The sequence below is a fragment of the Pseudomonas sp. EU05-FHT14B02 genome, assembly GCF_058791055.1.
This window is the reverse complement of sequence record NZ_JBYTDD010000001.1, coordinates 1-228,687: the sequence shown is the minus strand read 5'-3', so window position 1 is coordinate 228,687 and position 228,687 is coordinate 1. Positions and strand designations below refer to the sequence as shown.

At 60.1% G+C, this 228,687-nt stretch carries 198 protein-coding genes, 1 tRNA gene and 5 pseudogenes (1 of these 204 only partly in view); 123 read left to right on the top strand and 81 right to left on the bottom strand.

The genetic code is table 11. The features are described 5' to 3' along the window. A protein-coding gene (locus AC3WTM_RS01020) for an IclR family transcriptional regulator (RefSeq protein ID WP_102669115.1) crosses the window boundary here: on the bottom strand, window positions 1–231 show its start. It extends 567 nt beyond the left edge of the window; the window shows 231 of its 798 coding nt (coding positions 1–231); its start codon is at window positions 229–231; the stop codon falls past the left edge of the window. A gap of 165 nt (window positions 232–396) precedes the next feature. On the opposite strand from AC3WTM_RS01020, the gene hmgA reads away from it, so the two are divergent. Genes hmgA through maiA form a run of 3 tightly spaced genes read left to right on the top strand, consistent with a single transcriptional unit; the run spans window position 397 to window position 3,657 of the window. Then, window positions 397–1,701, top strand: coding sequence for a homogentisate 1,2-dioxygenase (gene hmgA, locus AC3WTM_RS01015; protein WP_102669116.1), 1,305 nt, complete (start codon window positions 397–399; stop codon window positions 1,699–1,701). A 3-nt stretch (window positions 1,702–1,704) separates the two neighbouring features. After that, window positions 1,705–3,009, top strand: a complete 1,305-nt coding sequence (gene fahA, locus AC3WTM_RS01010; protein WP_102669117.1) for a fumarylacetoacetase — start codon at window positions 1,705–1,707, stop codon at window positions 3,007–3,009. Window positions 3,010–3,021: 12 nt separating this feature from the next. After that, window positions 3,022–3,657 carry a maleylacetoacetate isomerase gene (gene maiA, locus AC3WTM_RS01005; RefSeq protein WP_102669118.1) on the top strand — a complete coding sequence of 212 codons (636 nt, stop codon included), beginning with the start codon at window positions 3,022–3,024 and terminating at the stop codon, window positions 3,655–3,657. A gap of 36 nt (window positions 3,658–3,693) precedes the next feature. On the opposite strand, the gene AC3WTM_RS01000 is transcribed toward maiA, so the two are convergent. Then, window positions 3,694–4,497: a SirB1 family protein gene (locus AC3WTM_RS01000; RefSeq protein WP_102669119.1), complete on the bottom strand. Its 804-nt coding sequence runs from the start codon at window positions 4,495–4,497 to the stop codon at window positions 3,694–3,696. A gap of 183 nt (window positions 4,498–4,680) precedes the next feature. Between AC3WTM_RS01000 and AC3WTM_RS00995 the strand changes: the two genes are divergently transcribed. Next, window positions 4,681–5,700 (top strand): Glu/Leu/Phe/Val dehydrogenase family protein, encoded by a 1,020-nt coding sequence (locus tag AC3WTM_RS00995; protein WP_057716381.1) that lies wholly within the window; start codon window positions 4,681–4,683, stop codon window positions 5,698–5,700. A gap of 188 nt (window positions 5,701–5,888) precedes the next feature. Here the strand turns inward: AC3WTM_RS00995 and AC3WTM_RS00990 are convergent. Next, a pseudogene (locus AC3WTM_RS00990) lies at window positions 5,889–6,128 on the bottom strand (YebG family protein); the annotation flags it as partial. A gap of 276 nt (window positions 6,129–6,404) precedes the next feature. On the opposite strand from AC3WTM_RS00990, the gene AC3WTM_RS00985 reads away from it, so the two are divergent. Further along, window positions 6,405–6,905: a phosphate-starvation-inducible protein PsiE gene (locus tag AC3WTM_RS00985; protein ID WP_057716379.1), complete on the top strand. Its 501-nt coding sequence runs from the start codon at window positions 6,405–6,407 to the stop codon at window positions 6,903–6,905. On the opposite strand, the gene AC3WTM_RS00980 is transcribed toward AC3WTM_RS00985, so the two are convergent. Together AC3WTM_RS00980 and AC3WTM_RS00975 are read right to left on the bottom strand one after the other, a co-directional pair. Continuing rightward, window positions 6,902–7,216 (bottom strand): DUF3509 domain-containing protein, encoded by a 315-nt coding sequence (locus AC3WTM_RS00980; RefSeq protein ID WP_102669120.1) that lies wholly within the window; start codon window positions 7,214–7,216, stop codon window positions 6,902–6,904. The two genes, AC3WTM_RS00985 and AC3WTM_RS00980, sit on opposite strands and share 4 nt — an antisense overlap. Before the next feature lie 305 nt (window positions 7,217–7,521). Beyond that, window positions 7,522–8,898, bottom strand: a complete 1,377-nt coding sequence (locus tag AC3WTM_RS00975; protein WP_102669121.1) for an L-serine ammonia-lyase — start codon at window positions 8,896–8,898, stop codon at window positions 7,522–7,524. Between the two features lie 135 nt (window positions 8,899–9,033). Between AC3WTM_RS00975 and AC3WTM_RS00970 the strand changes: the two genes are divergently transcribed. The 5 genes from AC3WTM_RS00970 to AC3WTM_RS00950 all read left to right on the top strand — a co-directional run bounded on the left by AC3WTM_RS00970 (window position 9,034) and on the right by AC3WTM_RS00950 (window position 15,067). Then, window positions 9,034–9,981 carry a LysR substrate-binding domain-containing protein gene (locus tag AC3WTM_RS00970; RefSeq protein WP_102669122.1) on the top strand — a complete coding sequence of 316 codons (948 nt, stop codon included), beginning with the start codon at window positions 9,034–9,036 and terminating at the stop codon, window positions 9,979–9,981. Between the two features lie 214 nt (window positions 9,982–10,195). Continuing rightward, window positions 10,196–10,603 carry an HPF/RaiA family ribosome-associated protein gene (locus AC3WTM_RS00965; RefSeq protein ID WP_057716375.1) on the top strand — a complete coding sequence of 136 codons (408 nt, stop codon included), beginning with the start codon at window positions 10,196–10,198 and terminating at the stop codon, window positions 10,601–10,603. Between the two features lie 231 nt (window positions 10,604–10,834). Beyond that, entirely contained in the window at window positions 10,835–11,413 is a 579-nt protein-coding gene (locus tag AC3WTM_RS00960) for an RNA polymerase sigma factor (RefSeq protein WP_090453142.1), read from the top strand. Next, the gene (locus AC3WTM_RS00955; RefSeq protein ID WP_102669123.1) at window positions 11,410–12,399 is read left to right on the top strand and encodes a FecR family protein; all 990 of its coding nucleotides are present in this window, start codon (window positions 11,410–11,412) and stop codon (window positions 12,397–12,399) included. The genes AC3WTM_RS00960 and AC3WTM_RS00955 overlap by 4 nt, the downstream gene beginning before the upstream one ends. Window positions 12,400–12,637: 238 nt before the next feature. Continuing rightward, complete coding sequence (locus AC3WTM_RS00950; RefSeq protein ID WP_102669124.1) at window positions 12,638–15,067, top strand: TonB-dependent siderophore receptor; 2,430 nt, start codon at window positions 12,638–12,640, stop codon at window positions 15,065–15,067. Between the two features lie 117 nt (window positions 15,068–15,184). Here AC3WTM_RS00950 and AC3WTM_RS00945 read toward each other — a convergent pair whose 3' ends face one another. Continuing rightward, the gene (locus tag AC3WTM_RS00945) at window positions 15,185–16,060 is read right to left on the bottom strand and encodes a helix-turn-helix domain-containing protein (RefSeq protein ID WP_102669125.1); all 876 of its coding nucleotides are present in this window, start codon (window positions 16,058–16,060) and stop codon (window positions 15,185–15,187) included. Window positions 16,061–16,211: 151 nt separating this feature from the next. Between AC3WTM_RS00945 and AC3WTM_RS00940 the strand changes: the two genes are divergently transcribed. Continuing rightward, the gene (locus AC3WTM_RS00940; RefSeq protein ID WP_102669126.1) at window positions 16,212–17,114 is read left to right on the top strand and encodes a DMT family transporter; all 903 of its coding nucleotides are present in this window, start codon (window positions 16,212–16,214) and stop codon (window positions 17,112–17,114) included. 27 nt (window positions 17,115–17,141) lie between these two features. On the opposite strand, the gene AC3WTM_RS00935 is transcribed toward AC3WTM_RS00940, so the two are convergent. After that, entirely contained in the window at window positions 17,142–17,651 is a 510-nt protein-coding gene (locus AC3WTM_RS00935; protein WP_102669127.1) for a DUF2165 domain-containing protein, read from the bottom strand. 187 nt (window positions 17,652–17,838) lie between these two features. Next, entirely contained in the window at window positions 17,839–18,813 is a 975-nt protein-coding gene (locus tag AC3WTM_RS00930) for a 2-hydroxyacid dehydrogenase (protein ID WP_102669128.1), read from the bottom strand. 194 nt (window positions 18,814–19,007) lie between these two features. Here AC3WTM_RS00930 and AC3WTM_RS00925 point away from each other — a divergent pair, with 194 nt between their 5' ends. Beyond that, window positions 19,008–19,265: a hypothetical protein gene (locus AC3WTM_RS00925; protein WP_102669129.1), complete on the top strand. Its 258-nt coding sequence runs from the start codon at window positions 19,008–19,010 to the stop codon at window positions 19,263–19,265. 128 nt (window positions 19,266–19,393) lie between these two features. On the opposite strand, the gene AC3WTM_RS00920 is transcribed toward AC3WTM_RS00925, so the two are convergent. The 5 genes from AC3WTM_RS00920 to norR form a co-directional block, all read right to left on the bottom strand. Beyond that, window positions 19,394–20,143 (bottom strand): YkgJ family cysteine cluster protein, encoded by a 750-nt coding sequence (locus AC3WTM_RS00920; protein WP_102669130.1) that lies wholly within the window; start codon window positions 20,141–20,143, stop codon window positions 19,394–19,396. 83 nt (window positions 20,144–20,226) lie between these two features. Continuing rightward, complete coding sequence (locus AC3WTM_RS00915; RefSeq protein WP_102669131.1) at window positions 20,227–20,553, bottom strand: hypothetical protein; 327 nt, start codon at window positions 20,551–20,553, stop codon at window positions 20,227–20,229. Window positions 20,554–20,677: 124 nt separating this feature from the next. Next, window positions 20,678–21,136, bottom strand: a complete 459-nt coding sequence (locus tag AC3WTM_RS00910; protein WP_173677885.1) for a GNAT family N-acetyltransferase — start codon at window positions 21,134–21,136, stop codon at window positions 20,678–20,680. A gap of 27 nt (window positions 21,137–21,163) precedes the next feature. Then, window positions 21,164–22,066, bottom strand: a complete 903-nt coding sequence (locus AC3WTM_RS00905; protein WP_046040162.1) for a chemotaxis protein CheV — start codon at window positions 22,064–22,066, stop codon at window positions 21,164–21,166. Between the two features lie 196 nt (window positions 22,067–22,262). Next, on the bottom strand, window positions 22,263–23,813 hold the full coding sequence (norR, locus tag AC3WTM_RS00900) for a nitric oxide reductase transcriptional regulator NorR (protein ID WP_102669132.1): 1,551 nt from the start codon (window positions 23,811–23,813) through the stop codon (window positions 22,263–22,265). 156 nt (window positions 23,814–23,969) lie between these two features. Between norR and hmpA the strand changes: the two genes are divergently transcribed. Continuing rightward, window positions 23,970–25,151: an NO-inducible flavohemoprotein gene (gene hmpA, locus AC3WTM_RS00895; protein ID WP_102669133.1), complete on the top strand. Its 1,182-nt coding sequence runs from the start codon at window positions 23,970–23,972 to the stop codon at window positions 25,149–25,151. 207 nt (window positions 25,152–25,358) lie between these two features. Further along, window positions 25,359–25,868 (top strand): disulfide bond formation protein B, encoded by a 510-nt coding sequence (locus tag AC3WTM_RS00890; protein ID WP_102669134.1) that lies wholly within the window; start codon window positions 25,359–25,361, stop codon window positions 25,866–25,868. A 551-nt stretch (window positions 25,869–26,419) separates the two neighbouring features. On the opposite strand, the gene AC3WTM_RS00885 is transcribed toward AC3WTM_RS00890, so the two are convergent. Further along, the gene (locus tag AC3WTM_RS00885) at window positions 26,420–26,680 is read right to left on the bottom strand and encodes a hypothetical protein (protein ID WP_102669135.1); all 261 of its coding nucleotides are present in this window, start codon (window positions 26,678–26,680) and stop codon (window positions 26,420–26,422) included. Between the two features lie 27 nt (window positions 26,681–26,707). Between AC3WTM_RS00885 and cyoA the strand changes: the two genes are divergently transcribed. The 7 genes from cyoA (at window position 26,708) to AC3WTM_RS00850 (ending at window position 32,888) form a co-directional block, all read left to right on the top strand. Continuing rightward, window positions 26,708–27,652, top strand: coding sequence for a ubiquinol oxidase subunit II (gene cyoA / locus AC3WTM_RS00880; protein WP_057716359.1), 945 nt, complete (start codon window positions 26,708–26,710; stop codon window positions 27,650–27,652). Between the two features lie 3 nt (window positions 27,653–27,655). Continuing rightward, entirely contained in the window at window positions 27,656–29,686 is a 2,031-nt protein-coding gene (gene cyoB, locus AC3WTM_RS00875; protein ID WP_015093557.1) for a cytochrome o ubiquinol oxidase subunit I, read from the top strand. Between the two features lie 3 nt (window positions 29,687–29,689). After that, window positions 29,690–30,310 (top strand): cytochrome o ubiquinol oxidase subunit III, encoded by a 621-nt coding sequence (locus tag AC3WTM_RS00870; RefSeq protein ID WP_030128695.1) that lies wholly within the window; start codon window positions 29,690–29,692, stop codon window positions 30,308–30,310. Then, on the top strand, window positions 30,311–30,646 hold the full coding sequence (gene cyoD / locus AC3WTM_RS00865) for a cytochrome o ubiquinol oxidase subunit IV (RefSeq protein WP_102669136.1): 336 nt from the start codon (window positions 30,311–30,313) through the stop codon (window positions 30,644–30,646). Window positions 30,647–30,657: 11 nt separating this feature from the next. Continuing rightward, window positions 30,658–31,545, top strand: a complete 888-nt coding sequence (cyoE, locus tag AC3WTM_RS00860; RefSeq protein WP_057716357.1) for a heme o synthase — start codon at window positions 30,658–30,660, stop codon at window positions 31,543–31,545. A gap of 268 nt (window positions 31,546–31,813) precedes the next feature. Continuing rightward, a complete protein-coding gene (locus AC3WTM_RS00855; RefSeq protein WP_173677884.1) occupies window positions 31,814–32,452 on the top strand; it encodes a DUF6036 family nucleotidyltransferase in 639 nt (212 codons plus the stop codon). Next, window positions 32,436–32,888: a hypothetical protein gene (locus tag AC3WTM_RS00850; protein ID WP_102669137.1), complete on the top strand. Its 453-nt coding sequence runs from the start codon at window positions 32,436–32,438 to the stop codon at window positions 32,886–32,888. The genes AC3WTM_RS00855 and AC3WTM_RS00850 overlap by 17 nt, the downstream gene beginning before the upstream one ends. Window positions 32,889–33,171: 283 nt before the next feature. On the opposite strand, the gene AC3WTM_RS00845 is transcribed toward AC3WTM_RS00850, so the two are convergent. Then, the gene (locus AC3WTM_RS00845; protein WP_102669138.1) at window positions 33,172–34,590 is read right to left on the bottom strand and encodes an aminotransferase-like domain-containing protein; all 1,419 of its coding nucleotides are present in this window, start codon (window positions 34,588–34,590) and stop codon (window positions 33,172–33,174) included. 148 nt (window positions 34,591–34,738) lie between these two features. On the opposite strand from AC3WTM_RS00845, the gene AC3WTM_RS00840 reads away from it, so the two are divergent. The 10 genes from AC3WTM_RS00840 (at window position 34,739) to AC3WTM_RS00795 (ending at window position 44,062) form a co-directional block, all read left to right on the top strand. Next, window positions 34,739–35,839, top strand: a complete 1,101-nt coding sequence (locus tag AC3WTM_RS00840; protein ID WP_102669139.1) for an MFS transporter — start codon at window positions 34,739–34,741, stop codon at window positions 35,837–35,839. Window positions 35,840–35,881: 42 nt separating this feature from the next. After that, the gene (locus AC3WTM_RS00835; protein ID WP_102669140.1) at window positions 35,882–37,162 is read left to right on the top strand and encodes an ATP-grasp domain-containing protein; all 1,281 of its coding nucleotides are present in this window, start codon (window positions 35,882–35,884) and stop codon (window positions 37,160–37,162) included. 48 nt (window positions 37,163–37,210) lie between these two features. Next, window positions 37,211–37,705 carry a RidA family protein gene (locus AC3WTM_RS00830; RefSeq protein WP_102669141.1) on the top strand — a complete coding sequence of 165 codons (495 nt, stop codon included), beginning with the start codon at window positions 37,211–37,213 and terminating at the stop codon, window positions 37,703–37,705. An 83-nt stretch (window positions 37,706–37,788) separates the two neighbouring features. Further along, the gene (locus tag AC3WTM_RS00825; RefSeq protein WP_102669142.1) at window positions 37,789–38,274 is read left to right on the top strand and encodes a cupin domain-containing protein; all 486 of its coding nucleotides are present in this window, start codon (window positions 37,789–37,791) and stop codon (window positions 38,272–38,274) included. 244 nt (window positions 38,275–38,518) lie between these two features. Next, entirely contained in the window at window positions 38,519–39,163 is a 645-nt protein-coding gene (yfcF, locus tag AC3WTM_RS00820) for a glutathione transferase (RefSeq protein ID WP_102669143.1), read from the top strand. A gap of 32 nt (window positions 39,164–39,195) precedes the next feature. Further along, window positions 39,196–40,536 (top strand): KamA family radical SAM protein, encoded by a 1,341-nt coding sequence (locus AC3WTM_RS00815; protein WP_102669144.1) that lies wholly within the window; start codon window positions 39,196–39,198, stop codon window positions 40,534–40,536. Between the two features lie 31 nt (window positions 40,537–40,567). Then, window positions 40,568–41,440 (top strand): branched-chain amino acid aminotransferase, encoded by an 873-nt coding sequence (locus AC3WTM_RS00810; protein ID WP_102669184.1) that lies wholly within the window; start codon window positions 40,568–40,570, stop codon window positions 41,438–41,440. A gap of 21 nt (window positions 41,441–41,461) precedes the next feature. Then, entirely contained in the window at window positions 41,462–42,220 is a 759-nt protein-coding gene (locus tag AC3WTM_RS00805; RefSeq protein ID WP_102669145.1) for a TauD/TfdA family dioxygenase, read from the top strand. A 67-nt stretch (window positions 42,221–42,287) separates the two neighbouring features. Then, the gene (locus AC3WTM_RS00800; protein ID WP_102669146.1) at window positions 42,288–43,247 is read left to right on the top strand and encodes a diiron oxygenase; all 960 of its coding nucleotides are present in this window, start codon (window positions 42,288–42,290) and stop codon (window positions 43,245–43,247) included. Window positions 43,248–43,261: 14 nt separating this feature from the next. After that, entirely contained in the window at window positions 43,262–44,062 is an 801-nt protein-coding gene (locus tag AC3WTM_RS00795) for an N-acyl homoserine lactonase family protein (protein WP_102669147.1), read from the top strand. Between the two features lie 53 nt (window positions 44,063–44,115). Here AC3WTM_RS00795 and AC3WTM_RS00790 read toward each other — a convergent pair whose 3' ends face one another. The 4 genes from AC3WTM_RS00790 to AC3WTM_RS00775 form a co-directional block, all read right to left on the bottom strand. Next, window positions 44,116–45,546: an aminotransferase-like domain-containing protein gene (locus AC3WTM_RS00790; RefSeq protein WP_102669148.1), complete on the bottom strand. Its 1,431-nt coding sequence runs from the start codon at window positions 45,544–45,546 to the stop codon at window positions 44,116–44,118. A gap of 217 nt (window positions 45,547–45,763) precedes the next feature. Beyond that, on the bottom strand, window positions 45,764–46,468 hold the full coding sequence (locus tag AC3WTM_RS00785; protein WP_102669149.1) for a hypothetical protein: 705 nt from the start codon (window positions 46,466–46,468) through the stop codon (window positions 45,764–45,766). 324 nt (window positions 46,469–46,792) lie between these two features. Beyond that, on the bottom strand, window positions 46,793–48,313 hold the full coding sequence (locus tag AC3WTM_RS00780) for a sensor histidine kinase (RefSeq protein WP_102669151.1): 1,521 nt from the start codon (window positions 48,311–48,313) through the stop codon (window positions 46,793–46,795). Further along, on the bottom strand, window positions 48,310–49,029 hold the full coding sequence (locus AC3WTM_RS00775; protein ID WP_057716342.1) for a response regulator transcription factor: 720 nt from the start codon (window positions 49,027–49,029) through the stop codon (window positions 48,310–48,312). The genes AC3WTM_RS00780 and AC3WTM_RS00775 overlap by 4 nt, the downstream gene beginning before the upstream one ends. Window positions 49,030–49,092: 63 nt before the next feature. Between AC3WTM_RS00775 and AC3WTM_RS00770 the strand changes: the two are divergent. The 4 genes and pseudogenes from AC3WTM_RS00770 to msrA form a co-directional block, all read left to right on the top strand. Further along, window positions 49,093–49,189 (top strand): annotated as a pseudogene (locus AC3WTM_RS00770) (outer membrane lipoprotein carrier protein LolA); the annotation flags it as partial. Window positions 49,190–49,307: 118 nt separating this feature from the next. Further along, window positions 49,308–49,826, top strand: coding sequence for a peptide-methionine (R)-S-oxide reductase MsrB (gene msrB, locus AC3WTM_RS00765; protein WP_102669152.1), 519 nt, complete (start codon window positions 49,308–49,310; stop codon window positions 49,824–49,826). 33 nt (window positions 49,827–49,859) lie between these two features. Then, window positions 49,860–51,635 (top strand): cytochrome c biogenesis protein DipZ, encoded by a 1,776-nt coding sequence (locus AC3WTM_RS00760; RefSeq protein ID WP_102669153.1) that lies wholly within the window; start codon window positions 49,860–49,862, stop codon window positions 51,633–51,635. Between the two features lie 30 nt (window positions 51,636–51,665). Continuing rightward, the gene (msrA, locus tag AC3WTM_RS00755) at window positions 51,666–52,373 is read left to right on the top strand and encodes a peptide-methionine (S)-S-oxide reductase MsrA (protein ID WP_102669154.1); all 708 of its coding nucleotides are present in this window, start codon (window positions 51,666–51,668) and stop codon (window positions 52,371–52,373) included. Between the two features lie 9 nt (window positions 52,374–52,382). On the opposite strand, the gene AC3WTM_RS00750 is transcribed toward msrA, so the two are convergent. After that, window positions 52,383–53,300 carry a LysR family transcriptional regulator gene (locus tag AC3WTM_RS00750; protein ID WP_102669155.1) on the bottom strand — a complete coding sequence of 306 codons (918 nt, stop codon included), beginning with the start codon at window positions 53,298–53,300 and terminating at the stop codon, window positions 52,383–52,385. A 102-nt stretch (window positions 53,301–53,402) separates the two neighbouring features. Between AC3WTM_RS00750 and AC3WTM_RS00745 the strand changes: the two genes are divergently transcribed. Further along, window positions 53,403–54,578, top strand: a complete 1,176-nt coding sequence (locus AC3WTM_RS00745) for an aspartate aminotransferase family protein (protein ID WP_102669156.1) — start codon at window positions 53,403–53,405, stop codon at window positions 54,576–54,578. Between the two features lie 123 nt (window positions 54,579–54,701). Here the strand turns inward: AC3WTM_RS00745 and AC3WTM_RS00740 are convergent, their stop codons facing one another. Together AC3WTM_RS00740 and AC3WTM_RS00735 are read right to left on the bottom strand one after the other, a co-directional pair. Then, on the bottom strand, window positions 54,702–55,202 hold the full coding sequence (locus AC3WTM_RS00740; RefSeq protein ID WP_102669157.1) for a P-loop NTPase family protein: 501 nt from the start codon (window positions 55,200–55,202) through the stop codon (window positions 54,702–54,704). A 24-nt stretch (window positions 55,203–55,226) separates the two neighbouring features. Next, window positions 55,227–57,149: an alkaline phosphatase D family protein gene (locus AC3WTM_RS00735; protein ID WP_102669158.1), complete on the bottom strand. Its 1,923-nt coding sequence runs from the start codon at window positions 57,147–57,149 to the stop codon at window positions 55,227–55,229. Window positions 57,150–57,352: 203 nt separating this feature from the next. Between AC3WTM_RS00735 and AC3WTM_RS00730 the strand changes: the two genes are divergently transcribed. The 7 genes from AC3WTM_RS00730 to AC3WTM_RS00700 all read left to right on the top strand — a co-directional run bounded on the left by AC3WTM_RS00730 (window position 57,353) and on the right by AC3WTM_RS00700 (window position 63,775). Further along, complete coding sequence (locus tag AC3WTM_RS00730; protein ID WP_008050013.1) at window positions 57,353–58,333, top strand: quinone oxidoreductase family protein; 981 nt, start codon at window positions 57,353–57,355, stop codon at window positions 58,331–58,333. Window positions 58,334–58,346: 13 nt separating this feature from the next. Next, a complete protein-coding gene (locus tag AC3WTM_RS00725) occupies window positions 58,347–59,195 on the top strand; it encodes a TauD/TfdA dioxygenase family protein (protein WP_057716330.1) in 849 nt (282 codons plus the stop codon). A gap of 114 nt (window positions 59,196–59,309) precedes the next feature. Beyond that, the gene (locus AC3WTM_RS00720) at window positions 59,310–60,362 is read left to right on the top strand and encodes a beta-keto acid cleavage family enzyme (RefSeq protein WP_090453201.1); all 1,053 of its coding nucleotides are present in this window, start codon (window positions 59,310–59,312) and stop codon (window positions 60,360–60,362) included. Window positions 60,363–60,454: 92 nt separating this feature from the next. Further along, window positions 60,455–61,786 carry an MFS transporter gene (locus tag AC3WTM_RS00715; protein ID WP_102669159.1) on the top strand — a complete coding sequence of 444 codons (1,332 nt, stop codon included), beginning with the start codon at window positions 60,455–60,457 and terminating at the stop codon, window positions 61,784–61,786. Continuing rightward, complete coding sequence (locus AC3WTM_RS00710) at window positions 61,783–62,445, top strand: DsbA family oxidoreductase (protein ID WP_102669160.1); 663 nt, start codon at window positions 61,783–61,785, stop codon at window positions 62,443–62,445. Before AC3WTM_RS00715 ends, AC3WTM_RS00710 begins: the two co-directional genes overlap by 4 nt. Beyond that, on the top strand, window positions 62,442–62,768 hold the full coding sequence (locus tag AC3WTM_RS00705; RefSeq protein ID WP_102669161.1) for a Rieske (2Fe-2S) protein: 327 nt from the start codon (window positions 62,442–62,444) through the stop codon (window positions 62,766–62,768). Before AC3WTM_RS00710 ends, AC3WTM_RS00705 begins: the two co-directional genes overlap by 4 nt. Then, window positions 62,765–63,775 (top strand): YeiH family protein, encoded by a 1,011-nt coding sequence (locus AC3WTM_RS00700; protein ID WP_102669162.1) that lies wholly within the window; start codon window positions 62,765–62,767, stop codon window positions 63,773–63,775. Before AC3WTM_RS00705 ends, AC3WTM_RS00700 begins: the two co-directional genes overlap by 4 nt. Window positions 63,776–63,912: 137 nt before the next feature. Here the strand turns inward: AC3WTM_RS00700 and AC3WTM_RS00695 are convergent, their stop codons facing one another. Then, window positions 63,913–64,947, bottom strand: a complete 1,035-nt coding sequence (locus AC3WTM_RS00695) for an AraC family transcriptional regulator (protein ID WP_102669164.1) — start codon at window positions 64,945–64,947, stop codon at window positions 63,913–63,915. A gap of 356 nt (window positions 64,948–65,303) precedes the next feature. Between AC3WTM_RS00695 and AC3WTM_RS00690 the strand changes: the two genes are divergently transcribed. The 8 genes from AC3WTM_RS00690 (at window position 65,304) to AC3WTM_RS00655 (ending at window position 77,308) form a co-directional block, all read left to right on the top strand. Then, on the top strand, window positions 65,304–65,870 hold the full coding sequence (locus tag AC3WTM_RS00690; RefSeq protein ID WP_102669185.1) for an RBBP9/YdeN family alpha/beta hydrolase: 567 nt from the start codon (window positions 65,304–65,306) through the stop codon (window positions 65,868–65,870). A gap of 124 nt (window positions 65,871–65,994) precedes the next feature. Continuing rightward, window positions 65,995–67,998 (top strand): DUF1302 domain-containing protein, encoded by a 2,004-nt coding sequence (locus AC3WTM_RS00685; RefSeq protein ID WP_102669165.1) that lies wholly within the window; start codon window positions 65,995–65,997, stop codon window positions 67,996–67,998. 41 nt (window positions 67,999–68,039) lie between these two features. Further along, window positions 68,040–69,398: a DUF1329 domain-containing protein gene (locus tag AC3WTM_RS00680; RefSeq protein ID WP_057716322.1), complete on the top strand. Its 1,359-nt coding sequence runs from the start codon at window positions 68,040–68,042 to the stop codon at window positions 69,396–69,398. 194 nt (window positions 69,399–69,592) lie between these two features. Continuing rightward, a complete protein-coding gene (locus tag AC3WTM_RS00675; protein WP_102669166.1) occupies window positions 69,593–70,684 on the top strand; it encodes a WD40/YVTN/BNR-like repeat-containing protein in 1,092 nt (363 codons plus the stop codon). Window positions 70,685–70,700: 16 nt separating this feature from the next. Next, window positions 70,701–73,220, top strand: coding sequence for an efflux RND transporter permease subunit (locus tag AC3WTM_RS00670; protein ID WP_102669167.1), 2,520 nt, complete (start codon window positions 70,701–70,703; stop codon window positions 73,218–73,220). Window positions 73,221–73,226: 6 nt separating this feature from the next. Beyond that, a complete protein-coding gene (locus AC3WTM_RS00665) occupies window positions 73,227–75,005 on the top strand; it encodes an acyl-CoA dehydrogenase C-terminal domain-containing protein (protein ID WP_102669168.1) in 1,779 nt (592 codons plus the stop codon). Window positions 75,006–75,029: 24 nt separating this feature from the next. Beyond that, a complete protein-coding gene (locus AC3WTM_RS00660; RefSeq protein WP_102669169.1) occupies window positions 75,030–76,673 on the top strand; it encodes a fatty acid--CoA ligase in 1,644 nt (547 codons plus the stop codon). 293 nt (window positions 76,674–76,966) lie between these two features. After that, on the top strand, window positions 76,967–77,308 hold the full coding sequence (locus tag AC3WTM_RS00655) for a potassium channel family protein (protein WP_102669170.1): 342 nt from the start codon (window positions 76,967–76,969) through the stop codon (window positions 77,306–77,308). Between the two features lie 98 nt (window positions 77,309–77,406). Here the strand turns inward: AC3WTM_RS00655 and AC3WTM_RS00650 are convergent, their stop codons facing one another. The 5 genes and pseudogenes from AC3WTM_RS00650 to AC3WTM_RS00630 all read right to left on the bottom strand — a co-directional run bounded on the left by AC3WTM_RS00650 (window position 77,407) and on the right by AC3WTM_RS00630 (window position 83,684). Beyond that, window positions 77,407–77,628, bottom strand: coding sequence for a formate dehydrogenase subunit delta (locus tag AC3WTM_RS00650; protein WP_102669171.1), 222 nt, complete (start codon window positions 77,626–77,628; stop codon window positions 77,407–77,409). Then, window positions 77,625–80,501: a formate dehydrogenase subunit alpha gene (fdhF, locus tag AC3WTM_RS00645; RefSeq protein ID WP_102669172.1), complete on the bottom strand. Its 2,877-nt coding sequence runs from the start codon at window positions 80,499–80,501 to the stop codon at window positions 77,625–77,627. Before fdhF ends, AC3WTM_RS00650 begins: the two co-directional genes overlap by 4 nt. Then, on the bottom strand, window positions 80,498–82,057 hold the full coding sequence (locus tag AC3WTM_RS00640) for a formate dehydrogenase beta subunit (protein ID WP_102669173.1): 1,560 nt from the start codon (window positions 82,055–82,057) through the stop codon (window positions 80,498–80,500). Before AC3WTM_RS00640 ends, fdhF begins: the two co-directional genes overlap by 4 nt. Then, window positions 82,057–82,533: a formate dehydrogenase subunit gamma gene (locus tag AC3WTM_RS00635; RefSeq protein ID WP_102669174.1), complete on the bottom strand. Its 477-nt coding sequence runs from the start codon at window positions 82,531–82,533 to the stop codon at window positions 82,057–82,059. Before AC3WTM_RS00635 ends, AC3WTM_RS00640 begins: the two co-directional genes overlap by 1 nt. Window positions 82,534–83,376: 843 nt before the next feature. Further along, window positions 83,377–83,684, bottom strand: a pseudogene (locus tag AC3WTM_RS00630) (DUF3077 domain-containing protein). 693 nt (window positions 83,685–84,377) lie between these two features. On the opposite strand from AC3WTM_RS00630, the gene AC3WTM_RS00625 reads away from it, so the two are divergent. The 3 genes from AC3WTM_RS00625 (at window position 84,378) to AC3WTM_RS00615 (ending at window position 86,874) form a co-directional block, all read left to right on the top strand. Beyond that, a complete protein-coding gene (locus tag AC3WTM_RS00625; RefSeq protein ID WP_102669175.1) occupies window positions 84,378–85,514 on the top strand; it encodes an XRE family transcriptional regulator in 1,137 nt (378 codons plus the stop codon). Then, entirely contained in the window at window positions 85,511–86,008 is a 498-nt protein-coding gene (locus AC3WTM_RS00620; protein WP_102669176.1) for a DUF4411 family protein, read from the top strand. The genes AC3WTM_RS00625 and AC3WTM_RS00620 overlap by 4 nt, the downstream gene beginning before the upstream one ends. Before the next feature lie 329 nt (window positions 86,009–86,337). Further along, complete coding sequence (locus tag AC3WTM_RS00615; RefSeq protein WP_102670202.1) at window positions 86,338–86,874, top strand: DUF6680 family protein; 537 nt, start codon at window positions 86,338–86,340, stop codon at window positions 86,872–86,874. 888 nt (window positions 86,875–87,762) lie between these two features. On the opposite strand, the gene AC3WTM_RS00610 is transcribed toward AC3WTM_RS00615, so the two are convergent. The 3 genes from AC3WTM_RS00610 to AC3WTM_RS00600 form a co-directional block, all read right to left on the bottom strand. After that, window positions 87,763–89,916 carry an AAA family ATPase gene (locus AC3WTM_RS00610; RefSeq protein WP_102670201.1) on the bottom strand — a complete coding sequence of 718 codons (2,154 nt, stop codon included), beginning with the start codon at window positions 89,914–89,916 and terminating at the stop codon, window positions 87,763–87,765. Between the two features lie 365 nt (window positions 89,917–90,281). Beyond that, entirely contained in the window at window positions 90,282–90,611 is a 330-nt protein-coding gene (locus tag AC3WTM_RS00605) for a hypothetical protein (protein WP_102670200.1), read from the bottom strand. 152 nt (window positions 90,612–90,763) lie between these two features. Further along, window positions 90,764–90,848 (bottom strand) — tRNA-Leu (locus AC3WTM_RS00600). Window positions 90,849–90,955: 107 nt separating this feature from the next. Between AC3WTM_RS00600 and queA the strand changes: the two genes are divergently transcribed. From queA to AC3WTM_RS00570, 6 genes are all read left to right on the top strand, one after another. Then, a complete protein-coding gene (queA, locus tag AC3WTM_RS00595; protein ID WP_102670199.1) occupies window positions 90,956–92,020 on the top strand; it encodes a tRNA preQ1(34) S-adenosylmethionine ribosyltransferase-isomerase QueA in 1,065 nt (354 codons plus the stop codon). 14 nt (window positions 92,021–92,034) lie between these two features. Further along, window positions 92,035–93,150: a tRNA guanosine(34) transglycosylase Tgt gene (tgt, locus tag AC3WTM_RS00590; RefSeq protein WP_162130301.1), complete on the top strand. Its 1,116-nt coding sequence runs from the start codon at window positions 92,035–92,037 to the stop codon at window positions 93,148–93,150. 43 nt (window positions 93,151–93,193) lie between these two features. Next, window positions 93,194–93,529 carry a preprotein translocase subunit YajC gene (gene yajC, locus AC3WTM_RS00585; protein ID WP_007956696.1) on the top strand — a complete coding sequence of 112 codons (336 nt, stop codon included), beginning with the start codon at window positions 93,194–93,196 and terminating at the stop codon, window positions 93,527–93,529. Between the two features lie 64 nt (window positions 93,530–93,593). Then, window positions 93,594–95,462 carry a protein translocase subunit SecD gene (gene secD, locus AC3WTM_RS00580; protein ID WP_057716306.1) on the top strand — a complete coding sequence of 623 codons (1,869 nt, stop codon included), beginning with the start codon at window positions 93,594–93,596 and terminating at the stop codon, window positions 95,460–95,462. Between the two features lie 9 nt (window positions 95,463–95,471). Beyond that, the gene (secF, locus tag AC3WTM_RS00575; RefSeq protein ID WP_056855158.1) at window positions 95,472–96,386 is read left to right on the top strand and encodes a protein translocase subunit SecF; all 915 of its coding nucleotides are present in this window, start codon (window positions 95,472–95,474) and stop codon (window positions 96,384–96,386) included. A 121-nt stretch (window positions 96,387–96,507) separates the two neighbouring features. After that, on the top strand, window positions 96,508–97,056 hold the full coding sequence (locus AC3WTM_RS00570; RefSeq protein ID WP_102670198.1) for a glycine zipper 2TM domain-containing protein: 549 nt from the start codon (window positions 96,508–96,510) through the stop codon (window positions 97,054–97,056). A gap of 261 nt (window positions 97,057–97,317) precedes the next feature. Here the strand turns inward: AC3WTM_RS00570 and suhB are convergent, their stop codons facing one another. Next, window positions 97,318–98,136 carry a type III secretion system regulator SuhB gene (suhB, locus tag AC3WTM_RS00565; RefSeq protein WP_008053258.1) on the bottom strand — a complete coding sequence of 273 codons (819 nt, stop codon included), beginning with the start codon at window positions 98,134–98,136 and terminating at the stop codon, window positions 97,318–97,320. A 146-nt stretch (window positions 98,137–98,282) separates the two neighbouring features. Here suhB and trmJ point away from each other — a divergent pair, with 146 nt between their 5' ends. The 22 genes from trmJ to AC3WTM_RS00455 all read left to right on the top strand — a co-directional run bounded on the left by trmJ (window position 98,283) and on the right by AC3WTM_RS00455 (window position 117,232). Beyond that, window positions 98,283–99,053, top strand: a complete 771-nt coding sequence (trmJ, locus tag AC3WTM_RS00560; RefSeq protein WP_008053257.1) for a tRNA (cytosine(32)/uridine(32)-2'-O)-methyltransferase TrmJ — start codon at window positions 98,283–98,285, stop codon at window positions 99,051–99,053. Window positions 99,054–99,055: 2 nt separating this feature from the next. Continuing rightward, on the top strand, window positions 99,056–99,832 hold the full coding sequence (cysE, locus tag AC3WTM_RS00555) for a serine O-acetyltransferase (protein WP_102670196.1): 777 nt from the start codon (window positions 99,056–99,058) through the stop codon (window positions 99,830–99,832). A 272-nt stretch (window positions 99,833–100,104) separates the two neighbouring features. After that, complete coding sequence (iscR, locus tag AC3WTM_RS00550) at window positions 100,105–100,596, top strand: Fe-S cluster assembly transcriptional regulator IscR (protein WP_007903581.1); 492 nt, start codon at window positions 100,105–100,107, stop codon at window positions 100,594–100,596. A 50-nt stretch (window positions 100,597–100,646) separates the two neighbouring features. Further along, window positions 100,647–101,861 (top strand): IscS subfamily cysteine desulfurase, encoded by a 1,215-nt coding sequence (locus AC3WTM_RS00545; RefSeq protein ID WP_057716303.1) that lies wholly within the window; start codon window positions 100,647–100,649, stop codon window positions 101,859–101,861. A gap of 101 nt (window positions 101,862–101,962) precedes the next feature. Next, window positions 101,963–102,349: a Fe-S cluster assembly scaffold IscU gene (gene iscU / locus AC3WTM_RS00540; RefSeq protein ID WP_102670195.1), complete on the top strand. Its 387-nt coding sequence runs from the start codon at window positions 101,963–101,965 to the stop codon at window positions 102,347–102,349. 34 nt (window positions 102,350–102,383) lie between these two features. Then, window positions 102,384–102,707, top strand: coding sequence for an iron-sulfur cluster assembly protein IscA (gene iscA, locus AC3WTM_RS00535; protein ID WP_003227904.1), 324 nt, complete (start codon window positions 102,384–102,386; stop codon window positions 102,705–102,707). An 8-nt stretch (window positions 102,708–102,715) separates the two neighbouring features. Then, on the top strand, window positions 102,716–103,237 hold the full coding sequence (gene hscB, locus AC3WTM_RS00530; protein WP_102670194.1) for a co-chaperone HscB: 522 nt from the start codon (window positions 102,716–102,718) through the stop codon (window positions 103,235–103,237). 51 nt (window positions 103,238–103,288) lie between these two features. Then, entirely contained in the window at window positions 103,289–105,151 is a 1,863-nt protein-coding gene (hscA, locus tag AC3WTM_RS00525; RefSeq protein WP_102670193.1) for a Fe-S protein assembly chaperone HscA, read from the top strand. A gap of 2 nt (window positions 105,152–105,153) precedes the next feature. Next, window positions 105,154–105,495 (top strand): ISC system 2Fe-2S type ferredoxin, encoded by a 342-nt coding sequence (fdx, locus tag AC3WTM_RS00520; RefSeq protein ID WP_102670192.1) that lies wholly within the window; start codon window positions 105,154–105,156, stop codon window positions 105,493–105,495. A 14-nt stretch (window positions 105,496–105,509) separates the two neighbouring features. Further along, complete coding sequence (iscX, locus tag AC3WTM_RS00515; RefSeq protein ID WP_008070969.1) at window positions 105,510–105,710, top strand: Fe-S cluster assembly protein IscX; 201 nt, start codon at window positions 105,510–105,512, stop codon at window positions 105,708–105,710. A gap of 89 nt (window positions 105,711–105,799) precedes the next feature. Beyond that, complete coding sequence (gene ndk, locus AC3WTM_RS00510) at window positions 105,800–106,225, top strand: nucleoside-diphosphate kinase (protein WP_007903599.1); 426 nt, start codon at window positions 105,800–105,802, stop codon at window positions 106,223–106,225. 28 nt (window positions 106,226–106,253) lie between these two features. Continuing rightward, entirely contained in the window at window positions 106,254–107,396 is a 1,143-nt protein-coding gene (rlmN, locus tag AC3WTM_RS00505; RefSeq protein WP_057716300.1) for a dual-specificity RNA methyltransferase RlmN, read from the top strand. Window positions 107,397–107,412: 16 nt separating this feature from the next. Continuing rightward, window positions 107,413–108,171, top strand: coding sequence for a type IV pilus biogenesis/stability protein PilW (gene pilW / locus AC3WTM_RS00500; protein ID WP_102670191.1), 759 nt, complete (start codon window positions 107,413–107,415; stop codon window positions 108,169–108,171). Continuing rightward, complete coding sequence (locus tag AC3WTM_RS00495; protein WP_102670190.1) at window positions 108,171–109,205, top strand: RodZ domain-containing protein; 1,035 nt, start codon at window positions 108,171–108,173, stop codon at window positions 109,203–109,205. Before pilW ends, AC3WTM_RS00495 begins: the two co-directional genes overlap by 1 nt. Before the next feature lie 3 nt (window positions 109,206–109,208). After that, the gene (gene ispG, locus AC3WTM_RS00490; RefSeq protein ID WP_003185136.1) at window positions 109,209–110,318 is read left to right on the top strand and encodes a flavodoxin-dependent (E)-4-hydroxy-3-methylbut-2-enyl-diphosphate synthase; all 1,110 of its coding nucleotides are present in this window, start codon (window positions 109,209–109,211) and stop codon (window positions 110,316–110,318) included. 37 nt (window positions 110,319–110,355) lie between these two features. Next, window positions 110,356–111,645: a histidine--tRNA ligase gene (hisS, locus tag AC3WTM_RS00485; protein WP_008053247.1), complete on the top strand. Its 1,290-nt coding sequence runs from the start codon at window positions 110,356–110,358 to the stop codon at window positions 111,643–111,645. Between the two features lie 41 nt (window positions 111,646–111,686). Next, window positions 111,687–112,328, top strand: a complete 642-nt coding sequence (locus AC3WTM_RS00480; protein WP_102670189.1) for a tetratricopeptide repeat protein — start codon at window positions 111,687–111,689, stop codon at window positions 112,326–112,328. After that, window positions 112,321–113,472 carry an outer membrane protein assembly factor BamB gene (gene bamB, locus AC3WTM_RS00475; RefSeq protein ID WP_057716296.1) on the top strand — a complete coding sequence of 384 codons (1,152 nt, stop codon included), beginning with the start codon at window positions 112,321–112,323 and terminating at the stop codon, window positions 113,470–113,472. The genes AC3WTM_RS00480 and bamB overlap by 8 nt, the downstream gene beginning before the upstream one ends. 67 nt (window positions 113,473–113,539) lie before the next feature. After that, window positions 113,540–113,725 (top strand): hypothetical protein, encoded by a 186-nt coding sequence (locus AC3WTM_RS00470; protein ID WP_139212618.1) that lies wholly within the window; start codon window positions 113,540–113,542, stop codon window positions 113,723–113,725. Beyond that, window positions 113,713–115,182 (top strand): ribosome biogenesis GTPase Der, encoded by a 1,470-nt coding sequence (gene der / locus AC3WTM_RS00465; protein ID WP_057716294.1) that lies wholly within the window; start codon window positions 113,713–113,715, stop codon window positions 115,180–115,182. The genes AC3WTM_RS00470 and der overlap by 13 nt, the downstream gene beginning before the upstream one ends. 122 nt (window positions 115,183–115,304) lie before the next feature. Then, entirely contained in the window at window positions 115,305–116,453 is a 1,149-nt protein-coding gene (locus tag AC3WTM_RS00460; protein ID WP_102670188.1) for a pyridoxal phosphate-dependent aminotransferase, read from the top strand. Continuing rightward, window positions 116,441–117,232: an amidohydrolase gene (locus AC3WTM_RS00455; RefSeq protein WP_102670187.1), complete on the top strand. Its 792-nt coding sequence runs from the start codon at window positions 116,441–116,443 to the stop codon at window positions 117,230–117,232. Before AC3WTM_RS00460 ends, AC3WTM_RS00455 begins: the two co-directional genes overlap by 13 nt. A gap of 131 nt (window positions 117,233–117,363) precedes the next feature. On the opposite strand, the gene leuA is transcribed toward AC3WTM_RS00455, so the two are convergent. Beyond that, the gene (leuA, locus tag AC3WTM_RS00450) at window positions 117,364–119,043 is read right to left on the bottom strand and encodes a 2-isopropylmalate synthase (protein WP_057716291.1); all 1,680 of its coding nucleotides are present in this window, start codon (window positions 119,041–119,043) and stop codon (window positions 117,364–117,366) included. A 166-nt stretch (window positions 119,044–119,209) separates the two neighbouring features. On the opposite strand from leuA, the gene AC3WTM_RS00445 reads away from it, so the two are divergent. Further along, window positions 119,210–119,371, top strand: a complete 162-nt coding sequence (locus AC3WTM_RS00445; protein WP_173677917.1) for a hypothetical protein — start codon at window positions 119,210–119,212, stop codon at window positions 119,369–119,371. A gap of 124 nt (window positions 119,372–119,495) precedes the next feature. Here AC3WTM_RS00445 and AC3WTM_RS00440 read toward each other — a convergent pair whose 3' ends face one another. From AC3WTM_RS00440 to AC3WTM_RS00430, 3 genes are read right to left on the bottom strand one after another with little or no spacing between them, the layout of a single operon-like run. Next, window positions 119,496–120,317, bottom strand: a complete 822-nt coding sequence (locus AC3WTM_RS00440) for a peptidoglycan DD-metalloendopeptidase family protein (RefSeq protein ID WP_102670186.1) — start codon at window positions 120,315–120,317, stop codon at window positions 119,496–119,498. A gap of 3 nt (window positions 120,318–120,320) precedes the next feature. Continuing rightward, entirely contained in the window at window positions 120,321–121,700 is a 1,380-nt protein-coding gene (gene xseA, locus AC3WTM_RS00435) for an exodeoxyribonuclease VII large subunit (RefSeq protein WP_102670185.1), read from the bottom strand. Between the two features lie 42 nt (window positions 121,701–121,742). After that, window positions 121,743–122,633, bottom strand: a complete 891-nt coding sequence (locus tag AC3WTM_RS00430) for a LysR family transcriptional regulator (RefSeq protein ID WP_102670184.1) — start codon at window positions 122,631–122,633, stop codon at window positions 121,743–121,745. 99 nt (window positions 122,634–122,732) lie between these two features. Between AC3WTM_RS00430 and AC3WTM_RS00425 the strand changes: the two genes are divergently transcribed. Continuing rightward, on the top strand, window positions 122,733–123,500 hold the full coding sequence (locus AC3WTM_RS00425) for a sulfite exporter TauE/SafE family protein (RefSeq protein WP_102670183.1): 768 nt from the start codon (window positions 122,733–122,735) through the stop codon (window positions 123,498–123,500). Between the two features lie 135 nt (window positions 123,501–123,635). On the opposite strand, the gene AC3WTM_RS00420 is transcribed toward AC3WTM_RS00425, so the two are convergent. Genes AC3WTM_RS00420 through AC3WTM_RS00410 form a run of 3 tightly spaced genes read right to left on the bottom strand, consistent with a single transcriptional unit; the run spans window position 123,636 to window position 126,031 of the window. Then, window positions 123,636–124,043: a DNA polymerase III subunit chi gene (locus tag AC3WTM_RS00420; RefSeq protein ID WP_102670182.1), complete on the bottom strand. Its 408-nt coding sequence runs from the start codon at window positions 124,041–124,043 to the stop codon at window positions 123,636–123,638. Between the two features lie 8 nt (window positions 124,044–124,051). Then, the gene (locus AC3WTM_RS00415; protein WP_102670181.1) at window positions 124,052–124,480 is read right to left on the bottom strand and encodes a DNA polymerase III subunit chi; all 429 of its coding nucleotides are present in this window, start codon (window positions 124,478–124,480) and stop codon (window positions 124,052–124,054) included. A gap of 60 nt (window positions 124,481–124,540) precedes the next feature. Continuing rightward, on the bottom strand, window positions 124,541–126,031 hold the full coding sequence (locus AC3WTM_RS00410; RefSeq protein WP_102670206.1) for a leucyl aminopeptidase: 1,491 nt from the start codon (window positions 126,029–126,031) through the stop codon (window positions 124,541–124,543). 393 nt (window positions 126,032–126,424) lie between these two features. On the opposite strand from AC3WTM_RS00410, the gene lptF reads away from it, so the two are divergent. The 8 genes from lptF to pdxJ all read left to right on the top strand — a co-directional run bounded on the left by lptF (window position 126,425) and on the right by pdxJ (window position 134,812). After that, window positions 126,425–127,543 carry an LPS export ABC transporter permease LptF gene (gene lptF / locus AC3WTM_RS00405; RefSeq protein ID WP_102670179.1) on the top strand — a complete coding sequence of 373 codons (1,119 nt, stop codon included), beginning with the start codon at window positions 126,425–126,427 and terminating at the stop codon, window positions 127,541–127,543. Continuing rightward, the gene (gene lptG / locus AC3WTM_RS00400) at window positions 127,536–128,597 is read left to right on the top strand and encodes an LPS export ABC transporter permease LptG (protein WP_102670178.1); all 1,062 of its coding nucleotides are present in this window, start codon (window positions 127,536–127,538) and stop codon (window positions 128,595–128,597) included. The genes lptF and lptG overlap by 8 nt, the downstream gene beginning before the upstream one ends. 171 nt (window positions 128,598–128,768) lie before the next feature. Next, entirely contained in the window at window positions 128,769–130,568 is a 1,800-nt protein-coding gene (gene lepA, locus AC3WTM_RS00395) for a translation elongation factor 4 (RefSeq protein ID WP_008053223.1), read from the top strand. A 5-nt stretch (window positions 130,569–130,573) separates the two neighbouring features. Further along, window positions 130,574–131,428, top strand: a complete 855-nt coding sequence (lepB, locus tag AC3WTM_RS00390) for a signal peptidase I (RefSeq protein ID WP_008053222.1) — start codon at window positions 130,574–130,576, stop codon at window positions 131,426–131,428. 184 nt (window positions 131,429–131,612) lie between these two features. Beyond that, on the top strand, window positions 131,613–132,302 hold the full coding sequence (rnc, locus tag AC3WTM_RS00385) for a ribonuclease III (RefSeq protein ID WP_008053221.1): 690 nt from the start codon (window positions 131,613–131,615) through the stop codon (window positions 132,300–132,302). Continuing rightward, on the top strand, window positions 132,295–133,197 hold the full coding sequence (gene era / locus AC3WTM_RS00380) for a GTPase Era (RefSeq protein ID WP_007973959.1): 903 nt from the start codon (window positions 132,295–132,297) through the stop codon (window positions 133,195–133,197). Before rnc ends, era begins: the two co-directional genes overlap by 8 nt. A gap of 132 nt (window positions 133,198–133,329) precedes the next feature. After that, window positions 133,330–134,019 (top strand): DNA repair protein RecO, encoded by a 690-nt coding sequence (recO, locus tag AC3WTM_RS00375; protein WP_102670177.1) that lies wholly within the window; start codon window positions 133,330–133,332, stop codon window positions 134,017–134,019. Window positions 134,020–134,068: 49 nt separating this feature from the next. Continuing rightward, window positions 134,069–134,812: a pyridoxine 5'-phosphate synthase gene (pdxJ, locus tag AC3WTM_RS00370; protein ID WP_102670176.1), complete on the top strand. Its 744-nt coding sequence runs from the start codon at window positions 134,069–134,071 to the stop codon at window positions 134,810–134,812. A 125-nt stretch (window positions 134,813–134,937) separates the two neighbouring features. On the opposite strand, the gene mltF is transcribed toward pdxJ, so the two are convergent. Continuing rightward, window positions 134,938–136,398: a membrane-bound lytic murein transglycosylase MltF gene (mltF, locus tag AC3WTM_RS00365; protein WP_102670175.1), complete on the bottom strand. Its 1,461-nt coding sequence runs from the start codon at window positions 136,396–136,398 to the stop codon at window positions 134,938–134,940. 285 nt (window positions 136,399–136,683) lie between these two features. Between mltF and purL the strand changes: the two genes are divergently transcribed. Continuing rightward, window positions 136,684–140,580 carry a phosphoribosylformylglycinamidine synthase gene (gene purL / locus AC3WTM_RS00360; protein ID WP_102670174.1) on the top strand — a complete coding sequence of 1,299 codons (3,897 nt, stop codon included), beginning with the start codon at window positions 136,684–136,686 and terminating at the stop codon, window positions 140,578–140,580. Between the two features lie 5 nt (window positions 140,581–140,585). Beyond that, window positions 140,586–140,897: a YqfO family protein gene (locus tag AC3WTM_RS00355; RefSeq protein ID WP_102670205.1), complete on the top strand. Its 312-nt coding sequence runs from the start codon at window positions 140,586–140,588 to the stop codon at window positions 140,895–140,897. Between the two features lie 184 nt (window positions 140,898–141,081). On the opposite strand, the gene nagE is transcribed toward AC3WTM_RS00355, so the two are convergent. The 7 genes from nagE to AC3WTM_RS00320 form a co-directional block, all read right to left on the bottom strand. Then, a complete protein-coding gene (nagE, locus tag AC3WTM_RS00350; protein WP_102670173.1) occupies window positions 141,082–142,797 on the bottom strand; it encodes an N-acetylglucosamine-specific PTS transporter subunit IIBC in 1,716 nt (571 codons plus the stop codon). Window positions 142,798–142,826: 29 nt separating this feature from the next. Then, complete coding sequence (gene ptsP, locus AC3WTM_RS00345; RefSeq protein WP_102670172.1) at window positions 142,827–145,343, bottom strand: phosphoenolpyruvate--protein phosphotransferase; 2,517 nt, start codon at window positions 145,341–145,343, stop codon at window positions 142,827–142,829. Window positions 145,344–145,501: 158 nt separating this feature from the next. Further along, on the bottom strand, window positions 145,502–146,524 hold the full coding sequence (locus tag AC3WTM_RS00340) for an SIS domain-containing protein (protein ID WP_102670171.1): 1,023 nt from the start codon (window positions 146,522–146,524) through the stop codon (window positions 145,502–145,504). After that, complete coding sequence (gene nagA / locus AC3WTM_RS00335; protein WP_102670170.1) at window positions 146,505–147,611, bottom strand: N-acetylglucosamine-6-phosphate deacetylase; 1,107 nt, start codon at window positions 147,609–147,611, stop codon at window positions 146,505–146,507. Before nagA ends, AC3WTM_RS00340 begins: the two co-directional genes overlap by 20 nt. Window positions 147,612–147,650: 39 nt before the next feature. After that, window positions 147,651–148,382 (bottom strand): GntR family transcriptional regulator, encoded by a 732-nt coding sequence (locus tag AC3WTM_RS00330; RefSeq protein WP_057716273.1) that lies wholly within the window; start codon window positions 148,380–148,382, stop codon window positions 147,651–147,653. Window positions 148,383–148,677: 295 nt separating this feature from the next. After that, entirely contained in the window at window positions 148,678–149,181 is a 504-nt protein-coding gene (locus tag AC3WTM_RS00325; RefSeq protein ID WP_102670169.1) for a L,D-transpeptidase family protein, read from the bottom strand. 121 nt (window positions 149,182–149,302) lie between these two features. Then, a complete protein-coding gene (locus AC3WTM_RS00320; protein ID WP_102670168.1) occupies window positions 149,303–149,854 on the bottom strand; it encodes an NUDIX hydrolase in 552 nt (183 codons plus the stop codon). Between the two features lie 147 nt (window positions 149,855–150,001). Here AC3WTM_RS00320 and AC3WTM_RS00315 point away from each other — a divergent pair, with 147 nt between their 5' ends. From AC3WTM_RS00315 to tadA, 10 genes are all read left to right on the top strand, one after another. Continuing rightward, window positions 150,002–150,601 (top strand): CoA pyrophosphatase, encoded by a 600-nt coding sequence (locus AC3WTM_RS00315; protein ID WP_102670167.1) that lies wholly within the window; start codon window positions 150,002–150,004, stop codon window positions 150,599–150,601. Window positions 150,602–150,672: 71 nt separating this feature from the next. After that, window positions 150,673–151,197 (top strand): gamma carbonic anhydrase family protein, encoded by a 525-nt coding sequence (locus tag AC3WTM_RS00310; protein WP_057716270.1) that lies wholly within the window; start codon window positions 150,673–150,675, stop codon window positions 151,195–151,197. After that, complete coding sequence (locus tag AC3WTM_RS00305; RefSeq protein ID WP_102670166.1) at window positions 151,194–151,409, top strand: DUF1289 domain-containing protein; 216 nt, start codon at window positions 151,194–151,196, stop codon at window positions 151,407–151,409. The genes AC3WTM_RS00310 and AC3WTM_RS00305 overlap by 4 nt, the downstream gene beginning before the upstream one ends. Window positions 151,410–151,542: 133 nt before the next feature. Then, complete coding sequence (locus tag AC3WTM_RS00300) at window positions 151,543–152,010, top strand: VUT family protein (RefSeq protein WP_102670165.1); 468 nt, start codon at window positions 151,543–151,545, stop codon at window positions 152,008–152,010. 77 nt (window positions 152,011–152,087) lie between these two features. Further along, window positions 152,088–153,269, top strand: a complete 1,182-nt coding sequence (gene purT / locus AC3WTM_RS00295) for a formate-dependent phosphoribosylglycinamide formyltransferase (protein WP_102670164.1) — start codon at window positions 152,088–152,090, stop codon at window positions 153,267–153,269. 195 nt (window positions 153,270–153,464) lie between these two features. After that, on the top strand, window positions 153,465–154,013 hold the full coding sequence (locus AC3WTM_RS00290; protein WP_102670163.1) for a sugar ABC transporter ATPase: 549 nt from the start codon (window positions 153,465–153,467) through the stop codon (window positions 154,011–154,013). Window positions 154,014–154,242: 229 nt separating this feature from the next. Continuing rightward, on the top strand, window positions 154,243–155,712 hold the full coding sequence (gene guaB, locus AC3WTM_RS00285; RefSeq protein ID WP_102670162.1) for an IMP dehydrogenase: 1,470 nt from the start codon (window positions 154,243–154,245) through the stop codon (window positions 155,710–155,712). Between the two features lie 99 nt (window positions 155,713–155,811). Beyond that, complete coding sequence (guaA, locus tag AC3WTM_RS00280) at window positions 155,812–157,389, top strand: glutamine-hydrolyzing GMP synthase (RefSeq protein WP_102670161.1); 1,578 nt, start codon at window positions 155,812–155,814, stop codon at window positions 157,387–157,389. 201 nt (window positions 157,390–157,590) lie between these two features. Beyond that, window positions 157,591–158,967, top strand: a complete 1,377-nt coding sequence (locus AC3WTM_RS00275; protein ID WP_102670160.1) for a multicopper oxidase family protein — start codon at window positions 157,591–157,593, stop codon at window positions 158,965–158,967. Then, a complete protein-coding gene (gene tadA / locus AC3WTM_RS00270) occupies window positions 158,967–159,464 on the top strand; it encodes a tRNA adenosine(34) deaminase TadA (RefSeq protein WP_057716262.1) in 498 nt (165 codons plus the stop codon). The genes AC3WTM_RS00275 and tadA overlap by 1 nt, the downstream gene beginning before the upstream one ends. Window positions 159,465–159,569: 105 nt before the next feature. On the opposite strand, the gene cmoB is transcribed toward tadA, so the two are convergent. The 8 genes and pseudogenes from cmoB to AC3WTM_RS00230 all read right to left on the bottom strand — a co-directional run bounded on the left by cmoB (window position 159,570) and on the right by AC3WTM_RS00230 (window position 169,365). Beyond that, window positions 159,570–160,526, bottom strand: coding sequence for a tRNA 5-methoxyuridine(34)/uridine 5-oxyacetic acid(34) synthase CmoB (cmoB, locus tag AC3WTM_RS00265; protein ID WP_057716261.1), 957 nt, complete (start codon window positions 160,524–160,526; stop codon window positions 159,570–159,572). Next, window positions 160,523–161,266: a carboxy-S-adenosyl-L-methionine synthase CmoA gene (gene cmoA / locus AC3WTM_RS00260; protein ID WP_102670159.1), complete on the bottom strand. Its 744-nt coding sequence runs from the start codon at window positions 161,264–161,266 to the stop codon at window positions 160,523–160,525. The genes cmoB and cmoA overlap by 4 nt, the downstream gene beginning before the upstream one ends. A gap of 189 nt (window positions 161,267–161,455) precedes the next feature. Continuing rightward, window positions 161,456–162,091, bottom strand: a complete 636-nt coding sequence (locus AC3WTM_RS00255) for a lysoplasmalogenase (RefSeq protein WP_102670158.1) — start codon at window positions 162,089–162,091, stop codon at window positions 161,456–161,458. 2 nt (window positions 162,092–162,093) lie between these two features. Continuing rightward, on the bottom strand, window positions 162,094–162,486 hold the full coding sequence (locus AC3WTM_RS00250) for a protease inhibitor I42 family protein (RefSeq protein ID WP_102670157.1): 393 nt from the start codon (window positions 162,484–162,486) through the stop codon (window positions 162,094–162,096). A 207-nt stretch (window positions 162,487–162,693) separates the two neighbouring features. After that, window positions 162,694–165,111, bottom strand: a complete 2,418-nt coding sequence (lon, locus tag AC3WTM_RS00245) for an endopeptidase La (protein WP_102670156.1) — start codon at window positions 165,109–165,111, stop codon at window positions 162,694–162,696. Between the two features lie 244 nt (window positions 165,112–165,355). Continuing rightward, on the bottom strand, window positions 165,356–167,767 hold the full coding sequence (locus AC3WTM_RS00240) for a glucose/quinate/shikimate family membrane-bound PQQ-dependent dehydrogenase (protein ID WP_102670155.1): 2,412 nt from the start codon (window positions 167,765–167,767) through the stop codon (window positions 165,356–165,358). 97 nt (window positions 167,768–167,864) lie between these two features. Next, window positions 167,865–167,942 (bottom strand): annotated as a pseudogene (locus AC3WTM_RS00235) (outer membrane lipoprotein carrier protein LolA); the annotation flags it as partial. A 40-nt stretch (window positions 167,943–167,982) separates the two neighbouring features. Next, window positions 167,983–169,365: a carbohydrate porin gene (locus tag AC3WTM_RS00230; RefSeq protein ID WP_102670154.1), complete on the bottom strand. Its 1,383-nt coding sequence runs from the start codon at window positions 169,363–169,365 to the stop codon at window positions 167,983–167,985. 377 nt (window positions 169,366–169,742) lie between these two features. On the opposite strand from AC3WTM_RS00230, the gene AC3WTM_RS00225 reads away from it, so the two are divergent. Both AC3WTM_RS00225 and AC3WTM_RS00220 read left to right on the top strand, forming a co-directional pair. Next, a complete protein-coding gene (locus AC3WTM_RS00225; protein WP_007985772.1) occupies window positions 169,743–169,973 on the top strand; it encodes a VF530 family protein in 231 nt (76 codons plus the stop codon). Between the two features lie 2 nt (window positions 169,974–169,975). Then, window positions 169,976–170,635, top strand: coding sequence for a Pr6Pr family membrane protein (locus tag AC3WTM_RS00220; RefSeq protein ID WP_102670153.1), 660 nt, complete (start codon window positions 169,976–169,978; stop codon window positions 170,633–170,635). Between the two features lie 104 nt (window positions 170,636–170,739). On the opposite strand, the gene AC3WTM_RS00215 is transcribed toward AC3WTM_RS00220, so the two are convergent. Together AC3WTM_RS00215 and AC3WTM_RS00210 are read right to left on the bottom strand one after the other, a co-directional pair. After that, complete coding sequence (locus AC3WTM_RS00215) at window positions 170,740–171,525, bottom strand: siderophore-interacting protein (protein ID WP_102670152.1); 786 nt, start codon at window positions 171,523–171,525, stop codon at window positions 170,740–170,742. Beyond that, window positions 171,522–172,097 carry a PadR family transcriptional regulator gene (locus AC3WTM_RS00210; RefSeq protein WP_102670151.1) on the bottom strand — a complete coding sequence of 192 codons (576 nt, stop codon included), beginning with the start codon at window positions 172,095–172,097 and terminating at the stop codon, window positions 171,522–171,524. Before AC3WTM_RS00210 ends, AC3WTM_RS00215 begins: the two co-directional genes overlap by 4 nt. A 502-nt stretch (window positions 172,098–172,599) precedes the next feature. Here AC3WTM_RS00210 and AC3WTM_RS00205 point away from each other — a divergent pair. The 6 genes from AC3WTM_RS00205 (at window position 172,600) to AC3WTM_RS00180 (ending at window position 179,779) form a co-directional block, all read left to right on the top strand. Next, window positions 172,600–173,088, top strand: coding sequence for a CS1 type fimbrial major subunit (locus AC3WTM_RS00205; RefSeq protein ID WP_057398612.1), 489 nt, complete (start codon window positions 172,600–172,602; stop codon window positions 173,086–173,088). A 108-nt stretch (window positions 173,089–173,196) separates the two neighbouring features. Next, window positions 173,197–175,719, top strand: a complete 2,523-nt coding sequence (locus tag AC3WTM_RS00200; protein WP_102670150.1) for a TcfC E-set like domain-containing protein — start codon at window positions 173,197–173,199, stop codon at window positions 175,717–175,719. After that, window positions 175,716–177,002, top strand: a complete 1,287-nt coding sequence (locus tag AC3WTM_RS00195; RefSeq protein WP_256586018.1) for a hypothetical protein — start codon at window positions 175,716–175,718, stop codon at window positions 177,000–177,002. The genes AC3WTM_RS00200 and AC3WTM_RS00195 overlap by 4 nt, the downstream gene beginning before the upstream one ends. Before the next feature lie 59 nt (window positions 177,003–177,061). Continuing rightward, entirely contained in the window at window positions 177,062–177,805 is a 744-nt protein-coding gene (locus tag AC3WTM_RS00190) for a pilus assembly protein (RefSeq protein ID WP_102670203.1), read from the top strand. Window positions 177,806–177,858: 53 nt separating this feature from the next. Then, a complete protein-coding gene (locus tag AC3WTM_RS00185; protein ID WP_102670149.1) occupies window positions 177,859–178,347 on the top strand; it encodes a CS1 type fimbrial major subunit in 489 nt (162 codons plus the stop codon). 226 nt (window positions 178,348–178,573) lie between these two features. Continuing rightward, entirely contained in the window at window positions 178,574–179,779 is a 1,206-nt protein-coding gene (locus AC3WTM_RS00180; RefSeq protein ID WP_256586017.1) for a DUF2771 domain-containing protein, read from the top strand. Window positions 179,780–179,839: 60 nt separating this feature from the next. Here the strand turns inward: AC3WTM_RS00180 and AC3WTM_RS00175 are convergent, their stop codons facing one another. Both AC3WTM_RS00175 and AC3WTM_RS00170 read right to left on the bottom strand, forming a co-directional pair. Continuing rightward, complete coding sequence (locus AC3WTM_RS00175) at window positions 179,840–184,516, bottom strand: NEL-type E3 ubiquitin ligase domain-containing protein (protein WP_102670147.1); 4,677 nt, start codon at window positions 184,514–184,516, stop codon at window positions 179,840–179,842. 171 nt (window positions 184,517–184,687) lie between these two features. After that, a complete protein-coding gene (locus AC3WTM_RS00170; RefSeq protein WP_102670146.1) occupies window positions 184,688–187,801 on the bottom strand; it encodes a transglycosylase domain-containing protein in 3,114 nt (1,037 codons plus the stop codon). 654 nt (window positions 187,802–188,455) lie between these two features. Between AC3WTM_RS00170 and AC3WTM_RS00165 the strand changes: the two genes are divergently transcribed. Then, window positions 188,456–189,889, top strand: a complete 1,434-nt coding sequence (locus tag AC3WTM_RS00165; protein WP_102670145.1) for an amino acid permease — start codon at window positions 188,456–188,458, stop codon at window positions 189,887–189,889. 216 nt (window positions 189,890–190,105) lie between these two features. Here AC3WTM_RS00165 and AC3WTM_RS00160 read toward each other — a convergent pair whose 3' ends face one another. Next, entirely contained in the window at window positions 190,106–191,230 is a 1,125-nt protein-coding gene (locus tag AC3WTM_RS00160) for an OpgC family protein (RefSeq protein ID WP_102670144.1), read from the bottom strand. 244 nt (window positions 191,231–191,474) lie between these two features. Here AC3WTM_RS00160 and AC3WTM_RS00155 point away from each other — a divergent pair, with 244 nt between their 5' ends. From AC3WTM_RS00155 to AC3WTM_RS00145, 3 genes are read left to right on the top strand one after another with little or no spacing between them, the layout of a single operon-like run. Further along, the gene (locus AC3WTM_RS00155; RefSeq protein ID WP_102670143.1) at window positions 191,475–191,849 is read left to right on the top strand and encodes a GtrA family protein; all 375 of its coding nucleotides are present in this window, start codon (window positions 191,475–191,477) and stop codon (window positions 191,847–191,849) included. After that, entirely contained in the window at window positions 191,846–192,787 is a 942-nt protein-coding gene (locus AC3WTM_RS00150; protein ID WP_102670142.1) for a glycosyltransferase family 2 protein, read from the top strand. Before AC3WTM_RS00155 ends, AC3WTM_RS00150 begins: the two co-directional genes overlap by 4 nt. Window position 192,788: 1 nt before the next feature. Then, window positions 192,789–194,297: a glucosyltransferase domain-containing protein gene (locus AC3WTM_RS00145; protein ID WP_102670141.1), complete on the top strand. Its 1,509-nt coding sequence runs from the start codon at window positions 192,789–192,791 to the stop codon at window positions 194,295–194,297. Between the two features lie 27 nt (window positions 194,298–194,324). Here AC3WTM_RS00145 and AC3WTM_RS00140 read toward each other — a convergent pair whose 3' ends face one another. Both AC3WTM_RS00140 and AC3WTM_RS00135 read right to left on the bottom strand, forming a co-directional pair. After that, window positions 194,325–195,944 carry an FMN-binding glutamate synthase family protein gene (locus tag AC3WTM_RS00140; protein ID WP_102670140.1) on the bottom strand — a complete coding sequence of 540 codons (1,620 nt, stop codon included), beginning with the start codon at window positions 195,942–195,944 and terminating at the stop codon, window positions 194,325–194,327. Between the two features lie 102 nt (window positions 195,945–196,046). Next, complete coding sequence (locus AC3WTM_RS00135) at window positions 196,047–196,847, bottom strand: helix-turn-helix transcriptional regulator (protein ID WP_102670139.1); 801 nt, start codon at window positions 196,845–196,847, stop codon at window positions 196,047–196,049. Between the two features lie 124 nt (window positions 196,848–196,971). Here AC3WTM_RS00135 and AC3WTM_RS00130 point away from each other — a divergent pair, with 124 nt between their 5' ends. The 4 genes from AC3WTM_RS00130 (at window position 196,972) to AC3WTM_RS00115 (ending at window position 199,524) form a co-directional block, all read left to right on the top strand. Then, window positions 196,972–197,805, top strand: coding sequence for a carbon-nitrogen hydrolase family protein (locus AC3WTM_RS00130; RefSeq protein WP_102670138.1), 834 nt, complete (start codon window positions 196,972–196,974; stop codon window positions 197,803–197,805). A 122-nt stretch (window positions 197,806–197,927) separates the two neighbouring features. Then, entirely contained in the window at window positions 197,928–198,362 is a 435-nt protein-coding gene (locus AC3WTM_RS00125; protein WP_102670137.1) for an NUDIX hydrolase, read from the top strand. 23 nt (window positions 198,363–198,385) lie between these two features. Beyond that, the gene (locus AC3WTM_RS00120; RefSeq protein WP_102670136.1) at window positions 198,386–199,024 is read left to right on the top strand and encodes a LysE family translocator; all 639 of its coding nucleotides are present in this window, start codon (window positions 198,386–198,388) and stop codon (window positions 199,022–199,024) included. 2 nt (window positions 199,025–199,026) lie between these two features. Next, complete coding sequence (locus AC3WTM_RS00115) at window positions 199,027–199,524, top strand: GNAT family N-acetyltransferase (RefSeq protein ID WP_102670135.1); 498 nt, start codon at window positions 199,027–199,029, stop codon at window positions 199,522–199,524. A gap of 124 nt (window positions 199,525–199,648) precedes the next feature. On the opposite strand, the gene metR is transcribed toward AC3WTM_RS00115, so the two are convergent. Then, complete coding sequence (gene metR / locus AC3WTM_RS00110) at window positions 199,649–200,566, bottom strand: transcriptional regulator MetR (protein ID WP_008021042.1); 918 nt, start codon at window positions 200,564–200,566, stop codon at window positions 199,649–199,651. A gap of 117 nt (window positions 200,567–200,683) precedes the next feature. Beyond that, a complete protein-coding gene (locus AC3WTM_RS00105; protein ID WP_102670134.1) occupies window positions 200,684–205,900 on the bottom strand; it encodes a dermonecrotic toxin domain-containing protein in 5,217 nt (1,738 codons plus the stop codon). 206 nt (window positions 205,901–206,106) lie between these two features. Between AC3WTM_RS00105 and AC3WTM_RS00100 the strand changes: the two genes are divergently transcribed. Next, window positions 206,107–207,138 carry an alpha/beta fold hydrolase gene (locus AC3WTM_RS00100; RefSeq protein ID WP_102670133.1) on the top strand — a complete coding sequence of 344 codons (1,032 nt, stop codon included), beginning with the start codon at window positions 206,107–206,109 and terminating at the stop codon, window positions 207,136–207,138. A 129-nt stretch (window positions 207,139–207,267) separates the two neighbouring features. On the opposite strand, the gene aauR is transcribed toward AC3WTM_RS00100, so the two are convergent. The 7 genes from aauR to AC3WTM_RS00065 form a co-directional block, all read right to left on the bottom strand. Next, on the bottom strand, window positions 207,268–208,596 hold the full coding sequence (aauR, locus tag AC3WTM_RS00095; protein WP_102670132.1) for a two-component response regulator AauR: 1,329 nt from the start codon (window positions 208,594–208,596) through the stop codon (window positions 207,268–207,270). After that, a complete protein-coding gene (aauS, locus tag AC3WTM_RS00090) occupies window positions 208,593–210,494 on the bottom strand; it encodes a two-component sensor histidine kinase AauS (RefSeq protein WP_102670131.1) in 1,902 nt (633 codons plus the stop codon). The genes aauR and aauS overlap by 4 nt, the downstream gene beginning before the upstream one ends. 159 nt (window positions 210,495–210,653) lie before the next feature. Next, window positions 210,654–211,388: an amino acid ABC transporter ATP-binding protein gene (locus tag AC3WTM_RS00085; RefSeq protein ID WP_102670130.1), complete on the bottom strand. Its 735-nt coding sequence runs from the start codon at window positions 211,386–211,388 to the stop codon at window positions 210,654–210,656. Continuing rightward, a complete protein-coding gene (locus AC3WTM_RS00080) occupies window positions 211,385–212,056 on the bottom strand; it encodes an amino acid ABC transporter permease (protein WP_057716226.1) in 672 nt (223 codons plus the stop codon). Before AC3WTM_RS00080 ends, AC3WTM_RS00085 begins: the two co-directional genes overlap by 4 nt. Beyond that, window positions 212,056–212,802, bottom strand: coding sequence for an amino acid ABC transporter permease (locus AC3WTM_RS00075; RefSeq protein WP_102670129.1), 747 nt, complete (start codon window positions 212,800–212,802; stop codon window positions 212,056–212,058). The genes AC3WTM_RS00080 and AC3WTM_RS00075 overlap by 1 nt, the downstream gene beginning before the upstream one ends. Before the next feature lie 193 nt (window positions 212,803–212,995). After that, window positions 212,996–213,910 carry a glutamate/aspartate ABC transporter substrate-binding protein gene (locus tag AC3WTM_RS00070; RefSeq protein ID WP_046041277.1) on the bottom strand — a complete coding sequence of 305 codons (915 nt, stop codon included), beginning with the start codon at window positions 213,908–213,910 and terminating at the stop codon, window positions 212,996–212,998. 277 nt (window positions 213,911–214,187) lie between these two features. After that, on the bottom strand, window positions 214,188–215,816 hold the full coding sequence (locus AC3WTM_RS00065) for a glucan biosynthesis protein D (RefSeq protein WP_102670128.1): 1,629 nt from the start codon (window positions 215,814–215,816) through the stop codon (window positions 214,188–214,190). Window positions 215,817–216,232: 416 nt separating this feature from the next. On the opposite strand from AC3WTM_RS00065, the gene AC3WTM_RS00060 reads away from it, so the two are divergent. Further along, the gene (locus AC3WTM_RS00060) at window positions 216,233–216,418 is read left to right on the top strand and encodes a hypothetical protein (RefSeq protein ID WP_046041279.1); all 186 of its coding nucleotides are present in this window, start codon (window positions 216,233–216,235) and stop codon (window positions 216,416–216,418) included. Window positions 216,419–216,568: 150 nt separating this feature from the next. On the opposite strand, the gene AC3WTM_RS00055 is transcribed toward AC3WTM_RS00060, so the two are convergent. The 9 genes from AC3WTM_RS00055 to AC3WTM_RS00015 form a co-directional block, all read right to left on the bottom strand. Continuing rightward, window positions 216,569–217,075: a BRO-N domain-containing protein gene (locus AC3WTM_RS00055; protein WP_102670126.1), complete on the bottom strand. Its 507-nt coding sequence runs from the start codon at window positions 217,073–217,075 to the stop codon at window positions 216,569–216,571. A 406-nt stretch (window positions 217,076–217,481) separates the two neighbouring features. Then, a complete protein-coding gene (locus AC3WTM_RS00050) occupies window positions 217,482–218,966 on the bottom strand; it encodes an APC family permease (RefSeq protein WP_102670125.1) in 1,485 nt (494 codons plus the stop codon). Between the two features lie 302 nt (window positions 218,967–219,268). Next, window positions 219,269–220,693, bottom strand: a complete 1,425-nt coding sequence (locus tag AC3WTM_RS00045) for a gamma-aminobutyraldehyde dehydrogenase (protein ID WP_102670123.1) — start codon at window positions 220,691–220,693, stop codon at window positions 219,269–219,271. A 165-nt stretch (window positions 220,694–220,858) separates the two neighbouring features. Further along, on the bottom strand, window positions 220,859–221,668 hold the full coding sequence (locus AC3WTM_RS00040) for an ABC transporter permease (RefSeq protein ID WP_057716221.1): 810 nt from the start codon (window positions 221,666–221,668) through the stop codon (window positions 220,859–220,861). Next, a complete protein-coding gene (locus tag AC3WTM_RS00035) occupies window positions 221,658–222,605 on the bottom strand; it encodes an ABC transporter permease (RefSeq protein ID WP_102670122.1) in 948 nt (315 codons plus the stop codon). Before AC3WTM_RS00035 ends, AC3WTM_RS00040 begins: the two co-directional genes overlap by 11 nt. 1 nt (window position 222,606) lies before the next feature. Further along, window positions 222,607–223,644 carry an ABC transporter ATP-binding protein gene (locus AC3WTM_RS00030; protein ID WP_102670121.1) on the bottom strand — a complete coding sequence of 346 codons (1,038 nt, stop codon included), beginning with the start codon at window positions 223,642–223,644 and terminating at the stop codon, window positions 222,607–222,609. A 185-nt stretch (window positions 223,645–223,829) separates the two neighbouring features. After that, window positions 223,830–224,981: a putative ABC transporter substrate-binding protein YdcS gene (ydcS, locus tag AC3WTM_RS00025; protein WP_102670120.1), complete on the bottom strand. Its 1,152-nt coding sequence runs from the start codon at window positions 224,979–224,981 to the stop codon at window positions 223,830–223,832. A gap of 83 nt (window positions 224,982–225,064) precedes the next feature. Continuing rightward, complete coding sequence (locus tag AC3WTM_RS00020; protein ID WP_102670119.1) at window positions 225,065–226,564, bottom strand: gamma-aminobutyraldehyde dehydrogenase; 1,500 nt, start codon at window positions 226,562–226,564, stop codon at window positions 225,065–225,067. A gap of 105 nt (window positions 226,565–226,669) precedes the next feature. Further along, window positions 226,670–227,584 carry a LysR family transcriptional regulator gene (locus AC3WTM_RS00015; RefSeq protein WP_057716216.1) on the bottom strand — a complete coding sequence of 305 codons (915 nt, stop codon included), beginning with the start codon at window positions 227,582–227,584 and terminating at the stop codon, window positions 226,670–226,672. A gap of 194 nt (window positions 227,585–227,778) precedes the next feature. Here AC3WTM_RS00015 and AC3WTM_RS00010 point away from each other — a divergent pair, with 194 nt between their 5' ends. Continuing rightward, entirely contained in the window at window positions 227,779–228,471 is a 693-nt protein-coding gene (locus AC3WTM_RS00010; protein ID WP_102670118.1) for a tellurite resistance TerB family protein, read from the top strand. Window positions 228,472–228,585: 114 nt separating this feature from the next. Here the strand turns inward: AC3WTM_RS00010 and AC3WTM_RS00005 are convergent. After that, window positions 228,586–228,687, bottom strand: a pseudogene (locus AC3WTM_RS00005) (IS110 family transposase); the annotation flags it as partial.

The window sequence follows — 228,687 nt, the reverse complement described above, 5'->3', positions numbered from 1 at the left end:
GGCTTCGCGGCCCAGGCCGTAATGGTTGGTGGCGGCGTTCTGTTCGGCGAATCCGCTGGCGATCAGGGCCTGCAAATAGCGGTGAACCTTGCTCGCCGGCATCTGCACGTGTTCGGCCAGGCGCGACAGCGAAGTCGAAGGCGACAACTCGGCCAGGGCCTTGAGGATGTCGGTGCCAACCTCGGCCGAGCGGACTTTCTGTTTGCCGTTGCTGTCGCTGGTCTTTTCCATGGTGGTGCTGTGATCCCGGGACGAATGGGCGTCTTTATAGCTTGACGGTCAATACCAATCAAATTACGTTATGCGTAATCAAATTACGATAAAAACAACCCAGGCGTGCCTCGACCTCTGCAACAGAGCGAGCGGCCACTGCCGACTCCCTGTTCAGGAGGCTCCATGAACCCCGATTCAACAACGCCAGCGCTGGCCTACCAGTCAGGCTTCGGCAACGAATTCAGCAGCGAAGCGTTGCCCGGCGCACTGCCTGTCGGCCAGAACTCCCCGCAAAAAGCCCCGTACGGCCTTTACACCGAACTGTTCTCCGGCACGGCGTTCACCATGGCGCGCAGCGAAGCGCGACGGACCTGGATGTACCGCATTCAGCCGTCGGCCAATCATCCGGCATTCGTCAAACTGGACCGGCAACTGGCCGGCGGCCCGCTGGGTGAGGTGACCCCCAACCGCCTGCGCTGGAACCCGCTGGACATTCCCGCCGAGCCGACCGATTTCATCGACGGCCTGGTGAGTATGGCCGCCAACTCGGGCGCAGAAAAACCGGCCGGGATCAGTATCTACAACTACCGCGCCAACCGTTCCATGGAACGCGTGTTCTTCAATGCGGACGGTGAGATGTTGCTGGTGCCTGAACTGGGGCGCCTGCGCATCGCCACCGAACTGGGCGTGCTTGAACTCGAACCGCTGGAAATTGCCGTACTGCCTCGCGGCCTTAAATTCCGCATCGAACTACTCGACCCGCAAGCTCGCGGTTACGTCGCCGAAAACCATGGTGCGCCGCTGCGATTGCCGGACCTGGGGCCGATTGGCAGTAATGGCCTGGCCAATCCGAGGGACTTTTTGACCCCGGTGGCGGCCTACGAAAACCTGCAACAACCCACCACGCTGGTGCAGAAATTCCTCGGCCAGTTGTGGGCCTGCGAGCTCAATCATTCGCCGCTGAACGTGGTCGCCTGGCACGGTAACAACGTGCCGTACAAATATGACCTGCGCCGATTCAACACTATCGGCACCGTCAGTTTCGATCACCCCGATCCGTCGATCTTCACCGTGCTGACGTCGCCGACCAGCGTTCACGGCCTGGCCAACCTCGACTTCGTGATCTTCCCGCCGCGCTGGATGGTGGCCGAAAAAACCTTCCGTCCGCCGTGGTTCCATCGCAACCTGATGAACGAATTCATGGGGTTGATCCAGGGCGAATACGACGCCAAGGCCGAAGGCTTTGTGCCCGGCGGTGCTTCGTTGCACAGCTGCATGAGCGCCCACGGTCCGGACGGCGAGACCTGCACCAAAGCGATCAACGCTGACCTCAAACCGGCGAAAATCGACAACACCATGGCGTTCATGTTCGAGACCAGCCAGGTGTTGCGCCCAAGCCGTTTCGCCCTTGATTGCCCGCAACTGCAAAACACCTACGACGCCTGCTGGGCTACGCTGCCCGCCACTTTCGACCCGACCCGGAGATAACCCATGACGCAGACTTCCATCACTCGCAGCTGGGTTGCATCCGCCAACGGCCACGCGGACTTCCCCCTGCAAAACCTGCCGCTGGGCGTGTTCAGCCTCAACGGCTCGGCACCGCGCAGTGGCGTGGCGATTGGCGAGCATATCTTTGATCTGCAAGCGGCCCTGGAGGCCGGATTGTTCGATGGCGCCGCGAAGGTTGCCGTCGAGGCCACCCGTGGCGGCCAGCTGAATGCGTTCTTCGAACTGGGCCGCGAGGCTCGCGTCGCATTGCGTGAGCGTTTGCTGGAACTGTTCGCAGAGGGCAGCACCGAGCAGGGCAAGATCGAAGCCCAGGGTGCAAAACTGCTGCCGCTGGCGGCGGATTGCGAGATGCATCTGCCGGCGAAAATCAACGATTACACCGACTTCTACGTCGGCATCGAGCACGCACAGAACGTCGGCAAACTGTTCCGTCCCGACAACCCGTTGCTGCCGAACTACAAGTACGTGCCAATCGGCTACCACGGTCGTGCGTCGACCATTCGCCCGTCCGGCACCGACGTGCGCCGCCCGAAAGGCCAGACCTTGCCGGCCGGCCAAACCGAGCCAACCTTCGGTCCTTGCGCGCGCCTGGACTACGAACTGGAGCTGGGCATCTGGATCGGCCAGGGCAACGACATGGGAGACTCGATTGCCATTGGCGACGCCGCCGATCACATCGCCGGTTTCTGCCTGCTCAACGACTGGTCTGCACGGGATATCCAGGCCTGGGAATACCAGCCACTGGGGCCATTCCTGTCGAAAAGCTTCATCACCAGCATCTCGCCGTGGGTGGTCACCGCCGAAGCGCTGGAGCCGTTCCGTCGTGCCCAGCCTGCACGTCCCCAAGGTGATCCGCAGCCTCTGCCGTACTTGCTCGACAAGCGTGACCAGGACGCTGGCGCGTTCGACATCGAACTGGAAGTGTTGCTGCTCACCGAGGTCATGCGTGAACAGAACCTGCCAGCCCATCGCCTGACCCTGAGCAACACCGGGCACATGTACTGGACCGTGGCGCAAATGGTCGCGCACCACAGCGTCAATGGTTGCCAGTTGCAGGCGGGTGATCTGTTCGGCTCGGGCACGTTGTCGGGGCCGCAGAGCGGTCAGTTCGGCAGCCTGCTGGAAATCACCGAAGGCGGTAAAAAGCCGATCGAACTGGCCTCGGGCGAGGTGCGTAAATTCCTTGAGGACGGTGACGAAATCATCCTGCGCGGCCGTTGCCGCCGTGACGGTTTTGCTTCCATCGGTTTCGGCGAATGCCGCGGCAAAGTGCTGCCGGCGCGCTAACAGGAGCGGGGCATGGAACTCTACACCTACTACCGTTCGACATCTTCGTACCGGGTGCGAATCGCGTTGGCGCTCAAGGGCCTGGATTATCAATCCTTGCCAGTCAACCTGATTGCACCGCAGGGGGGCGAGCATTGTCAGCCGCCTTATCTGGGCATCAACCCGCAGGGCCGCGTGCCGGCCTTGCGCACGGATGAAGGCGAGTTGCTGATCCAGTCTCCTGCGATCATCGAGTACCTGGAGGAACGTTATCCACAGGTCCCGCTGCTGTCCAAAGACCTGGCTGCCCGTGCTCACGAGCGCGGCGTCGCGGCAGTGATCGGCTGCGATGTGCACCCGCTGCACAACGTCAGCGTGCTCAATCGGCTACGCCAGTCAGGCCACGACGAACCGCAGGTGGTGGAGTGGATTGGTCACTGGATCGGCCAAGGGCTGGCCACGGTGGAGCAGTTGATCGGTGATGACGGTTACTGCTTCGGCCCCGAGCCCGGGTTGGCGGACGTCTACCTGATCCCGCAGCTGTACGCGGCCGAGCGTTTCAATGTTTCTCTTGAGGCTTATCCGCGAATTCGGCGAGTGGCGGCATTGGCGGCCACTCACCCGGCGTTCATCAAGGCGCATCCGGCGAACCAGCCAGACACTCCTTAAGGCCCTGCACCAGCCCGCTCCCACAAGGTTTTGTGATCAGTGAACAATGGCGTTTGGCGGCAGATGCCCCAGCCGCTCCGTCAGGCGAATCCGCTGGATCGGATCGTCGCTGAGCAGCAGCGCATGCTCCAGGTCAAAACGCTCGGCGTTCGGGCAGTCCAGCCGTTGGTACAGGCTGGCCCGGGCCAGATAGTCGGCGGCGCTGGCGTTGCCCAGTTCCAGGACGCGTTCGGCGTCGATCAAGGCATTGATGACGTCGTCGTGGGACAGGTACAACTGGCGCAGGTTGCGCGACAGCCGCTGCAACATCTGCACTGGCTCGGCGGTTTCCAGGTGCTCGGCGCTGAGCTTGATGTTCGGGCCGTACTGGCGGTTCAACAACTCCCGACAATCGTTGGGATAAAGGCGACGGCCACCGCAAGGGTCGAGCAAATGATCGGCGCCCGGCACCCGCAGCAGGAAATGCCCGGGGAAGTTGACCCCGACCATGGGAATTTCCAGGCCCTTGGCCAACTCCAGCGCAATCAGCCCCAGCGTCAAGGGTTGCCCTCGTCGGCGCTCCAGTACCTTGTCGAGCAGTGCCACTTGCGGGCGCAATGGCGTGAAGTCGTCCTGGGCGAAGCCAAGGTCATTCATGCGCCGCAGCAGCGGCTGGGCCAGTTCACTGACCGGCAGCATCGGCAAGCCACCACTGACCCGCTGTTGCAACGCCTGGAAATCGGCCAACAGCGCTTGCGGTTCCACCTCGCTGTCGTGCTCGGCCGCAATCCACAGTGCCGCCTCGAACAGTGCGGGCGGTGAACGTTGCAGACAGGCGAAGAACGATTGGCGCGGGGTCATCAAAATCTCCGGGCAATGCCTCGTTTTAGCCCCCTCTCCGGCATTCGTCCAGTACCGTACAAGAGCGACCACGGGTTATTTCCGAAAGCCTGCATCGGGGCCGTGCTTATTCCGGTGCGCTTCTGCAATTTTTGGGCGCAAGCCTATACTGGCGACTACAAGAAGTGATTCGGGAGCCCTACGATGTTCGCTCTCATGCAAAGCACTCGCCTTGAATCGCTGCATCTGAGCGTTGACTCGGTCACCGGGTTGAAGGCGGTCATTGCCATTCATAACAGCCGGCTGGGGCCTGCCCTGGGTGGTTGTCGTTACCTTGCCTATCCCAGCGACGAGTCTGCGGTCGAGGATGCGGTGCGCCTTGCCCAAGGCATGAGTTACAAGGCGGCACTGGCCGGCCTGGCCCAGGGCGGCGGCGTGGCGGTGATCATTCGCCCCGTTCATGTGGCCAACCGCGCGGCGCTGTTCGAAGCCTTCGGGCGCTGTATCAATCAGCTCGACGGGCGCTACATCACGGCCATCGACAGTGGCACCTCAGTGGCGGACATGGATTGCATCGCCCAGCAGACCCAGCATGTCACCAGCACCACCGCGGCGGGCGACCCTGCGCCACACGCGGCGATGGGCGTATTCACCGGCATTCGCGCCACAGCGATGGCGCGACTGGGCAGCGATAACCTCGAAGGCCTGCGCGTTGCCATTCAAGGCTTGGGCAACGTTGGTTATGCCCTGGCAGAACAGTTGCACGCCGCCGGGGCCGAACTGCTGGTCAGCGATATCGATCACGGCAAGGTGCAACTGGCGATGGAGCAACTCGGGGCTCACCCCATCGCCAACGACGCACTGCTCAGCACGCCTTGCGATATTCTTGCGCCATGCGGTTTGGGCGGGGTGCTCAACAGCCACAGCGTGACGCAACTGCGCTGCTCGGCAGTGGCCGGTTCGGCGAACAATCAGCTGACCCATCTGGATGTTGCCGACCAACTGGAACGTCGCGGCATCCTGTACGCACCGGATTACGTGATAAACGCCGGCGGACTGATTTACGTGTCGCTCAAGCACCGCGGTGAGGAACTGTCGACCATCACCGCGCACCTGTCGAAAATCAGCTCGCGCCTGACTGAAGTGTTCGCCCACGCCCAGGCGGAAAAACGCTCCCCCGCGCGGGTGGCCGATGAGTTGGCGGAGAAAGTGTTGTACCGCTGAGTTGGACATGAGTTTTCCACAAGCATGAAAAAGGCCCTGAGCCATTCGACTCAGGGCCCATTCAATTTGGGCCTTGCTTACTTGGCGGCTTTTGGAGCCTTGGCAGGCTTGGCCGGAGTGACCGGTTCAGCGGCCTCAACGACCTCGGTTGCCGCAACAGGTTGTGCGACTTCAACCGGTGCGCTGAGCAGTTCGGACAGGGCGTCCGGCTGGCTCTTGAACGCCTTGGCGAACACGTCGCGATTTTTCGCCATGTAGATCCCGGCTTCTTCCACTTGCTGCTCGGTCAGGGACGGAACGGCTTTTTGCAACACTTCAGCCAGCAATTCGGCCAGTTCGAGCATTTTGTCATGACGGTCAGCTTCGGCTTTATCCATGAACAAGCGCTCCAGATCTCGGCTGCTGCGGTATACCACTTCGACGGCCATTCACCACCTCACATGCCTTCACATTGGTTGTCGATTTCGACTACTGTATCTATATACAGCTAAAGGATAAGCGAATCCCTGCCTTTTGGGTAGTGGCTTTTTAATGTAGACCGAATTCGGGATTTGTCAGGCGGGGCGCTGCACAGGTGCGACCAAACGCCACGGCGCACAATCCCGAGCGGCTCGCCATCATGGGCTGGCCTTTTTTCTGCATGCAGAAAAACCGTCACGTCCAACCCGCATCATCCGGTCGAGCCGACCTAAGGAAGCATCATCGTGAAAATCAACTGGGCCGAAAAACTGCGGCAGAACGTGCATGAACTGGCCGAGTCCCTGGGCAATCTGTTTGTCGAAACCTTTCACTACCTGGCGCTGTTCGCCATTGGTGCGGTGACCGCATGGGCGGCGGTGATGGAATTTCTCGGGATGATCGAAGAAGGGCACATCAAGATCGATGACATCTTGCTGCTGTTCATCTACCTGGAACTGGGGGCGATGGTCGGGATTTACTTCAAGACCAACCACATGCCCGTGCGCTTCCTGATCTACGTGGCGATCACCGCGCTGACGCGGCTGCTGATTTCCAACGTATCGCACCACAACCCGCCGGACCTGGGGATCATCTACCTGTGCGGCGGGATTCTGCTGTTGGCGTTTGCGATTCTGGTGGTGCGTTACGCTTCGTCGCAATTTCCTTCGGTGAAGATTGAGAACCCACACCGCAAAACAGGTAAGGGCTCCAGTGAACATCCGGAAGTAGAAAAGGGCGAGCTTTAAAGCCCCATGGCGGGTCGATGGCGGTCACTGGCTGGTGGGGGCAGGCTGCGCGTGCCGCCGTCGGTCATTGATTCGAGGATGGCCACGGCGCAGTGGCCCTGCTCGATGGCAATGCCGAACTGAATGCTTTGCACCAGTCGTTTCAGGCGCTCGGGGTCATTGCGTTGTTCGGCGCTGATCATGCGTTTGGCCACCACGCGGCCACTGTTGGACAGGGTCAGCATGATGCGGCCGTCCAGGCCCTGAATGCTCAGGTTGATCTGGTAATCCGCTGCAAAGGCATCGGTAATGAGCTGGAAAGGGTTGTCCATGATGCGTCACCGCCTGATTGAACGTGCAGTTGTTGACCGGTCGATATCGGGATTAGTTCGCAACACCAGACCATCGGCCATTCCATGGCTTGCATCAGGGATATAGCAAGGGGCATGCCGGATGGGTTATCGGACAACCCATTCCTTTGTAGGAGTGAGCTTGCTCGCGAAGGTCGCGAACGATGACGCGTCAAACCAGATGGTTCGCGGCGCCTGAGGGTTTTTCGCGAGCAGGCTCGCTCCTACAGGGGGCCGCGTTTTCTGCACGTTTCAGGGCAATTGACCTCGACGTGCCTCCGAAACGGTCAACATTCCACCCAGTTCACCGCCAGTCCGCCCCGCGACGTCTCTTTGTACTTGTCGTGCATGTCGGCCCCGGTGTCGCGCATGGTGCGGATCACCCGGTCCAGGGAAATGAAGTGTTTGCCGTCGCCGCGCAGGGCCATTTGCGTGGCATTGATGGCCTTGACCGCGGCGATCGCGTTGCGCTCGATACACGGCACTTGCACCAGTCCGCCCACCGGGTCGCAGGTGAGGCCGAGGTTGTGTTCCAGGCCGATTTCGGCGGCGTTTTCCAGCTGCTCCGGGGTGGCGCCAAGCACCTCTGCCAGGCCTGCGGCGGCCATGGCGCAAGCGGAGCCGACTTCGCCCTGGCAGCCGACTTCGGCCCCGGAGATCGAAGCGTTTTTCTTGCACAGGATGCCGACGGCAGCTGCACCCAGGAAAAATGCGACCACGTCATCGTCAGACGCATCGGCATTGAATTTCATGTAGTAGTGCAGCACCGCCGGAATGATCCCCGCCGCGCCGTTGGTCGGCGCCGTGACCATGCGCCCGCCGGCCGCGTTTTCTTCGTTCACGGCAAGGGCGTACAGGTTGACCCATTCCATCGCTGACAAGGTGGACGTAATGACATTCGGCTTGCCGATTTCCTGCAGGCTGCGATGCAGTTTCGCTGCTCGACGCGGAACACTCAGGCCGCCGGGCAAGATGCCTTCGTGGCGCAAACCCTGCTCGACGCATTCGCGCATCACCGACCAGATATACAACAGGCCCTGGCGGATTTCTGCGTCACTGCGCCATGCCCGTTCGTTGGCCATCATCAGTTCGCCCACCCGCAGCCCGTGCTCGTTGCAGAGTTTGAGCAGTTCGGCGGCGCTGGAGAAATCGTATGGCAGCACCACGTCGCCGGCCGGCGCGATCCCGGATTCGGCTTCGGCTGCTTCGATGATAAAACCACCGCCCACCGAGTAGTAGGTCTGCTCGAACAGCTCGCCGGTTTCACCGAAGGCTGTCAGGGACATGGCGTTGGGGTGGTAGGGCAGGCTTTCGTCCAGCAGCAGGAGATCGCGTTGCCAGTCGAAGGCAATTTGCGCAACGCCTGCCAGGCACAGTTTGCCGGTTTCGCGCAGGGTGTAAATGCGGCTGTCGATGGTGGTTGGATCGATGCGGTCGGGCCATTCGCCCATCAGGCCCATGACGCAGGCGCGGTCCGTCGCGTGGCCGACGCCGGTCGCTGAAAGAGAACCATAGAGACGGATTTCCACGCGTCGCACGTCGGCCAGAAAACCGTGATCGACCAGCGCTTGGGCAAAGGTTGCGGCAGCGCGCATCGGACCGACGGTATGGGAACTGGACGGGCCGATACCCACTTTGAAGAGATCGAAAACACTGATAGCCATGCTAAAGCCTGTACACGTAATGGAAGGGAAATCGCTGCCATTTCTGTAGGACAAGCGCAATTTGGGCGATACTGCCTGTCACGAGCCTGTGTGACCAACGAAATTTCCTAAGACATCCTTTAGCAGGACTAAACGATGAGCCGTCAATTACACGCCCAGACGTACGTCTGGCTGAACGTGTTTGCCTGTGCCGCGCGGCACCTGTCGTTCACCCGCTGCGCCGAAGAACTGCACATCACACCGGGGGCGGTCAGCCAGCAGATCCGCCAGCTGGAAGAACGCCTGGGCTTTCGCCTGTTTCACCGCCGCGCCCGCGGAGTGGAGCTGAGCGCAGAGGGTCAGCGCCTGGCCATTACCGTCAACGAGGCCTTTGGCAACATCGACTCGGAATTGCGGCGACTGGACGCGGGCATGATCAGCGGGATTTTGCGGGTGCGTTCGATTCCGTCATTCCTGAGCAAATGGCTGACGCCCCGACTGCCGCGTTTGCAGCAGCGTTTTCCGGACATTCAGTTGCGCCTGGTGGCCGAAGACAGCAGCGTGCCGTTGCATGAAGGTGACTTCGACCTGGCGATCGACCTGAACGACGGCAGTTATCCGGGCCTGTTATCCACAGCCTTGCTTGATGAACAGATTTTTCCGGTGTGTGCGCCGAGCCTGTTGCGTGGTCGCCCACCATTGCATGGTCCGGCGGACCTGATGCACTTCCCCTTGCTGCACGACATCACCGCCTGGCGCGGCAGCTACGAGTACGCGGAATGGGAGTTTTACCTCAATGCCATCGGCTTCGAGGGGGCGGATGTGCGACGCGGGCATACCTTCAATCGCAATCACCTGACGATCGAAGCGGCCATCGCCGGGATGGGGGTGGCGATTGCCCGACGGACACTGCTCAACGATGAACTGGAGCGCGGGGCGTTGATCGTGCCGTTCGGCCTGGCGGTGCCCAATCACAAGCGCTACATGCTGCTTTACGCACCGGGGGCGTTGAGCCATCCGGGTGTGCGCGCGGTGCACGATTGGTTGGTGGAGGAGGCGGGTGCTTTTCGCAGCCTGCATCCGTTGGGGGAGCGGCAAATGTGAGCAATTATTACGTAAGAGCAGGGCGACCCAACTCCCGACCTTAACAGCGCTTTTACCGGTTGTCCGGCTTTTTTTGCGATTGAAAATTTATCTTTTTTAGGGGGTTGAATTGTTCAGCGTACAGACCGATTGTGTAAGTAAGAGGTCACGGTGATGACGCCCAAGGGCTTAGCTGACCGGCCTCTCGCGAGCTAGCTGAAATAAGGGATGAACTATGCAAATCCAAGTCAATAGCGATAACCATATTCAAGGCAGTAAACGACTGGAGGAGTGGGTACGTACGACCATTGAGAGCACGCTCGAACGCTACGAAGAGGACCTGACACGAGTCGAGGTTCACCTGCGGGACGAGAACGGCGACAAGCCGGGTCCCCACGACATGCGCTGCCAGCTGGAGGCGCGGCCAAAAGGCCATCAACCGATTTCCGTCACCCATAAAGCCTCCACCATGGAGCAGGCGATCGACGGAGCGGCTACCAAACTTGAACATGCGCTGGAGCATATGTTCGGCAAATTACGCGGCAAACGAGCCAATGTGGTGCCCATCGAGAGTGCCGCCCATGCCGACCATCTGCTGGAAGAAGAGTTTCTTGAGAACGAACAGGCGGCGCTTAACGGCTGACACCTGATTCACTTTTTACCTTCCCATGAAAACGGGCCTGCATCGCAGGCCCGTTTTGTTTTCGATGGCTTTTGGATTCCATGGCCATGGTAGCCAGGTTTGCGGTGCAACCAACGGGCGTAATAAAGGGCTGCATCCGATCCTTTTGCATATGAGAATATTTATCATTAATATTGCGGCCTTTCCGGTCCCCTGACGCTGTCGTGGCCTCCCCGGTTTTCAGGTCGAAACATGAACGATGATCACTCAGCCCCCGAACCCCGCGATATCGAGCGCGATCCACAACGCGGGGACCGTGCGCATTTTCTTCAGGTGTTTCTCTCCCAGCGTTCGCAAATGGAAGCACTGGTGAGCCGGCGTGTCGGTTGTCGGGCGACGGCGGCTGACCTGGTACAGGATCTGTTCCTGCGATTCTGGCGGCGGCCGTTGGTGCAAGTCGAGGAACTCAGCACCTACCTGCTGCGCTGCGCCGGCAACATCGCCATCGATCACTTGCGCAGTGAAGGCACGCGGGTCCGGGTCAGCGAAGGTTTGATGGTGGAATCACCAGACAGCCATGGCAGCGGACCGCAAGCGGCGCTGGAGGCGGGCAACGATCTGCGCCATGTCGAAGCCGCGTTGCGCGCCTTGCCGGAGCGTACGCGGCAGATCTTCTTGCTCAATCGCATTCACGGCCGCAAATACGCCGAGATCGCCAAGGCCATGGGCTTGTCCCAAAGTGCCGTGGAAAAACATATGATGCGCGCCCTCGAAGCCTGCAAGGCCAGCCTTCGGGAACCCGAACCGCGTACGCCAGGGACAGCACCGTGAACGACTTCAAACGCGTCACCCCGACGCTGGCGCAGGAGCAGGCCGCGCTGGCCTGGCTGAGCCTGTTGCATGACCAGCCCAACAGCGGTGACCAGGCGACGTTCAGCCAATGGTTGCGGGCCGACCCCGCCCATGCCGAGGCCTATGCCCGGGCGCAGGTCCTGTGGGAATTGAGCGAAGGACCGGCGCGCACACTCGCCGATGAAGACGCTTTTGCCTTGCAGGGCTATCTCAACGCCATGGACAAGCCGCGGCGCAGCACGCTCGGGCGCTGGTCCGGTGCGCTGGCGATGGCCGCGTGTCTGCTGTTGATGATCAGTGTCGGTACAGGCTGGCAGCCTATGCGTTGGATTGATGACCTGGGGGCGGATTACGTCTCGGCACCGGGGGAAATTCGCACCGTTACCCTGGCCGATCAGTCGCAGGTGACACTGGATGCCGACAGTGCCATCGCCGTGGATTTCAGTCGCGGTGAGCGGCATGTGCAATTGCGTCGCGGCGCCGGCTTTTTCAGCGTTTCCCACACCGGCGAGCCGTTTGTGGTGGACGCCGAGAAAGGCCAGACGCGGGTCCTGGGCACGCAGTTCGAAGTCCGGTTGCAGCCACACGGTGCACAGGTCACGGTGCTGTCGGGGCGGGTTGGCGTGACGGCGCACCAGAAAGCCGATCAGCAAGTGCTCACCCCCGGCCAGCAAGTGGCCTATGGCGAAGGCTCGTCGCAAATGCTCCACTCGGTGGACAGCGAAGCGCAGTTGGCATGGCGCCAGGGCTGGCTCAATTACTACAAGGCGACGTTAGCCGATGTGGTACAGGATTTGGCGCGCTATTACCCCGGACGGATCGTGTTGCTCAATGATGAACTGGCGAGGCGTCGGGTCAGTGGCAGCTTTCCGAGCAGGAACCCGCAGGCGGTGTTGAGTTCGTTGCAGGGGGTGTTGGGGTTTGAGCAGCATCAGGTTTTGGGGCATCTGATTATTTTGCGTTGAGGCGACCGGCCTCATCGCGAGCAAGCTCGCTCCCACGGGGTTATGTGTTGCCCCAATATTGTGGCCGACTCAATACCTGTGGGAGCGAGCTTGCTCGCGATGACGGCAGATCAGACACCCAACCACTCAAATTAAAATATTTCCAAGTTTTTGCTGAGGTAAACCCGACTGCCATTCGTGTAGTGACTGAAACTGCGAGTCATTCGCATCCGTTGCGGTTCTACACAGGTCATGAGTCATGAAGTCCAGGGCAAAATCGGGTTCGGTCAAACAGTGGTTGGGTGTCTCTGCGTTGAGCTTTTCGGCATTGGCCTTGTTGCCTCTGAGCGTAGCGCTGGCCGCAGAGGCAGGCAGCAGTCAGTCGCGTGGGCAATTCAAATTCGCGCTGGCCGCCAAACCGTTGCCCCAAGCCCTGAGTGATTTCAGCCGAGTGACCGGCATCAGCGTCGTCTACACCGATGAGGCGCCGTACGGTCTCAATGCGCCGGCCATCAATGGCCAGATGAGCGCCGAACAGGCTCTGCAACGTCTTCTCACTGGTTCGGGCTTGACGTTCCGTCGCACTGACGGCCACACCATTGCACTGGAGCCACAGCCGACTGAAGGGGCCTTGAACCTGGGCGCGACCACCATCACCTCGGTGATGGATGACTCCATGAGCTATCAACCGCCACCCATCACGTCAGTGATGCGCTCCTCGGCCCCCGTACAGGAGATCCCACAGACGATCAACGTCGTTCCGGCCCAGGTCATCCGCGACCAGGCGCCGCGCAATCTCGATGACGCGCTGGCCAATGTCAGCGGTATCACCCAGGCCAACACCCTGGGCAGCACCCAGGACTCGGTGATGGTCCGTGGCTTTGGCGACAACCGTAACGGCTCGATCATGCGCGACGGCATGCCGATCGTGCAGGGTCGTGGCCTCAACGCCAGCGTGGACCGGGTCGAAGTGCTCAAGGGCCCAGCCTCGTTGCTCTATGGCATCCAGGATCCGGGTGGCGTGATCAATATGGTCAGCAAGAAGCCCGAGCTTGAGCGCTACAACGCGCTGACCGCGCGCGGTTCGAGCTATGACGACGGCAAGAACGGCAGCGGTGCCAGCCTCGACAGCACCGGGTCCCTCGGCGATTCCGGACTGGCCTACCGCATGGTGCTGGACTACGAAGACGAAGATTACTGGCGTAACTTCGGTGTGCATCGCGAGAGCCTGATCGCGCCGTCGCTGGCCTGGTACGGCGAAAGCACCAAGCTGCTGTTCTCCTATGAGCACCGCGAATTCCTCACACCGTTCGACCGCGGCACGCTGATCGATCCACGGACCAACCATCCGCTGGACATCTCGCGCAACGAGCGTCTCGACGAACCGTTCAACAACATGGAAGGGCGCTCGGACCTCTATCACTTCGAGGCCGATCACGAACTCAACGACAACTGGAAAGCCCATTTCGGCTACAGCTGGAACCGCGAAACCTACGATGCGAGCCAGGTGCGCGTGACCGCCATCGACACCAAAAAGGGCACCCTGACCCGCAACATGGACGGCACCCAGAATGCGATCAGCACCGACCGTTTCACCACCGCCAGCCTCGAAGGCAACGTGAATGTGCTCGGCATGCAGCATGACCTGCTGTTCGGTATCGACGATGAGTACCGCAAGATCTACCGTGAAGACCTGATCCGCCAGAAAAGCCTGACCACATTCAGTTACGTCAATCCGGTTTATGGTCGTGAAGTGCCGGGCACCACCGTCAGTGCGCCCGACAGCGCGCAAACCGATGAACTGCGCAGCGATTCGGTCTTCCTGCAAGACTCCATCCACCTCACCGACCAGTGGATTCTGGTGGCGGGCGCGCGTTTCCAGGCGTACGACCAGTACGCCGGCAAAGGCGTACCGTTCCACGCCAACACTGACAGCAACGGGCAGAAATGGGTGCCGCGCGCGGGCCTTGTTTACAAATACACCGATGCCTTGTCGTTCTACGGCAGCTACACCGAGTCGTTCAAACCCAACTCGACCATCGCGCCATTGAGCGGCAGCAGTACCGTGCTTGACGGCGGTATCGCGCCGGAAGAAGCCAGGTCCTGGGAGCTGGGTGCCAAGCTTGATCTGCCGGGCCGCGTTACCGGCAACATCGCACTGTTCGACATCAAGAAACGCAATGTGCTGGTGGCCAACGCCGAAGGTCCGACCACGATTTACAGTGCCGCCGGTGGAGTGCGCTCCCGTGGCCTGGAAGTGGACCTGAGCGGTCAGCTCAGCGATCGCTGGAGCATGATCGGCAGCTACGCCTATACCGATGCCGAAGTCACCGAAGACCCGGATTACAAAGGCAATCAGTTGCAGAACGTGGCGAAGAACAGTGGCTCGTTGTCGGCCGTCTATGACTTCGGCAGCGTCATTGGCGGTGATCAACTGCGGGTCGGCGCTGGGGTGCGTTATGTGGGGGAGCGCGCGGGCAACGCGGTGAACGATTTCGACCTGCCGAGCTACACCGTGGCCGATGCGTTCGCCACCTACGACACCAGGGTCGAAGGGCAGAAGGTCAAGTTCCAGCTCAACGTGAAGAACCTGTTCGATCGCACCTACTACACCTCGGCGGCGAGTCGGTTCTTTGTGTCGATGGGGGATTCGCGGCAGGTGACGTTGTCGAGCACCTTGGAGTTCTGACGATAGACCGTGTCATCGTTCATCGCGAGCAAGCTCGCTCCCACAGGGAAAAGCAGTCCAAAGGTGGGAGCGGGCTTGCTCGCGAAGGCGGCAATTGAGGCGCTGAAAATCCCGGGACTAGCGCAAAAACGCCTGTCGATATTCGCCGGGCGTTCCGCCCAGGGTCTGGCGAAACCGGTTGGTGAAATGGCTGGCGCTGGCAAAACCACAAGCCAGTGCAATCTCCCCCAGTGGCTGCGAGGTCGTGCGCAGCAACTCCCGCGCCCGGTCAAGGCGCCGCGCCAGCACATACTGATGGGGTGGCAAGCCGAAGCTTTCGCGGAACATCCGCGCGAAGTGGTATTCGGACAACGCGCACAACGCCGCCAATTGACCGAGACTGATGGCCTCGTCCAGATGGCTGTCGATGAACTCGACCAGATGCCGGCGCTGGTGCGCGGCCAGCCCGCCTTTAAGGCGCAAGCCCTGACGCACGTTGACCTGGCTGAGCAGGGCATGGCTGAGCAATTCGTGAGCCAGGCTGCTGGTGAGCAGGCGCTCGCCCGGCTCGTCCCAGTTCAAGGCGACCAACTGCCGAAAGCGCAGCGCCTGCTGCGGATCATCGAGAAAGGTCTGCTCGCGCAGCTGCATTTCCCGCGGCTCGCGATCGAGCAGGGTGACGCAGCCAAGGGCAAATTGTTCAGGGCTGAAATACAGGTGTGCCAGACGAATATCGCCATTGATCACCCAGCCTGACTGGTGGTCGGCGGGGAGGATGCACAGTTTGTCCGGACCACCCTTGTTGGCGGGCTGGTCGCGGCGAAAGGTGCCGGTGCCGCCGGCAAGGTAACAGGACAACGTGTGGTGGCTGGGCGCTTCGTATTCCTGAGCGTCGTGGTGATTGCTCCACAAGGCTGCAGACAAGCCGTCACCGAGCTCGGCGCTGTGCTCAAGGCGAGCATTCGGCGAGCGGTTGAGGGCTTGAAAGACTTGTAGGGTATCCAGTGCAGCCATGATCGTTGCTCTCTAACACCTGCATCCAACGCCTCGCATCCTACTCCGTAGACGTGCGCCTGCCAGCCTGTCGCCAGATAAAACCGCAAGTTTATGCAAGTGCGCCCAGGCGTGGCGCCGGACACTGGGCACCTAGCGAGGAGCCTTAGTCATGAACCTTTCTTTGTACCTGCTGACCGTGCTGATCTGGGGGACCACCTGGATTGCCTTGAAATGGCAACTGGGCGTGGTGGCCATTCCCGTGTCGATCGTCTATCGCTTCGGCCTCGCCGCACTGGTGCTGTTCGTGATCCTGCTGTTCAGCCGACGCCTGCAAGTGATGAGCCGTCGCGGGCATCTGATCTGCCTGGCTCAAGGCTTGTGCCTGTTCTGCGTCAACTTCATGTGCTTCCTCACCGCGAGCCAGTGGATTCCCAGCGGTCTGGTGGCCGTGGTGTTTTCCACCGCCACCCTGTGGAATGCCCTTAACGCGCGGGTGTTCTTCGGTCAGAGAATTGCCCGCAATGTGCTGATGGGTGGTGCGTTGGGTCTGCTTGGGCTGGGACTGCTGTTCTGGCCGGAGCTGGCCGGGCATACCGCCAGCCCGGAAACCTTGCTCGGCCTCGGTTTGGCCCTGTGCGGCACCTTGTGTTTCTCGGCGGGCAACATGCTTTCGAGCCTGCAACAGAAGGCCGGTCTCAAACCGCTGACCACCAATGCATGGGGCATGGCTTACGGGGCGGCGATGCTAACCGTGTGGTGCCTGGTCAAAGACATTCCCTTCGACATGGAGATGAGCACGCGTTACATCGGGTCACTGTTGTACCTGGTGATTCCGGGATCGGTGATCGGTTTCACCGCCTACCTGACCCTGGTCGGCCGCATGGGGCCAGAGCGGGCAGCGTACTGCACAGTGCTGTTTCCAGTGGTGGCACTCAACGTGTCAGCGTTCGCCGAGGGTTATCAGTGGACGATGCCGGCGCTGTTGGGGCTGGTATTGGTGATGTCGGGTAACGTACTGGTGTTTCGCAAGCCCAAACCACGCTTGGTACAGGGGAGTAGCAAGCTCGCTTGAGATGACGTTCATCGAGCGCTGAAGTCCTCAGTGCTCGACTTCGATCGCAATATAAATCAGCAGCGGTAGTATGAAGTCGACAATATGCCGGGTCCAGTCTTTGTAATTCCAGGCTTGTGACTGGTCCATGTTGAACCATTCCACGCCGATAACTTGAAAGCCGACATAGTAAAGCAAGAGCGCAATGAGCAGTCCAATAATCGCGGGCTTCTTGGCTTCATGGAATTCTTCTGCGCTGCTATTCAGGTTTTTATAAAGATAACAGGTTCCGATCATGAAAAAGAGCGTGTAGATAACCTCGAGTGTAATGATGAGCCAGTAGATGCGGTGATGGAGTATGTGCGAGGTAATGGCCCTGTAACTGTACTTCTCTTCGTCACCTGTGCTCTCCATGCTCAGGATGTTACTGATGTTTTCGTAGTTGGTTGCGTAGTCTGTAAAGTTACTGTACATCACCAGTAATCCAAAAATGCTAATGAATAACATTAGTGTGGCTTTACTGAAGCGTACGACTTTATTTGTCGTAAGTTGATTCAAGGTGGTGATCTCCTTTATTGTTTCCGTTGTGCCTGGAAAAGTAAGGAGAGTCTAGCGGGTGGTTTTGTTATTTGTTTATTGACTGAATTGCAGGGTGTGTATCCAGACAGTTTTCTACAGGTTTAAAGTGATGTTGTTTTTATTCTTTGCATTTAAGGGCAGGCGCTTTTAACGCCTGCCCTTTTTTTCAACCCTTCCAGACTTGCGGGTTGACCAGATCCTGTGGGCGTTCCCCCAACAGCGCACTGCGCAGGTTGGCCAGGGCACGGTTGGCCATGGCATCGCGGGTCTCATGGGTGGCCGAGCCAATGTGCGGCAAGGTCACGGCATTTTTCAACTGGAACAGTGGGGACTCGGCCAGCGGTTCTTTTTCGTAAACGTCGAGCCCGGCACCACGAATGCGGTTGTTTTGCAGCGCTTCTATCAGTGCCGGCTCATCCACCACCGGGCCGCGGGCAATGTTCACCAGGATGGCGCCTGGTTTCATCAGCGCCAGTTCGCGATGGCTGATCAAGTGTTTGGTTTTCTCGCTGAGCGGTACCACCAGGCACACGAAATCGGCCTCGGCCAGCAGTTGATCAAGGCTGCGGAACTGTGCGCCGAGTTCCTGTTCCAGTTCGGTCTTGCGGCTGTTGCCGCTGTAGATGACCGGCATGTTGAACCCCAGGCGACCGCGTCGGGCGATGGCCGCACCGATATTGCCCATGCCGACAATGCCCAGGGTCTTGCCATGCACATCGCAACCGAACAGCTGCGCACCGACAGTGGCCTGCCATTGCCCGGCCTTGGTCCAGGCATCCAGTTCGGCGACGCGGCGCGCGCTGCTCATCAACAGGGCAAACGCCAGGTCGGCGGTGCTTTCGGTGAGCACATCCGGCGTGTTGGTCAGCATGATCCCGCGTTCGTTGAAGTAGGCCAGGTCATAGTTGTCGTAGCCCACCGAGACACTGGACACCACTTCCAGTGTGGTGGCGTTTTCCAGTTGAGCGCGACCGAGTTTACGACCGACGCCGATCAAGCCGTGGGCGTGGGGCAGGGCTTCGTTGAACTGGGCGTTGATGTCGCCGTTTTTCGGATTCGGCACGATGACGTCGAAATCCTGTTGCAGGCGTTCGATCATTGGTGGAGTGACGCGGCTGAATGCAAGGACGGTCTTTTTCATGGGTGGGCGGGCTCGTCGGGCGGTGAAGAATGATGAGCACGCTAACATTCTTCGCGGGATTTGTGCGAGTCGTCAGACGGTCTATGCAAGCTTGCAGCTTGTCGTGCTCCATCCAGTTATACTGCCGCACTTCTTATACTGTGGCATGCGGTCCGCTCACCGGGCCTGACATTTCATGCACCCCCGGAGCTTTCATGACTTCCCCGAAACAACCGCCGGTCGCCGACGCCCTGAACGACGTGCAGGCAGAGCTGCCAGACAGCGTCGATTCCGGCGCCGACAGCGAATCCAAAGCCGAGATCCCGACCTTCAAATTCCCGTTCAAGCCGGGTGAGCTGGCGGCCGCCAAGGGTTCCAACCAGCCGTGGTACAAGAACGGCGCCAAGAACGGCCACACCAAGACGCCGGGCATGGCACCGCCGGGGACTCGTCGGTCGATGGGTAAGCGTTGAGTTCTTAAGTCTGCGGTGACTGATCTGCCGTCTTCGCGAGCAAGCCCGCTCCCACGTTTGTAATGCATTCCTCCAGTGGGAGCGGGCTTGCTCGCGAAGGGGCCGGCACAAACACTGCAAATCCCGGATCAAACCGCCCGCAACGAAATAAACGAATAATTCGTCGGCACATCCGCCGCCACTTGCGCACCTGCGGCTAGCACCTGCCCGGCAATATCATCTCCCGACACATGAAACCGCCATTCACTGCCCCACTGCGGCAACGTTTGCCCGGCCAGGTCGTCGATGATCGCGGCTAACTGCGCCATATCCGGAAGATAAGCGGTAAACCCGTCGCCCTTCAGGGCCGTCGTGCGAATCCCCAGCAACGCACAAATCGCATCCTTCATCAGAATGTCGTCACGATCCGCCTGACGGGAGCGCTGGATCAGTTCTGACAATTCCCGGTCGACCAGCTCACCACCGACAATCAGTTCCCGTCCTTTTTCCCACGACTCAGGCGGACATTCCTTCATGGCGGTGTTCAGAGGTATGTGCGGATTGATTTCCATCGGATAGATACGGCACACCAGCGGCCGGCGTTCATAGATGCGGCAGAGGTTGTCTTCGTCAAGATTTCGGCAGGCGCCGACATTGTAGGCTGCGAAGGTGATGGCCACGTACGCCTCGGATTCACCGCTGCGCACTGCCGCCGAACGGCGTTCGGCGTGTTCCCGTTGGTGCACCGGCAGACCCAGGCCATTGCCCAGAAACGCCTCGACCAGCACGATCACCTGACCGCCATCGGCTGCCCACATCCGGGTTTCGCCCAGGGTCAGGGGCACATGGTGGTCGTTACAGCATTTGCCGCAGCCTACACAGGAAAACGTTGTATTCATTGAGCGTTCGTTCGCGTCACAGGGCATGAAACGGCGACAGAATGCCGCCGTAAAAGCCGCTATCGAAGCAAATTATGCGCCACTCAGTTTGCCTTGCCGGCCGGGCGGATGGAGTCCCATTCGGTGACGTACGCGGTTTTGCTCTTTTTGTTGTACAGGCACAACTCGGTACCTTGTGCGCCTTTCATGTGCTTTTGCGGGTACTGGCCCTGGAGCAGAAGCGCGGTGTAGCCGACCCGGTCATCGAACTGCGCGGCGTTGCCGACCGGTTTGCTGTCCTTCAGGCCGCTGGCCTTGGTGCAACTGGTGAGTACGGCTTTGTCGTAGGTGGCCCAGGCGTCGGGGCTGGAGGCGTGGGCCTGGGAGGTGAGGGCGGTGAGGCAGAATAGAATCAGGGGCGCAGCTTTCATGGTTCAGGCTTCCTTGGGCTGAGTGGCCAAGGCAGGAGTATGCCTGAAAGGTGGATTGAGTCTTTGCTGGCCTCCTCCCTTCAAGTCCTACCATACAAGCGAGCCTGCTCGCGATGGCGGTGTGTCAGAGCGGAACCGGCTCCCGGCGGACCGCGCGCATCCCGACGCTTTCATACAAGCGCCGCGCCCGAAGGTTGTCTTCACGTACCTTCAGATCCACGAAACCTTCACGCCGCTGCTGGAACACCTTGAACGCCTGCAACAACAGCGCACGCCCCAACCCCTGCCCCTGAAACCGCGGGTGCACCACCAGGTTCTTGATATAGGCACTGGTCCAGCACTGACAAACGCCGACCACTTCCTCGGCATCCAGGGCAATGAAGCACAGGGCCGGGTCATATTCCGGATCGGTTTCGAACTGCCGTTGCCACATGTCCAGCGCGGCTACGCGACCACCGCCGTCGAGATAACCGAACTCCATCAACCGGTGCACGGCGGCGCCCAGTTCGGGGCGGTATTCGCTCAGTTGCAGGCCGGTTGGCCAATCAGGGGGCGGCACGACGACAGAGAGGTCGCGCCGCATCAGCCAGCAGAATTCTTCGGTCAACACTCAATAACCCTGTTCGGCGACAGCCTTGGCCGCGGTGATCAGGCACTGGGTCAATTCCGGCGAAGAAAACTTGGTCAGCACCGCGTTCGCCCCCGCCAGTCGTGCTTTCTCGGCGTTCATCGCACTGTCCAGCGAGGTGTGCAGCAGTACATAAAGATGCGCGAAATCCGGGGTTTCCCGCAGGGTGCGGGTGAAGGCGTAACCGTCCATCTCCGACATCTCGATGTCCGAGACGATCAGGTTGATTTGCTGCGCGGTGCCTTGCAGGTCCAGCAGGCAGTCGATGGCTTCCTTGGCGCTGCGTGCCGTATGGCACTGCAGGCCGAGGTTACGCAGGGTGTGCACCGATTGCTGCAAGGCGACCTGGCTATCATCGACCACCAGAATGCGCGCGTTGCCCAGCAGTTCGGCGTCTTCCATGCTCAGTTCGGTCGGCGCCATTTCGATTTGTGCCGGGGCGATGCCATGGATGACTTTTTCGATGTCCAGCACTTGTACCAGGGTGCCATCGACCGACGTCACGCCAGTGATATAGGCACGCAAACCACCGGAGCCGAAGGGCGGCGGGTGGATGTCGGTGGTCAGGCAATGGACGATCTTGCTCACGGCCTGTACGTGCAGGCCCTGCTTGGAGCGGCTGACGTCGGTGACGATCAGGCAGCCGCCGTTCGGGTCTTCCAGCGGACGCTCGCCAATGGCACGGCTGAGGTCGATCACCGACAGCGAGGCACCGCGCAGAGTGGCGATGCCTTTGACGTGGGGATGTGACTCCGGCAGCCTGGTCAGCGGCGGGCAGGGAATGATTTCACTGACCTTGAGCAGGTTGATCGCCATCAGCTTGCCGCTGCGCAAGGTAAACAGCAGAAGCGAAAGTGAGTCTGCGCGGGCTTTGGTGGAGGACATATAAACCTTCTCTGGAAAAAGGTGACGGGCAATCCAGCGATCGCCAATGACTTCGATGCCGGGTTATCGACTTGTTTGGGGCAGGCTTTAACAATTGTGGTGAACAGTAAGGCGCCATCACGAGCAAGCTCGCTCCCACATTAGATCGTCGTCGTTCACACATCCTGTGGGAGCGAGCTTGCTCGCGATGGGGTCATCACTTCATGCCGAGCCTTTTGGCCATCCGCCCAAGATTCGCCCGATCCAAGCCAAGCTCACGGGCTGCGCTTGCCCAGTTGTTGTTGTGCCGCTCCAGACAGGTACCGATCAACTGGCGCTGATAGTTTTCAGTCGCCTCGCGTAAATCACCTGCTACCAACGCCACAGCGGCGATGGCGGGTTGCTCGGCAACGGTTTCAACGCCAGCGCTGGGCAAGTCGAGGTCGGCTGCGCTCAAGCTGAGAATCTTTGGCCGCTCCTTGCAATTGCCCAAGGCTTTCAAGGCGCTGCGGCCGATCAAATGTTCAAGCTCGCGCACATTGCCGGGCCAGTCGTAGGCCAATAACGCGGCCTGGGCGTCGCTGTTCAGGCGCAGGCTGCTGAGGCCCATGTGCGAGCGGTTCTGCTCCAGGAAGTAACCGCTGAGCAGCAGCACATCACGCCCGCGATCGCGCAGGGCCGGCACCAGCAGCGGATACACGCTGAGGCGATGGTAGAAGTCGGCGCGGTAACGGCCGCTGCGTACTTCTTCGGCGAGGTCGCGGTTGGTCGCCGCGATCAGGCGCACGTCGACCTGGTGCTCCTGGTCCGAACCCAGTCGCTGCAGTTGACCGCTTTGCAGCACCCGAAGCAACTTGGCCTGCACGGTCAGCGACAACTCGCCGACTTCATCTAGGAACAGCGTGCCGCCATTGGCCAGTTCGAACTTGCCACGGCGGTCGTTCATCGCCCCGGTGAAGGCGCCGCGAACATGGCCGAACAACTCGCTTTCCACCAAGGTGTCGGGCAGTGCGGCGCAGTTGAGGCTGATGATCGGTTTGTCGGCGCGGGGCGAGGCGGCATGGATGGCTTGGGCCACCAACTCCTTGCCGACCCCGGTTTCACCGGTGATCAACACGGTCAGGTCACTACCGCCTACCAGGCTGATTTCTTCGACCAGGCGCTTGTGGGCCTTGCTCTGACCAATCATCTCGCGATTCTGCTGGCCGCTGGCCTGGCGGTAGACCTCGGCGCGCTGATGCTCATCTTCGACCCGGTTGTTCAACCGCTCGATGCGCTCGGCGGCGTTGACCGTAGCGGCCGCGAGGCTGGCGAAGGCTTGCAGGGCATCCAGTTCGATCGGTTCGAAGCGCTCCGGGTCGAGGGCATCGAGGGTCAGCAGGCCCCATGGGCGTTCGTCGATGAACAACGGGCAACCCATGCAGTCGTGGACTTCCAGATGATCATCCAGGCCATCGACCAGGCCGTCATAGGGGTCAGGCAAGTCGCTGTCGGCAGCGAAACGGGTCGGGCCGGGGCCGCTGAGCAGCGCTTCGAAACGCGGGTGTTCGCTGACCTTGAAGCGCCGGCCGAGGGTGTCGGTACTCAAGCCGTCAACGGCCAGTGGTACCAGCCATTCACCATCAAGACGCAGCAGGGCGGCGGCGTCGCACGGTAGCAGGGCGCGCATGGCTTCCAGCAGGCGTCGATAGCGTTCGCTCTCGGGCAGTTCGCGGGACAGGTCGGCGACCAGGGGCAGCAGAGCAGTGAGCAGGGATTTTGCAGTCATAGTGACTCCGTGTAGTCGGTATGACTATAAATCAGTCAGTGTCTAAATGACTATTAAGTTATTAAGTTATTGATTTATAACGATTAAATAGTTGGCACGAAAGCTGATGCGCATAGGGTAGTCCGTTAGCAACCCAAGAAGACCAGGAGTCACCTAATGCTGAGCGCTCAAGACCGTGCCATCGTCAAATCCACCGTGCCGCTGCTCGAAAGTGGTGGTGAGGCGCTGATCACGCACTTCTACCGCATGATGCTCTCCGAATATCCGCAAGTCCGCCCGCTGTTCAACCAGGCCCACCAGGCTAGCGGTGATCAGCCGCGTGCCCTTGCCAACGGCGTATTGATGTATGCGCGCCATATCGATCAGCTCGACCAGTTGGGCGACCTGGTGGCCAAGATCATCAACAAGCACGTGGCCCTGCAAATCCTCCCGGAGCACTATCCGATTGTCGGCAGCTGCCTGCTGCGGGCCATTGCCGAAGTATTGGGCGAAGAGATCGCCACTCCTGAAGTGATCGCGGCCTGGAGCGCGGCCTACGGTCAACTGGCGGACATCCTGATCGGTGCCGAAACCAGCATCTACGACCAGAAGGAACAGGCACCGGGCGGTTGGCGCGGGGCGCGGGAATTCATCGTGGCAGACAAGGTCGAGGAGAGCGCCGAGATCACTTCGTTCTACTTCGAACCCGCGGACAAAGGCCCGATCCTGCTGGCAGAACCTGGCCAGTACATCGGCATGAAACTGATCCTCGACGGTGAAGAGATCCGTCGTAACTACTCGCTGTCGGCGCTGGCAAACAAAGGCCAGTACCGCATCAGCGTCAAACGCGAGGCCGGTGGCCGCGCTTCCAACTTCCTGCACGACCAATTGCATGTCGGCGCCAGCATTCAGTTGTTCCCGCCATCGGGCGAGTTCGTCCTGACCGCCAGTGACAAGCCACTGGTACTTATAAGCGGTGGCGTCGGCATCACCCCGACCCTGGCGATGCTCGAAGCGGCGCTGGAAACCCAGCGGCCGGTGCATTTCATCCACTGCGCGCGCAACGGCAGCGTCCATGCCTTCCGCGACTGGATCGATGGCCTGGCTGAGCGTCACCCGCAACTCAAACGCTTTTACTGCTATTCCGAGGACGACGGCGTGAGCCCGGCGGCGCACAAGATGGGGTTGTTGAGCCAGCAGCAGTTGCATCAATGGCTGCCGCAAGAGCGCGATCTGGATGCCTACTTCCTGGGGCCAAAAGGCTTCATGGTCGCGATCAAACGCCACCTCAAGGCATTGGGTGTGCCGGAGAAGCAAAGCCGTTATGAGTTCTTCGGGCCGGCGGCGGCGCTGGAGTAAGGGGTTGTGGCGGCTCGGGGGACCGAGTCGCCTGCTTCGCGAGCAAGCCACACCTCGGTCCTGAACTGAAAAAAAGTCAGAAAGTTAATCCCTTCTTAACCGCCTTATCGTCTATTCCCCCCGAATCCCCCTCACATGCTCCAGACTCTCAAAGGTCCGGGCCAGCGTGTAGACTGACGGGCAATCGAAATATTGAAGGGAAACGCGATGAGCGATGAATCCATGCGGTTGGGGCGTGAACGGCGCTATCTGGTGTTTTTGGGAATCATTTGCCTGGCGCTGATCGGCGGCGCGCTGTACATGCAAATTGTTCTGGGCGAGGCCCCTTGCCCGCTGTGCATCCTGCAGCGTTACGCGTTGCTGCTGATTGCGATCTTTGCCTTCATCGGTGCGGCCATGCGTGGCCGTCGCAGCATCACGGTGTTTGAAACCCTGGTGGTGATCTGTGCAGTGGCAGGTGCAGGCGTTGCCGGGCATCACGTCTATACGCAGTTCTATCCGGCGGTCAGCTGCGGCATCGATGTGCTGCAACCGATTGTCGATGACTTGCCGCTGGCGAAGATCTTCCCGCTGGGTTTCCAGGTCGATGGTTTCTGCTCCACGCCATACCCGCCAATCCTTGGTCTGTCGCTGGCACAGTGGGCGCTGGTTGCCTTCGTGCTGATCGTGGTGCTGGTGCCGTTGCTGACCTCGCGTAACCGCAAAGCGCTGCGCTGAGGTCAACTGCCGCCTCCCATTGTCGGACAAAAAAGCCCCGGTCCTCGAAGAGAGGGTCGGGGCTTTTTTTGTCTTGCAGAGCACATTTCAGAGGCCGGGTAAAAAGACTGTGACGGGTGGCAATCAAGGGTGCGACAAGTGTGCGACATGTTGTCACAGAGCGAGTGCCGCAGGGCGTTCGAGATGGCCGGATTGGTACATGGAAACGTAACGAAATTGGCTTGTTTTGCAGGCTTCCGGTTTTTTCCATTGCGGGCACGAACAGGCAGTTTTAACAGGCTCTGGCGAATGGCCAGAGCCCCCGTCATATCGGGCCTTGGGCAAGGTAAAGGGCCGAGATGAGGGGCACGATACTGTCTGAACCGTGGGTGGAAGACCTACTTATTTTGGTGTTTTTGTTGAGAATTAATTTCGATAAGATGCGCCACTTTTGCGAAAACGGTTAATGATTGTTGCCGGTTCGGATAAAAATTATTTCGGGATGAGACATGGTTTATAGAACGTTACATATCTACAATCGCCCGCACTGAATTCCCGGCACTGCTCAAATCTTAACCAGGGGTGAGCAGGAACAGGGTGTCGAGAGGTCTGGTGGCTTCATGCGATTCCCAGGTGTCGGAGCCTCCAACTACCCGCACCAAATGGAATTGGTCTGTAACAAGGCCTTTGACCACGTATTCGAATAAGAACTCACCGCAGGCCCGGGATTTGTCGTACAGCGTCTGACGCACGACGGGCATGCCCTTATTCAATCCAAGAAAAATGCCAACCCTTGGCAGGGTGAAGTGTTGGCGATCAAAACCCAACTGCATTGCGCAAGCTGCTTTAGAGGTCGTGAGATGAGTAAAAACAGGTACCCCAGACTACTAGGCTTATTGCCGCTGATCGGCACGTTGTTGCTGTCAGGCTGCAACATGACCTTGCTCAATCCCAAGGGCCAGGTTGGTCTGGACGAGCGAAACCTGATCATCACCGCAACGCTGCTGATGCTGTTGGTCGTCGTTCCGGTCATCATCATGACGTTCCTGTTCGCCTGGAAATACCGCGCGTCCAACACCAACGCTACCTACACCCCGAAATGGAACCACTCCACCAAGATCGAGATCGCGGTGTGGGCTGTTCCAGTGCTGATCATCATTGCCCTGGGTTACGTCACCTACAAGTCGACCCACGCCCTTGACCCGTACAAGCCTCTGGAATCCGACGTCAAGCCTGTGACCATCGAAGTGGTCGCGCTGGACTGGAAGTGGCTGTTCATCTACCCGGAACAAGGCATCGCCACGGTCAACAAGATCGTGTTCCCGGCGCACACCCCGATCAACTTCAAGATCACTTCCGACGCCGTGATGAACTCGTTCTTCATCCCTGCGCTGGGCGGCCAGATCTACGCGATGGCGGGCATGCAGACCAAGCTGCACCTGATCGCCAACGAGAACGCCGAGATGGACGGTATCTCCGCCAACTACAGCGGCGCGGGTTTCACCGGTATGAAATTCAAAGCGATCGCAACTTCCCAGGAAGATTTCGACGCCTGGGTAAGTGAAGTCAAAAAGGCACCTAAGCAGCTTGAACAAGCTGAATACGCAGCCCTTGCCAAGCAAAGCCAGAACAACCCAGTCGAGCTCTACTCCTCGGTGACGCCGAACCTGTTCCAGACCATCGTCGACAAGTACGAAGGCATGAAACCGGGTCCGAAAGTGAAGCACGAGAAAGAAGAGAAAGAAGTGGCCGCTACGCAAGGAATGGACATGAACTCGCATTCAGCTGCCGGGGCAGAGGAGTAAACGATGTTTGGTAAATTAAGTTGGGAAGCAGTCCCGTTCCACGAGCCGATCGTAATGGTGACCATCGCCATGATCGCGCTCGGTGGTCTGGCGCTGTTCGCTGCAATCACCTACTTCAAGAAGTGGACCTACCTGTGGACCGAGTGGCTGACGTCGGTCGACCACAAGAAAATCGGCGTGATGTACATCATCGTCGCCATGGTCATGCTGCTGCGCGGCTTTGCCGACGCCATCATGATGCGTACCCAGCTGGCCATGGCCACCGAGGGTTCGCCTGGCTACCTGCCACCTGAACACTATGACCAGATCTTCACCGCCCACGGTGTGATCATGATCATCTTCATGGCGATGCCATTCTTCACCGGCCTGATGAACCTTGCAGTGCCGCTGCAGATCGGCGCGCGTGACGTTGCCTACCCGTTCCTGAACTCCCTGAGCTTCTGGCTGCTGGTTTCCGGCGTGGTGCTGATCAACCTGTCCCTGGGCGTTGGCGAATTCGCCAAGACCGGCTGGGTTGCCTATCCGCCGCTGTCGGGCCTGCAATACAGCCCTGGCGTGGGGATGGATTACTACATCTGGGCGCTACAGCTATCCGGCCTGGGTACGACGCTGACGGGGGTCAACTTCCTGGCCACCGTGCTGAAAATGCGTACCCCTGGCATGAAGCTGATGGACATGCCGATCTTCACCTGGACCTGCACCTGGGCCAACGTCCTGATCGTGGCTTCGTTCCCGATCCTGACCGCTACCCTGGCACTGCTGACGCTTGACCGTTACATGGATTTCCACATTTTCACCAATGAACTTGGTGGCAATCCGATGATGTACGTGAACCTGTTCTGGGCATGGGGTCACCCTGAGGTGTACATCCTGATCCTGCCAGCGTTCGGTATCTTCTCCGAAGTCATCTCGACCTTCACCGGCAAGAAACTGTTCGGTCACCACTCGATGGTCTACGCATCGGGCGCGATCTCGATCCTGGGCTTCATGGTTTGGTTGCACCACTTCTTCACCATGGGTTCGGGTGCCAGCGTCAACGCCTTCTTCGGTCTGGCGACGATGCTGATTTCCATCCCGACGGGTGTGAAGCTGTTCAACTGGCTGTTCACCATCTACCAGGGCCGTCTGCGTTTCACCAGCCAGGTTCTGTGGACCCTGGGCTTCATGGTGACCTTCGCCATCGGCGGCATGACCGGCGTACTGCTGGCCATCCCGGGTGCTGACTTCGTTCTGCACAACAGCCTGTTCGTGATCGCGCACTTCCATAACGTGATCATCGGCGGTGCGGTATTCGGTTACATCGCAGGTTTCGCGTTCTACTTCCCTAAAGCGTTCGGCTTCAAGCTGCACGAAGGCTGGGGCAAGGCAGCGTTCTGGTTCTGGATCTCGGGCTTCTTCGTCGCGTTCATGCCGCTCTACGCGCTGGGCTTCATGGGTATGACCCGTCGTCTGAACGCCACCACCAACCCTGAGTGGGTGCCGTACCTGTACGTCGCCATGTTCGGTGCGGTGATGATCGCCGTGGGTATCGCTTGCCAGCTGATCCAGCTGTACGTCAGCGTGCGTGACCGCAACAAGCCGGAAAACATGTGCGAACACGGCGACCCGTGGAATGCCCACACCCTGGAATGGTCGACCTCGTCGCCACCACCGTTCTACAACTTTGCCGTACTGCCGAAAGCCGACTGCATCGACCCGTTCACCGAAGCCAAGGAAAACGGCACCGCGTACAAGGCTCCGGCCAAGTACCAGCCGATCCACATGCCTAACAACACCGCCACCGGTGTGGTCATGGGCGCGCTGTTGACCGTGTTCGGTTTCGCGATGATCTGGCACATCTGGTGGCTGGCAATCGCCAGCCTGGCCGGCACCGTGATCTACTTCGTGATCCACGCGGCCCGTGATGATCAAGGCTATATGGTGCCGGTCGACGTGATCGAACGCATCGAAGCCGAGCAGCACAAGCGTCTGGTAGCGGCAGGGAAAATCCCGGCCACCGCCACCCGTGTTGAAACCTCGTTGGAACAGGCTTAAACCATGTCGAATTTAGTGACCAATGTTGGACACGCCCATGGTGACCATGGGCACGATGACCACCACGACTCGGGCGAGATGACCGTATACGGTTTCTGGCTCTACCTGATGACCGACTGCATTCTGTTTGCGTCGATCTTCGCGGTGTACGCGGTACTGGTTAACAACGTAGCGGGTGGTCCGTCGGGCCACGACATCTTCGAACTGCCATATGTGCTGGGCGAAACCGCTCTGCTGTTGTTCAGTTCGATCACCTACGGCTTCGCCATGCTGGCGTTCTACCGGGGCAACAAGAAGCAGGTCCTGGGCTGGTTGGCCATGACCTTCCTGTTCGGCCTGGGCTTCATCGGCATGGAGATCAACGAGTTCCACATCTTGATCTCCGAAGGCTACGGCCCTAGCCGTTCCGGCTTCCTGTCCGGGTTCTTCACCCTGGTCGGTACCCACGGTCTGCACGTGACCAGCGGTCTGATCTGGATGGCGATCATGATGTACCAGGTCAACAAGCATGGCCTGACGTCGACCAACAAGACTCGCCTGAGCTGCCTGAGCCTGTTCTGGCACTTCCTGGACGTCGTGTGGATCTGCGTATTCACCGTTGTTTACCTGATGGGGACTATGTAAATGGCTAACGCACATTCCCATGGCCACGACGACGCCGGTCACGGCAGCTACAAGTCGTACGCCATCGGCTTCATCCTGTCGGTGATCCTGACCGTCATTCCATTCGGTCTGGTGATGTACCCGACACTGCCGAAGTCGATCACCCTGTTGATCGTCCTGGCGTTCGCGATCGTCCAGGTGCTGGTGCACCTGGTGTACTTCCTGCACCTGGACCGTTCGGCCGCGCAGCGAAACAACGTGATTGCGTTTGTCTTCGCCGCGATCGTGATTGTCCTGCTGGTTGGCCTGTCGCTGTGGATCATGTTCAGCATCCACACGTTCATGATGGCGAAGTGAGGTAAGTCCGCATGTCCCTCAAGCACTTTATCCAAATCACCAAACCGGGGATCATTTTCGGTAACGTGCTTTCTGTGGCAGGCGGATTTTTCCTGGCCTCCAAAGGGCATGTCGATCTGGCCATCTTCCTGGCCGCCATGATCGGCACGTCCCTGGTGGTTGCCTCCGGTTGCGTGTTCAACAACTGCATCGACCGCGACATCGACCTGAAGATGGAACGCACCAAGAACCGGGTGCTGGTCCAGGGCTTGATCTCCCTGAAACTGGCCCTGATCTATGCGACCGTCCTGGGTGTCGCCGGCGTTGCGCTGTTGTACAAGGTGGCCAACCCGTTGGCCGCACTGTTCGCAGTCATCGGCTTCGTGATCTACGTCGGCTTCTACAGCCTATACCTCAAGCGCAAGTCGGTTCACGGCACGCTGGTGGGCAGTCTGTCGGGCGCCATGCCGCCGGTGATTGGCTACGTCGCAGTCAGCAACACCTTCGACATGGCCGCGCTGACCCTGCTGGTGATGTTCAGCCTGTGGCAGATGCCGCATTCCTACGCCATCGCGATCTTCCGCTTCAACGATTACCTGGCCGCATCGATTCCGGTGCTGCCGGTGAAGCGCGGCATCCAGGTGGCCAAGAAGCACATCCTGCTCTACATCCTGGCGTTCCTCGTGGCGACCTTGATGCTGACCTTCAGCGGCTACGCCGGCATGAGCTACCTCGCCGTCGCCGCGGCCATGGGCATGTACTGGCTGTACATGGCCTGGACCGGCTACAAGGCAGTGGATGACACGGTCTGGGCACGCAAGCTGTTCGTGTTCTCGATCTTCACCATTACCGCGTTGAGCGTGATGATGTCCCTGGACTTCAAAGTGCCGGCGGAGTTGTTGCTGACGTACGCGCCGTAAGGTTTAGATGCTGCATCAAAAAGCCCCGCCTTCGAGAGAAGAGCGGGGCTTTTTGTTGGGTGCTTTCTGCGGGACCGCGTTGCCGCCATCGCGAGCCTGCTTGCTATGGCCGCGACGCGGACTGACAGGCCTCTTACGATAGGCGGCCTGACCGGCAAAAATGCTTACGGATTTGCCTGAACTTTCCCACGGGTTTTTCAGGTTGAGGGTCGGAAGTCGCCTATCTAGCCTCGGGAGCGGTTATTACGAGCATCCCAGAGGATCTACGATGGAGCTGCCAGAGGTAATCACCCCGCGTGTTAATACGGAAACAGCGTTGGGGCAGGCTTTGATTTCAATATTCAAATCTGTCGAAGCGGAACTGGAGCTAGAGAACGCAGGACCAGGGGCCGTCAAAATTATCGTTTTCGGTGGCTGCGCTATTCACCTTTATACCCATCATCGCGTTTCCACCGACGTCGATGCCGAGATTTATGAAGCTCATGTTCCCGAAGGTTTACACCTGCAAACCATGCTCGCAGAGATACCCGAACAGTTTGTTGATGAGCGATCCGGTCGATTGATGGAGCTGAACTACGACCTGCAATACAACACCAGTTTTGGTCCGATACATGAGGACTATTGGGAGCGGAGCCTTCCTATTGAAGCGTTTCCGATAGAGTCCCCGCTGCACGTTCATATCGCAGCACCTGTCGACATTGCCATCTCCAAACTGGGCAGAGCGACCGATCAGGACATTGGTGATATCAAGGCACTTCTCAGGGCTGGTTTCATCCTGACTACCGAGTTCCGTCGACTGGCATTGCAGGCGATTGATGTATATGTTGGCAACAAGGAGCCACCAATCTCCGTTCTCACTAATATTTTGCATGATTATCTGGAGAGCACAGATGACGAAGCCCCATAGCGGCCACGTCCTCTCAGCCGCCTTGGACACGCTGGTAAAAAGACCTTTAAATCAAGCGGATGACGCTGCTCTCGTGAGCGCCGCCAAAGCTGTCTGGTACTCGGACTCAAATCTTGAAAGCGAGGTAACCGCTTTTTTGAATCGTCACACTGACGAAGTGGAGGTCCGGCGCGCTGGCTATCTGCTCGAGCGATTCACTCGATTTACTTGCTTGTCCGATCTGCGGGTGTCGGAAACGCTCAATGTCCTCGAGCTTTTTGCACATTCGACTTCCGTGCAAGCCGTGATGCTACAAACCGTCACGCCATTGCGTCGACGCCGTGATGAACTCGCTGTCTCTTGGGGGTTGAGTGAGGGCCTCGGCCTAAAAGCCCAAGCCCTCATGCCTTTTCAGACCCGGCATTACGAAGCTGAGCAGCGCGCCATGTTTTCCTGAGCTCTGGTTGCAGCGAAGAGGCTGCATCGTTTGGCCCAAAAATTGAAACGGCCTGCAGCGCAAAGCCCCTCCTTTCGAGAGAACGGTGGGGCTTTTTCATTCATGCGCGGTTGTTACAGGGGGTATCGAGCACCTTCACCACGTTATCGCTGATATCGGGTACGACGCTGAACCCTTGTGGGAGCGAGCTTGCTCGCGATGGCGGCGTGTCAGGCAACATCAATTTTGAATGTGACGGCCTCATCGCGAGCAAGCTCGCTCCCACAAGATCGGTGGTCGTCGGTTACTTGCTTTGCTTATCAAGCAACCGGAAAAACCGCTCGCGCACTTGCAAGCTATCGCTGTGCGCCACATTGAAGCGCAGGAACTGGCTGGCATCCGGCCCTTTGCTCAGCAAGGTGCCCGGCGCCAATACCATATTGTTCTCCAGCCCCTGGCGAGCCAGGTTTTCGGCATGCAGGCCGTCCGGCAACCGCGCCCATATAAACACCCCTTCTCCGGGAAGCGAGGAAAGCGAACACCCAGCCTCCGCCAACCAACTGGCCACACGACTGTTCGATTCATACAGCCGATCCACCGTGCGCCGCGCATGCTTGGCATAGCTGCCGTCGCTGAGCATGGTGCAGGTGATCTGCTCCGCCAGTTCCGAGGTCACGCCCCCGCAGGCCATTTTCAACGCGACCATCCGCGCCGCCAATTGTGGCGAGAGCACGGTGTAGCTGACCCGGCTGTTGGCGGTCAGGGTCTTGGAGAAGCCGGAGACATAACTCACGTTGTCCAGCCCGCTGGCGGCCAGGCGCGGGGTGCGGCGTTGCTGGATGTCGCAGTACAGGTCGTCTTCGACGATGTGGAAGCCATGGCGGTGGCTCAGTTCCAGCAAGCGGTAAACCTGGGCCGGGGTGAACGAGTGGCCGGTGGGGTTATGCAGTGTGCTGTTGGTCATGTACAGCACGGGTTTGTGGGCGATCAGCAGTTGCTCGAAGGCGTCGAGGTCCATGCCGTCGCAATCCCGTGCGATGGTGATGACCTTGGCCCCGTGCAGCGCCAGGTTGGCGTGCATGTTGAAGTAGCAGGGGTCGTCGAGCAGTACGGTGTCGCCGGGTTTGACCAGCAGGCGCATCAGCAGGTCGATGGCCTGCATGGTGTTGGCGGTGGTGATGATCTGGTCCACCGGCGCTTCGATGCCGAAGGTCGCCAGTTTCACCCGCAAGGCCTGGCGCAACGGCAAGTAACCGCCGGCCACGCCGTACTCGCCCATGCGCAACGACGTTGCTCGCAGGGTACTGCGCACGGCTTTCTGCAATTCTTCGGCGGGTAGCCACGAGGTCGGCAGAAAACCGCAGCCGGGACGCAGCGCGCCGTTGTCCAGCAGCAAGGCGCGACGAATCACGCTGAGGGTGTCCTGGGGTTGCAGGTCCGGGCCGGCACCGCTTTTCAGCGCCGCTTCGGAGCGATGCACGTAATGCCCGGAGCCCTGGCGCGACACCACCAGCCCCTTGGCCCGCATGCGGTCCAGTGCATCGACCACCGTGGACTTGCCCACGTTCATCAAGTCGGAGAGTTCGCGAATCGGCGGCAGCTTGGCGCCGTGGGGCAGGCCCCCGGTGCTGATGGCATGCGTCAGCTGATCGACGATCTGCTGCACCAGCGGCGCGCCGGGCTGGAACTCAATGGCGGCAATGACTGCACGTTGAACCTGCATTTTACTGGTCTCTTGGGCAGTAAAGTTCGTTGGATTCTATACGAACTTGCCCTGATCAGGACAAGCCTCTCTCTCTACCATGCCCTTACAGACTTTTCTGAATGTCAGCCTGTGTCGGCGGGCGTTCACCCGGTTCCTGAGGTGCTGCATGAGTGTCGAAACAACGGTCGCGGTGGCTAAACCGGTCATTAACCTGCGGCTATTCACGATCCGGATCATCACCGCCGTCTCGCTGTTCGCGGTGCTGGGCAAGGCCAACGTCTGGCTCGACACGGCCACCAACAGCATCCTGGCCCTTGGATATCGCGCCTTGTTGCTGCTGTTGCCCCTGACTTTACTGGTGCTTGGCCGCCGCTCCCTGAGCGTCACGCTGCTGTGTGCCGGCCTTGGCCTGGTGTTGCTGGCGCTCACCAGCAATCAAGGCATGGTGATGTTTGCTGCCGCCCTGTTTGCCTACGGCATTGCCATTGCCGGTTACCTGATCAAGAGCGAAGCGGCCCAGACCAAGGAAGGCGCGGCCTACAACCGCGTAGCCATGAACATGGGCAGCCTGGTGGCCGGTTTGATTCTGCTGTCGCCGCTTCTCACGCCGACGATGTTTTTCCTCGGCGCGGCGGCCTTCGTTTTGCTGTGCCTGCCAATCGCCCTCGGCGCGACCTTCACCACCGAGCCGGTGGTAGCCCGCCCGGCCACTCAGGTCGGCAGCAACTGGGGCAATAAACTGCCCTGGGTGATCGCCGGGATCATCATGGGCATCAAGCTGTTCGGGGTGTTCTCGATCCTGCCACAGGCAATCCTGCTCAAGACCGGCGAGTTGCCGGCCTGGTACGGTTTGATGCTGATCCTCAACAGTGCCGTGGTGGTCTTCGCCCAAGTGCCGGTGATGAAGTTGATCGAGCGCACCGGGCGCTACAAGGTCGTGGCAGTGATCGGGATCATCGTCGGCGGTTTTGCGGTGCTGTCTTCGCCTGCCGCGTTCCACGTCGAAACCCTCGCCGGGGCGCTGGTCTGGGTGGCGCTGCTGTCCATTGCCGAATGCGCCTTCAGCTACCTCGATTACTTCTCCGTCAAACAGAACAACATGTTCGTCAAGGAAGTGTCCCTGGGCATCGGGGCCGGGCTGACCGTGTTGATCATGCGGGTGGTGCCGGCGCCGTATAACGCGCTGGTGCTGGCCGCCATCGGTGCCGCAGGGATCCTGGCCTGGTACTGGCTCAACCGTAAATCCAATGCGTCGTTGCATGACTGAGTCATCGCCGCTGCGGTTTTCACTTTGCAGGTCAGGGGCATTATGAATACGACTTCATGTGTAGTAGTGGTCGGTTACAACGGCAATCGGGTGCACGACATCCAGAAACTGCGCGAACTGTGCAAGTCGCTCTACAACGCCAGGCTCATCCTGCTGGTCGAGCAAATTCAACCCCATGACGACCAAGTGGCCGATCACGTCTGCAGCACTTCGCTGGCTGAAGAAGATATGGCGGCGTCCCTTGAACTGGTGGTGGGGTGTCTGAATGTCGACAGTTGGAAAGTGATCGGGATACTGCCGTTCTCCGATCGCGGCGTGCTGCTTGGTGCAGCGCTGGCCACTCACTTTGGCCTGCCGGGCATTACCCCGGAAGAAGCGCGGGCGGGCCTGGACAAGCAGGTTTTCCGTCGGCTCGAAGCGGCGGCCAGCACCGCCCCCGGAGAATACCGGCCGGTGTTTTCCGCGCGGGTCGAAAACCTGTCGGAACTGCGCCAGCGCGTCGTCGAGCTGGGCGGCAAGGCCTTCATCAAACCGGCCTGCGAAGGTGCGAGCCGGGGCTGTCGCGTCATCCATCACCCTTCGGAATGCGATGACGCCTGGCTGGCCCTGAAGCCTTACCGCGAAGGCGGCATCGTCCTTGAAGCGCTGGTGCAGAACGCCCGTGAATACAGCTGGGACTGTGTGGCCGGCAGCACCTGGGTGACGGAAAAAACCACCACCGAAGGCGCCTACCGCGCCGAGATCCAGCAAGTGGTGCCTGCGCCCTTGTCGGTGGACGTGCAGGCGCGGCTGATGGCGGCTGGCCGGCACATGTCGGCGCTGGTCTCCGAGGACAACGGTGCCTGGCACAACGAAGTGTTCCTGCGCAGCGACAACCTGACCTCGGCCGTGGAAACCAACATGCGCCCCGGCGGCATGCACATCTGGGACCTGGCCAAACGCGCCTTCGTCAATTTCGATCCGTGGGAACGCTGGGTGCGCTGGGCGGTGGAAGGCAAGACCGAACAGCATGAGCCAGTGGCCCGCGGCTACTGCGGCATTCGCCTGCTCAGGGCGCCGGCCGGCGGCATCCTGCGGGCGACGCCCGACATCGCCACCGTGGCCCGTTCGCTGCGCATTGAACTGGTGGACGGCCAGTACGCCAAGCGTATCGGTGACTCGGTCAGCGCGCAGGTCAAGGACAACTTCTCATTCATCGGCCACATCGTGTTGTTCAACGAACACTACGGGCAACTGAGCAACGACCTGTTGCGTCTGGCCGAGGTGATTGAGTCACGCATCGAGGTGACTTGCCTGGCACCGGCCACTCGAGCCGTGTGTTGAGCCAGCAAGCCCCCGTTTTTTGCATTACTGATCAAGAGGATTCGATCAATGATCCAGCACATGACCTGCGATGAACGCTTCATCGCCCTGGCCAAAGAGTTTGGTTATGACATTTACGGCGAAAACACCGCAGGCGGGCATTACGCGCCGTTGATCCGTCATCACGATGAGCTGTACATCAGCGGCCTGGTGCCACGCATGAACGGCAAGATCCATTACCCCGGCCGCGTCGGACTGGACCTCACCATGGCTGATGCGCAGGCGGCCGCCAGCATCAGTGCGATGCGTGGGCTGGCGTTGATCGTCGATGCCATTGGTTCGCTGGACAAGATCAAGTCACTGATCCGGGTAACGGTCTATGTGAGGTCCACGGCGGACTTTGTCGATTTGAGCGAAGTGGCCAACGGCGCCTCGGATGTGTTCAGCCATGTACTGGGCGATGCCGGCAAACATACGCGCACCACAGTCGGTGTTTATCAGTTACCCAAGAATGCCGCGATAGAAGTGGACATGATTGCCGCCTTGCGCCCATCGGTTGTGTAAGTTGTTTTCCGACTTTACAGCGCTGAATCCTTAACTTAAGGTTCGGCGCTAAAGTATGGGGAATAATAAGAAAGGATGTGCGAATGGATAATTTTCAAGGTGCATTTTTTTCATATAAGGACTTTCGTCAAAGCCTGCACCATCGAGCGACAAGTCCCAAGGTATGGAAAGGCACTGAACTAGCGAGTATGCGTGAGGCCTTGGAAGCCAGCGACGTTGATATTGTCGCGTTGGCTCATGAAAAGAGCATTGGGGGCTGTGAAGTGACGCCTGGCATGGCGATCGCCATGCAATGGCTCAACCCCGGTGTGACGCTCAATGGTCATGCCCATTCCTGGTGGCATCTGTTCATTATCCAGTGCGGCAGTGGTGTGTTGACCCTCGACGATGCCGATGGGGTCGACGTCAGCAGGGGCGACGTGCTACTGGTGCCGGCCTGGACCAAACATGGGTTCGTCAACACCAGCAAATACGAGCCTCTGGCGATGCTGAACATGAGCAACATGCCACAAATGGCACTGCTCTCGAACTTTGCCGACAGCCATGGCCTGATCACCACCCAGCCGTAATTTCCCAGCGCATCAGCCAAGGGAGCCAACCATCGTTGGCTCCCTTTTTTGTTTTTCAGACCTGCCGCCAGTATCGCCTTTTGCAGCGCTATTGCCGGGATTTTGGCTGCGTATCTGTCGGTGAAAAAACAACTTTCTGTATCGATTGAATCAGGCAAATTCTGTATCTATTCAGCCTTCATCCAACTAACTACGATCTCTTCCAATGCAAGTTAATCCCTGCAGTCAGTGAATGGAGTGCTCTATGGATAACAGGAAGCTAAAACTGTATATCGGCGCCGACTATGTCAGCGCTTTTGCGATGTCGGCTTTTGTGGCGCTCAAGGAAAAGCAACTTTCATTTGAACTTGTTACTGTCGATCTAAAAGCACGCGAAAACTATCTGGCGACTTATCGCAATCTTTCGCTGACCTGCAAAGTTCCAACGCTGGTTCACGACGATTTTGCCTTGTCGGAATCATCGGCGATTGCCGAATACCTCGATGAACTCTCCCCGGGGCATAAAAAACTCTATCCGCAGGACATCCGCCAGCGCGCCCGTGCCCGTCAATTGCAGGCCTGGTTGCGCAGTGACTTGTTGGTGGTGCGCAAGGAGCGCCCGTTTGACCTGGTGTACTTCGGCAAGAAAAACACCGTGCTGTCCGACGAGGCCCAAGCCGCCGTCGAGCGCTTGTTCTTCGTCGCCGGACATTTGCTGGAAGAGGGCGCCGAGCATCTGTTCGGTGACTGGAGCATTGCCGACACCGACCTGGCAATCATGCTCAACCGCCTGGTTGCCAACGGCGATCCGGTGCCGGCACGGCTCGCGGCATATGTGCGTCGCCAGTGGGATCGCGACAGCGTTCGGGCGTGGATGGACATAGAGCGCAAAGCGCCGGCCATCGCGTAACAACACTCAGGGCAATCACCAGGAGCGCGGCCATGCAAGGACTGTCGGAGCACGAACGCTACAAACCCTATAACTCACGCACCATCCGCGACACACCCTACTGGCACAAGCTGACGCCGGCGTTGCAGGAGGCCATGACCGTGGTGGCCCGGGTCATGCCGTTTCGCACCAACGAATACGTGCTGGGCACGCTGATCGACTGGAGCAACATCCCCGACGATCCGGTTTTCCGCATGACTTTTCCCCACAAGGACATGTTGCTGGCGGAGGAATATGCCTCGCTTAAACAACTGATCGAGCAGGACGACAGCGCGGCGATCAAGCGTCGGATCGAGGCGATCTGGCGGCGCATGAACCCGCATCCGGCCGGGCAGTTGACCCACAACGGAGTCACCCTCAACGGCAAGGTCCTGCCGGGCATCCAGCACAAATACCGCGAGACCGTGCTGTTTTTCCCCGGTGCCGGTCAGACCTGTCACGCGTACTGCACCTTCTGTTTCCGCTGGGCGCAGTTCATCGGCGAGGAACAACTCAAGTTCAACGCCCGTGAGTCCCAGGAGCTGGTCAGTTACCTGAGGGTGCACACCGAAGTGACCGACGTGCTGATTACCGGCGGCGACCCGATGATCATGAACACCCGCTCCCTGGCCGGTTACATCGAGCCGCTGCTGGATTTGCCACACCTGAAGAACATCCGCATCGGCACCAAGTCCGTGGCGTACTGGCCGCAGCGTTTTGTCAGCGATAAAGATGCACCTGAACTGCTGGAGCTGTTCCAGCGCATCGTCGCGGCGGGGAAAAACCTGTCGATCATGGGCCACTACAACCACCCGGTGGAGATCCGCCAGACCATCGCCCGCCAGGCCATCGAGCGTATTCGCTCGACGGGCGCGACGGTACGCATGCAGGCGCCGGTGATCCGCCACGTCAACGAAAACCCCGCTGACTGGGCGGCGCTGTGGACCGAAGGGGTGCGGCTCGGGGCGGTGCCTTATTACATGTTCGTCGAGCGTGACACCGGGCCCAGCCACTATTTCGCGATGCCGCTGGCCCGGGCCTTCGAGATCTTCCAGGCGGCGTACCGCACGGTATCGGGGCTGGCGCGAACGGTGCGCGGGCCGTCCATGAGCACCTTCTACGGCAAGGTGTTGATCAACGGCATCGAGACCGTCGCCGGGGAAAAGGTCTTCGTCTTGCAGTTCCTCCAGGCACGCAATCCGCAATGGGTGTTGCGCACGTTCTACGCGCACTTCGATCCGCAAGTGACCTGGTTTGACGACTTGCAACCGGCCTTCGGCGAGCGTGCGTTCTTCTTTCAGACCGAGTTCACCGCCGTGCCGGAATTGATACCTGTGTTGCTGGAAACAGCGTAGGAAAAATCATGAAAAATGGGGAGATATGGATATGAGCAGTATCCCGTTTGATCAGCGCGAGGGCGTTATCTGGCTCGACGGCGAGTTCGTCGAGTGGTCCCGGGCGCAGTTGCATGTGCTGACCCATGGCCTGCATTACGCGAGTACCGTGTATGAAGGCGAGCGGGTCTACAACGGCAGGATTTTCAAGCTGCGCGAACACAGCGAACGCTTGTATCGCTCGGCGCAATGGATGGACTTTGCCATCCCCTATGAGATGGCTGAACTGGAAGCGGCGAGCCATGAACTGCTGCAACGCAACAAGGTTGTCGACGGCTACCTGCGCCCGGTGGCCTGGCGTGGCAGTGAAATGATTTCCACCTCGGCGCGATTCAACCGTGTGCACGTGGCTATCGCGTGCTGGCAGTGGCCGAGCTATTTCGACCCGGCGGCGCGCATGGCCGGTATCCGCTTGAAGACCGCGAGCTGGCGCCGCCCGCCGCCGAGCAGCAGCCCGTTCGAGGCCAAGGCCTCCGGGCATTACCAGATCGCCACGCTGAGCAAGCACGACGCCGAGAACACGGGGTACCACGATGCGCTGATGCTCGACTGGCGCGGCCACGTTGCCGAGGCCACCAGCGCCAATGTGTTTTTCGTCAAAGACCGGACGCTGCACACCCCGCTGCCGGATTGCTTCCTCAACGGCATCACCCGCCAGACCGTGATCGAGTTGGCTAAAACGCTGGACTACCAGGTCGTCGAACGCACGATTTTGCCTACGGAGCTTGGCGACTTCGATGAGTGTTTTCTCACCGGCACCGCCGCCGAAATCACCCCGGTGCAGAGCATCGATGAGCAGCATTATCGACCGGGCGGCGCCTGCCGCGACTTCATCGCCGCTTACACCTCAACCGTAAACGCCTGATCACCTGCCAGGAATCTCACCATGTCAGACCAAGGGATTGTTGCGTCTCAACCTTGCATTTCGCTCGGCCATCGTCACGAAGAACTGTCGACGTTGGGCTGGACGGTGCTGATCCCGGACGAATTTGCCGATGATGTCGTAGGCACCTTGTGCGAGTTCGGTCGGATCATTCCGCAGTTCAACGGCCAGACGGCCTTTGCCATTACCCGCAAGCCGGGTTACGAAGACTTGCCGTATTCCCAGAGCATGAACGGCATCGGCCCGCACACTGAAGCGCCGGTGTACGGGCCGCCGCCACGCTATCTGGCGTTGCATTGCCATAAACAGGCCAGGTGCGGTGGCGGGCACACCGGGTTGGTGGACGGTTATGAATTTCTCAAGTCCCTGGAGCGCAGCGAACCGCAACTGCGCGAGTGGCTGGATGACACGCCGGTAGAGTTTGTCGCCACCGCCAAACCGGGTGAACCGGGACAGCGGCGGGTCAAGGAGTACATCCTCACGCCTACGGAAGACGGGGATATTTTCCGCTTCAGCTACAACCAGTTTCACTACGGCGACGTGAACCCGTCCAAGGAAGCGTTGCAGCAATCACTGGTGACCAACAACACCTCGCCGCTGGCCAGGTTTGCCGTGCTCGGCGAAGCGTACTTCGTCGAGCACAACGTTCCGGTGTTGATTCCCGACGGATGCCTGCTGATTTGGGACAACTGGCGGATGATTCACGCCCGCAGTCGTTACACTGACCCGGCGCGCAACCTGACCCGCTATTGGCTGGCCTGATTTTTCCGTCGCCCTACATTCTTTTGGCGTACCCCCTGGCGGGTACGCGCCTTACAGGTATCGCGTCATGCAAACAGCAATCGAGATCGCCCAGGTCGATCATCAACTGATCGTGCGGCTCAACCGGGCCTGGACCAAGCGCGCCACAGTGTGTTCGCCGGACAGGGGCCAGGTGGAAGAAGTTTTTGATCCCGCGCGGCCGGACTACCCGGAGTGCATGGTGCCGTTCTTCCATCATCCGAAATTCCAGGCCTTGAGCGACGAGCTCAAAAGCAGCGTGGTGACCTGGGGCTGGATCGGCTACAACCTGCGCACCGTCACCGCCGAAGAACACGTGGTCAACCCGGCACTCAGTGTCATCGCCAATCAGTACCTGGGCAAGGATGACTGGCATTTTCGCGAGGCCATGCAACAGACGCTGATCGACGAGCACTACCACACGCTGATGCATCTGCGGGCCATCGAACGGACCAAACTCGACCGGGCGCTGGATCAGGATCTGGACTTGCCACCCTCCGTCACTTACCTGCGCCTCAAAGCCCAGCGTGAAGCACTGCCCGAGCAATGGCAGCGGGATCTGGCGGCGATCACGTTTGCGGTGGTGGCCGAGATCAGCGTCAACGCCTATCTGGACTTGCTGGCGGACGACCAGACCATCCAGCCGCAGAACCGCCGGGTGGCCGAACTGCACAACCGCGACGAGTACGCCCACAGCAAGGTGCTGGCCGAAGTGGCGAAGGTCATGTACGCCAACATGCAGCCCACTCAACGGGAATTTTTCGCACGCAACCTGTCGGTGGCGCTGAGTGCTTTTATCGCTCAGGACTACTCCATGTGGGAGGCGATTCTGACGCAGCTCGGGGTCGAGGAGGCGGCGCTGATCATTGCCGACACCCGCGAGAGCAACAAGAACGCGACCATCATGCGTGACTACAGTGGCCTGCATAAATTGGCCCATGACCTGGGCATCAGCGATCAGATCGATTTCGATTTCCGTCCGACCCTCAAAACCACGGCGGTCGCCTGAACCCGGAGGTGCTTATGTCCACACCTGTGTACGAAGTGTTCGCCATCCGTGTCGGTGCAAACGCCCAGCGCACCGCCAGGGAGAATTTTCTCTACGACGCCTGCTGCGGTGATCCGAATGCACCGATGCCGCTGGACTACTACTTCTGGGTCATCCGCAACGAGCAGCAGGTGATCGTGGTCGACACCTGTTTCCAACCGGCCACGGCGCACCGGCGCGATCGCCAGATGTATCGCCGGCCGGAAGAATCCCTGCGGCAACTGGACATCGATCCGGCCCGGGTCGAGCACCTGATCCTGACCCATTTGCATTGGGATCATGCCGGCAACCTCGGGTTGTTCCCCAAGGCGACCGTGCATTTGCAGGAAGCGGAGCTGCGTTTCTGCACCGGGCCGAAAATGGTCCATCGCACGGTGAATAAAACCTACGAAGTTGAGGACGTGATGTCGGCGTTGCCGCCGCTGTTCGAAGGGCGGATGCGTTTGCACAACGGTGTTGTCGAGGTCGTTCCGGGCGTGACCCTGCATCCGGTAGGCGGGCATACACCGGGCAGTCAGGTGGTGCGGGTAGCGACCGAGCGTGGCTGGATTGTGCTGGCCTCGGATGCCGCGCATTTGTGGGTCAACATTCGTGAGCGCAGTCCGTTTCCGATTCTCGATGACCTGGCGCAAACCCTTGAAGCCTTCACTGAGATCGACCGTCTGGCCGACAGCGAAGACCATGTCATCCCCGGCCACGACCCGCTGATTGCCGAGCGTTTTCCGCACTGGAATGATGACCCGCATATCATTTGCCTGCACCAGAACCCGCACTGAAGATCACCCCAAAACCTGTGGGAGCGAGCAAGCTCGCTCCCACAGGGTCGCGGTTAACCCTGATTTTTCAGGATACGTCCCAACGTCTGCAGTGCCTCATCAATCCGCGGCGAATACGGCGCGCCACAGCCGATGCGCACAAAGTGATCGAAACGCCCGGCATTGGAAAAGATATCCCCAGGTGAAATCTGGATGCCGGCCTTCAATGCGTCGTGAAAAAACGTCATCGATGAATACCGGCGAGGCAGTTCCACCCATAACAGCGTGCCGCCTTGCGGGTGGGTCACGCTGGTGCCGATGGGAAAATAGCCGGTGATCGCTGCGCTCATCTGCTCGCGTTGTACGGTCAGGGTTTTCCTCAACCGCCGCAGGTAACGCTCGTAGGACGGTGTACGCATGAACTCGCTGGCCGCCAGTTGCGATAACGCCTCGCACCCTCGTGACTGCGCATGTTTGAGCATTTCCACGCGGTCGTGCCATTTGCCGGCGCTGATCCAGCCAAGGCGCATGCCCGGTGCCAGAGTTTTGTTCAGCGAGGCGCAATAGATCACGTTGTCGGTGCTGTCCCAATGTTTGAGCGTGGACAGCGGCTGCTCGGTGTCCACCAGGTCGCCGTAGGAGTCGTCCTCGATCAGCACGGTGCCGTGCTCGGCGCACAGTTTCACCAGCCGTGCCTTGTTGGCATCGGGCATGATGCTGCCTGACGGGTTTTGCAGGTTGGGAATGACGATCAGCGCCTTGACCCGTTCGGGGCCTTGTAGCAGCCGTTGCAGGGCCTGCAGATTGAGCCCGGTATGGGCCGAGGCCGGGACTTCCAGCACGCGCAGGTTCAGGCTTTCGAGAATTTGCAGCAGACCGTAGAAGGTTGGCGACTCCACGGCCACGGTGTCGCCGGGGCGGGTGACCGCACGCAAGGCCAGATTGATCGCCTCGGTGGCGCCGTTGGTGATCACGATCCGCTCGGGGGCCAGGTGGGTCTTGCTGGCCAGTGCCCGCCGGGCCAGGATGTTGCGCAATGCGCTGTTGCCGCAGGCACCGCCCGCGGTGCCGAGCAGGCAGGCGTCGTAGCGTAGCGCCTTGATCATGTTGTCTTGCAAGGTCTTCAGTGGGTAAAGCTGCGGCGCACAGTAGGCGCTGGCGAAATTGACCTTGATCGTTGCGCGCTGACTGGCCTTGAGCACCGAGCAGACCTGTTCATGAATGCCGACATACGCGCGGGTGTCCAGCGCTGGCGCCGAGGTCGTCGGGATGGGCCGGGGCACAGTGTCAGGCTGGCGAATGTAGTTGCCGGAGCGTGGCCGGGCTTCCAGCACGCCATAGTCCTCCAGCTCCCGGCATACCTGCACGGCGGTCGAAAGGCTGACGGCGTGTTTTTCCATCATCAACCGAATCGAGGGCATGCGTTCACCGGCTTTCAGGGTGCCGCTGCGGATAGCGTCCAGGTAGTGGTTGGCCAGTTGGCGATACAAGGGGGGCGTGTTCATGATGACCTCGACAGTGCACCACTGAGGTCTGGGCTGGAAAGTGAGTTGACGCTCCCCGCAGGCGGACCTGTGGTGCTCATGGGTGAAGGGAAGTGGTGTTCTGCGTCGATACTGGAAGAGTAATCGCGGTTTTGCCCGAATCACGGGCAATAAAAAGCCCCGCACTGATGGCGGGGCTCATGGGGCAGTCCCTCAGGAACGGGTGGCGAGGGGCGCCTTACTGCGCGGCGATGCTGTACCCGTGGAACGCTGTCTGCTGCTGCAGGGCGGTGATGATGTTCTTGCGGTTGACCGCTTGCTCGGCGCCGCTGTTGTCCAGGAACGTCTCGCTTTCCAGTTCCGCCTCTTCGCCTTCGCCAACGAAGGTGAAGCCGAGGAATTCGAGGGCTTCACGGTCGACGCTCAGGCGCGAGCGCGGGGTGCGCAGCGGCAGGGTGACGCTGATGCCGTCTTTGCTGATGGTGAACACTTCGACTTCTTTCTTCGCCTTGGCGGCTTTGCTCTTGCCGCCGCTCGGGTTGCTGATAGCCTGGTGGGTCTGGTTCAGCACCTTCAGGGCTAGGCCGTAGACGATTTCCTGGAACGCCGGGTCGTCCTTGAAGCTGGACAGGATGCGGCTGATCGGGAATTTGCTGCTCAGGTCTTCGAGGGCGGCGATATCGGCGGCCTCGGCGTCCTTGAGCTGCTTGAGCTGGCCCATCAGTTCGTAGGCTTTATCGTCATCGAAGCTGTCGTGGGCTTGGCGGATCGCGGCGCGCAGTTCGCGGATCTGGTCGCTTTCGCGGGTGGACTGGAACGCGTCCAGCACCATCTCGCTGATGGTCTTGGCCTGAGGCACGTGTTGTGAAAGATTGATGGAGTTTTCGTATTCCGCTTTGGACGACAAGGTGACAACGGTTTCAGCGGTATTGGAATCGGACATTGAAATTTCACTACTTCTTTGAACTTGAATAGGGGCGAAAAAGCCCGGGGGCTTTTTCAGGCCGACTAATCTATTGGACCGGGACGGTGTTGTCACGGATCAACAGGCGGCCGGTCATGTTTTTGCTCCCCTGTAGGAGCGAGCCTGCTCGCGATGGACGTTAACGATAACGCGTTCATTCCGGGTGTACGCGGTGCCCTTGAGACCATCGCGAGCAAGCTCGCTCCCACAGTGGTTTGGGTTGTTCGCAGATCTTGCGTACACCCACTCACCCTGTGGGAGCGGGCTTGCCCGCGATGGGGCCCTGTCAGGCTCCACAACTTTTCAGGCCTGCCGCGGGGTATTCAGGTTCATCGACCGTTCCGCCAAAGCCGAAGCGGTCTCCTCATCGATCGGTAACGAAAAACGGAACGTCGCACCCCGCCCCGGCACATCGATCAACTGAATCTCGCGCCCGTGCAATTGCAGAATGCGATGCACGATCCGCAACCCCAGCCCGCCATCACGACGTGCGCCGCCGATATTGAACGGCCGCAGGAACAACCCTTCGCGCAGTTCCGGGGCGATGCCGGGGCCGGTATCGCTGACCGTGACTTCGATGAATGAGCCTTGCGGGCGTAGGCTCAGTTCGACCTCGCCACCGGCCGGGGTATGGCGCAGGGCGTTGTCGAACAGGTTGGTCAGCACCCGCTCGATTAGCCCGAGGTCCGCGCAGGCCGCCGAGGCATTTGGTGCGAACGTGGCCTTGAGTTCGACTTTGCGCGCTTCGGCGGTGAGTTCGAATTTCTGGAAGATGTCCTGGGCCAGGTCAGTCAGGGAAAAGCGTTCCAGCACTGGCTGTACGAAGCCATGCTCCAGCCGCACCAGGTCCAGCAGCGACTGCGCCAGACCACCTACCTTGCGGCTCTGGTCCAGGGCGATGCCCAGATAGCGACGGCGGTCGGCAGGGGACAGGGTGGCGTCCTTGAGCGACAGGGTTTCCAGATAACCGTGCAACGAGGCCAGCGGCGTGCGCAGGTCGTGGGAGATGTTCGCCACCAGTTCGCGGCGCTCCTGATCCTGGCGGGTCAACGAGCGCCATTGCTCGCCCAGGCGTGTCTGCATCTGTCGGAACGCCGCATCGAGTACGGCGATTTCATCGTGGCTCGCGGCTTTTTCCACCGCGACGGGCAGGGCCGGTGTGACCGGCACCCCATCGATGTCGAACTGGCTGACGGTTTCGGTCAAGCGGCGCAATGGCCGGGTGATCAGGGCAAATGCGGTGAGACCGGCAATCAGGCACAGCAACGCCACCAGCCCGATGGACAACAGCGCGGTGTTGAGCGCTGCACTGGTCGCACCGCGTTCGGCCAGGCGGTCGTGGTCTTCACCGAGCAACACCACGTAGAGATAACCGGCCGGCTTGCCGTCGACCTTCAGCGGCGCAGCACTGAACACCTTGCGCGCATCGACGCTGCGCGGGTCGTCGCCGAGAATCGGCAGGGCATCGCCCCGCAACAGGCGCTGGATCGGCGCCAGGTCGATCCGCTCACGACGGATCCGGCCTTCGGGCGCGGCGCTGCCGACAATCTTGCCCTCGGTGTCCAGCAGGTACACCTCTACGCTCGGGTTGACCTGCATCAGCTTGCTGAACAGGTCACGCACGGCATTGGGCATCAGGCCCTGGGTGTCCATCAGCACCGTGTCGCGGGCGATGTGTTGCGCCAGGTCCCGGGACAAGCCTTGCACCACTTCCTGCTCATGCATCTGGTTGGAGCGCACCTGCATCCACGCCGACGTGCCGCAGCACACCAGCAACAGCACGGCGAACACCAGGGACAGGCGTTGCGTCAGGGTCAGCCTCATGGCTGCGGCTCCTCACCAGTGGCGAATTTGTAGCCACGGCCCCAGACCGTGAGGATGCGCACCGGTTGCGCCGGGTCGGCCTCGATCTTGGCACGCAGGCGGTTGATGTGGGTGTTGACCGTGTGCTCGTAGCCTTCGTGGCTGTAGCCCCACACGGCATTGAGCAGGTCCATGCGCGAAAACACCTTGCCGGGCTGGCGGGCGAAGAAATACAGCAAGTCGAACTCCCGGGGCGTGAGGTCCAGGCGTCGTCCATCGAGGGACACTTCGCGGGTGATCGGGTCGATGGCCAGGCCGTCGGTGAGCAGGCTGCCGGCGTCCATCTTCAGGTTGCGCGCCATGGCATCGACCCGGCGCAGCAACGCCTTGACCCGGGCCACCAGTTCAAGCATGGAAAAGGGCTTGGCCAGGTAGTCGTCGGCACCCAGTTCGAGGCCGAGAATCCGGTGCACCTCGCTGGAGCGCGCACTGGTGATGATGATCGGCGTGTAGCGGGCCATGGCGCGGGCGCGGCGGCAGATCTCCAGGCCGTCGACACCGGGCAGCATCAGGTCGAGGACCAGTGCATCCCAGTTGCCTTGCTGCAGCAGGCGCATGCCTTCATTGCCATCGGCGCTGTGCACCACCTCGAACTGCTCGTCGCGAAGATGCAGGCAGATCAGGTCGGCGATATGCATATCGTCCTCGACCACCAGGACGCGTTTGGTCTGTTCCATACAGCTCAATCCTTCGGCGCATTGTGCGTAATGCCACTACTGTAGGAGCGAGCCCTGCTCGCGATGGAGGCCAACGATGACGCGGGACACCTGACACCCCGTGGCGCCCTCAGGTTCTTCGCGAGCAGGGCTCGCTCCTACAGTTGTGGCATATGCATTGTGCGGGTTTTTCCGCGCCCGAGTTATCACGAATTGTTTAACTTCCCGTGAGGATTTGGCGATCACCCAAAGCCTAGGCTGTGCTCCATGAAACACCCCTGGATTTTTTGGAGGCGAGCATGTTTTCACGACGGCAATTTCTTGTAGCGAGCGGCGGGCTGGGGGTGGCAGCCCTGGCGATCGGCCTGTTGCCGAAGTTTTCCACCGGCTCGGCCTTGATCAGTGAAGCCAGCGCAGCGGAGGTATTCGAAGTGACCCGCAGCGACAGCGAATGGCACGCTCTTCTGAGCGATGAACAGTACGAAATCCTTCGCGAAGAGGGCACCGAGCGGGCCTACAGCAGCCCGCTGAACAACGAGCACCGCGATGGCACGTTCGTCTGTGCCGGTTGCGAGCTGCCGCTGTTTTCCTCGGCGACCAAATTCGACAGCCGCACCGGTTGGCCAAGTTTCTGGGCACCACTGGACAAGGCCGTGGCGACCCGCCAGGACCGTGCGTTCGGCATGGTCCGTGAGGAGGTTCATTGCCGGCGCTGTGGCGGGCATCTGGGGCATGTCTTCGATGACGGCCCGAAACCCACCGGCCTGCGTTACTGCATGAACGGCCTGGCGATGAAATTCGTGCCCAAGACGGTGTGATCCCCTTCCACTCACTTTTTGCAGGTAATCGCCATGTGGCTGCTGGTCCTCGCTTATCTCGGTGGTGTGCTGACGATTGTCAGCCCGTGCATTCTGCCGGTATTGCCGTTTGTCTTCGCCCGCACCGGGCAACCCTTCGTCAAAAGCGGGTTGCCGCTGCTGGTGGGGATGGCGCTGACCTTCGCGCTGGTCGCCACGTTGGCGGCGGTGGGCGGTGGCTGGGTGGTGCAACTCAATCAGTACGGGCGTTGGCTGGCGCTGGTGTTCGTGGCGTTGTTCGGTCTGACGCTGTTGCTGCCGCAACTGGCCGAGCGCCTGACCCGGCCACTGGTGGCGGCGGGCAGTCGTTTGTCAGAGGCGGCGGGTGCCGATGCACGGCCACGTCCCGGTACTTCGCTCCTGATCGGCGTGGCCACCGGCCTGCTGTGGGCACCGTGCGCGGGGCCGATCCTGGGCCTGCTGCTGACCGGTGCCGCGTTGCAAGGCGCCAGCATTCAAACCACCTTTTTGCTGCTGGCGTACGCCGCCGGTGCCGCCACTTCCCTCGCGCTGGCTTTGTTGCTGGGCGGCAAAGTCTTCACCGCGATGAAGCGTTCGATTGGCGCGGGCGAATGGCTGCGTCGCGGTCTTGGCGCGGCGATGCTGGCCGGTGTGGCAGCGATTGCCCTGGGTCTGGATACGGGGATTCTGGCGCGGTTTTCCACGGCGTCGACCAGTGGTATCGAGCAAGCGTTGGTGGAGAAACTGTCCGGCAAGTTGCCGCGTAACAGCGGGGCGATGATGGCGCAAAACTCGACCTCCGCCGGCGCGGTGCAAGTGGCTGACAAAACCCCGGGCACCTTGCCGGTCGAAGGCAACCTACCGTCACTGGAGGGCGCCGTGCAATGGCTCAACTCGCCACCCCTCGATACCCAGGCCTTGAAAGGCAAGGTCGTGCTGGTGGATTTCTGGACCTACTCCTGCATCAACTGCCTGCGCTCGCTGCCCTATGTGAAAGCCTGGGCCGAGAAGTATCGCGATCAAGGCCTGGTGGTGATCGGCGTGCATGCGCCGGAGTTTGCCTTCGAACGCGACGTCAGCAACGTCACCAAGGCCATGAAAGACCTGGGCATCAACTACCCGGTGGCCATCGATAACGAGTTCAAGATCTGGCGCGCCTTCAACAACGAGTACTGGCCGGCGCATTACTTTGCCGACGCCCAGGGACGCATTCGTTATCACCATTTCGGCGAAGGCGCGTACGCCGAATCGGAGCGGGTCATCCAGCAATTGCTGCGCGAGGCGGGGGCGGCCAAGGTCGCCGACGGGCTGATCAGTGCCAAGGCCGATGGCGTGCAAATGGCCCCGGACAAGGACGCCGTGCAGTCGCCGGAAACCTATGTCGGCTACCAGCGCGCTGAGCATTTCGTGCCCGAAACCGCGCTGGTACCGGACAAGGTTGCGGCCTACAACCCGCCGGCGCAACTGGCCATCAACGACTGGAGCCTGGGCGGCCAGTGGCATGTCGGCCCGGAGCGGGCCACCGCCAGCGCACCGGCCAGCCGCATCGTCTATCGCTTCCACGCCCGTGATTTGCATTTGGTGCTCGGCCCTGGCGCCGATGGCAAACCGGTGCGTTTCAAGGTGCTGATCGACGGCAAGGCCCCCGGCGATGCCCATGGCATGGACGTGGCACCCGATGGCAGCGGCACCGTGACCGACCAGCGTTTGTATCAACTGGTACGCCAGAGCGGCGGCGTGACCGACCGGACCTTCAGTATCGAGTTTCTTGATCCGGGTGCGTCGGCTTACGCCTTCACTTTCGGCTGATAACTGTTCAACGCTTCAGGAGTTCGCCCCATGAAAACACTCTTTACCTGGCGCCGTACCCTGCTGGGGCTGGCGGCTGCCGGCATCATCAGCCAATGCTCGGCCTTCTCTTTCGGCGGTGCCGAAAAGGCGGTCATCCTTCCACCGCCGGCCCTTGATGAAAGCACCCAGGCCCGCAGCGAAACCGCGGTGTTCGCCGGCGGCTGCTTCTGGGGCGTCCAAGGGGTGTTCCAGCATGTCAAAGGCGTGAAAAACGCTGTCTCCGGCTACGCGGGCGGGGCGGCCAATACCGCGCAATACGAGCGCGTCAGCAACGGCAATACCGGCCATGCGGAGTCGGTCGAAGTCACGTTCGATCCAGCCCAGGTCAGTTACGGCACCTTGCTGCAGATCTACTTTTCAGTGGCGCACAACCCGACCGAACTCAACCGCCAGGGCCCGGACAGCGGCACCCAGTACCGCTCGGCGATCTTTACCAAAAACGCTGAGCAGCAGCGGGTCGCACAGGCCTACATCACCCAGCTCGACGCCGCGCATGTCTTCGACAAACCGATCGTGACCAAACTCGAAACCTTCAACGGTTTCTACCCGGCGGAGGAAGAACACCAGGATTTCCTTACCGAACATCCGACCTATCCGTACATCGTGATCAACGATTTGCCAAAAGTGGCGCAGTTGAAGCAGCTGTACCCGGATCGTTATCAGGAACAGCCGGTGCTGGTGAAGACGGGGATGTAAATGCATGACCTATTCGGCCGAGGGGTGTTTGCCCCACCTCTGTACGGCGAATTCAACGAAACGCCGCAGTTTCGGCAAACGGTGGCGATCCTGGGCATAGACCAGGTGCATCGGCCGGCTGGGCGGACAGTAATCGGGCATCAGGGCCAACAGCTTTCCATCCTTGAGGTCCTGCTCGACCAAGGCGTCGGGCATCATCACGATGCCCATGCCGGTGCGCGCCGCTTGATGCAGTCCGGCGGAACTGTTGATCAGCATCGGCCCACCGACCCCCACGCTGACTTCGCCATCGGGACCGGCCAGGCGCCATTCCTTTTGCACCGATTGCCAGTCATCTCCGGCCGGATAGGCAAAGGACAGGCAGTCGTGATGGCGCAGGTCTTCAGGTGTTTGCGGAGTGCCGCGACGGGCCAGGTAGTCCGGTGACGCGCACATGGTCAGGGTGTAATCGATCAGCGGGCGGGCGATCAGGTTGGAGGGCTCCAGCGCCCCGAGGCGAAACGCTACATCAAGGCCGTTTTCCAGTAGATCCGGGCGTCGGTTGGTCAGCACCACGTCAAGTTTCACCCGCGGGTTTTGCCGGCTGAACTCACTCAGTGCCGGGGCCAGGCGCTCGGTCCCGAAGGTCAGGGGCGCGGTGATGCGCAAGGTGCCGCTCGGTTCGTCCAGAGCCTGCTCGGCCAGTCGCTCGGAATCGGCCACCAACCCCAGCACTTCCAGGCAGCGCTGGTAATACGCGGCGCCGAACTCGGTCAGCCGCTGGCGCCGCGTCGTGCGGTTGAGCAGGCGCACACCCAGCCGTTGCTCCAGGGCCTTGAGGTGATTGCCGACCATGGTCGTGGACATCTCACACTGCAAGGCGGCGGCGGTCATGCTGCCGGTCTCCACCACTTTCACGTAGACGGTCATTGCCTGGAATAAATCCATTATCAAGCTCTGCTTTTAAATGATTGAAGTTTTGCGGTGTTTATCCAGCTCTGGTGGCTAACCATACTGCAAAAACACCGACCCTTGCTGGAGCTTGATGTCATGACCGCCGCCTGCCTGATGAGCACTTACCAACCCCTGGCCTTGAGTTTCAACAAGGGCCTGGGCACTCGCCTGTGGGATCAGGCCGGTCGCGAATACCTGGATGCGGTCGCCGGTGTGGCGGTGACCAATGTCGGCCACTCCCATCCGAAAATCGTTGCCGCCATTACCGAGCAGGCCGGGTTGCTGCTGCACACCTCGAACCTCTACAGCATCGACTGGCAGCAACGGCTGGCGCAGAAACTGACCCGGCTGGCGGGCATGGACCGGGTGTTTTTCAACAACTCCGGGGCCGAAGCCAACGAAACCGCACTGAAAATCGCCCGGCTGCATGGCTGGCACAAGGGCATCGAGCAGCCGCTGGTGGTGGTCATGGAAAACGCGTTCCATGGCCGCACCCTCGGCACCTTGTCTGCCAGCGATGGCCCGGCGGTGCGCCTGGGTTTCAACAAGCTGCCGGGGGATTTCGTCAAAGTGCCGTTCGGCGACCTCGGCGCGCTGGACAAGGTGCAACAGGCCTTTGGCTCGCGGATCGTGGCGATCCTGATGGAGCCGATCCAGGGCGAAAGCGGCGTGCAACTGGCGCCGCCGGGCTATCTCAAGGCCGTGCGGGAACTGTGCAACCGGCGCTCATGGCTGATGATGCTCGATGAAATCCAGACCGGCATCGGCCGCACCGGCCAGTGGTTCGCGTTCCAGCACGAAGGCATCGTCCCGGACGTCATGACCCTGGCCAAAGGCCTGGGCAACGGCGTGCCCATCGGCGCTTGCCTGGCCCGTGGCAAGGCGGCCGAACTCTTCACGCCGGGCAGCCACGGCAGCACGTTCGGCGGTAATCCGCTGGCCTGCCGGGTCGGATGCACCGTGCTGGAGATTGTTGAAGAACAAGGACTGCTGGAAAACGCCCAGCGTCAGGGGGCGCGCCTGCTCGAAAGATTGCGCACAGAACTGGCGGGCAACTCGAACGTCTCGCAAATACGCGGCCAGGGCCTGATGATCGGCATCGAACTCAAGCAACCGATCCGCGACCTGAGCCTGATCGCCGCCCGGGATCATGGCTTGTTGATCAACGTCACGCGGGGCAAAACCATTCGCCTGCTACCGCCGCTGACCCTTGATGAGCGGGAGGTGGAGATGATTGTCAGGGGGGTGAGTGGTGTGGTGAAGGTGACTTGAAATACGCTCCCTGGGCACCGCAATCCTGTGGGAGCGAGCTTGCTCGCGATAGCGATGGGTCAGTCACCATTGATGTCGAATGTGCTGCCGTCATCGCGAGCAAGCTCCCACAGGTTTTGTGCTTTAACCGATGGGTAATATTGCTGCTTCTGAAGCGAAGTCGGTGATTTCAACCCGATTGGTCAGGCGGATCTTCGAGGCACCAAAGTCATCGAACATCCGCTGATGCGCCGCAAATCCACTTGAGTCGTCACGGGTGCGATAGTTGCTAGCCCACTCCAGCATTGCAACCAGTCGTTCGTCATCGTTAGCTTCCCGCCGACGAATGTTGGCAACGCAATCGACGTCATCGATACACGGCCAGATCAACGCCGTGGCCCGGTGGAGGATTTCACTGACGATCCAGCCGTAACCCCCTTCGATCACCCAGCGCTCTTCATCGGCAGCGATCCGCGCCATTCCCAGCGCTTCATTTCGGGGGCGGGGGATGCTGTGTTCGTCGGACAGCCAGTGAATCCGGTCGAGATCGGTCCAGGGCACACGCAGTTGCTCGGCCAGCCGCTGCGCCAGCCAGCTCTTGCCGGAACCGGAATTACCAATGATCAAGGTTCGGGTGAGGTTCATGAGCGACTCCGATCAATTGTGGGATCACTCGCCGCTTTCGGGGGGCACCATCCGCGTCCTCGGCGAGCCATTGGCGTTGTGCTGAAAAATGTCCTGCGGCTGACCTTTTTCATTAAAGAATACCTGGCCGATCCCCGCCGAGTTCCATAGCCGCTCACCCGCTTCGGCGTGTTCGGGCACGTGGGGCACGATGCGCATGCGTCGACGCTTGGTCAGCCAGTTCAACGGTGAGCGTGGCGAGTACAGCCAGCGGTTGAGGCGGTCGAACCACTCGAGCAGGCTGGGCGGGAATTCATTTTTGATGCCGCTGCTGGTGATCTGCCAGATGCGCGGTCCGGCCTTGCGGTGGCGGATCAGCACTTCGTAGACGAAGGAATAGTGCACATCGCCCGACAGCACCACGTAGTTACCCGGGGTGCGCGAGTGGCGGAAAATGTTCAGGATCACCTGGGCCGCGCCGCGATGGGCCATCCAGTTTTCCGCGTCCACCAGCAGTGGATAACCGCACCAGCTGAATACCCGCTGCACGGTTTCAATCAGTTTGACGCCGAAGATCGGTGCCGGTGAAACGATGATCGCACTCGGGTGGTCCAGCAGTTCCTGTTGCAGTTCGCTCAGTGCTTCCCAGTCGAGCAAACCGGAAGGCTGCTTGAGGTTCATCTCGCTGCGCCAGCGTCGGGTGCGGGTGTCGATCACCACCATGGCCGGGGTGGTCGGCAGCACGTAATGCCAGTGCTGAAACTTCAGCAGGTCACTGATCAAGTCATCCTGAACCGTGCTGTCGAGGTGAAGGTCGTGTGCGCTGGCGCTCAAGGCTCCGGACTTTTCCAGCAGGGTAGCGAACGCATCCGGGTTGTTGCCCCAGCCCTGGCACAACATGTACGCCAGCAGCGCGTTGCCAATGATGCGCCGGGAGAACGGATGGCCGTAGGCCGTTTCTTCCCATTGCGCGGAAAGGTTCCAGTCATCGGTGATGTCGTGGTCGTCGAAAATCATCAGCGTTGGCAGATGCGCCAGTGCCCGCGCGACGTTGCCCAGGCCTGCCCTGAAGGCATCGATGCGCGTCTGTTCAAGGGCGTAGCGTTTGAGTCGTTCCGGCGTCAGCGTCGGCGGCTGGGGCGTGATCAGGGTCCAGGGCGTTGGCGACCAGACCAGCAAATACATGGCCATGACTTCGGCGAAGGTCACCAGGTGATTGTCGGCACTGCTGCTGGTGAAAATCGGTTTGCGCGCCCCGCCGAAGAAGCGATCACGCAGGGTTTCGTTGCTTTGCAGTGCCGGCAACAGATCCGCACGGTGGTAGTAACTGGCCGGATGCTCGTAGAGCCTGGCGCTGTCGCTGACCACCGCGCCTTCGAGGTGTTCCCCGAACAGGCCCAGACGCTCGATCAAGGCGTGAATCGCCCGCAACATCGGCCCTGCGACATCGTCGGCGTAGACCTGATCGCCAGTCATCATCAGCAGTGCCGGGCGGTCCTTTGCCGCCTGTTCCTGGGCCAGCAACCGGTCGACGCACAGCAAGCCGTCTGTCGCCGGGTGATGAGGTTTGCGGCAAGAGCCGTGCAGCAACTGGTCGACCCGTGCGCGCAGGACGAAGTTCGGGCAATGGGCATCGCCATACAGCAGGTGCGGTGCCCAGTCGGCGATGCCTTTTTCTGTGCCATCGATCAGCAGGTCATAGTCGATCGATTCATCCAGGGGCAGGGCGCAATCGAGTTGTACATCGATCAAGTGGACAAAGGCATGAGCCCCCACCGCAATCACCGTGCATTGCCCTGCATCGAGTCGGATATCGCCGACGCCCTGCAAGCGCAAGGTCAGCGCCAGCGCCCGGGAACCCACCAGCCACAGCACCAGCCGCATGGGCTCAAGACGCCGCAACAGCGGGCCGGCCAGGACCGGCGGCAGGGTTAAGTGATCGTTGGGCAGTGGCAGTGCTTCGGACATCCGGGTCAAGGCTCTTGGGGCATCGAGGCGGGCGATGATAACGCAGGTGACGACCGGACCGGCTAGAACGATCCCGTTTCTGCCTGTCACCAAATGAAAAGCCATTGTCGTCTGATGAGAAGCGTCTCAACAGGCCTCGTCCTACAGTCCAATCAGCGCAATTCGATGCAACACGCCCATATTGCAGATTGGAGAATAAGAAAATGGCCAAAGCCGTACGCTTCTACGAAACCGGTGGTCCCGAAGTTCTACGTTATGAGGACGTCGAAGTCGGCGAACCCGGTCCCGGCCAGGTTCGCCTTCGTCATGTGGCGGTTGGCCTGAACTATGCCGACACCTATTTCCGTAACGGTACCTACCCGATTCCGATGCCCAACGGCATGGGCGTCGAGGCCTCTGGCGTAGTCCAGGCCGTTGGTGAAGGGGTCACCAACGTCGAGGTCGGTGATCGCGTCACCTACACCGGTTTCCTCAACACCCTCGGCGCCTACAGCACCGAGCGCCTGATCCCGGCCGCGCCGCTGATCAAGCTGCCGGAAACCATCAGCTTCGAGACCGCTGCCGCGATGACCATGCGTGGTCTGACGTCCTCGTATCTGATGCGCCGCATCTACGACTTCAAACCGGGCGACAGCATTCTGTTGCATGCCGCCGCTGGCGGTGTCGGTCTCATCGTTTCGCAGTGGGCCAAGTTGCTGGGCCTGAACGTGATCGGCACGGTTTCGACCGAGCAAAAAGCGGAGATCGCCCGGGCTCACGGTTGCGACCATACGATCAATTACAGCCATGAAGACGTCGCCGCTCGCGTTCGCGAACTGACCGACGGCGTGGGCGTCAACGTGGTGTTCGACAGCGTTGGCAAGAATACCTTCATGGGTTCGCTGGATTCGTTGAAACCCCGTGGCCTGATGGTCTGCGTGGGTACCGCGTCCGGCCCGATCCCGGCGTTTGACCCGGTGATGCTGGCGATGAAAGGTTCGCTGTACCTGACCCGTCCTGCCCTGGCCAACTACATCAGCGACCCTGCGGAAAAAGCCGCCCTGGCCGGCGAGTTGTTCGACCATGTCGGCAGCGGCCGGATCAAGATCGAGATCAACCAGCACTACGCCTTGCAGGACGCCGTGCAGGCCCATCGCGACCTTGAATCGCGCAAGACTACCGGCTCATCGATTTTCGTCGTTTAAGGAGCGGCCAGCCATGAAAGTCGAACAATTGACCTGCAGCATTGGCGCCGAACTCATCGGCGTCAACCTGGCCGACGCGGTGCATGACGATGGTCTGTTTGCCGAGATTCGTGCCCAGTTGCTCAAGCACCGCGTGGTGTTCCTGCGTGATCAGGACATCACCCGCGCCGAGCACGTGGCCTTCGCCCGGCGCTTCGGCGAGCTGGAGGATCATCCGGTGGCCGGCAGTGATCCAGAGCATCCGGGGCTGGTGCAGATCTACAAGAATCCTGACCAGCCGATGGACCGCTATGAAAACGCCTGGCACACCGACGCCACCTGGCGCGAAGCACCTCCGATGGGCTGCGTGCTGCGTTGCGTGGAATGCCCGCCAGTGGGCGGCGACACCATGTGGGCCAACATGGTCCAGGCCTATGCGAACCTGCCGGAAGACGTAAAGGTCAAGATCGCCGACCTGCGTGCCCGCCACAGCATCGAAGCGAGCTTCGGTGCCGCCATGCCGATTGAAAAACGCCTGGCGCTCAAGGCGATGTACCCGGACGCCGAACACCCGGTGGTGCGCACCCATCCGGAAACCGGCGAGAAGGTGTTGTTCGTCAACGCTTTCACCACCCACTTCAGCAACTACCACACCCCTGAGCGGGTGCGCTTCGGCCAGGACGCCAACCCCGGCGCCGGCGAGTTGCTGCGTTACCTGATCAGCCAGGCGTACATCCCTGAGTATCAGGTGCGCTGGCGCTGGAAGCCCAACAGCATCGCCATCTGGGACAACCGCAGTACCCAGCATTACGCCGTCATGGATTACCCGCCGTGCCATCGCAAGATGGAGCGTGCCGGGATTATCGGCGACAAGACGTTCTGATCGAACGCCACCTGCATCCGCACTCGCAGCATTCGCACTCGTAAACACGTCTGCCCGGCACGACCCCGGGTGGGCGGGACAATCATAAGAACTGGCATAAGAACTGGAGTAACCATGCAATTCTTCGACGATTCCCTGCACCCCGAAAACATGGAAAAGGTAGTCATTACCGTGGCCCCGTACGGCCCGGAGTGGATGCCGGAAGACTTCCCGGAAGACATCCCGTTGACCATGGATGAGCAAGTCCAGAAAGCGGTCGAATGCTATGAAGCTGGCGCCACCGTACTGCACCTGCATGTGCGCGAACTGGACGGCAAGGGCTCCAAGCGCCTGTCGAAGTTCAACGAGCTGATCGCCGGTGTGCGTGAAGCCGTGCCAGACATGATCATCCAGGTTGGCGGCTCGATTTCCTTCGCTCCGGAAAGCGATGGCGAAGCGGCCAAGTGGCTGTCCGACGACACTCGCCACATGTTGGCTGAGCTGACGCCGAAACCGGATCAGGTCACGGTCGCGATCAACACCACGCAAATGAACATCATGGAACTGTTGTATCCGGAGTACCTGAAAGGCACCTCCCTGGACAACCCGTTGATCCACGCCGCCTACAGCGAAATGACCGTGCCGGCAGGGCCGGCCTGGGTTGCCGAGCACCTCAAGCGCCTGATGGACAACGGCATTCAGCCACACTTTCAGTTGACCGGCATGCACGCCATGGAAACCCTCGAGCGCCTGGTGCGCAGGGGCATCTACAAGGGCCCGCTGAACCTGACCTGGATCGGCATCGGCGGTGGTTTCGACGGCCCGAACCCGTTCAACTTCTTCAACTTCATCCACCGCGCGCCAGACGGTTGCACACTGACCTCCGAATCGCTGCTCAAGAACGTCATGCCGTTCAACACCATGTCGATGGCCATGGGCATGCATCCGCGCGTGGGCAATGAAGACACTATCATTGATCACAAGGGCGATCGTTTCGGCTCGGTTGCACAGATCCAGCAAACCGTGCGCATTGCCCATGAACTGGGCCGTGAAATCGCCACCGGCAAAGAAGCCCGCGAGATCTACCGCATCGGCGTGCAGTACGAAACCATCGAAGAAACCCTGTTGGCCAACGGCATGGCCCCCAACCGCAAGGTTGGGCAGAAAGGTGTACCGCAACGCGGTTGACCTAGGGTCGGGGCGAGAGGCCGTGACCTCTCGTCCGCCTGACCGTTACACGCTTGATAAGAAAAATAAAACAAAGCTCTTGAGGAGGCTGCATGGCCTTTCACCCAATAGCCGCTGACGATGACGACTCCTGCGGAGTCGGCGTTGCGCGCCAATATGCCTGGATCGTCTTTGCCTTGACGTTCGGTCTGTTGATTTCCGATTACATGTCGCGTCAGGTACTGAACGCGGTATTCCCCCTGCTCAAGACTGAGTGGGCGTTGAGTGACGGACAACTGGGGCTGCTTAGCGGCATCGTTGCCCTGATGGTCGGCCTGCTGACATTTCCCCTGTCGTTGATGGCCGACCGCTTCGGTCGGGTCAAGAGCCTGGCGCTGATGGCTTTCCTGTGGAGCGTGGCGACCCTGGGTTGCGCACTGGCTCAGGACTACCAGCAGATGTTCATTGCGCGGTTCATGGTTGGCGTTGGCGAAGCCGCCTACGGCAGCGTGGGCATCGCGGTGGTGATTTCGGTATTCCCCAAACACATGCGGGCCACCCTGGCCAGTGCCTTCATGGCTGGCGGCATGTTCGGTTCGGTGTTGGGCATGGCTTTGGGCGGTGCGATTGCCGCCAAGCTGGGTTGGCGCTGGTCGTTCGCCGGCATGTCGCTGTTTGGCCTGGTGCTGGCGATGCTCTATCCGCTCATCGTCAAGGAAGCGCGCATCGCGCCACGACGTGCCGCGCAGATTGCGAACAAGACGGCTGCCGCGGTCAAGCGTCCGCTGCGCACGCTGTGGTCCAGCCGTTCGGTGGTGTCGACCTACATCGCCAGCGGCTTGCAGTTGTTCGTCGGCGGTACGGTGATGGTATGGATTCCCAGCTACCTCAACCGCTACTACGACATGCCTACCGACAAGGCCGGTGGCATGGCGGCAATCATCGTGTTGTGCAGCGGTGCGGGGATGATCCTGTGCGGCATGCTCAGCGACCGTCTGTGTCTGAACTCGCCGGAGCGCAAGGTCAGCCTGGCCATTGGTTTTTGTCTGGGCAGTTGCCTGTTGCTGTCGACAGCGTTCGCATTGTCGGCAGGGCCTGTGCAACTGGCGCTGATCTGTCTGGGCATGGCGATTGCCACCGGCACCACCGGCCCCGCTGGTGCGATGGTTGCCAACCTGACCCATTACTCCGTCCACGGTACGGCGTTCGCCACGCTGACCCTGGCCAATAACCTGCTGGGGCTGGCACCCGGGCCGTTCCTGACTGGCCGTGTGTCCGACCTCATCGGCCTGCATGCCGCTTTCCAATTAGTGCCACTGGTCAGCCTCGCGGCGGCAGCGGTGTTCTTCTATGCCAAGTGTCATTACCAAAAAGATATCGCCCGGCTTGAGGGTCAGAGCGTGCCTGAGCCTGTCAGTGCAGCCGGGGTAGAGGTGAAGTTGTGAGTCGTCGTTTACGTATTGATGTGTTTTTCGATTTTATCTGCCCCTGGTGCCTGATCGGCAAACGCCAACTGGAGCATGCGCAGGTGCAGTTTCGCAGTCGCCACCCGGATGTGCAGATCACCACGGTGTGGCATGGCGTGCAGTTGCTGCCCCAGATACCGGTAGAAGGTGAACCTTTCGCCGATTTCTACCGCAAGCGCCTGGGCAATGCCGATGCAATGACCATGCGTCAGAATCAGGTACAGCAGGCTGCCGGGGCGGTGGGATTGGCCATCGATCTCAGTCGTATCGAGACGATGCCCAACACCGCGGACGCCCATCGCTTGTTCGAGCGTGCCTGCGTACTGGGCAATGCCAGTCAGCGTGAAATGTTGCTCGAACGACTGTTCGCCGCTTATTTCCTGAGACGTGAAAACCTGGGTTGCCGTGAGACCTTGCTTGCCATTGCCCGCTCCTGCGGCGTCGTTCCGGATGGGCTGCTCGATTGCCTGAAGGGCGATGCCACGCCGTTTGAAGGATCCCCCGAGGCGACCAGTGGCGTGCCGAGCTTCAAGTTCGACAACCGCATGACGGTAATCGGCGCACAACCTGCTCAGGCGCTCCTCGCGGCCATGACCGAAGCCCTCAAGGAAAGTGATCGCGAGCGGCAGCCAGCATGACCCGGCGCATTCCCGTGCCTGCCGGTAAGCACCCGCAGGCCGGTGGCCGGGCGCTATTCGAGTTCGAAGACAAAAGCCTGGCGCTGTTCAACGTCGATGGGCAGTTGTTTGCCATCGACGACAGCTGCCCGCACCAGGGCTCTTCCCTATGCGGCGGGCGTCTTGAAGGTCGGGTGATTCAATGCCTCGCCCATGGTTTGCGCTTCGATTTGAACAACGGCTACCTGCTCAACTCCAGGCAGGTCAAAGTCACCAACTACCCGGTCGAGATCATCGACGGCCAGGCGTTTATCGTCATCGCATCCGAGGAGTCCGCGCCATGAGCGCCATTGCTCTTACCCGTATCCACACTCGCACGCGCGAACTGGCACCGGGGTTTATCGTCAGCCTGATCGTGGCCGCTGCCGCGTCGTTCTTGTCCGAGCACTACGGTGCGCCGGTCATGCTGTTTGCCTTGCTGTTGGGCATGGCCCTGAATTTTCTCGCCGATGACGGTCCCTGCAAGGCCGGTATCGAGTTCACCGCCCGCACGGTGCTGCGCATCGGCGTGGCACTGCTGGGCATGCGCATCACCCTGGAGCAAATGGCCGCGCTGGGCTGGAAGCCGATTGCATTGGTGGTGATCCTGGTGGTGGTGACCATCAGCGTGTCTGTGATCGCCGCCAAGGCCCTGGGCTTCCAGCGCCTGTTCGGCATGCTCACCGGCGGCGCGACGGCCATCTGTGGCGCTTCGGCGGCCTTGGCGTTGGCAGCGGCGCTGCCGAACCACCCGCAGAAAGAGCGAGCGACTCTGTTTACCGTCATCGGCGTTTCCGCGCTGTCGACTCTGGCGATGATTATCTATCCGATGATCGCCAACTGGCTGCAGTTGTCACCGCAGGTGGCGGGTGTGTTCCTCGGCGCCACGATCCACGACGTGGCCCAAGTGGTCGGTGCCGGCTACAGCATGTCGACCGAGACCGGCGACACGGCCACGGTGGTCAAGCTGATGCGCGTTGCGATGCTGCTGCCGGTGATCGTCACTGCGGCGATGATCACCCGCATGCAAGGCGCCGATCCGACCGGCAAGCGCCCGCCGCTGTTGCCGTGGTTCGCCGTCGGTTTTCTGATTCTGGCCTGCATCAACAGCACCGGATGGATAGCGCCTGCGGTGCAAGGATCGGTGAACGAACTGTCGCGCTGGTGCCTGGTGATTTCCATCAGTGCCCTGGGCATGAAGACCCGCTTGCGCGAGCTGGCAGCGGTCGGGATCAAGCCGATTCTGCTGATGGTGGGGGAGACGGTGTTCCTGGTCGTGCTGGTGCTGTTGTTGCTGCGCTGGGGGCTCTGAACGCGTCATTACTCATGGTTTATGGCAGGGCTGCACGGCGTTGACTCCTCATGCCGTGGGGCTCCAGACCGGTGCTACAAGCACCGGTCTTTCGCGGCGACTGTACCAGCAGTCGCCGTTTTTTTTGCACGCTCGATTCAGTGTTCTTTCGGGCCGGAGAGGGGTTTGGCGGTGGTTTGCTTTTGCGCACGCCACGTCGCCGGCGGCATGCCGAACTGGCTGATGAACCAGCGGGTAAACGAGCTCGCCATCGAGTAGCCGAGCATGTCGGCGATGCGGCTGAGGGAGTAGTTGGGGTTGTCCAGGTAACGCAGCACCAGGTCGCGGCGCACGTCGTTGATCACGTCGTTGAAGGCGCAGCCGTCGTCCTTGAGGCGGCGTTGCAGGGTGCGCACGTTCATGCCCTGACTCTGGGCCACCTGCTCAATGGTGGCACGCCCCATGGGCAACAGCAGGTAGATGGCCTTGCGCACCTCGAACAGCATCGAGGCGCCTTCGTGGTTTTGCAGCGAGTCGAGGTAGCCTTGGGCATAGCGGGCCATGGCCGGGTCAGCGTTGGGGTTGGTCATGTCGAGGCTGATGTCAGGGCAGACGATGCCGTTGAACTCGCTGCCGAACTCCAGGTTGCAGCCGAAGAGCCGGCGATGCAGGTGCAGGTTGTCCGGTGGCTGGTGCATGAAGTTGACGCTGTAGGGGTGCCAGTGTGAGCCCAGCAGGGCCGAGCACAGCCGGAACATTACACCGATGGCCAGTTCCGTGGCCTGGCGGCTGGGCATCGGCGTTTCAGTGACCACCTCTTCGCGAATGATCACCATCTTGCCGGCCTCCTCAATGAAGATGGCCAGCGAGTCATTCATCAGGTGCCGGTAATCCACTACGACCTGCAAGGCATCGCGCAGCGTGCGCTGGTGGCTGAGCAGCAGGCTGACCACGCCGAAGTCCGAGAGCTGGCGCGATTCGGCCATGCTCAGGCCGAAGGTCTGGCAGCCGCTGGCGGCGGCCGAGTCTTCCAGCAAACGGACGGCGGCATCGATATGGATGCGGTGTTCAGGGGCTTGCAATTGGGCCTTGCTCAAGCCGACAGCGGCCAGCACGTCGCGCGGGTTGAAACCCAGGTACTGGGTGACCTCCAGGTAGTTGGTCAAGACAGCGGCGCGAACAAGCTTGGTCATGCGAAAGTCTTCCCTGTGCCGATGGCGGTTGGCGTGAGCGTGGCGACTATATCCAGCGTATCAACAGTTGAACAGTTGTCATGTCGTTGATGGATTTCATGCCATACGGTCACCAATCTTCTACGCTGCATGGAGCCATCAGCGCTCATCCGTTGATTACAGTGACCTTGCGCCAACCTGCGGGGGTTTTCGACCAGTGGTCGCACTGTCCTGCTGTCCGACAATTTGTCATCAAAAGAAAAGTGCATGACGTCCAATGTAAAGCGCTTCGGGTGGGCGCTCTTTAATGTCGACACTACAAAAAGCCCCTGGCGAAAACAGCCAGTCGAGTTATCGAGAAAGCGAAGGTGTTGACCGTGGACAAACTGCAAACTGCCGCCACCATTCTGATCGTTCCGGGTCTGCGCGAGCACGTGGCCGAACATTGGCAAACATTGCTTGCCGCCAGGCTGAGCAACGTGCGCAGTGTTGCGCCGCTGGAGACCGACAAACTCGATTGCATGGCCCGTGTGCGGGCGATTCAACACGAACTCGAACAAATCGACGGCCCCGTGATTCTGGTGGCCCACAGCGCCGGTGTGCTGATGGTCGCGCACTGGGCTGCGCACTATAGCCGTCCGATCAAGGGCGCTTTGCTGGCCGCGCCACCGGACCTCGATGCGGTCTGGCCGTCAAACTATCCGTCTTCCGAAACCCTGCGTAGCCAGGGCTGGAATCCTCTGCCACAAGGCCCGCTGCCATTTCGCAGCATCGTGGCCGGCAGCACCAATGATCACCTGGCCAGTCTTCCTGCGGTCACCCGCTTGGCAGAAGGCTGGGGCGCCGAATTGCTCAATCTGGGCGATGTCGGCCACCTCAATCCGGCCGCAGGATTTGGCCACTGGCAGCAAGCTGAAGCACTCATCCTGGAGCTGGATCGCTAGTACAAGGAGCTGGACTGGCAGTACGCCAACCGGCATTTGCCCTAATTCCTTAAACGCAAACCCATCAATGTTTGCGCGAGGGCGGCTGCGCTTAAAACAAAGACAAAAAAGCGGAGACAACGCAATGCACAACAATAAGAGTCACGGCTTCACCGCTCCACGTTACACCTTGCTGGCCTCAGCCATTCTCGCGGCAACGGTACCTGCGGCCCATGCGGTCGAGATCGAGACGGGGAATCCGGACTGGAACGTCCGCGTGGATAACACCATCAAGTACAACTATGGCGTACGCACCGAAAGCGCCGACAAACGCATGTTGGGGACGCCGAACAATAACGACGGCGACTACAACTTCCGCAAGGCCGGGACCAACATCACCAACCGTATCGATCTGTTGACCGAAATGGACGTGGTCTACAAGAACGCCATGGGCTTTCGCGTCAGCGCCGCCAGCTGGTACGACAAGGCCTATGACAACACCGGCTCCAACTCCAACCCGTTCGTCAACGGCAATGGATCGACCTCGGGCCTGATCGCCAATGACCCGCGCCTGGCCGGGGTCACCCGTGACAACGTCGGCAACGGCAGCTCGCACCTGAGCAATTATGCCCAGCGCTACTACAGCGGTCCTTCGGGCGAAATCCTCGATGCCTTTGTGTTCTACAGCACCGAAGTGGGCGAAGAGTCGATGTTCAGCGCCAAGGCCGGTCAGCACAACGTGTTCTGGGGCGAGACCATTCTCAACCCGGTGCACTCGGTCAGCTATGGCCAGTCCGGCCTCGACCTGGCCAAGCTAGCCGCGTCGCCGGGTACCGAGGCCAAGGAACTGTTCGTTCCGCGTAACCAGTTGTCGATGTCGTTCACTGTCAATCCCGAGCTGACCGTGGGTGCCCAGTATTTCCTGAATTGGGATGCCGCGCGTCTGCCGGAAGCGGGCACCTATTACGGTGGTTCCGACCTGGTCGGCTTCGGCGCGCAATCGTTCCTGTTGGGCAACACCAACGCCGTGGTACCGGGCAGCCCGCTAGGTTGTGGCCTGGCGCCGTGCAACGCCTTGACCAATGTGCGTCGTGGCAAGGACCTGACTCCGCATGACAGCGGTGACTGGGGCGTCATGGCCAAATGGTCGCCGGCCTGGCTGGATGGCACCCTTGGCGTTTACTACCGCGAAACCTCGGAAATCCTGCCTCAAGCCTATCTGGACGCCAGGGGCATTACCTCGGCCAACCCGAACGGCACCCGTCCGGCGGGGCAAGTGCCTGCGGTGATCAACACCCTCAATTCGCTGGACACCGCCACCTATCAACTGGCCTATGCCGACAACATCAAGATCCTTGGCCTGAGCTTGTCCAAGGACGTGGGTGGCGTGAGCGTGGGTTCGGACCTGAACGTTCGTCACAACATGCCACTGGCCAGTATCCCGGCGATCGTCAGTACCCGCAGCCCGCTGGGCCTGGGGCAAGGGCTTGGTCTGCTGCCTGCACGTACGGACGCCACCGGTGTGGTCTATGACACCCCGAGCCGTGGCGACAGCATGAGCGCCACAGGCGACACCCTGCACTGGACGCTCAACGGTCTGATGACCCTGCCGAAAACCCCGGTGTTCGATCAGGCAACTGTGCTTGCCGAGTTGTACTACAGCAACCTGCTCAAGCTCGATAGCAAGAACGAAGCGCTCTACAAGGGTAAGGACAGCTATCGCGGCATCGACGCACCGACTCGTGACAACTGGGGTCTGGCGGTCAACTTCACACCGACCTGGTACCAGGTCTTCCCGGGTGTCGATCTCAACGCACCGATGTCCGTCAACGTCGGTCTCGACGGTGTGTCGCCGGTCTCCGGTGGCGGTGCCAAGGACACCGGCAACTATGCCGTGGGCGTGGGCGCCATTGTCTACAACAAATATTTTGTCGACCTGAAGTACGTGGACTCCTTTGGCGAAACCGACAAGTGCAACGTCAGCGGTGTGAGCACCGGCTCCAAGGGCGGTGACGGCTCCACCCCGAACGCCTTCAGCGGCAACGAAAACTACGCCTGTTACGCCGGTGGCTACTCGTCCTTCTCCGGAGGTGGTGCCACGACTGAGGACCGTGGCGCCGTGTACCTGACGATGAAAACAACATTCTGATTCACCACTGATTTGCTCAATGCAAGCAGGAGAATAACAAGATGAAATTTGTAAAAACCGTGTTGGCCGCTTCGCTGGCCATGGTCTTCGCCGCTCAGGCACAGGCTGCTGTTTCAACCCAGGAAGCTGCCAAGCTGGGCACCAGCCTGACACAGGTAGGGGCTGAAAAAGCCGGGAACGCTGATGGTTCCATTCCTGCCTACAACGGTGGCCTGACCACCCCGCCGGCCAGCTTCAAGGCCGGCGACAGCATGCGCCCGGACCCGTTTGCCAGTGAAAAGCCGGTACTGGTGATCGACGGCAAGAACGTCGATCAGTACAAGGGCATGCTCACGGCGACCACGGTAGAACTGGCCAAGCGTTTCCCGACGTTCCGTGTCGACGTGTTCCCGACGCACCGCACCGTTTCGCTGCCTCAAGCGATTCTGGATAACGGCGTGAAGAACGCCAGCGGCGCCAAGTCCCTGGAAGGTGGCCTGGCCATCGACAACGTGCTGCCGGGCATTCCGTTTCCGATTCCGCAGTCGGGCAACGAAGCGATGTGGAACTTCCTGTTGCGCTACCAAGGCGTCAGCATTAGCTCCAAGTACGACTCCTGGAACGTTGACTCCGCGGGCGTTCCAAGCCTGGCGACCACCGGGCAAGCGAACATCTCCTACCCGATTTATGAAAACCTCTCGCAGCCGATCAGCAGCGCCGACGTGTACTACCAGATGAAGCTGGCATACACCGGCCCTGCGCGCCGCGCCGGTGAGGCGATCATGCTCAAGGATGCTGCCAACCCGTTGCAGCAACCGCGTCGCGCCTGGCAGTACTTGCCGGGGCAGCGTCGAGTGAAACTGGCTCCGAGCCTGGCTTACGACACGCCAAACCCGGGTACCGCCGGTGCGGGCACCTACGATGACGTGTTCGTCTTCAACGGTGCGCTGGATCGCTACGACTGGAAGCTGGTGGGCAAGCAGGAAATGATCGTGCCCTACAACACCTACAAGCTGACCTACGTGCAGGATCCGAAGTCGCTGACCACCGCCAATCACCTGTCACCTGACTTCGTACGCTGGGAAAAACACCGTGTATGGGTCGTTGAAGGCAACCTCAAGGCCGGTGCTCGTCACATCTACCAGAAGCGCCGCTTCTACCTCGACGAAGACAGCTGGACCGCTTTGGCCTCGGATCAATATGACGCCCGTGGTCAGCTCTATCGCGGTTCCTTCGCTTTCCTGAGCCAGAGCTATGACAAGCAGGTTCCGGACTCCACGCCGTTCATGATCTACGACCTGGTCGGTGGCTCCTACAACATCAACGGCGTAGTCGGCCCTTACGGCGGCATCAAGTACATCGAGCCGCTCTCCAAGGCCCAGTGGTCTTCGGAGTCCCTGGCCGGCGCCGGTATTCGCTAAGCCAACCGCATTGTAGGAGCGAGCCTGCTCGCGATGGACCAGAGGGCGACGTGGGCATCCAGACAGCACGCGTAATCGTTCACGACCATCGCGAGCAAGCTCGCTCCTACAACGGCATGACCTGCAGGGCGCCAGGTTTAAACGTCAGGCACACCGATGTGTGGCCCGGCGCGGTTTTCCGAAGAGGACGCAGTATGTGTTCGTATAAAAATAATATTTTGCAGCTGGCGTTTGGCGTTGTGCTCGGCCTGTTGCAGGGCATCGCCCATGCGGCCGATTACGTCGATGTACTGGACCTGCCCGCCAGAGTCAGTGCCTTGGCGATAAACAGCCCGTTGTCCGGCATGACCCGCGCCGGCGGGCGTGTGATTGCCGTCGGCCAGCGTGGCCATATTCTGTTTTCCGATGATTCGGGAAACCACTGGCAACAGGCCGCCGTACCGGCCAGTGCCGACCTCACTGCGGTGAATTTTCCGACCACCACCCAAGGCTGGGCGGTGGGTAATGACGGCGTGGTGCTGCACAGCAGCGACGCCGGCGCGACTTGGCAGAAGCAACTCGACGGTCGTCAGATCGGCGCTTTGCTGGTCAAGCATTACACGGCGCTGGCCAGCGCCGAACCGGGCAATGAGCAATGGCCCCAGTTGGCCATGGAAGGCCAACGACTAGCCGATCAGGGCGCGGACAAACCGCTGCTCGGCGTCTGGTTCGCCAACGACAAAACCGGCTATGTGGTCGGGGTATTCAACCTGATCCTGCGCACCGACGACGGTGGCCTGACCTGGACGCCATTCCAGGACCGCACCGACAACCCCCAGGGTTTCCATCTCAACGCCATCGCCTCTACCGGCGACAGTGTGTACATCGCGGGCGAGCAAGGCCTGCTGCTCAAATGGGACGACAGCGCCCAACGCTTCAATGCGGTACCGACGCCTTATCAAGGCAGCTTCTTCGGCGTGCTCGGCAAGCCTGGCGAAGTGCTGATCTATGGCCTGCGCGGCAACGTGCTGCGCAGCACCGACGGCGGCCAGAGCTGGACCGCACTGGACACCGGCCTGCACGTCAGCATCACCGCGGGCCTGATCGATGCCCGTGGCGATTATCGCTTGTTCACCCAGGGCGGGCAGATGCTGGTCAGCCAAGGGACGGGCGCGCAGTTGCGTCTGAAGCAGCAACCGGCACCGACCCCGGTCGCCGGCGCCACCCAGTCCGCCGATGGCGCCTTGGTGCTGGCAGGCAGCCGTGGTGCCCGGACGCTGTCCGCCGATCCAGCCCTCGAACCCTAAGAGCGAGAACCCAGACATGGGCAACATCAAACAAGACGCCATGCCGGTGATCCGCGAACTGCGGGATTTCGACCACCGCTCCGGCAACCTCCTCGAGCGGCTGGTGTTCAACTACCGTCCGCTGTTCATGCTGCTGATGGCGCTCGCCACCGTGGTGCTGGGCTTCATGGCCGTGACTCGCCTGGAGTTGCGCCCAAGCTTCGAAAAAATGATTCCCCAGAGCCAGCCTTACATCCAGAACTTCCTGGAAAACCGCGCTTCGCTGCGCGGTCTGGGCAACTCGGTGCGCGTGGTGGTCGAGAACACCCAGGGCGATATTTTCGACCCCGAATACCTGGACGTGCTCAAGCAGGTCAACGACCAGCTGTTCCTCACCGAAGGCGTCGACCGTGCGTGGATGAAGTCGCTATGGAGTCCGGCCGTGCGCTGGACCGAAGTCACCGAGGACGGCTTCCAGGGTGGTCCGGTGATGCCCGACACTTATTCGGGGCAGCCTGAACAGATCGAACAGTTGCGCCAGAACATCTCCCGCGCCGGTGTGGTGGGCAGCCTGGTAGCCAGCGACTTCAAGTCGACCATGCTGATCGTGCCGCTGATGGACAAAGCCGCCGCCGGCGGTCAACGCATCAACTACCACGCCTTCTCGCAGATGCTCGAAGAGCAGTTGCGCGACAAGATCGAATACGCCGGTGACAGCGCTGCGCGTAAATCCGGGGTCGAAGGCACCGGTCATTACAAGGTGCGGGTGATCGGCTTCGCCAAACTCATGGGCGACCTGATCGACGGCCTCATTCAAGTGATGATGTTCTTCGGCCTGGCCGTCGTCACGTCGCTGATCATCATCTACGCCTACACCCGTTGCGTGCGCAGCACCCTGCTGGTGGTCGGCTGCTCGCTGGTCGCGGTGGTCTGGCAACTGGGTATCGTCGCCTGGCTCGGCTACGCCATCGATCCGTACTCGGTGCTGGTGCCGTTCCTGATCTTCGCCATCGGTGTGTCCCACGCGGCGCAGAAGATGAACGGCATCATGCAGGACATCGCCCGCGGCACCCACAAACTGATCGCTGCGCGCTACACCTTCCGCCGTCTGTTCATCGCCGGTGTCACCGCGTTGCTGGCCGATGCCGTGGGCTTCGCCGTGTTGATGCTGATCGATATTCCGGTGATCCAGGACCTGGCGATCACGGCCAGCATCGGCGTCGCGGTGCTGATCTTCACCTCGCTGTTGCTGATGCCGGTGGCGCTGTCCTATGTCGGTGTGGGCGCGAAAGCCGCCGAGCGTGCGCTGAAAATCGACAACCGCGCCGAACACCACAAAGGCTTCGGCAAACTGTGGGACCTGCTCGACCGCTTCACCACGCGCAAGTGGGCCACCGGTGCCGTATTGGTCGCAGTGTTGATGGGCATTGGCGGTTTCATGGTCAGCCTGAACCTGAAGATCGGCGACCTGGAAAGCGGGGCGCCGGAGCTGCGCGCCGACTCGCGCTACAACCGCGACAACGCCTACATCACCAGCCACTACGCGCTGTCCAGCGACCTGTTCGCGGTGATGATCAAGACCGCGCCGGAAGGCTGCCTGAACTACAAGACCCTGGTGCTGGCCGACCGCCTGGCCTGGGAGCTGCAACAGTATCCGGGCGTGCAGGCGACCGCGTCCTTGGTCAACGCGGTACGGCAGATCACTGCCGGTACTTATGAAGGCAACCCCAAGCTCAACAGCATCCAGCGCAATCAGGACGTGCTCAACTACGCCGCGCAGCAAGCCTCGGTCAACTCGCCGGAGCTGTTCAACACCGACTGCTCGCTGATGCCGGTGATCGCTTTCCTCAAGGATCACAAGGCGGAAACCCTCGATGCCGTGGTGGCGATTGCCGACAAGTTCGCCAAGGAAAACAGCAGCGAGGATCGCCAGTTCCTGCTCGCCGCCGGTACCGCCGGGATCGAGGCCGCGACCAACATCGTGGTGCGCGAAGCCAACCGCACCATGCTGCTGTACGTGTACGCGGCGGTGACGCTGTTCTGCCTGATCACCTTCCGCAGCTGGCGCGCCACACTGGTGGCCCTGTTGCCGCTGGTGTTGACTTCGATCCTCTGCGAAGCGTTGATGGTGGCCATGGGTATCGGCGTAAAAGTCGCAACCTTGCCGGTGATCGCCCTCGGGGTGGGCATCGGCGTCGACTACGCCTTGTACCTGCTCAGCGTGCAATTGCACTTCCAGCGCCAGGGCTTGCCGCTGTCCCAGGCCTATCGCAATGCGGTGTCCTTCACCGGCCGCGTGGTCGGGCTGGTGGGCATCACCCTCGCCGCTGGTGTGGTGTGCTGGGTCTGGTCGCCGATCAAGTTCCAGGCCGACATGGGCATCCTGCTGACCTTCATGTTCCTGTGGAACATGCTCGGCGCGCTGATCCTGATTCCCGCTCTGTCGTACTTCCTGCTGCGCGAACGGGCAACTCAGCCCGCTTCTGTCGCGGCAACCGAAAACACCGAATCCACTGAACGTCCCGGCATGCCCCATGCCGTGACCACTTCCGAGTAAGCCAAGATGTCTGATTACAAAGCTCCCCTGCGCGACATGCGCTTCGTACTCAACGAGGTTTTCCAGGTGTCCCGGCTCTGGGCACAATTGCCCGGCCTGGCCGACGTGATCGATGAAGAGACCGCCGCCGCCATCCTCGAAGAGGCCGGCAAGATCAGCGGCGAAGTGATCGCGCCACTGAACCGTGCCAGCGACGAACAGGGCTGCACCTGGAACGACGGCGTGGTCACCGCCCCGGACGGTTTTGCCCAGGCCTATCAGGCCTTCGCCGAAGGCGGATGGGTGGGTGTCGGCGGTGATCCGCAGTACGGCGGCATGGGCATGCCCAAGGCGATTTCGGCCCAGGTCGAAGAGATGGTCAACTCGGCCAGCCTGTCGTTCGGCCTGTACCCGATGCTGACCGCCGGCGCCTGCCTGTCGATCAAGGCCCACGCCAGTGAAGAACTGAAAGCCACCTATTTGCCGAACATGTACGCCGGCACCTGGACCGGTTCGATGTGCCTGACCGAAGCCCATTCCGGCACCGACCTGGGCCTGATCCGCACCAAGGCCGAACCCCAGGCCGATGGCAGCTACAAAGTCAGCGGCAGCAAGATTTTCATCACCGGTGGCGAGCACGACCTGACGGAAAACATTATCCATCTGGTACTGGCGCGGCTGCCCGATGCACCGGCTGGTCCGAAAGGCATCTCGCTGTTCCTGGTGCCGAAAGTGCTGGTCAACGCCGACGGTTCGCTGGGTGAAAACAACGCGCTGTCCTGCGGCTCCATCGAACACAAGATGGGCATCAAGGCCTCCGCCACCTGCGTGATGAACTTCGACGGCGCCACCGGCTGGATCGTCGACGCACCGAACAAAGGTTTGGCGGCTATGTTCACCATGATGAACTACGAGCGTCTGGGCGTGGGCATCCAGGGCTTGGCCCAAGGCGAGCGCTCGTACCAGAACGCCGTCGAATACGCCCGTGACCGTCTGCAAAGCCGTGCGCCAACCGGTGCGCAATTCAAGGACAAGGCCGCCGACCCGATCATCGTGCACCCGGACGTGCGCCGCATGCTGTTGACCATGAAAGCCTTGAACGAAGGCGGCCGTGCGTTCTCCAGCTACGTGGCCCTGCAACTGGACATCGCCAAGTACAGCGAAGACGCTCCGACACGCCAGCGCGCGCAGGATCTGGTATCGCTGCTGACGCCGGTGGCCAAGGCCTTCCTCACCGACATGGGCCTGGAAACCACCCTCCATGGCCAACAGATCTTCGGCGGCCACGGCTACATCCGTGAGTGGGGTCAGGAGCAACTGGTGCGTGATGTGCGCATCACCCAGATCTACGAAGGCACCAACGGCATCCAGTCCCTGGACCTGGCCGGGCGCAAGATCGTCGGCAGCGGCGGGGCGCTCTACCGCTTGTTCGCTTCGGAAATCCGCAACTTCACCGCCAACGTTGGCGCTGACCTTGCCGAGTTCATCCAACCGCTGAACGCCGCCGTCGACACTCTCGACGACCTGACCGCGTGGCTGCTGGACCGGGCACAAAACAACCCGAACGAAATCGGCGCGGCCTCGGTCGAGTACCTGCACGTGTTCGGCTACACCGCATACGCCTACATGTGGGCGCGTATGGCCAAAGCGGTCATAAGCGGCGATGCCGAGGACGATTTCTACACCAGCAAACTGGCCACCGCGCGTTTCTACTTCGCCCGGTTGCTGCCGCGTATCCACTCGTTGAGCGCATCGGCCAAGGCCGGCAGCGACTGCCTCTACGAGCTGCAAGCCGATCAGTTCTGATCGTAAGGACAAGGAACCTTAAACATGATGGCGACAAAAATAATTCCGCCCGCCGACGGCGCCTATGCCTACCCCCTGCTGATCAAGCAATTGCTGCTGTCCGGCGTGCGCTACGAGCCGGGCCGGGAAATCGTCTACGCCGACAAGCTGCGCTATAGCTACGAGACCCTCAACAAGCGTATTCGCCGCCTGGCCAATGCGCTGACCGCAGCCGGGGTCAAGGCCGGTGACACCGTTGCTTTGCTCGACTGGGACAGCCACCGCTACCTGGAATGCTTCTTCGCCGTGCCGATGATCGGCGCGGTGCTGCACACGGTGAACATTCGCCTGTCGCCGGAGCAGGTGCTGTTCACCATGAACCACGCCGAGGATGACCTGGTGTTGGTGCATGATGATTTCCTGCCGCTGGTCGAGCAGATTCAGGACCGGCTCACCACCGTCAAGGGCTTCCTCCAGCTCACGGACGACACGGCGCCGAGCACCACGTTGCCGGTGCTGGGCGAATACGAGCACCTGCTGTCCCTGGCTACCGACCAGTATGACTTCCCCGACTTCGACGAGAACTCGGTCGCCACGCTGTTCTACACCACCGGCACCACTGGTGATCCGAAAGGCGTGTACTTCAGCCATCGCCAACTGGTCCTGCACACCCTGAACGCCGTCGGCACCCTGGGCGCCTATCAGGGCCAGCCGCTGCTGCGTTCCGACGATGTGTACATGCCCATCACGCCGATGTTCCACGTGCATGCGTGGGGCGTGCCGTATGTCGCGACCCTGATGGGCATCAAGCAGGTGTATCCGGGCCGCTACGAACCGAACAGCCTGGTCCGGCTCTACCGTGAAGAGAAGGTGACCTTCTCCCACTGCGTGCCGACCATCCTGCAGATGATCCTCAACTGCGAGGAAGGCAAGGCGACCCGTTTCGACGGCTGGAAAATGCTCCTTGGCGGCAGCGCGCTGACCCTCGGCATCGCCAGCGAAGCCAGTGCCAAAGGCATGGTGGTGCATGCCGGCTACGGCATGTCGGAAACCTGCCCGTTGCTGTGCCTGACTTACCTGCGCGACGAAGACTTGCAGCTATCCGCCGAAGCCCAACTGCCGATCCGCATCAAGACCGGCACGCCGGTGCCGATGGTCGATCTGAAAATCATCGACGCCGACGGCAATGACGTGGCCCACGACGGCGAATCCCTGGGGGAGATCGTGGTGCGCGCGCCGTGGCTGACCCAGGGCTACCTGAAAGCCCCGGACAAAGGCGCGGAGCTGTGGCACAACGGCTGGCTGCACACCGGCGACATGGCCTCGATCGACAAGCTGGGCGGCGTGGAAATCAAGGACCGCATCAAGGACGTGATCAAGACCGGCGGTGAGTGGATCAGCTCCCTGGAACTGGAAAGCCTGATCAGCGAACACCCGGGCGTGATGTCTGTCGCCGTGGTGGGCATTGCCGACGAACAATGGGGCGAACGCCCGATGGCCATGGTCGTTTGCGAGCCCGGGCAATACCTCGATCGCAAGATTCTGGAGACGCATTTGCAAGCTTTCGTCGACGGCGGGCGCATCAACAAATGGGCGATTCCAAAGCAGTTCAAGTTCGTTGCCGAAATCCCCAAGACCAGCGTCGGCAAGATCAACAAGAAGCTGATTCGGGAAACTGAAGCGAGCTGACACGAACTGACCCGAACACTGTAGGAGCGAGCTTGCTCGCGATGGACTCAAGGGCACCGCGTTTATCCTGTAAACACGCGTTATCGTTGACGACCATCGCGAGCGAGCTCGCTCCTACAACGAATTCAACAGTGGGCGGTTTCTGGATAGTTTGCGGGGCGTCATCTTTGTCATAGTTCTCGTCAGAGATAACGCCCCGTTAGTCGCAGTTTTCAGCGCTTGTGCCAAGCTGAACGGGGTATTAGCGCCGTGCATTCAACTGCAGGTCAGTCAAACCCCAGGAAGCCCATGCCATGAACCTCGCCCGTGCATCAAACGTCCGCCACGAGTTCTACAAAGCCGTCTGGTTCTATTTAAAAGTGGTCTGGCCGATCTTCTCGATACTGCTTTTGGTGATCATTGCGTTCGGCCTCATCATCGCCCACCTGGAAGGCTGGGGCCCGTTAGACGGTATCTACTTCGCCTTCGTGACCGGCCTGACCATCGGCTATGGAGAGCTGGTGCCCAAACTGGGTGTGTCGCGAGTACTGGCGATCCTGCTGGGTTTCAACGGCGTACTGATGACCGCGACATTCGCGGCGATCAGTGTCCGGGCCATTGAAGTGACGGTGACGGCGTCACGCAAAGATGTGTAGGAGCGAGCTTGCTCGCGATGGTCGTCAACGATAACGCGCAAATCCAGGATTAGCGCGGTGTTTTTGAGTCCATCGCGAGCAAGCTCGCTCCTACAGTTTTAGGCGTCCCAACCCGCCCCGCTCACCGCAGCCTGTACCAGCGGGTGCAAGTCTGCCCCTTGATGTTCCGTCTGCCAGGCCAGCAACTCCTTGCGCATGCTGGGCGCCCAGTACATCTGCATATGATTGCGCACGCTGAGCACCGCCTGTTGCTGGTCCGGCTGGCTGGCAAAGTACTGGGCGATCTGGTTGGCCATCTTGATCAGGTTTTCCGTGCTCATCGGCGTACCTCCGCTTTGGCGCCACGGCCCCGGTCCTTGAGCAGACGATGCTGTTCATCGCTGAATTCCTGGAAGCGTTTTTGCCACTCCGAAGGGTGATAAACGCGGCTGACCTCCACAGCGGTGACCTTGTACTCCGGACAGTTGGTGGCCCAGTCCGAGTTGTCGGTGGTGATCACGTTGGCGCCCGACTCCGGGAAGTGGAACGTGGTATACACCACGCCCGGGGCGACCCGTTCGGTGATCCGCGCACGCAGCACGGTTTGCCCGGCGCGGCTGCCGATACCGACCCAGTCACCTTCATTGATGCCACGGCTCTCGGCGTCGGTCGGGTGGATTTCCAGGCGGTCTTCGTCATGCCAGGCGACGTTGTCGGTACGCCGGGTTTGGGCACCGACGTTGTACTGGCTGAGGATGCGCCCGGTGGTCAGCAGCAGCGGATAGCGACTGTTGACCTTTTCCTCGGTGGGCACGTAGCCGGTGAGCATGAAGCGCCCCTTGCCGCGCACGAACTCCTCGATGTGCATGGTCGGCGTGCCGTCCGGTGCCTCGGCGTTGCACGGCCATTGCAGGCTGCCGTGGCTATCCAGTGCGGCGTAGCTGACGTTGGTGAAAGTCGGCGTCAGGCTGGCGATTTCATCCATGATTTGCGACGGGTGCGTGTAGTTCATCGGGTAGCCCAACGCATTGGCCAGGGCCACCGTGCCTTCCCAGTCGGCCTTGCCGCCCAGCGGGTCCATGACTTTGCGTACCCGCGAGATACGTCGCTCGGCGTTGGTGAAGGTGCCGTCTTTTTCCAGGAACGAACTGCCCGGCAGGAACACATGGGCGAACTTGGCGGTTTCGTTGAGGAAAATGTCCTGCACCACCACGCACTCCATGGCCGACAAAGCGGCGGTGACGTGCTGGGTATTCGGATCGCTCTGGGCGATGTCTTCGCCCTGGCAATACAGGCCCTTGAAACTGCCGGCCAGGGCCGACTCGAACATGTTGGGGATGCGCAGGCCCGGGTCGGGTTGCAGGGTCACGTTCCAGGCCTGTTCGAACTGCGCCCGCACCACCTCGTTGGAGATGTGCCGGTAGCCAGGTAGTTCGTGGGGGAAGGAGCCCATGTCGCAGGAGCCCTGAACGTTGTTCTGCCCCCGCAGCGGGTTCACGCCAACGCCTTCGCGACCGATGTTGCCGGTGGCCATGGCCAGGTTGGCGATGCCCATCACGGATGTACTGCCCTGGCTGTGCTCGGTAACGCCCAGGCCGTAGTAGATCGCCGCATTGCCACCGGTGGCATACAGGCGCGCAGCGGCACGAATGTCGGCAGCGGGTACACCGCAGATCGGGCCAAGGGCTTCCGGCGAGTTTTCCGCGCGGCTGACAAACTCACTCCAGATCGCGAAATCGCTACCCTCGCAACGGGCGTCGATAAAGGCCTGGTTTTGCAGGCCTTCAGTGATGATCACGTGGGCCAAGGCATTGAGCATGGCGACGTTGGTACCAGGGCGCAGCGCCAAGTGATATTCGGCGCGGGCATGCACCGTATCCACCAGATCAATGCGCCGTGGATCGATGACGATCAGCCGCGCGCCTTCACGCAGGCGGCGCTTGAGTTGCGAGGCGAACACCGGGTGGGCGTCGCTGGGATTGGCGCCCATCACCAGGATCACGTCGGCCTGCATCACCGAGTCGAAACTCTGGGTACCGGCGGACTCGCCCAGGGTTTGCTTCAGGCCATAACCGGTCGGCGAGTGGCAGACCCGCGCACAGGTGTCGACGTTGTTGTTACCGAAGGCGGCGCGCACCAGTTTCTGCACCAGATAGGTTTCTTCGTTGGTGCAACGGCTGGAGGTGATGCCACCAATGGAATCGCGGCCATATTTTTGCTGCAGACGGCGGAATTCGCTGGCGGCGTAAGTCACCGCTTCATCCCAGCTGACTTCCTGCCAAGGGTCGCTGATGTGCTTGCGGATCATCGGCTTGGTGATGCGATCCGGGTGGGTGGCGTAGCCCCAGGCAAAGCGCCCTTTGACGCAAGAGTGGCCGTGGTTGGCCTGGCCGTTCTTGTCCGGAACCATGCGCACCAGTTGGTCGCCTTTCATCTCGGCGCGGAACGAGCAGCCCACCCCGCAATAGGCACAGGTGGTGATCACGCTGCGTTCCGGCTGGCCCAGCTCGACCACGCTTTTTTCCATCAGCGTCGCGGTAGGGCAGGCCTGCACACAGGCACCGCAGGACACGCATTCCGAATCGAGGAAGTTATCACCGCCAGCAGCGGCCACGCGTGATTCAAAACCACGCCCGGTAATGGTCAGGGCAAAGGTGCCCTGGGTTTCTTCACAGGCGCGCACGCAGCGGTTACAGACGATGCACTTGCTCGGGTCGTAATCGAAGTAGGGGTTGGAGGTGTCTTTCACGTCCTCCAGATGGTTCTCGCCTTCATAGCCGTAGCGCACTTCCCGCAGGCCGACCTGGCCGGCGACGGTTTGCAGTTCGCAGTTGCCATTGGCCGAGCAGGTCAGGCAGTCCAGCGGGTGATCGGAGATGTACAACTCCATGACATTGCGGCGCAGGGTCGCGAGCTTTGGCGTCTGGGTATGCACGGTCATGCCTTCAGTGACCGGCGTGGTGCAGGACGCAGGGTAGCCGCGCATGCCGTCGATCTCCACCAGGCACATGCGGCAGGAGCCGAAGGCTTCCAGGCTGTCGGTGGCACAGAGTTTGGGAATGGTGGTGCCCAGCAGCGCGGCGGCGCGCATCACCGAGGTGCCTTCGGGCACGCTGATGCTGCGGCCATCGATGTTCAGGGTGACTTGCACCTGGCTGTCGCGGGCGGGTGTACCCAGATCGATATCGGTTTTCGGGTCGAAGAGAGTGATCATTGCTCGGCCTCCGAAGGCTGCAAGCCGAAGTCGGCGGGGAAGTGCTTGAGGGCGCTGGCGACCGGGAAGGAAACCATGCCACCCAATGCACACAGCGAACCGTATTGCAGGGTGTCGCAAAGGTCCTTGAGGATGATCACCTGCTCATCGCGACCGCTCGCGTCTGGCGCGGCGAGCAGGCGATCGATCACCTCCACGCCACGGGTCGAACCGATGCGGCACGGCGTGCATTTGCCACAGGATTCCTCGGCGCAAAACTGCATCGCGAAACGCGCCATGTGGGCCATGTCCAGGCTGTCGTCAGCCACCACCACACCACCGTGACCAAGCATGGCGCCGATGGCCGTAAAGGCTTCGTAATCCAGCGGTGTATCGAATTGCGAAGGTGGCACCCAGGCGCCGAGGGGGCCGCCAACCTGTGCGGCCTTCAGCGGCCGGCCACTGGCGGTCCCGCCGCCGTAGTCTTCCACCAGCTCCCGCAGGGTCAGGCCAAAGGCCCGTTCCACCAGACCGCCATGACGAATATTGCCCGCCAACTGGAAGGGCATGGTGCCCAGAGAACGGCCCATGCCGTAATCGCGATAGAACTGCGCACCCTTGGCCAGAATCAGCGGCACCGAGGCCAAAGTCAGCACGTTGTGCACCAGCGTCGGCAGGCCGAACAGACCCTTCAAGGCAGGAATTGGCGGCTTGGCGCGAACGATCCCGCGCTTGCCTTCGAGGGAGTCCAGCAACGCGGTTTCTTCACCACAGATGTAAGCACCGGCACCGACTCGCACTTCCATATCGAAGGCCTGGCCGCTGCCGCCGACATTGGCGCCGAGGTAACCGGCATCTCGGGCGATGTTCAACGCCGCACGCAGCGTGGCCACAGCATCGGGATATTCCGAGCGAACATAGATGTAGCCGTAAGTGGCCCCGACGCAGAGACCGGCAATGGCCATGCCTTCGATCAGTAGGAAGGGGTCGCCTTCCATCAACATGCGGTCGGCGAAAGTGCCGGAATCGCCTTCGTCGGCGTTGCACACGATGTACTTCTGCACAGCTTCGGTAGCGCGCACGGTGCGCCACTTGATCCCGGCGGGGAAGGCCGCGCCGCCACGGCCACGCAGGCCCGAATCGAACACCGCCGTCGCGGTCTGCTCGCCGCCAAGGGCGATGGCCTGGGTCAAGCCCTCGAAACCGCCATGAGCGCGGTAATCCTCCAGTGACAGCGGCCGGGTAATACCAGCACGGGCGAACAACAGGCGTTGTTGAGTCTTCAGATAAGACAATTCTTCCACCAGGCCCAAGGCCAGTGGGTGGCTGGACGGCTCGCCTTGCAACGCATCGAGCACGGACGGCACATCGGCAGCGGTCAGCGGGCCGAAGCCGATACGGCCTTGCGGGCTGTCCACTTCCAGCAGCGGTTCCAGCCAATACAGGCCGCGCGAACTGGTGCGCTGTAGCTCCAGCGTCAGATTGCGTTCCTTGGCCTGAGAGATCAGGGCCACGGATACCTCATCGGCACCGACGGCACGGGCTAGCGAATCACAGGGCAGATAGAGAGTCGGCATCACGCGTCCTCCCGGCAAGCATCGAGCAAGGCATCCAGACGCTCAGCGCTCAAGCGCGCATGTACCCGTCCATCCAGCTCCAAGGCAGGCGAACAGGCGCAGGCACCAAGGCAATACACCGGCCGCAAACTGATGCTGCCGTCGGCGCTACTGCCGTGGTCGTCCAGTTGCAGACGATCGCGCAACTGCGCGGCCAACTGCTCGGCACCGCGACTCTTGCACGACTCAGCCCGACACAGCCGCAGGATATGTTTGGCCGGCGGCGCGGTACGGAAGTCATGGTAAAAACTGATCACCCCACGAACCTCCGCCTGACTCAGATTGAGGGCATGAGCAATCTCGGGGACGGCGACATCGGGGACGTAACCGATGCGTTCCTGAATATCATGAAGAATGGGCAACAGCGCACCCGCAGAGCCCTTGTGGCGCTCCAGCAGACTGTTGACCACAGGCAGGTGCAAACTCTCATCAGGCATACAGCATTCCTCACGGTCACGGACAAACCAGAGGGTCGTCGGTTGTCCGAAAGTGTCGGCGGCGGCACTCATACCACGTCACGGAATCGTGGCATTTTCAGGCCGTTGGCCAGGGCACCCTGGGCGGGCATCTTGTTGTGCCCGGCGCGGTCTTCGCCGCACATCGGTAAGGGCATAAAAGCCAGATTGCCACGCCGCCTTTGATTTATCCGCACCAGAGCGACGTGTTTGGTTCTGTCTACGACTATCCATTAAGTCTAGATGAGCGAGGCAGGGACCGTTCACGCACTGGCCTACCGATGGGGGATGTATAGCAAGCGTTGCCAGTGAGAAACAGCATCAGATCGGTGGGTAATTCCAGGGGGCAGATGCGCTGATCCACTCCGCAGCCCCCCTGTAGGAGCGAGCTCGCTCGCGAAAAACCCAAGGTATCCACGTGTTCCGCTGAATACATGCCCAGACAACATTCACACTACTCTGCCCAGACCACTGTAAAAGGCAGCTATTCCCAGTAACAAAGTGCCAAATCCCGCATAAACCCTGGCCTTTATCGCGTTTTCTGTGACACCGACGTTTACATGGTCATCAGGCTACACCAGCATCCATCCCAATCGCGCCCGGTCCCCGGTGCTGGCATAGTCCAGCATAACGTTCGGGCCTTCCTGTTTATGGAACATGGAAGTTGCCCAAGCCAACTCCTCCAAAACCATTCCAACCACCCCCTGTAGGAGCGAGCTTGCTCGCGAAAAACCAAAGGCAACCACCACTCCCGCTGAATGCCCGCGCCCAGCGCGACCAACCCCGTCCCTACAAGCGTTATGCCTGACGCCTAAAACCCAAAAGCTACCCTTCAGATTCCGTCGCTCGCTTGGACATCGACGCAACAGCCCGATCCCGCATCAGCACCTTCACCACATCATCCACCAACGCCTTACTCATCGACGTCAAATAATGCGCAGCCAAGGCGTGACGGTCGGTGTCTGTGGCGCAGGCAGCATCTTCGGTGAGCGACTGGCCAGGAACAGAAAATCAGAAGCCATCGATAACGCATCACCGAGCGGAATGCCGCGAGTGACGTGGAACAGTGGTTGATCGGAGCAGTAGATGGCGGGGGTTAAGCCGATGGTTTTGAGTTCGGGTTGTTCGGTCATTGGCCACCTCCGAGGAGGGAGAGGCAATGGGGGAGGGCGTTACGCGATTGGGAATTGCGTAGGGGGGAAAGCCAAATTTTGTACGGATCCATACTGCGCATTGTAAAGCTCCTTAATTTGAAGAGCTGCCACAATTCGTTACCAAGCGAATGGGTGACAGCTGTGCGCAGGTTGGTAAACCGGGAAATCAAGGAAACCGGCACGTCCGAAGACGTCCCACGCACAGCCGCCATAACGCAGATCGCAGGCGAAAAAAAAAGCGCCTGCGGACGCATAGCACTGTTGCGCAGTGATTTACCTCGGGTTACCAAGCCCGGTCGCTGAATTTGCAGCGACGGTGGGGAGGGTATCGTGCAGATCGTTTTGCTGCAACCTTCGAGACCGCTGGGTGATTATGTGGTCAATCTTTGGGATATCGACCTGATGACGGTGCGGCGGCGTTCTGGAAAAAGGGCAATGCCATCTGTCCGCGGGTTACATATTTGCGCTTCGGGTCGTTGTGGATTTACCTCATAATCGCGCGCTCCTACCATTGGCAGCCTGCTTATCGACTAATCTATAGTCGCTGCCACCAGACCTCAAACAGCCAAGGAGAAAGGCAATGCCAGATAGCTGGAACCAGCGTCAATCGAATGCATCCGCCAAGCATGCCTTCGAACGTTTGCCGGCCCCATCTGATTTGCCTGCGTCCCTATGAGCCAAGCCGCCTTCGTCAATCCAAGCCTGCTCACATGGTCTCGTGAGCGCGCGGGTCTCTCCACTGAGCAGGTTGCAAAAAAGTTGCCGGTGAAACCTGATCGGGTACAGGAGTGGGAGGCCGGCGAGACCAAACCAACATTCCTTCAGGCTCAAAAGTGGGCGAGTGTCGCTCACATCCCGTTTGGGTTCCTGTTTCTTCAGCAGCCGCCCGTCGAGCAACTGCCTTTACCTGATCTCAGGACTTTCGGTGGAATCGCTCCGCAACGTCCCACCCTGGAACTGCTGGACGCCGTGAGGGATGCCATACGTAAGCAGGACTGGTATCTGGAGTATCTGCAACAGCAGGAAAATCAGCCGCTGGCATTTGTAGGTCGCTTCAATAGCCGATCTCACGTCAGCGAGGTGGTGCAAGATATCCGCCGAACCCTCGGCGTGAATCCCGAAGCTTCTCGACTGGATTACGATAAATACAGCCGTGCATTGATTGATGCTGCGGAGAAGGCCGGCATTTTGGTGATGCGCAGTGGTATTGCCCTAGGGAACACCCATCGCAAACTTGAAGTGAGCGAGTTTCGGGGATTCGCGATCAGTAACGCCTTCGCCCCCGTCGTATTCATCAATAGCTCGGACGCACCTACTGCCAGGCTTTTTACCTTGCTTCACGAGCTGGCCCACATCTGGATCGGCAGCAGTGGCGTATCCGACGGAAACACCACAAACGGTCGAGACGAAGAACGATTCTGCAATGCTGTTGCAGGTGAGTTTCTTGCTCCCGAAGTCCAGTTCCGCACCCTATGGAACGCCGATGTTAACTGGGAAAGCAACTTAGCTCCGCTGGCCACTCGCTTTCACATTAGCAAATTAGCCATCGGCCGCCGAGCCTTGGATCTTGGTTTTATAAGCCAAGCCCAATACAGCGCTTATTACCGAGCGATCCTCAAGGCTTTCCAGGATGAAAAAGGCGGAGCCGGTGACTACTACCGTAACGCCACCGCGAAAAACAGCCCCCGCCTAAGTAAGGCAGTGCTGACTGAAGCAATGAGTGGCCGGATGCTGCTGCGCGACGCAGGAAACTTGCTCGGCGTGCAACCTGCCAAATTAAGGACCCTCGCCAGCAAGATCACGGAATGAATCATCTACTCGACGCTAACGCACTGATCGAAGCCAAGAACCGCTACTACGGGATGGCTATATGTCCTGGCTTTTGGCAGTGGTTGCTGCTGAAAAATGAAGCATTGGATCTAGCCAGCATTGCACCTGTCATGGATGAACTGACAAAAGGCAATGACCAGTTGGCGGTTTGGGTGAAGGACAACTCTGGTTTTTTCCACGCCATCACTGATCAGGAGACTCAACTGGCATTTGCGCAGGTTGCGGAGCTTGTGGCTGACCAAGCGCCCAAGATGAGAGTCGGCGCTATGGATGAGTTTTTAGCGGGTGCTGATCCCTGGTTAATTGCGAAAGCGATGACTACGGGGGCTACGGTTGTTACTCATGAAGTGCTGAATCGTGAAGCTAAACGGAAATTCATCATTCCCAATATTTGTCAGGAGCTTAGTGTTCCTTTTTTGAATACGTTTGAATTGTTGCATCGGCTTGAAGCGAGGTTTGTGTTGCCGGCTTGAAGTATAGGGGGACGGGGAAGCGGGGGAAGGGGACAGATTTAATATTGGGTCGTCCCCGAAAATATATCCGTCCCCATTTTTTGATGTTCTTAAAAATTTATAAGCGATAAATGTTCATCTCTCGCAAGTGTAAAAAATTAGATTGGTGAACATGGTTGCTACATTTTTTTGCCAATTTTTCTTGGTCGAGCTAATCTTAATATTCATCAATGGAGCCAAAAAAATGCCAGACATGCACGTCCAATCAATAGTGTCGTGAGTTTTTATGAGCTTTGCTTGGTAGTCCTTGCAAATTTCGTAACCATTGTGAATTTGATCAGGAGGCTTTCATGACACCAGAAGCATTAGCTCAAGCCCAACTCAACTTGGCGCAGTGGCAATTATGGGTGACAGCAGCAGCTATTTTTGCCGGTCCCCTTTTTGGGGTGGTCTTTACATTATGGTTTCAATCTAGAAAAGACAAAATCGAAGCAAGGCGTAAATTATTCCTCACTCTAGTTGCAGAAAGAAAGGGGCTTCTAATATCCCAACAAGTCGCCCAAGCATTAAATACTATAGATGTTGTATATGCGGATAGTCCAAACGTTAAAAGCCTCTGGCATAAATATTATGCTTTGCTTTCTCAGCCACCTAGCCAAGAGCGAGATCACACTTGGATTGAACTTATTGGAGCGATGTCTCAAGAGTTGAGTTATACCAAGTTTAGTCAGACTGATATAGATAAATTTTACATACCTCAAGGTCACGCGGATGATATTGAATTCCAGCGAAAAATCTCACAGCAGTGGTCAAGGGTTCTTGAAAATACAGAGCATCTTAATGTTGTGTCTAGAAAATATGAGAAAGATAGTCCTCCTGGTATCTAATCTCTCATGAGTGGATATGCCGCAGTGAAATGGACGTAGCGGCCCATTTTGGGCGTGACAAGTCCTTTGCTAAGTAAGCAAGAAAATGGAAGTAGAAGGGGGCGGACTCATTTGTCTGTTCGTCCCCATCCTGAATAAGGTTTACGCCTTCTGATATGTAAAATTGTCGGTCGTCGATCAAGTTAGAAAAAGCGAGCTGAGTTATAAAAAAAGACCAAAAACGGGACCGACCAAAAACGGGGCAGATTTATTTTCCGACTAAGAGAAATAAATCTGTCCCCTTTGTTTGCTAATAGATGTGGTCTGTTCCCATTTTGTTTGCACGCAGTTAGCGAGATGTCGAACGCCGAAAACTATCAAGGCGACAGAGAATCAAGCCTTTGTTTCTAGGCGTATTTGCGACGGAACGAGATAGTGTCGATAAGCTTTTGAATCAATTCAGATGGGTGCTTCGCCCAAACTAGGTGGCGGCATTTGAAACGAAGATAGGTGAAAGTGCAGCTACCACATCGGCACATCATTTACCGGCGCGGAAGGGAGCGCGTGTGCTGGCACACGGTCTCCCACTGCCCAAGCCGGAAACGGTCATACTGGCGAACCAGAACAACTTTTCCATCTTTCATGGCATTTTCTCCATCTGATCTCAGCGGGCCGCTGACAGCCTTTGCACTTCATGAGCAAAGCGAGCCAATGAGCGCGGGCGAGAGGGAGAGTGCTTCGGTGGTAGCTGCGGCGGCAATGCTACCAAGGGCTTTCGAGCTTGACTAGGGTAATCCTTCACATCAGGTTGCGACCCGAGAAAGGGTTGAAAAACTGCCTTAAACCACGAAATCCGTACACGAAAAAACGCCCGGAGAGCAAGCGCCTCCGGGCGTCGTTGGTTACCAGTCAACTCATCATTTTGTCGAAATGCGATTCGAAATTGGTTTTCACAAACACGTCCCTGAATCGCGCGATGTATTGCGCGGGGTCGATCTCGCCAAAATCGGTCAAATTGATGGCATCAGAGTGTGATTCACGATTGATGTACCTGAACAGAGCTCGGAACTCTGGACTTTCGTCGGCCAGGTCCGTCAGTGCCCTTCTGAGCGAGTCCTGTCGGTGCACGAACGTGAAGTAATACTCCAGAATGTTTCTCATCATGTTTGGAATCACGTTGGTGGACGTGCGCCCGGCTAGTGCATCCTTGATGGTCTGCCAAAACGACTGGTAATCGTTCTGGACTTCCTTTTCCTGCATCGTGGCTACCGAGCTGAACTGCGCCTTGGTGATCCTGAACAACGCAAGGGTCTTCTCCTCTTTGTCTTCCTGCATCAGCTTGATCATTTCGTGGAAGAAAAACAGGTTGTGCGTAAGGATGAAGACTTGTTTGAACTTCGTTTTGGGGCTCAAAACCTGTCGTCTGATCAGCGAGGCAATGTCGTAGATGTAGTTGTGGGACAAGCTGGAGATCGGGTCATCGATCACGATAATCCGATTGCTTTTCAGCTTGCTGGTTTTGTCATCCAGGTCGCCATTGCAAACCTCCAGGAAATACAAAAACGAAATCAGCGTTTTCTCGCCTTCACTCAGCGTCTTGAACACGTCGTCCTTTTTATCAGGTCGATGCAGCCGATACTGAGGAACCTCACCCTCCTCTCTCACCAGCTCAAATCCTTGAAGACCCAGAACCCCGAGCCACCCGTTGATGCTCAAAACCGCTTGGTCGATGTTTGTGATCTTGGCGCGGCTCTCTACGATCGTTTCCTCCTGCGCTTTGATCTGGTCTCGTATCAGCCTTACTGCATCCCTTTTTACGGTCAGTTTGTCATCGTACTCACGATGCTCTTTGGTAGTTTTAATGACCATGGCGTCGCAGCTGCCACGGAAGCAGTTCCAGAAACGCTCCTTGATTTGCTCAAGGTGAGTTTTCTTGTCCTTGATCTTCAGGTTTATGGCATCGATCTTATCCTGCTCAACCTGGACGGCAGCGTTCAGATTAGCGATCAATGTGGAGGTCGCGGTCAGGCTAACTGGAGCCGAGGGGCTAGCCATCTTGGCTTCGATACGCTGAATATTCTGTTGCAGTGCAGACTTCAAAGTGACCACATGCGCGAGAAACGACTTGGCCTGGTATTGAGGTTTATCAAGCTGAAGAAGCAGCTGATCAACACCGCTTTTATAGCGGGTTTCCAGCGCGGCCAGTTCCGCAATGCGAAGCTCGTACGTCTTATCGAATACCTTTTCAAGCTGCACATAGAAATCATTCGGCAGTGCTTGCTGGCAGAAAGGACAGTGCTCGTCGTTTTTGTCGACAAACTTGAAGGATTGCTTGATCCAGTCCGAGTTACCCAATTCCTGAATCAGAGCCGACAGATAAGAGTCGCCGGAGCCGGCAATGGCTTCTTGGAAAATAGGCTTCGTTTCTATGTCGTCAGCATTGAACGAGAAAGAAGCGATGCCATCAAGCTCCGTATCACTGGCGGACTGCAGCTCAGAGGCTTCTGCTGCCAATGACTCAAAGGTGTCGAGCGTAGCCTTGAACTTCAGCGGCACGACCTTATCCAGCAACCGCTCCTTGGTATTGATTCCGCCAAAGCAATAGTTAAGTGAACCGCTGTCAAACGGCTTTTTCAGCAGCCAAACTTTGTCTTTGAGTGTCACCGAGAGCGCTTCCTGAGCTGCTTTCAGTTCCTTCCCGTCAGCCGTTTCCGTTTGCTCCTTGTCGCTAAGGACCTTGATGGCGTCTTCCGCTGCCTTCAATGCGGCTTCTGCCTCAATATTGCCTTCATTCAATGTAAAAACACCCGGCTGCACGCTGGCGTGGAAGTTTTGCTCCATGAATGCGTGGTTGTAGACCAGCACCTCCCGTTCGGCCTCAGCAGGATCTGCACGGCACGATTTGTGGGCCAGCCCATTCGGGTCCTGCAAAAAGTTGCTAATGGTGGTTTTGCCAGTCCCATTCTGCCCGTAGAAGATGTTAACTCGGGTCAACGGGCCGATGGTCGAATCGACATTGGGCGCGTAGCTTGAAACGTTGCGCAGAACAATATTCTTGATCATTGTGCTGTCCCTGCGGGGCGGATTTAGTTACAAAGCATCATGCTAGTTCGGGCTTTCCGCTTTGAACAGCGCTGATGATGATAATGTGCCATCACGGCTTGCCCGAATACTTGCACTGGAGCTTGGTATCGAAGGCCGTTGTGCTCAAACACAGACGAACGGCTTAGCGGCTTGACTAATTCAGGGGGCAAAAATGAAAAAAGTACGGATGGTTTCACCAAACCACCAATGATCTGTCGACCTAGACGAGAGGCCAGCTTGATCATCGAAGGAGGGCGGGGGAAAGATTTATTATCGGATTAGACGCGACGACCAGCGTAAGTCCGGCTATCGAGCGCTACCGTTTTTTTGTCGCCTGCCTTCTTTTATTGAATATCTTTCAGATAATCCTTGAGCGCGATGAGCGGAGCACCAAGCTGCTCCATCATCTGAATCCTGGCAAATTCACCCGCCAGCCTCCGCAACTCCCGCCCCAACGGCTTATCCACACCGCCAATGGCTTCCAGTGCCAACCCCACGCACTCACCAACCTTCACCTGAATCCCCTCAACATCCCCCCGACGCACCAGCAACTCAAACACATCCCGCTGGTAATCCCCCATGACCAAATCATCCCGCAAAATCGGGCTCTGATCTTCCGTCTCATAAGCCAGCTTGAGGGAGAAGAGGGCGACGGTTTCCAGGTGCAATTCCATGGGGGGAATCCTTGATGAGTGTCTTACTGACCGAGGGGTGTGAAGTTCAAAGAAATCGCTGGCAAGCCAGCTCCTACACAGGGCGGTGGGGTGTCAGGTGCTTTTCTGCGGGCGAAAAAAAAGGCCTTGCAAAGCAAGACCTTTCTTAATTTTGGTGCCCCGAGGGAGACTCGAACTCCCACTCCTTTCGAAAACGGATTTTGAATCCGCCGCGTCTACCAATTCCGCCATCAGGGCTCAATGGCGGCGAAGTATAGAGAGGTGAATACCGCTGGTCAATCAGGTACATGGAGAATTTTTGATATTTCCGCTAGACTTCCCGGCCCTGCTAGACGAACCCCATCATGCGCGTTGCTGACTTTACTTTCGAGCTCCCTGATTCGCTGATTGCCCGCCATCCTTTGGCCGAGCGTCGCGGTAGTCGCCTGTTGACCCTGGATGGGGTCAGCGGCGCCCTGGCACACCGTCAATTCACTGATTTGCTGGAGCATTTGCGCCCCGGCGATTTGATGGTGTTCAACAATACCCGGGTGATTCCGGCGCGGCTGTTTGGCCAGAAGGCTTCCGGCGGCAAGCTGGAAATCCTGGTGGAGCGGGTGCTCGACAGTCATCGCGTGCTGGCCCATGTGCGCTCCAGCAAGTCGCCCAAGCCGGGGTCGAAGATCCTGATCGATGGCGGTGGCGAGGCCGAGATGCTGGCGCGGCACGATGCGTTGTTCGAGCTGGGGTTCGCCGAGGAGGTGTTGCCGTTGCTCGACCGCGTCGGGCACATGCCGTTGCCTCCTTATATAGACCGCCCGGACGAGGGCGCGGACCGCGAGCGTTACCAGACCGTCTACGCCGAGCGTTTGGGCGCGGTGGCGGCGCCGACGGCGGGGCTGCATTTCGATCAGGTGCTGATGGAGGCGATTGCCGCCAAGGGCGTCGAGACTGCGTTCGTGACCCTGCACGTCGGCGCCGGTACGTTCCAGCCGGTGCGGGTCGAGAAGCTCGAAGACCACCACATGCACAGTGAATGGCTGGAAGTCGGCCAGGACGTGGTGGATGCCGTTGCCGCCTGTCGTGCTCGCGGCGGTCGCGTGGTGGCCGTGGGGACCACCAGCGTGCGTTCCCTGGAAAGCGCCGCCCGCGATGGCGTGCTCAAGCCGTTCAGTGGCGACACCGACATTTTCATCTACCCGGGCCGGCCGTTTCATGTGGTCGATGCCCTGGTCACCAACTTCCATTTGCCCGAATCCACGCTGTTGATGCTGGTTTCGGCGTTCGCCGGTTATCCCGAGACCATGGCCGCCTATAAGGCCGCGGTCGACAACGGTTACCGCTTTTTCAGCTACGGTGATGCGATGTTCATCACGCGTAATCCTGCGCCGACTGCCCCTAAAGAATCGGGCCCAGAGGAAACTGTATGAGTCGCACCTGTCGTATGTCTTTCGAGCTGCTGGCCACTGATGGCAAGGCTCGTCGCGGTCGTTTGACCTTCCCGCGCGGTACCGTCGAGACCCCGGCTTTCATGCCGGTGGGCACCTACGGCACGGTCAAGGGCATGCTGCCACGGGATATCGAGGCGACTGGCGCTGAAATCATTCTGGGCAACACTTTCCACCTGTGGCTGCGCCCGGGCACGGAAGTGATCAAGAAGCACGGCGACCTGCACGATTTCATGCAGTGGAAAGGCCCGATTCTGACCGACTCCGGCGGTTTCCAGGTGTTCAGCCTGGGCGCCATGCGCAAGATCAAGGAGGAGGGCGTGACCTTCGCTTCCCCGGTCGACGGCGCCAAGGTGTTCATGGGCCCGGAAGAGTCGATGCAGGTCCAGCGTGACCTGGGCTCCGACATCGTGATGATTTTCGACGAATGCACGCCGTACCCGGCCGACGAAGACGTCGCCCGTATTTCCATGGAATTGTCCCTGCGTTGGGCCAAGCGTTCGAAAGAAGCCCATGGCGACAACACGGCGGCGCTGTTCGGTATCGTTCAGGGCGGCATGCACCAGGACTTGCGCATGCGCTCCCTGGAAGGCCTCGACAAGATCGGCTTCGACGGCCTGGCCATCGGCGGTCTGTCGGTGGGCGAGCCCAAGCATGAAATGATCAAGGTGCTGGATTACCTGCCTGGCATGATGCCGGCTGACAAACCTCGTTACCTTATGGGCGTTGGCAAACCGGAAGACTTGGTTGAGGGTGTGCGCCGCGGTGTGGACATGTTCGATTGCGTGATGCCAACCCGTAATGCCCGCAATGGGCATCTGTTCATTGATACCGGCGTGCTGAAGATCCGTAACGCGTTCCATCGCCATGATGATTCGCCGCTCGATCCGACCTGCGATTGCTATACCTGCCAGAACTTCTCCCGCGCTTATCTGCATCACCTGGACAAGTGCGGCGAAATGCTGGGAAGCATGCTCAATACCATCCATAACTTGCGCCATTATCAAGTGCTTATGGCTGGTTTGCGCGAGGCTATTCAACAGGGTACATTGGCCGCCTTTGTCGATGCCTTCTACGCCAAACGCGGGTTGCCTGTTCCGCCTTTGGACTGAGTTTACTGACCCCAAGATTCAACATTTGCAACTGGAGTGCTAAATGAGCTTTTTTATCTCTAATGCCATGGCAGACGCTGCTGCACCTGCGGCAGCCCCTATGGGCGGCGGTTTCGAGTGGATTTTCCTGGTCGGCTTCCTGGTCATCTTTTACCTGATGATCTGGCGTCCACAGGCCAAACGCGCCAAAGAGCAGAAAAACCTGCTGAGCAGCCTGCAGAAAGGCGACGAAGTTGTGACCACCGGCGGCATCGCCGGCAAGATCACTAAAGTGGCCGACGATTTCGTCGTTCTGGAAGTTTCCGACACCGTCGAAATGAAGTTCCAGAAAGGCGCCATCGCCGCCACGCTGCCAAAAGGCACGCTCAAAGCGATCTAAGTTTCAACTTCATTTTCAATCGACGGGGCGCGCAAGGCGCCCCGCGTCATAAACGGGCGGCGTGATGCTGAACAAATATCCTCTGTGGAAATACATTCTGATCCTGGCGGTGCTGGCGGTCGGTCTGATTTATTCCGCTCCCAATCTTTATCCTGATGACCCGGCCATTCAGGTCAGCGGTGCAAGCACTGCGCTGCAAGTCAATCAGGCTGATCTGGATCGCGTGAGCGCTGCGCTCAAGGAATCCGGGATCAACGTCAAGGCTGCCACGCTGGCAGAGGGCGGCAAGGGCGGTCTGATTCGCCTGACCAAGGCTGAAGACCAGCTGCCGGCCAAAGACGTCGTGCGCAAGGCATTGGGTGATGACTACGTCGTCGCGCTGAACCTGGCACAAACCACCCCGCAATGGCTGCGCAACCTCGCTGCGCACCCGATGAAGCTGGGTCTGGACTTGTCCGGTGGTGTGCACTTCCTGCTGGAAGTGGACATGGACAAAGCCCTCGACGCGCGCCTGAAAGTCTACGAAGGCGACGTCAAGAGCCTTCTGCGTAAAGAGAAGCTGCGCTATCGCAGTCTGCCGCAACTGGGCGGTGCCATTCAGCTGGGCTTCACTGATGAAGCAGCCCGCGAACAGGCCCGTACGCTGATCCGCAAGAACTTCAACGATTTCGACATTGTTCCGGCCGACCTCAACGGTCAACCGGTGCTGCGTCTGGCGATGACCCCGGCCAAGCTGGCGGAAATCCGTGAATACTCCATCAAGCAGAACTTGACCACGGTACGTAACCGCGTCAACGAGCTGGGTGTTGCCGAACCGATCGTCCAGCGTCAGGGCGCCAACCGCATCGTGGTTGAGCTGCCGGGCGTGCAGGACACCGCCGAAGCCAAGCGTATCCTCGGCAAGACGGCCAACCTCGAGTTCCGTCTGGCCGCTGAGCCGGGTGCTTCGAAAGCCACTTCCGAATCCTTCGAGTTCCGTGAGGGCAACCGTCCTCCTGCGCTGATCGAGCGTGGCCTGATCATCACCGGTGACCAGGTAACCGACGCCAAGGCTGGCTTCGACGAGCACGGCAGGCCAGAAGTGAATATCCGTCTGGATGGCCACGGCGGCGAGCTGATGAGCCGTGCGACCCGTTCGAACGTCGGTCGCAGCATGGCGGTGATCTTCATCGAGCAGCGCCCGGTTACCACTTACACCAAGCAAGTGGTCAACGGCGTCGAGAAAGACGTGCCGGTTCAGACCTTCAAGGAAGAGAAGAAAATCATCAGCCTGGCGACCATTCAGTCGCCGCTGGGTGCTCAGTTCCGCATCACTGGCCTGAACGGCCAGGGCGAGTCGTCCGAACTGGCGCTGCTGCTGCGTGCCGGTGGTCTGGCCGCTCCGATGTACTTCGCTGAAGAACGCACCATCGGTCCAAGCCTGGGTGCGGACAACATCACCAAGGGTATCGATGCATCGCTGTGGGGCATGCTGTTCGTCTCGCTGTTCATCATCGCCATCTACCGCTTCTTCGGCATCATCGCCACTGTCGCGCTGACGGTGAACATGGTGATGCTGCTGGCCTTGATGTCTCTGCTGGGTGCAACGCTGACCCTGCCGGGTATCGCCGGTATCGTGTTGACCATGGGTATGGCGGTCGACGCCAACGTGCTGATCTTCTCGCGGATCCGTGAAGAGATCGCCGCCGGCATGACCGTGCAGCGTGCAATCAACGAAGGCTTCGGCCGGGCATTCACCGCGATTCTCGACGCCAACCTGACAACACTGTTGGTCGGCGGCATCCTCTTTGCCATGGGCACCGGCCCGGTCAAGGGCTTCGCAGTGACCATGTCCCTCGGGATCTTTACCTCGATGTTCACGGCCATCATGGTGACCCGCGCGATGGTCAACCTGATCTTCGGCGGTCGTGACTTCAAGAAGTTGTGGATTTAAGGGGCTGCCATGTTACGTACAATCAACTTCATGGGCGTTCGCAACTTTGCGTTCGGCGTCACATTGTTCCTTACGGTGCTGGCCTTGTTCAGCGTCGCCACCAAGGGCATGAACTGGGGCCTGGACTTCACCGGCGGTACGCTCATCGAGCTGACCTACGAGCGTCCGGCCGACGTCACCAAGGTGCGTGAACAGCTGGTGACCGCGGGTTATCACGAAGCCATCGTGCAGAACTTCGGTGCAACCACCGACCTGCTGGTGCGCATGCCTGGCGAAGACCCGCAACTGGGTCACCAGGTGGCCGAAGCCTTGCAGAAGGTGGGTGGCGAGAACCCGGCGACGGTCAAGCGCGTCGAGTTCGTCGGCCCGCAGGTGGGTGAAGAGCTGCGCGACCAGGGCGGCCTCGGCATGCTGATGGCGCTGGGCGGCATCCTGATCTACCTGGCTTTCCGCTTTCAGTGGAAGTTTGCGGTCGGTGCGATCGTGTCCCTGATCCACGACGTGATCGTGACCATCGGTATCCTGTCGTTCTTCCAGATCACCTTCGACCTGACGGTGCTGGCGGCGGTACTGGCGATCATCGGTTACTCGCTCAACGACACCATCGTGGTATTCGACCGGGTTCGTGAGAACTTCCGGGTACTGCGCAAGGCCAACCTGATCGAGAACATCAACATCTCGACCACGCAAACCCTGCTGCGGACCATGGCGACTTCGATCTCTACTTTGCTGGCGATCGCGGCCCTGCTGTTCTTCGGCGGCGACAACCTGTTCGGCTTCTCCATCGCCCTGTTTATCGGTGTTCTGGCGGGTACTTATTCGTCGATCTACATCGCCAACGTGGTGCTGATCTGGCTGAACCTGAGCACGGAAGACCTGATTCCTCCTGCCAATACCGAGAAGGAAGTCGACGACCGTCCTTGAAGGAAGCTTCTTTCAGCGATGTAGTCCGAAAAAGGCGCGAGTTGAACTCGCGCCTTTTTTTATGCTCCAAGGCTAGGAGAAGCGCGGGTTTGTCCCGAATGTGATGGTCCAGGAGGTTCATGTGAACAAGTCGATGCTGGTTGGTGCTGTACTGGGTGCTGTCGGTGTGACTGCCGGGGGTGCTGTGGCCACCTACAGCCTGGTTAAAAGCGGCCCGGAGTTCGCACAAGTACTCGCCGTTGAGCCGGTCAAGACACAAATCAAGACTCCACGTGAAGTGTGCAAGGATGTAGCGGTCACCCGGCAGGCGCCGGTGAAAGATCAACATCAGATCGCCGGTACGGTGGTCGGTGCATTGGCAGGTGGTTTGTTGGGTAACCAGATCGGTGGCGGCAGTGGTAAGAAGATCGCCACGGTCGCAGGTGCTGTCGGTGGCGGTTATGCCGGTAACAAGGTGCAGGAAGGCATGCAGGAGCGTGACACCTACACCACCACCCAGACCCGCTGTAACACGGTTAACGACATCAGCGACAAGGTTGTAGGTTACGACGTGCGTTATTCGCTGGACGGCAAGGAAGGCAAGGTGCGCATGGATCGTGATCCGGGGAACCAGATCCCTGTGGATAAAGAGGGCAAGTTGATCTTGTCGGATAATCAGCAGGCTCATTGATCCGCTGAAGTCAGATTCAAGAAGAAGCACCCTGCGGGGTGCTTTTTTGTGCCCCCGATTTATGCACCACCGCAAACCCACTGTAGGAGCGAGCTTGCTCGCGATGGTCGTCAACGATGACGTGGGAGGCCTGGCACCCCGCGGTGCTCTGAGGTTCATCGCGAGCAAGCTCGCTCCTACAGTGGGATTGTGGTGTTTTGAAGGGCAAATTCCAGGCATAAAAAAAGCACCCCGAAGGGTGCTTTTTCTGTCGCTGGAAGCTTAGCGCTTCAGCGAGGCTGGCAGGTGCGGCTGGATGGCCGTCAGGACTGCCTTGAAACACTTGGTGTTACCAGCAACGACGTGGCCTTTTTCAAGGAAGTCGTGACCGCCGGTGAAGTCGCTCACCAGGCCGCCAGCTTCCTGGATCAGCAGGGCGCCTGCCGCCATGTCCCATTCGGACAGGCCCGACTCCCAGAAGGCGTCGAAACGGCCGGCGGCCACGTAGGCCAGGTCCAGGCTTGCAGAGCCGGCGCGGCGGATGCCGGCAGTCTGGCCAACCAGAGCGCGGAACATGCCCAGGTAGTTGTCGAGGTTGTCCATCTGGTCGTCACGGAACGGGAAGCCGGTACCCAGCAGGGCGCCGTCGAGGCTGGTGCGACCGCTGACGCGCAGGCGACGACCGTTCAGTTGAGCGCCGCGACCACGGCTGGCGGTGAATTCTTCCTGGCGAACCGGGTCCAGAACAACAGCGTGCTCAAGACGACCGCGGTATTTGCAGGCGATGCTGACAGCGAAGTGAGGAATGCCGCGCAGGAAGTTGGTGGTGCCGTCCAGCGGATCGATGATCCACAGGTACTCTTCGCCTTCGATGCCGGTGCCGGCGTGCATGCCGGTCTCTTCACCCAGGATCGAGTGATTCGGGTACGCCTTGCGCAGGGCATCGATGATTTTCTGTTCGGCGGCGCGATCCACCTCGGATACGTAATCCTTGGCGTCTTTTTCGTCGACCTTGATGGTATCCAGGCGCTCGATGGAGCGGAAGATCAATTCACTGGCGCTGCGGGCGGCGCGCAGCGCGATATTCAGCATGGGCTGCATGGATGTGTCACCTAAGGTTGTTAAAGAAAGCCGGGCATTCTATCAGAAAGTTTCTACAGGAGAAGGACGACGTTCGCTTTCATGGCTTAACGGTAGGATGAGCTGTAAGATTCTGCTCCCGATTATTGTGTTCGAGAGCGCCTCCCTTGCTGCAAAACATTCGTGTCGTCCTGGTCAATACCAGCCATCCGGGCAATATCGGCGGGGCTGCGCGTGCCATGAAGAACATGGGGCTGTCGCGGCTGGTGCTGGTCGAGCCTCGTGTGTTCCCGCATCACGAGGCTGATGCCCGTGCCTCCGGTGCCGGGGACATCCTTGAAAACGCGCAAGTCGTCGCCACCTTGGAAGATGCCTTGGTCGGCTGCAACCTGGTGCTTGGTACCAGTGCTCGCGACCGGCGCATTCCCTGGCCGCTGCTCGACCCCCGCGAATGCGGAACGAAGGTGGTCGAGGAAGCGGGGCAGGGTGCGGAAATCGCTCTGGTGTTCGGTCGTGAAGATTCCGGCCTGACCAACGAAGAGCTGCAGCGATGTCATTATCACGTGCACATTCCATCAGACCCCGAGTTCAGTTCGCTGAACCTTGGGGCGGCGGTGCAGGTGTTGGGTTATGAAGTGCGCATGTCCTGGCTGGCGGCCCAAGGTCAGCCGAGCAAGGTCGAGAAGGAAGAAGTGGCCTCGGTCAAAAGCGCTGAGCTGGCGACCATGGACGAACTGGAGCGATTCTATGAGCACCTGGAGCAGACCCTGGTGGCCATCGAATTCCTCGATCCGGAAAAGCCACGGCACTTGATGGCGCGCCTGCGCCGGTTGTACGGACGCAGCTCGGTCAGCCGGGCGGAAATGAATATTTTGCGTGGCATCCTCACGGAAACCCAAAAAGCGGCCCGTGGTGAGCTCCTTAAGCGGAAGGATTAATGATGTTCGAGCGTTTGCGTGAAGATATCCAGAGCGTATTCCACCGAGACCCGGCGGCGCGTAACGCTTTTGAAGTCCTGACTTGCTATCCGGGCATGCACGCCATCTGGATCCACCGTTTGTCGGCGATGCTGTGGCGCGCGGACCTGAAATGGCTGGCGCGGCTGGTGTCGAACTTCGGCCGCTGGTTGACCGGGATCGAGATCCATCCGGGGGCCAAGGTCGGTCGTCGTTTCTTCATTGACCATGGCATGGGCATCGTCATCGGTGAAACCGCCGAGATCGGCGATGACGTCACTATTTATCAGGGCGTGACCCTGGGCGGCACCAGCTGGAACAAGGGCAAGCGTCACCCGACGCTGGGTGATGGCGTCGTGGTCGGGGCGGGCGCGAAGGTGCTCGGCCCGTTCACGGTCGGTGCCGGTGCCAAGGTGGGTTCCAACGCTGTCGTGACCAAGGAAGTGCCGCCGGGTGCCACTGTGGTGGGTATTCCGGGGCGGATCATCGTCAAGTCCGATGTCGAGCAGGACGCCAAGCGCAAGGCCATGGCCGAGAAGATCGGATTCGATGCCTACGGCCTCAGCGAGGACATGCCTGACCCGGTGGCGCGTGCCATTGGTCAGCTGCTCGATCACCTGCAGGCGGTCGATGGACGTCTGGAAGGGATGTGCGGGGCGTTGAAGGACCTGGGCAGCAATTACTGTGCGAAAGATCTGCCTGAGCTGCGCGAAGAAGATTTCGCCTGTGTGAAGGATAAAGACCAAAGCCAAGCCAGCTGACGCTTTACGAACATGCTCCCCACTCTGTAGGAGCGAGCATGCTCGCGATGAGCCCGAGAACGCCGCGGGGTGTCAGGCCCCCCAGCGTTATCGTTGACGACCATCGCGAGCATGCTCGCTCCTACAGTACTGCTGGCTGTAACCGCTCAGCCTTTGCTATGATGCTGCCGCTCTTTTGCGGGTAAACCTGACTAAAGTACTAGGTCTTATAGTTGACTTAAATACTCGGGAATTGCATACTCGCCTCATTCCGAACTCCGTGGTAATTGTCCATGCGACTGACTACAAAAGGCCGATACGCCGTGACCGCCATGCTTGATCTGGCGTTGCACGCGCAGCACGGGCCCGTGTCCCTGGCCGATATCTCCGAGCGCCAAGGCATCTCCCTGTCCTATCTCGAACAGCTTTTCGCCAAGCTGCGCCGCAGCAATCTGGTGTCCAGCGTGCGTGGTCCGGGTGGTGGCTACCAATTGTCCCGCGACATGCAGGGCATCCAGGTCGCCCAGGTGATCGATGCGGTGAACGAATCGGTCGATGCAACCAAATGCCAGGGCCAGGGTGATTGCCATCAAGGCGACACCTGTCTGACCCACCACTTGTGGTGTGATCTGAGCCTGCAAATTCACGAATTTCTGAGCGGTATCAGCTTGGCTGACCTTGTGACTCGCCGTGAGGTGCAAGAAGTAGCCCAGCGTCAGGACCAGCGCCGTTGCAACAGCAAGGCGCCACGCCTGGACAAGATTGAAGCGTCCGCCGTCGAATGACAGCCAAAGAGCTAGCGGCACGCCAGCCAGCCTGATTTAGGAGATAGTCCATGAAATTGCCGATTTACCTTGATTACTCTGCGACCACCCCGGTTGATCCGCGTGTTGCGCAAAAAATGAGTGAATGCCTGCTGGTCGACGGAAACTTCGGTAACCCGGCGTCCCGTTCCCACGTGTTCGGCTGGAAAGCTGAAGAGTCCGTTGAAAACGCTCGTCGTCAGGTCGCTGACCTGGTCAACGCCGACCCGCGTGAAATCGTCTGGACCTCCGGTGCCACCGAATCCGACAACCTGGCAATCAAGGGTGCGGCACATTTCTATGCCACCAAGGGCAAGCACCTGATCACCACCAAGATTGAGCACAAGGCTGTCCTGGACACCATGCGCCAACTGGAGCGTGAAGGCTTCGAAGTGACCTACATCGAGCCTCGCACCGATGGCCTGGTGACCCCGGAGATGATCGAAGCCGAACTGCGCGACGACACCATCCTGGTTTCGGTCATGCACGTGAACAACGAAATCGGCACCGTCAACGACATCGCGGCGATCGGCGAACTGCTCCGTTCCAAGGGCATCCTGTTCCACGTCGACGCCGCTCAGTCCACCGGCAAGGTCGAGATCGACCTGCAGAAGCTGAAAGTCGACATGATGTCGTTCTCCGCCCACAAGACCTACGGTCCTAAAGGCATCGGCGCCCTGTACGTAAGCCGCAAACCGCGCGTACGTATCGAAGCGACCATGCACGGTGGCGGTCACGAGCGCGGCATGCGTTCCGGCACCCTGGCGACCCACCAGATCGTCGGCATGGGTGAAGCTTTCCGCGTAGCCAAGGAAGACATGGCTGCAGAGAACGCTCGCATCAAGGCGTTGAGCGACCGTTTCTACAAGCAGGTCGAGCACCTGGAAGAGCTGTACGTCAACGGCAGCATGACCGCCCGCGTTCCGCACAACCTGAACCTGAGCTTCAACTACGTTGAAGGCGAGTCGCTGATCATGGCGCTCAAGGATCTGGCGGTTTCGTCCGGTTCGGCCTGCACCTCGGCGTCCCTTGAGCCTTCGTACGTACTGCGCGCCCTGGGCCGCAACGACGAACTGGCACACAGCTCGATCCGCTTCACCTTCGGCCGTTTCACCACCGAAGAAGAAATCGATTACGCCGCGCAGAAAGTCTGCGAGGCCGTTACCAAGCTGCGCGCTCTGTCGCCGCTGTGGGACATGTACAAAGACGGCGTCGATATCTCGAAGATCGAGTGGGCGGCACACTAAACAAAGAAGCCGCCGGGTACGGGTCCTGTAGCAGCGCGGCGGTCCATGCAGCGTAACTACAGGGTCTCAAGAGCGGCCCTGATGAGTGAGGATTGAGAATCATGGCTTACAGCGAAAAGGTCATCGACCACTACGAAAACCCGCGCAACGTCGGCAAGATGGACGTGGAAGATCCTGATGTCGGCACCGGCATGGTCGGCGCTCCGGCGTGCGGCGACGTGATGCGCCTGCAGATCAAGGTCAACGAAGCCGGCATCATCGAAGATGCCAAGTTCAAGACTTACGGCTGCGGTTCGGCTATCGCTTCCAGCTCCCTCGCTACCGAGTGGATGAAGGGCAAGACCCTGGACGAAGCGGAAACCATCAAGAACACCCAGCTGGCTGAAGAACTGGCCCTGCCGCCAGTGAAAATCCACTGCTCGGTACTCGCTGAAGACGCCATCAAGGCGGCTGTTCGCGATTACAAGCAGAAGAAAGGCTTGATCTGATTTTCGAGTTTTGGCGACGAGTAAGGAGTCACCGATGGCTATCAGCATGACAGAAGCGGCTGCTCGACACGTGCGGCGCTCCCTCGACGGGCGCGGCAAAGGTGAAGGGATTCGTCTGGGTGTTCGCACCACAGGCTGTTCCGGCCTTGCCTACGTGCTGGAGTTTGTCGACGAGGTGGTTGCAGAGGACCAGGTGTTCGAGAGTCACGGCGAGAAAGTGATCATCGACCCGAAGAGCCTGGCCTACCTGGACGGCACCGAGCTCGATTTCGTCAAGGAAGGGTTGAACGAAGGCTTCAAGTTCAACAACCCCAACGTACGCGGTGAATGTGGCTGCGGCGAAAGCTTCAACATCTGAGGCTTGTCGTGGGTACTCCTTGTCATTTCGCTTTATTTGAGCTGCAACCGAGTTTCGATCTGGACCTCGATCAGCTGGCTACGCGCTACCGTGAGTTGGCGCGCAGTGTTCATCCGGACCGTTTTGCGGACGCTTCCGAGCGCGAGCAGCGGTTGGCGCTGGAACAATCCGCGAGCCTCAACGAGGCCTACCAGACGCTCAAGAGTCCACCCAAGCGCGCGCGTTACCTGCTCGCCTTGAATGGTGGCGAGCTGCCGCTGGAGGTCACGGTGCATGATCCGGAGTTTCTGCTGCAGCAGATGGAGCTGCGCGAGGAACTCGAAGACCTGCAGGACAGCGCCGACCTGAATGGCGTTGCCGTCTTCAAGCGCCGCCTCAAGGCTGCCCAGGATGAACTGAACCAAAGCTTCGCAGCTTGCTGGAACGATGCCGTGCACCGTGAACGGGCCGAACGCCTGATGCGGCGCATGCAGTTCCTCGACAAGCTCACCTACGAAGTGCGCCAGTTAGAAGAGCGCCTCGACGATTAACCCAGTGCCGCTCCGGTCGCACGCCTGATATACAGATAAGTCCTGATAACGATGGCCCTACTGCAGATCGCCGAACCCGGCCAAAGTCCTCAACCGCACCAGCGTCGTCTGGCTGTGGGGATCGACTTGGGCACTACCAATTCGCTGGTCGCTGCATTGCGCAGTGGACTTTCCGAGCCTCTGGCTGACGCAGAAGGGCGGGTCATCCTGCCTTCTGCCGTGCGCTACCATGCCGATTGCGTCGAAGTTGGCGAATCCGCCAAGCTGGCCGCCGCCACCGATCCGTTGAACACTGTGCTGTCGGTCAAGCGCTTGATGGGTCGTGGTCTGTCCGACGTCAAGCAATTGGGCGATCAGCTGCCGTACCGCTTTGTCGGTGGCGAGTCGCACATGCCGTTCATCGAGACGATCCAGGGCCCGAAAAGCCCGGTGGAAGTCTCCGCCGACATCCTCAGGGTCCTGCGTCAGCGTGCCGAAGCGACCCTGGGCGGTGAGTTGGTGGGTGCGGTGATCACCGTTCCGGCCTATTTCGACGACGCTCAGCGTCAAGCCACCAAGGATGCGGCCAAGCTGGCCGGTCTGAACGTGTTGCGCTTGCTCAATGAGCCGACCGCGGCAGCCGTGGCTTACGGTCTGGACCAGCATGCCGAAGGCCTGGTCGCGATTTACGATCTGGGCGGCGGCACCTTCGATATTTCGATTCTGCGCCTGACCGGCGGTGTCTTCGAGGTGTTGGCCACTGGCGGCGACAGCGCCCTGGGTGGCGATGACTTCGATCATGCGATTGCTGGCTGGATCATTGAAGGCGCCGGTTTGTCGGCAGACCTTGATCCAGGCGCGCAGCGCCAACTGCTGCAGACTGCCTGTGCCGCCAAAGAAGCGCTGACCAATGCCTCGTCGGTCGAAGTGGCGCATGGCGCCTGGAAGGCCGAGCTGACACGTGAAGCCTTTGATGCGTTGATCGAGCCGATGGTCGCGCGAAGCCTGAAGGCCTGCCGCCGCGCTGTCCGTGATTCCGGTGTCGAGCTGGAAGACGTGCATGCCGTGGTCATGGTCGGTGGTTCGACTCGCGTGCCTCGCGTTCGTGAAGCCGTTGCCGAAGCCTTCGGTCGTCAACCGCTGACTGAAATCGATCCGGATCAAGTGGTGGCCATCGGTGCCGCGATCCAGGCCGATACCCTGGCCGGCAACAAGCGCGATGGCGATGAACTGCTGCTGCTCGACGTGATTCCGTTGTCCCTGGGGCTGGAAACCATGGGTGGCCTGATGGAGAAGGTGATTCCACGCAACACCACCATCCCCGTCGCCCGCGCCCAGGACTTCACCACTTATAAAGACGGCCAGTCGGCCATGGCCATCCACGTATTGCAGGGCGAGCGCGAGCTGATCAGCGACTGCCGCTCCCTGGCGCGCTTCGAATTGCGCGGCATTCCGGCGATGGTGGCCGGTGCGGCGAAGATTCGCGTGACCTTCCAGGTCGATGCCGACGGTCTGCTGAGCGTTTCGGCCCGGGAACTGGGTTCGGGCGTCGAAGCCAGCATTCAGGTCAAGCCGTCCTACGGTCTGACCGACGGCGAAATCGCCAAGATGCTCAAGGATTCGTTCCAGCACGCCAACGACGACAAGGTTGCCCGCGTACTGCGTGAGCAGCAGGTCGATGCCCAGCGCCTGATCGAAGCGGTGCAGGCTGCTCTGGAGGCCGACGGCGACCGACTGCTCGACGCCGACGAGCGCATGGTCATCGACCTGCAGGTGCAGGAACTGACCGAACTGATGAAAGGTACCGATGGTTACGCCATCGAGCAGCAGACCAAGCGTCTGTCGCAAGTGACCGACGCCTTTGCTGCCCGCCGCCTGGACTCGACGGTGAAAGCCGCGCTGGCGGGGCGCAACCTGAATGAGATTGAGGAATAACGATGCCGCAGGTCATTTTTCTGCCACACGAAAAGTTTTGTCCGGATGGCATGGTCGTGGAGGCTGAGCCGGGTATTTCCATCCTCGAACTGGCTCACGAACACCATATCGAGATGGAAAGTGCCTGTGGCGGCGTTTGTGCCTGCACCACTTGTCACTGCATCATCCGCGAGGGTTTCGACTCGCTGGAAGAGGCTGACGAGTTGGAAGAGGACTACCTTGATAAGGCTTGGGGTCTTGAGCGTGAGTCCCGTCTGGGGTGCCAGGCCAAGGTCGGTACCGAAGACCTGACCGTCGAGATTCCGAAGTATTCGCTCAACCATGCGGCCGAAGCACCGCACTGATTCAAGGATCTGAAATGAGTCTGAAATGGGTTGATGTGCTGGAAATTGCGATCCAGTTGGCTGAAAGCAAGCCTGAGGTGGATCCGCGTTACGTGAACTTCGTCGATCTGCACCAATGGGTGCTGGCATTGCCGGAGTTCAGCGATGATCCGACTCGCGGCGGCGAGAAAGTGCTTGAAGCCATTCAGGCCGCCTGGATCGAAGAGGCAGACTGAGTCTGTCGAGCAGGTTAGGCAATACCCGAGAACCCGCGTATAATTCGCGGGTTTAATTTTTCGTAAATTACCGTTTCTGGAGTTACACCATGGCTGTTCAACGTACTTTCTCCATCATCAAGCCTGACGCCGTTGCTAAAAACGTTATCGGCGAGATCACCACTCGTTTCGAAAAAGCTGGCCTGCGCGTTGTAGCTTCGAAACTGAAGCAACTGTCCAAAGCCGAAGCTGAAGGCTTCTACGCTGAGCACAGCGCTCGTGGTTTCTTCAACGACCTGGTTGCTTTCATGATCTCCGGTCCGGTTGTCGTTCAGGTTCTGGAAGGCGAAAACGCTATCGCTCTGAACCGTGAGCTGATGGGCGCTACCAACCCTAAAGAAGCTGCTGCCGGCACCATCCGTGCTGACTTCGCTGATTCCATCGACGCCAACGCCGTACACGGTTCGGACTCCGAAGCCGCTGCCGCTCGCGAAATCTCGTACTTCTTCGCAGCTACTGAAGTAACCACTCGCTAAGCATTGGCTTAAGAGTGAAGGTGAATCCATGACTACATCGACTGTAAAAACTAACCTGCTGGGTCTGACCCAGCTGGAAATGGAAAAATTCTTCGACTCAATCGGGGAGAAGCGTTTCCGTGCCGGTCAGGTAATGAAATGGATTCACCACTTTGGTGTCGATGATTTCGATGCCATGACGAACGTCAGCAAGGCCTTGCGCGAAAAGCTCAAGGCTGTTGCTGAGGTCCGTGGTCCGGAAGTGGTCAGCGAGGACATCTCCAGCGACGGCACCCGCAAGTGGGTGGTGCGCGTGGCGTCCGGCAGCTGCGTCGAGACCGTTTATATTCCCCAGGGCAAGCGCGGCACCTTGTGCGTTTCGTCCCAGGCAGGCTGTGCCCTGGATTGCAGTTTCTGCTCCACCGGCAAGCAAGGCTTCAACAGCAACCTCACCGCCGCCGAAGTCATCGGGCAGGTGTGGATTGCCAACAAATCCTTTGGCAGCGTCCCGGCAACCGTCGACCGTGCCATCACCAACGTGGTGATGATGGGCATGGGTGAGCCGCTGCTGAACTTCGACAACGTCGTCGCGGCCATGCATTTGATGATGGACGACCTGGGTTACGGCATTTCCAAGCGCCGTGTGACCCTGTCGACCTCCGGCGTGGTGCCGATGATCGATGAGCTCTCCAAGCACATCGACGTCTCCCTGGCGTTGTCCCTGCACGCACCGAATGACGCATTGCGTAACCAATTGGTGCCGATCAACAAGAAGTATCCACTTAAGATGCTCCTTGAGTCGTGCCAGCGCTATATGTCGAATCTCGGCGAAAAGCGCGTGCTGACCATCGAGTACACCTTGCTCAAAGATATCAACGACAAGGTCGAGCACGCCGTGGAGATGATCGAGCTGCTCAAGAACATCCCGTGCAAGATCAACCTGATCCCGTTCAACCCGTTCCCGCACTCCGGTTACGAGCGCCCGAGCAACAACGCCATTCGTCGTTTCCAGGATCAGCTTCATCATGCCGGTTTCAACGTCACCGTCCGCACCACCCGTGGTGAAGACATTGATGCGGCCTGTGGTCAACTGGTAGGGCAGGTGCTGGATCGCACCCGTCGCAGCGAACGTTATATCGCCGTGCGTGAACTCAACGCCGACAACGATGTAGCGCAAGACGCTGCGAAATAACCAAGAGAGGATCTCTATGTCCCTGCGCTTTGCGCTGCTTTTGCTGTTGGCCAGCCTGTGTGCTGGCTGCGTGCTTTCGGGTGATTACAACCCGATGAAGACCAGCAAGGGCCGTGATGAAGCGCGTGAGGCGTATGTGCAACTCGGTATCGGGTATTTGCAACAAGGCATGACCGAGCGCGCCAAGGTTCCGTTGAGGAAAGCATTGGAACTGGATGGCTCCGACCCTGATGCCAACGCGGCGCTGGGGCTGGTGTTCCAGGCCGAGATGGAGCCGGAACTTGCCGATGAGCATTTTCGCAAGGCGCTGGCTTCCCGTCCCGGCGATGCACGAATCCTCAATAACTACGGCAGTTTCCTGTTCGAGCAGAAGCGTTACAGCGAAGCCTACGAGCGCTTTGAACAGGCCGCTGCCGATACCCTGTATCCTGAGCGTTCGCGGGTGTTCGAGAATCTGGGCATGACCGCAGCGATGCTCGGTCAGCGCGATCTGTCCCGGCAGCAACTGGAAAAAGCCCTGCGCCTGAACCGCCAACAACCACGTGCATTGCTGGAAATGGCTGAGTTGTCTTACGAAGACAGGCATTATGTGCCTGCGCGTGACTATTACGACCGTTTTAGCCAGCTCTCCGAGCAAAATGCACGTAGTCTATTGCTCGGCGTTCGGCTGGCAAAAGTGTTCGAAGACCGCGACAAGGCCGCAAGCGCAGGCCTGCAACTAAAAAGACTCTATCCCGGTACGCCGGAATATCAGCAATACCTGTCGGAGCAATGATGAAAGCGGCGCATCCCGAAGTTGTAGCAGCGAATCGCGTAAACCCCGGTGAGACTTTGCGCCAGGCCCGCGAAAGCAATGGCTGGTCGCTGGCCGAAGTGGCCCTCAAGCTCAACCTCACCACCACTTCCTTGAGCAATCTGGAAGCAGGCGCCTTCGACAAGCTGCCCGGGCATACTTTTGCCCGTGGTTACATTCGCACCTATGCCAAATTGCTCGGCATGGACCAGGCCGTTCTGGTCCAGCAATTCGATCAATCCACCGGTACCGACTCCCAGGGCAGCAATGTTCACAGCCTGGGCCGTATTGAAGAGCCTGTCCGGGTTTCCCACACCATTTTACGAGTCGTCAGCCTGTTGTTGCTGGTCGCGGTGATCGGTGGCGGTTTCGTCTGGTGGCAGGATCAGACCTCGATGCGCACCAAGGATCTGATCGGTCTGGCACCAGAGCACGTAGAAGTCGAAGGCGCCGATGGTACGACACAGATTCACCCGCTGGACGAGCCGGAAGACCAGGCCGTCGTGGAAGGTCAGAGCGAAGGCGCAACCGCCCTCGCGCTGCCACAGGCCGATGCTCCGGCTGAAGCACCGGAGCAGGCTCAGGCGACTGCGCCAGCCGCCCCGGTAGCGCCGACCACGCCAGCCGCCCCCGCGCACACCACCGCGCCCGTTGTCGCAGCGCCGGTGACCCCGGCAGCTCTGGCTTCGGCAGCTCCTGCCGTCCCGGCCCCGGTGGCGACTGCACCGGTAGCCCCTGTCGCTCCGGCTCCAGTGGCAGCCGCGCCGGTGGCCGGTCAAGGCCAGGTTCAGGTGCAGTTCACCTCCGATTGCTGGACACAAGTTACCGACGGTAGCGGCAAAGTGCTGTTCAGCGGTCTCAAACGCAAAGGCGACAGCCTGGCGGTCAATGGCAAACCACCGTTTGCCGTGCGTCTGGGCTTTGCCCGTGGCGCTCAGGTCAGCTACAACGGCCAGCCGGTTGATGTCGCTCCGTTCACCAGTGGCGAGACTGCTCGCCTGAAGTTGGGTCAATAAGTCATGCACGGCGAATCTCCAATCAAACGTCGCGAATCCCGCAAGATCTGGGTCGGTAACGTGCCTGTTGGCGGCGATGCGCCTATCGCTGTGCAGAGCATGACCAACAGCGACACCAACGATGTTGCGGCCACCGTCGCGCAGATCAATCGCCTGGAAGCGGCCGGCGTCGATATCGTGCGGGTCTCCGTACCGGACATGGACGCCGCCGAAGCCTTCGGCAAGATCAAGCAACTGGTCAAAGTACCCTTGGTTGCCGACATTCACTTCGACTACCGGATCGCTTTGCGTGTAGCCGAGCTGGGTGTCGATTGCCTGCGGATCAACCCGGGCAACATCGGTCGCGAAGATCGCGTGCGTGCGGTGGTGGATGCCGCCCGTGACCGCGGGATCCCGATCCGTATCGGCGTGAACGCCGGTTCCCTGGAAAAAGATCTGCAAAAGAAATACGGCGAGCCGACCCCGGCGGCGCTGGTCGAGTCTGCCTTGCGCCACGTCGAGCACCTTGAGCGCCTGAACTTCCAGGACTTCAAGGTCAGCGTGAAAGCCTCCGATGTGTTCATGGCCGTCGAAGCCTACCGCTTGCTGGCCAAGGAAATCGTCCAGCCGCTGCACCTGGGCATCACCGAAGCCGGTGGATTGCGTTCCGGCACGGTGAAATCTGCCGTGGGCCTCGGTATGCTGCTCGCCGAAGGGATTGGCGATACTATTCGCATCTCGTTGGCGGCCGACCCGGTCGAGGAAGTGAAAGTCGGCTACGACATTCTCAAATCCCTGCACCTGCGTTCCCGTGGCATCAACTTCATCGCCTGCCCGAGCTGCTCGCGGCAGAACTTCGATGTGGTCAAGACCATGAACGAGCTGGAAGGGCGCCTCGAGGATTTGCTGGTGCCGCTGGATGTCGCGGTTATCGGTTGCGTGGTCAATGGCCCGGGCGAAGCCAAGGAAGCCCATATCGGCTTGACCGGCGGCACGCCGAACCTGATTTACATCGACGGCAAGCCGTCGCAGAAGCTGACGAATGACAATCTGGTGGATGAGCTTGAACGCTTGATCCGCCAGAAAGCGGCCGAAAAGGTCGAAGCCGACGCTGCCGTCATTGCGCGTGGCTGAGTCCGACTGAAGAGCCGAACGAATTTAAGGATTTAATGTGAGCAAGTCTCTGCAAGCCATTCGTGGCATGAACGATATCCTGCCCGAACAGACTCCCCTGTGGCGTCATTTCGAGGGCACCGTTTCGCGTCTGCTGGATAACTACGGTTACAAGCAGATCCGCATGCCGATCGTCGAGTTCACCGAGCTGTTCAAGCGTTCCATCGGTGAAGTGACCGACATCGTCGAAAAAGAGATGTACACCTTCGACGACCGCAACGGCGACTCCCTGACCCTGCGCCCTGAAGGCACGGCGGCCTGTGTGCGCGCGGTGCTGGAGCACGGCATCACCGGCGGCGGCCAGGTTCAGAAACTCTGGTACATCGGTCCGATGTTCCGCCACGAGCGTCCGCAAAAAGGCCGTTATCGCCAGTTCCACCAGATCGGTGTCGAAGTGTTCAACCTCGACGGTCCGGACATCGACGCCGAGTTGATCGTGCTGACCTGGCGCCTGTGGGGCGAACTGGGCATCCGCGATGCGGTCAAGCTCGAGCTCAACAGCCTGGGCACCAGCGAGTCTCGCGGTCGTTATCGCGAGGCACTGGTCGAGTTCCTGTCCCGGCATCTGGACAAGCTGGACGAAGACAGCCAGCGCCGCCTGAAGACCAACCCCTTGCGGGTCCTGGACACCAAGAACGCCGAGACGCAGGCGATTCTGGTCGATGCGCCGAAAATGGCCGACTACCTCGACGAAGAATCCCGCGTGCATTTCGAGGGCCTCAAGGCTCGTCTGGACGCCGCCGGCATTCCTTATGTGATCAACCCGAAGCTGGTTCGCGGGCTGGATTACTACAGCAAGACCGTTTTCGAATGGGTCACCGACAAACTTGGCGCCCAGGGCACCGTGTGTGCCGGTGGCCGCTACGACGGTCTGGTGGAGCAGATGGGCGGCAAGCCGACCGCCGGCGTTGGCTTTGCCATGGGCATCGAACGCCTGGTGCTGTTGCTCGAAACCCTGGAGCAGATCCCGCAAGAGATCTCCCGTCAGGTCGACGTCTACCTCTGCGCCTTCGGTGAAGCCGCCGAACTGGCCGGCCTGACCCTGGCAGAGCGCGTTCGTGACCAGTTGCCTAACCTGCGTCTGCAAGTGAACGCCGGCGCCGGCAGTTTCAAAAGCCAGTTCAAGAAGGCCGACAAGAGCGGCGCGCTGTACGCGCTGATCCTCGGTGACGACGAAATGGCCCAGCAAGTGGTAGGTTTCAAACCCCTGCGTGGCCAGGGCGAACAACAAAGCATTGCCTGGGATGCGCTTGCAGCACACCTGGCCACCTGCGTCGTGCAGGGTTGAAGCTGTCTAAACAGCCGAATTAGCGATTAAGGAGTATTGGGGTGTCGAGTACCGAAGACGAACATTTGATGGAATTGAAGGAATGGTGGTCACGCAACGGTAAGCCCCTGGTCACTGGCGGCCTGTTGGCGCTGGTCATCGTGTTCGGCTGGCAGGCGTTCCAGAAGTATCAGAGCAATCAGTCGCAAGGCGCCTCGGTTCTCTATCAGCAATTGCTCGAAACCACGCTGACGCCTGACGGCAAGCCTGATGCGGCCCGTGTTTCGGACCTGGCCAGCAAGCTCAACAGCGAGTTCGGCGGCAGCGCCTATGCGCAGTACGGCAGCCTGTTCGTGGCCAAGGTAGCGGTCGACAGCGGCAAGCTGGACGACGCGGTCACCGAGCTCAAAGCCATTGTCGCCAAACCGGCCAACCCGGCGCTGGGCGAAATCGCCCGTCAGCGACTGGCCCAGGTACTCGGCGCGCAGAACAAGGCCGACGAAGCACTGAAGCTGCTCGAAGGCGATGCCGACAAGGCATTCCTGGCCACTCGCGAAGAGCTCAAGGGTGACCTGCTGGTACAGTTGGGTCGCACCGAAGAGGCGAGCGCGGCGTATCAAAGAGCCAAGGCGGCACTGTCGGATGAAGCGGCGGTCGGTGGCTTGCAAATCAAGCTGGACGACCTGGCCAAAGGGGATGCGTGACGTGATTCGTTGGAAACATGCAGCATTGCTGGCCCTGGCCATTTTGGCCGCGGGTTGCAGCAGTAACAGCAAAAAAGAACTGCCTCCGGCCGAGCTGGTCGACTTCAAGGAAGAAGTGGTTCTGCACAAGCAGTGGAGTCGTTCTATCGGTGACGGTCAGGGCGAAACCTACAACATGCTGGTTCCGGCCATCGATGGCGATACCATCTATGCTGCCGACGTCACTGGCGTGTTGATGGCGATGGACCGCAACACCGGCGACGTCAAATGGAAGAAAGACCTCGAGTTGCCTGTTTCCGGCGCCGTTGGCGTAGGTTACGGTCTGGTCACCATTGGTACGATCAAGGGTGAAATCGTTGCCCTGGACGCGATCAACGGTGAAGAAAAGTGGCGTGCGCGCGTGTCCAGCGAAGTACTGGCGCCGCCAGCCAACAACGGTGACGTCGTGGTGGTTCAGACCCAGGACGATCGTCTGATCGGCCTGGATGCCTCCACTGGTGACCGTCGCTGGATCTATGACAGCACGCCTGCGGTACTGACCCTGCGTGGTACCAGTGCGCCGATCGTGACCAACCGCCTCGCGGTGGCTGGCCTGTCGACCGGTAAAGTGGTTGCCGTGGACATCTCCAACGGCGTACCGGTGTGGGAACAGCGCGTAGCGATCCCGCAAGGTCGTTCGGAGCTGGAGCGCGTGGTCGACATCGACGGTGGCTTGCTGCTGTCGGGCGAGACGCTGTATGTCGCCAGCTATCAGGGCCGCGTTGCTGCTCTGGATCTGCAAAGCGGCCGTCAGCTCTGGCAGCGTGATGCTTCCAGCTATGCCGGTGTCGCACAGGGTTTCGGTACCGTTTATGTGACCCTGTCTTCGGGCACCGTTGAAGGCGTCGACGAGCGTTCCACCACAGCCTTGTGGAGCAACGACTCGCTGGCCCGCCGTCAACTGTCGGCTCCGGAAGTGTTCTCCAGCTATGTTGCAGTCGGTGACCTGGAAGGTTACCTGCACCTGCTGAGTCAGGTGGACGGTCGTTTCGTCGGCCGCGAGCGCATCGACAGCGACGGCCTGCGTGCCCGTCCGCTGGTGGTGGGTGACACGATTTATGTGTATGGCAACAGCGGCAAACTGGAAGCCCTGACCATTAAGTAAAGGTTTGACTATGCTTGGGGTTAACCCCCCAGGCTGCTTCACCGTTTGTAAGAGTGTAGGAGCGAGCTTGCTCGCGATGGACGTCAACGATTACGTTGGTAATCTGGATAAACGCGGTGTCTTTGCGTTTTTCGCGAGCAAGCTCGCTCCTGCAAAAAAACACACGGTGATTGCCCCGAGCACCAGCCGCTGCCTCGCAGCGGCTTTTGTATTTTCTGAAATAACGAAGTGGAGAGCCGCATGGTTCCCGTAATCGCCCTGGTGGGCCGACCGAACGTCGGCAAGTCCACCTTGTTCAACCGCCTGACCAGGACTCGTGACGCCATCGTCGGCGACTTGTCCGGTCTGACCCGTGATCGCCAGTACGGTGAGGCCAAGTGGCAAGGGCGTTCCTACATTCTGATCGACACCGGCGGTATCTCCGGTGACGAGCACGGTATGGACGAAAAAATGGCCGAGCAGTCGCTGCTGGCCATTGAAGAAGCGGATGTCGTTCTGTTCCTGGTAGATGCCAAGGCCGGTTTCACCGCCGCCGACCAGATGATCGCCGAGCATTTGCGCAAACGTAACAAGCGTTCCCACGTGGTGGCCAACAAGGTCGACAACATCGACCCGGAAATGGCCCGCGCCGAATTCGCCCCGTTGGGCATGGGCCACGCGATCCCGATCGCCGGTGCCCACGGCCGTGGTATCACCCAGTTGCTGGAAATCGCACTGAGTGACTTCCCGAAAGACGAAGACGAGCTGGAAGAAGGCGAGGAAGAAGATGTAGCCGAAGGCGAGGAAGCCAAGCGCATTCCTGGCCCAAGCGAAAAAGACGGGATCAAGATCGCCATCATCGGCCGTCCGAACGTCGGCAAGTCGACCCTGGTCAACCGCATGCTCGGGGAAGACCGGGTAATCGTCTATGACCAACCCGGCACCACCCGCGACAGTATCTACATCCCGTTCGAGCGTAACGACGAGAAGTACACGCTGATCGACACCGCCGGTGTGCGCAAGCGCGGCAAGATCCACGAAGAAGTCGAAAAGTTCTCCGTGGTCAAAACCCTGCAAGCGATCAAAGACGCCAACGTGGTGATCTTCGTGATGGACGCTCGCGAAGGCGTGGTGGATCACGACCTCAACCTGCTGGGCTTTGCCCTTGAGGCCGGTCGTGCATTGGTCATCGCGATCAACAAGTGGGACGGCATGACGCCTAGCGAGCGCGACTTCGTCAAGATCGAGTTGCAGCGTCGTCTGTTTTTCGTCGAGTTTGCCGATATTCACTTTATCTCGGCACTGCACGGCACCGGCGTGGGCAACCTCTACGCGTCGGTACAGAACTCGTTCAAGTCCGCGGTTACGCGTTGGCCGACCAGTCGCCTGACCCAGATCCTGGAAGACGCGGTCAGTGAGCACCAGCCGCCGATGGTCAACAGCCGCCGGATCAAGCTGCGTTATGCCCACCTCGGTGGCGCGAACCCGCCGATCATCGTGATCCACGGCAACCAGATCGAGAAGGTGCCGAAGTCCTACGTGCGTTACCTGGAAAACACCTACCGCCGTGTGCTGAAGCTGGTCGGTACGCCGATCCGCATCGAGTTCAAGGGTGGCGAGAACCCGTACGAAGGCAACAAGAACACGCTCACCGACCGTCAGGTCAACAAGAAGCGTCGCTTGATGTCGCACCACAAGAAGGCCGACAAGAAGCGTCGCGACAAGCGCTGATCGAGGTTTTTCCCGTGGGATGGAAAGGGCGCCAATGGCGCCCTTTTTCATGCCTGCCGTTTGGGCTATCCTCGGACTCCCCCGCGCCGCCGTAGAGCCGGGTGTAGAGCAGGGAACCACCGATGATCACCAGCAAGCTGCCGAATGTCGGCATCACTATCTTCACTCAGATGTCTCAGCTCGCGGCTCAGACCGGCGCGCTCAATCTGTCCCAGGGCTTTCCCGATTTCGCGGCCCCGCAGGCCCTGTGCGATGCGGTCGGCCGGCATATCGCCAGCGGCCATAACCAGTATTCGCCGATGACCGGGCTGCCGGTGTTGCGTCAGCAGATCGCGGCGAAGATCGCCCGCAGTTATGGCGTGCAGGTGGATGTCGATAGCGAAGTGACGGTGACTCCTGGAGCGACCGAGGCGATTTTCTGTGCCATTCAGGCGGTTATCCACAACGGTGACGAAGTCATTGTGTTTGACCCGGCATACGACAGCTACGAACCTTCGGTGGAGCTGGCAGGCGGCCGTTGCGTGCATGTGCAACTGGGCCTGAACGATTTCAGTATCGACTTCGAGAAGCTTGCTCAGGCACTGAGCCCGCGCACGCGGATGATCATTCTCAACACCCCGCACAACCCTAGCGGTGCGTTGATCAACCGTGACGAACTCGACCAGTTGGCGACGTTAATCCGTGATCGCGATATCTATGTGATCAGCGACGAAGTCTACGAACACCTGGTGTATGACGGTGTGCCTCACGTCAGCGTGCTGGCCCATGAAGAGCTGTATCAGCGTGCATTCGTTGTCAGTTCGTTCGGCAAGACTTACCACGTCACCGGCTGGAAAACCGGTTATGTGATCGCACCGCCGGCCCTGACGGCGGAATTGCGCAAGGTGCACCAGTACGTCAATTTCTGTGGTGTGACGCCGCTGCAATATGCCTTGGCCGATTTTATGGCCGAGCATCCCGAGCACGTCGAAGAGCTGCCTGCTTTCTATCAGGCCAAGCGTGATCTGTTCTGCGATCTGCTGGCGCCGTCGCGTTTCAGTTTCACCCGGGTGACCGGCACCTATTTTCAGTTGGTCGATTACTCGCAGATCCGCCCGGACCTCAATGACGTCGAGATGGCCCTGTGGATGACTCGCGAGCATGGAGTGGCCAGTATCCCGATCTCGGTGTTCTACCAGACGCCACCGGTTGGCCAGCGCCTGGTGCGGCTGTGCTTTGCCAAGCGTGAGGAGACCCTGCGTGAAGCGGCGGAAAAACTATGCGTGATCTGAGTGCGTTGCCGAAACTGACCGTTGCGCTGATCCAGACGTCCCTGGCCTGGCACGACCGCCAGGCCAACCTCGAGCATTTCGAACCGTTGCTGGAACAGGCTCGCGGCGCTGACCTGATCATTCTGCCGGAGATGTTCACTACCGGGTTCTCGATGGAGTCCGAGACCCTCGCCGAAGCGGAAAACGGGCCTACCAGCAAATGGCTGCGGGCTCAGGCTTCGAGGCTTGATGCGGTGATCACCGGTAGCGTGATCGTCCAGGCCGCCGACGGCAGTCATCGCAATCGTCTGTTGTGGGCACGCCCGGATGGCGAGGTGTGGCATTACGACAAGCGTCATCTGTTCCGCATGGCCGGTGAACATAACCACTACACCCCCGGCGAGCGCCAGGTGCAGTTCGAGCTCAAGGGCTGGCGCGTACGGCCGCTGATTTGCTACGACCTGCGCTTCCCGGTGTGGAGCCGTGACGCCCAGGACACCGACCTGCTGCTGTACACCGCCAACTGGCCCGGTGCGCGGCGCCAGCACTGGAACCGCTTGCTGCCAGCGCGGGCGATCGAGAACCTGTGCTATGTGGCGGCGGTGAACCGTATTGGCACGGATGGCAAAGGTTTTGCGTACACAGGTGACAGCCAGGTCCTGGATTTCCAGGGCGAGACGCTGCTCAGTGCCGGAGAGGCTGACGGGGTGTTCAAGGTGGTGCTGGATGCGGCGGAACTGGCGGCGTATCGCACGCGGTTTCCGGCGAATCTGGATGCCGATACCTTTGAGTTCACCTGAAACCTTTACTGCCTGACAGGGCCTCATCGCGAGCTTGCTCGCGATGAGGCCCTGTCAGGCAACACAAAACGGACAGGTAAAAAAAGACCCCAAGGTTCGCACCAAGGGGTCTTTTGCATTGCAGCAGAGACTTAAGCCGCTTTCGCTTCCGGCTGGCTCAGTGAACGGTTCAGTGCGCTGAACAGGGCCTTGAAGCTGGCGGTGGTGATGTTTTCGTCGATGCCGACGCCATGCACCGCGCGTTCGCCGTTCACTCGCAGTTCAATGTAGGCCGCAGCCTTGGCATTGGTGCCAGCGCCGATGGCGTGCTCGTTGTAATCCATGATTTCCACCGGTACCGGCAAGCCGGCCACCAGCGCCTCCAGGGCGCCGTTGCCCTTGCCGCGCCAGTGCAGGTTAGTCTCGCCCTGGCCTTGGCTGGCCACTTCCACTTCGACGGCGCTGTGACCGTTTTCTTCCTGCAGGCGATGGCTGACCAGCGCGTACGGGGTGTTGGCCTGCAAGTACTCGCTGTGCAGCAATGCGTGGATCTGCTGGGCGGTCATTTCCAGGCCCAGGCGGTCGGTTTCACGCTGCACGACCTGACTGAACTCGATCTGCATGCGACGCGGCAGGCTGATGCCGTATTCCTGTTCCAGCAGGTAGGCGATACCGCCCTTGCCCGACTGGCTGTTGACGCGGATGACCGCTTCGTAGCTGCGGCCGATGTCGGCCGGGTCGATCGGCAGGTACGGTACTTCCCACAGTGCGTCCGGTTTCTGCTGGGCAAAGCCCTTGCGGATCGCATCCTGGTGCGAGCCGGAGAACGCGGTATGCACCAGGTCGCCGACGTACGGGTGACGCGGGTGTACCTGGATCTGGTTGCACTCTTCGACGACTTTGCGTACGCCGTCGATGTCGGAGAAGTCCAGCTCAGGGTTCACGCCCTGGGTGTAGAGGTTCAATGCCACGGTCACGAGGTCGACGTTACCGGTACGCTCGCCGTTGCCGAACAGGCAGCCTTCGACACGGTCGGCGCCGGCCATCAGGCCCAGTTCGGTGGCGGCAACGCCGGTGCCACGGTCGTTGTGGGTGTGCAGGCTGATAATCACGCTGTCACGACGGTTGATGTGACGGCCAAACCATTCGATCTGGTCGGCATAGATGTTCGGCGTCGCGCATTCCACCGTGGCCGGCAGGTTGAGGATCATCTTGTGCTCGGGCGTCGGGTTCCAGACTTCGATCACCGCGTCGCAGACTTCCTTGGCGAACTCCATTTCGGTGGCGCTGAAGGTTTCCGGCGAGTATTCGAAGGTCCACTCGGTGTCCGGCTGCATGGCCGCGTATTTGACGAACAGCTTGGCGGCGTTCACGGCGATAGCCTTGACCCCGTCCTTGTCCTGGTTGAAGACAATGCGGCGGAAGGAAGGGGAGGTTGCATTGTAAAGGTGAACGATGGCTTTCTTCGCGCCGCGCAGGGATTCGAAGGTGCGCTCGATCAGGTCTTCACGGCCCTGGGTCAGCACCTGGATGGTGGTGTCGTCCGGGATGTGGTTGCCTTCGATCAGGGTGCGGACGAAGTCGAAGTCGGTTTGCGAGGCGGCCGGGAACGACGCTTCGATTTCCTTCACGCCGACCTGCACCAGGGTTTTCCAGAAACGCAGCTTCTTGACGGCGTCCATCGGTTCGATCAGCGACTGGTTGCCGTCGCGCAGGTCGGAGCTGCACCAGATCGGCGCGGCGGTGATGGTTTTCGACGGCCAGGTGCGGTCCGGAATGTCGATGGTCGGGAACGCGCGGTATTTCGAAGACGGGTCTTTGAGCATGCTCATCAGGAAATCCTTATTGTGTTGGCCGAAAAAAGGCGGCCTGCCGGTGGATCAAAAGTTCTTGGACTAACGCTTGGGACGAGGCACCACGATTCAGCCCGGCAGTCGTGCACTGACGAGGCACAGGCTGCGGTGCTGGCGGAGCTGAATGAGGGTGTGAGAGGTTTTCATGCCTTCAACCCTAACCTTGGGGGGGAAAGATGGCAAGCAGTCGAAAAAAATTGAGAGGAATACTCGTGAACAGGTATTTATCGAGATTTTATTGCTGCGATTGGCAGTGATTGTTTTGTTGCTTGCGCGAGGTTTGAACGGTGCGCAATTGATAATGTGACACTGCCGGACTGCTTTCGGTGTCTGTGATATTGCCATCGCGAGCAAGCTCGCTCCCACAGGAACAGCGCAATCCTTGTGGGAGCGGGCTTGCTCGCGATGAGGCCATCAGCCTCAACAAAAAGCTAGGGCTGAAACGCGCCAATGAAGATAGCCGGATCGACCCGCGCATCGTTCAGGCTGATGTTCCAGTGCATGTGCGGTCCGGTCGCGCGGCCGGTCGCGCCGACTTTGCCGACCACGTCACCACGGGCCAGTGGCTGCCCCACCTTCACGTCGATTTTCGACATGTGGCAGAACATGCTGATAAACCCCTGGCCATGGTCGACGAACACCGTGTTGCCATTGAAGAAATAGTTACCGATCAGGATCACCTTACCGGCGGCCGGGGTCTTGATTGGCGTACCGCCGGGTACGGCGAAGTCCAGGCCTGAGTGGGGGTTGCGCTCTTCACCGTTGAAAAAGCGCCGCACGCCGAACTTGCTCGACAGCGGCCCGTTCACCGGTTTGTCCAGCAGCAGGTTGCTCGGGGTGTTGGGGCTGAACGTGCGGTAGGCAGTAATCTGCTCAGCCAGTTCACGTTCGATGCGTTTGAGATTTTCCGGATCCGGATTGACCTGTTGGGTGTTCTTCAGGGTGATGCGCTGTTCCGGGTATTTCTTGTTGCCAACCGTAAAATTCAGATTACGGCCGCCGCTGCTGACCGATTGAACCCCCGGCTTGACCGTCAGCGGCAGGCCGACAATGGCCAGCCAGTTGTTCTGTTCCTTCACTACCAGCACCGGTTTGCCTTGATAAGTGGCTTTTGGTGCCTGGGCGGACGTGCCCAGGTCCACCACCGCAACGCCTCCCGGCACCGGTTTGTTCAACTGGCGAGTAATGTAGCTGTCGGCATGGGCGTTGAAGGTCAGGAGCAGCAATAGCAACGGAGCAAAGAAACGCGGCATGGATCAATCCAGTAAAGAAAGGGTGACGGGCGTCAGGTGATTGTCTTCGACCCGTACTTGCAGTTCGCCTTCGCCCAGTTTGGCCTTCAGGCGCTGGCCGGTATGGGTTTGCGCGGCGTTGCGGATCGCGTTGCCGCGCTCGTCCAGCAAGATGCTGTAGCCACGGCCGAGGGTCGCCAACGGGCTGACCACATGCAGTGTCTGCATCTGGCTGTGCAACTGCAGGCGACGGCTCTTCAGCCCTTCGCGGATCGCGCGTGGCAGGCGTTCGGCCAGGCTGTCGAGGCGCTGGCGAAGCATTGCCAGTTGCCGGCCCGGATGTTGTGCGGCCAATCGGGTTTCCAGGCGGATCAAGCGCTCGCGGCGAGTGTTGAGGCTGCGCTCGAATGCGCGGCGCATGCGCATGTCCAGGTCATCCAGGCGTTGCGCTTGTTGGCGCAGGCGCTCGCCGGGATGGCGCAAGCGTCGGGAAACGCCTTCCAGGCGCAGGCGGTCGCGCATCAAGCGGTCACGCATGCGCATCACCAGCCGTCGGTGCAGGCTTTCGACCCGACGCATCAGGTCGCTGGAGTCCGGTGCCAGCAATTCGGCGGCAGCGGAGGGGGTGGGCGCGCGTACGTCGGCCACGAAGTCGCTGATCGACACGTCGGTTTCATGGCCGACCGCGCTGACAATCGGCGTCACGCAAGCGTCTACGGCGCGGGCCACGGCTTCTTCGTTGAAGCACCAGAGATCTTCCAGCGAGCCACCGCCCCGGGCCAGGATCAGTGCGTCGAAACCGCGGGCATCGGCAAGTTTCAGGGCGCGGACAATCTGCGCTGTGGCTTCGCGGCCCTGTACGGCGGTAGGGATCAGGGTCAATTGCACCTGCGGTGCACGACGGCGGAACACGCTGATGATGTCGCGGATCACCGCCCCAGTGGGCGAACTGATGATGCCGATGCGTTGCGGATGCGCCGGCAACGGCACCTTGCGCTCGGCACTGAACAGGCCTTCGGCGCTGAGCTTTTCCTTGAGTGCATCGAACGCCAGGCGCAAGGCGCCATCGCCGGCCGGCTCCACGGTGTCGAGGATCAGCTGATAATCACCGCGTCCCTCGAACAGCGAGACCTTGCCACGCACCTTGACCGCCAGGCCGTCTTTCAAGGCCTGGCGAACCCGTGCCGCGTTCTGCCGGAACAACGCGCAACGCACTTGGGCGCCGCTGTCCTTGAGGGTGAAATACACGTGGCCGGAAGCCGGGCGGGCGAGGTTGGAGATTTCGCCTTCGACCCAGATGTTGCTGAACACGTCTTCAAGCAACACCCGCGCACGGCCGTTGAGCTGGCTGACGGTCAGGACTTCGCGGTCCAGGCCGAGTCTTGCAAAGGGATCTTTAATCATGGGGCGCAGTTTAAAGGCATTCTTCAAGTGAATGCACGACCCCTATATCACCAAATGCTCGAGGAACTGTTGAACCAGTGCCGTCGGGTGTTTGCGGTACGCCAGAGCGACGCTGCTATGACTGCCGGGGTCTGCCAACGGCAGGAAATGAACGTCGGGTGGCGCAATGTCCTGCATCGATTCCGGCAAGAGGGCGATACCAAATCCCGCTTGGATCAGTTGCAGTTGCGTGGTTTTACGCGACATTACCCGAGCTGCTTTGGGAAAGAAGCCCTGGCGCATGCACAACTCGGCAGACAGGTAGCTAAGACCGCCTCGCTGGGGATGAGGGATGGAAATAAACGCTTCGTCGCGTAGCTGCCCCAGGTTGATCTGTCGCCCGGATTTGTCCCCGGCCAGCCAGTGATCGGGCGGGACTGCCACCAGCAATGGTTCGTCGTAGAGCGGGTCGATCTGCACCTCTTCACACTGACGGAGCACTGGCAGGCGCAATAGGCCGATGTCCAGTCGGCCGTCTGCCAACTCTTGCAGCTGCGCCTCGGAAGACAACTGAGCGATGTCCATGGACACGCCGGGATGATGTTCGAGATAACGGTCGACGCTGCGCAGCAGTCGGCCGCTCATGGGCACAGTGCTGGAATGGCTCAAACGTAAGGTGCCGTGTTGACCATTGCCGATCCTGGTGGCCATGTCGCTGGCCTTGATCAACTCGCTCAACAGGTTTTTGGCACGGGGTAAAAAAGCCTCGCCCGCTGGTGTGAGTTGGGGCCGCCGCGCAGTACGTTCGAAAAGTGGGGTTTGCAAGTGGACTTCCATGTCCTTGATTTGCCGGCTCAGGGCCGACTGGGCGATGAACAGGCGCTCGGCTGCGGCGCCGAAACTGCCGCATTCAGTGATTTCAACGAAGTAACGCAGTTGCCGGATTGAAAGCACAAGGCATGCCTTTTTGAGATGGGTTAGTGGCTTTGATGATATTAGTCGCAACGCTCAGCGATGGCTAAAGTCAGCGAACTTAAATAGAGGAGCGCTGCAATGAGCGCATTGACGTTGTTGAGCCAATGGCCTTTCGGCGTAGTGGATTGGCTGGTGATTGGCTTTGGCATCGCCCTGGCCTACATCGTGTTCGGCATCGCCGGTTTCGGTACCGCGCTGGTGGCGGGACCGATTCTGATTCTGTTCATGCCGCTGTCGAAGATCGTGCCCTTGCTGGTGTTGCTCGATTTTGTCGCGGCATTCGGCAATCTGTTGCCTTCGCGGCGCGATGTGGCGAGGCCGGAGCTGTTGCGGTTGCTGCCGTGCATGGCGGTGGGCTGCACCCTCGGCGTGATATTCCTGCTGAACCTGAAATCCGACCTGTTGCTGCTGCTGATGGGGCTGTTTATCAGCGCCTATGCAATTTACAGCCTGTGGATAAAGGTCCGTCCGGCGCAGTTGTCCGCCACGTGGGCGCTGCCGATGGGGACGGTGGGCGGAATGTTTGGCGCGTTGTTTGGCAGCGGCGGTTTTCTCTATGCGATCTATTTGAACAGCCGGTTGCCCAAGGAGGCGGCCCGGGCCACCCAGAGTGCGCTGATCAGTTGCAGTACGGTGGTGCGTTTGAGCCTGTTTGCAATCGCCGGTGTGTATGCCGATTTGCCGTTGCTGGTGTTGGCGGTTTGTCTGTTGCCGGCGATGGTGCTGGGGCTGTGGTTCGGTCGACGGCTGACCATGCGCTTGTCCCGCGAGGCGTTTGTGCGCCTGGTGACGTGGTTGGTGCTGGCCAGCGGGATCGCGTTGATCGGACGCTACTTGAGCACCTGAACGCTGCTTCTACTGTAGGAGCGAGCTTGCTCGCGAAAGACTGGAACGACGACGCGTTTATCCAGATAGCGCGCGTAATCATTAACGTCCTTCGCGAGCAAGCTCGCTCCTACAGTAGAGCCATATGCGTTGTGGTTAGTCGTTGTACTGGCTCAACAAGCGCTCCAGTCGCGCACTGAGCCGACGTTTGATTTCGGTCTCGATGTGCGGGGCGAAATCGTCGATCACGTCTTGCATGATCAATTGCGCGGCGGCGCGCAATTCGCTGTCCAGGTGCAGCAAGTCATCCGGGTTCTTGCTTGGGGCGGGCGCCGAGGTCGCTGCGGTGACGGGTTCAACGATCGGGGCAGGCGCTGTCGGTACGACGGGTGGCGAAGTCTCGCCCACGGCGTCAAACAACATGGGAATCTGTTCCTGATCACCTTCCTCGACCGTGTCGGTCAGCAGAGGCGGTTGCAGGTTGTCATCGCCGAGCAATTGGCGGATCGACTCGAGGTCGTCCAGCAGGTGCGCGGACTGTTGCAGCGGTTTTGGAGTGTCCATTGGAAGGCTCAGAGTCGCTGTAAACGGTGATCTTGCAGAGGATAGCCCTGTTCGCGGTAGAAACGGAAACTCTCCCGCGCGGCCGCTCTGATCGTCGGATCCTCCACCACCACTTCCGCCACCCGGGCGAATTTGTTGGCGAAGGCCGGGACTTTCAGGTCGAGATTGACCAGCAAATCCTGGTGTTGACCGCAATCATCGCCCAACCCCAGGACAATTAACCCCTCAGGTTCGCTGTCGGCAGGGCCGTGGGGCACGAAGCTTTCGCCCTTGAACGCCCACAGCCGCGCATCGAGTTCGTCACGCTGGGCCGCGTCGCTGCAATGCAGGTAGATGCGGTGGCCCATGCGCCAGGCTTTCTCGGTGAGCTTGCAGGCAAAGTCCAGGCGTGCCGAAGGATCGGCGCTGGGCAGGATATAGAAGTCGACTTTGGTCATTGCGGTTCCAGAGCGGCAAGCGGCGCCACCGAAAAGTGACGCCGCCGCCCATCAACGGTTTCAGGCTTTGGCGCGGTCCAGCAGGTATTGGGTCAGCAGGGGAACCGGACGGCCAGTGGCGCCCTTGTCCTTGCCGCCGCTGGTCCAGGCCGTGCCGGCGATGTCCAGGTGCGCCCAGTTCAGGTTCTTGGTGAAGCGCGACAGGAAGCAGGCCGCAGTGATGGTGCCGGCTTTCGGGCCGCCAATGTTGGCGATGTCGGCGAATGGGCTGTCCAGCTGTTCCTGGTACTCATCGAACAGCGGCAGTTGCCAGGCGCGGTCGTCGGCAGCCTTGCCGGCGCTCAGCAGTTGGCCGATCAGTTCGTCATTGTTGCCCAGCAGGCCCGAGGTGTGGGAGCCCAGGGCAACCACGCAGGCGCCGGTCAGGGTCGCAATGTCGATGACCGCTTGCGGCTTGAAGCGCTCGGAGTAGGTCAGGGCGTCGCACAGCACCAGACGGCCTTCGGCGTCGGTGTTGAGGATTTCCACGGTCTGGCCGCTCATGGTTGTGACGATGTCGCCCGGGCGCGAAGCGTTGCCGCTCGGCATGTTTTCGGCGCAGGCCAGGATGCACACCAGGTTGATCGGCAGCTTCAGCTCGAGCACGGCACGCAGGGTGCCGAACACGCTGGCGGCGCCGCCCATGTCGTACTTCATTTCATCCATGCCGGCGCCCGGCTTGAGGCTGATGCCGCCGGTGTCGAAGGTGATGCCTTTGCCGACCAGCGCGTACGGCTTCTCGGATTTCTTGCCACCGTTGTATTGCATGACGATCAGGCGCGGAGGCTGGGCGCTGCCCTGGCCGACGGCGTAGAACGAGCCCATGCCCAGGGCCTTGATCTTCTTCTCGTCGAGGACTTCGACTTTCAGGTCCTTGAATTCTTTGCCCAGGTCTTTGGCTTGCTCACCGAGGAAGGTCGGGTGACAGATGTTCGGCGGCAGGTTACCCAGGTTGCGGGTGAAGGCCATGCCGTTGGCGATGGCGGTGGCGTGGGTCACGGCGCGTTGCACTTCAGCCTGGGCGGCCTTGATGGTCAGCAGGGTGATTTTCTTCAGCGCGCGGGGTTCGGCCTTCTGGCTCTTGAACTGGTCAAAGCTGTACTCGCCGTCAACCAGGGTTTCGGCCAGCAGGCGGGTCTTGCCATAACTGTCGCGGCCTTTGACGACCACTTCATCCAGGGCCAGCACTGCATCGCTGCCGCCCAGGCTTTTGAGGGTAGTGAGGATACCGGCGATGATCTTGCGGAACGGGCGGTCACCCAGTTCGTCGTCCTTGCCAACACCCACCAGCAGCACACGCTCGGCCTTGAGGTTCGGCAGGCTGTGCAGCAGCAGGCTCTGGCCGACCTTGCCGGCCAGGTCGCCGCGCTTGAGCACGGTGCTGATCACGCCGCCGCTCAGTTCGTCGAGTTGTCTGGCAACACCGCCGAGCTTGCGGCCTTCGCCGACGGAGACCACGAGAGTGGCGGTCTTCAACGTTTCGGGGTTGACGCTCTTTACAACCAGTTCCATGTCCGGGTCCCTGAATTGATGGTTATCACGCATGCGCCCGACACCTTATGTGCGTCGATTGCTTATAAACAGAAAGGCGCCAGGATCGACCGGCGACAAAGGCCGCAGTTTGAACCTCGCCAGCTGCGCCTGACAACCCTCGGCCGCACGAATGTAGGAGCGAGCCTGCTCGCGAAGAACCCAAGAGTGGCGCAGGGTGTCAGGCTCCCCGCGTTATCGTTGACGACCATCGCGAGCAGGCTCGCTCCTACAAGGGGGGGATGCATTGCGCAGTGACAGGCGCACCCAATCACAGGATAATGCGCCATCTTTTTTCGGCGGCTCTGCCTTGCGGGCTGTCCGATACGTTTGCTTGTTCGGCCGCCTTAGCCTGACAACCCTGGAGTGTCTGGTTTGATCGTCTTCCGTTATCTATCCCGCGAAGTCCTGTTGACCTTGAGCGCCGTCAGTGCCGTGCTGCTGGTCATCATCATGAGCGGTCGTTTCATCAAATACCTCGCCCAGGCGGCTTCGGGCCTGCTGGATCCCGGGTCGTTGTTCCTGATCATGGGCTATCGCCTGCCGGGCTTCCTCCAGCTGATCCTGCCACTGGGGCTGTTTCTCGGGATCCTGTTGTCCTACGGGCGCCTGTACCTCGAAAGCGAAATGACCGTGCTCTCGGCCACGGGCATGAGCCAGCAGCGGCTGTTTTGCATGACGCTGTTCCCGGCCACCCTGGTTGCGCTCGTCGTGGCGTGGCTGAGCCTGAGTCTGGCGCCACAGGGGGCCAATCAGTTTCAGTTGCTGCTGAACAAACAGGATGCCCTGACCGAATTCGATACCCTGGAACCAGGGCGTTTCCAGGCTTTGCGCGACGGCACCCGGGTTACCTACACCGAAAGCATGTCCGATGACCGCGTCAATCTGGGTGGTGTGTTCATCTCGCAAAAAAACATCAGCTCCAATAACAAGGATCGCGGGATTTCTGTGCTGGTGGCGGAAAAGGGGCGCCAGGAAATTCGTCCGGACGGCAACCGCTACCTGATCCTTGATAACGGCTATCGCTATGACGGTAGTCCGGGGCAGGCCGACTACCGGGCAATCAAGTATGACGAGTACGGTGTGTTGCTGCCAAAACCGGAAGTCAGTGACGAAGTCACCGACCGTGACGCAATGCCGACCCGTACATTGATTGGTAGTGACGACATACGCATGCGCGCCGAACTGCAATGGCGCATGTCTCTGCCGTTGCTGGTGTTCATCGTGACCTTGATGGCGGTGCCGCTGTCACGGGTCAACCCGCGTCAGGGCCGATTCCTGAAGTTACTGCCGGCGATTCTTCTTTATATGGCTTACCTGAGCATTCTGATTGCCGCCCGTGGTGCCCTCGACAAGGGCAAGATCCCTGCGGTGTTTGGCTTGTGGTGGGTGCACGGGATTTTCCTGTCCATCGGTCTGGGCCTGCTCTACTGGGAACCCTTGCGCTTGAAGAGGGCGAGTCGCCGCAGCGCGCTGGAGGTGGCCCGTGGTTAAGCTTGACCGCTACATTGGTAGCAGTGTGTTTATGGCAATCCTGGCGGTGCTCGGGATCATTCTTGGTCTGGCGACACTGTTTGCCTTCATCGACGAGATGGGGGAAATCAGCGATACCTACACCCTGGTCGATGTGCTGAGTTATGTATTGTTGACCGCTCCACGCCGGATGTACGAAATGCTGCCGATGGCTGCGCTGATCGGCTGCCTGATCGGTCTGGGCAGCCTGGCCAGCAACAGTGAGTTGACCATCATGCGTGCCGCTGGTGTGTCGATCGGCCGGATCGTCTGGGCGGTCATGAAGCCGATGCTGGTATTGATGCTGGCCGGCGTGCTGGTCGGCGAGTACGTCGCTCCGCCCTCTGAAACCGCCGCACAGGCCAATCGCTCGCTGGCCCAGGGCAGCGGTGATGCACAAAGCGCCAGGCACGGCTTGTGGCACCGCCAGGGCGATGAGTTCATTCACGTCAACTCGGTACAACCCAACGGCATCCTGTATGGCGTGACCCGTTATCGCTTCGACAAAGAGCGGCACATGCTGTCGGCGAGTTTCGCCAAGCGTGCCAACTTCGAAAACGATCACTGGCAGTTGTCGGATGTCACGACCACGCTGTTCCACGAGCGCAGCACCGAAGTGGTTTCGACCCCGCAAGAGCGCTGGGACGTTGCGTTGAGTCCGCAGTTGCTGAATACCGTGGTCATGGTGCCCGAGTCGCTGTCGATCAGTGGTCTGTGGAGTTACATCCACTATCTGGCGGACCAGGGGCTGAACAATGGCCGCTACTGGCTGGCTTTTTGGGTCAAGGTGTTGCAGCCGCTGGTGACTGCCGCTCTGGTGTTGATGGCAATTTCCTTCATCTTTGGTCCGCTGCGTTCGGTGACCCTGGGTCAACGGGTGTTCACCGGCGTGCTGGTGGGCTTCACCTTCCGCATCGTTCAGGATCTGCTGGGGCCTTCGAGTCAGGTGTTCGGCTTCCCGCCGTTGCTTTCGGTACTGGTGCCGGCGGGCGTTTGTGCCGTCGCGGGGTTCTGGCTGTTGCGTCGAGCTGGCTGATGGCGGGCATTTTTCGACCGCTTTGACGTTAAAAAACGCCCTTGTCGCAAGACCGGGGCGTTTTTGTAGGCACCGTCTGACCTGCGAACGTGACGCTTGCGCCGTGGATCAGGTACAATTCCCGGCTATTTTTCGGCGGGCTATGCCTGCAGCCTTTTTGAGTGTTGATCCGTGAGTGATTTGAGTCATATCCGCAATTTCTCCATCATCGCCCACATTGACCATGGCAAGTCGACGCTGGCCGATCGCTTCATCCAGATGTGTGGCGGCCTCGCCGAGCGCGAAATGGAAGCCCAGGTCCTGGACTCCATGGACCTTGAGCGTGAACGCGGGATCACCATCAAGGCGCACAGCGTCACCCTGTATTACAAGGCTCGCGACGGTATCAACTACCAGCTGAACTTCATTGATACCCCCGGCCACGTTGACTTCACCTATGAGGTGAGCCGTTCGTTGGCTGCCTGTGAAGGCGCGCTGCTGGTGGTCGATGCCGGTCAAGGCGTTGAAGCGCAGTCGGTTGCCAACTGCTACACCGCAATCGAGCAGGGCCTGGAAGTGATGCCCGTGCTGAACAAGATCGACCTGCCACAGGCCGATCCGGACCGTGTTAAAGAAGAAATCGAAAAAATCATCGGCATCGATGCCACCGATGCGGTCGAGTGCTCGGCCAAGACCGGCCTGGGCGTCGACGAAGTGCTCGAGCGCCTGGTCGCCACCATTCCTGCACCGACCGGCAACTACGAAGATCCGCTGCAAGCGTTGATCATCGACTCCTGGTTCGACAACTACCTGGGTGTTGTTTCCCTGGTACGCGTGCGCCACGGTCGCGTGAAGAAGGGCGACAAGATCCTGGTCAAGTCCACCGGCAAGATCCACCTGGTAGACAGCGTCGGTGTGTTCAACCCGAAGCACACCCCTACCGCTGACCTCAAGGCCGGTGAAGTGGGCTTCATCATCGCCAGCATCAAGGACATTCACGGTGCGCCAGTGGGTGACACCCTGACCTTGAGCTCGACGCCGGACGTGGATGTACTGCCAGGCTTCAAACGTATTCAGCCGCAGGTTTACGCCGGTCTGTTCCCGGTCAGCTCCGACGACTTCGAAGATTTCCGCGAAGCGCTGCAAAAGCTCACCCTGAACGACTCGTCGCTGCAATACACGCCGGAAAGCTCTGACGCACTGGGCTTCGGCTTCCGTTGCGGCTTCCTCGGCATGCTGCACATGGAAATCATCCAGGAGCGCCTGGAGCGCGAGTACAACCTGGACCTGATCACCACGGCGCCGACGGTAATCTTCGAGCTGCTGCTCAAGACCGGCGAGACGATCTACGTCGATAACCCGTCGAAGCTCCCGGACCTGTCCTCGATCGAAGACATGCGTGAGCCGATCGTGCGGGCCAATATTCTTGTGCCGCAAGAGCACCTGGGCAACGTCATTACCCTGTGCATCGAAAAACGTGGTGTGCAGGTTGACATGCTGTTCCTCGGCTCCCAGGTACAAGTGACCTACGACCTGCCGATGAACGAAGTGGTGCTGGACTTCTTCGACCGTCTGAAATCCACCAGCCGCGGCTATGCTTCGCTGGACTACCATTTCGATCGTTATCAATCGGCTAGTCTGGTGAAACTGGACGTGCTGATCAACGGTGACAAGGTCGACGCTCTGGCGCTGATCGTGCACCGTGACAACTCGCACTACAAAGGTCGCCAGTTGACCGAGAAGATGAAAGAACTGATTCCGCGGCAGATGTTCGACGTGGCAATCCAGGCCGCCATTGGCGGGCAGATTGTGGCGCGGACAACCGTCAAGGCGCTCAGAAAGAACGTATTGGCCAAATGCTACGGTGGTGACGTCAGCCGTAAGAAGAAACTGCTGGAGAAGCAAAAGGCCGGTAAGAAACGCATGAAGCAGGTCGGCAACGTGGAGATTCCACAGGAAGCCTTCCTTGCAGTGCTCAGGTTGGATAGTTAGGTCCTATGTCGCTAAATTTCCCGCTGTTGCTGGTCATCGCCGTGTTCGTCTGCGGCCTGTTGGCGTTGCTCGATCTGTTGATCCTGGCTCCGCGTCGGCGTGCCGCCATCGCTTCCTATCAGGGCAGCGTCAGCCAGCCTGACATGGTCGTGGTCGAGAAGCTGAACAAAGAGCCGCTGCTGGTTGAATACGGCAAGTCGTTCTTCCCGGTGTTGTTCATCGTGCTGGTGCTGCGTTCGTTCCTGGTGGAACCGTTCCAGATTCCTTCCGGTTCGATGAAGCCAACCCTGGATGTCGGCGACTTCATCCTGGTGAGCAAGTTTTCCTACGGGATCCGCTTGCCGGTGATCGACAAGAAAGTCATCGAAGTCGGTGATCCGCAGCGCGGCGATGTGATGGTGTTCCGCTACCCGAGCGACCCGAACGTCAACTACATCAAACGTGTGGTTGGTTTGCCGGGCGACACGGTTCGCTACACCGCCGACAAGCGCCTGTTCGTCAACGGTCAATCGATTGCCGAGCAACTGGTCGGCTCCGAGCCGGGCACGCTGGGCAGCGCTGAGCTCTACAAGGAAAAACTCGGTGCGGCCGAGCACATGATCCGCAAGGAAATGAGCCGCTACCGCGCAATGCCGGACCATTCGTGGACCGTGCCGGCCGGGCACTACTTCATGATGGGCGACAACCGCGACAACTCGAACGACAGTCGCTACTGGGATGATCCGAACATTCCCAAGGATCTGCTGGGCATGGTTCCCGACAAGAATATCGTCGGCAAGGCCTTTGCGGTCTGGATGAGCTGGCCGGAACCCAAACTCAGTCACCTGCCGAATTTCTCGCGGGTTGGCCTGATCAAGTAATCAGACACGGCGCTGTTGAACACAGCGCCGAATGCATTTCTGGAGCCGGCACAATGGGCGCCAGAGGCATGAAAACAATGATATTCAGGACGTTATTTTTGAACACAGCTTTAATTGTCCCAAGCCTGCGCCAATTTACGGCGATGGCGGTGGAATTCAGCCACGAACTCAGCGTGGGTAAACCGTGAGCGTCTCCTTAAGCCGTCTAGAGCGTCAGCTCGGCTACACCTTCAAAGATCAGGAACTGATGGTCCTGGCCCTGACTCACCGCAGCTTTGCCGGGCGTAACAACGAACGCCTGGAGTTCCTCGGTGACGCCATTCTCAACTTCGTCGCTGGCGAGGCGTTGTTCGAGCGCTTCCCGCTGGCTCGCGAAGGCCAGTTGTCGCGTTTGCGCGCGCGCCTGGTCAAAGGTGAGACCCTGGCCGTACTGGCCCGTGGTTTCGATCTGGGCGAATACCTGCGTCTGGGCTCGGGCGAGCTGAAAAGCGGCGGTTTCCGTCGCGAGTCGATTCTGGCCGATGCCCTCGAAGCGCTGATTGGTGCGATCTACCTCGATGCTGGCATGGAAATGGCCCGCGAGCGCGTGCTCGCCTGGCTGGCCGGCGAGTTCGAAGGCCTGACGCTGGTCGACACCAACAAAGATCCAAAGACCCGCCTGCAAGAGTTCCTGCAGTCCCGTGGTTGTGAGCTGCCGCGTTACGAAGTGGTGGATATCCAGGGTGAGCCGCATTGCCGGACGTTCTTCGTCGAATGCGAAATCATCTTACTGAATGAAAAAAGCCGAGGTCAGGGTGTGAGTCGTCGTATTGCCGAACAGGTAGCGGCCGCCGCAGCACTGATTGCCCTGGGTGTGGAGAATGGCAATGACTGATACAAACGCAACTCGCTGTGGCTATGTTGCCATCGTCGGCCGTCCGAACGTGGGCAAGTCCACGCTGCTGAACCACATCCTGGGTCAGAAGCTGGCGATCACCTCGCGCAAACCGCAAACCACCCGTCACAACATGCTCGGTATCAAGACCGAGGGCGATGTGCAGGCGATCTACGTCGACACCCCTGGTATGCACAAGGGTGGCGAAAAGGCCCTGAACCGATACATGAACAAAACAGCCTCGGCGGCGCTGAAAGACGTCGACGTGGTGATCTTCGTGGTCGACCGCACCAAGTGGACCGAAGAAGACCAGATGGTTCTCGAGCGCGTCCAGTACGTGACCGGCCCGCTGATCGTGGCGTTGAACAAGACCGACCGCATCGAAGACAAAGCCGAGCTGATGCCGCACCTGAGCTGGTTGCAGGAGCAGTTGCCGAATGCGCAGATCATCCCGATTTCCGCGCAGCACGGGCATAACCTCGATGCGCTGGAGCGTGTGATTGCCGAGCACCTGCCGGAAAACGATCACTTCTTCCCGGAAGACCAGATCACCGACCGCAGCAGCCGTTTCCTCGCCGCTGAGCTGGTCCGCGAGAAAATCATGCGCCAGATGGGCGCCGAGCTGCCGTACCAGATCACCGTTGAAATCGAAGAGTTCAAGCAGCAGGGCAAGACCCTGCACATTCATGCCTTGATCCTCGTCGAGCGCGATGGCCAGAAAAAAATCATCATCGGCGACAAGGGCGAGCGCATCAAGCGCATCGGCACCGAAGCGCGCAAGGACATGGAGCTGCTGTTCGACTCCAAGATCATGCTCAACCTGTGGGTCAAGGTTAAGGGTGGCTGGTCCGATGACGAGCGTGCATTGCGTTCGTTGGGTTACGGCGACCTGTAATACACCGCAGGACCTTTGTAGGAGCGAGCCTGCTCGCGATGGACTTGAAAGCGCCGCGTTCATTCTGAAAGCCCGCGTTATCGTTATCCACCATCGCGAGCAGGCTCGCTCCTACATTTTGGCGAGAAGCTCATGTCCCAAACCCAACCCATCGCCCAACCCGCCTATGTCCTGCACTCCCGCGCCTACCGTGAAAACAGCGCGCTGGTGGACTTCCTCACGCCGCAAGGTCGGCTGCGGGCGGTGTTGCGCAGTGCACGGGGCAAGGCCGGGACACTGGCGCGGCCGTTCGTGCCATTGGAAGTCGAGTTCCGCGGCAAGGGCGAGTTGAAGAATGTCGGGCGCATGGAGAGTGCTGGCATCTCCACCTGGCTCAATGGCGAGGCGTTGTTCAGTGGTCTTTACCTCAATGAATTGCTGATTCGCCTGTTGCCCGCCGAAGATCCTCATCCCGGCGTATTCGATCACTACGCTGAGACTTTGCTGGCTCTGGCTGAAGGTCGTGCTCTGGAGCCCTTGCTGCGCTCGTTCGAATGGCGCTTGCTCGATGACCTCGGCTACGGCTTTTCCCTGACGACTGATATTCATGATCAGTCCATCGCGCCGGATGGCCTCTACCGTTTGCAAGTGGATGCCGGGCTTGAACGTGTCTACTTGCTGCAACCGGGCCTGTTCAACGGCACCGAGCTGCTGGCCATGGCTGAGGCCGACTGGTCCGCCCCCGGCGCTCTGTCTGCCGCCAAGCGCTTGATGCGCCAGGCGTTGGCCGTTCACCTGGGCGGCCGTCCACTTGTCAGTCGCGAGCTGTTTCGCAAGCCCTGATCACACCGTATGCTGTGCACCGAACTTTCTCTTCTTCTGGAGCGCTTCCGTGACCACCAGCACCCGTATTCTTCTTGGCGTGAACATCGACCACGTTGCCACCCTGCGTCAGGCCCGGGGCACCCGTTACCCGGACCCGGTCAAGGCTGCACTGGACGCGGAAGAGGCGGGTGCCGACGGCATCACCGTGCACCTGCGCGAAGACCGTCGGCACATTCAGGAACGCGACGTTCTGCTGCTCAAGGACGTGCTGCAAACCCGCATGAACTTCGAAATGGGTGTCACCGAGGAAATGATGCAGTTCGCCGAGCGCATCCGCCCGGCGCACATTTGCCTGGTGCCGGAAACCCGTCAAGAACTGACCACCGAAGGTGGCCTGGATGTGGCGGGGCAGGAGGCGCGAATCAAGGCGGCGGTCGAGCGTCTGTCAAGGATCGGCTCCGAAGTGTCGCTGTTCATTGACGCCGATGAGCGCCAGATCGAAGCCTCCCGTCGTGTCGGCGCGCCAGCCATCGAGTTGCACACCGGGCGTTATGCCGATGCCGAGACGCCGACCGAAGTCGCCGAAGAACTCAAGCGTGTGGCTGATGGTGTGGCCTTCGGTCTGGTCCAGGGACTGATCGTCAATGCCGGCCATGGCCTGCACTATCACAACGTCGAAGCCGTGGCGGCGATCAAGGGCATCAACGAGCTGAACATCGGCCATGCGCTGGTGGCCCACGCGCTGTTCGTTGGCTTCAAGTCGGCTGTTTCGGAGATGAAGGCGCTGATTCTGGCGGCTGCGAAAGCTTAAAAGACAAACACAAAACCCTGTGGGAGCGAGCTTGCTCGCGATAGCGGCCTGACAGACACAATTGATGTGACTGACAGGCCCTCATCGTGAGCAAGCTCGCTCCCACATTTGATTTTGGGTGGTTGTCAGAGCGGTGCAGGTTCCTGCGCCGGCTTGGTCTTGTCGATCCCCGGAACAAGCAGTTTGCCCTCGGCGACCTGGTCGCCTTCAAGCTGCGGCTGCGTGACCCAGGTCAGGATGTCGTAGTAGCGACGGATGTTCGCCACGAAATGCACCGGTTCGCCGCCACGGGCGTAGCCATAACGGGTTTTGCTGTACCACTTCTTTTCCGACAGGCGCGGCAGGATCTTCTTCACGTCCAGCCATTTGTCCGGGTTCAACCCTTCCTTGGCCGCCAGTTTGCGTGCGTCATCCAGGTGGCCGCTGCCGACGTTGTAGGCCGCCAGGGCAAACCAGGTCCGGTCCGGCTCCTGAATCGAGTCGTCTAGCTGGTCTTTCATGTAGGCCAGGTACTTGGCGCCGCCCATGATGCTCTGTCTGGGGTCCAGTCGGTTGGACACGCCCATGGCCTGCGCGGTGTTCTGGGTCAGCATCATCAGGCCGCGCACGCCGGTCTTGGACGTGACGGTCGGTTGCCACAACGACTCCTGGTACCCGATGGCAGCCAGCAGGCGCCAATCGACTTTTTCTTTCTTGGCGTAGGCCTTGAAGTGCTGTTCGTACTTGGGCAGGCGTTGCTGCAAGTGTTGGGCAAAGGTGGTGGCGCCCATGTAGCCGAGGACGTCGACATGCCCGTAGTAGCGGTCCTTGAGGCGCTGCAGGGTGCCGTTCTTCTTGACCTTGTCGAGGTAATCGTTGATTTCGTTGAGCAGGCTGTTGTCGTCGCCCGGGGCGACGGCCCAGCTTTGGTTGCTGGCGTCGCCGAGGTCGAAGGCGACCCGGATGTTGGTGAAGTACACCTGGTTCATCGCCACTTCGTTGGAGTCGACCAGGGTCAGGTCGATCTGACCTTCATCGACCATGCGCAGGAGATCGACGACCTCGACCGCGTCAGACTCTTCGTATTCGATGCCGGGAAGCTTCTGTTTCAGCTGCGCCAGTTGTTCGGCGTGGGTACTGCCCTTGAGCACCATGATCTTCTTGCCCACCAGGTCCTTCGCATCGGTCGGCCGGGACTGGCCGTTGCGATAGATGATCTGCGGGGTGACTTCCAGGTAGGAGTGGGAGAAGCGCACCTGCTTCTTGCGCTCTTCGCTGCTGACCAGACCGGCAGCCGCCAGCACCGGGCCATTGGGCTTGCCAACCTGGTTGAACAGGTCATCGAGGTTGTCGGCGGTCTCGATCTTGAGCTCGACCCCCAGATCGTCGGCGAAGCGCTTCACCAGCTCGTATTCGAAGCCGGTCTCACCGTTGCGATCCTGAAAGTAGGTGGCGGGGCTGTTTCGGGTAACCACCCGCAGCACACCATCCTCCTTTACGCGCTCGAGCGTGTTGGGTTTATCAACACAGCCACCGAGCATCAGGAAGAGTCCGGTTGCGATCAGCCATTTGGCGTACCGCGGACGCAAAGCCGTTGGGAAAAACATCTGCGCAGTATACGCAAAGGACCACGAGCGCCATATCTCGACAGTGAGGGGCTAGTCTGCTAGCGATCACAAAACCGGCCGAAACCCCGCAAGAATGGGCCTTTCCTGCATTTTATTTCAGTAAAAATAAGCTGTTGTTGCACGCCCGGTTAACCTGACTTTCGAGGCAGAAACACAGAACGACGCCCGAGTGCAACCGTGCGTAGCGTTTCGGGTGATGTCGCGGGCTGTTTAGGCTAGAATGCACGGCCTCAAAGCACACCCCTTCCCGAGGCTGTCCCGAAGATGTTGATCCTGCGCGGCGCTCCTGCCCTTTCTGCCTTTCGCCACAGCAAGCTCCTTGAGCAACTGAGCCAGAAGGTTCCGGCTGTCAGCGGCCTGTATGCTGAATTCGCTCACTTCGCCGAAGTTACTGGCGTCCTGACCGGCGACGAACAGCAGGTGCTCGCGCGCCTTCTGAAGTACGGTCCAAGCGTTCCGGTACAGGAACCGACCGGTCGTCTGTTTCTGGTGCTGCCGCGTTTCGGCACCATCTCGCCGTGGTCGAGCAAGGCCAGCGACATCGCCCGTAACTGTGGCCTGGCGAAAATCCAGCGCCTGGAGCGCGGCATCGCGTTCTACGTGGCCGGCCAGTTCAGCGACGCTGAAGCCCAGCTTGTTGCTGATGCGCTGCACGACCGCATGACCCAGATCGTCCTGGGCAACCTCGAGCAGGCCGCCGGCCTGTTCAGCCACGCTGAACCAAAGCCCCTGACCGCCATCGACGTGTTGGGTGGCGGCCGCGCCGCGCTGGAAAAAGCCAACACCGAGCTGGGCCTGGCCCTGGCTGAAGACGAGATCGATTACCTGGTCAACGCCTTCGTCGGCTTGAAGCGCAACCCGCATGACATCGAACTGATGATGTTCGCCCAGGCGAACTCCGAGCATTGCCGTCACAAGATCTTCAACGCCAGTTGGGACATCGACGGCGAGAGCCAGGAAAAAAGCCTGTTCGGCATGATCAAGAACACCTACGTGATGCACAGCGAAGGCGTTCTGTCGGCTTATAAGGACAACGCTTCGGTGATCGTCGGCTCGGTGGCCGGTCGCTTCTTCCCGGACCCTGAGACCCGCCAGTACGGCGCGGTGCAGGAGCCGGTGCACATCCTGATGAAGGTTGAAACCCACAACCACCCGACCGCGATTGCCCCGTTCCCGGGCGCATCCACCGGTTCCGGTGGCGAGATCCGTGACGAAGGCGCCACCGGTCGCGGTGCCAAGCCGAAGGCTGGCCTGACCGGTTTCACCGTGTCGAACCTGCAGATCCCGGGCTTCGAACAGCCGTGGGAGGTGCCGTACGGTAAGCCTGAGCGCATCGTCACCGCGCTGGACATCATGATTGAAGGCCCATTGGGCGGCGCCGCGTTTAACAACGAATTCGGTCGTCCGGCACTGACTGGCTACTTCCGTACCTTCGAACAATCGATCACCACCGCGCACGGTGACGAAGTTCGCGGTTACCACAAGCCGATCATGCTGGCTGGCGGCATGGGCAACATCCGTGAAGAACACGTCAAGAAAGGCGAGATCGTCGTCGGCTCCAAGCTGATCGTGCTCGGCGGCCCGGCGATGCTGATCGGCCTGGGCGGCGGCGCGGCTTCCTCAATGGCCACCGGCACCAGCTCGGCAGACCTGGACTTCGCTTCCGTACAGCGCGAAAACCCGGAAATGGAACGTCGCTGCCAGGAAGTCATCGACCGTTGCTGGCAACTGGGCGACAAGAACCCGATCAGCTTCATCCACGACGTGGGTGCGGGCGGTCTGTCCAACGCTTTCCCGGAACTGGTCAACGACGGCGACCGCGGTGGCCGTTTCGAACTGCGCAACATTCCAAACGACGAGCCGGGCATGGCCCCGCACGAAATCTGGTCCAACGAATCCCAGGAACGTTACGTTCTGGCCGTCGGCCCGGCGGATTTCGAACGCTTCAAGGCGATCTGCGAACGCGAGCGTTGCCCGTTTGCCGTCGTCGGCGAAGCCACTGCCGAACCGCAGTTGACCGTCACCGACAGCCACTTCGGCAACAGCCCGGTGGACATGCCACTGGAAGTGTTGTTGGGCAAGGCCCCGCGCATGCACCGTTCGGTGGTGCGTGAAGCCGAGCTGGGCGATGATTTCGATCCGTCGACCCTGAACATCGCCGACTGCGTCGAGCGCGTTCTGCATCACCCGGCCGTGGCCAGTAAAAGCTTCCTGATCACCATCGGGGACCGCACCATCACCGGCCTTGTGGCCCGTGACCAGATGGTCGGCCCGTGGCAGGTTCCGGTAGCCGACGTTGCCGTCACCGCCACCAGCTTCGACGTCTACACCGGTGAAGCCATGGCCATGGGCGAGCGCACTCCGCTGGCACTGCTGGACGCTCCGGCGTCGGGCCGCATGGCCATCGGCGAAACCCTGACCAACATCGCGGCCTCGCGCATCGGCAAGATCTCCGACATCAAACTGTCGGCGAACTGGATGTCGGCTGCCGGTCACCCGGGTGAAGATGCACGCCTGTACGACACCGTGAAAGCGGTCGGCATGGAGTTGTGCCCTGAACTGGGCATCACCATTCCTGTGGGCAAGGACTCGATGTCCATGGCTACACGCTGGAACGATAAAGGCGTGGACAAGTCCGTGACTTCGCCGATGTCCCTGATTGTGACCGGTTTCGCGCCAGTGACTGACATCCGTCAGACCCTGACTCCGCAACTGCGCATGGACAAGGGCACCACCGACCTGATCCTGATCGACCTGGGCCGCGGCCAGAACCGCATGGGCGCCTCGATCCTGGCGCAGGTTCACGGCAAGCTCGGCAAGCAGGCTCCGGACGTCGACGACGCCGAAGACCTCAAAGCCTTCTTCGCGGTGATCCAGGGCCTCAACGCCGACGGCCACCTGCTGGCTTACCACGACCGTTCCGACGGTGGTCTGCTGACCAGCGTTGTCGAGATGGCGTTCGCCGGTCACTGTGGCCTGAGCCTGAACCTCGACGGTCTGGCAGAAACCTCTGCCGACATCGCCGCCATCCTGTTCAACGAAGAACTGGGTGCCGTGATCCAGGTTCGCCAGGACGCGACCCCGGACATCCTCGCGCAGTTCAGCGCTGCCGGCCTGGGTGACTGCGTGTCGGTGATCGGTCAGCCAATCAACAATGGCGAGATCGGCATCACCTTCAACGGTGACACTGTGTTCGAAGGCCAGCGTCGTCTGCTGCAACGCCAGTGGGCCGAGACCAGCTACCAGATCCAGCGTCTGCGTGACAACGCCGACTGCGCCGAGCAAGAGTTCGACGTGCTGCTGGAAGAAGAAAACCCGGGCCTGAGCGTCAAGCTGAGCTACGACATCAACCAGGACATCGCCGCGCCTTACATCAAGAAAGGCATTCGCCCACAGGTTGCCGTACTGCGTGAGCAGGGCGTCAACGGTCAGGTGGAAATGGCTGCCGCGTTCGACCGCGCCGGTTTCAACGCGATCGACGTGCACATGAGCGACATTCTGGCCGGCCGTGTCGACCTGAACGACTTCAAGGGCATGGTCGCTTGCGGTGGTTTCTCTTACGGCGACGTATTGGGTGCCGGTGAAGGCTGGGCCAAGTCGGCGCTGTTCAACAGCCGTGCCCGCGATGCGTTCCAGGGCTTCTTCGAGCGCAACGACAGCTTCACCCTCGGCGTGTGCAACGGTTGCCAGATGATGTCCAACCTGCACGAGCTGATCCCGGGCAGCGAGTTCTGGCCGCACTTCGTGCGTAACCGTTCCGAGCAGTTCGAAGCCCGTGTGGCCATGGTGCAGATCCAGGAGTCGAACTCGATCTTCCTGCAAGGCATGGCCGGTTCGCGCATGCCGATCGCCATCGCCCACGGTGAAGGCCATGCCGAGTTCGCCAGCGAAGAAGCACTGCTGGAAGCCGATCTGTCGGGTTGCGTGGCGATGCGTTTCGTCGACAACCACGGCAAGGTCACCGAAAGCTATCCGGCCAACCCGAACGGTTCGCCGCGCGGGATCACCGGCCTGACCAGCCGCGACGGCCGCGTGACCATCATGATGCCGCACCCGGAGCGTGTATTCCGCGCCGTGCAGAACTCGTGGCGTTCGGATGACTGGAACGAAGATGCACCGCTGATGCGCATGTTCCGTAATGCTCGGGTGTGGGTGAACTAAGCACCGTGTACAAGCTCAGCTTTTTTGTTCCCGACAGTCATGTCGAGGTGGTCAAAAGCGCCGTATTCGCCGCCGGTGGGGGGCGAATCGGTGACTATGACCACTGTGCATGGCAGGTGCTTGGCACTGGCCAGTTTCGCCCACTGGACGGCAGTCAGCCGTTCATTGGCGAGGCAGGGCAGGTCGAGCAGGTCGAGGAATGGAAGGTCGAGCTGGTGGTGGCCGATGAGTTGATTCGCTCGGTAGTGGCGGCTCTGAAACAGAGCCATCCCTATGAGACACCGGCTTATGAAGTGTGGCGTCTGGAGGATTTCTGATTCTCCGGTGCTGAAATGAAAAACCCGCTGAAAGAGATTTCAGCGGGTTTTTTATTGATCGGGTTTTTGTGGTGTTGCTTATGGCCTCTTCGCGATCAAGCCCGCTCACACAGTGGTCCAGTGTATGCAGATCCAATGTGGGAGCGAGCTTGCTCGCGATGGCGGCCTATCAGGCACCGAAGATCTAAACCTTGGCACTCACTTCGCTGCGATTGACCAACACTTCCAGTGCATCACTCAAGCTCGGTGCCTTGTCGCCAATCAACAGATGCCAGATGCCGCCTTCCAGCTGACTCACACCCTGGCAACCCAGCGCTTTCAAATCGTATTCCGACAAGGCTTTGCCATCGGCCAATTGCAGGCGGATGCGGGTCATGGCGATGCAATCGAGTTGCAGCACATTGTCGCCACCACCCAGGGCATTGAGCCATTGCTGCGCCTCGGGTGTCGCCACGGCGGCAGGTGGAGTGGCGTCGATTTCTGCGGGCGGTGACGACACGATGGCGCGGCCCAGTGCCGGCATTGCCAGGCGAATTTCGTCGGCAATGGCATCGGCCATCGGCCCGACCACCACCTGCAAACTCCCGCCCTTGCCCGGACGCACGACGGCCATGGCACCGAGCGCCTTGAGATCGGCATCCGAAGCCTTGTTGCGATCCACCATGTCCAGGCGCAAACGCGTGGTGCAGGCGCCGACGGTGATCAGGTTTTCGGCACCGCCCAAGGCCTTGATATATGCCCCGGCGCGTTCATTGTCGGCGACGACAACCTGCTCGACGTCAGCGCTGGTTTCGCGGCCCGGTGTCTTCAGGTCGAAGCGGCGGATACAGAAGTCAAACACCACGTAATAGATCACGGCATACGCCAGGCCCACCGGGAACACCAGCCAGCCGTTGCTGGACTTGCCCCAGCCCAGGATCATGTCGATGAAGCCGCCGGAGAAAGTGAACCCCAGGTGGATGTTCAGCGCATTGGTGATGGCCATCGACAGGCCGGTCAGCAACGCATGCAACACAAACAGCAACGGCGCGAGGAACATGAAGGCGAATTCGATCGGCTCGGTGACGCCGGTCAGGAACGCGGTCAACGCCATCGACAGGAAGATCCCGCCCATCACCTTGCGCCGTGCCGGCAGGGCGTTGCGGTACATCGCCAGGCAGGCGGCGGGCAAGCCGAAGATCATCATCGGGAACATGCCGGTCATGAACTGGCCACCCTTCGGATCGCCGGCGAAGTAGCGCGACAGGTCGCCAGTCACCAGCGCCCCGGTGGTGGGGTCGGTGAAGTTGCCGAACACGAACCACGCCATATTGTTGAGGATGTGGTGCAGGCCGGTGACGATCAACAGGCGGTTGAACAGGCCGAAGATGAACGCGCCGAAGCTGCCGCTTTCCATCATCAATGTGCCGAAGCTGTTGATGCCGTGCTGGATCGGCGGCCAGATGTAGCCGAACACCACACCCAGCCCCACGGCGGCGAACCCGGTGACAATCGGCACGAACCGTCGGCCACCGAAGAACGCCAGGTATTCCGGCAGCTTGATATCCTTGAAGCGGTTGTACAGCGCGCCGGCCATCAGGCCGCTGACGATCCCGGCGAGCATGCCCATGTTGATGCTCGGGTCGAGCGCCTTGAGGGTGGAGATCATCACCAGGTAACCGATCACCCCGGCCAGACCTGCCGTACCGTTGTTGTCCCTGGCGAAACCGACCGCGATGCCGATGGCGAAGATCATTGCCAGGTTGGCGAAGATCACCTGGCCGGCGTCGTGGATGATCGCGATGTTCAGCAGATCGGCATCACCCAGGCGCAGCAGCAGGCCGGCAATCGGCAGGATCGCGATCGGCAGCATCAGCGCGCGGCCGAGGCGTTGCAGGCCTTCGATGAAAAGTTGGTACATGGCGGTTCTCCGTGGATTCTTGTTGTTCTTCAGCTCAGAGGCCAATGCTGGTGACAGGCGTGACGCACGGCGCTGGCGCTGCTCAACTTGAGCAAATCCTGGCTGATGCGCCGGCATTCGCTGGCGTCGAGATGACGCACGCGGTCCTTGATTTCGCCGACCTGTACCGGGCTCACCGACAACTCACGGACCCCCAGGCCGATCAACACCGGCGTGGCCAACGGATCGGACGCCAGTGCGCCGCACACGCCCACCCAACGGTTGTGCTGCGCCGCACCGGCGCAGGTCTGGGCGATCAGCCGCAGCAGTGCCGGGTGCAGCGCATCGACGCGCGCGGCGAGCCCGGCGTGGTCGCGGTCCATGGCCAGGGTGTATTGCGACAGGTCATTGGTGCCGATGGACAGGAAGTCCGCGTGTTCGGCCAGTTGCTCGGCCAGCAGCGCGGCGGCCGGAACTTCGATCATCACACCCAGTTCCGGGCGTTGCGCCAGACCGAGTTCACCGCACAAGGCATCGAGGCGCTGGCGGATGTGCAGCAGCTCATCGACTTCCGTGACCATCGGCAGCAAGATCCGGCAGCGTGACAACGGGCGCAGGTGCAGCAGCGCGCGCAATTGCTGGTCGAGCAGTTCAGGGCGAGCCTGGGCCAGGCGAATGCCGCGCAGGCCGAGCACCGGATTGGCCTCGGCGGGCAGTGGCAGGTAGTCCAGTTGCTTGTCGCCGCCGACGTCGATGGTGCGGATGATCACCGACTTGTCGCCCATGGCATCGAGCACCGCTTGATAGGCGTGGTGTTGTTCCTGTTCGTCCGGCGCGGTGTGGCGGTCGACGAAGAGAAACTCGGTACGCAGCAAGCCGACGCCGTCGGCACCATTGGCCAACGCGTCTGCCGCTTCCGTGCTGGATGCCACATTGGCGGCGACTTCGATGCGCAGGCCATCAGTGGTCAGTGCGGGGGTGTGCGCCTGGGCCTGTTGTTCGGCCCGGCGTTGTTGCTGTTGCTGTTGTAGCTGGCGCACGTCGGCCAGGCGTTCGGCACTGGGTGTCAGTTCGAGGCGGCCGCCGTCGGCGTCCAGCACCACCGGTTGCCCCTGTTGCTGATCGAGCAGCGTCGAACCCAGCGCCACGATGCACGGCAGGCCTTTGCCCCGGGCCAGAATCGCCACGTGGGAGGTCGCGCCACCTTCGGCCATGCACAGTCCGGCGACGCCTTGCTGGCTCAGTTGCAGTAAATCGGAGGGCGTCAATTCTTGCGCCGCGACGATGGCGCCGGCCGGCACGTCGTAATGCCAGGCGTCGCCAAGCAATGCGCGCAGCACCCGCTGCTTGAGGTCGCGCAGGTCGTTGGCGCGTTCGGCCAGCAGTGTGCTGCCGGTTTGCTGGAGGACTTCGCACTGCACGTCGATGGCCTGGCTCCAGGCGTGGGTCGCAGCCGTGCCCTGCGCGACGGTTTGTATGGCGGTGTCCAGCAGGGCCGGGTCTTCCAGCAGCGCCAGGTGTGCGGCGAAGATCGCCTCTTCAGCGCTGTCCTTGTGTTTTTTTGCCAGGACCAGCGTGCGTTCGATTTCGCTGCGCACCTGGCTCAGTGCCGCGTCCAGCACTTGCTGCTGTTGCTGTGGATCATGATGGTCGGCATCCACCGGCAGGCTGATCGCATTCAGGTGGAACAGCGGCCCGCCGACCAGGCCGGGCGCCGCACAGACGCCGTGCAATACGCCGGCTTCGGCGGGGCGATTGCGTTGGGCAATCGTGGTCGGCGCGGCGGCATGGTTGTCTTCGGCCAGGGCTGTGGATAACGCGGTCAGCAAGGCTTGCAGCGCGGCTTCGGCGTCCGGGCCCTGGCAACTGACCTGGACTTCTGCCTGTTCGCCAATGGCCAGCCCCATCAGGCCGATCAGGCTGTCGCAGGTGGCCGACTTGCCGGCGAAATGCAGCTGCGATTTGCTTTTGAATCCTTGCGCGGTCTGACGGATCAGCGCGGCCGGCCGGGCATGCAGGCCACCACGATGGGCGATGCGGATGTGGCCGACCACTTCTTCGCCAGCAAGCTCCACGTCCGCCTGCGCGCCCACGCCCTGGCGGCGAATGATGTGCAGCAGCGGCTCGCCGACCTTTACCGACTTGAGGGTGATGGGCCGTGCCTGAAAGTCCTGGCTGTTGGTGAGGATCAGCAGGCTGACCAGGCTTTTGCACTGTTGTGCGACCTTGTCCAGGTCGTAGCGCAGCAGGGGTTGGCCATTGGCAACCCGTGCGCCTTCCTGCACCAGCATCGAAAAGCCCTCGCCCTGCAACTCGACCGTGTCCAGGCCCAGGTGCAGGAGTAATTCCGCGCCGTTGTCGGCACGCAGGGTCACCGCGTGACCGGTGCGGGCGACATGCACCACCACGCCGGCGCAGGGGGCGTGGAGTGTGTCGTTGAGCGGATCGATGGCGATGCCGTCACCCATGGCGCCGCTGGCGAACACCGGGTCCGGGACTTTGGCGAGCGTGAGCACCGGGCCGCTGAGTGGGGCGCTGAGGGTCAGCTCTTTATTGTTGTTATGCATGGCTCGGTCTCATTCAAAACATCGGTTCGGATCAACGCGCCCCCCTGTAGGAGCGAGCTTGCTCGCGATGGACTAAAGAACGCCGCGTTTATCCAGCAAACGCGCGTTTTCGTTGACGACCATCGCGAGCAAGCTCGCTCCTACAGGGGGCGTTGCGTTCAGTGTGTACGTGTGACTTTGCTCAGGTGCCGTGGCTGGTCCGGGTCCATGCCACGGGCCACGGCCAGGCCGGCGGCCATCACGTAGAAACTCTGGATCGCGAGAATCGGGTCGAGGGCCGGGTGTTCGGCGCGGGTCAGCGTCAGGTCGCGTTCAAGCACGTCATCCGGCGCGGCCAGCAGAACACGGGCGCCGCGTTGGCGCATGTCGGCGGCCAGGCTCAGCAAACCGGCCTGTTCGGCTCCCCGTGGGGCAAATACCAGCAGCGGGTAGTTGTCGCCAATCAAGGCCATCGGACCGTGACGGACTTCGGCGCTGCTGAAGGCTTCGGCCTGAATCGCCGACGTCTCCTTGAACTTGAGCGCAGCTTCCTGGGCGATGGCGAAACCGGCGCCGCGGCCGATCACCATCAGCCGCTGACAATCGCGCAAGGCGTCGATGGCCGGGCTCCAATCCTGTTGCGCAGCGTCACGCAGGCCTTCGGGCAAGGCGCGGCAGGCGTCGAGCAGTTCGGTATCTTCTTTCCAGTGGCCAATCAGCCGGGCGCTGGCGCTGAGGGTGGCGATAAAGCTCTTGGTCGCGGCGACGCTGCTTTCGGTGCCGGCACACAGCGGCAGGCTGAATTCGCAGGCGGCTTCCAGCGGCGAGTCTTCGGCGTTGACCAGCGAAATGCTCAAGGCACCGCGCTTGCGCAACAGGCGCAGGCTGTTGACCAGGTCCGGGCTTTGCCCCGATTGCGAAAAGGCGAATGCCACCTGGCCGCTGACCTTCAATGGTGCCTGTTGCATGGTCACCACCGACATCGGCAGCGACGCCACCGGGATGCCCAGCAGTTGCATGGTCAGGTAGGCGAAGTAACTGGCGGCATGGTCGGAACTGCCACGCGCCACGGTCATGGCCACTTGCGGCGGCTGACGACGCAGGCGCCCGGCGATCTCGATCATCTGCGGGTCGAGTTGCTGTAATTGGGCTTGCACGGCCTCGAACGAGGACAGCGCCTCTTCAAGCATTTTTGAAGTCAATGTCTTCTCCTTCGACCATGACAGCGGTCAGTTTCAGTGAGCGATCCAGCCGCACGCAGTCGGCCCAGGCCCCCGGTTGCAGGCGCCCGCGTTCGGTGATGCCGAGGTAGTCGGCGGGGAACTGCGACAGGCGCTGCGAGGCTTCGGTGATGGGTAGGCCGATTTTCACCAGGTTGCGCAGGGCCTGATCCATGGTCAGGGTGCTGCCGGCCAGCGTACCGTCGGGCAGGCGCACGCCACCGAGGCATTTGGTCACGGTGTGGCTGCCGAGTTTGTACTCGCCATCGGGCATGCCGGCGGCGGCGGTTGAGTCGGTGACGCAATACAGGCAAGGAATCGAGCGCAGGGCCACGCGGATGGCGCCGGGGTGCACGTGCAGCAAATCCGGGATCAGTTCGGCGTATTTGGCGTGGGCCAGGGCAGCGCCGACGATCCCGGGTTCGCGGTGATGCAGTGGGCTCATGGCGTTGTAGAGATGGGTGAAACTGCTGGCGCCGGCCTCCAGCGCGGCCACGCCTTCCTCATAACTGCCCAGGGTGTGGCCGATCTGCATGCGAATGCCGCGGCTGCTGAGGTCGCGGATCAAGGCATCGTGACCGGCGATTTCCGGGGCAATGGTGATCACCCGGATCGGCGCGAGCGCCAGATACGCTTCGACTTCGGCCATCAGCGCGGTGTGGGCGAAGTTGGGTTGCGCGCCGAGTTTGCCTGGGTTGATGTAGGGGCCTTCGAGGTGCACGCCAAGCACCCGGGCGCAGCCTTGGGGTCGCTGCTCACAGAATTCACCGACGGCCTGGAGCACGCTGGATATCTCTTCGCTCGGTGCCGTCATGGTGGTGGCCAGCAGCGACGTGGTGCCGAAGCGCACGTGAGTACGGGTGATGGTTTCGAAGGCCGGCGAGCCTTCCATGATGTCTTTGCCGCCGCCACCGTGAACGTGCAGGTCGATGAAGCCCGGCAGCAGGTACGGCAAATCGTTGTCCGCCGGATCGCAGGGCTGGCCTTCGATCGACATGACTTTGCCGTGCTCATGGACCAGTCGGCCACGAACCCAGCCGTGGGCGGTGAGGATGTTGTCTTCGGACATGATCGGTTCTCTGGGTGGGCGGTTTCGCGGTGCAGCGTTCTAGCGGCGAAGCTCTGCGACAAAGTCGTAGTAGTCGTTACGGCAATAGGTGTCGGTGACTTCGATGGGCGTGTTGTCTTCCAGGTAGCCGACCCGGGTCATCAGCAGCATGGCGGTGCCGGGGGCAATGCCCACCAGGGCTGCGAATTCGTCCGAGGCGTTGATCGCCTGGATGTGCTGCAGGGCGCGGACAACCGGTTTGCCGATGCCGTCGAGGTACTCGTAGAGGGAATCGCCCACCGCCTGCGGCTTGGGAATGATCGAGGCGGGCAGGGTGCTCATCTCGATGGCCATCACCGTGTCGTCGGCCTTGCGCAGGCGTTTGAGGCGCGCGACTTTGTCGTTGGGCGACAGGCCGAGACGGATCAGTTCTTCGTGGGTCGGCAGGGTAATTTCCCGCTCCAGCCATTGCGATCCGGGCACGAACCCCTTGAGGCGGAGCATTTCACTGAAACCGGAAAGGCGCGACAACGGTTGTTCGAGCCGCGGCGTGATGAAGGTGCCGGAGCCCTGGTTGCGGCGGATCAGGCCTTGTTCGAACAACACTTCCAGAGCCTTGCGTGCAGTGACGCGGGAGATGCCCAGCGCTTCGCTCAGATTGCGCTCCGACGGCATGGCCTGTTCGGCTTTCCACTGGCCGGCATGGATCGCCGCTTCCAGATTGCGTGCCAGTTGCAGGTACAACGGCGTGGGTTGGGTGTCATCGGGGCGCAGGGCTGAAAGGTCGTTCATTTAATTATTGTCCGACGCGTCTGTAAGAAAGTTACTTGTTCGCTGTAGGGCAAAAAACTAATACCACTTGAATACCATGTCAATGCACCTCTCAGGCTGCAGGTGCGGTAAACAGGCCTTGTGTGGCGCAGTGGAAAGAGGCTGGATCGAAGTGGTATTAGCGGCGGGAGGATTTAAAGCAAAGATCGCAGCCTTCGGCAGCTTCTACAGGGGGAAATGGTATTCACCCTGGAGGAGCTGCCGAAGGCTGGATTTTTTTTGATTTTTTTTGCGGAGCGACCAAAGGTCGGGGAATTTACGGGCGGATCTCGATCATCGTGCCGTCCGGCACCAGGTTCCAGACTTCGCGCATGTCCATGTTGCGCATGGCGATGCAGCCGTCGGTCCAGTCCAGGGTGTGGAACAGGTCTTCCGGGGTGTCTTCGCTGTCCGGGGTACCGTGGATCATGATCATGCCGCCGGGCTCGACGCCTTCACGACGGGCGCGGGCAGAGTCGCTGATGTTCGGGTAGGAAATGTGCATCGCCAGGTTGAAACGATCGCTTATCTTGCGCCAGTCGACCCAGTAGAAGCCTTCCGGGGTGCGCTTGTCGCCTTCCATCAGCTTCGGCCCCTTGGGACGTTTGCCCAGGGAAATGCGATAGGTTTTGAGCGGCTTGCCGTCATTGATCAATTGCAATTGATGGGAAGACTTGAGAATCAGGATTTTCTCGATGACCTTGCCGTCCAGGGTTTCCACGGCAGAAGCCTGGGACACCGTGACAAACGACAAACAGAGCAGGGCAAGCAACCAGCGCATTGAAACGATTCCCCAGGAGGTGTCGCGACTATTTATGTATAGAAGTTTTTGCAGGAGCTGCCGCTGGCTCGGGCCGCATTCGGACAATCTTTCGGCGCCTCCCGGTGATGCCGAGATGACATCAGATAATGGCAGGCTGAGCAAGCGGCGGGATCGATTCAGACCGAACGGGATAGATTTCGGTCCGCCGGTCAGCGAAGAAGCATTCTAAGGTACGGCCCACTGTGCGGAAAGCCAGCTCATCCCATGGAATGTCCGCTTCGTCGAATAGTTGCACTTCCAGGCTCTCGGGACCGGCGCAAAAGTCCAGGTCCGCCAGTTCGGCCCGGAAGAACACATGCACCTGGCTGATGTGCGGCACGTCGATCAGGGTATAGATGCTCAGGTTGCGCACCCGGGCGCAGGCTTCTTCGGCTGTCTCGCGAATGGCGGCCTGTTCGATGGTCTCGCCGTTCTCCATGAAACCGGCGGGCAGGGTCCAGTAACCGCGTCGCGGCTCGATGGCCCGCCGGCACAGCAATACCTGGGTGCCCCAGGTCGCCACGCAGCCGGCGACGATGTTGGGGTTCTGGTAGTGAATGGCCTGACAGCTGTCGCAAACAAAACGCAGGCGCGAATCGCCTTCGGGTATGCGCTGGGTCACCGGGTTACCGCACTGGCTGCAAAATTTCATGCTGGGGTTCCTGAATGCTGCGCCTATCTTGGCGCGCGGCAGTGTCGGTCGGCAAGTTGTCGTTTCGCGACATGGGGTGGTTGCGGGGGTTGGGCGACCGCAGCGATTGGTGCATGATGCCGGGTAAGGCACAAATCGAGAACACTCATGCTGGACGAGCTACTGCATCGGGTTAGTAACCACACTCCACGCACACTGGAGACCGATCGTCGTTTTCCCGAGGCTGCGGTGCTGCTGCCCATCACCCGCAGTGACGAGCCCGAACTGGTGTTGACCCTGCGTGCCAGCGGCCTGTCGACCCATGGCGGCGAAGTTGCCTTCCCCGGCGGACGCCGTGACCCCGAAGACCCCGACCTGATTTTCACCGCCCTGCGTGAAGCCGAAGAAGAGATTGGCCTGCCGCCGGGGCTGGTCGAGGTGATCGGACCGCTCAGCCCGCTGATCAGCCTGCATGGCATCAAGGTCACACCCTATGTCGGGGTGATCCCGGATTTTGTCGAATACCGGGCCAACGACGCCGAGATCGCCGCGGTGTTCAGCGTACCCCTGGACTTCTTCCGTAAAGACCCGCGCGAACATACCCATCGCATCGACTATCAGGGCCGCAGCTGGTACGTGCCGAGCTATCGCTATGGCGAATACAAGATCTGGGGGCTGACGGCGATCATGATCGTCGAGTTGATCAACCTGCTGTATGACGCCAAAATCAGCCTGCATCAGCCTCCCAAAAGCTTCATCAATATCTGAAGCCATCGTTCGAATGGCCTGAATCCTGGTTTTGCTGAGAAAAGCCTGCCTGAGCCTTGAGGAATACAACAATGAAATACCGCCTGGGCGACGCCCGCGTCGAAACCCATCCACAGAGCTGGGTCGCACCCAATGCCGTGCTGGTGGGCAAGGTCAAGCTGGAAGAGGGCGCCAACGTCTGGTTCAACGCCGTATTGCGCGGCGACAATGAATTGATCCTGATCGGCAAGAACAGCAACGTCCAGGACGGCACCGTGATGCACACCGACATGGGCTACCCGCTGACCATTGGCACCGGCGTGACCATCGGCCACAACGCCATGCTCCACGGCTGCACCGTCGGCGACTACAGCCTGATCGGCATCAACGCGGTGATTCTCAACGGTGCGAAGATCGGCAAGAACTGCATCATCGGCGCCAACTCGCTGATCGGCGAAGGCAAGGAGATTCCGGACGGATCGCTGGTCATGGGCTCGCCTGGCAAAGTGGTGCGCGAATTGACCGAGCCGCAAATCAGGATGCTGGAGGCCAGCGCAGCTCACTACGTGCATAACTCGCAGCGCTACGCCCGCGACCTGGCCGAGCAGGAAGAATGACTGCCACCGAACGCCCGGTTGCATCGCCCTGCGTGAATATTTGTGCGCTGGACGATGATGACATCTGCACCGGTTGCCAACGCACGGTGGAGGAGATTACCCGCTGGAGCCGCATGACCAACGACGAGCGCCGCACGGTGTTGGGGTTGTGTCATGAGCGGGCCAAGGCCAGTGGGTTGGTGTGGATGATCGGGGCAAAACCGCGGTTGTAGGAGCGAGCTTGCTCGCGATGGACTCAAGAACCCCGCGGGGAACCAGACTCCCCGCGTTATCGTTGACGACCATCGCGAGCAGGCTCGCTCCTACAGTATCCTGTGCGCCAAATTGACAGGTACTTCCCCGCCCATGCTTTTCTTGATCGCCTACATCAGCAGCGTCGTGCTGATCAATTACGCCTTTTCCACTGCCCCGCACCTGGACATCATCTGGTCGGCCTGGGGCGGGCTGGTGTTTGTGTTGCGCGACATGGTGCAAGCCCGGTTCGGCCATGGCGCCCTCGCGGCGATGCTGGTGGCGCTGGTGTTGTCCTATGTCACCTCCGACCCGTCCATCGCCCTGGCCAGCGCCACGGCGTTCGCGGTTTCCGAGTGCATCGACTGGCTGGTGTTCAGCATCACCCGGCGCCCTTTGCACGATCGCCTGTGGATAAGTTCGGCGATGAGCATTCCCCTCGATACTTTTATCTTTTTCGGCATGATCGACGCCCTGACGCCGGGCGTGATCCTCACCGCCCTGGGCTCGAAATTCGCCGGGGTCACTGCCGTGTGGCTGATCATGGCCTGGCGCTTGCGCAAACAGGCTGTCGTTGGCTGAAGTTCATGTAAAATGCCGCGCTTTCTCCCCATGGGAAGCGTGCTTCCCTCGATGATCCGCTCCTTGAGGACCTTCAGATGACCCGAATCGGAACTCCATTGTCGCCGACCGCGACCCGCGTATTGATGTGTGGCTGTGGCGAGTTGGGCAAGGAAGTGGTGATCGAGCTGCAACGCTTGGGCGTTGAAGTGATTGCCGTGGATCGCTACGCCAACGCGCCGGCCATGCAGGTTGCGCACCGCAGCCACGTGATCAACATGCTCGACGGCGCTGCCCTGCGTGCCGTGATCGAAGCCGAGAAACCGCACTTCATCGTGCCGGAAATCGAAGCCATCGCCACCGCGACCCTGGTGGAACTGGAGGCCGAAGGTTTCAACGTGATCCCCACCGCTCGCGCCGCGCAATTGACCATGAACCGCGAAGGCATCCGTCGCCTGGCCGCTGAAGAGCTGGACCTGCCAACCTCGCCGTACCACTTCGCCGACACCTTCGAGGATTACAGCAAGGCGGTCGAAGACCTCGGTTTCCCGTGTGTGGTCAAGCCGGTCATGAGTTCTTCGGGCAAGGGCCAGAGCCTGTTGCGCAGCGTCGATGAAGTGCAGAAAGCCTGGGACTACGCCCAGGAAGGTGGCCGTGCCGGTAAAGGTCGGGTGATCATCGAAGGCTTCATCGATTTCGACTACGAAATCACCCTGTTGACCGTACGCCACGTCGGCGGCACCACCTTCTGCGCACCGGTCGGTCACCGTCAGGAGAAGGGCGACTACCAGGAATCCTGGCAGCCGCAAGCCATGAGCCCGGTTGCCCTGGCTGAGTCCGAGCGTGTCGCCAAAGCCGTGACCGAAGCCTTGGGTGGCCGTGGTCTGTTCGGCGTCGAGCTGTTCATCAAGGGTGATCAGGTGTGGTTCAGCGAAGTCTCGCCGCGCCCGCATGACACCGGCCTGGTCACGCTGATTTCCCAGGACCTGTCGCAGTTCGCCTTGCACGCGCGGGCCATTCTCGGTCTGCCGATCCCGTTGATCCGTCAGTTCGGGCCTTCGGCCTCGGCGGTGATCCTGGTGGAAGGGCAGTCGACCCAGACCGCCTTCGCCAATCTGGGCGCAGCCTTGAGCGAGCCGGATACCGCGCTGCGTCTGTTCGGCAAGCCTGAAGTCAACGGCCAGCGCCGCATGGGCGTTGCCCTGGCTCGCGACGAGTCGATCGAGGCCGCCCGCGCCAAGGCGACCCGTGCTTCGCAGGCGGTCGTTGTAGAACTGTAAAAACAGCCGCGGCGGGCCTATACCTTCTAAAGGCTCGCCTACTGATCCTTGTAGGAGCGAGCTTGCTCGCGATGGACTAGAGGGCGACGCGTTCAATCAGAAAGTACGCGTTATCGTTAACGACCATCACGAGCAAGCTCGCTCCTACAGGTAATTCGCGTCCGATCTTTTATCAGCGCTCCAGGCCTGTACCCCATGAATTCCCAAAGCATCATCGTCCCGAAAATATCCACCCTGCCGGTACACGAACCCCGGGCCCGGGCCGTCGTGCGTTGGCTGGTGCGCAAGAACATCGTCCAGGAAGAGCTGACCACGTGCGGCCGCACCGGCAATCGCATGGGCCATGCGATTGCCGAGGGTGCTCGTGAGGTGGTTCTGCACCCTGAGGCGCTGCCGTTCGGCGAGCCGATCAATGGCCTGGAGATCATTACCAAGCGCTGCATCTATACGCCGGCCAAGGGTTTTCTTGGCGAAGCGGGCTGCGCCGAGTGCCGCAAGGAAGTGGGTGAAGCCCTGTTCGAAAGCCTGGAGGACTGGATGCCGGGGCGTACCGATAACTTCACCTGTCCGGAATGCGGGCATGAAGACGACATCAACGGCTTCTTGTTCCTGCAGGAATGCGGCTTCTCCAACCTCGGTTTCATCTTCAACAACTGGGCCGAAGCCGGGTTCAAGCAGAGCTTTCTCGATGAGTTCGCCGATTGGCTGGATCAGCCGGTCAGTTGGGTGAAAGTCGAGTTGTAGGAGCGAGCTTGCTCGCGATGAACTTGAAGGCGACGTTGGTTTCCAGAAAGCACGCGTCATCGTTCACGACCATCGCGAGCAAGCTCGCTCCCACAAAAAAGCAGCAATCCGTAACGCCGTAATCCCCGTATGTCAGTAATGCCAATAATAGACAGAGTTTTACATTGAACCCGAAGGGGTGTCTGACTATAATGGCGCGCTTCCATTTTCCCGCTCGGGAGCCCCCGCGATGCTGCGTATCAGCCAAGAAGCTCTGACATTCGACGACATTCTCCTAGTGCCCGGTTATTCCGAGGTGCTTCCTAACGAAGTCAGTCTCAAGACCCGCCTTACCCGTGGCATCGAGCTGAATATTCCATTGGTCTCCGCTGCCATGGACACCGTCACTGAAGCCCGTCTGGCAATCGCCATGGCTCAGGAAGGTGGTATCGGTATCATCCACAAGAACATGACCATCGAGCAGCAAGCTGCCGAAGTCCGCAAGGTCAAGCGTTACGAAGCTGGTGTGGTCAAAGACCCGATCACCATCGTCGCCGACGCCACCGTGCGCGAGCTGTTCGAATTGACCCGCATGCACAACATCTCCGGCGTTCCGGTACTGCACAATGGCGACCTGGTCGGCATTGTCACCTCCCGTGACGTGCGTTTCGAGAACCGTCTGGAAGCCACTGTCCGTGAAGTGATGACGCCTAAAGAGCGTCTGGTCACGGTCAAGGAAGGCGCCGACAAGAACGATGTGCGTGAACTGCTGCACAAGCACCGCATCGAACGCGTGCTGATCGTCGACGACAAATTCGCCCTCAAGGGCATGATGACCGTCAACGACATCGAAAAAGCCAAGGCTTACCCACTGGCCAGCAAGGACGATCAAGGTCGTCTGCGCGTTGGTGCTGCAGTCGGTACCGGTAAAGACACCGGTGATCGCGTTGCCGCACTGGTCGCCGCCGGCGTTGACGTGGTGGTGGTCGACACCGCTCACGGTCACTCCAAGGGCGTGATCGACCGCGTTCGCTGGGTCAAGCAGAACTTCCCTGAAGTGCAGGTCATCGGCGGCAACATTGCCACCGGCGCCGCCGCCAAGGCCCTGGCCGAAGCTGGCGCCGACGCAGTCAAAGTCGGTATCGGCCCTGGCTCGATCTGCACCACCCGTATCGTCGCCGGTGTCGGCGTGCCGCAAATCAGCGCCATCGCCAACGTCGCCGCTGCCCTTGAAGGCACTGGCGTTCCGTTGATCGCCGACGGCGGCATCCGTTTCTCCGGTGACCTGTCCAAGGCCATCGTGGCCGGTGCGTCCTGCGTGATGATGGGCTCGATGTTCGCCGGTACCGAAGAAGCGCCGGGCGAGATCGAACTGTTCCAGGGCCGTTCGTACAAGGCTTATCGCGGCATGGGTTCGCTGGGCGCCATGTCCCAGGCCCAGGGTTCCTCCGACCGTTACTTCCAGGACTCCTCGGCAGGCGCCGAGAAGCTGGTTCCGGAAGGCATCGAAGGGCGTGTTCCGTACAAGGGCACCCTGAGCGCGATCATCCACCAACTGATGGGCGGTCTGCGCTCCTCGATGGGCTACACCGGTAGCGCCAACATCGAAGAGATGCGCACCAAGCCCGAGTTCGTGCGGATCACCGGCGCCGGCATGGCCGAATCCCACGTTCACGACGTGCAGATCACCAAGGAAGCGCCAAACTACCGCGTAGGTTGAGCCTTCAAGCAACAAGCTAAGCAACCGGGGCTGTTTTATTCAGCCCCGAGTTGTTTCTGAATCACGACTGTTTCCGAATTTTTTAGACGAGACTGAATCATGGCCCTCGACATTCACGCTCACCGCATCCTGATCCTCGACTTCGGTTCCCAGTACACCCAGCTGATCGCCCGCCGCGTGCGTGAAATCGGCGTGTATTGCGAACTGCACCCGTTCGACATGGACGAAGATGCGATCCGCGAATTCGCTCCTAAAGGCGTCATCCTCGCCGGCGGCCCAGAGTCGGTTCACGAAGCCAACAGCCCTCGCTGCCCGCAAGCCGTTTTCGACCTGGGTGTGCCGGTCTTCGGTATCTGCTACGGCATGCAGACCATGGCCGAGCAACTGGGCGGCAAGGTTGAAGGTTCCGAGCTGCGTGAGTTCGGTTATGCCCGTGTTGATGTAGTCGGCAAAAGCCGCCTGCTCGACGGCATCGAAGACCACATCGACGCTGATGGCCTGTTCGGCCTCGACGTGTGGATGAGCCACGGTGACAAGGTCACCCGCATGCCGGAAGACTTCCACGTCCTGGCCAGCACTCCGAGCTGCCCGATTGCCGGCATGTTCAGCGACGAGCGTCGTTACTACGGCGTGCAGTTCCACCCGGAAGTGACCCACACCAAGCAGGGCGGTCGCATCCTGTCGCGCTTCATCCTCGACATCTGCGAGTGTGAAGCCCTGTGGACCCCGTCGAAAATCGCTGAAGACGCCATCGCCCAGGTTCGCGCCCAGGTCGGCACCGACAACGTCCTGCTCGGCCTGTCCGGCGGTGTGGACTCGTCCGTGGTTGCCGCGCTGCTGCACAAAGCCATCGGCGACCAACTGACCTGCGTGTTCGTCGACAACGGCCTGCTGCGCCTGCACGAAGGCGAGCAAGTGATGGCCATGTTCGCCGAGAACATGGGCGTCAAGGTGATCCGCGCCAACGCCGAAGAGCAGTTCCTCGGTAACCTGGCCGGTGAAGCCGACCCGGAGAAGAAGCGCAAGATCATCGGCCGCACCTTCATCGACGTGTTCGATGCCGAATCCTGCAAGCTGGACAACATCAAGTACCTGGCCCAGGGCACCATCTATCCGGACGTGATCGAGTCGGCTGGTGCTAAAAGCGGCAAGGCCCACGTGATCAAGTCGCACCACAACGTGGGCGGCCTGCCGGAAGAAATGAACCTCAAGCTGGTTGAACCCCTGCGCGAGTTGTTCAAGGACGAGGTCCGTCGTCTGGGTCTGGAACTGGGCCTGCCGTACGACATGGTCTACCGTCACCCGTTCCCGGGCCCGGGCCTGGGCGTGCGCATCCTCGGTGAAGTGAAGAAGGAATACGCCGACCTGTTGCGTCGTGCCGACCACATCTTCATCGAAGAACTGCGCAAGGCCGACTGGTATCACAAGGTCAGCCAGGCATTCGTGGTGTTCCAACCGGTGAAATCGGTTGGCGTGGTGGGAGATGGCCGTCGTTACGCCTGGGTCGTTGCCCTGCGTGCCGTGGAAACCATCGACTTCATGACCGCGCGTTGGGCACACCTGCCTTACGAACTGCTGGAAACCGTCAGCGGCCGCATCATCAATGAAATCGAAGGCATCTCCCGCGTCACCTACGACGTGTCGAGCAAGCCGCCGGCGACCATTGAGTGGGAGTGATCCCGCGCCAGCCCTGAGGGTTTGATCGCTGGATGAAAAGCCGTGTGAACGTGAGTTCACACGGCTTTTTTCATTGCTGCGGGTCCATCCTGCGGCCTGCCGTCGCGCCCGCTTTGCTGTTTCTTTCACAACTGCGGGTGTATCGTATTCGCCTTTTGCGGGCCTTCGGGCCTGTCGCTGATACGTGAGGTAGTTGAGTTCATGTCGTTTACCCGTCGCCAAATCCTCGGTGGCCTGGCCGGTCTTGTTGTCGTTGGTGTTGGTGCAGGGGGCGCGTCGCGCTACTGGCTGGGCAAGATGGCCGACGCAGATGCCGGTCACGACTATGAACTGATTGCCGCACCGCTGGATGTCGAGCTGGTGCCCGGGCACAAGACCGAGGCCTGGGCCTTCGGCCCGTCGGCACCGGGGACCGAATTGCGGGTGCGTCAGGGCGAATGGCTGCGGGTGCGTTTCATCAATCATCTGCCGGTTGCTACCACCATCCACTGGCACGGCATTCGCCTACCGCTGGAAATGGACGGAGTGCCCTATGTCTCGCAGTTGCCGGTGCTGCCGGGCGAATACTTCGACTACAAGTTCCGCGTGCCCGACGCCGGCAGCTATTGGTACCACCCCCACGTGAACAGCAGCGAAGAGCTCGGCCGTGGGCTGGTCGGGCCATTGATCATCGAAGAGCGTGAGCCGACCGGTTTCCAGTACGAGAAAACCTTGAGCCTCAAGAGCTGGCATGTCGACGAGGTGGGCAATTTCGTCGAGTTCAGCATTCCCCGGGAAGCGGCCCGTGGCGGCACGGCAGGGCGTCTGTCGACCATCAACGGCATCGCGCAAGCGGTGATTGATTTGCCGGCCGGGCAAATTACTCGGGTGCGTTTGCTCAACCTCGATAACACCTTGACCTATCGCCTGAACATTCCCGGCGTCGAAGCGCAGATCTATGCGCTGGACGGCAACCCCATCGAGCCGCGCCCGCTCGGCAAGGAGTACTGGCTCGGCCCCGGCATGCGTATCTGCCTGGCGATCAAGGCTCCGCCGGCCGGTGAAGAGTTGTCCCTGCGCAACGGCCCGGTGCGCCTGGGTACGCTGCGTTCGGTTGCCAACACCGACGCCCCGACCGAGTGGCCGCCCGCGCTGCCCGCCAACCCGATCGCCGAGCCGGATCTGGCCAATGCGGAGAAACTCAACTTCAATTTCGAATGGGTGGGCTCGGTGTCGGTCAATGTCGACAACGGCAAGCCACCAAGTCTGTGGCAGATCAACGGCAAGGCTTGGGACATCACCGACAAGACCTGCGCCGACCGCCCGATTGCCAAGCTCGAAAAGGGCAAGAGCTACATCTTCGAATTGAAAAACATGACCCAGTATCAGCACCCGATTCACCTGCACGGCATGAGTTTCAAGGTCATCGCCTCGAACCGGCACAAGGTCATTCCGTACTTCACCGACACCTACCTGCTGGGCAAGAACGAGCGCGCGCAGGTAGCGCTGGTGGCGGATAACCCGGGTGTATGGATGTTCCACTGCCATGTGATCGATCACATGGAAACCGGCCTGATGGCCGCTATCGAGGTGGCGTGATGCGTCAAATTCGTCCCGCCGCCATCATCGACCGCAGTCGTGATCGCGAATTCATGCGTGAGGCCCTGGCACTGGCGGCCCAAGGCGCGGCCCTCGGCGAAGTGCCGGTGGGCGCGGTACTGGTCCAGGATGGGGAAATCATCGGTCGCGGCTTCAACTGCCCGATCAGTGGCAATGACCCCAGCGCCCATGCCGAAATGGTCGCCATCCGCGCCGCCGCCCAGGCTGTCAGCAATTACCGACTAACCGGCAGTACGCTTTACGTGACGCTGGAGCCGTGCAGCATGTGCGCGGGCCTGATCGTGCACTCGCGGATTGCGCGGGTGGTGTACGGCGCGCTGGAGCCCAAGGCGGGGATTGTGCAGAGCCAGGGGCAGTTCTTTACCCAGGGCTTCCTGAATCATCGGGTGCTGCATGAGGGGGGGGTGTTGGCGGAGGAGTGCGGGGCTGTTTTGAGCGAGTTCTTCAAGGCCCGACGAGCAAAACCTTCAGACTGAACACCGGCCCCCTGTAGGAGCGAGCTTGCTCGCGATGGAGTGTCAGGCTAAGTGGTGTCGACTGACACACCATCGCGAGCAAGCTCGCTCCTACAGGTTCTTGCGTTACTTTCTGGCGACGATTACGGCCCGCATCGGCGCCGGCAGCCCTTCAATGGTCTTGCTGTGATCTTCCGGATCGAGGAAGTCACTGAGCGACTGATACTTCATCCACTCCGTCCCGCGCTGTTCCTCGATCGTGGTGGTGCTCACGTCCACGCACTTCACGTCTGTGAACCCTGCACGTCGCAACCACAACTCCAGCGCCGGCACCGACGGCAGGAACCACACGTTGCGCATCTGCGCGTAGCGGTCCTCCGGTACCAGCACCTGATGCTTGTCGCCTTCGACCACCAGTGTTTCCAGCACCAGCTCACCGCCCTTGACCAGGCAATCCTTCAATGCCAGCAAATGTTCGATGGGCGAACGACGGTGGTAGAACACGCCCATGGAAAACACTGTGTCGAACCCTTCGAGGTTCGGCGGCAGGTCTTCGAACGGGAAGGGCAGGTGCCAGGCGTTCGGCTCGGACAGGTAGCGTTGCACCGCCTGGAACTGGCAGAAGAACAGCCAGTTCGGGTCGACACCGATCACGCTGTCCGCGCCGGCGCCAAGCATGCGCCACATGTAATAACCGTTGCCACAGCCGACATCGAGGATGCGCTTGCCCTTGAGGTTCAGGTGCGGGGCGACCCGTGACCACTTCCAGTCCGAGCGCCATTCGGTGTCGACGTGCACGCCGAACAGGTCGAACGGCCCTTTGCGCCATGGCGACAGGCCCATCAGTGCGGTGCGCATTTGCGCGCGGGTCTCGTCGCTGCAATCGGTATCGAGCTTCAAGCCATTTAGCAGATCGACTTCACTCGGCTGGATCTTCGGCAGGGCGTCCAGCGCGCTTTGCCAGCGTTCCAGGTCGCCATGGCCCTTTTCCATTTTCTTGTCGAGTTGTGCTTGCAGGGTGTTGGCCCATTCGGCCAGCGGCGTGCCGGCCAGACGGCGGGCGAGGGGGGACAGATCAATCATGGCAAGGCAATCAACGAGGCAAAGTTAAGACACTGGAACCACGGCACGACTTTCGAGAACCCGGCAGCCAACAGACGTTCGCGGTGTTCTTCGAGGCTGTCGGGCTTCATGACGTTTTCGATGGCGCTGCGCTTCTGGGCGATTTCCAGTTCGCTATAGCCGTTGGCGCGTTTGAAGGCGATATGCAGATCGGTGAGTAATGCGTGTTCCTGCTCGTCTTCGAAACGCAGTTTTTCCGAGAGGATCAGGGCGCCGCCGGGCAACAGCGACTGATGGATGCGCGACAGCAATGCCGTGCGTTGGTCCCGTGCGATGAATTGCAGGGTGAAGTTCAGCGCCACCACCGAGGCCGGCTGGAACTCCAGCGCCAGGATGTCACCTTCGATCACCTCCACCGGCAGCAACTCCTGGAACATCGAGTCCTGACCGTTGAGGTACTCGCGGCAGCGCTCGACCATCGCCGCCGAGTTATCCACAGCGATGACCCGGCAGCCGTCCGTGCGCACATGCCGGCGCAGGGCCTGGGTCACAGCGCCCAGGGACGAACCGAGGTCGTACAGCACGCTGCCCGGCTGGGCGAACTGCGCGGCGAGCACGCCGAGGTTTTCGACGATGGTCGGATAACCCGGTACCGAGCGCTTGATCATGTCCGGGAACACCCGCACCACGTCCTCGTTGAAGGCGAAGTCAGGCACCTGGGCCAAAGGCTGGGCGAAAAGGCGATCGGGTTCTTTGCTCACGGCGGTTCCAGCGGTGTAGGTGGAAAAGGCCGGCATTTTAGCCAAGTTGGCGCGGGGATGCGCGGGTTGTCTGATAAACCGCCAGGCAGCCTGCAAAGTCTGTGTGTTCAGTGATATTGCTATTGCTAGCAAGCTCGTTCCCACAAGGGCTGTACAATGCCTGTGGGAGCGAGCTTGCTCGCGATGGGGTCAACGCGGTTTCTGCGTGAACGCCGATGCCGTGATGCCCCATTGCCCCAGCCAATAGCTGAGGATGATCACGTACGGCGCCGCGTCGAACGGCACCACAAACCGGCTGATGCCGATCACGCTGTCGGAGAACACGAATGCCACTGCGCCCGCCGCCGCCAGTAGCGCCGAGCGTTTGGGCACATCGGTCCCGAGTCGGGCCAGGGCGCGCCACAGCATGGCGCTGATCGCCGTGCCATAGACAATCACGGGCACCAACAATGGCCCGAGGCCGTTGGAAATCAGAATTCCCAACAGGACGGCGCCGACACCGAGGGCCAGAATCAGTGGCAATGCGGCCAGACGCCGGCAATCGCTCAAATACGCTTTCAGATAGGCCAGATGCGCAACCAGAAACGCCCCAAGGCCGAACACGAACAAATCCCCCGGCCATGCCAGCAACACGTCGCCGACCAGGGAGAAAATCAACCCCAGGCTGATCCAGCGCCGATATTCGCCTGGCGGTGCGTCGTGCAGCCAGCCGAGCAGGGCCAGCACCGGCAGCGGCTTGACCAGCAGGCACAGCAGGGACGCATGTACGCTCAGGCCATAAAGGAAGGTCACTGCGCCCATCAGCGCCAGAATCAGCCAGCCCACGGTCAGTTGACCGAGATCGCGCAGTCGAACGAATCCACCGGCAGCACTTCCGGCGCCCATGGCTGTTGCGAGGTCAGGCGCAAGCGTCCGGTGCCGGGCGCGAAAGCCTGAAAGCGCCAGGTCGAGACTCCGGCTGCGCCGACGATGCCGGCATCTTCCGGATTTCGATAAACCTCTGGGCCCAGAGCGTGCAACACACCGCCGGCCGAATCCTGTATCGCCCAGCGATAACCCGTGGTCGGATTGCTCGGCAGGGTCAGGATCAGGTTTTGCCCGTTGCTGAGCTGCACCGGACATTCGCTTTGTTTTTCCACTGTCACGTTGTGCGCAGGTTGCGTGGCGCATCCGGCCAGCAGGGCGAGGGCGAGGGTGACTAACAGGCGAATGGGGGACATAAGGTCAGTGGCTCCGGCGTTCACGACGAACGGCGAGCATAACCGAGATGAGACAAAGTGTGACAGCTACTGGAATTGGCGTTTTGAGTACTGACGCCTTCGCGAGCAAGCCCGCACCCACATTAGACCGAGTGACTTGCTTATTACGCGATCAAATGTGTGAGCGGGCTTGCTCGCGAAGGCGATGGAGCAGGCGCTAGCGATATATCAGAACAACACCTTCGCCACATCCGCAAACCGCTTGGCGAAGTGCACGGTAATCCCTTCCTTCAGATACTCCGGCAACTCCTCGAAATTCCCCCGGTTGGCCTCCGGCAAAATCAGCTCGAAAATCTTCTGCCGCCGCGCTGCGATCACCTTTTCCCGCACCCCGCCAATCGGCAGCACATGCCCGGTCAACGTCAGTTCGCCGGTCATGGCCACGCCCTTTTTCGGCGGCTGGTTGCGTGCCAGCGACAGCAGGGCGCTGGCCATGGTCACGCCGGCGCTCGGGCCGTCTTTTGGCGTCGCGCCTTCTGGCACGTGCAGGTGGACGAAGGCTTCGTCGAAGAATTTCGGATCGCCGCCATAGGACTTCAGGTGCGAGCTGACATAGCTATAGGCGATTTCCGCCGACTCTTTCATCACATCACCCAATTGCCCAGTGAGCTTGAACCCACGGTTGAGGGTGTGGATGCGCGTGGCTTCGATCGGCAGGGTCGCGCCACCCATGCTGGTCCAGGCCAGCCCGGTGATCACGCCGACCCCCGCGAGCACCTGCTCGTTGCGGAACACCGGCTTGCCGAGTGAAGCCTCCAGGTCTTTCGGCCCGAGCTTGATTACGGCTTTCGGTTCGTCGAGCAGTTTCATCACCGCTTTGCGCACCAGTTTGCCAAGGTTTTTCTCCAACTGGCGCACACCGGCTTCACGGGCATAGCCGTCAACCAGCGCCTTGAGCGCGCTGTCGCTGATGCTCAGGCTGCCCTTGGACACACCGGCTTTCTCAAGCTGCTTTGGCCACAGGTGACGCTTGGCGATGGCGACTTTTTCTTCGGTGATGTAGCCCGACAGGCGAATCACTTCCATCCGGTCCAGCAGCGGGACGGGGATCGAATCCAGGGTGTTGGCGGTACAGACGAACAGCACTTTCGACAGGTCCATCCGCAGATCCAGATAGTGATCGAGGAATTCGACGTTCTGCTCCGGATCGAGGGTTTCCAGCAGCGCCGAGGCCGGATCGCCCTGGTAGCTCTGGCCCATCTTGTCGATTTCGTCGAGCATGATCACCGGGTTCATCACTTCGACGTCTTTCAACGCCTGCACCAGTTTGCCCGGTTGCGCGCCGATGTAGGTGCGGCGGTGGCCCTTGATCTCGGCTTCGTCGCGCATGCCTCCAAGGCTGAAGCGGTAGAACGGCCGGCCAAGGGATTCGGCGATGGATTTGCCGACGCTGGTCTTGCCCACGCCCGGCGGGCCCACCAGCAATACGATGGAACCGCTGATCTCGCCTTTGTAGGCGCCGACCGCGAGAAATTCGAGGATACGGTCCTTGATGTCATCGAGGCCGGCGTGGTGTTTGTCCAGCACCTTGCGCGCGTGCTTGAGGTCGAGTTTGTCCTCGCCGTACACGCCCCACGGCACCGAGGTCGCCCAGTCAATGTAATTGCGGGTCACAGCATATTCCGGCGAGCCGGTCTCGAGGATCGACAGCTTGTTCATTTCCTCTTCGAGGCGTTTCTGCACCTGTGCCGGCAGGACTTTGCCCACCAGCCGCTGCTCGAACTGTTCGAGGTCGGCGCTGCGGTCGTCCTTGGTCAGGCCCAGCTCCTGCTGGATGACCTTGAGTTGTTCCTTGAGGAAGAATTGGCGCTGATGTTCACCGATCTTGCGGTTAACTTCGGCCGAAATCTCTTTTTGCAGGCGCGCGACCTCGACTTCCTTGCGCAGCATCGGCAGGACTTTTTCCATGCGCTTGAGCATCGGCACGCAGTCGAGCACTTCCTGCAACTCGCTGCCGGTGGCCGAGGTGAGCGCGGCGGCGAAGTCGGTCAGCGGCGACGGATCGTTAGGGCTGAAGCGGTTGAGGTAGTTCTTCAGCTCTTCGCTGTACAGCGGGTTGAGCGGCAGCAGTTCCTTGATCGCATTGATCAGCGCCATGCCATAGGCCTTGACCTCGTCGGTCGGCTCGGTGGGCTGGTGCGGGTATTCGACTTCCACCAGGTACGGCGGGCGGTGGTGCTTGAGCCAGGTCTTGAGGCGTACGCGGGTCAGGCCTTGGGCGACGAACTGCAGCTTGCCGTTTTCGCGGCTGGCGTGGTGCACCTTGACCAGCGTGCCGTAGAGCGGCAGGGCCGATGTGTCGAAGTGGCGCGGGTCTTCCTGGGGCGTGTCCATGTAGAACAGGGCCAGGGAGTGGTGATCGGATTTGCTGACCAGATCGAGGGTTTCGGCCCACGGTTCTTCGTTGACGATGACCGGCAGCACCTGGGCCGGGAAGAACGGTCGGTTATGGATCGGGATGACGTAGACCTTGTCCGGCAGGTTCTGGCCGGGCAGGGCCAGGCCTTTGCCAGGGGTGTGGTGGGGGGCGTTTTCCGGGTCTGCGTATTCGCTCGGGTCTTCGGGGAATGCTTGCTGGTCGCTCATGGGGGCACCTGCGCAATGGGTATGGGTCTTAGATGGGGCAGGTTGGCGGTGGTTTCAACGGTCATTTTCTGCAACGCAGTGTTTCGAAGGCGTGTTCAGCGCAGAGACAGGTTAGCTGTATTTCGGCACGGCACGGTCATCTGTAGGAGCGAGCAAGCTCGCTCCTACAGAGTGGTTTAGTGGTGGTAACAAAAAAGGCGACTCCTGTGAGGGAGTCGCCTTTGATTTTTACTGCCGTTGAAACTTATTCCGACAGTTTGTACGCAATCACATAGTCACCCATTTTGGTGCCCAGTGAGCCGTGGCCACCGACGACCAACAGCACGTACTGCTTGCCGTCCTTGCCGGTGTAGGTCATCGGCGTAGCCTGGCCGCCAGCCGGCAGGCGAGCTTTCCACAGCTCTTTGCCGCTGTTGACGTCATAGGCGCGCAGATATTGATCCAGGGTGCCGCTGAGGAAGCCGACGCCGCCGGCGGTGACCATCGAGCCACCCATGCTTGGCACGCCGAGCGGCAGGCCGATAGGCAATGGCGAGCTGTCGCGACTGGTGCCGTTCTTGCGTTTCCACACGACTTTGCTTGTGGTCAGGTCGATGCCGGCCACGTAGCCCCAGGCCGGAGCCTGGCACGGTACGCCTAACGGCGACATGAACGGGTGCATGATCACCGCGTAAGGTGCGCCCGTGTTCGGTTGCACACCCGCGGTTTCGCTCTCGCGCTTGCTGTCGGCAGCGACTTCGGCGCGAGGCACCATCTTCGAGACGAAGGCCATGTAGTTCGGGCTGGTGAAGAGCATCTGGCGAACCGGGTCGACCGAAACGCCGCCCCAGTTGAAGACGCCGACGTTACCCGGATAGATCAGGCTGCCCTGCTCCGACGGCGGGGTGTACTGACCTTCGTAACGCAGCTCCTTGAACTGGATGCGGCACAGCATCTGATCGAACGGGCTGGCGCCCCACATGGCTTTTTCGGTCAGTTCCGGGGCCAGCAGGTTCAGGTCCGAACGGGCCTGGGTCGCAGCAGTGTGGTCGCCTTTCACCGCGCCTTGCGGCACAGGAATTTCATGGATCGGGATGATCGGTGTGCCGTCGCGACGGTCGAGGACGTACAGGCTGCCCTGTTTGGTCGGAGCGATCAGCGCAGGTTTCACGCCGTCGACGGTTTTCATGTCCAGCAGGGTTGGCTGGCTGCCGACGTCCATGTCCCACAGGTCGTGGTGGGTGAACTGGTAGTTCCAGCGCACCTTGCCGGTGGCCAGATCCAGCGCGACCAGGCCGGCGCTGAATTTCTCGGCGCCCGGGGTGCGGTCTGCGCCCCACTGGTCAGGGGTCTGGTTGCCCAGTGGCAAGTAGACCATGCCGAGTTTTTCGTCGACGCTGGCCAGCGACCACATGTTCGCCGAGTTGCGGCTGTAGGTCTGGCCCGGGGCCAACGGTTCGGTGGCGTCCGGGTTGTTGCTGTCCCAGTTCCATACCAGATGACCGTCGCGCACGTCGTAGGCGCGGATCACGCCAGACGGCTCGTTGGTCGACTCGTTGTCGGTGACGTGACCGCCCATGATCACCAGATCACGGGTGATCGCGGCTGGCGAGGTGGAGTAGTAGCCGCCGGCGGTGAACGGGCCGATGCCTTGAGTCAGGTCAACCACACCGTTGGTGCCGAAGCCTTCGCAGATCTTGCCGGTGTCGGCGTTAAGTGCAATCAGGCGTGCATCGGCGGTTGGCAGGTACAGACGACGCGGGCAAGTCTGGGCAACGGCTTTGCCGGCCTCGGAGATGACGGCGGACGCAGCGGTTTCAGACTTGGCGTAAGCGGCTTCATCGTAGTACGACACCCCACGGCAGGTCATGTGGGCAAAGCCCTTGAAGCCCACCGGGCTCTTGATCTGCGGGTCGAAACGCCACAGTTCCTTGCCGGTGTCCGGGTCCAGCGCCAGCACTTTGCTATGGGCGGTGCAGGCATAGAGCATGCCGTTGGCCTTGAGCGGGGTGTTTTCGTTGGTCAGTTCCACCGGGTCATCGGCGGTTGGCAGATCGCCGGTCCGGATACGCCAGGCTTCTTGCAGCTTGCCGACGTTGGCCGGGGTGATCTGCTTGAGCGGCGAGTAACGGTCACCGAATTCGCTGCGGCCATAGGCCTGCCAGTCGCCTTCGGGCATCTGCGGCGCGGTGCTGGTCATGTCCGCGGTGTCGCGGCCCAGTTCGCCGAAGGTTTCGCCCGGATGGGTGAACTGGCTGGCCACGGCGGTGGCGCCGGCCAGGACCACGGCCACGCTCAAGACGCCAGTACCCATAGGGGCAGGGCCGTTGATCAGCAATGGACGACGGAACCACGGCAGCAGCATCACCACACCGAGGGCAAACCACAGCGCCAGCCGCGGCACCAGTTGCCACCAGTCGAGGCCAACTTCCCACAGCGCCCAAACGGTGCTGGCGAACAGCACCAGTGCGTACAGGCCCAGCGCCGCGCGGCGGGCGGCGATCAGCAGGACGCCGCTCAGCGCGATGCCGATACCGGCCAGCAGGTAATACAGCGAGCCGCCAAGCATGCTCAGCTTGATCCCCCCGGCCAGCATGGCCAGGCCCATCAGCAGAAGCAATATGCCGAGCAGGGTCGGCAATAGACGGCTTCGGCTCAAGGCACCATCAGTGCTCATAGTGTGATTCTCCGTGACGTTACAAGTAGTCCCGCGCAAGTTCACTGTAGATGACGATCTTGTGCGGGCAGGGTTCATATAAAACGGGTTAGTCCCTTGTAGGAGCGAGCCTGCTCGCGAAGAACCTGAGAGCGCCGTGTGGTGTCAGGCTCGCAGCGTTATCGTTGACGACCATCGCGAGCAGGCTCGCTCCTACAAAGGTTTTGTGTGGTTGGTTAGAACGATGACTGGACCTTGATCCCGCCGATCAGCGCGTCATCGACCTGGTCAACGCCACCGGGATGGCGGATGTATTGCAGGTTCGGGCGCACGGTCAGCCAGTTGGTCACGTGCACGCCGTAATAGAGCTCGGCACTGTATTCGGTGTCCTGGGGCGGCAGGTAGGACGGATTGTCGTAGTCGAAAACGACATTGGCCTGGTTGGTCGCCTCGGCATTCTTGCGATAGGCCGGGTTGACGTGGACGCGGGCCATGGCAAAGCCGATGTCGTCCCTGGCGCGTGTATCGAGCAGGCCTTTGTAGACAAGGCCCGCCTGGACGTAGTTGTCGATGGCGTTGGTCTTCTTGTCGTGCATCGTGCCGTTGGCGAACAGGCTCAGGCCGCGAGAGTGGTCGCTGGCGAGGCTGGTGACTTGCTGCTGAAGGCCCAGCCACATACCGTGTTTGCTCGACGCGCTGCGATAGGCTTCGCCACTCAGGGCGGCAGGCTGGCCATTGCTGTCCTTGTAGACGTCGGTGGCGTTGGCACTGCTGTAGTAGTAACCGGCGCGGTATTCACCCGGCAGGCTGTTGAGTTTCGGCGTCCACACCAGCTCCACCGGCAGGACTGCGCCCTGGGTGCCGCTGCCGCTGAGCTTGAACCCGTTGTCGCGGTCAAGGTTTGACGGGTTCTGCTCATACGCGCCGATCTGCGCGTACAACTCAGGCGTCAGGTGATATTTGATCCGCAGCGCCCACTGGCTGACCGGCCAGTTGTACCAGATGTCGCCCGCCCAGTTGCCGACCTGGGAGCCGCAGAACGCCAGGTTCTGGAAGTCGCAGGGGAAGCTGTTGAAGTCTTCGCCCTCACCGAAACGACCGACCTTGATGTCGAGGCTCTGATCGAAAAACTTCTGCTGATACCACATCTGCGTCAGGCGCCAGGTCTGGCCGCGGCCCCAGACTTCCTGGGCCGATGTGAAGCCGCCGACACGCGGGTCGTTGATGCGATCATTGCTGATGTTGTTGCCGCTGCGTTCGGTGATGGTCAACTGGAACTCGGCGTCGTCCCAGCCGAGGATCTTCTGCAAGTCCAGATGGGTACCCAGGCCGAACTGGTCGCTGTAGCGGGCGGTGCGATCGTGGTCGTAGCCGCCGTGAAGGTTGCTGCCCATTTCGCCGGTGTAATCCAGTTTGAATTCATAGCCTTTTTCCGCCAGCTCCGTACGTGTGCCGTTCCAGTCGCCGAGCATCCACGGTGAGTCGCTATCGAATGCAGGCGCTGCTTGAACGCATGAGGCAAGGCCCAGGGCGGTGAAGCCACCAATTAGGGGCAGGATGTTTCGATGGGCAGCAGTTGCAAAGACAGCGCTGTCTCGCAAAGATTTAAAGTCAGGCATAGAGACGGAGTTCTTGATCTTTTTCTGGGGGTAAACGGAAAGCAGCAGGCGTGAAATGAACAGAAGAAGCGTTTCAGCAGGCAGCGGGCGCAAGGATAATGTTCTGTTACAGATAGAGAAAGGGCTTTTGCTGACATGCATCCTTTCGGATTTGGTAATAGTGTTCCCTTGTAGGAGCGAGCTCGCTCGCGATGGTCGTGAACGATAACGCGTCAAACCAGATACCCAGCGGCGTCGTTGCGTTTTTCGCGAGCAAGCTCGCTTCTACAGGATTCCAAGATCCCAAGATCACCTACATTTGATAGATCGCTTCCACCCGAAGAAGCCCTCGGCTAAGGTGCGCGGCTTTCCCATTCCAACATCGCTGAAGGCCCGGCATGACCGAACACAACACTGATCCGCTGCATGGCGTAACGCTGGAACAGATCCTCAACGCGCTGGTTGAACACTACGAGTGGTCGGGGCTGGCGGAGCGCATCGATATCCGCTGCTTCAAGAGCGACCCGAGCATCAAGTCGAGCCTGACATTCCTGCGCAAAACCCCGTGGGCGCGGGAGAAGGTCGAGCGCTTGTACGTGAAGTTGATGCGCACCAAACGACCGCTTTGAACATGGTCAACCCTTCTGTGTTACACCGTCGTTTTGTGGTCGTGGCTGCCGTGCTCGGCTGGGCGGGGTTGAGCATCCAGATGTACCTGATTTTCCATTCGCGCTGGACGCTGGGCGCCAGCCTGATCGGCGGGCTGGTGAGTTTTTTCAGCTATTTCACCGTGCTGAGCAACACCCTGGTGGCGACCGTGCTGACCTGTGCAGTGACATCCCGCGAGTCGGCAGCGCGTCGCTGGTTCTTGCAGCCGTGGGTCAGTAGTGGCATTGCCGTGAGCATCGCCGTGGTGAGCCTCGCTTACAACCTGCTGCTGCGCCACTTGTGGCATCCCGAGGGCTGGCAATGGCTGGCCGACGAACTGTTGCACGACGTCATGCCACTGCTGTTTCTGGTGTATTGGTGGAGTTGCGTGCCCAAGGGCAGTCTGCGGGTGGGAGACATCGGGTTGTGGGTGATCTATCCGCTGGTCTACTTCGCCTATTCGCTGCTGCGCGGGCATTTGCTGGCGGTTTATCCCTACCCGTTCATTGATGTCGAGAAACTGGGTTATCCACAGGTGTTCATCAATGCCGGGGGATTGTTGGTGGGGATTGTGGTGATTGCCTTGCTGGTGATTGGGCTGGATCGGTGGCGCGCTCCACGTGTCAAAGGTGAGGATTTGTAGTGTTTGAGGCGTCGTTATCGCGAGCAGGCTCGCTCCCACAAAGGACTGGTAAGCGTAGATCCAATGTGGGAGCGAGCTTGCTCGCGATGGGGCCCTGAAGGCGATCACTCTCCTTCGCTGTCCCCCAGTTTCCAGTAACCCACCGCCTTGACGAACTGCTCGTCCAGCCCGTGCTCATCCAGCAGCACCCGACGAATCTGCCGCGACACTTTGCTCTCGGTCGCCACCCATGCGTACAGGCTGCCGGTTGGCACCTGGATCTGGCGCACGGTGCTCAACAAATGATCTTTGCCGCCTTCGCGCAGTACCCAGATCACATTGACCTCGGCAGCGCTCTCCAGCACTTGCTGCTCCTTGCCGTTTTCCACTTCGACAATCACCAATGCGCGGCGATTGGCTGCCAAGCCTTCGAGGCGTCGGGCAATGGCGGGCAGGGCGGTTTCGTCGCCGATCAGCAGATAGCTGTCGAACATGTCAGGCACGATCATCGAACCCCGTGGCCCGCCAATGTGCAGGAACTGTCCCGGTTGAGCCTGTGCCGCCCAGGTCGAGGCAGGGCCGTCGCCGTGCAGTACGAAATCGATGTCCAGTTCCAGGGTGTCCAGATCGTAGCAACGCGGGGTGTAGTCGCGCATCTCAGGCAGCGGACCATTGTCCTTGCCGGCGCCCAACACCAGGGTTTCCAACGCCGCGGCCTGTTCGGCATTTTGCGGGAACAACAGTTTGACGTGATCGTCCGTGCCGAGGCTGACAAAGCCTGCCAGCTCAGGCCCGCCCAGCGTGATCCGGCGCATGCGCGGAGTCAGGTCGACCACGCGCAACACTTCCAGGCGACGGCGTTTGATTTCGTGCATGACACGGTGAATGGTTGAGGCGATGACTTCAGTCATTCGGCGTTCTCCTGAATGGGTTGAACGGCGGGGCCATCGACGATGGCTTTTGCGGTGTCGTTGAGCAGGACAGCGACGCGGTGGATTTCTTCCTTGCTCCAGCGGCCGTGGTGCAGTTGCAGCGCGTGGCGCAGGTTATGCACGGCTTCGTGAATTTCGGGCGGGCGATCATGGCCGCGCAGCGAGCGTTTGCTGACATCGATGCGCACCCGCACACCTTCAAGGGCGATGGCTTGCTCTTTCAAGGACAGACGTCCGGCGTCGGTCACGCTGTAGCGTTTTTTTCCGCCTTCGGCGTCGCCCAGGATCATTTCGCTCTCTTCCAGAAACGTCAGGGTTGGGTAGATCACACCGGGGCTGGGGCTGTAGGCACCGTCGAACATGCCTTCGATCTGGCGGATCAGGTCGTAGCCGTGGCAAGGCTGTTCGGCGATCAGCGCCAGCAACAGCAATTTCAGGTCACCGGGGGCAAAGACCCGGGGGCCGCGACCACCGCGCTCACGTCCGGGGCGTTTCTCGAAGCCGTCGCGGCCGTCGCCGTGTTCACGGTGGGGGGAATGATGGTCTCTCATTTCTGCTTTCTCTCGTCGTGTTTAGATACAACTTAAGATATATCTTAACGAGAAGGCAAGCCCCCCTGACCGGTGGCCGTCCCGAGCATCGAGCCGATGACCCCGCCAAAACCGCAAAAATAGTGGTAATCAGTGCGGGTGAAAAACCTGAAATTAGTGTTAACTCTCTAATGTTGGGTTTTGGCCTATTAAATGCGAGGCTTGTGGTATCGGTCTTACAGAAGTAACTTTGTTAGTTTCTGCTTATCATTTCCATTAGTGTGCGGTTTGTAGTATTTATCTTACAGTCAGACATTGGTTTTTAAGTTATTTCAGGATTTTTCTTTCCAAGGTGATGGCGCTTTGGCTACACACTTGCAGGAACGTTCCTGCTTACTTTCCAGATAAATTGATCGATCATCTTTCGGCGTTGAAAGTTCAGCTGAGCAAATAGCTGCTCGTGACGGTTTTTGCTCAACTTGAACTTTCTGCGCTTATCCTTTTAAAAGACAGGTACTGAAAGATGTTCAAGAAAATCGCGTTCGCTGCTCCTCTGGCTGTTCTGGCACTGAGTTCTTCCGCCGTGTTTGCCGCGGGCGAAGCCCGTCATTCCATCAACCTTGTCGCGCATGTACCAACCAACGGTTTCTACGTAGTACCGGTCGATCCGGATCTGGTCAACAAGGATCAGCGAATGGACTACCAGCCAAGCAAGGGCACCATGGATGAAGTCAACGGTTTCTTCGACGTACGCAACAACAACGGCTCTGTGCATGCCAGCCTTGAAAGTGTGCCGAAGCTGATCTCCGGTGCAACCGAGATTGGTCTGCAAGTGGCACTCAACAATGTGGTGCTCACCACGACTCCGCAAATGGTGGTTGGCGAGACCGAATCGAATGTCAATTACCGTGCCCCACTCAACATCAAGGCACTAGGCACCACCTTTGCTCCAGGTGATTACACCGGTGCCGTCACCATGATGTTCGACGCTGTTCCTCCTGTTGCTCTTTGAACTTGATCAAGAGTCATAAGCGCTTGCTTGTATAAGTAACGTGACCGGCCGGCAATATTAAAAGTTGCCGGTCGGGTTTAAACTTCTTTGATAGTAGAGTATTCGTTGATGTTCCCGATGACGCCCATCGCGGCAGCGCTTGCGTTGCTGTTATGTAGCAGTGCATTTGCGGCGCCCGCTTCCGTTGATAATACGCCGCGAAGTTTGCTGGCCCAGGCCAAAGGCTTGCCGGCAGAGTTCGAGGAGCATTTTTTCGACGTTCCGTTGGCGGTACGGGTCGAGCTCGATCAACAGGCGCTTGGCGAGGCGATGATTGTATTGTCCCGCGATGACCGGGTGACATTGCTCGATTTCACCGACACCAGTGAAAGCCGCTTCGGCGCCAGCGAACGCGAGACGTGGGCGGATATCCTCAAACCCGGCGTGGCGCTGGGCGCCTGCAGCGGCCAATGCCCGGAGCAGATGCTGGCGGTGCACTACAACCTGGAAAATTCATTGCTGTCGATCGTCACCGAAAATGCCGAACGCGACAGCGAAGCCAAGCGTTTCTACGATCAGCCCGAAGGCGGCAGCAGCGGCCTGATGGTGCGCAATCAACTCAATCTCAACGGCGGCCAGGATCAAGACCTGGGTGGTCGTTTCGGTCTGGAGGCCAGCAGCAGCCTGGGCAACTGGAGCCAGACCTTCAACATGCAACTGGCGCGTCTGGGTGGACCGGACGACAAGACCTATCACGCCGTGCATGAGCTCTTCACCCAGCGCGAACTGGAGGGCAGTTTTTTCCGGCTGGGGTACTTCACCCCGAACTCCGAAGGCCTGACGCGTCAGCCTCGCTCATTCGGCAGCAGCCCGGATACCGCCGTGGGCGTGATGTATGGCAGCTCCGACAGTCTGGCGATCGACAGCCCGAAACCCAGCGTGTACCCGGTTTACGTCACGGCCAACCGTCAGGGTTCCGTGGAAATCTATCGCGATGGCCTGCTGATCAATACGCAGTCAGTGCCAGCCGGGTTGCAGACCCTCGACACCCGTCCATTGCCGGGCGGTATTTACGAGGTGGAGGTGCGGTTGATCGAGGATGGTCAAATCACCTCGACCACCCAGGAGCTGATCTACAAGCCGAGCAACTGGCGCAACCACGATGACCGCTGGCGCTACAACCTGTTTGCCGGGCAGGAAAGCAAACTGCTAAGCAACTGGGATCAACAGAGCAGTGGCGATGCCACGGCGGGCGCCTCGATCAACTATCTGCTGCACCCACGGGTGATTCTCGGGCTGTCGGCACGCCAGGTGCGCGAAAAACTCCAGTACGGCAGCTCTATCGACTGGACCCTGGGCAACAGCACCAGCGTCTACGCCAATCTTTACCAGACCGAAGACCACGGCAGCGGCGCCGATCTGCAAGGCCTGTACAACTATGGCTCTGGCAGTCTGGTGATCAGCCACAACCGTAGCTGGCTCGACACCACCAACACTTATGAGACCCTGCCCGACGGCACTCGCGTACGACAACGCAACGTGTTCACCGGCCAGACCAGCAACTCGTCGCTGGCGCTGAACCACCGCATCAGTCGCAAGAGTTCGCTCAACGCGCGGGTGTCCCACAGTGAGGGCAATGTCGAGGGTGTCGGCGTCGACCTCGGTTGGACCCAACGGACCCAGCTGTTTGGCAGCGATGCCAATTGGCGTCTGTCGTTGTTCGACCGTCCGGGCAGCTTCAGCAGCGGCGATGCGCGCAATCGCGGGGTCGACCTGAGCATCAACATGGCGCTCGGCGGTCCGGGCCAGCAGATTTCCGGCAGCATCGGCAGCCGCACCGCCCGTGAGGGCGGTCGCGACAACAACGCCTCGTTCGGTTACCGCAAAGACCTGCAAGACCACGTGTTGCAGAGCGTCTCAGTGACGGCGCTGACCGACACTTATGGCGTCGGTTTGTCGAGCCTGGCGAACTTTCGCACCGACGCCATCAATGGCGACGGTTTCATTCAACGCTCTTCGTTCAACGACAACTTCACCGGTGGCGTGAACCTCGACAGCACGCTGGTGGTCGGCGCACAACGCATGGCGTTGACCAGCCAGCATCAAGGGCGCGGCGCCGGGATGATTGTCGACGTCGAGTCCGACATCGACGGTATCGCCTTGCGCGCAGACGACCTCAGTGGTGGCAGCGCAGCCCTGCGGCCGGGGCGCAATTTCATTCCGCTGACGGCCTACAAAAACAGTTCGGTGAGCTTCGACTTCGAAGGCAATCACGTGCCAGCCGCCAGCATCGAACCGGCGCGCACTCGCTATCACCTGAACAAGGGCGGTGTGGAGTACCGCAAGGTGCGGGTGATGAAAACCCTGACCGTGCTCGGGCGTTTGCTCGACCCACAGGGTCGACCGCTCAAGGGCCACCACGTGATCAACCACGCCAGCCGTGGGGTCAGCGAGGTCGATGGCTTCTTCTCGATGGAAATGAATGCGGCTTCACCGACCCTGGAAGTGCGTTATGCCGACCAGTTGCTCTGCCAGTTCCGCCTCGATACCGACAAACACCGCAGTGAAAACAACGTGCTGATGATCGGTGATTTGCGCTGCACGCCGGACACCCTGGCGGACGCCAATCGCATGGCTGAGACGGCGGGATGACGGACATCCGGTTCAAGGGCTTTTTGAGGTCATTTCAAATGTTAGATATTTCACACGTTAAAAGGTCAGCCATCTATGCAGCCGCTGTTATTGGAGTAGTCGTGGCGCTGTTCCCTGCTTCAGCCGCGGCGGTCACCCAACAAATCAGGGCAGTGTTTTACCCTGATGCATCTAACCCTCAATTCAATAAGTTCGAAAATAGAACGCCGTTAAGTGGTTTTTGTTTGGATAACCCACCTCAATGCCACGCTGAAAACCTGTTCAGCTTACGCCTGCCTATTCTTTCTTACTCGAATGCGACCATTGTCGGCGGTCATACCAATAAGCGTTTGGGGCCGATGTTTAACATTCCTTCGCAATGGCAAACCGTGACCGTCAGCCACCCAACGGCGCCACCTCAAACCGTCAGGTTCCGGGTGGCCGGCATGGGCGTGGCCTACACATTACCTCTGTCGGCCCCCGAGCTGACCGGCGGGCTAGGGCATGATTATCTGTTTGAAGGCGGTACCTGGAGTTATGCCGGTCCACCGTGCACCGGTTTAATGGGTGCGGGTAATGACATTGGTTTCAATAGTTTCTGGCGGCACCCGGTTAGCGCCGAGATTTGCGCCAAGAAGGCTGTTTTCGATATTCCACAACCCTTCAAATATGAAACGTTTGACATTACTTATGAGCTTGATACTCCCAATCCCCAAGACATGGTTTCGGGGCAATACACCGGACAGCATATTTTTCGAGTTGGGCCAAGCCAGGATTTTGATTTGGGCGATGTGATGATTCCTCAGGACAACGTCATCGTTCTTGATTTTCTTCTCGACGTTGAACATGTGTTGAAAGTCGACATTCCCCCCGGTGGTGAAAAAATTCAGCTGACCCCGGCTGGCGGCTGGCAGAGGTGGTTGCATGCGGGACGAAAACCCGTGCGGTTGTTCCGTGACCAGACCTTCAATATCTCGGCCAGTTCTCGCTTCAAAATGTTTTTGCAGTGCTCAATCACCGATGGACGGGTCTGCTTTATGGCTGATCGGGATTTGATCCTTAGCGCTCCATTGAAAGTCAGCGTGAGCTTGCCTGGTGGCTTGACCGATAGCGCCGGAAGACCGGTCCAGCGTCAGGAACTGGTGACTGAAGGCGGGGCCGTGACTTTTCAGCCGGGCCACTATGTGGATCGTAAGCCGGGCACCTTGCATTTCGAACTTGAGAAGCCCGATCACTTTTTTTTGCCTGGGGCGCCAAAACAGTATTTCAGCGGCGTCACCGTGATCTGGGATTCGGAAATCTGATGGGCCGCCAATCGATGGACCGCGCCTGTGTTGTGTTCAATGTCATGAGGTTCAAGGGTATGAAGCGTCTGTGGTTGCTGTTGGGTTTGAGCGGGTTTTCTCTGGCGGTTCAGGCCGGTCCGCAGATCAACGTCGGAACGGTGTACGACTATCTGGACGGCGACAAGAGCACTTACCTCAAACGCGTGTTCAACAGTGGCGACAGCACCGCGTTCGTCAAGGTCAACATCCTGGAAATCATCTACGACGCCGATGGCACACACCGCGAGATACCCGTCGCAACGCAAGCGGATGGCAGCGGTCGGGATGGCTTGATGGCCAGCCCCGCACGGCTGATCGTGCCGGCCAATGGCATGCAGGGTACGCGTTTGCTGCACATGGGCGCCCGTGACACCGAGCGTTACTTCCGCGTGCGCTTCGTGCCGGTGGTACCGGAAAAGGAAGATGAATTCGCGGTGTCCAGTGAAGAGCGTGACACCTACAAAGAGAACCTGTCGGCGGGGGTCAACGTGATGACCGGGTTTGGCACGGTATTTTTTGTCCGTCCCAAGAACAGCCGTTTCGACAGCGTGATCGATGACAGCGCCGGTGTGTATCGACTGCGCAATAACGGCAACACCGTGGTGGTGATCGATGAGTTTCGCAATTGCTCGCTGAAGAATGAAACCGAGTGCGAGCCGACCACCAAGCATCACGTTCTGGCGGGCAAGTCGTTCGAGTTCGAGAAGAAGCCCGGTCGCGAATACCGCTTCAACCTGATCGAAGGCGCCGACAAAAAAGCGTTGCGCGTTGCCAGCCAGTAACACCGCCAAAGGCGGGTCGACTCGCCGCTTTTTTTACGCAACAGGTAACTGACATGATCAAGCAATCGGCCATCGCCCTCTGTGTGGGCGTGATGGCGTGTGCCCAGGCTTTCGCGGCACGGGAAGAGCGCACGTTCGAAGTGTGGGCGGATATTCCGACCCTGGGCTTTTACGTGATACCGGCCGAGACGAACTGGATTCATCTGGAACAGACCCTGCCGTGGAATCGCAACACGTCGAGGCTCGACGGGCTGCGCAAGCATTTCGACGTCAAGCACGACACCAGTGCGATTGAAGCGCGGCTGGATGCCGAGCCCTATCTGTTCAACGGGCGGGCGGACCAGAACATCTACTTGCGGGTCACCTTCAATGGCCAGGAGTTGAGCCACGAGGCGACGCCGCGCGAAGTGGTGTCGGCGGCGCAGGCCATGGCCGGCGGGCGTTTTCCTTTGGAGATCCAGCCGAAAGAGCCGGCCGGTGGTTTTAAACCGGGCACTTATCACGGAACGGTTCAGTTGATTTTCAGTGCCGCGGCACCCTGATCTGTGTTTTGCAGGGATCAAAATGTGGGAGTGAGCCTGCTCGCGATGGCGGCGTGTCAGGCGCCATGGATGCTGACGGTGCCGGGCTCATCGCGAGCAAGCTCGCTCCCACAAGTCGAGTGGATATCGGCCCCCAGGGAACGGGGTGGCTTTTCGGAGATGGATACGGATGAGTGTCACAGGTGTTTTGTTTTCAACGAGGCTTTTATGGTTATGGAGCCTTTTAATGGTGTGGTTGCTGATGCCCCAGGCGTTGGCGCAAGACGTCTCGATCACGGCGTTGTTCAAGCCTGATTCGGCTCATCCGCATCTCAACCAATTCAAGAACACCACTCCGCTCAGTGGCTACTGTCAGCTGTATCCGGAGCAATGTGAGGAAAACAAGACGTTCAGCCTGCAAGTCCCGATTCGATTCGAGTCCAGCCGCGCGATCCCGGCCAACCATGCATCGCCGCGCCAGGGCGCAACGATCAAGGTGCCGGCGCAATGGCGAGAGCTATCGGTGCGTCATGAGTCCGGAGCGGTGGAACAGGTAAGAATGCGGATTACCGGGGTTGGCTCCACCTATGTGACCGAGGATGTTCGCAAGTTGACAGGGGACACCAACGTAGACTCCCGGATTGCACACAATCTGTTGTGGGGGCAAAGTTGGGTGTACGCGCCGTCGCCTTGTATTTACAGTGGTGTGGGTTACTACCGGCCCACCACATATGGTTTTTTTTGGAAAACACCGGTCCAGGCCGCGTGTAATAAACAGGCCAGGTTCGATGTTCCCTGGTTGCACTACGACCATCTGGATTTTTCCTATGAACTGGTCACGCCCAATCCGTTGGGCATGCTGGCAGGCAATTACACGGGTTCGCTGACCTATACGGTCGGCCCCAATGGCGACTTCGATTTCGGCGATGTCATGCTGCCGAGCAGTCCGGTGTTGACCATGAACTTCAACCTTGACGTTCAGCACACCCTCAAGGTCGACATCCCGCCCGGTGGCGAGAAAGTCCAGTTGGTACCGGCCGGTGGCTGGCAGAGCTGGTTGCAGGCGGGGCGCAGACCGGTGCGCTTGTTCCGCGACCAGACCTTCAACATCTCGGCCTCCTCGCGTTTCAAGATGTACATGGAGTGTGAGTGGAACAGCTCTATCTACGACTGCCAGCTAGCTGATCGCTTCTCCAGGCGGGGGGTGGAGTTGCAGGTCTATGTCACCTTGCCCAATGGTCTGACCGACATGAGCGGGCAACCCGTCAGGCACACGCGTTTGCGAGCGGGCGTGGCCAATGCGTTGAATTTCCAGCCGGGCTTCTACGTCGACAGGGCGCCGGGGGTCCTGCACTTCGAAGTACCAGAGACACAGATGCAATTCATGCTGTCGCCCGGTGTTGGTCCTTTCTACCAGGGCAAGGTCACCGTGATCTGGGATTCCGAAATCTGAGGCCGGGGGCTGAACCTGACGGCGTAAACCACCGTCAGGCTGTACTCATTTTCTTCGGTATTACTGGCCGGCGCGCTTCATGGCTTGACGGGTCAAGTGCCTGGACAGTTCTTTCTCGGCGTCACCCAGGTTGACCAGCAGGCGGTTGAAAACCGCATCGCTGAACGGCTCATCGGCAAAGACCACCGTGTCCGGCGCCGGCAGGTCGTTCATCAGTTCCCTGAGCCGGCTGCGCAATGCGGCGCGCTGATCCTCTGACGTCGACTCGACCCATTCGCGCTGTGTATCGCGCAGGGTGTCCAGTTGATCTGACAGCTTCTGATAGCGACTCTTGTTGGCTTGCATTTCGGTCGCATGGCGTTCGTTCAAATGCTGTTGCCAGAACTCCTGTTCGAGCATTCGGTCGACCAGACCATCGCCTTCGCCCAGGGCCAGCACCGTGTCATAGGCTTGATCGATCATTGCGTCCGTGACGCCGGACACCGGCCGGAACAGCATGCCTTTCGATTGCCAGGGCAAGTCGAGGCGTTGTGCCAAACCGGTCTGATAGGCCAGGTAGACCTCGACTTCGTCCGGGTTGCCGCCACGACTGGCGACATCGGCACGGGCAATGTCGTTGACCTGTTCCAGCCGTGCGGCGCCTTTGGCCAGGGTCACCAGCTTCTGCTCCAGCTGCACCGGGTCGGTGGAATACGCGTGGGCCTCGTAGGCGAGCACATCAATGCCCATGTGATTGAACAACTGCGTACCGGCATCGGCGCAATCCACCGGCGCGACGGCCATGGTGAACAACTTTTCCCGCAGAGGCGTGTCGACGTAGACGGCATCGAGCATGCGCCAAACGCGTTGCACCAGTTGATCCCGCGCCGGGCCGGGGTTCTGGAAGTCGCGGCTCAGGCGGGTATCGAGCAGTACTTTCAGAAAGCCTTGTGCCTGGGGCTCATCGGCCAGCTCCGACCAGAGATTGGCGCGGTGAACACCCCAACCGGGTACGTCGCTCCAGTGTTTCGCGCTGTAGTCCGAAGTGACCACCCACTCGGCCAGACTGTTGGAGGGCACGATGGGTTCAGGGGGTAGTTGCACCGAACGACGGATTGCCTGATAGCGACCCTGGTTGGATTCTGACAGATTGCCTACATCCAGCCGGGTACGCGCCACGACCCATGCCTGTGGTGAGCCCGGGACCACTTCGGGAATCAGGTTGATCGGGTTATCCCGAAGATCCAGCAGAAAGCCGCGAGGCCTGGTTTTGCTCAACGTACCTTCAGGCCAGGTGGTAATGACCGTGTCCCGCAGCCCGACGACCTTCAGCCGGGGCATGCTTGAGATGTCGACAACCCTGCCCAAGGGGTTTTCATCCAGACGCAGAATCTCCAGGTTGTCCAGTTGCTTCAGTTGCTCGACGGCGGCGGCGTCCAGCACGATTTCATTATCAATCAAACTCAGTCGTTCGAGCCGCTGCATGGTGCCGATGTTTTCCGGCAGGCTCGTCAGTTCGCATCCTCTGGCGCTGAGTTCGCGCAGGTTGGGAAAATCTTTCAGCAAGCCGTTTGCCTTGGAGGAAAAACGTGTGTTGTCGAGTTTCAGAAGGGTGATGCGGTCCAGAAATTTCCTCAGATCGGGACGTTGCGACCACCAGTTTTCCAGATTGATGGGTAACAGATCGCCGGAGAGGTCGAGGCCGTAGCTTGATGGATCAGTGCGGCTGCCAAGATCGGTGTTTGTTCTTTCGAAACATTGGATAAGGCCTTCAGCAATGCGGTCGCCACCACCGTTCAGGAAGCCCTTTGAGTCGGGTCCCCAGGTTGGTGGTTGCTGGTTTCGCCAACGATTCAGAATCATCCGTAGTTCGTTCAGATCATCTTCATGCTGCTCAATGGCTCTCAGTGGTTGGCCTTGTTCTATCAGGGCATTGGCGAACGCATCAACCTCAACCTCACTGAAGTGCGGATGCAGATCCTGTATCCGTTCATGCAAGGTTCTCGCTTCCCTGCTCAGCCCACCTCCACGCACCAGCAGCATCGTTGCATGCTCGGCCACCGGGCGAACGGGCGGGTCGGCGAGTACGGTCCGGCGTTCGCTCGGTGTGGCCGATTTAACCATGACCCATTGGCGGAACCTGTCGCCGTCACCCGGTTTGTAGCCCAGGCTGTTTTGTCCATTCCCCTGCGTGGCTTGCAAGACGGCTTCGAAAAAGTCATCGGCTTCATGGACCGGCTGATCCTCGCCATCACGCACCTGATACTGCCCGGCATCATCGCGAATCAACATCTGCACCCGCGTGGCGTCATCGTGGCCGACGCTGTAACTCAACTCGCCATCGAATGTGCCCTGACGAATCTCAAGGCGCAGGTCGCCGAAGGTATCGGTGTTAATGCGCAAGGTGCCGAGCACCAGACGCTCGGTGTCGGGGGTGATTGACGCGCTCGGGTACAGGCCCTGGGCTGCTCGTACGGTTTGGGTTTCGAACTGCAGCTCTCGAGCCTGAGTCTTCATGCGCAAAGGCAGGCGGTTTTCCTGGGTAATTCGTTGACGTTCCGTGGCGCTGGCACGCGTATGGATTTGTTTCGCAACGGTCGCCGGCAGCTCGGGGAAATCACTGAACAGCGGTGCGATCTCCGGGGACATCGGAGCGGGTGCAATGGCCGGTGAAGCCAGGCGTTGCAGGGTATCGGTCAGCAGCGGTGGCGGCGGGGCGCTTTCAACATGCACCCTGCGCAGCTCGGCTTCATCGGTGCCGCTGATCTGGCGAATCTGCTCCAGTTGTTCATCGTTGAAACCATCGGTGCTGTGGCCGAGTCGGCGCATCAGGGTCGAACCTTCCCATTCTCGCGGGTTTTCCGTTTCGCAGACCCAGGCCCCACGGCCATTGTGGCGCAGGGTCGGTGCGTAAGCGTCGAAACGCTGCGGATGGCGGATGCGTTGTTGCCCTGTGATCGGGTCTTGCAGCACTTCAAAGTGTTGATCGTCCAGGCGCAAGATGCGCCGGCCCTGATGCTGGTGAATGCCCTGGTCATCAGGCTGGGCGTTCTCGGGCAACGTCACGTCGGCGCGTTGATAGGGGCTGAGGTCAGGGTTCCACAAGCGCGCTTCACCGTTTGCCAGTTGCACCGGTTTCAGGCCTTCGAAAAACGGCGAGAGCTTGGCCCCTACGACATTGCCGACAGAGCCTGCCGCCGCGAATACGCCCAACTGGACGACGCTCTCCAGCACGCCGAGGACCTGCTCGCCGGCCTCGGCCAAGCGTCCCTCGGCCAGGTCGACAAGGCCCTCGACCACGCCATCCGTCAATTGATAGGCCGTGTACGCCAGCATCAGTTCGCCCAGGCCAGGCACCAACGGCGTCGCCACCAGCAAGGCAATGTTGAGGATGTCCGAGAGCATTTTTTCCAGGTTGTCCCACCAGGCCCAACGGGCCATACGGTCGACGTATTCGGTGGAGATGGCGATTTCCCGAGCGTCGTTGAAAATCTTGTTGACGGTCTGCCGGTAGCGGTAGCCCCACAGGTCATTGTTGAAGGTCGTCGCGCGGTCGGTCTTGATGCTCGACACACTGAATTGCAGGTCGGGTTTATCCACAGGCGTTTCGCGCCAGGTCGGCAAGCTGGAACCGGCGGCAACCGGTTGCCATTTCACCGTGCTCAGGCGTGCATTCAATCCGGCAAAAAAATGCCCGCGTTGCTCATGGGGCACGAACTGGCTGAAGAACTGTTGATAGCTGTTGGCGGATTCGCCATCGCGCAACTGGCGCGTCAGTTCAGCCATGAGTTCGAGTAAGGAGGTGTACTGCTTGAGCGGGTGCAGCGGATCATGGGGCACATAGGCAATCACCGGGGTCGGGGCGGTGGCGCTGTTGATATCGGTGGTGATCAGGATGATGCCGATCAGGCTTGTGTCCATCATCGCCAGGTTGTAATAGTCGACGGGTTTGCCGTTCCATTGCAGTCGCGAACGATCGTTGAGCATGCCTTGCACTACGTCGAAGGCTTCCTGGTCGATGTCGTGCTTCATCAGGGCTATATGCGCGGCGACATTCAGTGCGCTTTTCTGGCTGAGAATGACTTTGTGGCGCAGGACATTGCTCGCCGCTTGTTCGCTCGGCTTTAAAGTGTCTTGCAGGTGTTGTTGATAGCGGGCGCCGATGTCCAGTTCGCGACACACGGACTTGAACTGCTCGATGCTCAGTTTGTGCTTGAGGTGTTTGACGTTGAAATGCCCGCGTGCGTCGGGGCGGGTGATGAACTCGGAGTCCTGGGTGAACGCTTCGTCCCGGGAAAAATTGTGCAGGGCAGCATCCAGCAGCGAGATGGTACGACTGGTGGTTCCTGCGGAAAAGTCATGCACCCACCAGGCCGTCTTCGCAGGGGCATACAGGCGCAGCCAGGTTTCCTCGACATCGTCTTCGACGCCGAAGCGGTCCCTCAGCGCTTGTTGCAGCAGGGGTTTGGCAAAGGCGGAAATATCCAGCAGATCGCGTAGAGCCTGGTCTACGGTGTTCTGCGAGGTCCAGTTAAGCTGGACGGCTTTTTTCAACTTGCGGTGAGCGGTTTTCGACGCGGCCCTGTGCCAGTCGGGTAGCGTCAGCCTGACAGATTTCAGCGCATCGACACGGGACGGGGAGGTGTTCAACAGCCAGGAAGGAATCGCCTTTCTGACCTGATGGAAGTGGATGCTTTTATCGAATGGGGCGATGGCGATCGGGTCTGATCCTTGAATCGCCGAGGGGGTAATGGGCATTGTTTGATCGTCCTTTGATCAGTACCGGGGACGACCAGACTAGGTAAGCATGTAGCCTAAAAAAAGCGCAAAGATTGGTTGTTAAAGGTGCCGGGTGCGACTCGACTCTCCAATAATCAAAGAGTGAAAAATACATATGTACCGCCATCGTTCCATTTCGTTGAGTCGTGCTTAGCGGCTCGCCGCCACCTCGGTTGGCTGGCACATCGTGTGGGTGCCCGGTTGCAGGTAGGGCGTGAGGATCGGTGCCATGCCCTTGAGCACCTGCACCGGCAACGCCGAGGTGAAGGTAAAGCTTTCCGCCGAGCGGCCTGGCACAAACGCTGTCAGGGTGCCGAAATGGTGATCGCCGATGTAGAACACGAATGTCGCCGTGCGGTTGAGCGATTTGGAACTGAGAATCCGCCCGCCGGAACCGATGGCCTCGATACGGTTGTCACCGGTGCCGGTCTTGCCACCCATCGCCAGCGGGCTGCCGTCGGGCAGTTTGAAACTGCCGGCCACGCGTTTGGCGGTACCGGCGTCGACCACTTGCGACAGGGCCTCGCGCATGGCGGTGGCTACTTCGGACGGCATCACCCGTTTGCCGACGTCCGGGTCATTGATCAGTTGGGTTTCAAAGGGGGTGTTCGCGGCAAAGTGCAGGCTGTCTATGCGCAGGGTCGGCATGCGCACGCCATCATTGAGGATGGTGCCGATCAATTCGGCCAGGGCTGCGGGACGGTCGCCGGAGCTGCCGATGGCGGTGGCCAGCGACGGTACCAGGTGGTCGAACGGATAGCCGACTTTCTGCCAGCGCTGGTGGATGTCGAGGAACGCTTCGATCTCCAGCATGGTGCGGATGCGACTGTCGCGGGCGCCCTTGTGCCGGCTTTTGAACAGCCAGCTATAGACCTCCTGTCGCTCGAACCGGCTGGCTTTGACGATGTCGCCCCACTTGGCGTCGGGGTGATTGAGCAGGTAGCCCATCAACCACAGGTCCAGGGGGTGGACCTTGGCGATGAAACCCTGATCCGGCAAGTCGTAGGAGCCTGGACCGTAGGCCTCGTAGAGCCGCACAAGACGTTCGTCGGTGAGCTTTTCCGTGAGCTTGGCGCCCTTGAGGTGCGAGCGCACAAAGGCGTTGAAGCTTTCCTGGCTGGCCTGCGGCAGCAGGTAGCGGTGCACGGCGGCCATGCGGATCGGGGTTGGGCGCATGCTGTCGAGGAAGGTGTCGAGGCGGTCCTGGGTGTCCTTGTTCTTGTACTTCTTCCAGAACTTGAGCAGGAACGAAGTACCCTCGCGGTCGGCGAATTCGGCCAGGTATTCCTGACGCCGCGGGTTGCGGTCATCCTTGAGCAGTTCGGCACTGCTGTTCGGACCGGAGTAGGTGGTGTAGCGCACCAGATCACGCATCAGGCGAATGAACGGCAGGTTGATCGACTCGCGCAGGGCGTCGCGCAGGGTCGGGATCCGACCGTTATCTTCCTTGCGGAAGTTGTGGAACACATGCAGGCCGCCCCCGGTGAAAAACGCCTCGCCGGGGCTGGCTGAATATTTGCGGTCCAGGGCGGCGCCGAGCATTTTTTGCAGATCGCTGTCCTTGTTCTCGATCAGGTAATCGACCGCCCAGCGGCTCAGGCGATCCTGATCCGGCACGTCGACTTTCTTCAGTTCCGCAACGGCCATGCCGGCGTATTTGTCGTGCAGCTCGGCGATGATTTGCAGGTAGGTGGTCAGCACGCGCATTTTCGCGGTTGAGCCCAGTTCCAGTTTGCTGCCTTCGTTGATGTCGAAAGGCTGGTCGGTGCTGTCGGTCTGCACCCGAACCCGCGAGCCGTCCGGGGTCAGTTCGAACAAGGTGAAGCTGTAGCGTACCTGGGTGGTGCTGGTGGTGGTCAGTAGGCGTTCGCCGATCAGGCCGATTTGCGTGGCGAACTCAGGGTCGGCCAGTTTTTTCAGGTACTCGGTGGCCTCGCTTTGCAATTGGCCTTGCAGGGTGCTGGTGGCGGAGAGGTCAAGGCGGTCGAGGTCATACAGTGGGCGATTGAGCATGCCGGCCAGACGACTGCGCGCAACACTGATGCCCTTGTTGGTTTCAATCGGTTGAATGGTCGGCTGGGTGGCCCAGTCGCGGTAGATCACTTTGCTGGCCAGGGCGGCGGCGGCGAGCTCGGCGTCGATCACATGGTTTTGTGCCAGCAGGCGAATATGGCTGTCGGTGAGGTCGGCCAGTTCATCGTGACCCTTGGTCAGGTAATGCGACGGGCGGCGCTGGGCGATCATCAACGACAGCATTTCACGCAGGGCCAGGCCTTTTTCCGCCATGGTTTTTGGATCCGTAGCGGTGCTGGACAGCGCTTCGTTGGCCTGTTTGAAGTCGGAGCCGTACCACACGCGCAACCCTTCAGCCATGCCGTGCACTTCACCATGGCCCGGTACAGCTGACAACGGCACGCTGTTTAGGTAGTCACGAACCACGTTCTGCCGGATTTCGAGGGTTTGTGGCCCGGCCTGATAGGCGCGTACGGTGGCGGAAACCATCTGGCGAATCTTTTCCGCGCCATTGACCGTCAAGCCATCGGGGGAATGCCGGTACTTCTCCAACTGCGTGGCCAGGGTACTGCCACCGGCGGATTGGCCGGGCACGTGCAGCATCTTGGCCACTTGGGACCACGCCGCCATGCCGAACCGCGGCCAGTCCACCGCCGGGTTGGCCAACGGTTGTTTGGGGTCCAGCAGGAAGCGATTCTCGATGAACAGCAGGCTGTTGACCACCACGGGCGGGATCGAGGCAAAGGTTGAATACAGCTGCTGCGGATAGTTGTACTGGTAGAGCGGTGCTGCGCGGCAATCGGTGATCGACAGCCCGGCCTGGATTTTCTCGGCATAAGGCACGAACAGACCCTTGTCACTGTACTTCAACAGGGCTGGAGAAAAGCGGGTTTGCGCCTCAACGACGAAATTGCGCTTTATCAGGCGCGGCAGGAATTCACCCAGCGAGCTGTAGCCCAGGCGCCGATCGAATGGACCTTCCCCCGGATAGCGAATCGCATCGCTGGGGCCGGGTTTGAGCTCATAGTTCAGTGACGCAGCGTATTTGCTGACTTCCCGGGCCTGGAACTTCGAGGTGCGCATCTCCCTCACGGCGGCAAGTCCCACGACAACCGCGATTATCAACAGTAATAGCCAGAACGCTCCCCATCCGTGCCTGGAGCGACGGGGTTTTTCAGGTGTAGGCGCTTCATCCTCTCGTTCATTCGGAACCACGGTTTTACTCGAATCGGTTTGCCACAAAGCGCCCATAGTCGACTGATCCATTCACGCAGATTGATCGGACTTGAATGAAGCTTAGACGGTGGTTGGCGAGGGTGAAGAAAATGTGAAGGGCAAAATGATGCGCGGACGCACCGATAATCAGGCGCATTGGAGCACTTGTGGCGAGGGAGGTTTGCCTCCTGTGGTCGAGAATCCGGTATTTGCAGTGTGTCCTCCGCAACGGAGGGGATCTGATCAAGGGGCAGTTTCGCCGTCAAACGAGCAATTCGGCAATCCAACATCCCCCTCGCCCCAAATGACGCGGGAGAAGCGTGGCAGTTGCCTGTAATGGCCGTAATAGAGCCATTTCGAAAGCGAGTACGGCTTTCGTAGGGGCATGACGATGCACCAATGCTGTGCAATACTCCGCGCCCTTTAAATGGCGAAAATTCCTACAAGATCCAGTTGATGCCCCTCCGTAAGTCGGGTTATTGCCGGGATTTATGGCTGAATTTAGTGGTTTATAGAGTGAATATCTCTGTCGCCAGCTTTTTATACTGCACGACCCACTGATCTTGCAGGTTTTGTCCTACAGGACGGTTCTGCTTACAAAGCAGGCCCGGTTACGCGAAGCAATTGGCCTATCGGTCGGCGGCTTCAAAGCTCGGTGGTCATATCCAACAACAAGATGAGGTGCCCCTTATGCCCGTAGGCAATCACCAGCCCCAAGGCGAGACCGCTCAGGGCGGTCCGCTTAAACGCGAACTCGGCGAACGGCATATTCGCCTGATGGCACTCGGTGCCTGTATCGGCGTCGGTCTGTTCCTGGGCTCGGCCAAGGCCATTGAGATGGCCGGTCCGGCCATCATGCTGTCTTACATCATTGGCGGTCTGGCGATCCTGGTGATCATGCGCGCGCTCGGTGAGATGGCTGTGCACAATCCGGTCGCCGGCTCGTTCAGCCGTTACGCCCAAGACTACCTCGGCCCGCTGGCGGGCTTCCTGACCGGCTGGAACTACTGGTTCCTGTGGCTGGTGACCTGCGTCGCGGAAATCACTGCCGTGGCGGTGTACATGGGTATCTGGTTCCCCGATGTACCACGCTGGATCTGGGCGCTCGCTGCGTTGATCAGCATGGGGTCGATCAACCTGATCGCAGTCAAGGCCTTCGGTGAGTTCGAGTTCTGGTTTGCCTTGATCAAGATCGTCACCATCATTGCAATGGTGCTCGGCGGCATCGGCATCATCGCCTTCGGTTTTGGCAACGACGGCGTGGCCCTGGGTATTTCCAACCTGTGGACCCACGGCGGCTTCATGCCCAACGGTGTACAGGGTGTGTTGATGTCGCTGCAAATGGTGATGTTCGCCTACCTGGGCGTGGAGATGATCGGCCTGACCGCCGGTGAAGCGAAGAACCCGCAGAAGACCATTCCGAACGCCATCGGCTCGGTGTTCTGGCGCATCCTGCTGTTCTACGTCGGTGCGTTGTTCGTGATCCTGTCGATCTATCCTTGGAATGAAATCGGCACCCAGGGCAGCCCGTTCGTGATGACGTTCGAGCGGCTGGGCATCAAGACCGCCGCGGGTATCATCAACTTCGTGGTGATCACGGCGGCACTATCGTCCTGCAACGGTGGCATCTTCAGCACCGGGCGCATGCTCTACAGCCTGGCGCAGAATGGCCAGGCTCCGGCGGGCTTTGCCAAGACCTCGAGCAACGGCGTGCCGCGTCGTGCATTGCTGCTGTCGATTGGCGCGTTGCTGTTGGGCGTACTGCTGAACTATCTGGTGCCGGAAAAGGTGTTTGTCTGGGTGACCGCAATTGCCACCTTCGGCGCGATCTGGACCTGGGTGATGATCCTGCTGGCCCAGCTGAAATTCCGTAAAGGCCTGAGCGCCAGCGAAGCGGCCGGCCTGAAATATCGCATGTGGCTTTACCCGATCAGTTCCTACCTGGCGCTGGCGTTCCTGGTGCTGGTGGTCGGCCTGATGGCGTACTTCCCGGACACCCGCGTGGCGCTGTATGTGGGGCCTGCGTTCCTGGTGCTGCTGACAGTGCTGTTCTACGTGTTCAAGCTGCAACCGACCAATGTTTCGCAAGGTGCGGCGCGTTCGGCTTCTGTAGGCGCGAACTAGCTAACGATAACGCGTATTTCCTGGCTGAACGCGGCGCTCTTGGGTCCATCGCGAGCTCGCTCCTACAAAAAAAACGCTGACCCGTTGTAGGAGCGAGCTTGCTCGCGATGATCGATAACGATAACGCGTGTTTCCTGGCTGAACGTGGCGCTCTTGGGTCCATCGCGAACAAGCTCGCTCCTGCATAAGACGGTCCAGTGACCGGGTTTTTTAATATCAGGCGGACGCAGTTTGCAGTGATCGATTCAAGCGCTTGTTGAACTCAAGCCAGGTCGCCAGCAACGCCATCAACCCGGCACCCACCAGCGCCGTGAAGATCTGCATGGCAAAAGCATCGTCGGTCAGCGCATTGACCATGTCCGCCAATGGCGCCAACAGCACACCCAGACAGAAAATCTCCAGCGAGAAACGGCCCATGCGGCAACTTTGCTGCGCGAGCCAGTTTTGTGTCCATCCGCTGTCGGGAATCAGTTTCGCCGTGACGTAGGCCAGTGCCAGGAAGTGCAGCAGGCGCACGGGGGAAAGGTCGGTCTTGCTGATGGGGTACAGGATGTTTTGCAGGCTTGCCGGCACCACGACATCGTGTAGGTCCGGCCAACGCCACAGCACGGTCAACACACCCGCGACCACGACATACAGCGCCGCACCGACAAACAACGGCTGGCGAACCAATGGGCGAGTCTGGGGCAAGCGCGGGCGCTGGCTGTGAATTGCAGCGGCACCACCGAGTACGAACAGCAACTGCCAGGCGACCGGGTTGAAATACCACACGCCGTCCTTGATGGCCGCCAGGTTCCAGCCAGCCAGCGGCACCATCAGGTACAGCGCCAATGACATAGAGACCACCACCCAGGCCTTGCGCACCAGCAGCGGCAGTACCAGGGGCAAGCCCGCCAACAGCACGATGTACAGCGGCAACGGGTCCATCAGGTTCGGTTTGAAGCGCAACAGCAGTTCATCGATCAGGGCCTGCTGCGGGTCGCTGATGAAGTGATGCATGCCCATTTCTTCCACCAGATCCCGTGTTTCCACGTGACTGTTGGCGAAAAACACAATGCCCATCAGCATCGCCAGCAGGAAGATATGCACCACGTAGAGCACCCACGCCCGGCGCAGGATTTTTACGCAGGCGATCAGAAAGCCTTCGCGCGCCAGGATTTTGCCGTACGCCAATACGGATGCGAAACCTGCCAGAAACACGAAGACCTCGGCTGCATCGCTGAAACCGAAGTTACGCAGGGTGATTTGCCCCAAAGGGTTGTGGGGCACGTGATCCCAAAAGATGAAGATCAGTGCCAGACCACGAAAAAAGTCGATCCGGTGATCGCGCGCTAAGGTCATGACAGCAGGCTCGTAACAGCGGGTGAAAATGGGATTGGCCGCTGGCGCAAAGGCCACGCGCCCAATGGGCGGCGCGCAGGGTGGACTGATTCGCGGGCAATTGCAAAACCGGGATATTACCGGATGTCTCGGGCATTGCCCCAAGGCTCAACCGCTGGTCTGAAAGACCGCTTGACCTGCGATTTATGACAGTAAACAGGCTCAAATATCAATAAGTGCAACGTTCTTGAAGCGGGAGCCTCACATGAGACTGTTGTGGAAAGGGCTGTCCAGTTACACGGTGATCGGGGTCGCCAACACCCTGATTCACTGGCAGATCTTTTTCCTGTTGAGCGTGGCAGCCGGACTCAGTCAGGCGATCAGCAACCTGGCCGCTTTCTGCGTGGCTGCGTCATTTTCCTTCTACATGAACGCGCAATTTACCTTCGCCGCCAGTGCCACGGTCGCGGGTTATCTGCTGTTCCTTTTGGGCATGGGGGCACTGAGCCTGGGTATCGGGCATCTGGGTGACCTCTGGCGATTGCACGGCTTGCTCACGGTGGTCCTGTTTTCGGCGTTGAGCCTGGTATTCGGTTTTCTATATTCCAAATACGTGGTGTTTCGCGAGCGTGATCAATGAAAATCTCGCTCATTGTCCCGGTGTTCAACGAAGAGCAGTCCATCAACCTGTTTTATCAGGCGGTGCGAAGGGAGTTGAGATTAGGCGACACCGAAGTCGAGATCGTGTTCATCAACGACGGCAGCTTCGACCGCACGGCCGAGCAGGCTACGGCACTGGCACAGGCGGATGATCAGGTCATGCTGATCAATTTCTCGCGTAACTTCGGTAAGGAACCGGCATTGTTTGCCGGCCTGGAGCACGCCAGCGGCGATGCCGTGATTCCCATGGATGTCGATCTGCAGGACCCGATCAGTGTCATCCCGTTATTGGTCGAGCAATGGCAAAAGGGTGCCGACGTGGTACTCGCCAAGCGCCGTAGCCGAGCCGCCGACGGCTACCTCAGGCGCCATAGCGCGTCGATTTTCTACCATGTGCTCAATCGCATCGCCTACACCCGCATCGAGGAAAACGTCGGGGACTTCCGGCTGATGGATCGCAAGGTGGTTGATGTGATCCGTTCCTTGCCGGAGCACCAGTTATTCATGAAAGGCGTGCTGTCGTGGGCCGGGTTCAACACCGTGGTGGTGGAGTTCGAGCGGCCAGGAAGGGTGCTGGGGAGCAGCAAGTTCAATGTCTGGAAACTGTGGAACCTGGCTCTGGAAGGTGTGACCTCGTTCAGTACCGTGCCGCTGCGCTTGTGGACTTACGTCGGCGGCGGCATTTCGATTTTCGCGGTGCTCTATGCGGTGTACATGGTGCTGGACAAGATTTTCTTCGGCAACAGCGTTCCCGGTTATCCGTCGCTGATGACTGCGATCCTGTTTCTGGGCGGTGTGCAACTGATCGGCATCGGCATTCTCGGCGAGTACATCGGCCGCATCTATATCGAGGTCAAGCACCGGCCGCGCTACGTGATCAAGGACATCGTCGGCGGTAAAGCCCAGGGCGAGCGCTAGAATGGGCCGATTCAGTGACTTCTTCGTTCGCGAGCTCAGCCGGCATCAGGTCTGGCGGTTTTTTCTGGCCGCCACGCTGGTGTATGTCCTGCCATTGATCCTCGCCGATTATCCCTACATCGATGACAACTGGCGCTCGCTGGCGGCGGGCATGGCCTGGGCCGAACAGGGCCGACTCTTCGCCCAGCTTTTCTACAACGCGCTGACCTTCAGCCATGCCGCACCGAACATCTTTCCCTTGCCCTTGTTGATCGCCACGCTGGCCATGGCGTCGGCGCTGACCAGCCTGACGTTCCATTACTTCCGTCAGCCCACCGTTGCTTGCTGCCTGGTGCTGTTGCCGCTCTGGTACAACCCGTTCTTCCTGCAGAACCTGTCTTATCAATACGACGGTCCCGCCACGACCCTGAGTCTGGTGGCGGTGATCTACGCGATCACCTTTCGCCACCCTTGGCGCGGCGTGCAGTGGCTGGTGCCATCGTTCCTGATTGCCTTGGCGCTGGGGCTGTATCAAGTCAGCCTGAATGTGTTCCTGGGGCTGTGTTGCCTGGAGTTGCTCAGGGCAGCCAACGATAAAACCACCCCGGTACCATGGCGCGACCTGCTGGGCTGGAAAGCCGCTCAGGTCATCCTCGGCGGATTGATCTACAGCGTCAGTGCTTATCCGTTCATGGGCTCCAATCGTACATTGCTGCTCGATTGGACGGCGCATCCCTCATTGCAGATCCAGATCAACATTGGCCGGGTCCTGGAAAAAGTCGTGCTGCTGTTCCATGGCGGATGGCTCTGGGTGTCCGCCGGGTTGCTGTTGCTCGCGATAGCCGGGGCAGTGCGGTTGGGATTGAACGTAGCAGCGCGCCAGGACAGCGGGGCGAAGAAGCTGTTGATCGGCCTGATGTGTGTGCTGACTTTGCCCATCGTGACGCTGCTGGTGTCCGGTGTCGCGTTGTTTTTCCGCGACTTCAACGAAGGTGCCCGCACCTTGATGGGCTTCGCCGTGCTGTTGGTATTGCTGTTCTACCTGGGGCATCTGGCGCTGGCGTCGATCCATGAGCGGTTACCGCTGCTGTTGATGATTCCCCTGCTGGCCATGTTGTCGTTGTCGTTCGCTTATGGCCGGGTGCTGACGGTGCAGAAAACCTTTGCGTCCACGGCACTGGCCGGTCTTGCGTACGACATCGCCAGCCATCAGTCGCTGCGCGAGGCCAGGCGGATTTACCTCTCGGTGAGCTATTCCGACTATTGGTTGGTGGCGGCGGCAGGCTCATTCAAACAGCTGCCGGTGCTGCACTACTTGCTCAATACCGACTTTTACATGCTGGCCGAAAATCTGCCGAAGGCGGGCATCACCAACGTGGTGGCGGAGCAGGAGCGGCGTAATGCGACGCGGGTCGGCTATCAGGGCTATCCGGCGTTGGTCGAAAGCCGGTTCTATCGGATTTACCTGATCGGCGATTACGGTTTTATCGTGATGAAGGAACCGGCCCCGAGCAAAACACTGCGCTGGTGACGCGCGATTCTGATCGGGGTGGCGAGGTTATGCCGCCGCTATTTCATTGGGCTCGAAACTATCGGCCCGGGCCATCTGCCACATCCGCGAGTAGAACTCGCCGTTCACTTCGCCGGTCAGCAATTCACCCGGTTTGAGGAACACGTGCAACTGTGAGAACAGTTTGATCTCGGTTGCCGACATACGTCGCACCAGATGCTTGGCGGACAACTGCGATGGATGTTCGAGGCCGGCGGCGGCGAGCATTTCCGCCAGGGCCTTGAGGGTGTTGCGGTGGAAGTTGAACACGCGTTGGGCTTTGTCCGGTACCACCAGCGCGCGCTGGCGCAGGGTGTCCTGGGTGGCGACGCCAGTCGGGCATTTGTTGGTGTGGCAGCTCTGCGACTGGATGCAGCCGATGGCGAACATGAAGCCGCGCGCCGAGTTGGCCCAATCGGCGCCGATGGCCAGCACGCTGGCGATGTCGAAGGCGCTGACGATCTTGCCGCTGGCGCCGAGTTTGATCTTGTCCCGCAGGTTCAGGCCCACGAGGGTGTTGTGCACGAACAGCAGGCCCTCGCGCATCGGCACGCCGATGTGGTCGGTGAACTCCACGGGCGCGGCGCCAGTACCGCCTTCCTTGCCGTCCACCACGATGAAGTCCGGGAGAATGCCGGTTTCCAGCATGGCCTTGGCGATGCCCATGAACTCCCACGGGTGGCCAAGGCAGAACTTGAAGCCCACCGGTTTACCGCCGGACAACTCACGCAGTTGTGCGATGAAATGCATCATTTCGATCGGCGTGGAAAACGCGGTGTGGCGCGACGGTGACACGCAGTCCTCGCCCATCAGGATACCGCGGGTTTCGGCGATTTCTTTGGTGACCTTGTGTTTGGGCAGGATGCCGCCGTGGCCGGGCTTCGCGCCCTGGCTCATCTTGATTTCGATCATCCGCACCTGTGGCGTCCGGGCTTGCGCCGCGAAGCGTTCCGGGTCGAAGCGGCCATCGCTGGTGCGGCAGCCGAAGTAGCCACTGCCCAGCTCCCAGGTCAGGTCGCCGCCGTGTTCCCAGTGATAGGGGCTGATGCTGCCTTCGCCGGTGTCATGGGCGAAATTGCCGAGCTTGGCACCCTGGTTCAGTGCACGGATGGCGTTGGCGCTGAGGGAGCCGAAACTCATGGCCGAGATATTGAATACCGACGCCGAATACGGCTGGGTGCATTGCGGGCCGCCGACCGTCACCCGGAAACTGCTCGGGTCGCTCAAGGGCGCGGGGCGCATGGAGTGGCCGATGAATTCGAAACCCGACTGATACACGTCAATCAGCGTGCCGAAGGGTTTGTCGGCGGTTTCATTCTTGGCCCGGGAGTAGACCAGTGAGCGTTGGGCCCGGGAGAAGGGCAGGGCCTCGCTGTCGGATTCGAGCAGGTACTGGCGGATTTCCGGGCGGATGCCTTCGACCAGGTAGCGGATATTGCCCAGGATCGGGTAGTTACGCCGCACTGCGTGCGGACTTTGCAGCAAGTCGAACAGGCCGATCAGGCTGAGGACGGCAGTGACAGCGGTAATTGGCCAGAGCCAGTCGTATTCAAGAAACGGCAGGCTGGCGAGGGTGAAGATCACGCAGACGGCAAAGAAGGCGTAGCGGCTCAGGAGTGACAGGCTCATACGGTTTCCTTGGGTTCGGACTCAATATTTGGGCAAAACACAAAACACTGTAGGAGCGAGCTTGCTCGCTCCTACATAAAAGCAAAGTGCTCCGCAGGTCATTCAGGCATTTTGTGCCTGGAGAAATATCGAAAACAGCTCGGACTGGGATTTGATCCCCAGCTTGCTGTACATGTGTTTCTTGTGGACTTTCACGGTTTCGACCGAGATTTCCAGCTTGCGGGCGATTTCTTTACTGGAGCAACCGCTGAGCATCAAACGTCCGACATCCAGCTCCCGGGCCGTCAACTGCGCGCCTTTGAGTTGCTGCACCGAGGCTTCCAGTTGTACCCGCCAATCAGCTTGCGGCGGTGCGGGGGACAGGGCCACGACTTCGTTGATTTCATAGGGTAGACGCTGGCGCAACAGGCCGAGCACCCATGGCTGGATCAACGACAGCAAGGCGATCTGCTGGCCGCTGAAGTGCTGGGTGCTGCCCAGGGACAGGCACAGCGTGCGGTCGCCTTCGAGCTGGCAATTGAACTGGATTTCGTCGGCCACCACATTCAGACGAAAGTAGCGCTGGTAATACTCAGTCAGCTCAAAGTGTTCAGGGGCCACTTCCGACAGGCGACACAGCCCGGTGCGCGACTGCTCGCGACAGGCGATGTAGAAGGGGTCGAGCAGGTACAGGCCGCGCAGGTAGTCCTGGAATAACTGGTCAGGGCTGCCGTCTTCGCCAGGGCATTCGGCAAATACCTGGGGGCGTTGATTGGCACTGAAAAGCAGCGCCACCCAGCTGTCGAAGGGCACGTACTGGTCCAGCAGGCGTACAAGCTGGGTCCAGAAATTGGGCTTGTCCAGGGCGTCGATCAGTTGCCCCACCGAGCGGTGCCAGGCGATGTCGTCCAACGAGAGTGTCATGCATCTACCCCTATCTTGTTACCCCGGCGGCGTAATTCCCCGCCCGGTTGCTTGCTGCGCATACTGGCGCACAGACACCGACCGGGCAAACTTTCTGCCGCCCGGCGCATAACAAGGAATACCGATGAAGGTCGAACTCGCCCAATTGGCAGGCCGTGACAACGACACGGCCTACAACCTCGAACGCACTCTGGCGGCAATGGCTGCATGTGCAGCCGACACGCAGCTGATCCTGTTTCCTGAAGGCCACTTGATGGGCTTTCCTTCGGCCGAGTCCGTGGCCGAGGTGGCCGAGGCGCTGGATGGCTCGTCCGTCAGCGCGGTGATCGCCGCCGCCCGCCAGCACAATATCTGCGTGGCCATCGGCATGGCCGAAAACGACAACGGCCGTTTCTACAACACCACGCTGCTGATCACCCCCGAAGGCATCGCGCTGAAGTACCGCAAGACTCACTTGTGGGCCTCGGATCGCGGTGTCTACGAGGCGGGCGATCGCTACGCCACCTGCCTGTGGAACGGCGTGCGTGTGGGCCTGCTGATTTGCTACGACATTGAGTTCCCCGAAAGCGCCCGTGCTCTGGCGCAACTGGGCGCCGAGTTACTGATCGTCACCAACGGCAACATGGACCCCTACGGTCCGACCCATCGCACCGCAATCATGGCTCGCGCCCAGGAAAACCAGGCGTTTGCGCTGATGGTCAACCGGGTGGAAGAGGGCGATGGCGGTTTGTTGTTTGCCGGCGGCAGCGCATTGGTCGATCCGCTGGGCATCTTGTTGTTCGAAGCTGGACGCGAGGAAGGGCAGTTTGCGGTCGAACTGGACCTGAACCAGCTGACGGCGGCGCGCCAGGATTACCGCTATCTGGATGATCAGCGGCTGAGGTTGCCGGGGGAGGTGGTTGAGCAGGCGGGTGGGCTGAGGGAGCTGCTGATTCCTGTGCGGGCTTGCTCGCGATAAACCTGAGGGCGCCGATGGGCATCTGGTTTTACGCGTTTTCGTTCACGACCATCGCGAGCAAGCTCGCTCCTACAGGGCTGACATGTGATCCTTACCGTTTTTGAGTCAAGGGCCTTCTGTTTATGTCGACGTTTTCCATGCCTGCCTCCGGGACTATCTGCATCGCCGCCGCTCTGTTGATCGGCCCTGACGGCCGCACGTTGCTGGTGCGCAAGCGCGGCACCACGGCGTTTATGCAGCCGGGTGGCAAGATCGAGCCCCATGAATTGCCGGTCCACGCTCTGGCCCGGGAGCTGGAAGAAGAGCTGGGTCTGGAGATAGATCCCGCGCAGGCCGTTTACCTCGGTCACTTTTCGGCACCGGCTGCCAACGAGCCGGGTTTTGTCGTACATGCCGAGCTTTTTAAACTGAACATTGATTCAGCTGTCACCCCGGCGGCAGAAATCGAAGAGGTGATTTGGATCGACCCGGACACCAATGGCGATGTCATCCTGGCGCCATTGACACGGGACCTGATTCTGCCGTTTTATCGAGCATCGCTGACCGCGATCGCCTGATCATCACGCAAAGGACCTCGCCCATGATCCCGCTTCAAGACCTGCTGATTTTTGCTGCTGCTGCGTTGCTGATGGTAGTGACGCCGGGGCCGAACATGATCTACCTGATCTCCCGTTCGATCTGCCAGGGGCGCAAGGCCGGGGTGATTTCATTGCTTGGTGTGGTTGCGGGATTCTTCGTGCATCTGTTTGCCGCCGCCGCGGGTTTGACTGCAGTGTTCCTGGCGGTGCCAATGGCTTATGAGGTGTTGAAGTGGGCCGGTGCGCTGTACCTGTTGTGGCTGGCCTGGCAGGCGGTCAAACCCGGTGCGCGTTCGCCGTTCGAGGCACAGCAGTTGCCCCCGGATTCGTCGCGCAAGCTGATCACCATGGGCTTTCTGACCAGCGCCCTGAACCCGAAAATCGCGGTGTTCTATCTGTCGGTGTTTCCGCAGTTCATCACGCCGGAGCACGGTTCGGTGTTCACCCAGAGCATCATCCTCGGCCTGACCCAGATCAGCGTCAGTTTCTGCGTCAACCTGCTGATCGCCATGTTTGCCGCGGGCATTGCCTCGTGGTTCGTCAACAATCCGACCTGGTTGGCGATGCAACGCTATTTCATGGGCTTCGTATTGTCGGGGCTGGCGGTGCGGCTGATGCTTGAGCAAAAACGGATGGCCTGAGCATGTGGATCGAGCGACTGGATGCCAGCCATGCCCTTGACTATCGAGCGCTGATGCTCGAAGCCTATGACCTGCACCCGCAAGCCTTCACCTCGAGTGTACGCGAGCGCGCGGCGATGCCGCTGAGTTGGTGGGAGTCACGCCTGACCGGCAAGCTGGATTTGGTGTTCGGTGCGTTCGAGGAGGGCAAGTTGGTGGGCATTGTCGGGCTGGCGTTCGAACCTCGGGAAAAGGTCCGGCACAAGGCGACGTTGTTCGGCATGTACGTGTCCGCCAACGTGCGTCAGCGTGGACTCGGTTTTCATTTGGTGCAGGCTGCTCTGGCCGAAGCGCGATCCCATCAGGAACTGCGATTGATCAAATTGACCGTCACCGTCGGCAACGATGCCGCGTTCAACCTCTACCAGCGCTGCGGCTTCATCCAGTTTGGCCTGGAGCCGATGGCCGTGCGGGTGGGCGAGGATTACTTCGACAAGATCCACATGTGGCGCGAGATCTGAATCCACTGCAATCCCTTGTAGGAGCGAGCTTGCTCGCGATAAACCTGAAAGCGACACGGGTGTCAGGCTTCCAGCGTTATCGTTGATGACCATCGCGAGCTCGCGCCTACAGGGGGGTGGTGTTCTAGCGAACGGCGCTGACTCCATCCAGCGTCGAAAACGATGTGTCCTTGGCCGTCAGCAAGAAGTCGCGCATGTACGGCGCATCCAGCATGTCGGCCCGGATCGCAGCATAGAGTGTGGCGAACAAACCTTTCTCACCCAGCCGCTTGGCTTTCACATAGCCTCGCGAGCTGTATTCATGCAGTGCCCAATGGGGCATGCCGCACACGCCGCGACCGCTGGCCACCAGTTGCATCATCATCACTGTCAGTTCCGAGGTGCGGACCTGGGCCGGTTCGATGTCGGCGGGTTCGAGGAAGCGGGTGAAGATGTCCAGCCGGTCCCGTTCCACCGGGTAGGTGATCAAGGTTTCCGGGAGCAGGTCTTCGGGGACGATGTAAGCCTTGCCGGCCAGGCGGTGCTGGTTGGCCACCGCGAGCATCGCTTCATAAGTGAACAGGGGGACATAGGTGATCCCGGCCAGGTCCACCGGGTCGGAGGTAACCACCAGGTCCAGGTCGCCACGGGCCAGGGCAGGCAGCGGGGCGAAGGAAAACCCCGAGGCCAGGTCCAGTTCGACTTCCGGCCAGGCGTCGCGGAACTGGTCGATGGTCGGCATCAGCCACTGGAAGCAACTGTGGCACTCGATCGCCATGTGCAGACGACCGGCCGTGCCACCGGCCAGGCGACTGATGTCGCGCTCGGCGGCGCGCAGCAGCGGCAAGGTAGCGTCGGCCAGTTGCAGCAGGCGCAAACCGGCGCTGGTGAAGCGTACCGGTTTGGTCTTGCGCACGAACAGCGGCATGCCCATGCGCTCTTCCAGTTCCTTGAACTGGTGGGACAACGCTGACTGCGTCAGGTGCAGGCGGTCGGCTGCATCCACCAGGCTGTCGGCTTCGCGCAAGGCGTGCAGGGTCTTGAGGTGACGGATTTCAAGCACCGGGGGCTCCATGAGGAAAACTTGTCGATAAATCGAAAAGGTTGAGTTTGTCTCATGTTGATGCCGCTGTCGACCATAAGCACGGCGGAGCGCATGGTGTGCTCCGCCGTTGTTGCTTTACAGCGAGGGAAAGTGTTTGTTGCCCAGCGTTTTGCCGATGTCTCCGCGCCAGATCGCCTCGACCGTACCGCCACTGGCGGCCACGACCTTCTGCCATTGCAGGCCCAGGTTGCGTTGTTCCGGCAGTTTCAGATGGCCTTTGACGAAATCGCTGAACTGGGGCTTGGCCGAGGTGTAGTGGAAGTGTGCGTACCACAGGGTTTGCGCCGGTTCGCTGCGCAGGTCGCGCACCTCGTACTCCTGGAGGAAATCCCTGCGTCCATCCGTGCGTTTGCCCAGATCGCGCAGGCCGCCCTCCTTGCGGATGTCCACCACGCGTTGTTCGAGCAGATAGTCCAGATAGCCCTCGGTCGGGGTTTTGCTGCTCAGGGTCTGCTCAATACGCAACGTGCGGCCAGCACGGGTCAATTCATTCGCGCGATTGCGCAATTGCAGCGCGACCGTCTCCGTGGGCGACAGGCGTTCGATGGCCCGGGCTCGCATGTTCAGTTCCGCGGCTTCGCTGATCATCATGTGTTCCAGATCGACCGGCAACATGTCCTGACGGGCGTAGCCTTCGACTTTGCTTTTGTAAACGTCTACGGTGCCGAGCCTTTTTCTGGCCTCCACCAGCAATGGCGTGATATCGGTCACAAGTTCCGTTGGCGCTGCCGCCACGGGCTCACTGAGATGATATTTGCCGCTGGAGGAACGCGGGAGCCAGGTTTCCCTGAACCCACTCACCCCCTCGACGGTGAAGCGCTGTTGGCGGGTCGCGGTATCCGTGCTGGCGATGCCGATGAGCAACTGATTGTCTTCCGTTTCGAACAGCTGCTTTGTCGCATTTCCCGCTTTTGCACTGTTGGACGGGCGAGTCTTGATGACATGACGAGCCGCCGCTTCGACTTCTGCCAGATTGTCGAGAAACGCCGTGACTTGCTCCAGATCCAGATGCTGCGGATAGCCCAGCGACCAGGCCCCGAGGTTGCGACGAAATTCGGCATAGGTCGCCAGGCAATCTTCGAGCACCTTGTTGCGCTGGGTAAACGTGGCCTGTACTTCAGGCAATTGATGTTGGGTCAGCAGTGCTCGCCCGACCTTGTCGCGGGCCTGTTTCAACTGTACGTGAAAGTAGACCCAGGACTGTTCGGTGACGGCGTTGTAGTGAGTGATGATCTCCAGCTCATTCGCCGTTTTCAGGTAGTAGTAGTTGGCATCGCTGAACTTTTCGTTAAGCATGGCCATATCCGGGGCCATCTTTGATCTTTGTACGCGGTTGGTGATCCGCCCGTTCCATCGATTGGCTTCTGCGACCTGTGTGTGAAGCCGGTCCAAGTTCTTGAGAAACTCGATTCGGATTTCCTTGCGTTGCGCCATCAGTTGAATATGTGCGGCGGTATTGCTGAACGGCGTGGCCTCCGAACGGGCAATCATTTGATCGATGCGGTTGAGGTGTTCCAGCAGGCGCTCCTTGACCAAAGCGATCCGCCGCACCCATCGGTCAACGATGACCCAGGCACAGCGGCTTTGAGCATCTTCGACCAGCACGCGTCTGCGGCCGTGGCTGATCAGCATCAGCTCTTCAAGGTTCAGGTACTGGGCCTGCGCCAGCTCGATGTCGTTCACGCAAAGAATCTCGGCATTGGCTCGAAGCGGCTGGCGATGCTCCTGGCCAAGGCTGAAGTAATGTTCCAGCACGGTGTTGGACCTGCTGGTCTGGGCCCCGAGTCGCCGGGAGTAAGCATCGGCGGTGTTGGTCAGCGTCAACTGGCGTCGCAACGCCCGATCCGCCCACCAGCGCGGCAACCAGCGGCGAATGGCGGCAGGCCAGAGCGGGTCAAGGCCGTCAGCCATGTGGCCAAGCACCGCGCCGCCACCGGCACCGCCTCCTGCCGTCACGGTGCCGTACACCGCGTAATGGGTTTTCCAGTTGCCGATTTCATCCAGGGCGATGGGTTGTTTGTAGGTTCGGGTGCTGGTTGCGCTCAAGCGCCACTGCGGTGGGTTGTCGGTCAATTCGATGCGATAGATACGCCCCTGGCTGACCATGAAGTCGCCGTCGGCGTGGCGATAAACGTTGCGATAAATCCCTTCGGTGCCCGGTTGCAGGCCGGCGAAGGAAATCTCGTGTTCGTACTCATAGCCCCTGAAGCGTTCGAGGGTGCGTCGGACCTGCTGCGGGGTAGAGACCTGCAAGGCGCCCGGTTGTTTGGTCAGGGCGCGCAATTGTCGCCCGCGAGTGGCGGCGCGCGCGGTACTGGAAGTGGCGCCAACAACGGGCAGTAAATCCATGGCAGCGTCGATCAATGACAGTAACACTGCTTCCACCTCGGCCAGGCCGTGGCCGACATCACCGCGCAGTAAGGCCGCCGCTGCCAGGTTGGCGCTGTTCCAGGCGTCATACAGGGCAATGGCGGTACCGATGAAAGGCACAACGCCCAGCGCCATTTTCAGGTAATTGAACATGGCTCCGGAGCGCAGCGCGACGTGCTCAAGATATAAAGCATCGTTGGAGCGCGATGTCGACCGATGCGCCTCCAGCAAACGGCCCATGTGCACATTGAGCAGATGCGCTGCCAGGGATGTATTGGCTGGCCAGGCGGTGCCGACGCCGATCAGGGCATCGAAATTTTTCACCCGGGCCTGGTTGATCCGGCTGACGTGCGAGGCAAATTCCCCGGTCAGGGCGCGACCGGCCAGGTAGTTGACCATCGTGCTGTTCAGGCATTGGTTGAAGAGGAACGTCCGCGCCTGTTCGAGGCTGTCGAACTGGCGCACAAACACCCCATCGGGGCAGTCAGGTCGATAGAGCAGGGTCAGGCCGCTGATTTGCTCAACGATAAAAGTCACCCCGGCCAGGGTGCTCGGCCCCTGGCCCGGCGTATCCGTGCCGCCAACGGTCAGGTGCACGGGCAACAACACGATGCGCTTGCCGTCGACCGCAAAGGCTTCACGACTGTTGGCGTCGATGGCGATCTGCAGTACGCGCTGGCCGCCGACGTCGATGTCCTTGGCCAGCACGGCGAATTCGCCTTGCAACTGGAGCATCAACCGCCACGGTTCACTCAGGCACTCACGGCGAAATTCATTGCTGAAGGCCGGGGCGGTCGGGGCGCCAAGGAAGGTCTCGCGAATCAGCCTTTCGTATTTTCCGGCCAGATCCAGCTCGGTGACCATTTTGCGCAGGTAGTCCTGGGTGATGCCGGTTTTCAGCTTCTGCCGTTGCCCCTCGTCGGCGCCGCTGATCTCGACCCGCATCAACGACACGCGCCACCACATCGACTGATCGATATTGCTTTGCGCCAGTTCGGCGAGGGACAACAGGCTGCGCTGCTGGCTGCCGGTCAGTACATTCTTCTGCGGTGTTCCCGGCGCTGCGCCCTCGATCAGCACTTTGCGCCACGTGGTGGTGTCGGGGATGTCCAGCAACACCTCAATGTTTTGCGTCAGGGCGAAGTCTTTGCGCAGGCGGGCGTCGATGGCCTTTTTGCTGAATGACTCGCGCAGTGGCAGTTCCCGTTCAAGCAGTTGATGGGAGCGCTTCATCGCCGCGATGTAAGCGGTGAACAGTGCCTTGAGCCGATCGCGTTCGGCCGCGGACAGTGCGCGGAGGGACGACGGCAGGTGTGTTGCCAGCGTAACGCTGCGGTTCTGCTCGACGATTTGTGCGAAGGCCAGCTCCCGCGCGGAGACAGTGGGGACGGTCAGGCGGGCGAGCGTCTGTTCACGCAGGTTCTCCAGTTCCGCCGCGCGTTGGCCAGCATGGGAGGGCACGGGGTTGGCGTTCATCAATCGCGTCGCATGCTGTTCACAGTTGTGAAGCTGGGTTTGCAAGGCGTACTCGAACGGATTGCCAGCCAACGGCAAAAGTTGCAGCGCTTGCGTGTCGTCGTTGGCCGGCTGCCTGAACATCTTCTGCTCCAGTGCCTGGCGGGAGGCGAACCGTTGCAGGCCGCCGAAATGTCCGGGCCAGTAGAGCAAGACGCTGTCGCTGGCGGACGGCAGCAATGCCGATGGTCGGGCAAACAGCAATACACCGTCGAGCTCCTGGGTCTGCGTGCGGAGGGTGTCGTCTTCGTTGTCAGTCGCGGTCAGCACGAGTCGGGCGACCACCACATCGGCCGGTCGAGGTTTTTCGGGCGCGTCGAGTACGGCCGTCAGACACTGATATTCATCGCTGCTGATTTGATTCAGGCTCAATTGCAGATCGGCTTCGGCACGCAGGCCACTCAGGCGCGCCTGGTACAGGGCCTTGTAATGTGTGCCCGACGAGTGGCGCAGTTCCAGCAGTTGCGGTGCATCGTCGGCGCTTAACAGGGCACTTGCGGCCTCGCTGCTGGCCTGTTCGGCGGCGCGCAGAGCATCGAATTGCTGTTGCAGCCTCCGCATGCGCGGGTCGTCGGTGGTGCCTGCAAAGTCCAGCCCCAGAAAGTTTTGCAGTGCCGTTTGCTGTTGCATTAAAGCGCTGTGACGCAGACTGAAGGGAACGTCGGGGCTCAGTTGCCCGAACGGGGCGATGTCATTGCTTGTATCCGGCAGGGGCAGGTCGGCGGGCGAGGTAAAAAAACGGTCGTTGCGTTGCCGCTCGGCAGGGGCCGTGGCCAGTCCCGCCAACAGGGACTCGGCACTTTTCGTCAGCTGCGGGGTGTCCAACACGGTGTAATCGACCGTGACTTGGCTGGTCTCGGGTTCAGGTTGCTGCAGGATCAACCAGCGTTCCAGACTGTTGCGATTTTCAAATGTCATCCATGGCGCTTGTCTAGACGGCAGATACAGCAACTGGGTGACCGGTTGGTCGGTATTGCGGGTAATGACCAGGGCACCCGCCAGTTCGTCAGTCAGACCACTGTTGCCCCTGAGCGACAGGGTCTCGACGTAAACCAGGATCTCGGGGGAGGTTGTATGCGCTGCCGGGTTGACGAGATCCAGCAGTACGCCGAGCTGTTCGGCATTCAAGGTGCCCTCGGCAAATGCCAATTGGCACGACGCTTCGAAATGCTGGCGATACAAGCGAATGGCCTGTGCCTTGCGTGAAACGTCGGTACCGAGTGCGCGTGCCTGCCACCAGTTCGCGGTCAAGGGAACTTGCGGGTTCTGCGCCATGAGTGCCAGCCATTGATCGCGACAGTCGTTCGAGTACGCCGAGGCGCTCAGGTACAGGTTTTCATCCGTGCTTCGGGCCAATGAGGAGACGTGGCCGAAGTCGGCCAGCGGTGCGGTAGGTGATTGGTGCATGAAGAGGGACTCCGATGGGGGAAAAATCGGGGCCATTAAAGTTCGTTCGAGAAGAGGCATGGTGGTACATAGTTATCGCGTGCCGCGGTCTGATCTGATGACCGTCCGGCGCTCTTCATCAAACTGTCACGTAACTGTGGCAGCGCGCTTGAACAAACTTCATCAGACTCGCGCTCTACTGGGGTTCTGCGTTTCGGTGTTTCTTCATGCGTGTTTTCTTATCAAGATTTGTTTTTTTGGCCGCCTTATTATTCGGCCTGCCGTCATTGGCGGCGTCTCGTTGCGATGTCAATGTTCCGACCGAACGGGTGGATCTGGCCCAGGTAAGCCTGGCGTACCAGAGCATTGGCCGTGCGTCGGATCCGGCATTGCTGCTGGTGATGGGGCTGGGCGGGCAATTGATTCACTGGCCGGATGAGGTGGTTGCGGCCCTGTGCCAGCAAGGGTTCCGGGTGATCCGCTATGACAATCGCGATGTCGGCCTGTCGACCTGGCGGCAAGCACCGGCCGATGCCAACCTGACCTTCGAAGTACTGCGCTACAAACTCGGATTGCCGGTGTCGTCACCGTACTCGCTGACCGACATGGCCGACGATGGCCTGGGCTTGATGGACGCCTTGCACATCAATCAATTCCACGTGTTGGGCGCCAGCATGGGCGGCATGATTGCCCAGCACATGGCTGCCATGGCACCGCAACGGGTCGAGAGTCTGACCCTGATCATGACCACCTCCGGCGCCGAAGGCTTGCCAGCACCGAGTGCGGCGCTGGTGCAGTTGCTGGCGAGACGCGGCGCACCGAACCGCGAAGTGGCCCTGGAGCAACAGGCCGACTTGCTGGCGGCGCTGGGCAGCCCGATAGTGACCGACGATCGCCAGGCGTTGCTGCATCAGGCGGCGCAGTCCTATGACCGGGCGTTCAATCCCGAGGGGGTGAAACGCCAGATCGTGGCCATTCTTGCCGAGCCGAGCCGGGTAACCCTGCTCAATCAGTTGCGGGTGCCGGCGCTTGTGGTGCATGGCACCGCCGACCCGCTGTTGCCGGTGATGCACGGGGTGCATCTGGCGGCGCATCTGCGCGGCAGTCAGTTGATCTTGATTCCGGGCCTGGCCCATCGTTTCCAGGAGGCGTTCAAGGCGCCGTTGCTGGCAGCGGTGTTACCGTACTTGCGTGAGCACCGAGAAGACACTTCGCACTGGGCGCAGATCGAACCGGTGGCCGATCGCAATCTCCTCTAACGCCCGATCACCTGTTTGAGCGAGCTTGCTCGCGATTGCGGTGTTTCAGCCAACGATGATGTCGACTGGCCCGGCGCCATCGCGTGCAAGCTCGCTCCCACAGGCTCTGGGTCGCTTTGAACAAGCCCCCTAATGGCTCAGGCCGTACTTTTTCACTTTGTCGAATAGAGTGGTCTTGGCCATGCCCAGTTCCTGGCTGGCCTGGGTCAGGTTGCCGCCGCTGCGTTGCAAGGCGTCGCTGAGCAGATTGCGCTCGAACGCTTCCACCGCTTCGGCAAACGCCAGACCCTGATTGCCGCCACCGGTACCGGTTTTCTTGAACGCCGGCAGGCCCAGGGCAAAGCGCTCGGCAACGTTGCGCAGTTCACGCACGTTACCCGGCCAGTCGTGGCTCATCAGGTTCGAAACGGTCTGGTTGTCCAATTCCGGCACCGTGCGGTCGAAGCGTAGGGACGACTGCTGCAAAAAGTGTTCGAACAGTTGCAGGATGTCTTCGCGGCGCTCGCGCAGCGGTGGCAGTTCCAGGGTCACCACGTTGAGGCGGTAATACAGGTCGCTGCGGAACTCGCCGGCCTTGCTCGACTCGACGAGGTCGGATTTGGTCGCCGCGATGACGCGGCAATCCACCGCAACGCTCTGGTTAGAACCGAGGCGTTCGAGGGTGCGTTCCTGCAACACCCGCAGCAATTTGATCTGCAAGGGCAGGGGCATGCTTTCCACTTCGTCGAGGAACAGCGTGCCGCCGTCGGCGTGTTCGATTTTGCCGATCCGCCGTTTGCCCGCGCCGGTAAAGGCGTTGGCCTCGTGGCCGAAAATTTCGCTTTCGAACAGGTTTTCCGGCAGGCCGCCGCAGTTCAGTGCGACGAACTGTTTGGTGTGGCGCCGACTGAAATCATGCAGGCAGCGAGCGACCAGTTCTTTGCCAGTGCCGGTTTCGCCCTCGATCAGCACGTTGGCCGAGGTGTCGGCGACGTTGGCGATCAGTTCGCGCAAATTCTGCATGGCTGGCGAACGGCCGATGATCCGCCCTTCGAGGGAATCGCGCTCGGCCAGTTGCCGACGTAACGAGGAGACTTCCCGCGCCAGGCTGCGTTGCTCCAGTGCGCGGCGGGCCACGTCCACCAGACGCTCCGGAGAAAACGGCTTTTCCATGAAGTCGTAGGCGCCTTTCTGCATCGCGCCGACGGCCATGGAGATGTCGCCGTGCCCGGTGATCAGCACCACAGGCAGGCTGCGGTCGCGCTCCTTGAGTCGTGTCAGCAGTTCCAGGCCATCGATGCCCGGCAGGCGGATGTCGCTGACGACGATGCCGGCGAAGTTGTCGCCGACCCGCTCCAGGGCTTCTTCGGCGCTGCCCACGCCAATGCAGGGAATGTCTTCCAGGGTCAGCGCCTGTTGGCAGCCGAGCAGCACATGGGGGTCGTCTTCGACGATCAATACACTAAGGTCGTTGTTCATATTGGCTCGGCGGGAGTGGGGCTTACCAACGGTAAACTGAGGACGAATGCAGTACCACCGCTGGCCGGGTGCTCGACACCCAGGTGGCCACCGGTGGCGGCGGCGAGGCTGGCGGAAAGGGTCAGGCCCAGGCCCAGGCCCTGTTCGCCGGGTTTGGTGGTGAAAAACGGTTCGAACAGGTGCTTGCGCGCTTCGGCGTCGATGCCGTGGCCATTGTCACGGACCCGCAGGCGGTATTTGCCATCGAACGCTTCGCCTTCGAGCCACAGCTCGGGTTGCGGCTGCGCTTGCATGGCGTCGAGGGCGTTACCGATCAGGTTGACCAGAATCTGCTCCAGGCGGGTCTGGTCGATCTGTACCTGTACATCGGTGAAGTCGCGGTGTAATTGGAGCTGAATATTTTCCACCCGGGCGCCTAGCAATTGCAGGGCCGCGTCCACCGCTTTGCCGAGGCAGGCCTGGCCTTTGTCGTCTCCGCGCCGGGCGAACGAGCGCAGGCTGGCGGTGATCCGGCCCATGCGGTCGATCAATTCGTTGATAGTCTTGAGGTTGGTGCTGGCCACGTCGAGCTGGCCGCGTTCGAGGAAGCGCACGGTATTGCCGGACAAGGTGCGCAGCGCCGCCAGCGGCTGGTTCAGTTCGTGGGCGATGCTGGTGGACATCTGGCCGATGGCCGCGAGTTTTCCGGCCTGTACCAGTTCATCCTGGGCGCGACGCAAAGTCTCTTCGGCGAGCCGGCGCTCGCGGATCTGGCCCTTGAGCCGTTCGTTGCTGGCGCGCAGGTCGGTGGTGCGTTCGGTAATCCGACGCTCCAGCTGATTGTTGGCTTCCTGCAAGGCTTCCCGGGCTGCGAGGCGGGTGGCAATCACCTTGCGCCGCTCGTTCCAGGCGATCAAAAGGAACGCCAGGAGGGCAAACGCCACGGCCACCAGGATCCCCTGGTTGATCGCTTCGCGGCGCAAGTCCTGGAGTGGCGTGAGCAGGGTGAAATTCCACGGCGTATCGCTCAAGGGCCGGGTTTGCGCCAGATAGCTGATGTTTTCATCGTCGGACACCAGCTCGCTGTTGGCCGGGAACGTGAGTTTTTCGACGCCTTCGGACAGGGTTTCCCGGGCCAGCGGCTGCAGTTCGTTGAGCGGGAACCAGTAGTACTGCAGGCTGCGGGCGAGTTTTTCCTTGGTTTCTTCGCTCAGCGGCACCACCGATTTCAAGCGCCGCGCCGGATCGCTGGAAAGAATGATGATGCCGTTTTCGTCGCTGACGAAGGCTTCCAGGCGAGCCCGTTGCCAGCGTTCTTCCATGGCTTCCAGGCGAACCTTGACCACGGCTACGCCGATGATCTTGCCGTGTTCTTCCAGGCCATGGGCCAGGTAGTAACCGGGTTCGCCGTTGGTGCTGCCGATACCGTAGAAACGCCCCGGCTGACCGCGCACGGCGTTCTGGAAATAGGCGCGAAAGGACAGGTCTTCACCCAGGTAACTGTCGACATCGCGCCAGTTGCTGGTGGCCATGACGCGACCGGTGGTGTCCATCACGTAGATGGCCCGACTGCGGCTGCGCCGGTTCAGGCCCTCGAGGTAATCGTTGACCATCTGCCGGTGTTCCGGGTTCGGGTCGGCCAGCAACTGCGAAACGCTGGTTTCGAGTTCCAGCAGGCTGGGCAGGTATGTGTATTTGCTGATTTCGCTTTCGACGGCGCGCGCGTGCAGTTCCAGCTGGCGCTGGCCGTTTTCGCTGAGGCTGCGGATGCCGTAGCGCTCACTGATCCAGAAGCCGATATAGCCCAGGCCGATCATCATGGCGATGATCAGCGGCGGCAGGAACAAATGACGAACCAGACGGGGTTTCACGGCGAGTGATGGCGACGTGGCGCGATAAAGAGTGGGGTCGCATTTCATCACAGATGCCTTGGGTCAACCAGCGCTTGCCCGCCTATCTGTAGGAGCGAGCTTGCTCGCGATGGTCGTCAACGATGACGCGTTCATCCTGGATGTACGCGGTGCCTTTGAGTACATCGCGAGCAAGCTCGCTCCTACAGGGGGAGGGGCGTACAGCTCTTAGTGCTGCAGAATCTTGTTGAGGAAGTGCTGCGTACGCTCCGCGCGGGCATTGATGTCACCGAAGAACTCTTCTTTCTTGCAGTCTTCGATGATCTTGCCCTGGTCCATGAAAATCACGCGGTCGGCCACTTTACGGGCGAAGCCCATTTCGTGGGTCACGCACATCATGGTCATGCCTTCGTGGGCCAGTTGCACCATCACGTCGAGCACTTCGTTGACCATTTCCGGGTCGAGCGCCGAGGTCGGTTCGTCGAACAGCATGACGATCGGGTCCATCGCCAGCGCGCGGGCAATCGCCACACGCTGCTGCTGACCACCGGACAGTTGGCCCGGGTGCTTGTGGGCGTGAGCCGAGAGACCGACGCGTTCGAGCAGTTGCAGGCCTTTCTTGGTGGCATCTTCCTTGCTGCGGCCCAACACCTTGATCTGCGCGATGGTCAGGTTTTCGGTGATGGTCAGGTGCGGGAACAACTCGAAGTGCTGGAACACCATGCCCACGCGCGAGCGCAGTTTCGGCAGGTTGGTCTTCGGGTCGGCGATGGAGGTGCCGTCGACCACGATGTCGCCTTTCTGGAACGGTTCCAGGGCGTTGACGCACTTGATCAGGGTCGACTTGCCGGAACCGGACGGCCCGCACACCACGATCACTTCGCCTTTCTTGACCTCGGTGCTGCAATCAGTCAGTACCTGGAAGTCCCCATACCACTTGTTGATGCTTTTGATAGAGATCATACGGCGAACCTTTTTTGCAGACGCTTGACCAGCTGCGAGGCGGCAAAGCTGATGATGAAGTACACGAGACCCGCGAAAATCAGGAACTCATTGGAGCGGCCAATGATGTCGCCACTGGCGCGCGAAGCATTGAGGAAGTCCACCAGACCGACGGCGTAGACCAGCGAGGTGTCCTGAAACAGGATGATGCTCTGTTGCAGCAACAGCGGCGTCATCTTGCGGAACGCTTGAGGCAGGATGATCAGGCGCATCATCTGCCCGTAACTCATGCCCAGCGCCTGGGCAGCGCCCATCTGGCCCTTGGGAATCGACTGCACACCGGCGCGGACGATTTCGCAGAAGTACGCCGCTTCGAACATCATGAAGGCCACGATGCACGAGGCGAACGCGCCGATCGGCGTGTCTTCGCCGGTGATCCAGCGCAGCACGAACGGTACCGCCAGGTAGAACCAGGTGATCACCAGCAGCAAGGGGATCGAGCGGAAATAGTTAACGTACGCGCCGGCGATGTTCGACAGCACTTTGTTGTGGGACAGACGCATCAACGCCAGGATGGTGCCCAGGATGATGCCGCCGATCACGCCCATGGCCATCAGCTTGAGGGTCATGATCATGCCGTTCCACAGGCCCGGCAGGGACGGGATGATGCCCGAGAAGTCGAATTCCATCATTTACCCCCTACGGAAATCAGGCCCGGTACGGCGACTTTCTTCTCGACCACGCGCATCAGCAACATCAGGCTCATGTTCAGGGTGAAGTAGATCAGCGTTGCCAGGGTGAAGGCTTCGAACAGGTTGGCGGAGAACTCGGCGGTCTGCTTGGTCTGCGCGAGCAGCTCCATCAAACCGATCAGCGAGGCCACGGAGGTGTTCTTGAAGACGTTCAGGAATTCCGAGGTAAGCGGTGGAATGATGATCCGGTAGGCCTGGGGCAGCAGCACGTTCCAGTAGATCTGCGGCAGCTTGAAACCCATGGCGCGGGCGGCGGATTCCTGGCCTTTTGGCAGGGCCTGGATACCGGTGCGCACCTGTTCGCAAACCCGGGCGGTAGTGAACAGGCCCAGGCACACGACGACGCTGAGGAAGGCCGAGGTGGTTGGGTTCAGATCCTGCTTGTACCACTCTTGCAGGTCGGCCGGCAGCAGGTCGGGTACCAGGAAGTACCAGATGAACAGCTGAACCAGCAGCGGCACGTTACGGAAGAGTTCGACGTAGCAGGTGGCGATGCCCGATACGATGCGGTTCGGCACGGTACGCATGACGCCCAGGATCGAGCCCAGTGTCAGGGCGATGATCCAGGCCGCGATGGCGATGGCGATGGTCCAGGCCAGACCGGTCACGTACCAGTCCAAATAGGTCTCGCTGCCCACGCCGGTGGACTTGAAGAACACGCCCCAGTCCCAGTTGTAATTCATTAGGGTCTCCCCTCAGTTCAATCGATGTACAAGTGCCCGCTTGGGGGAAGCTCCGTTCCCTCCTGTCCTTGAGGGACAGGCACACGCGCTCGGCTCGACAGCCACCGGTTCGAGTGTTTCCAAAAATGCCAGCAGGAATTGACCACCTCCTGAAAGGGTCAAGGCCCTCTCAGGAGATAAGGTTAGTCAGAAATCAGGACTTCTTGTCGTCAGCCGCTTTATCAGTCGGTTTGGCGATCAGGGCCTTGAGTTCGTCGCTCATTGGGAAGTTCAGGTTCAGGCCTTTTGGCGGGATCGGTTGCATGAACCATTTTTCGTAGATCTTGTTGATCTCGCCCGAAGCGTAGGTGGCCTTGATGGCGTCATCCACAGCCTTTTTGAACGGCTCGTCGCCTTTGCGCACCATGCAGCCGTAGATTTCGTAGGACTGTGGAGTGCCGGTAACGGCCCAGTCACTTGCCTTCTTGGCTTTGGCTGCTTCACCGGCCAGCAGGGCGTCGTCCATCATGAAGGCCACTGCGCGGCCGGTTTCCAGCATCTGGAAGGACTCGCCGTGGTCTTTGGCGGAGATGACGTTCATGCCCATCTGCTTGTCGGCGTTCATCGCTTTGAGGATGCGCTCGGACGTGGTGCCGGCGGTGGTCACGACGTTCTTGCCGGCCAGATCAGGGAAATCCTTGTACTTGGAGTCTGCCTTGGACAGCAGACGAGTACCGATTTCGAAGATGCCAACGGAGAAGTCAACTTGCTGCTGACGCTCGACGTTGTTGGTGGTGGAGCCGCACTCGAGGTCCACGGTGCCGTTCTGCACCAGCGGGATACGGGTTTGCGAAGTCACCAGGTTGTACTTGACCTGGAGGTTCGGCATGTCGAGGTCTTTTTTCAGCGCTTCGACGACTTTCAGCTGGATGTCGTGGGAGTAGCCGACCGGTTTGCCGGAAGCATCCGCGATATAGGAAAACGGAATGGAAGCGTCGCGATGGCCCAGGGTGATGGTGCCGGACTCTTTGATCTTCTTCAGGGTGCCGGTGAGTTCGGCGGCGAAAACTGGCGTGCTGATCAGAGCGGCAGCAATGGCTGCGCCCAGGATATGGGGAACGATGCGCATCAAATTTTCCTCGACTTTGTTTTTTTTATGGAGCCAGTTCATCGGCCCTTTTGTGCTGCAAAACACCTGAGCGCTACGATGAGTCGGCGCAAAGGACATTCGTCGAAGAAGTGTAGAGCATGACTCGTGCCAGACCAGTCATGATTAGTCAAAGTATTGATTTGTAAGGAAATTAAATATTTTTTGCGATGAAACTCCAGTGAAGTGATCCGGTTAACCGAACCGACCGTCAGGTCGCGTTCGGAAAACCGAATGGTGGCGGGGTGCTACCCGGTCATCAGGGGTATTTGCGCTTGTCCGGTGCTGGCGGGAAGTACTGGTACAACCAGGTTTCACTCAGCGTGCGGTCGTTGGTGCGGATGAACAGGCGCAGTTCGACAGGCTCGACGCTGTCATTGGTCGGGTACCAGTCAAACAGGATGCGGTAGCCCTTGATGTCATCGAGCTTGAGAACGCTGAAATCCTTGACCTCGCCGTTAGAGCAAGTGACTACAGGCTCGATGCCCGCGCCTTCAGGCAAGCGGTCCAGGCCACCGCCGGTGAAGTCCACGGCAAAACGACGGGCCCAGACTGGCGGATAGTGTTCGCCCGGCGCCCAGCCTTCGGTGAAGCCGCCCATCCCGGAGCGGGTCGCATTGACCCGTGCCAGCGGCGTTCCGACTGGCGGCAATGCGCTCCAGTACAGCTTGTAGCCATAGTTCAGCGAGTCGCCGGCCGCCACCGGTTTCTTCGGCGTCCAGAAGGCGACGATGTTGTCCATGGTCTCGCCGGTTGTCGGGATCTCCAGCAGATCGACCGAGCCTTCGCCCCACGCCGTGGTCGGTTCTACCCACAGGCTTGGGCGACGGCTGTACCAATCGACGGTGTCCTGATAGCTGGCGAACTCATGGTCGGTCTGCACCAGGCCGAAGCCCTTCGGGTCGGTATCGGCGAAGGCATTGAATTGCAGGGTGGCCGGGTTGTTCAGCGGGCGACAGATCCACTCGCCGTTACCGCGCCACATGGCCAGGCGGTCGGAGTCGTGGATTTGCGGGTGAATGGTGTCGCACATCCGGCGCTCGTGGGTGCCGCAACTGAACATGCTGGTCATCGGCGCGATGCCCAACTGGTCGATGGCGGTGCGTGCGTTGACGTGGGCATCGACCTCCATCACCACGCGCTCGGCCTGGCAGTCGATATCGAAGCGGTAGGCACCGGTGGCGCTCGGCGAGTCGAGGAGGGCGTAGACCACGAAGCGGGTGCTGTCCTTGTTCGGAGTCTCGAACCAGAACTTGGTGAAGTCGGGAAACTCTTCGCGTTTCTTGGCGTAGGTGTCGATCGCCAGACCGCGGGCCGACAAACCGTACTGGCCGGTGGCGTCCACCGCACGGAAGTAACTGGCGCCAAGGAAAGACACGACATCATGCTTGTCCAGTTCCGGGGCCTTGAACAGCTTGAAGCCGGAGAAACCCAGATCGCCCTTGAGCTGTGCGGTGTCGACCGTGGTGTTTTCATAGTTGAACAGCGACGGGCGGAAATGCACCTCGCGGGCCATCCGGGTTTTCGGATCGACGCTGTACATGCGCACCGGCTGCTTGAACCCCATGCCGACGTGGAAGAACTGCACGTCCAGCTGCCCGTTGTTTTCTTTCCACAACGAATGATTGCCGTCGTAGCGAATCGCATTGAAGTTCTGCGGCGTCATGGTCGCCAGGGTCGGCGGCAATTGTTGCTTGGTGTCCTGGTAGCGATTGCTGGCGAGCTGTTTGGCCTGGAGCTTCAGCGCCTCGAAATCGAACGCGGTGGCCTCGCCATCAGCGGTGCCACCGCTGGCGGCCCAGGCCTTGGCGGCCAACAGGCCCGTGGCGGACAAACCGGTGTAGGCCGCGATGGCCATGGAGGCTTTGAGCAAGTTCCTGCGGTGCATAAATACAACCTGTCGTGAGCAATCCCGCGCCGTTCCTGGCACGTGCTGGATCAGAAATATCGGTTCGGACATGCCTTCGGCCAAACGCAACGGACTTTTAAACAGATGCTCGACAGCTTAAACCGTTCGAATGCGGAGCAAAATTGATTGATGGCACTGCGCTGGCTCGGCAATGAAACAAGACATGTCGGGAAACAATTCCGACAGGGGTTTCTGATTTAGAGGGCATTTCTGCTTTTTTCGACTAATTACTCTAAAAACCGCTTTTCAGCGCCCGGATTATTTCTATTCTGTGCACATGACCGGTTTAAGCCCGAAAGACCGGTGCGGTTCAGTCGGCACGATGCGGCTGCCGAAAAGAGGTAGGGCGATGCGGTTTTTTGCAGTTTTCTTTGACGTTTAGAAGGACATCGTCCATGTCGAAAGTACAAGGCATCACCGAAATGTTGGGGATTTTTCCGTGTCTGGCCCTGGGGCGAAGAAGGCGCCGGCTCAATAGCGAGGAAATGAAACTGGTGGAACGCTATCGGGAGCTGTCGGAGAGCGACAGGATTGCGATGAGGTATCTGGTGGACGCGATGAGGAGTGTTTCGCGGTTTTGAGTGGACCTGGAGCAGTAATGTAGGAGCGAGCCTGCTCGCGATGGTCGTTAACGATGACGCGTCCATTCTGGATGTACGCGGTGTCTTTGAGTCCATCGCGAGCAGGCTCGCTCCTACAGTTTCCCTTTTTGATCGGCTCGATTTATCCCTTCAACGACAAGTGCCAGCGATTGGGAAGGGACGTTGCACCTGCATCAAATCAGGCATGTCTCGCCACTTGATCCAGGCGTGGTGCTGGTAATGCAGCAAGGGCACCGAAACTCCGGCCCAATTCAAGGAACTCAGGCTTGGCAGGTTCTCCACAGGCTCTGATTTCGCATCACGCAGCGAAGGTATGACTTCGTTGCTCAGCCATTGGCGCAGGTTGCGGTTTTCCGGGACGAAGTGGTGAACCAACAGGGCGTACATGCCTGATTCGCTGACCATCAGGGTTTCGACCGTTTTGCCGTCTTTGCGCAGCCAGACGGTGCGACGTTGGTCTGCGTCGAGTTTCAGGGTCAAGCGTTCATTGAGTGATTTGCCCATCAGGCGACCCAGATCCTGGGCACAGAACCAGGCTTGATTGTCTTGCATGAAAGTGTGGAGGAAGCGGTTGTGGCGGGTGAAGACAGTGGGATCGAAATAGGGAAGAGGCGAGCCTTGAGGATGCATTGGCATGACGTGATTTCCGTTTTGGCTTGGAAAGTCGCCACCAACCCTTCGACAGGTTGGGTGGCGGACCGAGTGGCGTTCGAAGTCGGGACACTTCCAAGTCAAAACGGAAGCCGAAAGGCCCGCGCCACACGGCCCGCCATAATGCAGAACTGAAGGCATAAAACAGCCACAGTTCTATGGGGGCACACGAGCACCGTTTTGACTTGTTCCGGCTTCGACTCCGGGCCGCTGATTTGGCAGCGACGGAACAAAGCCTATCGGTCAGGCGCTCGCGGCGCCAAGTCTACTCTGGCGACGCGTGTTGTAGGAATCGAGGGTTTTTCAGGCAGGCTGTGCCTATAGGAAGTTCCTGTTTTTGCACTGGACAGAACTCGCCCCGAGATCGCACTTGGTCCCGGGGCGATTTTCATTAGTGAGTAACCTTCCAGGCGTCCCCCGCAGGCGCCGTACCGTGGTCATACGGCTTGGCGATCCACATATAGAGCAGGCCCAGGCCAATTACGATGGCGGTACTTAGCACCATCGCGTAGTTGATGTACCACGCGGCATCCGGGGTGCGTGGCCAGGCCATGTTGATGATGGCACCGACACCATAGACCAGCGCGCCGATGTTCACCGCCCAGCCCCAGGCGCCGAGAGTGAATTTGCCGCTCGGTTTCCAGCCCTTCATGCGGGCGTACAGGGCCGCGAGTACGATCATCTGGAACGCCAGGTAGATGCCGATGGCCGCGAAACTGACGATGGTGGCGACCGCGTCTTGCAGGAAGAAGCCGAGGATGATGATGAGTGCCGGCAGGACACCGGACACGAACAGCGCGGCAACTGGAACCTGAGTCGTAGGGGAAATCTTCTTCAGCAGTCGGCTGCCGATGAGCATTTCGTCACGGGCGTAGGAATACAGCAGACGACTGGCCGCCGCTTGCAGGCTGATCACGCAGGAGATGAAGGAGATCATCACCACACCCATCACCACTTTCGAACCAACCGGGCCGAAGGCGTTGTTGAGGATGGTGGTGACCGGGTCCTTGTCGGTGCCGTTGATCACCGCTTGCATGTCCGGCACGGCGAGGATCAGCGCCAGGCAGGCGAACATCGCTGCGATGCCGCCGATGTAGATGGTCATGCGCATGGCCACCGGGATTTTCTTGCTCGGGTTCGGGGTTTCTTCGGCCACATCGCCGCAAGCCTCGAAGCCGTAATACAGGAACATCCCCGCCAACGACGCTGTGAGGAAGGCCGGCAGGTACGAGCCGTCGACGCTGATGTCGAAGGTGTTGAACAACACGCTGATGGGTTGATGACGCTCGAAAATAAGCAGGTAAACGCCGACGATCACCGCGCCCACCAGTTCGCAGAGGAAGCCGAACATGGCAATGCGCGCCAGCACTTTGGTGCCACTGAGGTTGACCAGGGTGGCGAACAGCGTCAGCACCAGGGCGATGACAATGTTGGTGTTGTTGTTCGGTTCAAAGCCCATCATGGCGGCTAGGTACGGACCGGCTCCCACGGCAACCGCCGCGATAGTGACGCACAGGGCGATGGAGTAGATCCAGCCGACCATCCACGCCCACCGTTTGCCAACCAAGCGACGAGCCCACGGGTACACGCCACCGGAAATCGGGAACTGCGAAACCACTTCACCGAAGATCAGGCACACCAGTAATTGGCCGCAACCGACCAGCAAATAGGCCCAGAACATTGGTGGCCCGCCTGCGGCCAGGCACAGGCCGAACAGGGTATACACCCCGACCACCGGGGACAGGTAGGTGAAGCCCAGGGCGAAGTTTTCCCACAGGCTCATGCTGCGATTGAAATTGGAGGTGTAACCCAGTTTGCGTAGTTGCTCGGCATCGCTGTCGGCAAGGGCTACAGAGAGATCAGGTGATGCACTCATGTGTGATAGCTCCGGAAAATCGGCAGATTTCGGATGTCCGAAACCGTGACGGGGCCTTGAAGGCACCGCCCGGATCGGTGGTTATTGTTTTGTCTTCTTTGGGGTGGAGCCTGGTGGTGCGTACTGCCGGTTTCTGCCTTGAAACCGAGGTGACCCATTCGCTGCAGGAGCAGCCGGTCGACGTTCGATTGCTCGCGAAAAACCTGAGGACACCGCGGGGCGTCAGGATCCCCGCGTCAACGTTGACGTCCATCGTCGGAACGCCGCCCGGAGCAAGCTCGCTCCTACAGGCGATGCTTTTCTTAGTGCTTGAACATCACATGCCGCACAACGGTGTAGTCCTCCAGCCCATACATGGACATGTCCTTGCCATAGCCCGACAGTTTCTGACCGCCGTGGGGCATTTCGCTAACCAGCATGAAGTGCGTATTCACCCAGGTGCAGCCGTACTGCAAACGTGCTGACAGGCGATGGGCGCGGCCGACGTCGGTGGTCCACACGGAGGAGGCCAGGCCGTAGTCCGAATCGTTGGCCCAGCCCAGCACTTGGGCTTCATCGGTGAATTTGGTTACCGACACCACTGGTCCGAACACTTCGCGGCGGACGATTTCGTCATCCTGCTGCGTATCGGCCAGCACGGTCGGCTCAAAGAAGAAACCACTGCCTTCAACCGCCTTGCCGCCAGTGATCAAGCGGATGTGCGGCTGGGCGATGGCGCGCTCGACGAAGCCGGCAACGCGGTCGCGGTGTTGTGCGGTAATCAGCGGGCCGAGTTCGGTCGACGGATCATCCTGCAAGCCGTACTTGATGCTGCTGACGGCGGCGCCGAGCTTCTCCACGAACTTCTCGTAGATGCCTTCCTGGGCATAGATGCGGCAGGCGGCGGTGCAGTCCTGGCCTGCGTTGTAGAAACCGAAGGTGCGAATGCCTTCGACGGCGGCATCGATGTCGGCGTCGTCGAAGATGATCACCGGGGCTTTGCCGCCCAGTTCCATGTGCATGCGTTTGACGGTGTCGGCGGTGCTGGAAATGATGTTCGAACCGGTGGCAATCGAACCGGTCAGCGACACCATGCGCACTTTCGGGTGAGTGACCAATGGGCTGCCGACAGTAGGGCCACGGCCGAACACCAGGTTGAGTACGCCGGCCGGGAAGATATCCGACGCCAGTTCAGCCAGGCGCAGGGCTGTCAGGGGAGTCTGTTCCGACGGTTTGAGCACCACGGTATTACCGGCGGCGAGGGCCGGGGCGATTTTCCAGGCGACCATCATCAATGGGTAGTTCCACGGCGCAATGGAGGCGATCACGCCCACCGGATCTCGACGGATCATCGAGGTGTGACCCGGCAAGTATTCGCCACCGGCCGAACCACTCATGCAGCGGCTGGCGCCGGCGAAGAAACGGAACACGTCGGCAATTGCCGGGATCTCGTCGTTCAGCGCAGCGCTGTAAGGCTTGCCGCAGTTGTTCGATTCCAGTTTGGCCAGTTCTTCGCCGTGGGCTTCGATGGCATCGGCGAGTTTGAGCAGCAGCAGCGAGCGCTCTTTCGGCGGGGTATGCGACCAGCTGTCGAACGCAGCGTCGGCGGCGCGCACGGCGGCATCGACCTGGGTTTCGCTGGCTTCGTTGATTTCTACCAGCACACTACCCAGCGCCGGGTTGTACACAGGTTGGGCGGGGCCTTCGCCGTCGAGCAGTTGGCCGTTGATCAGGAGTTTGGTTTGCATGTTCATGTCCTCTTTGGCGCTTTTATTGTTCTGTCGGAACCCGGACCTGTAGGAGCGAGCTTGCTCGCGAAGGATGCAAGGGCGCCGCGTGCATCCAGGCAACCCTTGTCATCGTTAACGTTTTTCGCGAGCAAGCTCGCTCCTACAGGAGATGTTGGTTATTGGTTACTTACCGCCACTCCCCGCCACGCTCTCACCACCACGGGTCAGGTAATAAGCGCCGAGGATCGGCAGCATGGTCACCAGCATCACCAGCATCGCCACGACGTTGGTCACCGGTACGTCCCGTGGGCGGCTTAGCTGGTTGAGCAGCCATAGCGGCAGGGTGCGTTCATGGCCGGCGGTGAAGGTGGTGACGATGATTTCGTCAAACGACAGGGCAAACGCCAGCATGCCGCCGGCCAGCAATGCCGAGCCGAGGTTCGGCAGGATGATGTAGCGAAAGGTCTGCCAGCCGTCGGCGCCAAGGTCCATCGATGCCTCGATCAAGCTGTGTGAGGTGCGGCGCAAGCGGGCGATGACGTTGTTGTAGACGATCACCACACAGAAGGTCGCGTGGCCGACGATGATGGTGAACATCCCCGGCTCGATTCCCAGGGTCTTGAAGGTCGCCAGCAACGCGATCCCGGTGATGATCCCCGGCAGGGCAATCGGCAGGATCAGCATCAGCGAGATGCCTTGTTTGCCGAAGAAGTCCCGGCGGTACAACGCGGCCGAAGCCAATGTGCCAAGGACCATGGCGATCAGGGTGGCAATCGAGGCGATCTGCAACGACAGCTTGATGGCCTCGAGTACGTCCGGCCGCGAGAACGCCACGCCGATCCACTTCCAGGTGAAACCCTTGGGTGGAAAGCTGAACGCCGCGTCTTCGGTGTTGAAGGCGTACAGGAAGATGATCAGGATCGGGAAGTGCAGGAATACCAACCCACCCCAGGCGGCGAGGCGCAGGCCGAGGGAAGCTTTGTCAGAGTGCATCGAAGGCCCCCAGTCGTTTGACGATGGACAGGTAAATGGCGATCAGCACGATCGGCACCAGGGTGAAGGCAGCGGCCATCGGCATGTTGCCGATCGCGCCTTGCTGGGCGTACACCATGCTGCCGACGAAGTAGCCGGGCGGGCCGACCAGTTGCGGCACGATGAAGTCGCCCAGGGTCAGCGAGAAAGTGAAGATGGAACCGGCCGCAATGCCCGGGATCGACAGCGGCAGAATCACCTGCATGAAGGTCTGGCGCGGCTTGGCGCCGAGGTCGGCGGAGGCTTGCAGCAGCGAAGGCGGCAGGCGTTCCAGCGAGGCCTGGATCGGCAGGATCATGAACGGCAGCCAGATGTAGACGAACACCATGAAGCGCCCCAGGTGTGAGGTCGACAAGGTGCTACCGCCAACTCCCGGAATGCCCAGTACGAACTGCAGGAACGGCTCCAGCCCCAGGTGCTGCACGAACCACTGCGCCACGCCGCCCTTGGCCAGCAGCAGTGTCCAGGCGTAGGCCTTGACGATGTAACTGGCCCACATCGGCATCATCACTGCGATGTAGAAAAACGCCTTGGTCTTGCCGGTGGTATAGCGCGCCATGTAATAGGCAATCGGGAACGCAACGATGGCGCTGGCAATCGATACGGCAATCGCCATGCCCAGGGTGCGCAGGATGATGTCGAAGTTCGACGGCTGGAACAGCGCGGTAAAGTTCGCCAGGGTCAGGTCAGGGGTGACCGCCATGGTGAAGTCATCGAAGGTGTAGAAACCTTGCCACAGCAAGACCAGCAATGAACCCAGGTAGATCGCGCCGAACCACAGCAACGGCGGCACCAGCAGCATCGACAGGTACAGGTTCGGCCGGCGATACAGCAGGTTGGAAAACCTGCGCAACGGCGAGCCGCCTGACGAGGTTTGAGAAATAGCCAAGGTGCTCATCTCACACCCCGCCTGCAACGGTGTCGTGTAACGGAATCATTGCCTCGCGCGCCCAGCGTGCGCTGATGCGCTGTCCGGTCTGGTGCTGTGCACTGGTGTCCAGCCACTGGTTGTTGGCCTTGCTGATGTTCAGGGTCTGGCCGTTTTCCAGTTTCAGCTCATAGCGAGTCGCACTGCCCTGGTACTGGATATCGTGCAGCAGTCCGCTGACTTCGATTTCGTGGCTGGCCAGCGGGCCTTCGGCGAATCGCACGTGTTCCGGGCGAATCGAAAATGGCTGCGGATTGCCACTGAGTTGCTTGGCCAGATCGCCGCGAATCACGTTGGAGGTGCCAACGAATTCCGCCACGAAGGTGGTGGCCGGTTTCATGTACAGGTTGCGCGGACTATCGACTTGTTCGATGCGGCCCTTGTTGAATACGGCCACGCGGTCGGACATCGACAAGGCTTCGGTCTGGTCGTGGGTGACGAAAATGAAGGTGATGCCGAGCTGGCGTTGCAGCTTCTTCAGCTCGCCCTGCATTTGCTCGCGTAACTTCAGGTCGAGGGCGCCGAGGGGTTCGTCGAGCAGCAGCACTCGTGGACGATTGACCAGGGCGCGTGCCAGGGCCACACGCTGGCGCTGACCGCCGGAGAGTTGCACCGGCTTACGCTCGCCGTAGCCACCGAGGGCGACCATGTCGAGGGCCTCTTCGGCGCGCTTGAGACGTTCGGCCTTGCCGACGCCTTTGACTTTCAAGCCGTAGGCGACGTTGTCGCGAACGTTCATGTGTGGGAACAACGCGTAATCCTGGAACACGGTGTTCACGTCACGCTGGTACGGCGGCAGGCCGGCGGCCTCCTCGCCATGAATACGGATGGAGCCCGCGCTCGGTTGTTCAAAACCGGCAATCAGGCGCAAACAGGTGGTCTTGCCCGAGCCGGACGGCCCCAGCATGGAGAAAAACTCGCCGTCCTGGATGTCGATGGAAACCCGGTCTACGGCTTTCACTTCGCCGAATTGACGGGAAACGTTGGTGAACTGGACTGCAAGCGTCATGGTGCGGTGCTCCAAAAAGGCGAAGGCCGTCGCAGCGGCCCTGCCTGGACTTCTGAAAAACGAACATCGGGTTTCTGCACTTCTGTGGGAGCGAGCTTGCTCGCGATGGCGGAGTGTCAGTCAGCAACAATATTGACTGTAATGCCCCCATCGCGAGCAAGCTCGCTCCCACAGGGGAGGGCGGGTTATCTACCGCCCATGATCGCGATGTAGTCTTGGGTCCAGCGGCTGTACGGCACGAACTTGCCGCCTTCAGCCTGCGGGGTTTTCCAGAAGGCGATCTTGTCGAACTGGTCGAAACCGTTGGTCTTGCAGCCTTCGGCGCCGAGCAATTCACTGCCCTGGCACGCTGCCGGCACCGCTGGCAACGAACCGAACCAGGCCGCTACGTCACCCTGGACTTTCGGTTGCAGCGACCAGTCCATCCACTTGTAGGCGCAATTGGGGTGCTTGGCTTCGGCATGCAGCATGGTGGTGTCGGCCCATCCGGTGGCGCCTTCTTTCGGGATTGTCGAGGCGATTGGCTGCTTCTCGTTCATCAGGCCGTTGACCTGATACGGCCAGGCACCGGAGGCGACCACGCCTTCGTTCTTGAAGTCGCTCATTTGCACGGTGGTGTCGTGCCAGTAGCGGTGGATCAACGGCTGCTGGGCACGCAGCAGATCGAGCACGGCCTTGTACTGGGCTTCGGTCAGTTCGTACGGGTTCTGGATGCCCAGTTCCGGTTTGGCTGACTTCAGGTACAGCGCCGCGTCGGCGATGTAGATCGGGCCGTCATAGGCCTGCACGCGACCCTTGTTCGGCTTGCCGTCCGGCAGGTTTTCCGCGTTGAATAACACGCCCCAGCTGGTGGGCGCGGTCTTGAATACGTTGGTGTTGTACATCAGCACGTTCGGGCCCCATTGATAAGGGGTGCCATAGGTCTGTTTGTTGACCACGTACCAGGGGGCATCCTTGAGGCGCGGGTCGAGGTTCTTCCAGTTCGGGATCAACGCGGTGTTGATCGGCTGCACGCGCTTGCCGACGATCAGGCGCAGGGAGGCATCGCCGGACGCCGTGACCAGGTCGTAGCCGCCCTTGGCCATCAGGCTGACCATTTCATCGGAGGTGGCGGCGGTCTTGACGTTGACCTTGCAGCCGGTTTCCTTCTCGAAACCGGTCACCCAGTCGTAGGCCTTGTCGCTCTCGCCACGTTCGATGTAGCCGGGCCAGGCCACAATATCCAGTTGGCCTTCGCCCGCCCCGACAGCTTTGAGCGGCTCGGCGGCCTGAACACTGGCGCTGGCCAGCAGCGCGGTGGTGATTGCACTGAGCAGTGCGGTCTTGTGCACGAACATGGGAATTCCCTCTTCTTTAAATTATGGTCGGGGCAGTTGTGAACGTGGTGAAGCATGCCGTTGGAGGCTTGTTATAAGCGTAGTCAGAGATGCTCGCCATGGCGGGCCATGATGTGTCGCACCACGCTGTAGTCCTGAAGCGAATCGCTGGACAGGTCCTTGCCGTAGCCCGAGCGTTTCAAGCCGCCGTGGGGCATTTCGCTGACCAGCATGAAGTGGCTGTTGATCCAGGTGCAGCCGTACTGCAAGCGCGCCGCGACTTGCATGGCCTTGTCGAGGTTCTGGGTCCAGACCGACGAGGCCAGGCCGTATTCCGAGTCGTTAGCCCAGTCCACCGCTTGTTCCAGCTCATCGAAGCGGGTCACGGTGACCACCGGCCCGAACACTTCGCGCTGGACGATCTCGTCACTTTGCTTGCAACCGGCGAGCAGGGTCGGTTGGTAATAGAAGCCGGCGCCGGAGTGCGCCGCGGCACCGGTCACCCGCTCGATGTGCGGCTGGCCTAAGGCACGTTCGACGAAACTGGCTACGCGGTCGCGTTGGCGGGTACTGATCAGCGGGCCGATTTCGTTGTCGGCATCGCGCTTGCCGGCGAAGCGCAGGCTGCTGACGGCCGCACCGAGTTCGGCCACCAGGCGGTCATGAATCCCGGCCTGGGCGTAAATGCGGCAAGCGGCGGTGCAATCCTGGCCGGCGTTGTAGTAGCCGTAGGTGCGTACGCCTTCGACCACTGCTTGAATGTCGGCATCGTTGCAGACGATCACCGGGGCCTTGCCGCCGAGTTCGAGGTGGGTGCGCTTGAGTGTCTTCGACGCGGCCTGGAGAATTTTTTGGCCGGTGACGATATCGCCGGTCAGCGACACCATGCGCACTTTAGGATGGCTCACCAGGTGGCTGCCGACGCCTTCGCCGCCACCGCAAACGATGTTGATTACACCGCGCGGCAGGATCTCGGCCAGCGCTGGCGCCAGGGCCAGGATCGACAGCGGCGTGTGTTCCGACGGCTTGAACACCAGGGTGTTGCCAGCGGCGAGGGCCGGGGCGATTTTCCACGCGGCCATCATGATCGGGTAGTTCCACGGCGCAATCGACGCCACGACCCCGATAGGATCGCGCCGGACCATGCTGGTGTAGCCCGGCAGGTATTCGCCGCTGAGCTGGCCGGTCTGGCAGCGCACGGCACCGGCAAAGAAGCGGAACACATCGACTGTGGCATTGAGGTCATCTTGACGGGCCAGGTGCAGCGGCTTGCCGCAATTCAGGGCTTCGAGACGGGCGAGATGGTCGGCGTTTTTTTCGATGGCGTTGGCGATGTCCAGCAGCAGGTTTGAGCGCTGTTGTGGCGTGGTCCGCGACCAACCGGCAAAGGCGCGGTGGGCGGCGAGGATGGCTGCTTCGACTTGTTCGGTGCTGGCTTCGGCGATTTGCGTCAGGATTTCGCCGGTGGCCGGATTGATGATGGGTTCGGCACAGCCTTGCCCTGCGACTAATTCACCATCGATCAACAAGGCGGTGAACAACGGGGTCTGCGCGCCAGCCATTTTTCGGGTTCTCGTTTTTTGTGTGGCTTGTTGTGTAGACATGGCAGCGCTCCCTGTGACTGGGGCCCGGCCGTCTTTATTAGATGCAACAAGACTAGTTCGCGGACCCGAGGACAACAAATACTAAATACTGAAGGTAGCGTTCGATTAAATAGATGGCTTGCGCCCGCCATGGGGTTGTTCGCGTGCGACCGTGAGGAACGGGTCCACCAGTGCCGGCCGCGCGGTGCCGCGACGCCAGGCCAGGCCGACATCCAGGGTCTGGCTGAGGTCGGCGATCGGCCGCGCTTCGATGATGTCGCCCTCCAGTGACCAGGGGCGATAGGTCATGTCGGGCTGGATCGATACGCCCAGGCCAGCGGCCACAAGGCTTCGCACCGCTTCGGTCGAGGCCGTGCGCAGGGTGATGCGCGGTTGCAGGGAGGCGGCAGACCACATACGTTGGGCATTGCGGTCCATTTCATCGACGTTCAGTTGAATCAATGGCTCGCGGGCCACGTCGGCGAGGTTGATGCTGTCGTGTTCCAGCAGCGGGTGCTGGGCCGGCAGCCATAGCCGGTGCGGCGAGCGGGTCAACACTTCGGTCTGCAATGCGTGGCGGTCTTCGAGGTTGGACAGGATCAATACGCCGACATCGATCTCGCCGCTGACCAGCAAATGCTCGATGTACGGGCGCTCATCCTCCATCACGCGGATTTCCACGTTGGGGTAGGCACGCTGGAAACGGGTGAGCAAATCCGCCAGGTAATAACCGGCCACCAGGCTGGTCACGCCGACGATCAGTTGCCCGGCGACCTGGTCGGTGCTCTGTTGCAGGCTGCGCTTGGCGTTATCCACTGTGGCCAGGATCAAGTGCGCCTGACGCAGGAATTGATGCCCCTGGTGGGTCAGCGTCATGCCCTTGGCATGGCGGCTGAACAGACTGACGCCGATTTCCTCCTCCAGTTGCTGGATTGCCAGGGTCAGGGTCGACTGGGAAATGAACGCGGTTTGTGCGGCGGCCGAGATCGAGCCGGTCTCGGCCACGGCGATGAAATGACGGATCTGACGCAAGGTCATCATGGGGAAGCACCCGGTGGGCTGTTTTTATAGATTGGAGAGAGTGTATATCGTTTTTTCTGATGGGTCGGCGCAAGCGGCAATGGGCGCATTGAGGGAGTGCAACATCTGGAAGCACTCTCGCCCACGGGGCGTGGGCACTTTCGTTTTAGGCTGGTGGTCTTGGTTTCAGGTTAAACGTCTTGTGGAGGCGGTAAATGAATACCCGTGGATTGCTCGATCAACTACTCAAGTCCGGCCAGGACCTGTTGCAGAACAAGGCCGGCAGCCCGCAGCAAAAGGGCGCGAGCGGTGGCAACGGAGGCCTCGGCAGTTTGCTCTCCGGGGCGAGTGGCGGGGCATTGGCGGCAGGCGCCATGGGCTTGCTGCTCGGTAGCAAAAAGGCCCGTAAAGTCGGGGGCAAGGTCGCGGTCTACGGCGGTCTCGCCGCGTTGGGCGTGCTGGCCTATAAAGCCTACGGGAACTGGCAGGCGCAGCAGGGCGGTGCGGCCGGTGCACAACCGCAAACCCTGGACCGCGTACCGGACGCGCAAGTCGAGCTGCACAGTCAGGCGATTCTCAAGGCGCTGGTGGCCGCGGCCAAGGCTGACGGTCATGTCGATGAGCGTGAGCGTGCCTTGATCGAAGGCGAATTCATCCGTCTCGACAGCGATCAGGAGCTGCAACACTGGCTGCACGCCGAACTCAACAAGCCACTGGACCCGAGCGATGTCGCCCGCGCCGCCCGTTCCCCGGAAATCGCCGCCGAGATGTACATCGCCAGCGTGATGATGGTGGACGAGGAAAACTTCATGGAGAAGGCCTATCTCGATGAGCTGGCGCGGCAGCTCAAGCTGGAACCGGGGTTGAAAGCCGAGCTTGAGAAGCAGGTTCGCCAGGCTTCCCTGTAATTCTTCAGACTGTATTCGCGAGCAGGCTCGCTCCCACATCAGGTCTTCAGTGCTCACGGATTCTGCATACACCAGAGACTCAATGTGGGAGGTTCTATGGTTGAGGGAAAGCCCTCAACTGGCTTTTGGCTGATATTCGCTTTGCCCTTTCAGCAAGGCGAATACCACCCGAGCAAGCTTGCGAGCCAGCATCACCAACGCCTGAGTGGTGCTGAA

What these genes read in the sequence shown, in the direction of transcription:
- AC3WTM_RS00870 (WP_030128695.1), top strand. Translation starts at nt 29,690, where the DNA reads ATGTCGAATTTAGTGACCAATGTTGGACACGCCCATGGTGACCATGGG.
- AC3WTM_RS00125 (WP_102670137.1), top strand. Translation starts at nt 197,928, where the DNA reads ATGTCGACGTTTTCCATGCCTGCCTCCGGGACTATCTGCATCGCCGCC.
- AC3WTM_RS00165 (WP_102670145.1), top strand. Translation starts at nt 188,456, where the DNA reads ATGCCCGTAGGCAATCACCAGCCCCAAGGCGAGACCGCTCAGGGCGGT.
- iscA (WP_003227904.1), top strand. Translation starts at nt 102,384, where the DNA reads ATGGCTATCAGCATGACAGAAGCGGCTGCTCGACACGTGCGGCGCTCC.
- AC3WTM_RS00120 (WP_102670136.1), top strand. Translation starts at nt 198,386, where the DNA reads ATGATCCCGCTTCAAGACCTGCTGATTTTTGCTGCTGCTGCGTTGCTG.
- AC3WTM_RS00815 (WP_102669144.1), top strand. Translation starts at nt 39,196, where the DNA reads ATGCAAGGACTGTCGGAGCACGAACGCTACAAACCCTATAACTCACGC.
- AC3WTM_RS00440 (WP_102670186.1), bottom strand. Translation starts at nt 120,317, where the DNA reads ATGCCGCGTTTCTTTGCTCCGTTGCTATTGCTGCTCCTGACCTTCAAC.
- maiA (WP_102669118.1), top strand. Translation starts at nt 3,022, where the DNA reads ATGGAACTCTACACCTACTACCGTTCGACATCTTCGTACCGGGTGCGA.
- bamB (WP_057716296.1), top strand. Translation starts at nt 112,321, where the DNA reads ATGCGTGACGTGATTCGTTGGAAACATGCAGCATTGCTGGCCCTGGCC.
- AC3WTM_RS00240 (WP_102670155.1), bottom strand. Translation starts at nt 167,767, where the DNA reads ATGAGCACTGATGGTGCCTTGAGCCGAAGCCGTCTATTGCCGACCCTG.
- AC3WTM_RS00185 (WP_102670149.1), top strand. Translation starts at nt 177,859, where the DNA reads ATGATCAAGCAATCGGCCATCGCCCTCTGTGTGGGCGTGATGGCGTGT.
- AC3WTM_RS00250 (WP_102670157.1), bottom strand. Translation starts at nt 162,486, where the DNA reads ATGTCCCCCATTCGCCTGTTAGTCACCCTCGCCCTCGCCCTGCTGGCC.
- iscU (WP_102670195.1), top strand. Translation starts at nt 101,963, where the DNA reads ATGGCTTACAGCGAAAAGGTCATCGACCACTACGAAAACCCGCGCAAC.
- AC3WTM_RS00930 (WP_102669128.1), bottom strand. Translation starts at nt 18,813, where the DNA reads ATGAAAAAGACCGTCCTTGCATTCAGCCGCGTCACTCCACCAATGATC.
- AC3WTM_RS00730 (WP_008050013.1), top strand. Translation starts at nt 57,353, where the DNA reads ATGGCCAAAGCCGTACGCTTCTACGAAACCGGTGGTCCCGAAGTTCTA.
- xseA (WP_102670185.1), bottom strand. Translation starts at nt 121,700, where the DNA reads ATGATTAAAGATCCCTTTGCAAGACTCGGCCTGGACCGCGAAGTCCTG.
- lon (WP_102670156.1), bottom strand. Translation starts at nt 165,111, where the DNA reads ATGAGCGACCAGCAAGCATTCCCCGAAGACCCGAGCGAATACGCAGAC.
- AC3WTM_RS00720 (WP_090453201.1), top strand. Translation starts at nt 59,310, where the DNA reads ATGCAATTCTTCGACGATTCCCTGCACCCCGAAAACATGGAAAAGGTA.
- AC3WTM_RS00050 (WP_102670125.1), bottom strand. Translation starts at nt 218,966, where the DNA reads ATGAGTGCATCACCTGATCTCTCTGTAGCCCTTGCCGACAGCGATGCC.
- AC3WTM_RS00495 (WP_102670190.1), top strand. Translation starts at nt 108,171, where the DNA reads ATGAAAGCGGCGCATCCCGAAGTTGTAGCAGCGAATCGCGTAAACCCC.
- AC3WTM_RS00805 (WP_102669145.1), top strand. Translation starts at nt 41,462, where the DNA reads ATGTCAGACCAAGGGATTGTTGCGTCTCAACCTTGCATTTCGCTCGGC.
- AC3WTM_RS00220 (WP_102670153.1), top strand. Translation starts at nt 169,976, where the DNA reads ATGGTCAACCCTTCTGTGTTACACCGTCGTTTTGTGGTCGTGGCTGCC.
- guaA (WP_102670161.1), top strand. Translation starts at nt 155,812, where the DNA reads ATGGCCCTCGACATTCACGCTCACCGCATCCTGATCCTCGACTTCGGT.
- AC3WTM_RS00775 (WP_057716342.1), bottom strand. Translation starts at nt 49,029, where the DNA reads ATGGAACAGACCAAACGCGTCCTGGTGGTCGAGGACGATATGCATATC.
- AC3WTM_RS00780 (WP_102669151.1), bottom strand. Translation starts at nt 48,313, where the DNA reads ATGAGGCTGACCCTGACGCAACGCCTGTCCCTGGTGTTCGCCGTGCTG.
- AC3WTM_RS00715 (WP_102669159.1), top strand. Translation starts at nt 60,455, where the DNA reads ATGGCCTTTCACCCAATAGCCGCTGACGATGACGACTCCTGCGGAGTC.
- AC3WTM_RS00140 (WP_102670140.1), bottom strand. Translation starts at nt 195,944, where the DNA reads ATGAGCCTGTCACTCCTGAGCCGCTACGCCTTCTTTGCCGTCTGCGTG.
- AC3WTM_RS00155 (WP_102670143.1), top strand. Translation starts at nt 191,475, where the DNA reads ATGAGACTGTTGTGGAAAGGGCTGTCCAGTTACACGGTGATCGGGGTC.
- aauS (WP_102670131.1), bottom strand. Translation starts at nt 210,494, where the DNA reads ATGAAATGCGACCCCACTCTTTATCGCGCCACGTCGCCATCACTCGCC.
- AC3WTM_RS00905 (WP_046040162.1), bottom strand. Translation starts at nt 22,066, where the DNA reads ATGTCCTCCACCAAAGCCCGCGCAGACTCACTTTCGCTTCTGCTGTTT.
- AC3WTM_RS00655 (WP_102669170.1), top strand. Translation starts at nt 76,967, where the DNA reads ATGAACCTCGCCCGTGCATCAAACGTCCGCCACGAGTTCTACAAAGCC.
- AC3WTM_RS00320 (WP_102670168.1), bottom strand. Translation starts at nt 149,854, where the DNA reads ATGAAATTTTGCAGCCAGTGCGGTAACCCGGTGACCCAGCGCATACCC.
- AC3WTM_RS00300 (WP_102670165.1), top strand. Translation starts at nt 151,543, where the DNA reads ATGCTTTTCTTGATCGCCTACATCAGCAGCGTCGTGCTGATCAATTAC.
- AC3WTM_RS00685 (WP_102669165.1), top strand. Translation starts at nt 65,995, where the DNA reads ATGCACAACAATAAGAGTCACGGCTTCACCGCTCCACGTTACACCTTG.
- AC3WTM_RS00420 (WP_102670182.1), bottom strand. Translation starts at nt 124,043, where the DNA reads ATGGACACTCCAAAACCGCTGCAACAGTCCGCGCACCTGCTGGACGAC.
- queA (WP_102670199.1), top strand. Translation starts at nt 90,956, where the DNA reads ATGCGCGTTGCTGACTTTACTTTCGAGCTCCCTGATTCGCTGATTGCC.
- purL (WP_102670174.1), top strand. Translation starts at nt 136,684, where the DNA reads ATGTTGATCCTGCGCGGCGCTCCTGCCCTTTCTGCCTTTCGCCACAGC.
- AC3WTM_RS00670 (WP_102669167.1), top strand. Translation starts at nt 70,701, where the DNA reads ATGGGCAACATCAAACAAGACGCCATGCCGGTGATCCGCGAACTGCGG.
- AC3WTM_RS00790 (WP_102669148.1), bottom strand. Translation starts at nt 45,546, where the DNA reads ATGAACACGCCCCCCTTGTATCGCCAACTGGCCAACCACTACCTGGAC.
- AC3WTM_RS00675 (WP_102669166.1), top strand. Translation starts at nt 69,593, where the DNA reads ATGTGTTCGTATAAAAATAATATTTTGCAGCTGGCGTTTGGCGTTGTG.
- ptsP (WP_102670172.1), bottom strand. Translation starts at nt 145,343, where the DNA reads ATGCATAACAACAATAAAGAGCTGACCCTCAGCGCCCCACTCAGCGGC.
- der (WP_057716294.1), top strand. Translation starts at nt 113,713, where the DNA reads ATGGTTCCCGTAATCGCCCTGGTGGGCCGACCGAACGTCGGCAAGTCC.
- AC3WTM_RS00915 (WP_102669131.1), bottom strand. Translation starts at nt 20,553, where the DNA reads ATGAAAGCTGCGCCCCTGATTCTATTCTGCCTCACCGCCCTCACCTCC.
- AC3WTM_RS00605 (WP_102670200.1), bottom strand. Translation starts at nt 90,611, where the DNA reads ATGGAATTGCACCTGGAAACCGTCGCCCTCTTCTCCCTCAAGCTGGCT.
- AC3WTM_RS00785 (WP_102669149.1), bottom strand. Translation starts at nt 46,468, where the DNA reads ATGTCCGATTCCAATACCGCTGAAACCGTTGTCACCTTGTCGTCCAAA.
- AC3WTM_RS01000 (WP_102669119.1), bottom strand. Translation starts at nt 4,497, where the DNA reads ATGACCCCGCGCCAATCGTTCTTCGCCTGTCTGCAACGTTCACCGCCC.
- AC3WTM_RS00425 (WP_102670183.1), top strand. Translation starts at nt 122,733, where the DNA reads ATGAGCGCATTGACGTTGTTGAGCCAATGGCCTTTCGGCGTAGTGGAT.
- AC3WTM_RS00610 (WP_102670201.1), bottom strand. Translation starts at nt 89,916, where the DNA reads ATGATCAAGAATATTGTTCTGCGCAACGTTTCAAGCTACGCGCCCAAT.
- ydcS (WP_102670120.1), bottom strand. Translation starts at nt 224,981, where the DNA reads ATGTTCGTGCACAAGACCGCACTGCTCAGTGCAATCACCACCGCGCTG.
- AC3WTM_RS00975 (WP_102669121.1), bottom strand. Translation starts at nt 8,898, where the DNA reads ATGGCTATCAGTGTTTTCGATCTCTTCAAAGTGGGTATCGGCCCGTCC.
- AC3WTM_RS00040 (WP_057716221.1), bottom strand. Translation starts at nt 221,668, where the DNA reads ATGCACTCTGACAAAGCTTCCCTCGGCCTGCGCCTCGCCGCCTGGGGT.
- AC3WTM_RS00205 (WP_057398612.1), top strand. Translation starts at nt 172,600, where the DNA reads ATGTTCAAGAAAATCGCGTTCGCTGCTCCTCTGGCTGTTCTGGCACTG.
- AC3WTM_RS00810 (WP_102669184.1), top strand. Translation starts at nt 40,568, where the DNA reads ATGAGCAGTATCCCGTTTGATCAGCGCGAGGGCGTTATCTGGCTCGAC.
- msrA (WP_102669154.1), top strand. Translation starts at nt 51,666, where the DNA reads ATGAAAACACTCTTTACCTGGCGCCGTACCCTGCTGGGGCTGGCGGCT.
- AC3WTM_RS00650 (WP_102669171.1), bottom strand. Translation starts at nt 77,628, where the DNA reads ATGAGCACGGAAAACCTGATCAAGATGGCCAACCAGATCGCCCAGTAC.
- AC3WTM_RS00840 (WP_102669139.1), top strand. Translation starts at nt 34,739, where the DNA reads ATGAGTGTCGAAACAACGGTCGCGGTGGCTAAACCGGTCATTAACCTG.
- lepB (WP_008053222.1), top strand. Translation starts at nt 130,574, where the DNA reads ATGTCGCTAAATTTCCCGCTGTTGCTGGTCATCGCCGTGTTCGTCTGC.
- AC3WTM_RS00700 (WP_102669162.1), top strand. Translation starts at nt 62,765, where the DNA reads ATGAGCGCCATTGCTCTTACCCGTATCCACACTCGCACGCGCGAACTG.
- AC3WTM_RS00310 (WP_057716270.1), top strand. Translation starts at nt 150,673, where the DNA reads ATGAAATACCGCCTGGGCGACGCCCGCGTCGAAACCCATCCACAGAGC.
- cyoE (WP_057716357.1), top strand. Translation starts at nt 30,658, where the DNA reads ATGTCCCTCAAGCACTTTATCCAAATCACCAAACCGGGGATCATTTTC.
- recO (WP_102670177.1), top strand. Translation starts at nt 133,330, where the DNA reads ATGTCCCAAACCCAACCCATCGCCCAACCCGCCTATGTCCTGCACTCC.
- AC3WTM_RS00635 (WP_102669174.1), bottom strand. Translation starts at nt 82,533, where the DNA reads ATGCCTGATGAGAGTTTGCACCTGCCTGTGGTCAACAGTCTGCTGGAG.
- AC3WTM_RS00135 (WP_102670139.1), bottom strand. Translation starts at nt 196,847, where the DNA reads ATGACACTCTCGTTGGACGACATCGCCTGGCACCGCTCGGTGGGGCAA.
- AC3WTM_RS00290 (WP_102670163.1), top strand. Translation starts at nt 153,465, where the DNA reads ATGAATTCCCAAAGCATCATCGTCCCGAAAATATCCACCCTGCCGGTA.
- AC3WTM_RS00035 (WP_102670122.1), bottom strand. Translation starts at nt 222,605, where the DNA reads ATGAGCACCTTGGCTATTTCTCAAACCTCGTCAGGCGGCTCGCCGTTG.
- AC3WTM_RS00315 (WP_102670167.1), top strand. Translation starts at nt 150,002, where the DNA reads ATGCTGGACGAGCTACTGCATCGGGTTAGTAACCACACTCCACGCACA.
- AC3WTM_RS00965 (WP_057716375.1), top strand. Translation starts at nt 10,196, where the DNA reads ATGCAAATCCAAGTCAATAGCGATAACCATATTCAAGGCAGTAAACGA.
- AC3WTM_RS00695 (WP_102669164.1), bottom strand. Translation starts at nt 64,947, where the DNA reads ATGACCAAGCTTGTTCGCGCCGCTGTCTTGACCAACTACCTGGAGGTC.
- fdx (WP_102670192.1), top strand. Translation starts at nt 105,154, where the DNA reads ATGCCGCAGGTCATTTTTCTGCCACACGAAAAGTTTTGTCCGGATGGC.
- AC3WTM_RS00925 (WP_102669129.1), top strand. Translation starts at nt 19,008, where the DNA reads ATGACTTCCCCGAAACAACCGCCGGTCGCCGACGCCCTGAACGACGTG.
- AC3WTM_RS00020 (WP_102670119.1), bottom strand. Translation starts at nt 226,564, where the DNA reads ATGTCTACACAACAAGCCACACAAAAAACGAGAACCCGAAAAATGGCT.
- pilW (WP_102670191.1), top strand. Translation starts at nt 107,413, where the DNA reads ATGTCCCTGCGCTTTGCGCTGCTTTTGCTGTTGGCCAGCCTGTGTGCT.
- cyoD (WP_102669136.1), top strand. Translation starts at nt 30,311, where the DNA reads ATGGCTAACGCACATTCCCATGGCCACGACGACGCCGGTCACGGCAGC.
- nagE (WP_102670173.1), bottom strand. Translation starts at nt 142,797, where the DNA reads ATGTACCAACTTTTCATCGAAGGCCTGCAACGCCTCGGCCGCGCGCTG.
- AC3WTM_RS00945 (WP_102669125.1), bottom strand. Translation starts at nt 16,060, where the DNA reads ATGGCTGCACTGGATACCCTACAAGTCTTTCAAGCCCTCAACCGCTCG.
- AC3WTM_RS00800 (WP_102669146.1), top strand. Translation starts at nt 42,288, where the DNA reads ATGCAAACAGCAATCGAGATCGCCCAGGTCGATCATCAACTGATCGTG.
- norR (WP_102669132.1), bottom strand. Translation starts at nt 23,813, where the DNA reads ATGACTGCAAAATCCCTGCTCACTGCTCTGCTGCCCCTGGTCGCCGAC.
- AC3WTM_RS00070 (WP_046041277.1), bottom strand. Translation starts at nt 213,910, where the DNA reads ATGCGCATCGTTCCCCATATCCTGGGCGCAGCCATTGCTGCCGCTCTG.
- AC3WTM_RS00660 (WP_102669169.1), top strand. Translation starts at nt 75,030, where the DNA reads ATGATGGCGACAAAAATAATTCCGCCCGCCGACGGCGCCTATGCCTAC.
- AC3WTM_RS00060 (WP_046041279.1), top strand. Translation starts at nt 216,233, where the DNA reads ATGTCGAAAGTACAAGGCATCACCGAAATGTTGGGGATTTTTCCGTGT.
- AC3WTM_RS00625 (WP_102669175.1), top strand. Translation starts at nt 84,378, where the DNA reads ATGAGCCAAGCCGCCTTCGTCAATCCAAGCCTGCTCACATGGTCTCGT.
- AC3WTM_RS00795 (WP_102669147.1), top strand. Translation starts at nt 43,262, where the DNA reads ATGTCCACACCTGTGTACGAAGTGTTCGCCATCCGTGTCGGTGCAAAC.
- AC3WTM_RS00045 (WP_102670123.1), bottom strand. Translation starts at nt 220,693, where the DNA reads ATGCAAACCAAACTCCTGATCAACGGCCAACTGCTCGACGGCGAAGGC.
- iscR (WP_007903581.1), top strand. Translation starts at nt 100,105, where the DNA reads ATGCGACTGACTACAAAAGGCCGATACGCCGTGACCGCCATGCTTGAT.
- AC3WTM_RS00940 (WP_102669126.1), top strand. Translation starts at nt 16,212, where the DNA reads ATGAACCTTTCTTTGTACCTGCTGACCGTGCTGATCTGGGGGACCACC.
- AC3WTM_RS00325 (WP_102670169.1), bottom strand. Translation starts at nt 149,181, where the DNA reads ATGCGCTGGTTGCTTGCCCTGCTCTGTTTGTCGTTTGTCACGGTGTCC.
- mltF (WP_102670175.1), bottom strand. Translation starts at nt 136,398, where the DNA reads ATGTTTTTCCCAACGGCTTTGCGTCCGCGGTACGCCAAATGGCTGATC.
- AC3WTM_RS00680 (WP_057716322.1), top strand. Translation starts at nt 68,040, where the DNA reads ATGAAATTTGTAAAAACCGTGTTGGCCGCTTCGCTGGCCATGGTCTTC.
- hmpA (WP_102669133.1), top strand. Translation starts at nt 23,970, where the DNA reads ATGCTGAGCGCTCAAGACCGTGCCATCGTCAAATCCACCGTGCCGCTG.
- AC3WTM_RS00065 (WP_102670128.1), bottom strand. Translation starts at nt 215,816, where the DNA reads ATGCACCGCAGGAACTTGCTCAAAGCCTCCATGGCCATCGCGGCCTAC.
- AC3WTM_RS00725 (WP_057716330.1), top strand. Translation starts at nt 58,347, where the DNA reads ATGAAAGTCGAACAATTGACCTGCAGCATTGGCGCCGAACTCATCGGC.
- AC3WTM_RS00615 (WP_102670202.1), top strand. Translation starts at nt 86,338, where the DNA reads ATGACACCAGAAGCATTAGCTCAAGCCCAACTCAACTTGGCGCAGTGG.
- AC3WTM_RS00230 (WP_102670154.1), bottom strand. Translation starts at nt 169,365, where the DNA reads ATGCCTGACTTTAAATCTTTGCGAGACAGCGCTGTCTTTGCAACTGCT.
- AC3WTM_RS00825 (WP_102669142.1), top strand. Translation starts at nt 37,789, where the DNA reads ATGGATAATTTTCAAGGTGCATTTTTTTCATATAAGGACTTTCGTCAA.
- AC3WTM_RS00200 (WP_102670150.1), top strand. Translation starts at nt 173,197, where the DNA reads ATGTTCCCGATGACGCCCATCGCGGCAGCGCTTGCGTTGCTGTTATGT.
- AC3WTM_RS00215 (WP_102670152.1), bottom strand. Translation starts at nt 171,525, where the DNA reads ATGACTGAAGTCATCGCCTCAACCATTCACCGTGTCATGCACGAAATC.
- AC3WTM_RS00225 (WP_007985772.1), top strand. Translation starts at nt 169,743, where the DNA reads ATGACCGAACACAACACTGATCCGCTGCATGGCGTAACGCTGGAACAG.
- AC3WTM_RS00115 (WP_102670135.1), top strand. Translation starts at nt 199,027, where the DNA reads ATGTGGATCGAGCGACTGGATGCCAGCCATGCCCTTGACTATCGAGCG.
- AC3WTM_RS00170 (WP_102670146.1), bottom strand. Translation starts at nt 187,801, where the DNA reads ATGGGCGCTTTGTGGCAAACCGATTCGAGTAAAACCGTGGTTCCGAAT.
- hmgA (WP_102669116.1), top strand. Translation starts at nt 397, where the DNA reads ATGAACCCCGATTCAACAACGCCAGCGCTGGCCTACCAGTCAGGCTTC.
- AC3WTM_RS00055 (WP_102670126.1), bottom strand. Translation starts at nt 217,075, where the DNA reads ATGCCAATGCATCCTCAAGGCTCGCCTCTTCCCTATTTCGATCCCACT.
- AC3WTM_RS00735 (WP_102669158.1), bottom strand. Translation starts at nt 57,149, where the DNA reads ATGTCCGAAGCACTGCCACTGCCCAACGATCACTTAACCCTGCCGCCG.
- AC3WTM_RS00995 (WP_057716381.1), top strand. Translation starts at nt 4,681, where the DNA reads ATGTTCGCTCTCATGCAAAGCACTCGCCTTGAATCGCTGCATCTGAGC.
- AC3WTM_RS00445 (WP_173677917.1), top strand. Translation starts at nt 119,210, where the DNA reads ATGCCTTCAACCCTAACCTTGGGGGGGAAAGATGGCAAGCAGTCGAAA.
- aauR (WP_102670132.1), bottom strand. Translation starts at nt 208,596, where the DNA reads ATGAACAACGACCTTAGTGTATTGATCGTCGAAGACGACCCCCATGTG.
- AC3WTM_RS00150 (WP_102670142.1), top strand. Translation starts at nt 191,846, where the DNA reads ATGAAAATCTCGCTCATTGTCCCGGTGTTCAACGAAGAGCAGTCCATC.
- AC3WTM_RS00980 (WP_102669120.1), bottom strand. Translation starts at nt 7,216, where the DNA reads ATGGACAACCCTTTCCAGCTCATTACCGATGCCTTTGCAGCGGATTAC.
- AC3WTM_RS00460 (WP_102670188.1), top strand. Translation starts at nt 115,305, where the DNA reads ATGATCACCAGCAAGCTGCCGAATGTCGGCATCACTATCTTCACTCAG.
- AC3WTM_RS00850 (WP_102669137.1), top strand. Translation starts at nt 32,436, where the DNA reads ATGACGAAGCCCCATAGCGGCCACGTCCTCTCAGCCGCCTTGGACACG.
- AC3WTM_RS00175 (WP_102670147.1), bottom strand. Translation starts at nt 184,516, where the DNA reads ATGCCCATTACCCCCTCGGCGATTCAAGGATCAGACCCGATCGCCATC.
- secD (WP_057716306.1), top strand. Translation starts at nt 93,594, where the DNA reads ATGCTGAACAAATATCCTCTGTGGAAATACATTCTGATCCTGGCGGTG.
- AC3WTM_RS00910 (WP_173677885.1), bottom strand. Translation starts at nt 21,136, where the DNA reads ATGCGGCGCGACCTCTCTGTCGTCGTGCCGCCCCCTGATTGGCCAACC.
- fahA (WP_102669117.1), top strand. Translation starts at nt 1,705, where the DNA reads ATGACGCAGACTTCCATCACTCGCAGCTGGGTTGCATCCGCCAACGGC.
- rlmN (WP_057716300.1), top strand. Translation starts at nt 106,254, where the DNA reads ATGACTACATCGACTGTAAAAACTAACCTGCTGGGTCTGACCCAGCTG.
- AC3WTM_RS00105 (WP_102670134.1), bottom strand. Translation starts at nt 205,900, where the DNA reads ATGCACCAATCACCTACCGCACCGCTGGCCGACTTCGGCCACGTCTCC.
- AC3WTM_RS00640 (WP_102669173.1), bottom strand. Translation starts at nt 82,057, where the DNA reads ATGCCGACTCTCTATCTGCCCTGTGATTCGCTAGCCCGTGCCGTCGGT.
- AC3WTM_RS00845 (WP_102669138.1), bottom strand. Translation starts at nt 34,590, where the DNA reads ATGCAGGTTCAACGTGCAGTCATTGCCGCCATTGAGTTCCAGCCCGGC.
- fdhF (WP_102669172.1), bottom strand. Translation starts at nt 80,501, where the DNA reads ATGATCACTCTCTTCGACCCGAAAACCGATATCGATCTGGGTACACCC.
- AC3WTM_RS00890 (WP_102669134.1), top strand. Translation starts at nt 25,359, where the DNA reads ATGAGCGATGAATCCATGCGGTTGGGGCGTGAACGGCGCTATCTGGTG.
- yajC (WP_007956696.1), top strand. Translation starts at nt 93,194, where the DNA reads ATGAGCTTTTTTATCTCTAATGCCATGGCAGACGCTGCTGCACCTGCG.
- AC3WTM_RS00855 (WP_173677884.1), top strand. Translation starts at nt 31,814, where the DNA reads ATGGAGCTGCCAGAGGTAATCACCCCGCGTGTTAATACGGAAACAGCG.
- hscA (WP_102670193.1), top strand. Translation starts at nt 103,289, where the DNA reads ATGGCCCTACTGCAGATCGCCGAACCCGGCCAAAGTCCTCAACCGCAC.
- AC3WTM_RS00885 (WP_102669135.1), bottom strand. Translation starts at nt 26,680, where the DNA reads ATGCAGTTGGGTTTTGATCGCCAACACTTCACCCTGCCAAGGGTTGGC.
- AC3WTM_RS00130 (WP_102670138.1), top strand. Translation starts at nt 196,972, where the DNA reads ATGAAGGTCGAACTCGCCCAATTGGCAGGCCGTGACAACGACACGGCC.
- AC3WTM_RS00030 (WP_102670121.1), bottom strand. Translation starts at nt 223,644, where the DNA reads ATGACGCTTGCAGTCCAGTTCACCAACGTTTCCCGTCAATTCGGCGAA.
- AC3WTM_RS00180 (WP_256586017.1), top strand. Translation starts at nt 178,574, where the DNA reads ATGGTGTGGTTGCTGATGCCCCAGGCGTTGGCGCAAGACGTCTCGATC.
- AC3WTM_RS00305 (WP_102670166.1), top strand. Translation starts at nt 151,194, where the DNA reads ATGACTGCCACCGAACGCCCGGTTGCATCGCCCTGCGTGAATATTTGT.
- AC3WTM_RS00920 (WP_102669130.1), bottom strand. Translation starts at nt 20,143, where the DNA reads ATGAATACAACGTTTTCCTGTGTAGGCTGCGGCAAATGCTGTAACGAC.
- guaB (WP_102670162.1), top strand. Translation starts at nt 154,243, where the DNA reads ATGCTGCGTATCAGCCAAGAAGCTCTGACATTCGACGACATTCTCCTA.
- AC3WTM_RS00620 (WP_102669176.1), top strand. Translation starts at nt 85,511, where the DNA reads ATGAATCATCTACTCGACGCTAACGCACTGATCGAAGCCAAGAACCGC.
- nagA (WP_102670170.1), bottom strand. Translation starts at nt 147,611, where the DNA reads ATGTCCGAAGACAACATCCTCACCGCCCACGGCTGGGTTCGTGGCCGA.
- purT (WP_102670164.1), top strand. Translation starts at nt 152,088, where the DNA reads ATGACCCGAATCGGAACTCCATTGTCGCCGACCGCGACCCGCGTATTG.
- AC3WTM_RS00195 (WP_256586018.1), top strand. Translation starts at nt 175,716, where the DNA reads ATGACGGACATCCGGTTCAAGGGCTTTTTGAGGTCATTTCAAATGTTA.
- era (WP_007973959.1), top strand. Translation starts at nt 132,295, where the DNA reads ATGACTGATACAAACGCAACTCGCTGTGGCTATGTTGCCATCGTCGGC.
- AC3WTM_RS00275 (WP_102670160.1), top strand. Translation starts at nt 157,591, where the DNA reads ATGTCGTTTACCCGTCGCCAAATCCTCGGTGGCCTGGCCGGTCTTGTT.
- AC3WTM_RS00410 (WP_102670206.1), bottom strand. Translation starts at nt 126,031, where the DNA reads ATGGAACTGGTTGTAAAGAGCGTCAACCCCGAAACGTTGAAGACCGCC.
- AC3WTM_RS00210 (WP_102670151.1), bottom strand. Translation starts at nt 172,097, where the DNA reads ATGAGAGACCATCATTCCCCCCACCGTGAACACGGCGACGGCCGCGAC.
- leuA (WP_057716291.1), bottom strand. Translation starts at nt 119,043, where the DNA reads ATGAGCATGCTCAAAGACCCGTCTTCGAAATACCGCGCGTTCCCGACC.
- ndk (WP_007903599.1), top strand. Translation starts at nt 105,800, where the DNA reads ATGGCTGTTCAACGTACTTTCTCCATCATCAAGCCTGACGCCGTTGCT.
- AC3WTM_RS00740 (WP_102669157.1), bottom strand. Translation starts at nt 55,202, where the DNA reads ATGAACCTCACCCGAACCTTGATCATTGGTAATTCCGGTTCCGGCAAG.
- tgt (WP_162130301.1), top strand. Translation starts at nt 92,035, where the DNA reads ATGTCTTTCGAGCTGCTGGCCACTGATGGCAAGGCTCGTCGCGGTCGT.
- cmoB (WP_057716261.1), bottom strand. Translation starts at nt 160,526, where the DNA reads ATGATTGATCTGTCCCCCCTCGCCCGCCGTCTGGCCGGCACGCCGCTG.
- AC3WTM_RS00075 (WP_102670129.1), bottom strand. Translation starts at nt 212,802, where the DNA reads ATGAATTACAACTGGGACTGGGGCGTGTTCTTCAAGTCCACCGGCGTG.
- AC3WTM_RS00330 (WP_057716273.1), bottom strand. Translation starts at nt 148,382, where the DNA reads ATGAACGACCTTTCAGCCCTGCGCCCCGATGACACCCAACCCACGCCG.
- AC3WTM_RS00960 (WP_090453142.1), top strand. Translation starts at nt 10,835, where the DNA reads ATGAACGATGATCACTCAGCCCCCGAACCCCGCGATATCGAGCGCGAT.
- ispG (WP_003185136.1), top strand. Translation starts at nt 109,209, where the DNA reads ATGCACGGCGAATCTCCAATCAAACGTCGCGAATCCCGCAAGATCTGG.
- AC3WTM_RS00160 (WP_102670144.1), bottom strand. Translation starts at nt 191,230, where the DNA reads ATGACCTTAGCGCGCGATCACCGGATCGACTTTTTTCGTGGTCTGGCA.
- AC3WTM_RS00545 (WP_057716303.1), top strand. Translation starts at nt 100,647, where the DNA reads ATGAAATTGCCGATTTACCTTGATTACTCTGCGACCACCCCGGTTGAT.
- suhB (WP_008053258.1), bottom strand. Translation starts at nt 98,136, where the DNA reads ATGCAGCCCATGCTGAATATCGCGCTGCGCGCCGCCCGCAGCGCCAGT.
- AC3WTM_RS00085 (WP_102670130.1), bottom strand. Translation starts at nt 211,388, where the DNA reads ATGATCTCTATCAAAAGCATCAACAAGTGGTATGGGGACTTCCAGGTA.
- AC3WTM_RS00705 (WP_102669161.1), top strand. Translation starts at nt 62,442, where the DNA reads ATGACCCGGCGCATTCCCGTGCCTGCCGGTAAGCACCCGCAGGCCGGT.
- AC3WTM_RS00745 (WP_102669156.1), top strand. Translation starts at nt 53,403, where the DNA reads ATGACCGCCGCCTGCCTGATGAGCACTTACCAACCCCTGGCCTTGAGT.
- cyoB (WP_015093557.1), top strand. Translation starts at nt 27,656, where the DNA reads ATGTTTGGTAAATTAAGTTGGGAAGCAGTCCCGTTCCACGAGCCGATC.
- cyoA (WP_057716359.1), top strand. Translation starts at nt 26,708, where the DNA reads ATGAGTAAAAACAGGTACCCCAGACTACTAGGCTTATTGCCGCTGATC.
- AC3WTM_RS00100 (WP_102670133.1), top strand. Translation starts at nt 206,107, where the DNA reads ATGCGTGTTTTCTTATCAAGATTTGTTTTTTTGGCCGCCTTATTATTC.
- cysE (WP_102670196.1), top strand. Translation starts at nt 99,056, where the DNA reads ATGTTCGAGCGTTTGCGTGAAGATATCCAGAGCGTATTCCACCGAGAC.
- AC3WTM_RS00970 (WP_102669122.1), top strand. Translation starts at nt 9,034, where the DNA reads ATGAGCCGTCAATTACACGCCCAGACGTACGTCTGGCTGAACGTGTTT.
- AC3WTM_RS00830 (WP_102669141.1), top strand. Translation starts at nt 37,211, where the DNA reads ATGATCCAGCACATGACCTGCGATGAACGCTTCATCGCCCTGGCCAAA.
- AC3WTM_RS00010 (WP_102670118.1), top strand. Translation starts at nt 227,779, where the DNA reads ATGAATACCCGTGGATTGCTCGATCAACTACTCAAGTCCGGCCAGGAC.
- AC3WTM_RS00950 (WP_102669124.1), top strand. Translation starts at nt 12,638, where the DNA reads ATGAAGTCCAGGGCAAAATCGGGTTCGGTCAAACAGTGGTTGGGTGTC.
- AC3WTM_RS00835 (WP_102669140.1), top strand. Translation starts at nt 35,882, where the DNA reads ATGAATACGACTTCATGTGTAGTAGTGGTCGGTTACAACGGCAATCGG.
- yfcF (WP_102669143.1), top strand. Translation starts at nt 38,519, where the DNA reads ATGGATAACAGGAAGCTAAAACTGTATATCGGCGCCGACTATGTCAGC.
- AC3WTM_RS00750 (WP_102669155.1), bottom strand. Translation starts at nt 53,300, where the DNA reads ATGGATTTATTCCAGGCAATGACCGTCTACGTGAAAGTGGTGGAGACC.
- secF (WP_056855158.1), top strand. Translation starts at nt 95,472, where the DNA reads ATGTTACGTACAATCAACTTCATGGGCGTTCGCAACTTTGCGTTCGGC.
- AC3WTM_RS00665 (WP_102669168.1), top strand. Translation starts at nt 73,227, where the DNA reads ATGTCTGATTACAAAGCTCCCCTGCGCGACATGCGCTTCGTACTCAAC.
- tadA (WP_057716262.1), top strand. Translation starts at nt 158,967, where the DNA reads ATGCGTCAAATTCGTCCCGCCGCCATCATCGACCGCAGTCGTGATCGC.
- AC3WTM_RS00455 (WP_102670187.1), top strand. Translation starts at nt 116,441, where the DNA reads ATGCGTGATCTGAGTGCGTTGCCGAAACTGACCGTTGCGCTGATCCAG.
- AC3WTM_RS00415 (WP_102670181.1), bottom strand. Translation starts at nt 124,480, where the DNA reads ATGACCAAAGTCGACTTCTATATCCTGCCCAGCGCCGATCCTTCGGCA.
- iscX (WP_008070969.1), top strand. Translation starts at nt 105,510, where the DNA reads ATGAGTCTGAAATGGGTTGATGTGCTGGAAATTGCGATCCAGTTGGCT.
- msrB (WP_102669152.1), top strand. Translation starts at nt 49,308, where the DNA reads ATGTTTTCACGACGGCAATTTCTTGTAGCGAGCGGCGGGCTGGGGGTG.
- AC3WTM_RS00015 (WP_057716216.1), bottom strand. Translation starts at nt 227,584, where the DNA reads ATGATGACCTTGCGTCAGATCCGTCATTTCATCGCCGTGGCCGAGACC.
- AC3WTM_RS00145 (WP_102670141.1), top strand. Translation starts at nt 192,789, where the DNA reads ATGGGCCGATTCAGTGACTTCTTCGTTCGCGAGCTCAGCCGGCATCAG.
- AC3WTM_RS00080 (WP_057716226.1), bottom strand. Translation starts at nt 212,056, where the DNA reads ATGGAATTCGACTTCTCGGGCATCATCCCGTCCCTGCCGGGCCTGTGG.
- AC3WTM_RS00190 (WP_102670203.1), top strand. Translation starts at nt 177,062, where the DNA reads ATGAAGCGTCTGTGGTTGCTGTTGGGTTTGAGCGGGTTTTCTCTGGCG.
- AC3WTM_RS00760 (WP_102669153.1), top strand. Translation starts at nt 49,860, where the DNA reads ATGTGGCTGCTGGTCCTCGCTTATCTCGGTGGTGTGCTGACGATTGTC.